The sequence below is a fragment of the Xanthomonas sp. CPBF 426 genome (assembly GCF_903989465.1).
GTDB classification, from domain to species: Bacteria; Pseudomonadota; Gammaproteobacteria; order Xanthomonadales; family Xanthomonadaceae; genus Xanthomonas; species Xanthomonas euroxanthea.
In genome coordinates this window covers 57,672-288,357 of sequence record NZ_LR861805.1, presented here as the reverse complement: position 1 = coordinate 288,357, position 230,686 = coordinate 57,672, and the positions used below count along the sequence as shown (strand labels likewise).

At 65.6% G+C, this 230,686-nt stretch carries 186 protein-coding genes, 1 other RNA gene and 7 pseudogenes (2 of these 194 only partly in view); 66 read left to right on the top strand and 128 right to left on the bottom strand.

Features of this window, described 5'->3' with window-relative positions:
- The 6 genes from H7A87_RS01185 to poxB all read right to left on the bottom strand — a co-directional run.
- Positions 1-536 carry the 5' end (the start) of an MFS transporter gene (locus H7A87_RS01185; RefSeq protein WP_119129286.1) on the bottom strand. Its footprint begins 679 nt before the window's first position, so only the first 536 of its 1,215 coding nucleotides appear in the window; it begins with the start codon at positions 534-536; its stop codon lies off the left edge, out of view.
- A gap of 104 nt (positions 537-640) precedes the next feature.
- Complete coding sequence (locus H7A87_RS01180; protein ID WP_104649621.1) at positions 641-1,255, bottom strand: hypothetical protein; 615 nt, start codon at positions 1,253-1,255, stop codon at positions 641-643.
- 136 nt (positions 1,256-1,391) lie between these two features.
- A complete protein-coding gene (locus tag H7A87_RS01175; RefSeq protein WP_119129285.1) occupies positions 1,392-2,189 on the bottom strand; it encodes a hypothetical protein in 798 nt (265 codons plus the stop codon).
- A 442-nt stretch (positions 2,190-2,631) separates the two neighbouring features.
- Positions 2,632-3,969, bottom strand: coding sequence for a sigma-54 dependent transcriptional regulator (locus H7A87_RS01170; RefSeq protein WP_119129284.1), 1,338 nt, complete (start codon positions 3,967-3,969; stop codon positions 2,632-2,634).
- Entirely contained in the window at positions 3,954-5,396 is a 1,443-nt protein-coding gene (locus H7A87_RS01165) for an ATP-binding protein (RefSeq protein ID WP_119129283.1), read from the bottom strand. The genes H7A87_RS01170 and H7A87_RS01165 overlap by 16 nt, the downstream gene beginning before the upstream one ends.
- 46 nt (positions 5,397-5,442) lie before the next feature.
- Positions 5,443-7,152, bottom strand: coding sequence for a ubiquinone-dependent pyruvate dehydrogenase (poxB, locus tag H7A87_RS01160; RefSeq protein ID WP_180496977.1), 1,710 nt, complete (start codon positions 7,150-7,152; stop codon positions 5,443-5,445).
- A gap of 364 nt (positions 7,153-7,516) precedes the next feature.
- On the opposite strand from poxB, the gene H7A87_RS01155 reads away from it, so the two are divergent.
- Entirely contained in the window at positions 7,517-8,113 is a 597-nt protein-coding gene (locus H7A87_RS01155; RefSeq protein ID WP_104585418.1) for a diffusible signal factor-reguated Ax21 faimly virulence factor, read from the top strand.
- A 277-nt stretch (positions 8,114-8,390) separates the two neighbouring features.
- Here H7A87_RS01155 and H7A87_RS01150 read toward each other — a convergent pair whose 3' ends face one another.
- The 6 genes from H7A87_RS01150 to H7A87_RS01125 all read right to left on the bottom strand — a co-directional run bounded on the left by H7A87_RS01150 (position 8,391) and on the right by H7A87_RS01125 (position 12,442).
- Positions 8,391-9,416: an NAD(P)H-dependent glycerol-3-phosphate dehydrogenase gene (locus tag H7A87_RS01150; protein WP_119129456.1), complete on the bottom strand. Its 1,026-nt coding sequence runs from the start codon at positions 9,414-9,416 to the stop codon at positions 8,391-8,393.
- A 15-nt stretch (positions 9,417-9,431) separates the two neighbouring features.
- Entirely contained in the window at positions 9,432-9,947 is a 516-nt protein-coding gene (secB, locus tag H7A87_RS01145; protein ID WP_006451124.1) for a protein-export chaperone SecB, read from the bottom strand.
- A 110-nt stretch (positions 9,948-10,057) separates the two neighbouring features.
- Positions 10,058-10,495 carry a rhodanese-like domain-containing protein gene (locus tag H7A87_RS01140; protein ID WP_104585420.1) on the bottom strand — a complete coding sequence of 146 codons (438 nt, stop codon included), beginning with the start codon at positions 10,493-10,495 and terminating at the stop codon, positions 10,058-10,060.
- A gap of 75 nt (positions 10,496-10,570) precedes the next feature.
- Complete coding sequence (locus tag H7A87_RS01135; RefSeq protein WP_119129455.1) at positions 10,571-10,993, bottom strand: hypothetical protein; 423 nt, start codon at positions 10,991-10,993, stop codon at positions 10,571-10,573.
- A 28-nt stretch (positions 10,994-11,021) separates the two neighbouring features.
- Positions 11,022-11,492, bottom strand: a complete 471-nt coding sequence (locus H7A87_RS01130; protein ID WP_119129454.1) for a YiiD C-terminal domain-containing protein — start codon at positions 11,490-11,492, stop codon at positions 11,022-11,024.
- 140 nt (positions 11,493-11,632) lie between these two features.
- Positions 11,633-12,442: a glycosyltransferase family 25 protein gene (locus tag H7A87_RS01125; protein ID WP_104585424.1), complete on the bottom strand. Its 810-nt coding sequence runs from the start codon at positions 12,440-12,442 to the stop codon at positions 11,633-11,635.
- A gap of 210 nt (positions 12,443-12,652) precedes the next feature.
- Between H7A87_RS01125 and H7A87_RS01120 the strand changes: the two genes are divergently transcribed.
- From H7A87_RS01120 to H7A87_RS01110, 3 genes are all read left to right on the top strand, one after another.
- A complete protein-coding gene (locus H7A87_RS01120; RefSeq protein ID WP_232087902.1) occupies positions 12,653-13,429 on the top strand; it encodes a uroporphyrinogen-III synthase in 777 nt (258 codons plus the stop codon).
- A gap of 103 nt (positions 13,430-13,532) precedes the next feature.
- Positions 13,533-14,513, top strand: a complete 981-nt coding sequence (locus tag H7A87_RS01115; protein WP_119129280.1) for a uroporphyrinogen-III C-methyltransferase — start codon at positions 13,533-13,535, stop codon at positions 14,511-14,513.
- The gene (locus H7A87_RS01110) at positions 14,510-15,775 is read left to right on the top strand and encodes a heme biosynthesis HemY N-terminal domain-containing protein (protein WP_119129279.1); all 1,266 of its coding nucleotides are present in this window, start codon (positions 14,510-14,512) and stop codon (positions 15,773-15,775) included. The genes H7A87_RS01115 and H7A87_RS01110 overlap by 4 nt, the downstream gene beginning before the upstream one ends.
- A gap of 185 nt (positions 15,776-15,960) precedes the next feature.
- Here the strand turns inward: H7A87_RS01110 and H7A87_RS01105 are convergent, their stop codons facing one another.
- The gene (locus H7A87_RS01105) at positions 15,961-16,503 is read right to left on the bottom strand and encodes a hypothetical protein (RefSeq protein ID WP_119129278.1); all 543 of its coding nucleotides are present in this window, start codon (positions 16,501-16,503) and stop codon (positions 15,961-15,963) included.
- A 115-nt stretch (positions 16,504-16,618) separates the two neighbouring features.
- A complete protein-coding gene (locus tag H7A87_RS01100; RefSeq protein WP_104649631.1) occupies positions 16,619-17,914 on the bottom strand; it encodes an acetyl-CoA C-acetyltransferase in 1,296 nt (431 codons plus the stop codon).
- An 88-nt stretch (positions 17,915-18,002) separates the two neighbouring features.
- Between H7A87_RS01100 and H7A87_RS01095 the strand changes: the two genes are divergently transcribed.
- Both H7A87_RS01095 and H7A87_RS01090 read left to right on the top strand, forming a co-directional pair.
- Entirely contained in the window at positions 18,003-18,887 is an 885-nt protein-coding gene (locus H7A87_RS01095; RefSeq protein WP_180496849.1) for a hypothetical protein, read from the top strand.
- On the top strand, positions 18,884-19,321 hold the full coding sequence (locus H7A87_RS01090) for a VOC family protein (RefSeq protein WP_119129277.1): 438 nt from the start codon (positions 18,884-18,886) through the stop codon (positions 19,319-19,321). The genes H7A87_RS01095 and H7A87_RS01090 overlap by 4 nt, the downstream gene beginning before the upstream one ends.
- A 245-nt stretch (positions 19,322-19,566) precedes the next feature.
- Here the strand turns inward: H7A87_RS01090 and H7A87_RS01085 are convergent, their stop codons facing one another.
- From H7A87_RS01085 to glnA, 7 genes are all read right to left on the bottom strand, one after another.
- Complete coding sequence (locus H7A87_RS01085; RefSeq protein WP_104585440.1) at positions 19,567-20,214, bottom strand: superoxide dismutase family protein; 648 nt, start codon at positions 20,212-20,214, stop codon at positions 19,567-19,569.
- Positions 20,215-20,262: 48 nt separating this feature from the next.
- On the bottom strand, positions 20,263-20,862 hold the full coding sequence (locus H7A87_RS01080; RefSeq protein ID WP_164739296.1) for a superoxide dismutase family protein: 600 nt from the start codon (positions 20,860-20,862) through the stop codon (positions 20,263-20,265).
- A 591-nt stretch (positions 20,863-21,453) separates the two neighbouring features.
- Positions 21,454-22,884, bottom strand: a complete 1,431-nt coding sequence (gene ntrC, locus H7A87_RS01075; RefSeq protein WP_104649633.1) for a nitrogen regulation protein NR(I) — start codon at positions 22,882-22,884, stop codon at positions 21,454-21,456.
- A complete protein-coding gene (locus H7A87_RS01070; protein ID WP_164739297.1) occupies positions 22,877-23,932 on the bottom strand; it encodes an ATP-binding protein in 1,056 nt (351 codons plus the stop codon). Before H7A87_RS01070 ends, ntrC begins: the two co-directional genes overlap by 8 nt.
- Before the next feature lie 265 nt (positions 23,933-24,197).
- Positions 24,198-25,640: an ammonium transporter gene (locus H7A87_RS01065; protein WP_164739298.1), complete on the bottom strand. Its 1,443-nt coding sequence runs from the start codon at positions 25,638-25,640 to the stop codon at positions 24,198-24,200.
- Between the two features lie 22 nt (positions 25,641-25,662).
- Entirely contained in the window at positions 25,663-26,001 is a 339-nt protein-coding gene (locus tag H7A87_RS01060; protein ID WP_002808480.1) for a P-II family nitrogen regulator, read from the bottom strand.
- 275 nt (positions 26,002-26,276) lie between these two features.
- Positions 26,277-27,686 carry a type I glutamate--ammonia ligase gene (gene glnA, locus H7A87_RS01055; RefSeq protein WP_006449210.1) on the bottom strand — a complete coding sequence of 470 codons (1,410 nt, stop codon included), beginning with the start codon at positions 27,684-27,686 and terminating at the stop codon, positions 26,277-26,279.
- Positions 27,687-27,906: 220 nt separating this feature from the next.
- Here glnA and H7A87_RS01050 point away from each other — a divergent pair, with 220 nt between their 5' ends.
- A complete protein-coding gene (locus H7A87_RS01050) occupies positions 27,907-28,707 on the top strand; it encodes an undecaprenyl-diphosphate phosphatase (protein ID WP_119129275.1) in 801 nt (266 codons plus the stop codon).
- 136 nt (positions 28,708-28,843) lie between these two features.
- Complete coding sequence (locus H7A87_RS01045) at positions 28,844-29,656, top strand: META domain-containing protein (RefSeq protein ID WP_119129274.1); 813 nt, start codon at positions 28,844-28,846, stop codon at positions 29,654-29,656.
- Positions 29,657-29,899: 243 nt separating this feature from the next.
- Here H7A87_RS01045 and H7A87_RS01040 read toward each other — a convergent pair whose 3' ends face one another.
- The 12 genes from H7A87_RS01040 to H7A87_RS00985 form a co-directional block, all read right to left on the bottom strand.
- On the bottom strand, positions 29,900-30,511 hold the full coding sequence (locus H7A87_RS01040; protein WP_115675622.1) for a YbhB/YbcL family Raf kinase inhibitor-like protein: 612 nt from the start codon (positions 30,509-30,511) through the stop codon (positions 29,900-29,902).
- 358 nt (positions 30,512-30,869) lie between these two features.
- Positions 30,870-32,942, bottom strand: a complete 2,073-nt coding sequence (locus H7A87_RS01035) for a tetratricopeptide repeat protein (RefSeq protein WP_119129273.1) — start codon at positions 32,940-32,942, stop codon at positions 30,870-30,872.
- Between the two features lie 58 nt (positions 32,943-33,000).
- On the bottom strand, positions 33,001-33,987 hold the full coding sequence (locus tag H7A87_RS01030; RefSeq protein ID WP_104585454.1) for an alpha/beta fold hydrolase: 987 nt from the start codon (positions 33,985-33,987) through the stop codon (positions 33,001-33,003).
- 63 nt (positions 33,988-34,050) lie between these two features.
- Positions 34,051-34,950, bottom strand: a complete 900-nt coding sequence (locus H7A87_RS01025) for a lysophospholipid acyltransferase family protein (protein WP_180496848.1) — start codon at positions 34,948-34,950, stop codon at positions 34,051-34,053.
- A 21-nt stretch (positions 34,951-34,971) separates the two neighbouring features.
- Complete coding sequence (locus H7A87_RS01020) at positions 34,972-35,400, bottom strand: hotdog fold thioesterase (protein WP_115675620.1); 429 nt, start codon at positions 35,398-35,400, stop codon at positions 34,972-34,974.
- A 273-nt stretch (positions 35,401-35,673) separates the two neighbouring features.
- Complete coding sequence (locus H7A87_RS01015; RefSeq protein WP_119129271.1) at positions 35,674-37,692, bottom strand: phospholipase D family protein; 2,019 nt, start codon at positions 37,690-37,692, stop codon at positions 35,674-35,676.
- Complete coding sequence (locus H7A87_RS01010; RefSeq protein ID WP_104585767.1) at positions 37,689-38,261, bottom strand: YceI family protein; 573 nt, start codon at positions 38,259-38,261, stop codon at positions 37,689-37,691. Before H7A87_RS01010 ends, H7A87_RS01015 begins: the two co-directional genes overlap by 4 nt.
- Positions 38,262-38,264: 3 nt before the next feature.
- Positions 38,265-38,741, bottom strand: coding sequence for a histidine phosphatase family protein (locus H7A87_RS01005; RefSeq protein WP_016904234.1), 477 nt, complete (start codon positions 38,739-38,741; stop codon positions 38,265-38,267).
- Positions 38,742-38,755: 14 nt separating this feature from the next.
- Entirely contained in the window at positions 38,756-39,388 is a 633-nt protein-coding gene (locus H7A87_RS01000) for a ParA family protein (protein ID WP_104585765.1), read from the bottom strand.
- Positions 39,389-39,547: 159 nt separating this feature from the next.
- Positions 39,548-40,621, bottom strand: coding sequence for a hypothetical protein (locus tag H7A87_RS00995; protein ID WP_119129270.1), 1,074 nt, complete (start codon positions 40,619-40,621; stop codon positions 39,548-39,550).
- 66 nt (positions 40,622-40,687) lie between these two features.
- Positions 40,688-41,605 carry an AEC family transporter gene (locus H7A87_RS00990; RefSeq protein WP_119129269.1) on the bottom strand — a complete coding sequence of 306 codons (918 nt, stop codon included), beginning with the start codon at positions 41,603-41,605 and terminating at the stop codon, positions 40,688-40,690.
- Positions 41,606-42,491: 886 nt separating this feature from the next.
- Positions 42,492-43,130 (bottom strand): tetratricopeptide repeat protein, encoded by a 639-nt coding sequence (locus H7A87_RS00985; RefSeq protein ID WP_119127309.1) that lies wholly within the window; start codon positions 43,128-43,130, stop codon positions 42,492-42,494.
- Between the two features lie 194 nt (positions 43,131-43,324).
- Between H7A87_RS00985 and H7A87_RS00980 the strand changes: the two genes are divergently transcribed.
- Positions 43,325-47,032, top strand: coding sequence for an indolepyruvate ferredoxin oxidoreductase family protein (locus H7A87_RS00980; protein ID WP_119127307.1), 3,708 nt, complete (start codon positions 43,325-43,327; stop codon positions 47,030-47,032).
- A gap of 251 nt (positions 47,033-47,283) precedes the next feature.
- Here H7A87_RS00980 and H7A87_RS00975 read toward each other — a convergent pair whose 3' ends face one another.
- Genes H7A87_RS00975 through egtB form a run of 3 tightly spaced genes read right to left on the bottom strand, consistent with a single transcriptional unit; the run spans position 47,284 to position 49,841 of the window.
- Positions 47,284-47,553: a DUF3253 domain-containing protein gene (locus tag H7A87_RS00975; protein WP_119127305.1), complete on the bottom strand. Its 270-nt coding sequence runs from the start codon at positions 47,551-47,553 to the stop codon at positions 47,284-47,286.
- Positions 47,554-47,568: 15 nt separating this feature from the next.
- Positions 47,569-48,555 (bottom strand): L-histidine N(alpha)-methyltransferase, encoded by a 987-nt coding sequence (gene egtD / locus H7A87_RS00970; protein WP_119127303.1) that lies wholly within the window; start codon positions 48,553-48,555, stop codon positions 47,569-47,571.
- A complete protein-coding gene (gene egtB, locus H7A87_RS00965; RefSeq protein WP_180496847.1) occupies positions 48,552-49,841 on the bottom strand; it encodes an ergothioneine biosynthesis protein EgtB in 1,290 nt (429 codons plus the stop codon). The genes egtD and egtB overlap by 4 nt, the downstream gene beginning before the upstream one ends.
- A 65-nt stretch (positions 49,842-49,906) precedes the next feature.
- Between egtB and H7A87_RS00960 the strand changes: the two genes are divergently transcribed.
- Positions 49,907-51,088, top strand: a complete 1,182-nt coding sequence (locus tag H7A87_RS00960) for an aminotransferase class V-fold PLP-dependent enzyme (protein WP_119127301.1) — start codon at positions 49,907-49,909, stop codon at positions 51,086-51,088.
- 120 nt (positions 51,089-51,208) lie between these two features.
- Here the strand turns inward: H7A87_RS00960 and H7A87_RS00955 are convergent, their stop codons facing one another.
- The 4 genes from H7A87_RS00955 to H7A87_RS00940 are packed head-to-tail and all read right to left on the bottom strand — an operon-like array spanning position 51,209 to position 55,054.
- Positions 51,209-52,681 (bottom strand): glycine betaine ABC transporter substrate-binding protein, encoded by a 1,473-nt coding sequence (locus H7A87_RS00955; RefSeq protein ID WP_119127299.1) that lies wholly within the window; start codon positions 52,679-52,681, stop codon positions 51,209-51,211.
- Positions 52,678-53,415 carry an ATP-binding cassette domain-containing protein gene (locus tag H7A87_RS00950; protein ID WP_115675611.1) on the bottom strand — a complete coding sequence of 246 codons (738 nt, stop codon included), beginning with the start codon at positions 53,413-53,415 and terminating at the stop codon, positions 52,678-52,680. The genes H7A87_RS00955 and H7A87_RS00950 overlap by 4 nt, the downstream gene beginning before the upstream one ends.
- A 48-nt stretch (positions 53,416-53,463) precedes the next feature.
- A complete protein-coding gene (locus tag H7A87_RS00945) occupies positions 53,464-53,859 on the bottom strand; it encodes a calcium-dependent protein kinase 21 (protein ID WP_180496846.1) in 396 nt (131 codons plus the stop codon).
- Positions 53,849-55,054: a fatty acid desaturase gene (locus H7A87_RS00940; RefSeq protein WP_119127959.1), complete on the bottom strand. Its 1,206-nt coding sequence runs from the start codon at positions 55,052-55,054 to the stop codon at positions 53,849-53,851. Before H7A87_RS00940 ends, H7A87_RS00945 begins: the two co-directional genes overlap by 11 nt.
- A gap of 153 nt (positions 55,055-55,207) precedes the next feature.
- Here H7A87_RS00940 and H7A87_RS00935 point away from each other — a divergent pair, with 153 nt between their 5' ends.
- From H7A87_RS00935 to H7A87_RS00925, 3 genes are all read left to right on the top strand, one after another.
- A complete protein-coding gene (locus tag H7A87_RS00935) occupies positions 55,208-56,053 on the top strand; it encodes an ATP-binding cassette domain-containing protein (protein WP_119127295.1) in 846 nt (281 codons plus the stop codon).
- 249 nt (positions 56,054-56,302) lie between these two features.
- Entirely contained in the window at positions 56,303-57,313 is a 1,011-nt protein-coding gene (locus tag H7A87_RS00930; RefSeq protein ID WP_119127293.1) for a TIGR00266 family protein, read from the top strand.
- A 412-nt stretch (positions 57,314-57,725) separates the two neighbouring features.
- Entirely contained in the window at positions 57,726-58,763 is a 1,038-nt protein-coding gene (locus H7A87_RS00925; protein ID WP_104585789.1) for a patatin-like phospholipase family protein, read from the top strand.
- 418 nt (positions 58,764-59,181) lie between these two features.
- Here the strand turns inward: H7A87_RS00925 and H7A87_RS00920 are convergent, their stop codons facing one another.
- Together H7A87_RS00920 and H7A87_RS00915 are read right to left on the bottom strand one after the other, a co-directional pair.
- A complete protein-coding gene (locus H7A87_RS00920; RefSeq protein ID WP_104585791.1) occupies positions 59,182-61,380 on the bottom strand; it encodes a TonB-dependent siderophore receptor in 2,199 nt (732 codons plus the stop codon).
- 224 nt (positions 61,381-61,604) lie between these two features.
- Positions 61,605-62,087 (bottom strand): Lrp/AsnC family transcriptional regulator, encoded by a 483-nt coding sequence (locus tag H7A87_RS00915; protein WP_104585793.1) that lies wholly within the window; start codon positions 62,085-62,087, stop codon positions 61,605-61,607.
- Positions 62,088-62,214: 127 nt separating this feature from the next.
- Between H7A87_RS00915 and phhA the strand changes: the two genes are divergently transcribed.
- Complete coding sequence (gene phhA / locus H7A87_RS00910; RefSeq protein ID WP_104585795.1) at positions 62,215-63,105, top strand: phenylalanine 4-monooxygenase; 891 nt, start codon at positions 62,215-62,217, stop codon at positions 63,103-63,105.
- Between the two features lie 68 nt (positions 63,106-63,173).
- Positions 63,174-63,818 carry a DUF4375 domain-containing protein gene (locus H7A87_RS00905; protein ID WP_104585797.1) on the top strand — a complete coding sequence of 215 codons (645 nt, stop codon included), beginning with the start codon at positions 63,174-63,176 and terminating at the stop codon, positions 63,816-63,818.
- Positions 63,819-64,032: 214 nt separating this feature from the next.
- Here the strand turns inward: H7A87_RS00905 and H7A87_RS00900 are convergent, their stop codons facing one another.
- The 10 genes from H7A87_RS00900 to H7A87_RS00850 all read right to left on the bottom strand — a co-directional run bounded on the left by H7A87_RS00900 (position 64,033) and on the right by H7A87_RS00850 (position 75,648).
- Positions 64,033-65,151, bottom strand: a complete 1,119-nt coding sequence (locus tag H7A87_RS00900) for a GDSL-type esterase/lipase family protein (protein WP_180496845.1) — start codon at positions 65,149-65,151, stop codon at positions 64,033-64,035.
- Between the two features lie 224 nt (positions 65,152-65,375).
- On the bottom strand, positions 65,376-66,041 hold the full coding sequence (locus tag H7A87_RS00895; protein ID WP_119127291.1) for an RpiB/LacA/LacB family sugar-phosphate isomerase: 666 nt from the start codon (positions 66,039-66,041) through the stop codon (positions 65,376-65,378).
- Between the two features lie 259 nt (positions 66,042-66,300).
- Complete coding sequence (gene kduD / locus H7A87_RS00890) at positions 66,301-67,056, bottom strand: 2-dehydro-3-deoxy-D-gluconate 5-dehydrogenase KduD (RefSeq protein WP_115675601.1); 756 nt, start codon at positions 67,054-67,056, stop codon at positions 66,301-66,303.
- A gap of 181 nt (positions 67,057-67,237) precedes the next feature.
- The gene (gene kduI / locus H7A87_RS00880) at positions 67,238-68,092 is read right to left on the bottom strand and encodes a 5-dehydro-4-deoxy-D-glucuronate isomerase (RefSeq protein ID WP_104585805.1); all 855 of its coding nucleotides are present in this window, start codon (positions 68,090-68,092) and stop codon (positions 67,238-67,240) included.
- 887 nt (positions 68,093-68,979) lie between these two features.
- Complete coding sequence (locus H7A87_RS00875; RefSeq protein ID WP_024939515.1) at positions 68,980-70,038, bottom strand: LacI family DNA-binding transcriptional regulator; 1,059 nt, start codon at positions 70,036-70,038, stop codon at positions 68,980-68,982.
- A 140-nt stretch (positions 70,039-70,178) separates the two neighbouring features.
- Positions 70,179-71,762, bottom strand: coding sequence for a family 43 glycosylhydrolase (locus H7A87_RS00870; protein ID WP_119127289.1), 1,584 nt, complete (start codon positions 71,760-71,762; stop codon positions 70,179-70,181).
- 213 nt (positions 71,763-71,975) lie between these two features.
- Positions 71,976-73,259 (bottom strand): TRAP transporter large permease, encoded by a 1,284-nt coding sequence (locus tag H7A87_RS00865; protein WP_104586363.1) that lies wholly within the window; start codon positions 73,257-73,259, stop codon positions 71,976-71,978.
- Positions 73,259-73,780, bottom strand: coding sequence for a TRAP transporter small permease (locus H7A87_RS00860; protein WP_167765707.1), 522 nt, complete (start codon positions 73,778-73,780; stop codon positions 73,259-73,261). The genes H7A87_RS00865 and H7A87_RS00860 overlap by 1 nt, the downstream gene beginning before the upstream one ends.
- 10 nt (positions 73,781-73,790) lie before the next feature.
- Positions 73,791-74,789: a TRAP transporter substrate-binding protein gene (locus H7A87_RS00855; protein WP_104586361.1), complete on the bottom strand. Its 999-nt coding sequence runs from the start codon at positions 74,787-74,789 to the stop codon at positions 73,791-73,793.
- A 37-nt stretch (positions 74,790-74,826) separates the two neighbouring features.
- Positions 74,827-75,648 (bottom strand): 2-keto-4-pentenoate hydratase, encoded by an 822-nt coding sequence (locus H7A87_RS00850; RefSeq protein WP_104650412.1) that lies wholly within the window; start codon positions 75,646-75,648, stop codon positions 74,827-74,829.
- Between the two features lie 199 nt (positions 75,649-75,847).
- Here H7A87_RS00850 and H7A87_RS00845 point away from each other — a divergent pair, with 199 nt between their 5' ends.
- The 3 genes from H7A87_RS00845 to H7A87_RS00835 all read left to right on the top strand — a co-directional run bounded on the left by H7A87_RS00845 (position 75,848) and on the right by H7A87_RS00835 (position 79,651).
- Positions 75,848-76,879, top strand: coding sequence for an alpha/beta hydrolase (locus tag H7A87_RS00845; protein ID WP_119127954.1), 1,032 nt, complete (start codon positions 75,848-75,850; stop codon positions 76,877-76,879).
- Positions 76,876-78,495: a carboxylesterase family protein gene (locus H7A87_RS00840; RefSeq protein WP_180496843.1), complete on the top strand. Its 1,620-nt coding sequence runs from the start codon at positions 76,876-76,878 to the stop codon at positions 78,493-78,495. Before H7A87_RS00845 ends, H7A87_RS00840 begins: the two co-directional genes overlap by 4 nt.
- Positions 78,496-78,724: 229 nt before the next feature.
- Positions 78,725-79,651, top strand: coding sequence for a rhamnogalacturonan acetylesterase (locus tag H7A87_RS00835; RefSeq protein WP_119127287.1), 927 nt, complete (start codon positions 78,725-78,727; stop codon positions 79,649-79,651).
- A gap of 618 nt (positions 79,652-80,269) precedes the next feature.
- Here the strand turns inward: H7A87_RS00835 and H7A87_RS00830 are convergent.
- The 9 genes from H7A87_RS00830 to H7A87_RS00790 form a co-directional block, all read right to left on the bottom strand.
- On the bottom strand, positions 80,270-81,418 hold the full coding sequence (locus tag H7A87_RS00830; RefSeq protein ID WP_119127285.1) for an aldo/keto reductase: 1,149 nt from the start codon (positions 81,416-81,418) through the stop codon (positions 80,270-80,272).
- 253 nt (positions 81,419-81,671) lie between these two features.
- Positions 81,672-81,748: non-coding RNA, sX9 sRNA (locus H7A87_RS00825), on the bottom strand.
- A gap of 103 nt (positions 81,749-81,851) precedes the next feature.
- Positions 81,852-82,319 (bottom strand): metallophosphoesterase family protein, encoded by a 468-nt coding sequence (locus tag H7A87_RS00820; RefSeq protein WP_119127283.1) that lies wholly within the window; start codon positions 82,317-82,319, stop codon positions 81,852-81,854.
- 169 nt (positions 82,320-82,488) lie between these two features.
- Positions 82,489-84,042 carry a PepSY-associated TM helix domain-containing protein gene (locus H7A87_RS00815; protein ID WP_119127281.1) on the bottom strand — a complete coding sequence of 518 codons (1,554 nt, stop codon included), beginning with the start codon at positions 84,040-84,042 and terminating at the stop codon, positions 82,489-82,491.
- Positions 84,039-84,311 (bottom strand): hypothetical protein, encoded by a 273-nt coding sequence (locus H7A87_RS00810; RefSeq protein WP_119127279.1) that lies wholly within the window; start codon positions 84,309-84,311, stop codon positions 84,039-84,041. Before H7A87_RS00810 ends, H7A87_RS00815 begins: the two co-directional genes overlap by 4 nt.
- Complete coding sequence (locus tag H7A87_RS00805) at positions 84,301-84,600, bottom strand: hypothetical protein (protein ID WP_104584421.1); 300 nt, start codon at positions 84,598-84,600, stop codon at positions 84,301-84,303. The genes H7A87_RS00810 and H7A87_RS00805 overlap by 11 nt, the downstream gene beginning before the upstream one ends.
- Before the next feature lie 387 nt (positions 84,601-84,987).
- On the bottom strand, positions 84,988-87,171 hold the full coding sequence (glgB, locus tag H7A87_RS00800) for a 1,4-alpha-glucan branching protein GlgB (RefSeq protein ID WP_119127950.1): 2,184 nt from the start codon (positions 87,169-87,171) through the stop codon (positions 84,988-84,990).
- A gap of 11 nt (positions 87,172-87,182) precedes the next feature.
- Complete coding sequence (gene treS / locus H7A87_RS00795; RefSeq protein WP_119127278.1) at positions 87,183-90,533, bottom strand: maltose alpha-D-glucosyltransferase; 3,351 nt, start codon at positions 90,531-90,533, stop codon at positions 87,183-87,185.
- A complete protein-coding gene (locus H7A87_RS00790) occupies positions 90,530-93,646 on the bottom strand; it encodes a maltotransferase domain-containing protein (RefSeq protein ID WP_119127276.1) in 3,117 nt (1,038 codons plus the stop codon). Before H7A87_RS00790 ends, treS begins: the two co-directional genes overlap by 4 nt.
- A 482-nt stretch (positions 93,647-94,128) precedes the next feature.
- On the opposite strand from H7A87_RS00790, the gene H7A87_RS00785 reads away from it, so the two are divergent.
- Positions 94,129-94,428, top strand: a complete 300-nt coding sequence (locus H7A87_RS00785) for a hypothetical protein (protein ID WP_119127274.1) — start codon at positions 94,129-94,131, stop codon at positions 94,426-94,428.
- Positions 94,429-94,505: 77 nt separating this feature from the next.
- On the opposite strand, the gene H7A87_RS00780 is transcribed toward H7A87_RS00785, so the two are convergent.
- The gene (locus tag H7A87_RS00780; protein WP_119127272.1) at positions 94,506-95,126 is read right to left on the bottom strand and encodes a DUF4142 domain-containing protein; all 621 of its coding nucleotides are present in this window, start codon (positions 95,124-95,126) and stop codon (positions 94,506-94,508) included.
- A 280-nt stretch (positions 95,127-95,406) separates the two neighbouring features.
- Between H7A87_RS00780 and H7A87_RS00775 the strand changes: the two genes are divergently transcribed.
- Both H7A87_RS00775 and H7A87_RS00770 read left to right on the top strand, forming a co-directional pair.
- On the top strand, positions 95,407-96,075 hold the full coding sequence (locus H7A87_RS00775; protein WP_119127270.1) for a hypothetical protein: 669 nt from the start codon (positions 95,407-95,409) through the stop codon (positions 96,073-96,075).
- Between the two features lie 338 nt (positions 96,076-96,413).
- Positions 96,414-97,670, top strand: a complete 1,257-nt coding sequence (locus tag H7A87_RS00770) for a hypothetical protein (protein ID WP_232087901.1) — start codon at positions 96,414-96,416, stop codon at positions 97,668-97,670.
- 853 nt (positions 97,671-98,523) lie between these two features.
- Here H7A87_RS00770 and H7A87_RS00765 read toward each other — a convergent pair.
- The 4 genes from H7A87_RS00765 to H7A87_RS00750 all read right to left on the bottom strand — a co-directional run bounded on the left by H7A87_RS00765 (position 98,524) and on the right by H7A87_RS00750 (position 101,209).
- Positions 98,524-98,961 (bottom strand): hypothetical protein, encoded by a 438-nt coding sequence (locus H7A87_RS00765; protein ID WP_119127268.1) that lies wholly within the window; start codon positions 98,959-98,961, stop codon positions 98,524-98,526.
- A 288-nt stretch (positions 98,962-99,249) separates the two neighbouring features.
- Positions 99,250-99,609 (bottom strand): hypothetical protein, encoded by a 360-nt coding sequence (locus H7A87_RS00760; RefSeq protein WP_119127266.1) that lies wholly within the window; start codon positions 99,607-99,609, stop codon positions 99,250-99,252.
- A 542-nt stretch (positions 99,610-100,151) separates the two neighbouring features.
- Positions 100,152-100,577, bottom strand: a complete 426-nt coding sequence (locus H7A87_RS00755) for a hypothetical protein (RefSeq protein ID WP_147421054.1) — start codon at positions 100,575-100,577, stop codon at positions 100,152-100,154.
- Between the two features lie 155 nt (positions 100,578-100,732).
- Positions 100,733-101,209: a DUF4262 domain-containing protein gene (locus H7A87_RS00750; RefSeq protein ID WP_119127260.1), complete on the bottom strand. Its 477-nt coding sequence runs from the start codon at positions 101,207-101,209 to the stop codon at positions 100,733-100,735.
- 249 nt (positions 101,210-101,458) lie between these two features.
- On the opposite strand from H7A87_RS00750, the gene H7A87_RS00745 reads away from it, so the two are divergent.
- A complete protein-coding gene (locus H7A87_RS00745; RefSeq protein ID WP_180496841.1) occupies positions 101,459-102,190 on the top strand; it encodes a carbon-nitrogen hydrolase family protein in 732 nt (243 codons plus the stop codon).
- Between the two features lie 343 nt (positions 102,191-102,533).
- Here the strand turns inward: H7A87_RS00745 and H7A87_RS20745 are convergent, their stop codons facing one another.
- Positions 102,534-102,782 carry a hypothetical protein gene (locus tag H7A87_RS20745; protein WP_232087900.1) on the bottom strand — a complete coding sequence of 83 codons (249 nt, stop codon included), beginning with the start codon at positions 102,780-102,782 and terminating at the stop codon, positions 102,534-102,536.
- 461 nt (positions 102,783-103,243) lie between these two features.
- On the opposite strand from H7A87_RS20745, the gene H7A87_RS00735 reads away from it, so the two are divergent.
- Entirely contained in the window at positions 103,244-103,486 is a 243-nt protein-coding gene (locus H7A87_RS00735) for a hypothetical protein (RefSeq protein ID WP_167765687.1), read from the top strand.
- 363 nt (positions 103,487-103,849) lie between these two features.
- Here the strand turns inward: H7A87_RS00735 and H7A87_RS00730 are convergent, their stop codons facing one another.
- The 16 genes and pseudogenes from H7A87_RS00730 to H7A87_RS00650 all read right to left on the bottom strand — a co-directional run bounded on the left by H7A87_RS00730 (position 103,850) and on the right by H7A87_RS00650 (position 120,891).
- Entirely contained in the window at positions 103,850-104,062 is a 213-nt protein-coding gene (locus tag H7A87_RS00730) for a hypothetical protein (protein ID WP_119127254.1), read from the bottom strand.
- 874 nt (positions 104,063-104,936) lie between these two features.
- Positions 104,937-105,791 (bottom strand): annotated as a pseudogene (locus tag H7A87_RS00725) (RHS repeat-associated core domain-containing protein); the annotation flags it as partial.
- On the bottom strand, positions 105,784-106,221 hold the full coding sequence (locus H7A87_RS00720; protein WP_147421053.1) for a hypothetical protein: 438 nt from the start codon (positions 106,219-106,221) through the stop codon (positions 105,784-105,786). The gene H7A87_RS00720 and the pseudogene H7A87_RS00725, both read right to left, overlap by 8 nt.
- Before the next feature lie 217 nt (positions 106,222-106,438).
- The gene (locus tag H7A87_RS00715) at positions 106,439-106,681 is read right to left on the bottom strand and encodes a hypothetical protein (RefSeq protein WP_180496621.1); all 243 of its coding nucleotides are present in this window, start codon (positions 106,679-106,681) and stop codon (positions 106,439-106,441) included.
- Positions 106,680-107,318, bottom strand: a pseudogene (locus H7A87_RS00710) (RHS repeat-associated core domain-containing protein); the annotation flags it as partial. The gene H7A87_RS00715 and the pseudogene H7A87_RS00710, both read right to left, overlap by 2 nt.
- A 461-nt stretch (positions 107,319-107,779) precedes the next feature.
- Positions 107,780-109,012 (bottom strand): annotated as a pseudogene (locus H7A87_RS20740) (RHS repeat-associated core domain-containing protein); the annotation flags it as partial.
- An 81-nt stretch (positions 109,013-109,093) separates the two neighbouring features.
- Positions 109,094-109,612, bottom strand: a complete 519-nt coding sequence (locus H7A87_RS00700; protein WP_147421052.1) for a hypothetical protein — start codon at positions 109,610-109,612, stop codon at positions 109,094-109,096.
- A 64-nt stretch (positions 109,613-109,676) separates the two neighbouring features.
- Positions 109,677-110,834: pseudogene (locus tag H7A87_RS00695) on the bottom strand (RHS repeat-associated core domain-containing protein); the annotation flags it as partial.
- A 43-nt stretch (positions 110,835-110,877) separates the two neighbouring features.
- Complete coding sequence (locus H7A87_RS00690; RefSeq protein ID WP_147421051.1) at positions 110,878-111,240, bottom strand: hypothetical protein; 363 nt, start codon at positions 111,238-111,240, stop codon at positions 110,878-110,880.
- Positions 111,237-115,835 carry an RHS repeat-associated core domain-containing protein gene (locus H7A87_RS00685; protein ID WP_180496840.1) on the bottom strand — a complete coding sequence of 1,533 codons (4,599 nt, stop codon included), beginning with the start codon at positions 115,833-115,835 and terminating at the stop codon, positions 111,237-111,239. Before H7A87_RS00685 ends, H7A87_RS00690 begins: the two co-directional genes overlap by 4 nt.
- Positions 115,836-116,346: 511 nt before the next feature.
- Entirely contained in the window at positions 116,347-117,168 is an 822-nt protein-coding gene (locus H7A87_RS00680) for an RNA polymerase sigma factor (protein WP_232087899.1), read from the bottom strand.
- 54 nt (positions 117,169-117,222) lie between these two features.
- A complete protein-coding gene (locus tag H7A87_RS00675; protein ID WP_119127250.1) occupies positions 117,223-117,576 on the bottom strand; it encodes a SymE family type I addiction module toxin in 354 nt (117 codons plus the stop codon).
- A 364-nt stretch (positions 117,577-117,940) separates the two neighbouring features.
- A complete protein-coding gene (locus H7A87_RS00665; RefSeq protein WP_119127248.1) occupies positions 117,941-118,414 on the bottom strand; it encodes a nuclear transport factor 2 family protein in 474 nt (157 codons plus the stop codon).
- Between the two features lie 473 nt (positions 118,415-118,887).
- Positions 118,888-119,586: a hypothetical protein gene (locus H7A87_RS00660; protein ID WP_119127247.1), complete on the bottom strand. Its 699-nt coding sequence runs from the start codon at positions 119,584-119,586 to the stop codon at positions 118,888-118,890.
- 81 nt (positions 119,587-119,667) lie between these two features.
- On the bottom strand, positions 119,668-120,321 hold the full coding sequence (locus H7A87_RS00655; protein WP_139015286.1) for a hypothetical protein: 654 nt from the start codon (positions 120,319-120,321) through the stop codon (positions 119,668-119,670).
- Between the two features lie 81 nt (positions 120,322-120,402).
- A complete protein-coding gene (locus H7A87_RS00650; protein ID WP_147421050.1) occupies positions 120,403-120,891 on the bottom strand; it encodes a hypothetical protein in 489 nt (162 codons plus the stop codon).
- A gap of 529 nt (positions 120,892-121,420) precedes the next feature.
- Here H7A87_RS00650 and H7A87_RS00645 point away from each other — a divergent pair.
- Positions 121,421-121,564: pseudogene (locus H7A87_RS00645) on the top strand (IS4 family transposase); the annotation flags it as partial.
- Between the two features lie 49 nt (positions 121,565-121,613).
- Here H7A87_RS00645 and H7A87_RS00640 read toward each other — a convergent pair.
- Positions 121,614-122,093, bottom strand: coding sequence for a DUF4411 family protein (locus H7A87_RS00640; protein WP_119127243.1), 480 nt, complete (start codon positions 122,091-122,093; stop codon positions 121,614-121,616).
- Positions 122,080-123,228 (bottom strand): ImmA/IrrE family metallo-endopeptidase, encoded by a 1,149-nt coding sequence (locus H7A87_RS00635; protein ID WP_047697548.1) that lies wholly within the window; start codon positions 123,226-123,228, stop codon positions 122,080-122,082. The genes H7A87_RS00640 and H7A87_RS00635 overlap by 14 nt, the downstream gene beginning before the upstream one ends.
- Positions 123,229-123,450: 222 nt before the next feature.
- Here H7A87_RS00635 and H7A87_RS00630 point away from each other — a divergent pair.
- Positions 123,451-124,067, top strand: a pseudogene (locus H7A87_RS00630) (tyrosine-type recombinase/integrase).
- 277 nt (positions 124,068-124,344) lie between these two features.
- Here the strand turns inward: H7A87_RS00630 and H7A87_RS00625 are convergent.
- The 5 genes from H7A87_RS00625 to H7A87_RS00605 all read right to left on the bottom strand — a co-directional run bounded on the left by H7A87_RS00625 (position 124,345) and on the right by H7A87_RS00605 (position 136,672).
- The gene (locus H7A87_RS00625) at positions 124,345-128,208 is read right to left on the bottom strand and encodes a LamG domain-containing protein (RefSeq protein WP_232087898.1); all 3,864 of its coding nucleotides are present in this window, start codon (positions 128,206-128,208) and stop codon (positions 124,345-124,347) included.
- A gap of 234 nt (positions 128,209-128,442) precedes the next feature.
- Entirely contained in the window at positions 128,443-129,486 is a 1,044-nt protein-coding gene (pelA, locus tag H7A87_RS00620; protein ID WP_119127240.1) for a pectate lyase, read from the bottom strand.
- Complete coding sequence (locus tag H7A87_RS00615; protein ID WP_119127239.1) at positions 129,486-130,463, bottom strand: pectinesterase family protein; 978 nt, start codon at positions 130,461-130,463, stop codon at positions 129,486-129,488. The genes pelA and H7A87_RS00615 overlap by 1 nt, the downstream gene beginning before the upstream one ends.
- Positions 130,464-130,475: 12 nt before the next feature.
- Entirely contained in the window at positions 130,476-133,673 is a 3,198-nt protein-coding gene (locus tag H7A87_RS00610) for a TonB-dependent receptor (protein WP_119127238.1), read from the bottom strand.
- A gap of 230 nt (positions 133,674-133,903) precedes the next feature.
- Positions 133,904-136,672, bottom strand: coding sequence for a TonB-dependent receptor (locus tag H7A87_RS00605; RefSeq protein WP_104650491.1), 2,769 nt, complete (start codon positions 136,670-136,672; stop codon positions 133,904-133,906).
- 285 nt (positions 136,673-136,957) lie between these two features.
- Here H7A87_RS00605 and H7A87_RS00600 point away from each other — a divergent pair, with 285 nt between their 5' ends.
- Positions 136,958-137,980: a sugar kinase gene (locus tag H7A87_RS00600; protein WP_119127237.1), complete on the top strand. Its 1,023-nt coding sequence runs from the start codon at positions 136,958-136,960 to the stop codon at positions 137,978-137,980.
- A gap of 276 nt (positions 137,981-138,256) precedes the next feature.
- On the opposite strand, the gene fabV is transcribed toward H7A87_RS00600, so the two are convergent.
- Positions 138,257-139,465 carry an enoyl-ACP reductase FabV gene (fabV, locus tag H7A87_RS00595; RefSeq protein ID WP_119127236.1) on the bottom strand — a complete coding sequence of 403 codons (1,209 nt, stop codon included), beginning with the start codon at positions 139,463-139,465 and terminating at the stop codon, positions 138,257-138,259.
- 398 nt (positions 139,466-139,863) lie between these two features.
- Here fabV and H7A87_RS00590 point away from each other — a divergent pair, with 398 nt between their 5' ends.
- The gene (locus H7A87_RS00590; protein WP_119127235.1) at positions 139,864-143,214 is read left to right on the top strand and encodes a winged helix-turn-helix domain-containing protein; all 3,351 of its coding nucleotides are present in this window, start codon (positions 139,864-139,866) and stop codon (positions 143,212-143,214) included.
- Positions 143,211-143,615, top strand: a complete 405-nt coding sequence (locus tag H7A87_RS00585) for a hypothetical protein (RefSeq protein WP_104584463.1) — start codon at positions 143,211-143,213, stop codon at positions 143,613-143,615. Before H7A87_RS00590 ends, H7A87_RS00585 begins: the two co-directional genes overlap by 4 nt.
- A 210-nt stretch (positions 143,616-143,825) precedes the next feature.
- Here H7A87_RS00585 and H7A87_RS00580 read toward each other — a convergent pair whose 3' ends face one another.
- The 3 genes from H7A87_RS00580 to H7A87_RS00570 form a co-directional block, all read right to left on the bottom strand.
- Complete coding sequence (locus H7A87_RS00580; protein ID WP_232087897.1) at positions 143,826-144,275, bottom strand: hypothetical protein; 450 nt, start codon at positions 144,273-144,275, stop codon at positions 143,826-143,828.
- A gap of 307 nt (positions 144,276-144,582) precedes the next feature.
- Positions 144,583-145,215 (bottom strand): response regulator transcription factor, encoded by a 633-nt coding sequence (locus tag H7A87_RS00575; RefSeq protein WP_119127234.1) that lies wholly within the window; start codon positions 145,213-145,215, stop codon positions 144,583-144,585.
- Complete coding sequence (locus tag H7A87_RS00570; protein ID WP_232087896.1) at positions 145,212-146,315, bottom strand: sensor histidine kinase; 1,104 nt, start codon at positions 146,313-146,315, stop codon at positions 145,212-145,214. Before H7A87_RS00570 ends, H7A87_RS00575 begins: the two co-directional genes overlap by 4 nt.
- 243 nt (positions 146,316-146,558) lie before the next feature.
- On the opposite strand from H7A87_RS00570, the gene lldD reads away from it, so the two are divergent.
- The gene (gene lldD, locus H7A87_RS00565; protein WP_119127232.1) at positions 146,559-147,719 is read left to right on the top strand and encodes an FMN-dependent L-lactate dehydrogenase LldD; all 1,161 of its coding nucleotides are present in this window, start codon (positions 146,559-146,561) and stop codon (positions 147,717-147,719) included.
- Between the two features lie 383 nt (positions 147,720-148,102).
- Here the strand turns inward: lldD and ligD are convergent, their stop codons facing one another.
- Together ligD and H7A87_RS00555 are read right to left on the bottom strand one after the other, a co-directional pair.
- Positions 148,103-150,871 carry a non-homologous end-joining DNA ligase gene (gene ligD, locus H7A87_RS00560; protein ID WP_119127231.1) on the bottom strand — a complete coding sequence of 923 codons (2,769 nt, stop codon included), beginning with the start codon at positions 150,869-150,871 and terminating at the stop codon, positions 148,103-148,105.
- Positions 150,872-150,880: 9 nt separating this feature from the next.
- Positions 150,881-151,840 (bottom strand): Ku protein, encoded by a 960-nt coding sequence (locus H7A87_RS00555; protein WP_104650497.1) that lies wholly within the window; start codon positions 151,838-151,840, stop codon positions 150,881-150,883.
- 154 nt (positions 151,841-151,994) lie between these two features.
- On the opposite strand from H7A87_RS00555, the gene H7A87_RS00550 reads away from it, so the two are divergent.
- A complete protein-coding gene (locus H7A87_RS00550) occupies positions 151,995-152,174 on the top strand; it encodes a hypothetical protein (protein WP_119127230.1) in 180 nt (59 codons plus the stop codon).
- Between the two features lie 51 nt (positions 152,175-152,225).
- Here H7A87_RS00550 and H7A87_RS00545 read toward each other — a convergent pair whose 3' ends face one another.
- The 3 genes from H7A87_RS00545 to adh form a co-directional block, all read right to left on the bottom strand.
- Entirely contained in the window at positions 152,226-152,621 is a 396-nt protein-coding gene (locus H7A87_RS00545; protein ID WP_104584477.1) for a DUF779 domain-containing protein, read from the bottom strand.
- Positions 152,622-152,642: 21 nt separating this feature from the next.
- A complete protein-coding gene (adhP, locus tag H7A87_RS00540; protein ID WP_119127229.1) occupies positions 152,643-153,671 on the bottom strand; it encodes an alcohol dehydrogenase AdhP in 1,029 nt (342 codons plus the stop codon).
- A gap of 135 nt (positions 153,672-153,806) precedes the next feature.
- Complete coding sequence (adh, locus tag H7A87_RS00535; RefSeq protein WP_119127228.1) at positions 153,807-155,336, bottom strand: aldehyde dehydrogenase; 1,530 nt, start codon at positions 155,334-155,336, stop codon at positions 153,807-153,809.
- Positions 155,337-155,575: 239 nt separating this feature from the next.
- On the opposite strand from adh, the gene H7A87_RS00530 reads away from it, so the two are divergent.
- Positions 155,576-157,453 carry a sigma-54-dependent Fis family transcriptional regulator gene (locus H7A87_RS00530; RefSeq protein WP_119127227.1) on the top strand — a complete coding sequence of 626 codons (1,878 nt, stop codon included), beginning with the start codon at positions 155,576-155,578 and terminating at the stop codon, positions 157,451-157,453.
- A gap of 358 nt (positions 157,454-157,811) precedes the next feature.
- Here H7A87_RS00530 and H7A87_RS00525 read toward each other — a convergent pair whose 3' ends face one another.
- From H7A87_RS00525 to H7A87_RS00510, 4 genes are all read right to left on the bottom strand, one after another.
- Entirely contained in the window at positions 157,812-158,303 is a 492-nt protein-coding gene (locus H7A87_RS00525; RefSeq protein ID WP_180496839.1) for a hypothetical protein, read from the bottom strand.
- A 190-nt stretch (positions 158,304-158,493) separates the two neighbouring features.
- Positions 158,494-158,874 carry a cupin domain-containing protein gene (locus H7A87_RS00520; protein ID WP_104584487.1) on the bottom strand — a complete coding sequence of 127 codons (381 nt, stop codon included), beginning with the start codon at positions 158,872-158,874 and terminating at the stop codon, positions 158,494-158,496.
- Between the two features lie 126 nt (positions 158,875-159,000).
- Positions 159,001-159,300 (bottom strand): hypothetical protein, encoded by a 300-nt coding sequence (locus tag H7A87_RS00515; protein ID WP_119127226.1) that lies wholly within the window; start codon positions 159,298-159,300, stop codon positions 159,001-159,003.
- Between the two features lie 299 nt (positions 159,301-159,599).
- Positions 159,600-161,738, bottom strand: coding sequence for a TonB-dependent receptor (locus H7A87_RS00510; RefSeq protein ID WP_180496838.1), 2,139 nt, complete (start codon positions 161,736-161,738; stop codon positions 159,600-159,602).
- A gap of 156 nt (positions 161,739-161,894) precedes the next feature.
- Here H7A87_RS00510 and H7A87_RS00505 point away from each other — a divergent pair, with 156 nt between their 5' ends.
- From H7A87_RS00505 to H7A87_RS00490, 4 genes are all read left to right on the top strand, one after another.
- The gene (locus H7A87_RS00505; protein WP_119127224.1) at positions 161,895-163,097 is read left to right on the top strand and encodes an amino acid aminotransferase; all 1,203 of its coding nucleotides are present in this window, start codon (positions 161,895-161,897) and stop codon (positions 163,095-163,097) included.
- A gap of 290 nt (positions 163,098-163,387) precedes the next feature.
- On the top strand, positions 163,388-164,404 hold the full coding sequence (locus H7A87_RS00500; RefSeq protein WP_104584495.1) for a class 1 fructose-bisphosphatase: 1,017 nt from the start codon (positions 163,388-163,390) through the stop codon (positions 164,402-164,404).
- 313 nt (positions 164,405-164,717) lie between these two features.
- Entirely contained in the window at positions 164,718-165,185 is a 468-nt protein-coding gene (locus H7A87_RS00495; protein WP_052767866.1) for a hypothetical protein, read from the top strand.
- A 224-nt stretch (positions 165,186-165,409) separates the two neighbouring features.
- Positions 165,410-165,664 (top strand): DUF2164 domain-containing protein, encoded by a 255-nt coding sequence (locus H7A87_RS00490; RefSeq protein ID WP_119127223.1) that lies wholly within the window; start codon positions 165,410-165,412, stop codon positions 165,662-165,664.
- A 148-nt stretch (positions 165,665-165,812) separates the two neighbouring features.
- On the opposite strand, the gene H7A87_RS00485 is transcribed toward H7A87_RS00490, so the two are convergent.
- Positions 165,813-166,454: a TetR/AcrR family transcriptional regulator gene (locus H7A87_RS00485; protein WP_119127222.1), complete on the bottom strand. Its 642-nt coding sequence runs from the start codon at positions 166,452-166,454 to the stop codon at positions 165,813-165,815.
- Positions 166,455-166,631: 177 nt separating this feature from the next.
- On the opposite strand from H7A87_RS00485, the gene H7A87_RS00480 reads away from it, so the two are divergent.
- From H7A87_RS00480 to H7A87_RS00430, 11 genes are all read left to right on the top strand, one after another.
- A complete protein-coding gene (locus tag H7A87_RS00480; protein ID WP_119127221.1) occupies positions 166,632-167,546 on the top strand; it encodes an NmrA family NAD(P)-binding protein in 915 nt (304 codons plus the stop codon).
- 1 nt (position 167,547) lies between these two features.
- Entirely contained in the window at positions 167,548-168,702 is a 1,155-nt protein-coding gene (locus H7A87_RS00475) for an epoxide hydrolase family protein (RefSeq protein WP_119127220.1), read from the top strand.
- A gap of 194 nt (positions 168,703-168,896) precedes the next feature.
- A complete protein-coding gene (locus H7A87_RS00470) occupies positions 168,897-170,525 on the top strand; it encodes a TldD/PmbA family protein (RefSeq protein WP_180496837.1) in 1,629 nt (542 codons plus the stop codon).
- Positions 170,526-171,540: 1,015 nt separating this feature from the next.
- A complete protein-coding gene (locus H7A87_RS00465; protein WP_180496836.1) occupies positions 171,541-173,175 on the top strand; it encodes a TldD/PmbA family protein in 1,635 nt (544 codons plus the stop codon).
- A gap of 14 nt (positions 173,176-173,189) precedes the next feature.
- Complete coding sequence (locus H7A87_RS00460; RefSeq protein WP_119127218.1) at positions 173,190-174,524, top strand: TldD/PmbA family protein; 1,335 nt, start codon at positions 173,190-173,192, stop codon at positions 174,522-174,524.
- Positions 174,521-175,333 (top strand): DUF4159 domain-containing protein, encoded by an 813-nt coding sequence (locus H7A87_RS00455; protein ID WP_119127217.1) that lies wholly within the window; start codon positions 174,521-174,523, stop codon positions 175,331-175,333. The genes H7A87_RS00460 and H7A87_RS00455 overlap by 4 nt, the downstream gene beginning before the upstream one ends.
- A gap of 251 nt (positions 175,334-175,584) precedes the next feature.
- Complete coding sequence (locus H7A87_RS00450) at positions 175,585-176,577, top strand: MoxR family ATPase (RefSeq protein ID WP_119127216.1); 993 nt, start codon at positions 175,585-175,587, stop codon at positions 176,575-176,577.
- Positions 176,578-176,590: 13 nt separating this feature from the next.
- A complete protein-coding gene (locus H7A87_RS00445; RefSeq protein ID WP_119127939.1) occupies positions 176,591-177,487 on the top strand; it encodes a DUF58 domain-containing protein in 897 nt (298 codons plus the stop codon).
- Between the two features lie 43 nt (positions 177,488-177,530).
- Positions 177,531-178,718: a BatA domain-containing protein gene (locus tag H7A87_RS00440; RefSeq protein ID WP_119127215.1), complete on the top strand. Its 1,188-nt coding sequence runs from the start codon at positions 177,531-177,533 to the stop codon at positions 178,716-178,718.
- Positions 178,715-180,997 carry a hypothetical protein gene (locus H7A87_RS00435; protein ID WP_180496835.1) on the top strand — a complete coding sequence of 761 codons (2,283 nt, stop codon included), beginning with the start codon at positions 178,715-178,717 and terminating at the stop codon, positions 180,995-180,997. Before H7A87_RS00440 ends, H7A87_RS00435 begins: the two co-directional genes overlap by 4 nt.
- A 243-nt stretch (positions 180,998-181,240) precedes the next feature.
- Positions 181,241-183,001, top strand: coding sequence for a carboxypeptidase regulatory-like domain-containing protein (locus H7A87_RS00430; protein ID WP_119127213.1), 1,761 nt, complete (start codon positions 181,241-181,243; stop codon positions 182,999-183,001).
- 125 nt (positions 183,002-183,126) lie between these two features.
- Here H7A87_RS00430 and H7A87_RS00425 read toward each other — a convergent pair whose 3' ends face one another.
- Together H7A87_RS00425 and H7A87_RS00420 are read right to left on the bottom strand one after the other, a co-directional pair.
- Complete coding sequence (locus tag H7A87_RS00425) at positions 183,127-183,771, bottom strand: DUF938 domain-containing protein (protein WP_119127937.1); 645 nt, start codon at positions 183,769-183,771, stop codon at positions 183,127-183,129.
- A 216-nt stretch (positions 183,772-183,987) separates the two neighbouring features.
- Positions 183,988-184,782, bottom strand: a complete 795-nt coding sequence (locus tag H7A87_RS00420) for an EcsC family protein (protein WP_119127212.1) — start codon at positions 184,780-184,782, stop codon at positions 183,988-183,990.
- A gap of 170 nt (positions 184,783-184,952) precedes the next feature.
- On the opposite strand from H7A87_RS00420, the gene H7A87_RS00415 reads away from it, so the two are divergent.
- Complete coding sequence (locus tag H7A87_RS00415; protein WP_104586134.1) at positions 184,953-185,417, top strand: SRPBCC domain-containing protein; 465 nt, start codon at positions 184,953-184,955, stop codon at positions 185,415-185,417.
- Between the two features lie 128 nt (positions 185,418-185,545).
- On the opposite strand, the gene proP is transcribed toward H7A87_RS00415, so the two are convergent.
- The 5 genes from proP to H7A87_RS00390 form a co-directional block, all read right to left on the bottom strand.
- Entirely contained in the window at positions 185,546-187,036 is a 1,491-nt protein-coding gene (proP, locus tag H7A87_RS00410; protein ID WP_119127211.1) for a glycine betaine/L-proline transporter ProP, read from the bottom strand.
- 354 nt (positions 187,037-187,390) lie between these two features.
- Entirely contained in the window at positions 187,391-187,726 is a 336-nt protein-coding gene (locus H7A87_RS00405; RefSeq protein ID WP_119127210.1) for a thioredoxin family protein, read from the bottom strand.
- Between the two features lie 21 nt (positions 187,727-187,747).
- Positions 187,748-188,146 carry a host attachment family protein gene (locus H7A87_RS00400; RefSeq protein ID WP_104586097.1) on the bottom strand — a complete coding sequence of 133 codons (399 nt, stop codon included), beginning with the start codon at positions 188,144-188,146 and terminating at the stop codon, positions 187,748-187,750.
- Between the two features lie 102 nt (positions 188,147-188,248).
- Complete coding sequence (locus tag H7A87_RS00395) at positions 188,249-189,325, bottom strand: alpha/beta hydrolase (RefSeq protein ID WP_180496834.1); 1,077 nt, start codon at positions 189,323-189,325, stop codon at positions 188,249-188,251.
- Positions 189,326-189,696: 371 nt separating this feature from the next.
- Positions 189,697-190,152, bottom strand: coding sequence for an NUDIX domain-containing protein (locus H7A87_RS00390; RefSeq protein WP_119127209.1), 456 nt, complete (start codon positions 190,150-190,152; stop codon positions 189,697-189,699).
- Positions 190,153-190,549: 397 nt separating this feature from the next.
- On the opposite strand from H7A87_RS00390, the gene H7A87_RS00385 reads away from it, so the two are divergent.
- The 4 genes from H7A87_RS00385 to H7A87_RS00370 all read left to right on the top strand — a co-directional run bounded on the left by H7A87_RS00385 (position 190,550) and on the right by H7A87_RS00370 (position 194,224).
- On the top strand, positions 190,550-191,206 hold the full coding sequence (locus H7A87_RS00385) for an SDR family oxidoreductase (RefSeq protein ID WP_119127208.1): 657 nt from the start codon (positions 190,550-190,552) through the stop codon (positions 191,204-191,206).
- 109 nt (positions 191,207-191,315) lie between these two features.
- Positions 191,316-192,386 (top strand): M4 family metallopeptidase, encoded by a 1,071-nt coding sequence (locus H7A87_RS00380; protein WP_119127207.1) that lies wholly within the window; start codon positions 191,316-191,318, stop codon positions 192,384-192,386.
- Positions 192,383-192,694, top strand: coding sequence for a protealysin inhibitor emfourin (locus H7A87_RS00375; RefSeq protein WP_119127206.1), 312 nt, complete (start codon positions 192,383-192,385; stop codon positions 192,692-192,694). Before H7A87_RS00380 ends, H7A87_RS00375 begins: the two co-directional genes overlap by 4 nt.
- A gap of 366 nt (positions 192,695-193,060) precedes the next feature.
- A complete protein-coding gene (locus tag H7A87_RS00370) occupies positions 193,061-194,224 on the top strand; it encodes an HDOD domain-containing protein (RefSeq protein ID WP_180496833.1) in 1,164 nt (387 codons plus the stop codon).
- Between the two features lie 84 nt (positions 194,225-194,308).
- Here H7A87_RS00370 and H7A87_RS00365 read toward each other — a convergent pair whose 3' ends face one another.
- On the bottom strand, positions 194,309-196,564 hold the full coding sequence (locus H7A87_RS00365; RefSeq protein ID WP_119127205.1) for an ATP-binding protein: 2,256 nt from the start codon (positions 196,562-196,564) through the stop codon (positions 194,309-194,311).
- Positions 196,565-196,777: 213 nt separating this feature from the next.
- Between H7A87_RS00365 and H7A87_RS00360 the strand changes: the two genes are divergently transcribed.
- Positions 196,778-196,957 carry a CsbD family protein gene (locus tag H7A87_RS00360; protein ID WP_102580081.1) on the top strand — a complete coding sequence of 60 codons (180 nt, stop codon included), beginning with the start codon at positions 196,778-196,780 and terminating at the stop codon, positions 196,955-196,957.
- Between the two features lie 309 nt (positions 196,958-197,266).
- Here the strand turns inward: H7A87_RS00360 and H7A87_RS00355 are convergent, their stop codons facing one another.
- Positions 197,267-197,641, bottom strand: coding sequence for a helix-turn-helix domain-containing protein (locus tag H7A87_RS00355; protein ID WP_119127204.1), 375 nt, complete (start codon positions 197,639-197,641; stop codon positions 197,267-197,269).
- Between the two features lie 92 nt (positions 197,642-197,733).
- Here H7A87_RS00355 and H7A87_RS00350 point away from each other — a divergent pair, with 92 nt between their 5' ends.
- Positions 197,734-198,141, top strand: a complete 408-nt coding sequence (locus H7A87_RS00350; protein WP_119127203.1) for a DoxX family protein — start codon at positions 197,734-197,736, stop codon at positions 198,139-198,141.
- Between the two features lie 151 nt (positions 198,142-198,292).
- On the opposite strand, the gene H7A87_RS00345 is transcribed toward H7A87_RS00350, so the two are convergent.
- The 6 genes from H7A87_RS00345 to H7A87_RS00320 all read right to left on the bottom strand — a co-directional run bounded on the left by H7A87_RS00345 (position 198,293) and on the right by H7A87_RS00320 (position 204,274).
- A complete protein-coding gene (locus tag H7A87_RS00345) occupies positions 198,293-199,570 on the bottom strand; it encodes a pectate lyase (RefSeq protein WP_119127202.1) in 1,278 nt (425 codons plus the stop codon).
- Positions 199,571-200,148: 578 nt separating this feature from the next.
- Complete coding sequence (locus H7A87_RS00340; RefSeq protein ID WP_119127201.1) at positions 200,149-201,411, bottom strand: pectate lyase; 1,263 nt, start codon at positions 201,409-201,411, stop codon at positions 200,149-200,151.
- 512 nt (positions 201,412-201,923) lie between these two features.
- The gene (locus H7A87_RS00335; protein ID WP_147421049.1) at positions 201,924-202,463 is read right to left on the bottom strand and encodes a hypothetical protein; all 540 of its coding nucleotides are present in this window, start codon (positions 202,461-202,463) and stop codon (positions 201,924-201,926) included.
- Positions 202,464-202,638: 175 nt separating this feature from the next.
- Positions 202,639-202,944 (bottom strand): hypothetical protein, encoded by a 306-nt coding sequence (locus tag H7A87_RS00330; RefSeq protein WP_119127199.1) that lies wholly within the window; start codon positions 202,942-202,944, stop codon positions 202,639-202,641.
- 178 nt (positions 202,945-203,122) lie between these two features.
- Positions 203,123-203,848: an RNA polymerase sigma factor gene (locus H7A87_RS00325; protein ID WP_119127198.1), complete on the bottom strand. Its 726-nt coding sequence runs from the start codon at positions 203,846-203,848 to the stop codon at positions 203,123-203,125.
- Between the two features lie 72 nt (positions 203,849-203,920).
- Positions 203,921-204,274: a SymE family type I addiction module toxin gene (locus H7A87_RS00320; RefSeq protein WP_119127934.1), complete on the bottom strand. Its 354-nt coding sequence runs from the start codon at positions 204,272-204,274 to the stop codon at positions 203,921-203,923.
- A gap of 611 nt (positions 204,275-204,885) precedes the next feature.
- Here H7A87_RS00320 and H7A87_RS00315 point away from each other — a divergent pair.
- From H7A87_RS00315 to H7A87_RS00305, 3 genes and pseudogenes are all read left to right on the top strand, one after another.
- A pseudogene (locus H7A87_RS00315) lies at positions 204,886-205,083 on the top strand (hypothetical protein); the annotation flags it as partial.
- A 514-nt stretch (positions 205,084-205,597) separates the two neighbouring features.
- Positions 205,598-207,154 carry an AAA family ATPase gene (locus H7A87_RS00310; protein WP_119127197.1) on the top strand — a complete coding sequence of 519 codons (1,557 nt, stop codon included), beginning with the start codon at positions 205,598-205,600 and terminating at the stop codon, positions 207,152-207,154.
- Complete coding sequence (locus tag H7A87_RS00305) at positions 207,141-208,001, top strand: HNH endonuclease signature motif containing protein (RefSeq protein WP_119127196.1); 861 nt, start codon at positions 207,141-207,143, stop codon at positions 207,999-208,001. The genes H7A87_RS00310 and H7A87_RS00305 overlap by 14 nt, the downstream gene beginning before the upstream one ends.
- Positions 208,002-208,294: 293 nt before the next feature.
- On the opposite strand, the gene H7A87_RS00300 is transcribed toward H7A87_RS00305, so the two are convergent.
- Both H7A87_RS00300 and H7A87_RS00295 read right to left on the bottom strand, forming a co-directional pair.
- Positions 208,295-208,771 (bottom strand): hypothetical protein, encoded by a 477-nt coding sequence (locus H7A87_RS00300; RefSeq protein ID WP_180496832.1) that lies wholly within the window; start codon positions 208,769-208,771, stop codon positions 208,295-208,297.
- Between the two features lie 478 nt (positions 208,772-209,249).
- Positions 209,250-209,693: a helix-turn-helix domain-containing protein gene (locus H7A87_RS00295; protein ID WP_119127195.1), complete on the bottom strand. Its 444-nt coding sequence runs from the start codon at positions 209,691-209,693 to the stop codon at positions 209,250-209,252.
- 111 nt (positions 209,694-209,804) lie between these two features.
- Here H7A87_RS00295 and H7A87_RS00290 point away from each other — a divergent pair, with 111 nt between their 5' ends.
- Positions 209,805-211,031 carry an MFS transporter gene (locus tag H7A87_RS00290; RefSeq protein ID WP_119127194.1) on the top strand — a complete coding sequence of 409 codons (1,227 nt, stop codon included), beginning with the start codon at positions 209,805-209,807 and terminating at the stop codon, positions 211,029-211,031.
- Between the two features lie 52 nt (positions 211,032-211,083).
- Here the strand turns inward: H7A87_RS00290 and H7A87_RS00285 are convergent, their stop codons facing one another.
- Both H7A87_RS00285 and H7A87_RS00280 read right to left on the bottom strand, forming a co-directional pair.
- Positions 211,084-211,773 carry a glutathione S-transferase family protein gene (locus tag H7A87_RS00285; RefSeq protein ID WP_119127193.1) on the bottom strand — a complete coding sequence of 230 codons (690 nt, stop codon included), beginning with the start codon at positions 211,771-211,773 and terminating at the stop codon, positions 211,084-211,086.
- 181 nt (positions 211,774-211,954) lie between these two features.
- On the bottom strand, positions 211,955-212,707 hold the full coding sequence (locus H7A87_RS00280; protein WP_039518017.1) for an SDR family oxidoreductase: 753 nt from the start codon (positions 212,705-212,707) through the stop codon (positions 211,955-211,957).
- A 135-nt stretch (positions 212,708-212,842) separates the two neighbouring features.
- Between H7A87_RS00280 and H7A87_RS00275 the strand changes: the two genes are divergently transcribed.
- The 3 genes from H7A87_RS00275 (at position 212,843) to H7A87_RS00265 (ending at position 218,332) form a co-directional block, all read left to right on the top strand.
- On the top strand, positions 212,843-213,730 hold the full coding sequence (locus H7A87_RS00275; RefSeq protein WP_104585934.1) for a LysR family transcriptional regulator: 888 nt from the start codon (positions 212,843-212,845) through the stop codon (positions 213,728-213,730).
- A gap of 172 nt (positions 213,731-213,902) precedes the next feature.
- On the top strand, positions 213,903-215,984 hold the full coding sequence (locus H7A87_RS00270; protein ID WP_119127192.1) for a M13 family metallopeptidase: 2,082 nt from the start codon (positions 213,903-213,905) through the stop codon (positions 215,982-215,984).
- A gap of 266 nt (positions 215,985-216,250) precedes the next feature.
- Complete coding sequence (locus H7A87_RS00265) at positions 216,251-218,332, top strand: M13 family metallopeptidase (protein WP_119127191.1); 2,082 nt, start codon at positions 216,251-216,253, stop codon at positions 218,330-218,332.
- Positions 218,333-218,479: 147 nt separating this feature from the next.
- Here the strand turns inward: H7A87_RS00265 and H7A87_RS00260 are convergent, their stop codons facing one another.
- Positions 218,480-219,187, bottom strand: coding sequence for a hypothetical protein (locus tag H7A87_RS00260; protein WP_119127190.1), 708 nt, complete (start codon positions 219,185-219,187; stop codon positions 218,480-218,482).
- A 149-nt stretch (positions 219,188-219,336) separates the two neighbouring features.
- Complete coding sequence (locus H7A87_RS00255; RefSeq protein ID WP_104650099.1) at positions 219,337-219,981, bottom strand: glutathione S-transferase family protein; 645 nt, start codon at positions 219,979-219,981, stop codon at positions 219,337-219,339.
- A 503-nt stretch (positions 219,982-220,484) separates the two neighbouring features.
- Between H7A87_RS00255 and H7A87_RS00250 the strand changes: the two genes are divergently transcribed.
- Both H7A87_RS00250 and H7A87_RS00245 read left to right on the top strand, forming a co-directional pair.
- A complete protein-coding gene (locus H7A87_RS00250; protein WP_232087989.1) occupies positions 220,485-221,429 on the top strand; it encodes an ATP-grasp fold amidoligase family protein in 945 nt (314 codons plus the stop codon).
- Between the two features lie 189 nt (positions 221,430-221,618).
- Complete coding sequence (locus H7A87_RS00245) at positions 221,619-222,137, top strand: hypothetical protein (RefSeq protein ID WP_119127188.1); 519 nt, start codon at positions 221,619-221,621, stop codon at positions 222,135-222,137.
- A gap of 11 nt (positions 222,138-222,148) precedes the next feature.
- On the opposite strand, the gene H7A87_RS00240 is transcribed toward H7A87_RS00245, so the two are convergent.
- The 3 genes from H7A87_RS00240 to H7A87_RS00230 form a co-directional block, all read right to left on the bottom strand.
- Positions 222,149-222,448: a type II toxin-antitoxin system RelE/ParE family toxin gene (locus tag H7A87_RS00240; protein WP_104585946.1), complete on the bottom strand. Its 300-nt coding sequence runs from the start codon at positions 222,446-222,448 to the stop codon at positions 222,149-222,151.
- On the bottom strand, positions 222,436-222,693 hold the full coding sequence (locus H7A87_RS00235) for a type II toxin-antitoxin system Phd/YefM family antitoxin (RefSeq protein WP_104585948.1): 258 nt from the start codon (positions 222,691-222,693) through the stop codon (positions 222,436-222,438). The genes H7A87_RS00240 and H7A87_RS00235 overlap by 13 nt, the downstream gene beginning before the upstream one ends.
- 67 nt (positions 222,694-222,760) lie before the next feature.
- On the bottom strand, positions 222,761-223,423 hold the full coding sequence (locus tag H7A87_RS00230; protein WP_104585950.1) for a hemolysin III family protein: 663 nt from the start codon (positions 223,421-223,423) through the stop codon (positions 222,761-222,763).
- 173 nt (positions 223,424-223,596) lie between these two features.
- Here H7A87_RS00230 and H7A87_RS00225 point away from each other — a divergent pair, with 173 nt between their 5' ends.
- The 4 genes from H7A87_RS00225 to H7A87_RS00210 all read left to right on the top strand — a co-directional run.
- Positions 223,597-226,092, top strand: coding sequence for a DEAD/DEAH box helicase (locus H7A87_RS00225; protein WP_166766693.1), 2,496 nt, complete (start codon positions 223,597-223,599; stop codon positions 226,090-226,092).
- Positions 226,089-227,807, top strand: a complete 1,719-nt coding sequence (locus H7A87_RS00220; RefSeq protein ID WP_180496831.1) for a ribonuclease H-like domain-containing protein — start codon at positions 226,089-226,091, stop codon at positions 227,805-227,807. The genes H7A87_RS00225 and H7A87_RS00220 overlap by 4 nt, the downstream gene beginning before the upstream one ends.
- Before the next feature lie 474 nt (positions 227,808-228,281).
- The gene (locus H7A87_RS00215) at positions 228,282-229,112 is read left to right on the top strand and encodes a trypsin-like serine protease (RefSeq protein ID WP_119127187.1); all 831 of its coding nucleotides are present in this window, start codon (positions 228,282-228,284) and stop codon (positions 229,110-229,112) included.
- 262 nt (positions 229,113-229,374) lie between these two features.
- Positions 229,375-230,686, top strand: partial view of a glucoamylase family protein gene (locus tag H7A87_RS00210; RefSeq protein ID WP_180496976.1) — the 5' end (the start) only. The gene runs 7,217 nt beyond the window's last position; the window shows 1,312 of its 8,529 coding nt (coding positions 1-1,312); the start codon lies at positions 229,375-229,377; its stop codon lies off the right edge, out of view.

The following is a 230,686-nucleotide window of genomic DNA, read 5'->3' as shown; positions in this document are numbered from 1 at the left end:
GCGATCGCCAGCACGCCGAAGGCGGCAGTGAGCACAAACACCGCCGCAAATCCGAAACGCCACCCCAGCCAGCCGGCCAGCACTGCGGCCAGCATGTTGCCGGCGTGGTTGGCGACCTGATTGCGCGCCAGTTGATGATCGAACCCGCGCGCGTGCACCAGGCCCAGGGTGATGCCGGTGAGCGCAGGGCCAATACCGGCTGCCGCCAACGCCGAAACGATCTGCGCGGTGACCACGCCGGAGGACGTCGGGTGCAGCCAGATCAGCGCCGTGGCCAGCAGGATCGCCAGGCAGCCAACCACCACCACGGCGCGCTTGCGCCGGGTGGTGTCGACCAGTGCACCGGCCGGGGTGGTGGCAAGCATGCCGGCGATGCCGCCCACACTCATCACCGTGCCGATCGCTGCCACCGACCAGCCCCTGGATTGCAGGAACACGCTGAGAAACGGCCCCAGCCCGTCCTGCACGTCGGCCACGCTGAAATGCAGCGCCTCCAGTGCGCGGCTGCCACGGGGACGCGGTGTGCTCATGCGCATCGGCGCTCTCCACGAAACGATGAAAGGCGACTGCGCGCGCTGGGCTGCATGGGCAACCCGATGCCGATCGCATCGCGCCAACGCGGCAGTCGCATTACGTGTTGCTAGTGCTTCGGCTTCGGCTTATGCGCACCCGGGCCATGCGGATGCTCGATCTGCTTCAGCGACGCGGCCTTGGTGCCCAGCGCATGCGCGTGGATCAGCACGCCGTGCGGGGTTGTCCTGGTATCGCCTTCGGCCACCAGCGTCTTGCCGACCACCAGTTGTTTGGCGAAGTCCGCACCGGCGTGCGGCGGAAACCGCACCGTGACCTCGTCGTCCAGCAACACGCCATGCACCTGCCCATGCGGGCCATGCAGCAAGCGCGCGATGGTGCCGCTGTGCTGGCTGAGCTGCGGCTTGGGCGGCTTGCCGGCGGGCGGTTTGGGCTTGGGCTTGGCGTGCGGCCCGTGCGGGCCGTCATCGACGATGCGTTTGCCGCCTTCCGGATCGATCGCCAGGGCCACCAGCATGTCCACATCGCGCGGCTTGAGGCCACGCACGGTCAAGGTGCTGCCGGGCTTGAGCGCCTTGAGCAAGGCGGCGGACAGATGCGGCGGCGTGTGCACCTCGGTGCCGTCGGTCAGCAGCAGGCCGTCGATATCGGCCTTGGGGTTGAGCAGAAAGCGCGCCAGCGTGCCGCGGGTTTCGGGGAGGAAATCAGGATCGACCCAATGCATGAAAGAACTCCAGAGAAGGAAGGACCGGCCACTGCCGGCAAGCCGCGCCCGCCGCCACGCATGACACGTGGCGGAAGGCGCATAAAGGAAAGCGCAACGGAGGTACGCGCCACCGCGTGGACGGCGACGCCGTGAATCAACGCGGCGCCGGAGCTGGCGCTGGCGGTGCGGACGGCGGAACAGGCGGCGCCGGTGGTGCGGGCGGCACCGGGCCGTCCGGGCGCGGTGGGCTGAACAACGCGCGCTGCGAGGCGCGATCGCGGCCCAGTTGCGTGGCTTCGATGGCGCGGCCGTTGGCGGTGGCCACCCCGAACCCGCTCACGCTCAACGGCGCGCCGGCCCGCAGCAGATCGCCGAACTGCAGCGCCAGGTGCGGCGGCATTCGCACCAGCGTGCCATCGCTGAGCAATGCACCATTGGTCTCGCCACCCGGGCCGTAGACCAGCCGCTCGATGCGGCCTTCCGCCTGCAACGGCGTCAAGGCGGCAGGTGCCGGGGGCGCTGGCGGCATGGCGGCGGTTGGTGGGCGATCGACCACCTCACGCCCTCCACGATTGGAACGGATGCTGCTGGCGCGCAGCACCGGCAGGCTGCCCAGGCGATAGCCCTGCACGCTCACCGTATCGCCACGGCGCACCGCTTCCTGCAATTGGCCGGACAGATGCGGCGCAAACGCCACCTGGGTGCCATCGCGCAACCACAGGCCATCGACCTCGCCGTTGGGATTGAGCATGAAACGCTCGACCGTGCCGGTGATGCGCACTGGCGTGGCGGCCAGCGGGGCAGGCGGTGCGGGCGGCAGCGGTGGTGCCGGCGGTGGCGTGCCGACCGGCGCACGCGGTGCCACCGGTGCAGCAGGCGGTGTGGGAGCCTGCGCGGCGGCGGTCGCCACGCTGCAGGCCAGCGCGAAAGCAAGTGCGGTCTGACGAATCATGCGATATCTCCAACGCGGCAGGGATGCCGCTCGCCCTGGAGATAAAGCAGCAATCGTGCCAACGTCGAATCCGTTGTTTTACAAGGGGTTTGCAGGTGCACGCTTACGGACAGGCGTCTGCGTTTCATACACCGCTGTCCGCTTTGCAGACACTTTGTAGCCAGGGCGTGCATTGACTCCGCAAGCCAAGAATGTGCTGGACACGCCCAACGGCGGCGCGCGCGTGCGGATGTCAGGGCTGGATTCACACGTGTGGTGCTGCACTTTCGGCTGCACCGTTTGACTGCTTGCTGGTGGAATGCCCTTGGCCAATGCTGCAAGTGGCAGCGGCGGCAAGCAACCAGCAACAGTGCACGCGGCAACAAGTGCGCGTGCTGCTGTCTTCCTGCGTCGTGACCAACGCGTCAGCCTGCACACATGGCGTTCGGCCTGATCGCCGCGACTACTGCAAGCCGTACTCATCGAGCTTGCGGTACAGCAGCTGGCGATGGATGCCGAGCCGGCGCGCGGCTTCGGCGCGGTTGCCGCTGCTGTGCGCCAGTGCGTCCTGGATCATCTGCTTCTCCAGCCGCGCCACTGCCTCGGGCAGGGTGCCTTGCAGCGGCGCGGCCGTCAGGGGTTGCTCGGCACTGTGATCGAGCGCGTCGTTCAGATCCGCGGCAACGATGCTGTGGCCGCGCACCAGCAGCTGGCTGCGTTGCATGACATTGCGCAGCTCGCGCACGTTGCCGGGCCATGGGTAGGCCAGCAGCCGCGCTTGCGCATCCGCCGACAACGCACGCGCCGCACCGTCGCCGGCACGCAGGAAATACTGCGCGAGCAGCACGATGTCCTGCCCGCGCTCGCGCAGCGGCGGCAGTTCGATCGGCACCACATTCAGGCGATAACGCAGATCGCTGCGGAACTGCCCTGCGGCCACCCACGCGGCCAGATCGCGGTGCGTGGCCGCCAGCACGCGCACATCCACCTTCTGCGCGCCGCGCCCGCCCAGCGGCGTCACCTCGCCTTCCTGCAGGAAGCGCAACAACTTGGCCTGCATCGGCAGCGGCATGTCGCCGATCTCGTCCAGAAACAAGGTGCCGCCATCGGCTTCGCGAATCAGGCCGATGCGGTCGCTGGTCGCCCCGGAAAAGGCGCCCTTGCGATGGCCGAACAATTCGCTTTCCATCAACTCCAACGGAATCGCCGCGCAATTGACCGCAACGAATGCCGACGCTGCGCGTGCGCTGGCGCGATGCAGGGCGCGCGCGACCAGTTCCTTGCCGGTACCGGTTTCGCCGGTGATCAACACCGGCAGATCGGAAGCCGCCGCCAGCCCGATGCGTTTATGCACGTTGCGCATGGCCGGGCTGTGGCCGACCAGGCCATCGTCGTCGGGTGGTTCGCTGGCTTCGGCATCGGTGTGTCCATCGGCGCGACTTGCCAATGCACGCTCCACCACCTCGACGATATCGGCACGCCCCACCGGTTTGACCAGATGATCGAATGCACCCAGCGTCATCGCCTCGATGGTGTTGCCGCTGGACGCGTACGCGGTGAGCATCACCAGCGGCACCTGGCGCGCGCGCGGATCGTCTGCACGCGCACGCAGCACCTGGATCCCGTCCATCTCGGGCATGCGGAAGTCCACGAACGCCAGCGCGATGCCGCCCTCGCGCAGGCGCATCAATCCATCGGCGCCGTTATCGACCGCGATCACCGTATGGCCGAGCGAGCGCAGCGTTGCCTGCAAGGTGGCCAGAAACGCCGCGTCGTCGTCGATGATCAGGATGCGCGCCATGGCAGTTCCAGGATGAAATGGGTCATGCCGTCGGCGTGTGCGTAACGCACCTGCCCGCCATGTGCGCGGGCAATCTCGCGCACCAGCGCAAGCCCCAGGCCATTGCCGTCGCTGCGGCCGCTGACGAACGGCTCGAACAGCTGCGCCGCGATGGTCTCGGCGATGGCCGCGCCACGATTGCTCACCTGTAGCTGCAGCAACCCATCGCTGGCGCTGGCCTCCAGTGTCACCGTGCTGCCGGCATCGGCGTGCTGCAGCGCGTTGCGCAGCAGATTGTGCACGGCGCGCCCGAGCTGCTGTGGGTCGAACGTCCACTGCAGCGGCGTGTCCGGGGCACGCAACCGGGGCGCAGGCGCGCCTGGTGGGCGCAAGGCCGGATCGAGCAAGGTCGCCAGCCACTCCTGCACCACCACCGTTTCCAGCTGCAGGCGGATCGGCTGCACCATGCCGAGCAGGCTTTCGACCACCCCGTCCAGGCGACGGATCTGCCCCAGCATCAGCTCGCCGTGTGCGGCATCGTCCGGCGTGCCCTGGCGCATGGCGATGTCGTTCTCCACCGCCAGGCGCATCGTGGCGATGGGGTTGCGAATCTCATGCGCCACCGTGGCCGTCAGGCGTCCAAGGGCGGCCAGCCGCTCGTGCCGTGCCAGCTCCTCGGCCAGCCGTCGTGTCTGCGCCAGGGCCTGCGCATTGCGCTGTGCGTAATCGCTCACCGCAGCGCCCAGCCGGTCCAGTTCGGGGGCACCGGTGACCGGAATCTGCGGAAGTTCGGTATCGGCGGCCAGCGCCTGCTGGATGCGCTGCAGGCGCTGGCTCCAGCGCCGCACCACCACGCCCAGCGCGATCGCCGACACCGCCACCATGGCGAAGATCAGCAACATGCCGATCACCAATGGCCGCCAGGCATCGGAGGTGCTCGCCGGCACCCGCGACATGGCCCATGCCGCAGTACCGGCGGCCAGCGGGCAGGCACTGATCAACACCACTTCACGGCTGCCGTCGCGACGAAACTCCACGGCCTTGTTGCCCACCGCACTCTGCCGTGCAGTGCTGACGATCGTGGTCCACTCGGCAGCCGGGATATCGGTCTTGTGATCGCTGCCGTCATAGGTGGGATAGGCGTAGGCAACGAATCCCTTGTCGAGATTCCACACCCCGCCCTCCACACCGGGCGCATCGGCCAGCACCAGTTGCACCACCACTGCAGCCAGCCCGGCGCCGTTGTCACCGCTGCGCGCCGCCTCGCTCGCGCCGGCGTAGCGCTGCACGATGCGCGTGCACTGCGCAGTCAACTGCTGGCGCGCCTCGTCCAGGCGCACGCCTTCGGTCTGTCGGTACAGGCCATACAGCATCGTGGCCACGCCCACGCAGGCAGCCAGGATCACCACCCAGATCAGCAGCAACTGGCGCAACAACGAACGTGGCATACGAGGGTCCGGTAAAGACGTGCAGTTTCAGAGCGCTGCCACTGTGTCAGCGCATGTTGGTCTTGACCAGATCGATCACTTCATCGCCGCGCCCGCTCATCACTGCCTTGAGCAGATACAGGCCCATGCCTTTGGCCTGTTCCAGCTTGATGGCCGGCGGCACTGCCAGTTCCTGCGTGGCGATGCGCACATCCACCAGCGCCGGGCCGGAATGCGCGAAGGCCTGCCGCAATGCGCGCTCCAGTTGCGCGGACTCATCGACGCGGATACCCAGGATGCCCATCGCATTGCTCATCGCAGCGAAGTCCGGATTACGCAGCTCGGTACCGGTATCCAGATAGCCGGCAGCCTTCATCTCCATCGCCACGAAGCCGAGCGAGGCATTGTTGAACACCACGATCTTCACCGGCAGGCGCAGCTGCGCCAGCGAGATGAAATCGCCCATCAGCATTGCAAAGCCGCCATCACCGGACAGCGCAATCACCTGACGGCCCGGATATGCCGACTGTGCACCCAGCGCCTGCGGCATCGCATTGGCCATCGAACCGTGGTTGAACGAACCCAGCAAGCGGCGCTGTCCGTTCATGCGCAGGTAGCGTGCGGCCCACACCGTCGGCGTGCCGACATCGCAGGTGAACACCGCATCCTGGTCGGCGATCTGGCTGATCATGCGCGCCACGAATTGCGGATGCAGCGGCTCGCCCGGATCGGCCGGCACCGCCAGATCGTCCAGCCCTTCGCGCGCCTTGCGATAGTGCGCCAGCGACTTGTCCAGGAAGTCGCGTTTTTCGCGCCGCTGCAGCTGCGGCAGCAAGGCGGCGATGGTTTCGCCGACATCTGCGGCAATGCCCAGCTGCAATGGCGTGCGCCGTCCCAGCGCGCCCGGGTCGCGATCCACCTGCACGATGGTCGCGTTCTTCGGGTAGAACTGCCGATACGGGAAGTCCGTACCCAGCATGATCAAGGTGTCGCAGTTGAGCATCGCGTGGTAGCCGGAGCTGAAACCGATCAGGCCGGTCATGCCGACGTCGAACGGGTTCTCCCACTCCACGTGTTCCTTGCCGCGCAAGGCATGCACGATCGGAGCGCCCAGGGTGTCGGCCAATGCCACCACCGCATCGTGCGCACCCGCGCAACCGCTGCCGCACAGCAGCGTGACCGCTTCGCTGTGCTGCAGCAGTTCGGCCAGCTGCTGCACATCTTCGGCGGCCGGCAGCACGCGCGGCTGGCGCAGTGGCGGCCAGGCCGTGGGGAGGTGCTTGTCCACTTCCAGCAGCGCGATATCGCCGGGGATCACCACCACTGCCACACCTTGCTGCAGGATGGCCGCACGCATCGCGCGGTGCAGCACTTCCGGGAGTTGCGCCGGGTTGGTTACCAACTCCACAAAGTGACTGCACTCGCGGAACAGTTCCTGCGGATGCGTCTCCTGAAAATAATTCAGCCCGATCTCGGACGAGGGAATATGCGCGGCAATCGCCAGCACCGGCTGGCGGCTGCGATGGCAATCGAACAGCCCGTTGATCAGGTGCAGGTTGCCCGGCCCGCAGCTCCCCGCACAGACCGCCAGCTTGCCGGTCACCGCCGCCTCGGCGCCGGCGGCAAACGCGGCCACCTCTTCATGGCGCACATGCATCCACTCGATCGTCTGCATCTCGCGCAGGGCATCGGTCAGGCCGTTGAGGCTGTCGCCGGTCAACCCCCAGATCCGCTCCACCCCCGCGCTCTGCAGCGTCTCGGCCAGAAACCGCGCCAACGTCTTTTTCTTCGCCACGATGCAGCTCCACGCTTGTTCGACAAGCCTGGCATGCTCCCAGCCACGGCGTCAGCACAATGTGCTTGCAGGCCGCAAACGCGGCAAACATCACTGAAAAACAGCTGCTTCTAGACATGCGCGTCACATCGACGCGAGGTAACCACCAATGCATCACGCTTTGTACGTGCGCTGCGCGCATTGCGTTTTGATGACAAGGAAGCGCAGCTGAACCGGGCGCGATGATTTACGCACCAGTCAGTTCAAAATTCAGGCCGCGTTCCATCGAATAACGGAGAATTTACATCTCGGCAGCGAACGGCATCCGCCTCAGCGCCGGCCCAAACCATAAGTACAGGTATCGATCATGAAGAATTCACTGCTGGCCCTCGGCCTTCTCGCAGCCCTGCCGTTTGCGGCCTCCGCTGCTGAAAACCTCTCCTACAACTTCGTCGAAGGCGACTATGTGCGCACCCCGACCGAAGGCCGCGATGCGGATGGTTGGGGCGTTAAGGCGTCCTACGCCGTCGCTCCGAACTTCCACGTGTTCGGCGATTACAGCAAGCAGAACGCTGACGACAACGACAACGTGTTCGAAAGCTCCAACTCCGACTTCCAGCAGTGGGGCGTCGGCGTGGGTTACAACCAGGAGATCGCCACCAGCACCGACTTCATTGCCCGCGTTGCCTACCGCAAGCTGGACCTGGACACCCCGAACATCAGCTTCGACGGTTACAGCGTTGAAGCCGGCCTGCGTAATGCCTTCGGCGAGCACTTCGAAGTCTACGCCCTGGCTGGCTACGAAGACTTCTCCAAGAAGCGCGGCATCGACATCGGCGACAACTTCTACGGCCGCCTCGGCGCCCAGGTCAAGTTGAACCAGAACTGGGGCATCAACGGCGACATCCGTATGGATGGCGACGGCAACAAGGAATGGTCGGTCGGCCCGCGCTTCAGCTGGTAAGCCGCACGTTTGACTGCAACGCGACTCTCTCTCCCGCGTTGCATTGGAAGCCCGGTCCCCCGACCGGGCTTCTTTCTTTTGGGCGATCGGTTGGCGATATGATGCGCATCGCTGCACGGCGGTGGTGGGTAATGCGGGTCCTGCAGGCGCATGGAACCTCGCGCTCAGGCAGTTGCTTTTTCCCGCCGGTCGTTGCGATCCGCATCAACAAAAAGCCCGGCATTGCCGGGCTTTTTGTTGATGTCCGTGCAATGCGCGCCAACGCGCCATGCCGCAATCAGGTGAACAAGGTCTGCGGGTATTCGGGCTTGCGCTCGCGTGCCAGCAATTCCTTCAAGCCTGCTTCCGGGGTGATCTCGCCATGCAGCACCGCACGCACGGCGTTGGAGATCGGCAGCTCGATGCCGTGATGCTCGGCCTGGCGCATGACTTCGTCGGCGGTCTGCACCGATTCCACCACCTGGCCGATCTCGCGGATGGCATCGCTCAGGCTCTGTCCGCGTCCCAGTGCCAATCCCAGCCGTCGGTTGCGCGACAGATCGCCGGTGCAGGTCAGCACCAGGTCGCCCAGGCCAGCCAGACCCATCAAGGTTTCCGGACGCGCACCGATCGCCGCCGCCAGCCGCAGCATCTCGTTCAAGCCGCGCGTGATCAGGCCGGCACGTGCGTTGAGGCCCAGCTGCATGCCATCGGCCACACCGGTGGCCACGGCCAGCACGTTCTTCATCGCGCCACCAAGCTCGGCACCCACCATGTCATCGCCGGTGTAGGCGCGGAAGGTGGGGCCATGCATGGCATCGGCCACGACCTGCGCAAACGCCGCATCGTCGCCGTGCACGGTGATGGCGGTCGGCAGGCCGAGCGTGACTTCCTTGGCGAAGGATGGCCCGGTCACCACGGCCAGCGGAACCCTGGAGCCGAGGATGTCGCGCGCCACTTCGTGCAGGAACCGCCCGGAGCCGGGCTCGAAGCCCTTGGTCGCCCACGCCACGCCGGCACCGGCCGGACGCAACGGTGCGATCAACCGGATCGTCTCGGTGAACGCATGCGAAGGCACCACGACCAGGATCCAGCCGGCATCGGCAATGGCCAGCTGCAGGTCGGTGGTCGCGCGCAGGCTGTCGGGCAAGGCAATGCCCGGCAGATAGCGTACGTTTTCATGACGGCGGTCGATGGCATCCACCATCGCCGCATCGCGTCCCCAGAGCACGGTCGGCTGACCGTGTCTGGCGAGCAGCGCGGCCAGGGCCGTGCCCCAGGAGCCGGCGCCGAGAACGGCGATCTTCTGTGTCGAATCGCTCATCGGCGCACGCAAGGCTTAGGCGTTGCCAGCCGGCTCGGAATCGGCCAGCGAGGTGCCTTCGCCCTGCGAACGCTGGCGCAGGGTTTCTGCATACAGCGCTTCGAAGTTGATCGGCTGCAGGTAGAACGGCGGGAAGCCGCCGGCCTGGATCAGATCGCTGACCAGCGTGCGCACGTACGGGAACAGGATGTTCGGGCACTGGGTGCCGAGCAGCACGTCGATCGCCTGCGGCTCCAGGCCGACCAGGCCGAACACGCCGGCCTGCTGCACTTCGGCCACATAGGCGGTCTTGCCACCGGCGGTGCAGGTCAGGGTCACGGCCAGCACGACTTCGAAGGCGTTGTCGTTGAGGCGCTGCACCTTCTGGTTGAGGTTCAGCTGCAGCTCGGGCTGGTTGGCGTCATTGAAGACGGCCGGCGCGTTCGGCGATTCGAAGGAAACGTCCTTGACGTAAATCTTCTCGATGGTGAAAGCGGGGCCAGCAGCGGCGTCGGCCGGCGCAACCGCGCCGTTGATGATTTCGTCGGACATTCCTAACTCCAGAAACGGTTCGGTGGATGCAGCATTGAATGATGCAGACGTGAAAGTGCAAGTCTCTCACGCCAGCAATGGGGACTTGCCCGGCGCCTCACAAGATGCGGTCAGGCGCGGCCCTTGACCAGCGGCAGCTCGGCGATCTGCCAGGCGGCCACGCCGCCCTCGAGCCAGTAGACCTGCTCGAAACCGGCTTTCTTCAGCGTCTTGGCCGCGCCCGCGGAGGCATTGCCGTTGCGGCACACCACCACCACCGGCGATGCCTTGGCGTTGGCGAGCAGCTTGCCGGCCGGGTCGAACTTGGCCAGCGCCACGTTGCGACTGCCGGCGATATGGCCTTTTTCGAAGTCGGCGGTGGGCGACAGGTCGATCACCAGCGCGTTCTCGCTGTTGATCAGGCGGGTCAGCTCGGCCGGCTTGAGTGCGCGGTACCCACGGAACAGGCGCGCGACCTCGGTGACGATCAGGGCGATGGTCAGGCCCACCAGGGCCAGCGACAACATGGGGTTGCGGCCGACAAAGGCCTGCAGCTCTTCGAAATTCACGGGGTCAGGGTCAGTCAAGCGGGCGGGAATTGTCGCACAGCTGGCGCGCGCGCCGGCCAGCGCCCTTGGCACGGGCTATTGGCCCTGCCACAGATCGGGCAGGCCGCTGGCCAGCCACCAGCGTTTGCGCTCGGCGTCCCAGCGCCACAGCTCGATGCTGCGCACCAGCCGTTCGGCCTGGGTATTGCGGTTGATCACCCGCAGCTCGACCTCGCGGCGCAGGTCGCCGTTGACGTCTTCGCCCACCCGCAGCTCGCGGTAGCCGGAGATCTGCACCTGCTCGTAGCGCGAGCGTTCCAGGTCGCTGAGCGGATGCGCCTGGGCATAGGTCGGTTCGACAAAGCCCTGCGCGGCATCGAAATCGCTCCAGCGCACGGCGGCCGTGTAGGCGGCCTGGGTGGTTTCCAGCGCGCGTGCCTGGGCACGGCTGCCGGCAGACACCACCCCGCTGACCATCGTCAGCCCGAGCAACAGCATTGTCCCGATCACTGCACGCATGCGCATTCCCCCAAGTCCAGCGCGCATCCTACCGTTTTGGAAACGCCACGAAGCGCCCGCTCAAGGTGGCCGCCGCCGCGCCGGAACCCAGCGCGATCTGCGCACGCATGCCGATGCGCGCCTTGCCGCGCTGCCGGAAGGTCGCCAGGAACGCCTCCCAGCTGCCGAGTTCGGACGGCTCGGCATTGGCCACCAGGTCTTCGTAGACCGGGGCGACATAGCGCAGCTGGCTGTCGGCCACGTAGACATCGGCGCTGTGCCCGGCCAGTTGCAGCTGCAGCGTCAGCCAGCCCCAGCTGGCCAGCGTCATCAACGACGCCAGGCTGCCGCCGAACGCATTGGCCTTGTCGTTGACGTTGGCCTGCAGCGGCGCACGCAAGCGCAACACGCCGTCATGCAGGCCGTCCACGGCAATGCCCATCGACAGGACCGGCGGCATGGCGATGAACTGTTGCTGCAGCGACTGCAGGGCGGATGCGAGCGTGCACGAAGGAGTCATCGGCAAAGGCTGGAAGACGGCGAAGGGCGGCATCATGCCGCAATGTTCCGCGAGCGTCTTGTGCACTGGAATGACATGCGGTACCGCATGGTGAAACACGTTCAGCGCCGTCTCGTTGCACGCCTTCGCTATCGCGCCGCTCAGGGCGCGAACACGACCTTGCGGTAGCCCTGCGCCACCCGCAGCAACGCGGTGGCCCTGGCCTTCCACTGCGCACTGCGCTGCTTCTGCGCCTGCGTCAACGGCGCATCGATGGTGCTGGTGAACACGATCTGCTCCGGAGCGGCGTGGAAGAACTTGTCCTGGATGCACGCTGCCGGCGACAGCTGATAGGTGGACAGTTGCTGTGCGACCGGCGATTCGTTCCAGCCGAACAGGAAGATGTCGGCCATGGTGTGCCAGCGCACATCGGCCGCCAGCAGCAGGCGCGCCGCCTCGCGGCTGAGGAGCAACGCCCCGGCGCAGACCGGCCAGCAGTGTTGATGGGGCGAGGGACGCACCAGGCGCAGCTGCCGCCCGCCGACTTCGGCGACCTTGGCGTCGAGCTTGATGCGGTTGTAGGACGGTTCCAGCCGCACGATGCTGTTGCCGCCCGGCAGCCACGCGCTGCTGCGCAGCAGCGCCGGCAGCGCGTCGGACAGATGCATGTCGTCTTCGAAGATCGCGGTGTAGGCGTCGTCGGAGTCGGCTGCGATGCGCCACGCGGCCTGATGGCTCAGGAAGCAGCCGATGTTGGAGGCGGTCCACTTGCGCGGGCCGGTGCTGAATGCGTCCCCGGAGCCTTCCAGCGGCCGCGCGCGTGCGAAGTCGGCAATCTGCGCAGGCGTCAGGGTGGCGCCATCGACCGCGGCAATCCGCTCGAACGGCAGGCCCAGCGCCTGGAACCGCGTCGCCATCGCCTGCAGGCGGTCACCGCTGCGCTGCATGTTGATGAGGTAGGACTTGATCACGGCGCCACTCCAGCTCGATCGTCGTGGCGGAGCGTGGGCGGAAGCGATCAGTGGCACAGACACGGGGACGAGGTTCTGGCCGCAGAAACGCAGGCATCCCGGCGGGCAGGCACGCAAGGCCGGACAACGCGCCAGGATCAACGCGTCGTCGGCACCACCGCAACGCGCGACAGCTGCCCCGATACCTCATTGCTCTCGCATAATCACTGGATGACATCTCCCGCCCCCGCTGCCGACGCCTGGACCTTGATCTCGCTGCGGCCCAGCGGTGAGCACGCCCCACTGCGCCGCGCCGCCGCGCGGCACGGCGGACGGTTGCTGGCACTGTCGCCGTGGCGGCTGCAGACCAACCACACCCCACAGGCACTGGCCGCATTGCGGCAAGCCTTGCACGCGCCGATCGCGGTGTTCACCAGCCCGGCCGCGGTGCATGCGGCGCATCGCCTGGCGCCGCTGCAACGGCCGGCGCAGGCGCACTGGGTCAGCGTGGGCGATGGCACCGCGCGCGCGCTGCAGGCCTGCGGCATCGACCCGGTGATACGTCCGACGCGCATGGACAGCGAGGGCCTGCTCGCGTTGCCGTTGTTCCGGCAACCGCTGCAGGCCGTCGGGCTGATCACCGCCCCCGGGGGGCGCGGCATGCTGGCGCCGGCCCTGGAGCAGCGTGGCGCCCGCATCCTGCGCGCCGATGTCTATCAACGCGTGGCGCTGCGCCTGCGCGCCTCGTCAGTGCAGGCGCTGGCCGATGCGCTGCCGGGATGTGTCTTGACGCTGAGCAGTGCCGAGGCGCTGACGTTGGTGCTGCAGCAATTGCCCGCATCGCTGATCGACGCGCTGCGGCAACGCCCGGTGGTAGCGTCCAGCGAACGCATGCGGGAATCCGCACACGCCGCCGGCTTCCATCAGGTGGTGCGCGCCGCAGGGCCCTTGCCCGAGCAGTTGGCTGCGGCTGCCGCCGCGATCGTGACACCATCGCGACCTTGCTGAACTTCGAACGCGAGCACGGCTTGCGGGTGTCTGCCGCTGCACGCCATGCTGTGGCAGATGATGGCGGCACCTGCACCCGTCGTGACCGCGCGAGGATGGACGAATGACCGAACTGCCCGCTTCCACGCGACGCTTTCCCCTGGCATGGCTGCTGCTCGTCCTCGCGCTGGCCGCCGTGGGCGTGGCGCTGTTGTTCGGTTGGCGCGCGTGGCGGGACTACCAAGGCACGCAGCTGCAGGCCGCCCAGGCGCAGCAACAGCGCTGGGATGGCGCACAGCAGATGCTGGAGATGCTGCGCCGTGACCAACGCCTGGCCAACGAGCGCCTGGCGGATGCGGCAGCCACCAACCGCGTGCTGCGCGACGAGATGCTTGGCCTGAGCCAGCGCAGCGCCCTGCTCGAGGAAACCGTGCAAAAGCTCGCCGATCCCAACCGCCATGGTGCACAGGCGCTGCGGCTGGATGAGGTGGAGCTGCTGCTGCGGCTTGGCCAGCAGCGGCTGAGCATCGCCGGCGATGCCGATGGCGCGCGCCGTGCCTATGCGCTGGCCAATGCCGCACTCAATGGCGTCGACGATCCCGGCTATCTCAATCTGCGCCAGGCGCTGGTGCAGGAACGCGACGCACTGGATCGCCTGGGCGCCGGCCCGCAGGCGCAGGCTGGTCACACCCTGGATCAGTTGGCCGGTGAGCTGCAGCGCCTGCCCGAACAGACCGCCACCGACAGCGAGGCCGCGCGACCGTGGTGGCAGAAAGCACTCGCGCCGCTGGTGGACATCCGTCCCAGCCGTGGCGATGCGCTGCTGACCACCGGCGCCGACCGCCACGCCGCGCGCGACGCCCTGCAGATCGAAGTCAGCCTGGCCCGCGCCGCGGCCGAGCGCGGCGATGCCGCCGGTTTTGCGCAATCGCTGCGGCGCGTGGATACCTGGGCCACCCGGCTGTGGCCGGATTCGCCACAACGTCGCCAGGCGCGTACGCGCCTGCGCGCACTGCAACAAGCGCCACTGCGTCCGCACCTGCCGGAACTGGGCACCACCCTGCTGCAACTGCAGGCCATGCGTGAAGGGAGATCCACCCAATGAAAGTGTTGCGTACCGTCTTGATCCTGTTGGTTGCCGTGGCGCTGGGCGTGCTCGGTGCGCAATGGCTCTCGCATCAGACCAGTTATGACCTGGGCAACGTGGTGGTGAGCGTCGGCGGCAACGACTATCGCGCCGCCATGCCGCAGGCGTTGCTGATCCTGGTCATTGCGCTGCTGGTGCTATGGCTGGTGTGGACGCTGGTCAGCCTGCCGTTCCGGGTCTGGGGCAAGTATCGCCGCAAGAAAGGCCGCGCCCGCCTGATCGAAGGCCTGCGCGCAGCCGATCATGGCCAGTGGCAGCGTGCCGAGCGCCTGCTCGTCAACGCCAGCGAGGATGCCGACGTCAGCGGCATCGCCCTGGCCAGTGCAGTGCGCGTTGCCGATGCCCGCGGCGATGAGGTGGCGGCCAATGCACTGGCCCAGCAATTGGCCGAGCGCGACCCCACTGCGCATGCGCTACTGCAGGGCGAGCGGCATCTGGCGCGGCAACGCCCGGTCGAGGCGATCAACGCGCTCGATCATGCCAGCGCGCAGCCACTGCCGGCGCGCGGCCTGCTGCTGCGCACGCACGCCCTGGCGCAGATCGGCCGTGCCGACGAGGCCTACGGTCAGCTCGGCGCATTGCGTCAGCAGGCGGTGCTGGCACCGGAAGCCTACAGCGCACTGGAAGCCACGCTGGCCGAGCAGACGCTGTTGCAGGCCGGCGATGCCAATGCGCTGGCCGAACGCTGGGAAGCGCTGCCCAAACCGTTGCGCACCTATCCCGCGGTGGTGGGCGCCTACGCACAGCGCGCGGCGGTGCTGCACTGGGACGATGCGGCGGTGCATAGCCTGGAACAGGCGCTGGACGCGCAGTGGGACGAATCGCTGGTGCGTCTGTACGGCGTGCTGCCATTGGAAAAATACGATTCACGCCGCGCCAGTGCACAGCGTTGGCTGACCCAGTACCCGGACAGCCCTGGCCTGTTGCTGACTCTGGCGCGTCTGGCACGCCACCAGCAGCAGTGGTCGCAGGCTGAAGAGTTCCTGCATCGCGCGGTCGCCAATGGCGCGGGCAGCGAGGCCTGGGAAGAACTCGGCCACGGCTTTGCCGCCGCGGGCGACCTGCTGTCCGCGCAGCACTGCTACGCCAATGCCCTGCGCGCCGCACGCGGCGAGCCGGTGCACGAGGGCCTGCCGCAGCAGTCGCTGCGCGGGCCGATCGTATCGGCATACCCAACGCCGCCGGCCGACCCGCTCGCACCGGACGATCGCCTGCCTTGATCGCTGGGGTCTGATCGCTGCGGCAACGCTGCGCGGACAAAGCAAAGCCCCGGCCTGTCCGGGGCTTTTGCTTTGTCCGCGTCTGCACGCGAGAACCGCTACACAGGTTTACCGGTTTGCCGGGAGAGCTGCAGGAGCGCGACGCACAACCGCTCTGAAGGCGTGTGCAGGCGCACCGCCACAAATTACCAATCGCGTGCGCGCCGGGGTGGCGCCGGCAACTCGTGCAAGAACGCATCGCAGGCGCCCAGGAAACGCGACTGCGCGTCGTCGACCGAGTGCGGCGACAAGACACGCGACCCCAGTCTGCCGATCAACAGCATGACCGCCATCACGCCAGCGCCGACCAGCCAGCCGATCGCGCCATCCAGCACCAGACCACCTGCCAGCAATGGCAAGACCGACGCTCTGGTGATGACGGCATAGCGCACCCGGCGCCGCTCATGCTGCAGGCACAAGGTCACCACATGCGCGCTGCGCTTGCGCAGCACCAGGGCCAGGATCAGATACGGCAGTACGCCCATCAGCAGCGCCAGATAGATCGCCGGATGATGCCAGTGGAAGATGTAGCGGCGCGGCGAAGTGTCGGCCGGCGCATTGCACTTGACGCAAAGTGGCGGCAGGTCGGCGCCCGGCGTGCACACCAGCACATCGCCCTCGCGCCACACGGCACCGTGCGCCGGAGGCAGGTAGAGCGTGGGTGGTTCGCGTGCATCAACGTTCGACATCCATGCGTCCTTGCAGGTTGGGAGGTTGGGGATTGGGGATTCGTAAAATCAGGAGTCCGCTTCATGCTTGCGAATCCCCACTCCCGAATGCCCAATCCCACGCTGCGCAGCAGCGTCAGCGCTCGACGATGGCCACCACGCCCATGCCGCCGGCGGTGCAGATCGAGATCAACGCCCGCCCGCCGCCGCGTTCTTCCAGTTGCTTGGCGGCCGTTGCCACCACGCGTGCACCGGTGGCGGCGAAGGGGTGGCCGGTGGCCAGCGACGAGCCCAGCGGGTTGATCTTGTCCGGGTCGATACGCCCAAGCGGCGCTTCCAGCCCCAGGCGATTGCGGCAGTAATCCTCGCTTTCCCAGGCGCGCAGCGTGCACAGCACCTGCGCGGCGAAGGCCTCGTGGATTTCGTAGATGTCGAAGTCCTGCAGGGTCAGGCCCTGGCGCGCCAGCATCTGCGGTACCGCAATGGTGGGCGCCATCAACAGGCCTTCGCCATGCACGAAATCCACCGCCGACACCTGCGCATCGCGCAGATAGGCCATCGGGGTGTGGCCGTGCGCCAGCGCCCAGGCTTCGCTGGACAACAGCACTGCGGCCGCACCGTCGGTGAGCGGGGTGGAGTTGGCCGCGGTCAGCGTGCCGCGGCCGGAGGTCTTGTCGAAGGCCGGGCGCAGCGTGGCCAGCTTTTCCAGCGAGGTGTCGGCGCGCAGGATGTTGTCGCGCGAGACGCCGCGGAACGGCGCGATCAGCGTGTCGAAGAAACCGCGCTCATAGGCGGCGGCCAGCTTGTGGTGCGAGGACACCGCCCATTCGTCCTGCGAATCGCGCGAGATGTTCCATTCCTTGGCCATGTCCTCGCAATGGTCGCCCATGCTCTTGCCGGTGCGCGGCTCGGCCACGCCGGGGAATTCGGGCTTGAGCTCGCCGAACTTGAAGCCACGCAGCAGCGCCTTGAGCTTGTCGCCGGTGGCCTTGGCGCGGTTGGCGGCCATCAGCCGCGCGCGCAGCTTCTTGCCGTAGACGATCGGCACTTCCGAGGTGGTGTCCGAGCCGCCGCCGATGCCCGAATCGATCTGGCCCAGCGCGATCTTGTTGGCGATGGTGATCACCGAATCCAGGCTGGTGCCGCAGGCGCGCTGCAGGGTGATGCCCGGCGTCAGCGGCGACAGCCCGGACGACAGCGCCGCCTCGCGGGCCAGGTTCCAGTCCGAGGAGTGCTTGATCACCGCCCCCATCGCCACTTCGCCCAATTGCTGCCCATGCAGCCCGAAGCGCTCGACCAGCGCGCCCAGCGTGCGCACCGACATGCCCAGGTTGCCCACGTCCGCATAAGCGGTGTTCTGACGACAGAACGGGATACGAACGCCGCCCAGGATGGCGACGGGACGGGCTGCGGGCATCGGTTGACCTGGCATGGAGGACTCGGGGACATGGCCTGCACAGGGCCGGCAGGCATAATGGCCGCAGTGTAGCTTCGACCCCGTGATGGGCCAACCGCGAATCATGAGCAAGACCGAACACGGCGTGACCGCCATGGGTGTGATGGCGCTGGAATTGACGGGCGGCACCGCCCCCGAGCGCGGCGCCCTGGCGCCGGACCAGGCCGGCATGCTGGCCGAACGCATCGGCCGCGACCTGGCGCAATGGATCCCCGAAATCCGCGAGCTCGAGCTCAGCGTGGCAATGGCGCACTTCGACCCGGCCGAGGTACTGCGGCCGGGCTGGCCGCTGCATCGCCGGCTGGACGAGCTGCATGCGCGTGCGCCCGGGCGCGACCAGAGCCCGCGCGTGCTGGCGTTTGGTGCCGATGCGCAGGGCGAGATCCCCTTGCCCTTCCAGGCCGACCCGCAGCTGATCGGCGGCGGCCTGCGCGTACTGCCGTTCCTGCTGTCCGGCGATCCGCAGACCGTGGCGACGGTGGCCGATGCGATGGAAGAGGTGCTGCTGGCCCAGGGCATGGCGCAGGCCGATACCGCGCTGCTGGCGCAGGAAAGCTTCGGGGCACGCATCGAGCATGCGCGTTACCTCACCGCGCACGACCTGGCGGCGATGATGTCGATGCAGTACGACAACCAGGGTCTGGCGCCGCTATGGCCGCTGATCGAAGCCGCCCTGCTGGCCCCGCACACCGAAGAATGGCTGGAGCAGCCGCCCGAACCGGTGCTGCGCTATGTCGACGGCGAAGTGCGCATCGCGCTGTTCGACCCGGCCGGCTGGTGCGATTACTACCAGCACGACCGCGAGCATTGCGAGCGCCTGCGCGGGGTGTATGAGCAGTATCTGTCGCGTCAGCGGCAGATGGCCGCAGTGCTGGAAGCCCACGGGCTGCCGGTGCTGTACGTGCATGTGGAACCGGGCCAGGATCCGCGCCAGGCACTGGCCGCGTGAGCCGGACGCCGGCTTCCACGGCACCTGCGTTGCAGGGCGTCCTGGAAACCGGCGTGTATGTGGCGGATCTGCAGCGCGCCTGTGCGTTCTACGCCCGCGTGCTGGGAGTGGACGCGATGTATTGCGACGCACGCATGGCCGCATACGCAATCGCGCCCGGGCAGGTGCTGTTGCTGTTCCTGCAAGGCAGTACCGCCGCGACAGTGACGCTGCCGGGCGGCACGATTCCGCCGCATGATGGCAGCGGGCGCACGCATTACGCACTGGCCATCGCTACCGATGCACTCGCCGCATGGGAAGCACACCTGCAGGCCTGCAGCGTGCCCATCGAAGGCCGCACGCAGTGGCCGGGTGGCGGGCAGAGCCTCTATTTCCGCGACCCGGATGGGCATCTGCTGGAACTGGCAACGCCGGGGCTGTGGCCGAATTACTGAGCCGGTGATGCCGCCGATCTGGTGCCGGCGATCAACGTCAGCTGCCTGCACAGCGCGCCCGGATCGGTCCGTAGCGACATCTCGATGCGTACCGACAGGCCCCATGCAACGCGCGATGCGCGGCATGCCGGAGGCGCCATGCGCCCGCACACACATGAGCGAATCGATCCCAGTGCGGCCCAAAAACAGCAACGCCGCGGTGATCGATCACCGCGGCGTTTTGCCGGGCTGCGGGCGTGTCCTGCTTACTTGGTTGCCGCTGGCGCGTTGTCGGTGGTGATCACGCCGCAGGCCAGGCGACCGCCGGCGTTGCCGGTGGGCTGGGTCTTGTAGTCGTCGGCATCGGCATGCACGATCACCGCGTGGCCGGCGATGTCGAACTGGTCGGCCTTGCCGAGATTGACGTTGCTCGACACCGGGCCATCGATGCTGGCATTGCCCTGCGCATCGGCCTTGATGTTGGGCATGTCGCCGCCGTGGTGCGGGTCGGCACTGACGGCGCCGTGATCGGATTGGGCCGGATTGAAGTGGCCACCGGCACTGCTGCCGTCCGGTGCGCTGCAATCGCCCTTCTCGTGGATATGGAAGCCGTGCTCGCTGTCGGGCTTGAGTCCACTGAGCTGGCCGGTGACACGCAGCGCGCCGTCGACGATCTTGAAGCTCACCGTCCCTTTGACCTCGCTGCCCTTGGTCGGCTTGAGTTCGGCGGTTGCGGTGGTGGTGGCCGCCGCTTCGGTGACCATGGACGCGGCGTGCTCGCCGCCATGCGCCGCTTCGGCCGGTGCGCCGGCCTGCGGCGCGGGTGCAGGATCGGCCGGGGCGGGCTCATCGCGCTTGCACGCGGTCAGCACCAGCGCGGTGGCCAGGAACAAGGTGGTTGGAAGAATGCGCATGAGTAACTCCTGTAGAAAGGCCGCAGCTGCAGCCAGGGGTGCCCCGACTCAGGGCTGCGAAGGGGGTGTGCGCCACTGGGTGACGCGGATGACGCCGCAGGCCAGACGTGCGCCGGCATTGCCGCTGGGTTGGCTGCGATAGTCGTCGGCATCGGCATGCACGACCAGCGACTTGCCGACCACGTCGGTGGGCGCGGCATCGCCCAGGGTGATGCCGGCAACGATCATGTCCAGATGCGCGACACCTTCGGCATCGGCACGCAGGTTGTCCATGTCGCCGGCGTGGTGGGGAGTACTGCCGGCACGCCCGTGCGGCGCACCGGCGGGATTGAAGTGCGCACCGGCGCTGCTGGCGTCGGCGGCGCTGCAATCGCCGCGTTCGTGCACGTGGAAACCGGCCACGCCGCCGGGGCGCAGGCCACCGACCGTGCCGGTGATGCGGATGCCCTGCAACGCCGGCACCAGCACCACCCGACCGCTGACCAGGCTGCCCGACGCCGATGCCAGCGCCGCTTCGGCCTGCTGGACCGGACGGACCGGCACCACGCGCGCCGCCGGGGGTGGAGGCGGTGGCGGCGGTGGCGTGCTGCTGCAGGCGGCAAGCGCCAGCGCGGTGAGGGCAACGATCGTGGGCGACCGGTAACGCATCGAGCTGTTCTCCTGATCAGGCTGGAAACCTATGCGGGCGCATGTTCACGTGTCATGAAAAGCGCCTGGGGCAGCCCAGGAGTTTACGGGGTTGGTGTCGCGAGCCGGGATATGTGCAAAAAGCACCCTCATCCCAACCCCTCTCCCGCAGGCGGGAGAGGGGCTCGACTGCGAAGATTCATGCCTGCCTTGCCTGCCTGCCTGCCTCGCCTTTCCTGCCTGCCTCGCCTTTCCTGCCTGCCTTGCCTTTTGTCACCTGCCTTGCCTTTTCCCGCGTGTTTTACCTTGCGCGCGTGCCTTCCCTTTCCCGCGTGTTTGACCTTGCTCGCGTGCCTTGCCTTCTCCCGCGTGCGGGGGAAGGTGCCCGAAGGGCGGATGGGGGCGTCGTGCGCCGCCAGATAATCGAGGCGGTGGCATGTGCGAGCGAAAAACGGCGAGTTCATCCCCGCTTGCCGCCGTGATGCGCGTCAATCCCGCCTGGTTCGCTGCTTGGCTCGACCACCTGCGCGCGCAGTACGGCTTTTCGCAGGCGCCCTCACCCCAACCCTGCTCCCGCAGGCGGGAGAGGGCTCGACTCCGGGTGTGGGCCAATCAGCGGCGCTTGCGCCCCGGCCCGAGCTTGCGGGTGACGGTGTTGCGGCCCAGCCCCAGGCGTGCGGCCGCTTCGGCGCGGCGGCCCTGGGTCAGTTGCAGGGCGGCTTCGAGCAGGGTCTTGTCCAGGCGTTCGCGCGCTTCGGCATGCAGGCCCTGGGCGCCTTCGCTCAGGCGTTGCGCCGCCCAGCTGGAGAGCATCTCGTCCCATTGCCCGTCGCCGCGGCCGGCACGCTGGCGACGGCCGCCACGTGCCAGCGCCGATTCCACATCGACCACGTCGATGATGTCGGCAGTGGACAACGCGGCCAGGCGCCAGCACACGTTTTCCAGTTCGCGCACGTTGCCGGGCCAGTCGTAGTGGCGCAGTTGTTCCAGTGCGGCCGAGGACAGTCGCTTGGGCAGCATGTCGAGCTTGCGCCCGGCCATGGCCAGGAAATTCTCGGCCAGTTGCGCGATGTCGCCGCGGCGCTCGCGCAGCGGCGGCAGTTGCAGGCGCACCACGTCCAGGCGATGCAACAGGTCGGCCCGGAAGCGGCCTTGTTCGACCAGCGCCTCCAGGTCCTGGTGGGTGGCGGCAATCACGCGCACATCGACGCGAATCAACTCGCGCCCGCCGACACGGAAGAATTCGTTCTCGGCCAGTACGCGCAGCAAGCGGGTCTGCAGCGGCAGCGGCATGTCGCCGATTTCGTCCAGGAACAGCGTGCCGCCGTCGGCCTGTTCGAAGCGGCCGATGTGGCGTTTGGTGGCGCCGGTGAAGGCGCCGGTTTCGTGGCCGAACAACTCGCTTTCCAGCAGTTCCGCCGGAATGGCGGCGGTGTTGAGCGCGACGAAGGGTTTGCGCGCGCGCGGCGACTCGTTGTGCAGCGCGCGCGCGACCAGTTCCTTGCCGGTGCCGGTTTCGCCGTTGATCAGCACCGACAGCGGTGCCTGCGCCAGCCGGCCGATCGCGCGGAACAGCGCCTGCATCGCCGGGGTGTCGCCGATCAGCGCCGCCGAGCCTTCCGCCAATGGGGTCCCGATGATCTCCTCGACACCGGCGTCGGCATCCGGCAGCGCGCGTGCGGCCAGTGCCACCGCATCGTCCAGGTCGAAGGGCTTGGACAGGAACTCGTGCGCTCCGCCGCGGAAGGCTCCGGCGGTGCTGGCGACATCGGTGTAGGCCGACATCACGATGACCGGCAGCTGCGGGTGCCTGGACTTGAGCTTGTCGAGCAGGCTCAGGCCGTCTTCGCCGGGCATGCGCACGTCGGTGAACAACAGATCCGGGGTCGGCCGCATGGCCAGCGCCTGCAATGCGGCGGCGGCACTCTCGAAGCCGTCGACGGCGTAGCCGGCATCGCGCAAGGCGGTGGACAGCACGAAGCGGACCGAACGGTCGTCGTCGACCACCCAGATGTGGTGGGATGCGGCGGCGGCCTCAGCCATGCAGATGTTCCTTGTCGTGGTCGCCGGCCAGCTCGGGCAACAGCAGGGTGAAAACGGTATGCCCCGGCCGCGAGCGGTAGGTCAGCGTGCCGTGGTGTTCGCGCGAGACCTGCTGGGCCAGCGCCAGGCCCAGGCCGCTGCCTTCGGCGCGCCCGCTGACCAGCGGCAGGAACAGGTGCTCGGCCAGTTCTTCCGGCACGCCGCCGCCGTCGTCGATGATTTCCAGCCGCAGCGACATCGCATGCACGCGGTCGCGGATGCGCTGGCCGTGCTCGACGCGGGTGCGCAGGGTCACGCGGGTGGCGCCGGCCTGGAACGCGTTGCGTACCAGATTCCACACCGCCTGGGTCAGGCGGTCTCCGTCGCCGAGGATGTCGGGAATGCTGGGGTCGTAGTCGCGCTGCACCTGCACCGACCAGCCGCCCTCGGCTTCGGCCAGGCGCAGCACGCGTTCGAGCACGACATGGATATTGAGGCGGTCGTGCGGGCGCGCCGGCGTGGGCGAGAGCAGGCGTTCGAGCAGGGTGTTGAGGCGTTCGATCTCGGTGCCGATCAACTCGATCAGCTCGCGCTCGTCCTCGTCGCGGCCGGCCGAGCGCCGCGCCAGCAACTGCGCCGCGCCCTTGAGCCCGGCCAGCGGATTGCGCAGTTCGTGCGCCAGGCCCTTGAGCGCGGCGCTCAAGGCATTGGGCAGCGCATGGGTGGGATCCAGCGCGGGAAACTCGTCGACCGGGTGGGTTTCCAGCAGCCAGCCGCCATCGTCCAGCCGCGACAGCCAGCCTTCGGCAAAACGCGGTGCGTCATTGGGCAGGCCCAATGCCAGCCGGTGCAGGCGCAACACGTCGCGCTCGTCGTTGAGCAGGAAGCGGGCCAGCGCATCGCCCTGCACTTCCAGAGCGGCCAGCGGTTGATCGACCAGGCGCCGGGCACTGACCCCGAGCCAGCGCGCGAAGGCCGGATTGACGCCCAGCACGCGGCCCTCGCGGTCGGCCCAGGCCACCGGTGTGCCCAGGCTGTCCAGCGATGGCAGGAGCGATGGCATCAGCATTGCACCAATTTAGTGCAAGCACGCCCGGCCTGCGCGTGTGTCGCGCAACACGCAGCATGCGTTGAAGGAATTCGGGCCGGACGGCGGCAGGTCGCACCGATCCAGCGGGCATCCGCGCCGACCGTCACAGGCGTGGGGCTGGTCATGCAGGCACCTCGGCAGTTGGTCCGCCGCCAGCGCGGCAACGGGGAAAAACGGACCCGGCACGGCTCTCCCGGCCGGGTCGTTGCGCCACCCGCGGCAGCGTGGCCGCGGGTGTGCATGCTCAGGACTCGTATGCCGCTTCGCCGTGCGAGGTGATATCCAGGCCCTCGCGCTCGGCTTCTTCGGTGACGCGCAGGCCGAACACCAGCTTGGCGACCAGGAAGCCCACCACCGAGACCACGCCGATCCAGACCAGGGTGATACCCACGCCCAGCGCCTGGATGCCGACCTGATGCAGCATGTCGTAATCGCCGCCCTTCTGGCCGCCCAGCGAAGCGGCCGAGAACACGCCGGTCAGGATCGCGCCGATGATGCCGCCCAGGCCGTGCACGCCGAACACGTCCAGGCTGTCGTCGGCGCCCAGCAGGCGCTTGAGGCCGGTGACGCCCCACACGCACAGCACGCCGGCAGCCAGGCCGATGACGATCGCGCCGAACGGACCCACCGTGCCGCAGGCCGGGGTGATGCCGACCAGACCGGCGACCATGCCCGAGGCCACGCCCAGGGCGGACGACTTGCCCTTGATGATCTTCTCGGTCAGCGACCAGCCCAGGATGGCAGCGGCGGTGGCCAGCAAGGTGTTGAGGAAGGCCAGCGCCGCACCGGCATTGGCTTCCAGGTTGGAGCCGGCGTTGAAGCCGAACCAGCCCACCCACAGCAGCGAGGCACCGACGAAGGTCAGGGTCACGTTGTGCGGCTTGATCGCCTCACGGCCCAGGCCGGCACGCTTGCCGACGAAGTAGGCGCCGACCAGGCCGGCGATACCGGCGTTGATATGCACCACGGTGCCGCCGGCAAAATCCAGCGCGCCCAGGCCGAACAGGTAGCCGCCGGTGGCCCAGACCATGTGCGCCAGCGGCAGGTAGCCGAAGGTGAACCAGATCACCGAGAACAGCAGCACCGCGGCGAACTTGGCGCGCTCGGCAAAGGCGCCGACGATCAGCGCGCCGGTGATGCCGGCGAAGGTCGCCTGGAACGCCACGAACACGTATTCCGGCAGGCTGACACCCTTGGTAAAGGTGGCCGCCAGCGTTTCGATGGTCACGCCCTTGAGCAGCGCCTTGTCCAGGTTGCCGATCCACGGGCCTTCGCCGGAGAACGCCAGGCTATAGCCGTACACCACCCACAGGATGGTCAGCAGCGAGAACACCACCGCGACCTGGATCAGCACCGACAACACGTTCTTGGCGCGCACCATGCCGCCGTAGAACAACGCCAGGCCCGGCACCACCATCAGCAGCACCAGCAGCGTGGAAGTCAGCATCCAGGCGACATCGCCCTTCTCCACCACCGGTGCGGCCTCGGCGGCGGCCACCGGTGCGGCGGGCGGCTGCGCCGACGGCAGCGGTTCGGTGGTGACCGGCTCGGTCGGCAGCGGGGTGACCTGCGGTGTGGACTGCGCGTGCGCACTGCCCATGCCGCCCACCACCAGCGCGCTGAACAGCATCAGCATGCAGACACTGTAGAACCGGGCCTTCCACCCGGCAAAGAGAGCTGTCTTCATAAGAACTCCGGGGGTGAGGGATTCAGAGCGCATCGGCGCCGATCTCGCCGGTGCGGATGCGCACGACTTGCTCGATCGCGGTCACGAAGATCTTGCCGTCGCCGATCTTGCCGGTGCCGGCGGCGTTCTGGATCGCCTCGACCACTGCGTCCAGCCGGTCGTCGGTCACCACCGTCTCGATCTTGATCTTGGGCAGGAAGTCGACGACGTACTCGGCGCCGCGGTATAGCTCGGTGTGGCCCTTCTGGCGTCCGAACCCCTTGACCTCGGTCACGGTGATGCCTGACACGCCTGCTGCGGACAGGGCCTCGCGGACCTCGTCGAGCTTGAACGGCCGGATGATGGCGGTGATCAATTTCATGCGCATACCCCGAATGGTGGAAAAGACCGGCCGGCATTGCGCCGCCCGGCGGTGTCATTCACCTGGATGCCAACCCCGGCATCCGCGCGTTCGCGATTACGCAGACCTCGGCCGATGCCGATGCATCCGCCTCGTGGGAGAGGTCAGGCCCGCGCGTCGCGAACTGTGTGCTCTCTCAATCCCCTACGATCCACGGCCGATGCCGTGGACCGATCGAACGTGTGCGGCGATGGCGGAGGTGGGAGGGGGGGCCTCCGCCATCACCGCGGTGGAACTCAGTTGCCGTAGTACAGCTGGTACTCCAACGGGTGGGTCGCAGCACGGAACTTGGTGACTTCCTGCATCTTCAGCGCGATGTAGCCGTCGATGAAGTCGTCGCTCATCACGCCGCCGGCCTTGAGGAACTCGCGGTCCTTGTCCAGCGCTTCCAGTGCCTGGTCCAGGCTGGAGCAGACCTGCGGGATCAGCTTCTCTTCTTCCGGCGGCAGGTCGTACAGGTCCTTGTCGCTCGGGGCGCCCGGGTCGATCTGGTTCTTGATGCCGTCCAGGCCGGCCATCATCAGCGCGGTGAAGGTCAGGTAGCCGGACTGCAACGGATCGGGGAAGCGCATTTCGATACGGCGCGCCTTCGGGTTGGTGACCCACGGAATGCGGCACGAGGCCGAGCGGTTGCGGGCCGAATAGGCCAGCATCACCGGTGCCTCATAACCCGGGACCAGACGCTTGTAGCTGTTGGTGCCGGAGTTGGAGAAGGCGTTGATTGCGCGCGCGTGCTTGAAGATGCCGCCGATGTACCACAGCGCCATCTGCGACAGGCCGCCGTAGCCGTCGCCGGAGAACAGGTTGACGCCGCCCTTGGTCAGCGACTGGTGCACGTGCATGCCCGAGCCGTTGTCGCCCACGATGGGCTTGGGCATGAAGGTCGCGGTCTTGCCGTTGCGGTAGGCGACGTTCTTGATGATGTACTTCATCGTCAGCAGTTCGTCGGCCTTCTGCACCAGCGAGCTGAACTTGGTGCCGATCTCGCACTGGCCGGCGGTGGCCACTTCGTGGTGGTGCACTTCGGTCTCGATGCCGACCTGTTCCAGCGTCTTGATCATTTCCGCGCGCAGGTCGTGCAGCGTGTCGGTCGGCGGCACCGGGAAGTAGCCACCCTTCACGCCCGGACGGTAGCCGCTGTTGCCGCCGTCGTACTTGGCGCCGGTGTTCCAGGCAGCCTCCTCCGAGCCGACCTGGAAGAAGGTGTGGCCCATGTCGTTGGCAAAGCGCACCGAATCGAAGATGAAGAATTCCGGCTCCGGGCCGAAGAACGCCTGGTCGGCGGTGCCCGAGGACTTCAGGTAGGCCTCGGCGCGCTTGGCGATGCCGCGCGGGTCGCGCTCATAGCTCTGCATGGTGGCCGGATCGAGGATGTCGCAGGTCAGCACGATGGTCGGATCGGCGAAGAACGGATCCAGATACGCAGTGCCGGCGTCCGGGAGCAGGACCATGTCCGACTCGTTGATGCCCTTCCAACCCGCGATCGAGCTGCCGTCGAACATCTTGCCTTCTTCGAACAGCGCCGGCTCGATGATGTTGGCCGGAAAGGTGATGTGCTGCTGTACACCACGCATATCGACGAAGCGCAGGTCGACAAACTCGACCTTGTTGTCCTTGATCAGCTTTTCAACATTTTCCACGGACATCGGAAGAAACCTCTGCAGAGTTAAGTGGCTCGTGGGCGGAGCTACAGCAGGGACCATGCCAAGCGCCGGACCTTCACAAGTCGTTGATTTTGCTTGCTTCGCTTGAGGCCGCTGACGCAGCGATAGCACCCTTAAGGTGCTAACCAGTCGCATGTTGCACCGATATGGTGCATGCCGCAATGCACTATCCTGACGCCTCCCCCATCCCCTCTCCAGTCCGATGTCCGATCTGATTTCCGCCCTGCTGTTGGGCATTCTCGAAGGCCTCACCGAATTCCTGCCGATCTCCAGCACCGGCCACCTGCTGATCGCCGAAGAGACCCTCGGGCTCGGACGCCGTTCTGACTTCTTCAACATCGTCATCCAGGCCGGCGCGATCCTGGCGATCTGCCTGGCACTGCGGCAGAAGCTGTGGGCCCTGGCCACCGGCCTGGGCGAGCGCGCCAATCGCGACTACGTGCTCAAGGTCGGCGTGGCCTTCATGGTGACTGCGGTGGTGGGCCTGATCGTGCGCAAGGCCGGCTGGCAGCTGCCGGAAACCGTGCATCCGGTGGCCTGGGCGCTGCTGATCGGCGGGCTGTGGATGCTGGTGGCCGAGCACTTCGCCAGCAAGCTGCCCGAGCGCGACGTGGTGACCTGGAAGGTGGCCATCGCGGTGGGGCTGGCGCAGGTGGTGGCCGGCGTGTTCCCCGGCACCTCGCGCTCGGCCTCGGCGATCTTCCTGGCGATGCTGCTGGGCCTGAGCAAGCGCTCGGCGGCGGCGGATTTCGTGTTCATGGTGGGCATCCCGACCATGTTCGCGGCCAGCGCTTACGCCCTGCTGGAGATGTACAAGGAAGGCGGCTTCGGCAGCGAGAACTGGGCCGATGTGGCGGTGGCCTTCGTGGCGGCGACCATCACCGGCTTTGTGGTGGTGAAGTGGCTGCTGGGCTATATCAAGAAGCACCGCTTCACGGTGTTTGCGGTCTACCGCATCGCGCTGGGCGCCGCCCTGCTGTTGTGGCTGCCGGCGCTGGCCTGAGACCGCTAGCGGCTGCGTGTCGTGCCGGTTGAACCGGACGCGAGGTGCAGGGCAGATGGCCGGGCAGTGACTTGCGTCATTGCCCTGGCCGCGCGGTGGCGGTATCACTGACATATCGATCACCGGGAGCTGCCGCATGCGTGCCGTGTTGTTTGCCCCTGCACTGCTGGCAGCGGGCATGACGGCCTGCGGGTCGGGCGCCGCGCCGGAGCTGCCCGGGTCCGGTGCCGACACTGCTGCCGCCGAGTCGGCTGCGGTCGCCGCAGCGGCTGCCGCCAACGCTCCGCTGCAGGCTGCCCTGCAGGCGCAACACTGGCAGCTGCAGCAGGCCAGCGACGCGCATGGCACCGCCTTGCGCAGCCTGTTCGTCGCCGGCACCGCGCCCTTGCAGCTGGATTTTCGCGATCAACGCATCCAGGTCAGCCAGACCTGCAACGCATTGGGCGCCGATTACAGCCTGGCGCAGGCGCACCTGCAGATCGGCCGGGTGGTGTCGAGCAAACGCCTGTGCGCGCAACCGCGGCGGATGGCCCAGGAACGCGCCGCCAGCGAGCTGCTGTCCGGTCGCTTCGCGGTGGCGCTGAACACCGCGCAGACCACACCGCAACTGACCCTGACCCGCAGCGACGGCACCCGGCTGGTGTTCGACGGTGTCGCCACCGCCGACACCCGCCATGGCGGCCCCGGCCAGACGCTGCTGATCGAAGTGGCCGCCGACACCGTGCCCTGTCGGTCCGACCCGGCGCGCCACTGCCTGCAACTGCGCGAACAAGGCGCCGATGGACAGCCCGCGACCCGCGCCTGGCAGCCCTTCGATGGCAGCATCGAAGGCTTCGAGCACGAGGCGGGCGTCCGTACCCTGCTGCGCGTCACCCGCTACCCGGCCGCCGCGGGCACGGACGCTGCGCCGGTGTACGTGCTGGAGCAGATGATCGAGGCGAGTGGGTAGTTTTGGGAATTGGGAATTGGGAATTGGGAATTGGGAAGCGGGAAGCGGGAAGCGGGAAGCGGGAAGCGGCGAAGTATTGCGTGACCGTTATGCAATGGCGCTTCGGAAGCGGCAGCCTGCTCTGCTTGAGGCGCCCGGGTGACCCACGTGCTGATCGCCCTGACATCACGGTTGCGGCGCTTGCAGCTTCCCTGTCACCACCACCGCGCGGCCTGGTGGCCGTGCAGTGGTGGTGATCTGCACTTAGCGCAGCGCCGGATTCAACGTGTAGGTGCCGTGCAGGGCCGCCTCGGCCAGTACGTGACCCTGGATCGCCGAGAGCACATCGGCGGCGGTGAAGGTCTCAGGCAGGCTGAGCTGCGCTACGTCCAGCGCGAACACGCGGAAGAAATAGCGGTGCACCCGCAGGTCGTTGAACGGCGGGTACGGGCCGTCGTAGCCCAGGTAATTGCCGGCCATGTCGGCATTGCCGGCAAACCACTGGGTATACGAATTCAGGCCCTGGCGCGCCCCGGCCGGGCCGGCCGGCTGCTGCTTGCCCTTGGGCACGAAGCCGTCGCTGCAGCTGCCCGCGGCGATCGCATGCACGTCGGCGGGGATATCGGCCATCGCCCAATGCACAAAATCGGTGCGTGGCTGATCGACCGGGATCTGCACGTCGTCGCGGCCCACGGTTTCCGGCACGGTCGGCACATCCGGGTCCAGGCACAGCAGCGCAAACGAGCGCGTGCCGGCCGGCACTTCGCTCCAGGCCAGGTGCGGGTTGCGGTTGGGCGCAAAGCCCTCGGGCGTTCCGGCGGCAAATTCCACCGCGATCGGCTTGCCGTTTTCGATGCTGTTGCTGGTCAGGCGCATGCAGGAGTCTCCGCGGGAATGAGGCCGACCAGGGTGCCTGGGTCCGCGTCGCAGAGGAAGCCATCGCCATGGAACCCTCTGGTGCGCGGTCGGGTTTATCGCTGCCGCCGCATCACACCGCCGAACACTGCGGTCGCCGGCGCCAGCTGCAGCGTACGCGTGCTGCTTGGCGCACCCTCCCCCCCCCCCGCGCCCCGACAAGAAGCGCGATATCCAGTCGATACCCAGCCCCGTAGGAGCGGACCTGGCCGCGACGGGGCTTTATCGGGAACGCCTCATCGGTGCGGAGGCATTCCCTGTAACGCCCGGTCGCGGCCGGGGCCGCTCCTACGGGTGTGCGAGCTGCCGCGGGCGGCGCTCAGTCCTGCGGGTAGCCGAAGCGCACCGCGATCGGCGTCAGCAGATCGAATTGCGCGCCCAGCACGCTGCGGTAACTGCGCCAGCGCCCCGCGGCCAGGCGGGCCGGGCCGCGCGGTTCGACCAGCGGGAAGCGCAGGCCGAACGCCTGCTCCAGCGCGGTGGAGATGCCTTGCGGGTCGCTCTCGATGCCGTCCAGGCGGATGATCCGGTGCGGATACAGGTCGCGCTCGTGCAGCACGGCGAGCTGTTCCAGCGCCGCCAGCAACCAGTCGGCGGCCTGCTGCGGCGATTGCACGGCCAGCGGTGCCGGCGCGCCGGCCGACAGCCAGTCCAGCAGCATGTCGCGCGGGTCGCGCAGCGCGATCGCCAGCCGGCCTTCGGGCAGGTGCGGGCGCAGCGCGGTCAGCAGGGTGTTGTCCCACCACAGCAGCCAGTCGATGACGTTGCCGTCGTCGATGCCGCGCCGCGGCAGCTGCGCCTTCCAGCCTTCCACCAATGCCATCGGCGCCAGCTCGCCGGACGCCAGCTGCTCGACCGTGCGGTAGCTCTGCAGCGCATCGGACGGTGGCGTGGTGCCATACCGGTCGTCGCGCACCAGCGGGGTGGCCGCGCCCATCACCGCGATCAGGCGTTCGACATGCGAGCCGGGCGTGCCAAAGACGAACAGCGGCCGTGCCGTCACGGTCTCGGGGATGGTCCCGATGTCCGGCCACTGCATCGGCTGCCTGGCGGCCTGCGGCGGCAACGGCAGGCGGTGCTGGGCCTGCTCGCGCTGGAACTGCATCCAGGTGGCCACGGCGGCGTCGGGCTGGCCGGCGCGGTCCTGCACATTGCCCAGCCACGGCCGCAGCACGGTCTGCTGGGGCGCGGGCAGCGAGTCGATCAGCGACTGCACGCAGGCGATCGCCGCCGGCGGGTCCCGCTCCAGCAGGGCTTCGACGATGCGCTGCTCGCCGCTGATGCGGCCCGGCTCCACCGCCACGATCTGGCGGGCCACCATTTCGGCCTGTTCGGCATGGCCCTGCATGTCGTGCACGCGCATCAGCGCTTCCAGCGCAGGCAGATGCTCGGGCATGGCCAGCAGCCAGCGCTCGATCACCGCCTGCGCCTGCGGCCCGCCAACCGGCTCCACCGCCAGCCGTGCCAGCCACAGGTCGTGCGCCGTGGCCGAGGTGGCCAGCGCCGCGTCCAGGGTGTCGCGTGCATCGTCCACCGCGCCCAGCCGCTCCCAGGCGGTCAGCAAGGCGTGCAAGGTGCGCCGGTCGGCCGGCCAATGGGCCAGCGCCAGGCGCAGGTGCGCGGCGGCCTGGTCGGGGCGGCCGGCCTGCAGTTCCATCTCGCCGGCGAGCCGGCGCATGGCCGGGATGTCGCCGCCGGGCTGGGCGAACACGCCCTGCATCGCGGCCAGTGCATCGTCCAGGCGGCCCTGGCGCTGGGCCAGCTGGGCGATGAAGGCGCGCAGTGCGGTGCCCGGCGGGTTGAGCTCGACCACGCGCTCGAAGGCGCGCTCGGCAAATGCGAAGTGTTCCTTCTGCAGATACGCAAAGCCCAGCGCGAACATCACCCGCGGGTCATCCGGCAGTTGCTCGGCGGCGCGGGTCAGCAGCGACAGTGCGCGATCGCCCTGGCCGCGGCGCAGCTCCACCACGCCATCGACGGCCAGCAACTGCGGGTGCTCGGGCGCCAGCCGCGCGGCGGTGCGGCTCAGCCGCTGCGCCTCGTCCAGATCGCCACGCGCCACCGCCAGATGCGCCTGCATCACGTAGGCATTGAACTGATTGGGGTCGAGCGCGGTGGTACGCGACAACGCGTCGTCCGCCGCAGACAGCGCGCGCGTGGCCAGCAGCAGCCCGGCGCGCAGCAGATGCAGGTCGGCATCTTCCGGCGTCAGCGTCAGCGCGGTTTCGATGCTGGCCAGCGCCGGCGCCGGTTGCCCCTGCTGCTGCAGGGCCAGGCCGAGCCAGCGATGCGCGGCGGCGCTCTCGGGCGCGCCGAGGACCCACTCGCGGGCCAGCGCCACCGCATCGTCGGCCGCATTGCGGCGCAGGGCTTGAAGAATGGCGTCTTGCATGGCGGTGGGCGTGTCCAGGACAAACGCCTATTGTAACGATGCGCGGGGTGGCGCCGACTTACACCTGCGCGGCCAGCCGCTCGGCCACCCAGCGCTCGGCGAATCCGTCGCCGCGGGCGTTTTCCAGAAAGCCGCAGTGGCCGCCCCAGCGTGCGATTTCCAGCCGTGCGTGCGCCGGCAACTGCCAGGCGGCGAAATCCTCGAACGGAATGACCGGATCGTCCTCGGCCATCAGGATGTCCACCGGCACCTGCAGGCCGGCCAGGCGCTCGCCGGCGATCGAATAACTGTCGAAATACGCTTCCAGCGAGCCATGCCCGGTGTGCTGTTCGGCCAGCCAGGCCATCAGCCCGCGCATGTCCAGCGCCAGGGTGGCGTCGTCGTAGCCATGCTGGTCGGGGAACAGCTTGCGCTTGCGCAGCAGCGACTCGCGCCACTTGCGGCGGAAATACCAGTCGTAGAACTGCGGGCCTTTTTCCAGCTGCAGCATCGTCGCGGCCGGGTCCAGCAGCGGGCATACCGCCGCCACGCGCGCCAGCGGCAGGCCGGCCGCCGGTGCACGCAGCGCCAGCCGCAACGCGAAATTGCCGCCCAGCGAATAGCCCGCCGCCAGCAGCTGCGGCGCGGGAAACCGCCGCCACAGATCGCCCGCGGCATTGACCACTTCCTCGATGCGGTCGGAGTGGAACAGGTCCACGTTGAGGTGGTGCGTGCCGCCATGGTCGCGGAAATTCAGCCGGAACACCTGATAGCCCAGGCCAAGCAGGCGCGCGGCGGTCAGACGCATGTAGTTGGAATCGGCGCTGCCTTCCCAGCCATGCAGCAGCAGCACCGTGCCGCGCACAGGGGCATCGCCGGGCGGGATGCTCATCCAGCCCTGCAGGCGCACGCCGTCGCCGCCGTCGAGGATGTGTTCGCTGGTGACCGCACCGCTGGCGGCCAAGAGCTGGCGGCTGCGGAGCCGGCGCAAGGCACTGCTGCCCAGCACCGACTGCACGTGCGGATTGCGCAGCCAGCGCGGCGGCAGATAGTCGGAGGCGTTCATGCGCTCATCGGGCCGGACAAGGGGGTGCCGGCCGCAGGGAGGATGCGCGCTTGCATCGTCGGCTCAGGACTCCATCGCCGCGATGATGCGTTGCCGCGAGGTATCGGCCAGGCGGCGACGTCCGTCGATATCCAGCGCACCGATCGGCTCGAGAAAAAACACCTCGGCCAGCCGCGACGGCTCGCCGAGCAGGCGCACGATATTGGCGAAGAAACTCTCGCGCTCGCCGAACGCCACCACGGCCTGCGCATTGCCGCGCTCGCCGTAACGCAGGGCCACCGGCTGCACCGGCACGCCGGCCTCGACCGCGGCCTGGAAGATGCGCGCATGGAACGGGCCGACCTCGGTACCGCCACGGGTGCGGCCTTCGGGGAACACGCCCACCGGCTTGCCGCTGCGCAGGCGCTGCAGCATTTCCTGCAGCACGCCGCCCAGCGACTCGGTATTGCCGCGCTGGTGGAAGATGGTCTGGCCCTTGGTCGCCAGCCAGCCCACCAGCGGCCAACCGGCGATCTCGCGCTTGGCCACGAAGCCCATCACGCGCTGGCTGTGCAGCATCGAGATGTCGACCCAGCTGACGTGATTGGCCACGAACAGGGTCGCGCCCGGCAGCGGGGTGCCGAAGCGACGCAGGCGGAAGCCGAACACGCGCATCAGGTTGCCCTGCCACCAACGGATCATCAGCTCGTCCAGGGTGTCGTCGGGGCCGGTGCGGATGCGCGCCAGCGGCGGCGCCACCACGCACAGCATGGTGATCGGCAGGCAGATGCTCAGATGCAGCAGCAACAGCGGCACCCGATACAGGTACCGGAACCAACGCAGCACGCCGCCAGCGTCGCGCGTGGCGTCCAGGGATGACTCGCTCATTGACGGAACGGGACCGGTACCAGGGGAAGGAAGCGCAACTATTGTGACAGCAGCGTGGCCTGCGCGCAGTGCCCGCGGCGGGTGGCGCTGTTCCACCCATGCACTTGCACGGCGTGCTCAGCCATTGCTGCGTGGCACCACGGCCAGGGTCAGCCGTGACACGCACACGCGCTTGCCGGCCGGATTGTCGATGGTGATGTCCCAGACCTGGGTGCTGCGCCCCACATGCACCGCGCGCGCGGTGCCGGTGACCAAGCCATCGGTGGCGGCGCGCAGATGGTTGGCATTGATCTCCAGCCCGACGCACATCCGGGTGGTCATGTCCACGCACAGGTTGCCGGCGCTGCTGCCCAGGGTTTCGGCCAGCACCACCGACGCACCGCCATGCAGCAGGCCGTACGGCTGCCTGGTGCGCGCATCCACCGGCATGGTGGCGCGCAGCCAGTCGTCGCCGGCATCTGTGAACACGATGCCCAGATGTTCGATCAAGGTGTCGCGGCTGGAGGCGTTGAGGGCGGCCAGGTCGACGGGTTCGCGGAAGGTCATAGGCTGGGGATTGGGGGATTGGGGGATTGGGGGAATCGGGAATCGGGAATCGGGAATCGGGAATCGGGAATCGGGAAAGCATCCGCGGCGCGGGGGGCTGGTGCAACCACTGTGACTGCCCCTGCAAGCAGAGCCGCCACGGCCGCTTTCAACCGGCTGGCGGCGTGACGCGACCTGGTTCAGCGTACTGCGCCTCTGCGGCGGCGCCTCTCCACGATGCACCAACGACCACGCGCCGTCTCGATGCCGGCGCCGGGACCGGCGCCGCTGCGATCAGAGGATCGGCACCAGTCCCGCACCGAAGGCGGTCAGCATCCGCACCAGCAGCCACTTCGGGCCGACGTTGACCTCGGGGAAATCGCCTACCGCCACATAGCACTTCCGGAACTGCGGGTCCTGGCGCTTGAGCGGGAACGGGCAACCCGGCCCCGGCTGGAACTCGTAGTTGGTGGCGTAGCGCCAGGGCCAGAAATCCAGCACCGGCAAGGCTTCGGACACCTTGCCCACGCTGTAGTTCAATCCGCTCAGCACCGGCGGCTTTTCGCGCGGGGCCACGGTCCAGGCGTTTTCCGGCGCCATGTCGCGCGCGATGCTGGCCGCCAGCGCCTGCGCAAAGCGCGCATCGTCGATCACCACCGCCGCTTCGGTGTTGTAGTTCTCGCTGCGCGGATCGAAGTTGTGCGTGCCGATCACGCCGATGCGGCGGTCCACCACCAACGACTTGGCATGCAGGCCCATGCGCGCACCGGCACGGGTCACCGGCAGCGGCTTGTTGACCGCGCGCGTGCCCAGAAACGACGGCCGCGTCTCGGTGCGCAGCACGCGCCGATCGACCTCGCTGCCGCCGGGCGCGCGGCCCGCGCCGCCCCCGCTGCCGCGGATTGCGCTGCCGGCCGTGCCGCCACCACCGCCACTGCCCCGCATCGCATTGCCGGCCGCACTGCCGCCGATCACCCGATTGACGCGACTATCGTCGTCGGCCGGCTCGGCCGCCTCCGGGTTGAACGGATCGGGCACCAGGTTGGCGTAGTCCACCGGTGCATTCAGCGGGAACGGCTTGAACTCGTAGACGTTGAAGCCCAGCTCGCGCATGTTGCGGCGTTTGAACTTGTACGACAGCGCATACACGATCGGGTTGTCGGTGGCGGCCAGGCTGTTGGTGGACACCACGATACGCGGCGGCTGCGGGCGCTGGCGCAGTGCGCGGAAGATTGCCTGGGCCTGGTCGGACAGCACCAGGTAGGGCGTCTGCAGCAGCACTTCCTGCTGCGCATTGGCGATCAGGCCGTCCAGCTCAGGCGCGGTGGATACCGCCTTGGCGGTGTGTTCCTTGCGGTGCTTCTGCGGCAGGTCGGCCACATACAGCACGCGCTGCACCGGCATGGCCGGGGCCACGAACGCCTCGCGCACGAACTGCGGATCGCGCGCCTCCTGGTCGACCCGTTCCACCCGCTCGGGGCGGCGGAACGTGGCTGGCGGCATCTTCGGTGCGCCCTGTTCCAGCAACAGGCGACCGACATCGTTCAGACGCTCGGCCGGCACGCTGCGGCGCGCGTGCCAGAACGCGTCGAAGTTGGCCGCCATCGCACGCACTTCCGGCCCGGCCAGGATCACGTCGCGGTCGCGGAAGTTGTACTCGCTGTCCCAGTCGTAATAGTCGTCCTGGTAATTGCGCCCGCCGACCACGCCGAGCACGTCGTCCACCACCAGCAGCTTGTTGTGCATGCGCTGGTTGAAGCGACGGAAGCAGCACACCACGCTGCCGGCATAGTCGAAGTAATTGAGCTTGACCTTGCCGAAGGTCGGGTTGTAGATGCGTAGCTGCAGGTTTTCATGGGTGCTGGCCAGTGCACCGAGAATCTGCAGATCGGCGATCGCCGAGAGCTGATCGATCAGGATGCGCACCTTGACCCCGCGCTGCGCCGCATCGGTCAGCGCATCCAGCACCATGCGCGCGCTGTCGTCCTTGTCGAAGATGTAGGTCTGCAGGTCGATGCTGCGGGTGGCACTGCGGATCAGGTTGAGCCGCGCCACCAGTGATTCTTCGCCATGGTCGACGATGGTGGCGTAATGCCGCGGCGCGGCCGGCGTGGAGGCGGTGATCGCCTCGCCACCCAGCGCGCGCAGCGGCGAGGGCTGGGCGCAACGATTGGCCTGCGTGCAGCTGACAACGGTGCTGCGGGCGGCGGCGGCCACCCCGGCGGCACGGTTGCGTTCGATTTGTGACAGGCCGGCACATCCGGTGCCGAGCAACAGCGTTGCCAGCACAATCACCCTCAACAGGAACCTCACGGGCGCCGCGCCTCCTGCAGCCGCCCACGCAGAATGAACGTCACCCTGTCGCCCAGGGCCATCTGCCACGCATTCATTCCGTAACGTCCACGCAGGACCGTACCTCGACTGATCACATCGCAATCATAGCCCGGCCGCGCGCATTCAGCCGGCACCACATGCAGGGTCTCGACGTGGGTGATTCCGCGAATGGTCAGGTTGCCGGTGATGTCACCGCCCTTCTTCACCACCTCCTCGGCGTAGGGACGCGACTCGAATTCCACCACCGGATACTGCGCGACGTCGAAAAAATCCTCGCCGCGCATCCACGCCGTGTAGCGATCCTTGCCGGGAATTTCCACCTGCGTGGCATCCAGACGGAAACGCACCTGCTGGCGTCCGTCCGGCAATTCCGCCAGTTCACCGCGAAAGCGCGGGAAGAACCCCTCGATCTTCATGCCGAAGCGCGTCCTGATCTCGAACCCGAAGCGCGATTGCACCGGATCGATGGAATGCAGCTTCTGCTGCGCCACGCAGGGAAGAGCGACCCAGAGCGCGAGCCAGGCAAACCAGCGCAGCGACGATGGCACGGATCAAGGCCACCAGAAGGCGGTCAGGCGGGCGATGCCTGGTTCGATGGCCGCGTCCAGTGGCAGTGCCAGCAGGGCGATCGCGGCGGTCGGCATGCCGCGGTAGTCACCGGTCTGGCCGCTGTGCATCAGCGCCGCCAGCCGTTCCAGCCCGGGGTTGTGGCCGACCAGCAGCAGCCGCTCGGCATCGCGGTGTTCGTCCACCAGGCTGGCCAGGGTGCCGGGGGTGGCGTCGTAGATCCGTTCGTCCAGGCGTTGTTCGATATAACCGGTGAGCTCCAGCACCGCTTCCAGCGTCTCGCGCGCACGCCGCGCCGGCGAGCACAGCACGCGGTCGGGCACCAGGCGCTGCTCGCGCAGCCAGCGGCCAGCCGATTCGGCCTCGGCGATGCCGTGCGGGGACAGCGGGCGGTCCAGATCGGCCTGGCCGGTATCGGCCGGCTCGGCGTGGGCGTGTCGCAGCAGTATCAGTTCGCGCATGAAAACACTCCGGTCTAGGATTTCTTGAGCCACTTGAACAGCGGCTCCCAATCCTGTTGATGGTCGCGCACCTGCGCCGAGCGGTAATCGAACAGGCTGCGTCCCAGCCCGGCCATGACCACATAGGCCTGGGTGTCGCGCAGCTGGGCCACCAGGGGATAGGGCCAGGCGCCGATCATCTCGGCAGCTTGCTGCGAGGTCTGGGTCCAGGGGCGGGCGCGGTTGAGCACCAGGCCCACCGGCAGCTTGCGCTGATGCACGCGCGGCACCTTGGCCAGCGTGTTGAGGAAGCCGACCACCGCTTCGATATCCAGCGCCGAGGACAGCACCGGCACCACGATGGCGTCGACGTGGTCGAGGAAGCCGCTCAGGTCATCGGCCATTGCACCGGCCGGGGCATCGATGATCAGCTGGTCGGTGCCGTCGGGCACCGCGGCCTGCCAGTTGCGACGGCGGGTGGCATCGATCGGCAGCACCGCACTTTCCAGGCTGGCGCGACGCTGCGCCCAACGCGTGGACGAGCCTTGCGGATCGGCGTCGGCCAGCACGGTGCGCTGGCCCTGCAGGGCCGCATGTGCGGCCAGATTGGTGGCGATCGTGGTCTTGCCGACGCCGCCTTTGGAGGCGGCCACCAGGACTGTCTTCATGCACGCCTCGCTTCCGGGAGCAAGCCGGCAGCGTACACCGCGACGAAGTGAGGAAGTAGTCGAAAGGCGTTAAACGTCCCTCGGCAGGCGCCATCGCGCTGCAACATCGGCCCCGGCACATGGCCGCTGCCGCATGCAACGACCACGCGGATCAGCGGATCAGCGGATCTGGCTGCTCGCGGCGCCCGGCGGCCAGTCCGCCGGCGGTTGCGCGGCAAGGCCTTGACGCTGCAGGCGCGCGCGCAACGCCGGCACTTCGCCCTGCGTCAGGATCGCATCCAGTGCGGCGACCTGCGCATCGACCGAGGGTGCGCTGCGCTGCAGTTGCTGCTGCAGCCACTGCAGCTCCCGCGTCCGCGCCTGCCAGCGGGTGGCGTCGGCGCCGCTGCTCAGTGCGGCCATGCCCTTGGTGCCGATCACGGCCGTGGTCAGGGTGGACTCGTCGTTGGCCACGTTGTTCAGCACGACCATGCACTCGTCGCGTAACGCGGGCGTGGTGGCACCGGGGTTGCAGCGCCGCATCAGATCGCCGAGCGCGGGGAGTGCATGTGCAGACCAGGTACCCATCACGAACATCGCCGCCATGCCGGCGCCCGTGGACGGAAACCCCTGGGCGTCGAGTCGCTCGCGCAAGCTGACCGAGGCCAGCGATGGCCATTGCACGCCGTCGTAGACGGCATAAAGGGCCTGGCCCAGCTCCAGCACACCGCTGTCGAAATGATCGGACTGCACGGCCGCCTGCCAGGCGCGTTCGGCGGCCGCCTGGTCGCCGCGGCGCTGTGCAGCCGCATAGGCGCGCAGATGCACGGCGGCATTGCCGGCATCGGTCTGCTCCAGGAACGCCCGCGCGGCGCCTGGGTCGCAGCGCAATCCGGGGGCACAACCGACCGCTTCCATCCGCGCCACCAACCGGTCGCGCGGCCGCGCGTCCAGGGCACGCTGCAGCCAGGCGCGCTGGATGGGTGCATAGCCTCCGTCTGCGGCCGACACTGCCTCGTCCTCGGCATCGATCCACAGCAGACCGGCCAGATACAGCTGCCTGGGCTCGCCGCTGGCCGCCATGCTGCGCAGGCGTGCCTGCATGGTCTGGCCGACCTGGCTCACCCAGTGAGTCATCAGCGGATCATCCGCCGGAACCGGTGGGGTGGCGGGCGATGCCGCCAGAGCGGACTGCGCCGCGAAGACGCCGCCAAGCCATAGCAGCGCCGTGGTGATCAAGCGATATCCGTGCATGTGTTGCTCCTGTCCGTGTGGCGCGCGCAATGGTGCGCGCCAGCATTTCACACGGGGTGAGCCGCATCAAGCGGCCAGGCGCGCCAACAGCCAGGCCCATGCCGGCAGGGTCAGCAGCGACAGCAGGATGCTGTAGCCGACCATCGCCGCGGCCAGGCGCGGCGCCAGCCGGTGCGAGATGGCCAGCGCGGCGGCGGTGATCATGGTGGGCATGGCCGATTCGAGCACGTTGGTCTGCAGCATCGCGCCATGCAGGCCGAGCGCCCAGGACAGCGGCAATGCCAGCACCGGCATCACGGCCAGCTTGAAGACCAGGCCGACGGCCAGCGGCTTGAGCTCGTCCGCAGGCAGGCGCAACTGCAGCGAGAAGCCCACCGCCAGCATCACCAGCGGCAGCATCGCGTCGGCCAGGCTCTTCAAGCCCGAGCCGATCCAGGCCGGCGGCTGTTCCGGCATCACCGTCAGCGCGAACAGCAACGCCCACAGCGGCGGAAACCGCAGCACGCGCACCAGGATCAGCTTCGCAGTCGGCGGCGTGTCGCCGCTGTAGCGGGCCAGCACGTACAGCCCGAACGTGGACAGCAGCACGAAGGTGCCGAACTGGTCGTAGACCACCGCATACGGCAGGGCGTGATCGCCGATCAAGGCGCGCACCATCGGAAAGCCGATGAAGCTGGAATTGGTGAACACCACGCACATCAGCAGCGCGGCGTATTCCTCGCGCTTGAACCGCAACAGCCGGCTGCAGCCCCACAGCAGCGGCACGATGAGTGCGGTCAGCAGCCACGGCGTGGCGATCACGCCACCGAGCGAGGCATCCAGATGCAGACGCGGCACATAGGTCAGCACCGAAGCCGGCAGGCAGATGTACAACACGATGCGATTGAGCACATCGGCGCTGTTGTCCGGCAACACCCGCAGGCGCGCGAACAGCAGGCCGAGCCCCAGCATCGCCAGAATCAACGCAAATGCATCCACCGCCATGGCGTGGTCAGGTCCGTGGGAAAGCGACGCTCAGGATCGCATAGTGGACGTGTTGCGCCTGGATCGATGCCGGGCTGGATTGGCGACCAGCCAAATCGGCAAGCACGCCGACGCGTCGCGCAGATCGCTCGATCAACTCCTGGTGACGGATATGCCGAGTCTTGCGGTTACCCGGTTCCGCCAAACGCTGGGCGTTCGAGAGGCGCGCTGCCTCACCGCTCGCGGGACACGCCGTAGAGCCATCCGGGGAGGCTCGGTGACGGCATCCTTGCCGCCACACGGTCCCGCAACCGGCGAGGGCACCGCAACAGACAGTTGGTCGGTTGTTTGAAAAGCTGGTCCGCTGCTCTGGCTTTCTTGCGGAACGAGCGGACACGTCCTTGCCCGAGCAGGACACCGCTCCTGCTCGTAACCGTGTGCACCGACCATCTCGACTGGTCCTTGCCCGCCCACCGTCGCGGGACCTTACGCGGCATGGATGCCGCGTAAGAGCCTACATGGACGTACTTGCGGCGTGTCCCGCGATGGTGGGCGGGCAAGGGCCCTGCAGCAAAGCCGCAGATCAACCGCTCTACGATTGAGCCATCGCACGGACGACTGCCTCAAAAGACCGACCCTCTCGACTGGTCCTTGCCCGCTCACCGTCGCGGGACCTTACGCGGCATGGATGCCGCGTAAGAGCCTACATGGACGTACTTGCGGCGTGTCCTGCGATGGTGGGCGGGCAAGGGCCCTGCAGCCAAGTCGCAGCCCATCCGCTCTACAGCTGACCTACCCGCACAGGCCAGTCGCAAGTCGCGTTGGCCTGCTATTGACGGCCGCAAAGCCACGTAAGCGCTGATGCACCGCGGCGCGCTGCAAGGGCTTTCCGCAGCACCCCGCCGAGTTACGGAAATGCCGGCGGGTTCGCCTGCCATGCGGCAAAGACCTCGGCCAGCGTGGCGCGTTCGGCCTCGCGCCAGTCCGGCAGCAGGGTGGCGTAGCCGGCGGTGCTGCTCCAGCGATCCGGCCAGGTGCGCACGGCGGCGGCATACCACTCGACCGCTTCCTGCTTGCGCCCGGTGCGCCATAGCGCCAGCGCCGCGGTGGTCGGCAACCAGGCCGGCGCGGCCGGGCGGCCGTTGGCCAGGGTGGCCCACTGCTGCAGGGCCTTGTCGGCCCGGTCGGCGCGCAACAGATCCCAGCCGTAGTTCCAGGTGATGGCGCGGTACTGCTGGCTGCCACTGGAGACCAGCCCCAGGGCGCCCTGATAGAGCTCGTCGCCCAACTGCGTGCGTCCCCCCGCATAGGCCAGCGACGCCAGCTGCGCGCGCGGTTCGGCAGCGCGGGCGTCACGCTGCACCATCGCCGCCAAACGGTCGATCACTGCATCGCCCTGCCCCTGCACGGCCACCACCGCCTTGGTGGTGCCGCGATCTTCGTCGAAATAGAACTCCTTGGGCTTGGGCAGGTTCTGCGCCTGCGCCATCGACCACACGCCCCCGAGCAAGGCCAACATCGCGGCCCATGCGTATTTCCTTTTCACTGGCTTTATCCCCTGACAGCAAACGACCCTTCCCGTTCCCATCGTAACCGCAGCGCGGCGGCTGCGCATCCGCATGCAACGGGCGCGTGAAGGGCGACTGCTACACTTTGGGCCGCCGTTTTGGAATCCGTCGGGCGTGTCATCCGGTTTCAGATGACACGCGCCGGGTCCCAGCCACCCTTTCCGGGCACGCCATGACCAGTACCGCTGCACTCTCTTCTCCCGACGCTGCCAACACGCCGGAGCTCGGCCAGGTCGATGCGGATTACACGCTGGAGCACAAGTACACGCGCGCCGACGGGCGCATCTACTTGTCCGGCGTGCAGGCACTGGTACGGCTGCCGTTGATGCAACGCCTGCGCGATGATGCCGCCGGCCTTGCCACTGCCGGCTTTGTCAGCGGCTATCGCGGCAGCCCGCTGGGCGGCTTCGATCTGGAACTGTGGCGTGCGCGCAAGCATCTGGACGCGGCCAGGGTGACCTTCACCCCTGGCCTCAACGAAGACCTGGCCGCCACCATGGTCTGGGGCACCCAGCAGACCAACCTGTTCCCCGGCGCCAAGGTGCAGGGCGTCTACGGCATGTGGTACGGCAAGGGCCCGGGCGTGGATCGCAGCGGCGATGTGTTCAAGCACGGCAACGCCGCCGGTACCTCGCCGCATGGCGGCGTGCTGGCACTGGCCGCCGACGACCATGCCTGCCGCAGCTCGACCCTGCCGCACGGCTCGGAAGAGGAATTCGTCAGCGCGATGATGCCGATCCTCAACCCGGCCGGGGTGCAGGACATCCTGGACATGGGCCTGCTCGGCTGGGCGATGAGCCGCTATACCGGGCGCTGGGTCGGCTTCAAGACCATCGCCGAGACGGTGGAATCTTCCGCCTCGGTGGACGTGGATCCGTTCGCACGCAGCATCGTGCTGCCGGAGGACTTCGCGCTGCCGCCGGGTGGCTTGAGCATTCGCTGGCCGGACCCGCCGGTGGACCAGGAAATGCGCCTGCATCGCTATGCGATCGCCGCCGCACAGGCCTTCGCACGCGCCAACCGGATCGACAAAGTGGTGCTGGATTCGCCGCATGCGCGGCTGGGCATCGTCACCACCGGCAAGAGCTATCTGGACGTGCTGCAGGCGCTGGAATACCTGGGCCTGGATGCGCAGGCCTGCGCGCAGATCGGCATCCGGGTGTACAAGGTCGGCATGACCTGGCCGCTGGAGCCGGTGGGCATCAGCGCGTTTGCGCGCGGGCTCGACGACATCGTGGTGGTGGAGGAGAAGAAGGCCTTCATCGAGCGCCAGATGAAGGAGCTGTTCTACAACTGGCCGGCCAGCGCCGGTGCGCGGCCGAGCATCGTCGGCAAGTACGACGAGCAGGGCGAATGGATCCTGCCCTCCACTGGCGAGCTGACCCCGGCCACGATCGCGGCAGTGATCGGCAAGCGCATCCAGCGCTTTGCGCTGCCGTCCAGCGCGATGACCGAGTCGATCGAACAACGGCTGCGCTGGATGGAGACCAAGGAAGCCGAAATGGCCTTGCCGCGTGCGCTGTTCCCGCGCGTGCCGCATTACTGCTCCGGTTGCCCGCACAACACCTCCACCGCGGTGCCGGAAGGCGCGCGTGCGCTGGGCGGGATCGGTTGCCATTACATGGTGACCTGGATGAACCGCTCCACCGACACCTTCACCCATATGGGCGGCGAAGGCGTCACCTGGTCGGGGCAGGCACCGTTCACCGAGACGCCGCACGTGTTCCAGAACCTGGGCGACGGCACCTATTTCCACAGCGGCTCGCTGGCGATCCGGCAGTCGGTGGCCACCGGCGTCAACATCACCTACAAGATCCTCTACAACGATGCGGTGGCGATGACCGGCGGCCAGCCGGTGGACGGCACGCTCACCGTGCCGGACATCGCGCACCAGCTGCGCGCCGAAGGCATCCACGCGATCATCGTGGTCAGCGACGACATCGGCAAATGGACGCGCCGGCGCGAGCGCTTCCCCAGCGACGTGGCGTTTCACGACCGCAGCGAGCTGGATGCGGTGCAGCAGCATCTGCGCACGATCAAGGGCGTGTCGATCCTGATCTACGACCAGACCTGCGCCACCGAAAAACGCCGCCGCCGCAAGCGGGGCAAGCTGATCGACCCGCCCAAGCGCGTGATGATCAATTCGCTGGTGTGCGAGGGCTGCGGCGATTGCGGCGAAAAGAGTTTCTGCGTGTCGGTCTTGCCCAAGGACACCGAATTCGGCCGCAAGCGGCAGATCGACCAATCCAACTGCAACAAGGATTATTCCTGCGTGTCGGGCTTTTGCCCGAGCTTTGTCACCGTGCATGGCGGCACGCCGCGCAAGGGCAAGCAGCGCGATGCCAGCGCATTGCTGGACAACCTGCCCGCGCCGCCGCAACGCACCACGCTGGAACAGCCCTGGAACATCCTGATCACCGGCGTCGGCGGCACCGGCGTGGTGACCATCGGTGCGCTGCTCGGCATGGCCGGGCATCTGGAAGGCAAGGGTGCCACGGTGCTGGACCAGACCGGGCTGGCGCAGAAGGGCGGCGCGGTGACCACGCATATCCGCATCGCGCGCCGGCCGGCCGATATCCACGCGGTGCGCATCGCCGCCGGCGAAGCGGACCTGGTGCTGGGCTGCGACATGGTGGTGGTCAACGATTACTGGGCCCTGTCCAAGGTGCGCGACGGCCGCACACAGGTGGTGCTCAACACCTACGAAGCGATGCCGGGCAACTTCACCACCCAGCCGGATCTGCAGTTCCCCGCCGCCGAGATCATCGCCGGCGTGCGCACCGCCCTGGGCGGCCAGGAACCGCTGTTGCTGGACGCCACGCAACTGGCGACTGCGCTGCTGGGCGATGCGATCGCCAGCAACCTGTTCGTGCTCGGCTATGCCTGGCAGCACGGGCTGGTGCCGCTGTCGCATGCGGCCTTGATGCGCGCGATCGCGCTCAATGGCGCGGCGGTGGCGATGAACCAGCAGGCGTTTGCGTGGGGGCGACTGGCGGCGGTGGATCTGCCGGCGGTGCAACGCGCTGCCGGCCTGACCACGGCTGAAACGTCTGTGCACCTGCACGGCGACACGCCGGCCGCGCGTGCGCCCGGCAGCTGGGAAGACCACGATCTCGGCGGACAGAGCGCGCCGCGTGCATTGGCGCGGACCGATGGCAGCACGCTGCATGGCGAGGTCGATGCGCCGGTGCATCCGCTCGACGATGAGCAGCTGGCGCAGTCCTTGGACGAGGCGATTACGCGGCGCATCGCGTTCCTGACCGACTATCAAGACGCTGCCTACGCGCAGCGCTATCTCGCGCTGGTGGAGCGCGTGCGTGCGCAAGAGGCCCAACGCGCGCCCGGCAGCACGGCCTTGACCGAAGCTGTAGCGCGCTATGCCTTCAAGCTGATGGCCTACAAGGACGAATACGAAGTGGCGCGCCTGTACACGCGTGGCGACTTCCAGCGCCGGCTGCAGCAGCAGTTCGAAGGCGACTACACGCTGCGCTTCCACCTGGCACCGCCGCTGTTGGCCAGGAAGGATGCGCACGGCCATGCGATCAAGCGCGAATACGGGCCGTGGATGTTCACTGCGTTCAAGCTGTTGGCGCGGCTGAGATTCCTGCGCGGCGGCAAGCTCGATGTGTTCGGCTACAGCGCCGAACGGCGTGGCGAGCGTCAGCTGATTGCCGATTACGTGGCGACAGTGGACACGCTGCTGGAACGGCTGGATGCCGACAACGTCGGCCTGGCCGCGCAGATCGCCAGCATTCCGGAACACATCCGAGGCTATGGGCATATCAAGCACGCGCACCTGGAAGACGCCAAGGCACGCCAAGCGGCGCTGCTGGCGCAGTGGCGCAATCCCAAGGCCTTGCATGTGGTGCAGGCGGCCTAGACGACAGGGCGGCCAGGTCCGCGTTGCAGCGCTGGAACCTTGCGCGCGGATCGGCTGACGCTTGCCGGCAGTGCAGTAGCGACAGGCTCCTGTGGTGGGGCTGGGAGATCGCGCCGGCGCCGCTGCTTCACAGCATCGCGTTTATGCACGGCAGCGGTCAGCACCTACCGGGTCGATGCGCTGTCGGTGCACCGCTCGGCATCATCGTCCTGCCGAGCGCCAGCGGTCATGCACACGCAGGGCAGCGCCCGTCATTCGAAATGCCGGCCACGCATCAGACGGACCGCGCCACGCACCGTGCCCAGGTCGACCACGTCGCCGCGCTGGGTGACCCGTACCACGTCCTCGCGGGCCAGATCGGCAGCAACGGCACGTACCTGCGGCATCAGCGCACGCCAGCGGTTCTCGTCCTCGCTGAGCGCGCGGGCGACTTCAGACGGGCAGATCGACTGCTGCGGCAGCCGGCGCGCCAGCAGCGCACGCATGGTTGCGGCGATCTGCCCGTCATCAATTCCTTGCACGCCAGGCGCGCGGGATCAGAGCGGGCGCAACACGCGCAGGCCGAACCAGTCCTTGGCATCGTTCCAGCCGTGGGTGACCTTCAGCCCGGCGGCAGCGGCGAGTTCGGCAAAGCGCGCGTCGGTGTACTTGTAGCTGTATTCGACCTGCATCGCCTCGCCTTCGGCAAATTCGAATGCCTTGCCGCCCACCTGCACGCGCTGGGCGCGCTGGCTGATCAGGAAGGTCTCGATGCGGCCGCGTTCGCGCGCATACACCGCGTGGTGGCGGAAGCCGTCCAGATCGAAGTCGCTGCCGATCTCGCGGTTGAGCCGCGCCAGCAGATTCAGGGTGAACTCGGCAGTGACGCCGGCCGCATCGTTGTAGGCGGCCTCGATCAGTCCGGCATCCTTGTCCAGGTCGATGCCGATCAGCGCGCAGCCGTCGCTGCCCATGGTCTGGCGCATCGCATCCAGCAACTCGATGGCGGCAGCGTCGGTGAAATTGCCCAGCGTGGAACCGGGGAAGAACACCAGATGCCGGCGCGCCGGGCGCTGCGCCTGCGGCAGCTGCAGCGGCTTGGTGAAGTCGGTGCACACCGGCAGCATCTGGATCTGCGGAAACTGCTGCGCCAGCCGCGCGGTGCTGTCGAGCAAGGCGGTGCGCGAGATTTCCAGCGGCGTGTAGGCCACTACATCGCGCAGCCCCTGCAGCAGCAACTCGGTCTTGCGCCCGCTGCCGCTGCCGTATTCGACCACGTGCACGCCGGCGCCGATGGCCTGGGCGATCGAGGCCATGCTGGCCTCCAGCAACGCCAATTCGGTGCCGGTGAGGTAATACTCCGGCTGCCGGGTGATCGCCTCGAACAACTGCGAGCCGCGTGCATCGTAGAAATACTTCGACGGCAGCGTCTTGGGCGTTTGCGACAGGCCGGCCAGCGCGTCGGCGGTGATGTCGTCCGGTTGCGGGCGCAGGTCGGTCAGCGCGGCGTGCGCGCGTTGCATGGCGTGGGCGGCGGCGTTCAAGGCAGATCCTTGGCAAGGCGCACGCCGGCAAACTGCCAACGCGCATCGGAGGGAAAGAAGTTGCGGTAACTGGCGCGGACATGGCTGGCCGGGGTGGCACAGCTGCCACCGCGCAGCACCCATTGCGCATTCATGAACTTGCCGTTGTATTCGCCCAGCGACCCGGGCCACGGCGCAAAGCCGGGATACGGCAGGTAGGCGCTGCCGGTCCATTCCCAGACATCGCCGAACAACTGCTGCAGGCCGGTATCCACCGTGTCGGCGCCGCGCGGATGCAGGGCATCGGTATCGACGAAGTTGCCCTGCACCGCCACACCGGTGGCGGCCTGTTCCCACTCGGCCTCGGTGGGCAGGCGCGCGCCGGCCCAGCGCGCGAAGGCGTCAGCCTCGAACAGGCTCAGGTGGCATACCGGCGCGTGCGCATCGCGCGGGCGCCAGCCATCCAGGGTGAACTCGCGCCCGTCCGCATCCCAATACAGCGGATGTTGCCAGCCCTGCGCCTGCACCATCGCCCAGCCATCGCTGAGCCAGGCACCGGCACTGCGGTAGCCACCGGCGTCGATGAACGCCTGGAACTCGGCGTTGCTGACCACCCGATGCGCCAACGCATGCGCGCCGACCAACACGCGGTGACGCGGCGACTCGTTGTCGTAGGCGAAGGCATCGGCCTGCGGCCATGCGGCCGCACCGATCTCCACGATCTGTTCGTCGCGCGCCTGCCAGCGCAGCGTGCTGGCGACGGCAGCAGGCGGGGCCGGCGCATCGCGATACGCCGGCTGCAGCGGGTTGCTCCACAGCGCATGCTTGATATCGGTCAACAGCAATTCCTGGTGCTGCTGCTCGTGCTGGATGCCGAGTTGCACGATGGTGCAGGCCTGCGCATCCAACGTCCCATCACCCAGGCGCTGCTGCATCTGCGTATCGACTGCGGCCCGGTAGTCGCGCACCTGCTGCAACGACGGCCGCGACAACACCCCGCGGCGCGCGCGCGCATGCATCGGGCCCACGCTCTGGTAGTAGCTGTTGAACAGGAAATCCCAGGCCGGGTCGAACACGCGGTAGGCCGGATCGGCCTGCAGCACGAAGCGTTCGAAAAACCAGGTGGTATGCGCCAGATGCCACTTGCTGGGGCTGGCGTCGGGCATGCTCTGCACCATTGCGTCTTCAGCGCTCAAGGGTGCGGCGAGGCGATCGCTCAGCGCGCGGGTCTGCGCGTAGAGTTCCAGCAGCGTCAACTGCCGTTGCTGGTGGTGGCCCAGCAGAGGTGAGAGTGCAGACATCGCCATATGCTTGAGGACCGCACGTGAACGCGCCGTGTCGGCAGCGTGGCAGCCAGCGGTAAGCTGTTGCCATGTCCTCAATTTCTTTGTCCAGCCTGCTCCCCACGCCCGTCACATGGGAACATCGCCAGCAGGCATTTGCGTTGCCTGGCGACATCATCTATCTGGACGCCGCCTCGCGCGGCCCGCTGCTGCGCGCGGTGCACACCGTTGCGCATCAGGCGGTGGATGCACTGGCCACGCCGTGGCGGCTGCCGTTCGATGCCTGGCTGCAGGACATCGAGCGTTTGCGTGCGCTCGCTGCCGGCCTGTTCGACGCCGATGCCGACGGCGTGGCGATGCTGCCCTCGGCCGCACACGGCCTGGCGACCGCCGCGCGCAATCTGCCGTTGCAACGCGGCGAGGCGGTGTTGCTGCTGGACGGCCAGTTCCCTTCCAACCTGCTGATCTGGCAACGCCGCTGTGCCGAGGTCGGTGCACATATCGTGGCGGTGTCCACGGCCGGTGGCGATGGCCTGACCGAGGCGGTGCTGCAGGCCATTGCCGACACCGCGGCGCTGCGCATCGTGACGTTGCCGCATGCGTACTGGCTGGATGGACGACAGCTCGATCTGGACCGCATCAGCGCCGCGGTACACGCACGCGGCGCGGCGCTGGTGCTGGACCTGAGCCAGAGCCTGGGCGTGCTGCCCACCGAGCTGCCGCGCTGGCGGCCGGATTTTGTGGTCAGCGTCGGCCACAAGTGGCTGCTCGGGCCGATGGGACTGGCCTGGCTGTGGGTGGCCCCGCCATGGCGTGCGCGGGGCGTGCCGATCGAGGAGCACTGGATCGGCCGCGATGCCGGCAGCAGCTGGGAATTCCCGGTCGCCCAGGCGCCGTCCTATCGCGGCGGCGCGCGCCGGTTCGATGCCGGCGGGGTTGCCGATCCGTTGCGGATTGCGATGGCGACGGCGGCATTGCAGCAGGTCGCTGCCTGGCGCCCGGCGCACATCGGGCAGGCGCTGGGCGCGCTCACCGCGCAGTGGGATGCGGCCCTGCAGGCACGCGGGCTGGGCAGCTGGTGCACGCCCGCGCACGCGCCGCATCTGACCGCCCTGCAGCCGCCGACACACCGGCTGGAGGCCGTGGCAACAATATTTGGCGAACGCGGGGCGATCTGCACGCGGCGGCATGGACGTCTACGTATCGCACCGCACCTGAGTGTCACCGGTGATGCGCTCTCAGCCCTGATCGCAGCGCTGCCAGAGCCATGACGCAGCGCCCGTAGGAGCGGACCCGGCCGCGACGGGGCGTAACCGAAAGATGGCATCATCCCGGTAACGCCTGACAACGCTCGATAAGGCCCCGTCGCGGCCGGGTCCGCTCCTACGTGGTCAGGCGCGTTGGCTGAGGAGCAAGCCACGCGGCGTGACCCAGCGCTCCAGGCCTTCGAACACCGCCTGCACGACCAGCGCGAGTACCGCTGCGGGAATCGCGCCTTCCAGGATCAGGCCGATGTCGTCCAGGCGGATGCCGGTGAGGATCGGTTGGCCGTAGCCGCCTGCGCCGATCAAGGCGCCCAGCGTGGCGGTGCCCACGTTGATCACCGCCGCGGTCTGGATGCCGGCCACGATGGTGCGACGCGCCAGCGGCAGCTCCACCCGCCACAGGCGCGTCCACGCCGGCAGCCCGATCGCCTGGGCGGTCTGGCGCAGCTCACGCGGGATGGCGGTCAGCCCGGCATGCGTGTTGCGCACGATCGGCAGCAGGCTGTAGAGAAACAATGCGGCAATCGCCGGTTTGGCGCCGATGCCGAACAGCGGAATCATGAAGACGAACACCGCCAGCGACGGCAGCGTCTGCAGCACGCCAGTCAGGGAGAGCACCACCTGCCCGAGCCGTGGCCGCCGCGCCGCCAGCACGCCCAGCGGCAACGCGATCAGCAAGGCAAACCCCAACGAGATGCCGACCAGGGCCAGATGCTCGCGCGTATGCCGCAGCAGGCGGGTGATGCGCGAATCGGCTGCGGATGCGGGCGCCACGCCCAGCCATTGCGCCGCCACGGCCGCCTCGGACTGACGCTCCAGCTTCACCTGTGCGTTGAGCCGCTGCATGGTCGCCTCGTCGATGCGCCCCTGCAGCCCCTGCAATGCCGTGAGCATCGCCGGTGAGCGCTGCGCCAGGTCCTTGCGATACAGGAACACCGCCTGGTAATCGGGAAAATAGTGGCGGTCGTCGCGCAGCACCTGCAACCGGTAATACGGAATTTCCGCATCGGTGCTGTACAGATCGGTGACCTCGATCGCCCCGCTCTGCAGCGCGCGATAGGCCAGATCGTGATCCAGCCCGGTCGCCGTCTGCGGCAGTGCATAGGCGGCGCGTACGCCCGGCCAGCCGTCGGCGCGCTGCATGAATTCGTTGCTCAGGCCGATCGTGAGCGATGGATGCCGCGCCAGATCCGACATCGAGGCGATGCCGAGCGCCTGCGCACGTTCAACGCGCATGCCGAAGGCATAGGTGTTCTGGAAGCCGAGCGAATCGGTCATCGCCAGCCCGCGCGCGTCCAGTGCGGCGCGCAGTTCGGCCTGGCTGGCCTTGGGCAGCTGCAGCAGTTCCTGCGCCAGCGTGCCGGTGTATTCGGCGTAGGCATCGATCTGCCCGGTCTCCAGCGCGCGCCACAGGATGCGCGTGCCACCGAGTTGCGCGCGGTGTTGCACGTCCACCCCATCGCGCTGCCCGGCGGCGGTGGCGATCTCGCCCAGCAGCACGGCCTCGGTGAAGTTCTTCGAGCCGATCGTCACCTGCGCGGCCTGCGCACCGACGCTTCCGACCAGCAATGCAATGGCGAGCAGCACGCGCGCGCTCATGCGGCGTCGCCGATGCTGCGCTGCGCAGTGAGAAAGCGCTGCACGAACGGATCGGCCGGCTGTTCCAGCAGGCTGCGCGCACTGCCCTGCTGCACCACCTGGCCGGCGCGCATCAGTACCAGGGTGTCGGCCAGGTAGGCCGCTTCGGCAACATCGTGGGTCACCAGCACCACGGTCTTGCCGAGCTGGGCGAACAGCGCGCGCATCTGCGCCTGCAGGTCGTAACGCACGATCGGGTCGAGCGCGCCCAGCGGCTCGTCCAGCAGCAAGGCCGGTGGATCCAGCATCAGCGCACGGATCAATCCCACCCGCTGGCGTTGACCACCGGAGAGCTCGGCCGGATAACGCGCCAGCAGCTCCGGCGGCAACTGGCATAGCGCGCACAAGGTGTGCAGGCGTTGGTCGATGCGCTGCCGGGTCCAGCCCAGCGTCTGCGCCAGCAACACCACATTGCTGCGTGCATCCAGATGCGGAAACAGCCCGCCTTCCTGGATCACATAACCGATGCGCTGGCGCTGCGCCTGCAGGCTGGCGCGTTGCAGCGGCGCACCATCGAAGGCGACCGTGCCGCTGTCCGGCCATTCCAGCCCGACCAGCATCCGCAGCACCGTGGACTTGCCGGCGCCGCTGGGGCCGATCAAGGCGGTGGTGATGCCGCTGGCGAACTGCAGGGAGACGGTGTCGAGGGCAACGGCCTGGCCGTAGCGACGGCTGACCTGGTCGAGAGTGAACATGCGCTCGAGCTTGCCGAACGCCGCGTCAGACGCGCGCGAAGGTGCGCATCAGCGCGGCGGCGCCAGCAATTCGCGTGCGCTCAGGTAGCCGTCGCCGTTGGCGTCCTGCCGCGCAAAACGCTCGATCAGCGTGGCGCGATGCGCGGCGCGGGTGATCGGCTTGCCGCGTCGGCCAGGCAGTTCATCGCCCTGTAACACGCCGTCGTGGTCCAGGTCGCGCTGATCAAAGGCGTAGCTCATCCACGCCAGGTATTCATCGCGGCCGACGCGGCCATCGCCATCGGTATCCATGCGCTGCAGATACTGCTGGCTGTCCTGCACCTGGGCCTGCACGAACACGGCCGGCCCGCACACACCACAGGCCATCAGCAGGCTACGCATGACCAGACCACGCGCTCCGCGCGCACGCACATCAGCCCGCGTGCCGCCATGCTCACGACCCACTCAGCGCATAACCCTTCAGCCGCGCCGCATAGGCCTGCAAGGCGGCATTGCCGCTGGCTTCGGCCTCGTGGCACCACTGCTGCAGATGCTTGAGGCGTTCGGACGCATCGTGGCTGCGCGCCTCCAGCACGGCGGTCAGGCGCGCGCGGTACTCCACCAGCGTGCGCATGCGCGGGCGCTCGGCCACCCAGTGCTGCAATTGCGCACGCGCATCGGGCTTGAGCCAACGCCCGTCATCGACCAGGCCCTTGCGCAGGCGCCGCGGCAGCAATTGCCGCAGCTTGGCGCCGGTGGCCGCGGCCTCTTCGCGCAGCGCCGGGGTGAATACATTGCGCTGGTAGTCGGTCATGGCCTGGAAGCGATGCGAGAGCAAGGCCTTGAGCGTGTCGGCATCGGGCACGGCGATGTTGGGGCGGATGTCCAGCGACGGCGCCACGCGCAGCACCTTGGCCAGGCCGATCGCCTGCAGCCCGCGAATGGCGACCCAGCCGATATCCAGCTCCCAGCGCCGCATCGAGAACCGCGCCGAACTCGGGAACGCATGATGGTTGTTGTGCAGCTCTTCGCCACCGATCCACAGCGCCCACGGCGTGAGGTTGGTGGAGGTGTCGGCCGATTCGAAATTGCGATAGCCCCACCAGTGGCCCAGGCCGTTGACCACGCCGGCGGCCCAGAACGGAATCCACGCCATCTGGATCGCCCACAGCGCGATGCCGGGCAAACCGAACAGGACCGCGTTGATCACCAGCAGCGCGATCGGGCCGGCATTGGCATGCGGGGTGTACAGATGCCGCTCGATCCAGTCGGTGGGCGCGCCCTTGCCGTACTGCTCGATGTCGGCACGCTGCGCGCGCGCTTCGCGGTACAGCTCCACGCCACGCCAGAACACCTGGCCAATGCCCTTGGTCTGCGGGCTGTGCGGGTCTTCCTCGGTCTCGACCTTGGCGTGATGCTTGCGATGGATCGCCACCCATTCGCGGGTGATCATCGAGGTGGTCAGCCAGGTCCAGAAGCGGAAGAAGTGCGCCACCACCGGATGGAAATCCACACCGCGATGGGCCTGGCTGCGATGCAGGTACAGGGTCACCGCGAAGATGGTGAGCTGGGTGAACACCAGCAGCACCGCCAGCATGCCCCACATGCCCAGCCCGGCCACGCCGGAGGTCAGAACGTCGATGATCGGGTCGGACAACATCGGCATCTCCACAGCGGCGCCATCGGGTTGGGTCGATGCAGACATGATGGGGGCGATGGCGGCAAACTTCACCCTTCGGATGCGTAGGGTGCGCCCTACATTCCTAAAGCGGTTCACACGCCTCCTTTCCCCACTGCGCCTGATGTCACCCGTATGACGGTTACCGCCCAGATGTCCACCGATCCTGCTGCTGTTGCGAACGCCACCCCGTTGATCGAGCTCGACCAGGCCAGCGTGATGCGCGGCCAGGTGCGTGTGCTGCATGCGCTCAGCCTGCGCATCGCGCTGGGGCAGCACACCGCCATCCTCGGCCCCAATGGCTGCGGCAAATCCTCCTTCATCAAGCTGATCACCCGCGAGCTGTATCCGCTGGTGCGCGCCGATGGCCAGGCGGCGGTGAAGGTGCTTGGGCAGACGCGTTGGCAGGTGGATCGCCTGCGCTCGCAGCTGGGCATCGTCACCGGCGATCTCAGCGTCAACCTGGCCGACATGCCGGGGCTGGATGTGGAGAGCGCGGTGCTGTCCGGTTTCTTCGCCAGCTATGTGGTGCCGCCGCATCGCGAGATCAGCGACGCCATGCGCGCGCGGGCACGTGAGGCATTGGCCCTGGCGCGCGCCCTGCCGTTGCTGGACCGGCAGTTCGCCGAACTGTCGGCCGGCGAAACCCGCCGCGTGCTGATCGCGCGCGCACTGGTCAACCGCCCGCAGGCGCTGCTGCTGGACGAGCCGTCCACCGGCCTGGACCTGGTGGCGCGCCAGCACCTGCTCGACACCATGCGCCACCTGGCCCGGCAAGGCATCACGCTGATCCTGGTGACCCATCACATCGAGGAAATCGTGCCGGAGATCGCGCGGGTGATCCTGTTGCGGGCCGGCACCGTGGTGGCCGACGGTCCGCGCGATGCGCTGCTCACCGATGCCAGCCTGTCGGATGTGTTCGCCGGCCCGGTGCACGTGCACCGCGATGGCGAACGCTATTGGGCGACGGTCGGGGAATAAGCGCGAGGCCAATGCGGCGGTCAGCATGACGGCGTTGTCGGAGGCAGGCGCCAACCACGCTCCGGCCCACGTCAACACGATTGCCTGCTCACGGCCGCCCTGGCGGCATGCAGGCCTGAGCGGCACGTGTGGGATATCTGCCCGGTGGCAACCACACCTGACCGCCCTCCCGGCATGACCTTGGACACGGGACGCGGCCGCGGCGGCTGCGCTTAGACTCGGCGCACGCACAGATCAGGAGTCGTTCCGATGGCCCAGTGGTATTTCCATGTTCCCGGACAGGCCGATCGCATCGGCCCACTCGACGACGCCAGCGCCCGCGCGCATGCCCAACGCCAGCCCGACGCGCTGGCCTGGCGCGACGGACTCGATGGCTGGACGCCGGCCCGCCAGCTGGCCGAGCTGCAGGGCGGCGGCAGCCTGCCGCCCCCGCTGACCGGCGCGGCCGCGCGTGCCGACGAGATCGACTACCGCATCGTCGGCAACGACATGCAGTTCGTCGAGGTCGAGCTGGATCCGGGTGAAAGCGCCATCGCCGAGGCCGGCGCGCTGATGTACAAGGACGCCGCGGTGCAGATGGACACCGTGTTCGGCGACGGCTCGCATGCCGGCCAGAGCGGCGGCGGCGGGCTGATGGGCAAGCTGCTGTCGGCGGGCAAGCGCGTGGTCACCGGCGAGAGCATGTTCACCACGGTGTTCACCCATGCCGGCAGCGGCAAGGCCAGGGTCGCATTCGCCGCGCCCTATCCGGGCACGGTGCTGGCGCTGCGCCTGTCCGAGCATGGCGGGCAACTGATCTGCCAGAAGGACAGCTTCCTGGCCGGTGCGCGCGGGGTGTCGTTGGGCATCGCGTTTCAACGCAAGATCCTCACCGGCCTGTTCGGCGGCGAGGGCTTCATCATGCAGAAGCTCGAAGGCGATGGCTGGGTCTTCGTGCATGCCGGCGGCACCGTGGTCGAACGCGAGCTCGGCCCCGGCGAACGCATCGATGTGGATACCGGCTGCGTGGTCGCCTATCACGCCGGCGTGGACATGGACGTGCGCCGCGTCGCCGGCCTGAAGAGCATGTTCTTTGGCGGCGAAGGCGTGTTCCTGGCCACCCTCACCGGCCCCGGCAAGGTCTGGCTGCAATCGCTGCCGTTCTCGCGCATGGCCGGGCGCATGCTGCAGGCCGCCCCGCAGGCCGGCGGCCAGCAACGCGGCGAAGGCTCGGTGCTGGGCGGCCTGGGCCGGTTGCTGGATGGGGACAACCGGTTCTGATGGGGTGAGGCGGCAGGCGGGTGTACTGGCACCCTTCTCCCGCCGGGAGAAGGTGGCGCGTAGCGCCGGATGAGGGAACGGACGAAGCCTGCTGCGGTCGCATTCCCATGTGGCCTCGTTCCGTACCCTCACCCCCCGCCACGCGCTTGCGGCGCGGGCGCTCCAAGGCACGCGCGCCATGGCGCGCAAGCAGTGCCTTCTCGCCCCCCCGGGAGAGGGCTCTGGTTCCGTGCTGCGTGCAGGTGGCTGCGGTCATCGCACGAATAAACCGGCGCGCCCTTCTTGCCGGGACCAGGGAGTGCAACGCCTGCAAACGATGCCGTTCTGAATACTCTCCACGCACGCCAACCATCAGCGCCACAGTGATGGCACGCGTGTATTCTCCCTCGCCTTTCCCATCGACATTTCCGCCATGACCGCGCTCCGCCGCCCCCGCCTTCTCGCCCTGATGTCCTTGCTCGGCCTGCTTTGCGCCTGCGGCGGCGAGCCGCGTCCGGCGGCACCGGCGCCGGTCGTGCAGGCGCCGTCTGCCGGCGCGCCCAAGCCGGTGAAGATCGGCATTGCGCTCGGCGGCGGCGCTGCCAAGGGCTTTGCGCATATCGGCGTGATCAAGATGCTCGAGGCCAACGGCTTTGCGCCGGTGGTGGTGTCGGGCACCAGCGCCGGCAGCGTCGTCGGGGCGCTGTATGCCAGCGGCATGGATGCGTTCCAGATGCAGGAAAAAGCCGTTGCCCTCGACCAGACCAGCATCCGCGATGTGCGGATCTTTTCCGGCGGCCTGGTGCAGGGCCAGAAGCTGCAGGACTACGTCAATGCGCAACTGGGCGGCAAGCCGATCGACAAGTTGCGCAAGCCGTTCGCTGCGGTCGCCACGCGCCTGGAAGACGGCGAACGCACCGTGTTCGTGCGCGGCAATGCCGGCCAGGCGGTGCGCGCGTCCAGCAGCATTCCCGGCGTGTTCGAGCCGGTGACCATCGGCCAATACCACTATGTGGACGGCGGCGTGGTCAGCCCGGTACCGGTGGATGCCGCGCGCCAGCTCGGCGCCGAATTCGTGGTGGCGGTGGACATCTCCAGCAAGGCCAGCGGCAAGAATCCCGGCGACCTGCTCGGCACCGTCAACCAGTCGATCTCGATCATGGGCCAGCGCCTGGGCGAGGCCGAACTCAAGCGTGCCGACGTGGTGATCCGCCCCAAGGTCAGCGACATCGGCTCGGCCGATTTCAACCAGCGTGGTGCGGCCATCCTGGAAGGCGAACGGGCCGCGATGGCGGCAATGCCGCAGATCCGCGCCAGGATCGCGCAGTTGCAGGCGCAGCGCAGCAGCGCCACGCGTACTGCCGCCGAGCAGGCTGCCGCCGCCAAGGCGGACGCGTATCGGCGCTGCCTGGCAGAGCGCTCGCGCTGGCAGAAACTGCGCGGCAAGGACGAGGCCTGCGTCGCGCCGTGAGGCCGATGCAGTGCGAGGAAATGCGGAGGTGATGCGGGTACCGCGCACGGCCATGCGGAGCGACGCGGGTGTGGCGTGCCTGTTTGCGATGCGCGCTTTTAACGCCGATGCGTGGGGCGACTGCGGTATTGCTGCTGTGTCGATGTGCCGGGCGGGGTCGCGGCCGGGGCCGCTCCTACGAAGGTGCGGCGTTTTGGGGGACTGACGGCATGCCGGTGGGTCGCGGCCGGGGCCGCTCCTACGAAGGTGCGGCGTTTTGGGGGACTGACGGCGTGCCGGGTGGGTCGCGGCCGGGGCCGCTCCTACGGTGACGTCGGGTGCGGCGGCCAACGGCTCGGCCAGGGCCGCTCGTGTAGGAGCGGCCCTGGCCGCGATGCCTTACCGGTAACGCATCCGCATCATCGGCAACGGCAACGGCTCAATAGCGCCAACGCAACGACACGCTGACAAAGCGCGGCTCGCCGTAGTTCTGGTAATCCAGGTTGGCCCAGTAGCGCTTGTCGAAGGCATTGCGTACCGCCAACGTGGCGGTCCATTGATCGCTGATGCGGTAGTTGGCATTGAAGTGCACCAGTGCATACGCGTTCTGCACCACCGTCACCGGCGTGGTGGCGCCGGTGCCGTCGCCGGTGGGACGCGCGATGTTGAAGCCGCGTACCGCGCTCTGCCAGCTGACGCCGCCGCCGATGCTCAGGCGCTCCCAGGCACCGGGCAGGCGCAGCTGCGTGGACAGCTGCAGATAATCCTCGGGCAGGTTGGCGTAGATCGCATCGGTGGGCGGGCGCGTCACCTTGACATGGGTAAAGCCGGCATTGACGGTCCAGCCGGGCAGGATCTCGCCGTTGACATCCATTTCCCAGCCACGGCTCTTGGTGCCGTTGATGCCGATGTAGGCCGAATTGCCGTCCGGCAGCGAGGATTCAGGCTGGGTCATGTCGCGCACGGCGAAGTTGTCCTGCTTGGCCTCGAACACGGCGGCGGTGGCCATCGCATGGCCGTCGAACACCTGCGCCTTGATGCCGGCCTCCAGGTTGGAGCCTTCCACCGGGGCGAGCAGGTTGTTGTCCTTGTCGCGGAAGTTCTGCGGATTGAAGATTTCGGTATAGCTGGCGTAGAGCGACACGTCCGGCACGATGTCATAGACCAGCCCCACGTACGGGGTGACTTCGTCGCTCACCTCGTAGCGGCCGCTGGTGCCGGTGTAAGCGCCGCTGGTGCTGAAGGCCTGGGTGCGGGTTTCCCAGGAGCTCAGACGGGCGCCGGCGATCAGCGACAGCGGGTCGGCCAGGCGGAAGCGTGTGGAGGCATACACGCCGCGCTGGGTGGTACGTGCTTCGCTGCGGCGGCCGTTGCGCGCATAGGTCACTTCGGAGATATCGCCATCCCAGTTGCGGATGTTGGGGATGAAATAGCAACGTTCGCCATCGCAGGTGGCCCAGTCATCGGGATAGGTCTGCGCGACGCCGTAGGAGGTCGACTGCAGATCCTGCCAGCTGCCGCCGACCACCACATCGTGCTGGCGGCCGAACAAGGAGAAACCGCCAGACAGGTACACGTCCACGCCGTCGCGCGCATCGCTGGTTTCGCCGGCGGCAGTGCGCAGGAAGATGCCGCTTCCATCGGCGGCCGGATAGCCGGTGCCATAGGCGCGCAGGCTCTGCACATCGCCCTTGGTGTGCGCGTAGTTGACGCGCAGCAACCAGTTCTCGCCGAAGCGCTGCTCGAGGTTGGCGAAGGCGGTGCTGGTTTCGCGCTGCCAGCGGCTCCACGTGGGCGCCATGTTGGTCGAACGCGGCAGGTTGGCCGGCGACCCATCGGCAGCGAAGAACGGCACCGTGCCCCAGGTCGAGCCGACGGGGGTGTTGTCCTGGCGCTGATAGCCGACGGTGAGCGTGGTGCTGTCGGTCAGGTCGCCTTCCAGCACCGCCATGCCCGACATCTTGTTGTCGTGGTAACGGTCGTAGTAATAGTCGCGGTCCTGCCAGGCCGCCACCACGCGGCTGCGCCAGCGTCCGTCGTCGGTCAGCGGCGCATTGACGTCGGCCTGCATGCGGCGGAAATCCCAGGTGCCCGCGCTCACCGCGAACGAGGCATCGAAGTCCTTGCCCGGGCGCTTGCGCAGCAGGTTGACCGTGGCCGAGGGAATGCCGGCGCCGGTGAGCAGGCCATTGGCGCCGCGGATCACCTCGATGCGGTCATAGAAGACCGTGTCGTATTCCTGGTTGGTCGCGCCGCTGTAGGTGGGCAGGCCATCGACCTGGAAGTCGGTGATCTGGAAGCCGCGTGCGTAATACAGCGGGCGCTGGGTGTCGTAGAACGACACGTTGACGCCGGTGACGTTGCGCATCACATCGTCGATGCTGAACAGCGATTGCTCTTCCAGCCGCTGCAGCCCGATCACGCTCACCGATTGCGGGGTTTCCTGCAGGGTCAGCGGCAGGCGCGTGGTGGTGGCCGGCTGTGCGCGGCTCACCGCGCCGTTGACGTTGACCTGGTCCAGCGTCTTGGCGTTGCTTGCATCGGCGGCATCGGCGGCACGCGCAGCACAGGGCGTCAGCGCCAACGCGCACAGCAAGGCAGCGGACAACGTGGCCAAAGGGGGGGAAATCGCGGGCATTGGAAGGTTTCTCATCGATCGGTACGGGACGCGTGGCGTCACGGGGCAGGAAAGCGCAGGCATGCGCGGCGCGTCCCACTCGGGCGACGAGCTGGCTGGCCCTGCCGGGCTGGCGGATCGACGAGAAGACATGCCGGACGCCGCCGGATGTTACGTAAATGTAAATCGTTTGCGTTTGAGAGGCAAGTCACAGTGCGTGCGTGACTGTCCTGCAACCGGCCGGATCATCCCAGATGCGAGAGCGGCAAGCCTTCCGGCGCTTTCACCGTGCGCAGCACGAAGCTGGAATTGACGTCGGACACGCCGGTCGCATTGAGCAGGTGGTCGAGCAGGAAGCGCGAGAAATGCTCCAGGTCGCGCACCTGGATCTGCAGCAGGTAATCCATGTCGCCGGTGAGCGCCCAGCAGGCCACCACCTCGTCCCAGCCGCGCACGCCCGCGGCGAAATGTTCGATATCGGCCTGGCCGTGCTGCTCCAGCTGCACCCGCACGAAGGCCTGCAGCCCCAGCCCCAGCGCCCTGGCATCCAGGCGCGCGCCGTAGCCGGCGATGATGCCGGCCGCCTCCAGCCGCTGGGTGCGGCGCAGGCAGGCCGAGGCCGACAGATTGACCTGCACCGCCAGCTCCGCGTTGCTGCTGCGGCCCTGCGTCTGCAGCAGCGCGAGCAGCCGCAGATCGGTGCGGTCCAGGGCGATTGGCTGGTCCATATGTTGCGCAGCAGCAGTGGATAACGCACGAATCTTGCGCCTGAAACACTTGGGCACGCAAGATTTGCAATCCCGTTGCGTGGCCGCCGGGCTAAGGTGAGCGCTGATCATCGGGAACCGCCGCCGCATGAACACCGCACCGCAACGCGTCGAAAACCAGCTCACCGACAAGGGCTATGTGCCGGTCTACACCACCGCCGTGATCGAGCAGCCGTGGGAGGGCTACAGCGCCGACGACCACGCCACCTGGGGCACCCTGTACCGCCGCCAGCGCGCGTTGCTGGTGGACCGCGCCTGCGACGAATTCCTGCAGGCGCAGGATGCAATGGGCATGGGCGAGACCCACATTCCGCGTTTCGATGCGCTCAATGCGGTGCTGCAGGCGGCCACCGGCTGGACCCTGGTCGGCGTGCAAGGCCTGCTGCCGGAGCTGGATTTCTTCGAGCATCTGGCCAACCGGCGCTTCCCGGTGACCTGGTGGATCCGCCGCCCCGAGCAGATCGACTATATCGCCGAACCGGACCTGTTCCATGACCTGTTCGGGCATGTGCCGCTGCTGATGAATCCGCTGTTTGCCGACTTCATGCAGGCCTATGGCCGTGGCGGAGTCAAGGCACACGGCATCGGTGCGGACGCACTGCAGAACCTCACCCGCCTGTATTGGTACACGGTGGAATTCGGCCTGATCGCCACGCCGCAGGGGCTGCGCATCTTTGGTGCCGGCATCGTGTCGTCCAAGGGCGAATCGCTGCATTCGCTGGAATCGCCGGCGCCCAACCGGATCGGCTTCGACCTGCAACGGATCATGCGCACGCGCTACCGCATCGACAGCTTTCAGAAGACCTACTTCGTCATCGACAGCTTTGCGCAATTGATGGACGCCACCGCACCGGACTTCACCCCGATCTATGCCGATCTCGCGCAGCAGGCGCAGGTGCCGGCCGGCGCGGTGCTGGATACCGATCGGGTCCTGCAGCGCGGCAGCGGCGACGGCTGGAGCACAGACGGCGACGTCTGAGGCTGCACCGACTCGACACCACCGCCGAGCCGGACTATGGTCGACCCTTCCCACACCGCCCTCGCTCAATGGACCTGACGCAGCTTCGCATCCGGCGTTTGGAGCTGGACGACACCCGCTTGCTGTTCACCCTGGCCAACGGCATCCGCATCGACGAGCCGATCCAGGCGCACCGGTTGTTGTTCAAGGCAGCGCCGCCGCAGCGCGCGCAGTGGCAGCTCACCGACGACGGCTTCGGGGTGAACTGGCCGGCAGTGGCGCCCCCCACGGCAGACGGGTTGCTCAACATGCCCGAGCTGTTGTGGCGCCGGCGCAGCGCACGCGCGCAAACCAAACTGAGCGCGCTGCGCGGACGCATGGATGCCCTCTCGCCGGGCGAGCGCGAGCTGGTGGCCTTGGCACGGCTGGATGCGGACATGAGCGAGAGCGGCTATGCGCGCTACTTCGACCGCTGGGATGCCGCCACCCGGCGCGATGCCTTGCAGGGGCTGGGCGCGATGGGCGCGGCACAGGCGCGCCAGGCGATCGAAGGCCTGGGCACGGTATTCGAACGCCTGGAAGAAGACCCCAACCTGCTCAGCATCGAAGACATCCTCGATGCCATGAGCGAGACCGACCGCCAGCGCGTGGATGGCTGGGAAGAGGTCTACTACCGCCGCTGCGGCGAACTGGCCCGGCTGGGGCTGACCCACTACGGGGTCGACAAGGCGTAACACGCGCACGCTGGCCGCTGGACAGCTGGACAGCTGCGGGCGGCAGGTGGCGATGGCGCGCATCGACGCTACACGCGTTGTCGGCACATGCTGCCGACGGTCGTCGGCTTGCGAACAGGGCTGCGGCCGGGACCGCGCGACAGCGCCATGGTGCAGGTAGCGGTTGGGCAGCGCATCTGCGGTACCGCCACCTGCGATGCACCAAGATGACAGCTCACCCTGCCGGCTTGGGAAGATAGGCCAACAGCAGCACAAGCGGTTCCTCGCCGGCCTGCTGCAAGGCGTGCGTACTTCCCGGCCGTGTCAGCAGCGCATCACCTGCAGTGACTGCGTATTGCCTGCCATCCAGCGCATACAGCCCACGGCCGCTGACGATGTAGTAGATCTCGTCCTTGTCGTGCAGGTGCAGGCCGATGCCGGCGCCTTTGTGCAGCACGCGCTTGCGCAGCACGAATTTCAGGTCGGGCGCATCGGCGAAGAACGGATACGCCGTGGTGGGGCCGGCGCCGCCGTGCGGGCCGGGTTGTGGGTGTGCCAGATCGCGTTCGTGTACCACCAGCGAGGGCTGCGCCTGCGCCGCGCGTTGGGCGGCGGTGTCGGCGGCTGCGCCGCAGTCGGCATCGCGGCGCAGCTGTGCTGCGAGACCAGGTTGCAGCTGCACCCAGCCCTGCACGACCAGGCACGCCACGGCCGTGGCGCCGGCGCGGCTGAAATGGGTGCCATCGGCCTTGCCCTGTTCGGGAACGAACAGGAAATAGGGTCTGGCCGCCTGTTCGCCGAGGGCACGGATCCAGGCGCTGGAACTGGCGTTGAGATCGATCAGGCCGACGTGTTCCTGCGCGGCAACGTGCTGCATGGCCAGGGTGTAGCGGCCATGGGTGTCGAGCAGCGCGCCGAAGTCATAGAGCAGGCGGGCTGCGGGGGTGATCAGGATCGGCGTGGCGCCCTTGTCGCGCGCGGTGGCGATGTAGCGGCGCAGGAACTGCGCGTAGTCGGTGGCCGGATCGGTGTAGCGCGTGGGGTCTTCGCGTTTGGCGTCGTTGTGGCCGAACTGGATCAGCAGGATGTCGCCGCGTTGCAGCTCTGTTGCGATCGTGTCCAGGCGCCCTTCGGCGATGAAACTGCGGGTGCTGCGGCCACCCTTGGCATGGTTGCGCACCTGCCATTGCGCCGGGTCGAACCACTCCTGCAGCATCTGGCCCCAGCCGGCCTGCGGCGCACGCTCGGCACCGTATTCGGCAGCGGTGGAATCGCCGGCGATGAAGATGCGGTGTGGGTCGGCACGGGCATTATTTGCGCAGAGCAGCAGCAATGCGAACAGCAGCAGACGCATGGTGGGCTCCGGTAAAAATGCTAAGTGCGCGACGCTGTTCCTTCTCCCATCGGGAGAAGGTGCCCGAAGGGCGGATGAGGGTGCGCCTCAGAGATCTGCGAGCGCCTGCCATAACAAACGCGTCGCCACGCGCCTTCAGAAATGACGCATCGACCGTTTTGCCTCGTAGTCCCGCCCCAGCCTCTCTCCCAACGGGAGAGGGGCCTTGGCGTTACCTGTGCTGGTTACGCTGCGGCAGCTGCGGCAGCTTCCGGCTTGCCCAGCACGCCGGCGACGAAGTTGCGAATCTCAGCGTCCTGCGCATTGTCGAAGAAGCACTGCTGGAAACGCTCGCCGCCCACGGCCTGCTTGATCAGCTCCGGGTCGATGGCGCGCAGGCCGTCGAGGTAGGACTTGGCGGTGGCCTGCTTGACCTGGGTCAGGATGCCGGCATTGGCGGCCTGCGATTCGCGACGCTCGGCCGGGTAGCCCAGGCCACGCTCGCCGCTGAAGGCCTTTTCGAAGATGTAGCGCACGTTGATTTCCGCGCCCCAGCCATAGCCCTTGGCGAATGCCAGCGACAGCGCGTTGCCGTTGTTGACCTGGGCGAACAGGTAGGCGTCGGTCGGCTCGATGCAGTAGCCGCAGAACACGCCCGGATGCGCATTGAGCGACATCATCGCGCCCTGGCCGGTACCGCAGCCGGCGACGACGAAGTCCACGGCCTTGGAGTTCAGCAGCAGGCTGGCGACGATGCCCAGGTGGATGTAGGTCAGGCGATGGTCGTTGTCACCGTCCATGCCGACGTTGAAGACGGTGTGGCCCTGCTCGCCGGCGACCTCGTTGAGCTGCTGCAGGATCACCGGGTTCTTGCCGGCCTGACTGAACTCGTTCATGAGTGCGATTTTCATGGGAATGCTCCGATTGGGTTTGGGGACGTTGTTTCGAATGTGGATGTGGAATGTGGCTGGTGTGTGCGCTTGGGTGCTGTCTTGATCCGCTTTTTCCAGTGCCTTGTCCGGGAAGGATCAAGACGCTGACTGACAACGGACGAAACGTTGCGGGGCCTGCCGCGCGCCTCTGGTCGATGTACGTGCCTGCCGGCCCTCATCCGCCCTGCGGGCACCTTCTCCCGGAGGGAGAAGGTGCCCGCAGGAAAGCGCGTTTGACTCAGCGTGCCAGCCAGCCGCCGTCGACCGGGATGATGGCGCCGTTGACGTAGTCCGAGGCGCTGCTGGCCAGGAACACCGCGGTGCCGCCGAGGTCGGCCGGCACGCCCCAGCGCGCGGCCGGGATGCGGTCCAGGATGGCCTTGTTGCGGTCCTGGTCGGCACGCAGCTGGGCGGTGTTGTCGGTGGCCATGTAGCCGGGCGCGATGGCATTGGTGGTCACGCCCTTGCTGGCCCATTCGTTGGCCAGCAGGCGGGTGATGCCGGCGATACCGGACTTGCTGGCGGTGTAGGACGGCACGCGGATGCCGCCCTGGAACGACAGCATCGAGGCGATGTTGATGATCTTGCCGCTACCCTGGGCGATGAAATGGCGGCCGGCGGCCTGCGCCATGAAGAAGGCCGACTTGAGGTTGACGTTCATCACGTCGTCCCAGTCCTGCTCGCTGAAATCCACCGCGTCGGTGCGGCGGATCAGGCCGGCGTTGTTGACCAGGATGTCCAGGCGACCCAGGCCGTCCAGCGTTTCCTTGAGGATGCGCTCGACCGGCTCGACGCTGATCAGGTTGGCCTGGATGGCGATGAAGCGGCGGCCCAGGCCCTTGACCAGTGCTTCGGTCTCGGTCGGCGCCTGGATGCCGGCGGCGGCGATGTCGGCGCCGGCCTGTGCCAGTGCCAGCGCGATGCCCTGGCCCAGGCCCGTGTTGGCACCGGTGACCAGTGCGACCTTGCCTTCGAGACTGAACGGATTGCTCATTACCTTATCGCTCCTGCTGGATGTGCCACGTTGTGATGAGTGAACCGCGCGGCGCGCGGCAGAATGCGTTGATGTCGTTTCGACTGCTGCGTCGCGAACGCCTGAGGTGGAGCGCGCTGGCGTTGCCGGTGCTGGCCTGGATCGCAGGCTTTACCGAAGCGAACGATGGCGAGAATCAGGCTTACTTGAGCTGGCAGATGTCCAGCACGTGCATGTCGGTGTAATCCAGGTTCTCGCCGCCCATCGCCCAGATGAAGGCGTAGTTGCTGGTACCGGCGCCCATGTGGATGGACCACGGCGGCGACACCACCGCTTCGTTGTTCTGGATCACGATGTGGCGCTGCGCCTCGGGCTCGCCCATGAAGTGATAGACGCGGTCGTTGGCGCCGAGATCGAAGTAGAAGTACACCTCGCTGCGGCGGTCGTGCAGATGCGGCGGCATGGTGTTCCAGACGCTGCCCGGCTTGAGCACGGTCAGGCCCAGCAGCAGCTGCGAGGACTGGCAGGTGGCCGGCACGATGTATTGGTAGATGGTGCGCTCGTTGCTGGTTTCCAGCGCGCCGCGGTCCAGGGCCACGGCATCCTTGATCGAAAGTTGCCTGGTCTCGAAGCGCGCATGCGCCGGCGTCGAGGCCAGATAGAACTTGGCCGGGTTGGCGGCGTCGTCCGAAGCGAAGCTGACATCGGTACTGCCCATTGCCACGTACAGCCCATCCTTGGGGCCAAGCGTGTAGGCGGTGCCGTCCACGGTCACGGTGCCGGTGCCCGCGCCGACGTTGATCACGCCCAGCTCGCGGCGCTCCAGGAAGGCATGACCGGCGGCGGAGGCCGGCTCGGTCTGCCTGGGCAGTTCCAATGCGGTGCCGAGCGGCGCCGCGCCACCAAGCACGAAGCGCTCGTAGTGGGTGTACTTCAGCGTGACCGCATCGTCGACGAACAGGCCATCGAGCAGATAGAGCTCGCGCAGGTCGTCGTTGCTGGCGCCCTTGATGGCGTCGGGATGGGTGGCGTAGTGGGTCTTGCAGTACAGGGACATGCGCGATCTCCGGTGCCAAGCGCGGGGGGATTGGCTTGCACCCGGCCATTCTACCGGCACTGGTTAACCGGTGTCATTGCGCAGTGCACGATGGGGATTCGACGGTGCGGCGGCCCCCCCTCACCCCAACCCCTCTCCCGCAGGCGGGAGAGGGGCTTCACGGCAGCGATCGGCGGACTGCCTTCCCCCGCCCGCGGGGGAAGGTGCCCGAAGGGCGGATGGGGGGCAGCCATTGGCCGAACGCGCCAGCTGTTCTCACCCTGATGGTCACAACGCTACTAGGGTGGAGCGGCGTGTCGGGTGTGCGGCATGCGCAGCGGGGGGTGTCTTGGCGCGTTTCTGGCGCATGCCTACGTTGCGCTCAGATGGCTGTCTGCCGCCTTGCCCTCACCCCAACCCCTCTCCCGCAGGCGGGAGAGGGGCTTCACGGCAGCGATCAGCGGACTGCCTTCCCCCGCCTGCGGGGGAAGGTGCCCGAAGGGCGGATGGGGGCCAGCCGTTGGCCGATCAAGCCAGTTGTTCTCACCCTGATGGTCACAACGCCCTGCAGGGTGGAGCGGCGTGTCGGGTGTGCGGCATGCGCGGCGGGGGGTGTCTTGGCGCGTTTCTGGCGCATGCCTACGTTGCGCTTAGATGGCTGCCTGCCGCCTTGCCCTCACCCCAACCCCTCTCCCGCAGGCGGGAGAGGGGCTTCACGGCAGCGATTGGCGGACTGCCTTCCCCCGCCTGCGGGGGAAGGTGCCCGAAGGGCGGATGGGGGCGAGCCGTTGGCCGAACGCGCCAGCTGTTCTCACCTCGACGGGCACACTGTCCTGCAAGGTGGAGCGGAAGCCAGCACCGCGTGGGCGCGACGCGCGGCCCTCAAATCTTCCGGCGCGGCGCGGCGCTCAATCTTCCGGCGGTTGGCAGGAGTCGCGCACGATCAGGTGCGGGCGCACGCTGGCGGTAGGCAGCTGGGGGGCGTTGTCGGGCTGGATCAGCATCGCCGCCGCGGTGCGGCCGGTGTCGCGGGTGTGGCGGCGCACCGAGGTCAGCGGCGGCCACAGCCGGGAGGCCAGCGAGCTGTCGTCGTAGCCGATCACCGACAGCTGGCGCGGGATGCTGATGCCGGCGCGCAGCGCCACCTTGTAGATACCGGCGGCCATTTCGTCATTACCGGTGAAGATGGCGGTGGGACGTTTCTTGCCCAGCAGCAGCTTTTCGGCCGCGGCCACGCCCGATTCGAAGGTGTAGCCGGCTTCGACGATGCGCTCGGGCGGCAGTTCGATGCCGCGCCGGGTCAGCGCATCGGCAAAGCCGGAGGTGCGCTCGATCGAGGACCGGTAGGCGCTGGGGCCGGTGACCAGCGCGATGTCGCGGTGGCCGAGCGAGAGCAGGTAATCGGCCGCCTCGGCGGCGCCGTCGCGGTCGTGGGTGATCACCGTCTGCGAGGTGGTGTCCAGCGCGACCGAGGCGATGCGGGTGTAGCGGCAGCCGATCTCGGCCAGCATGTCGGCCAGCGCCTGGTCCTCGGAGGCGCGCGGCACCAGGATCACCCCGTGCAGCTTCTGCGCCTGGGCGAAGCGGCGCACGCCTTCGATGTAGCCGGGGCTGCGGCTGTCGCAGGGGTGCACCACCAGCTCGAAGCTGGAGCCGCGCAGCGCGTCCAGCGCGCCGTACTGCATGTCCACGATGTATTGCGCGGTGGGGTTGTCGTAGACCATGCCGATCAGGAACGAGCGCCGGAACGCCAACCCGCGCGCCAGCGGGTCCGGCGCGTAGCCGACCTCGCGCATCAGCGCCTCGACCTTCTCGCGGGTGTCCTGCCGCACCAGCGGCGAGTTGTTGATGATCCGCGAGACGGTCTTCTTGGAGACCCCGGACATCCGGGCGATGTCGTTGATCGTGGCTACCTTGCCCTTCGGCAGGCCAGGCATTCCCTCTTCGGGCATCTTGCGGGCGGGCATAGCGGTCAACCGTTCGAGTTGAATGGATTCTACCGGCCAGCGGGCCGGCAAGCCGTCGCAGGCTTGCCGATGTCCCGCATCCGCAGCACCGGACGCGCCGCGGCCCGGTGCGCCGCGACATGCCCGCCAATGCAGAACGGTCAGTCCAGGGCGCGGTAGCGGAAGTTGCGGAACTCCACCTGGCCCTGCCCGGCGGCATACAGCGCCGGTTTCAGTGCCAGGAACTTGCCGGCCACGTTGTGGTGGTAGCCGGACACTTCCATCTGCACCGGGTACTTGGTCCAGGTGGTGCCGTCGGTGCTGCTGTGGATGGTGACGATGTGGCGGCTGTTGGTGACGCGCAGCCACACGCTGCCGCCGGTGCTGCTGGGCGCCAGCTTGGCCGGGCGCTCCTCGCCGTAGCGGTGCATGACGAACTGCTCGCCATTGCTGCCGACGCCGGCGTAGAGCTTGTCGCTGTAGAACAGCAGCGCCCCGCCCTGCCCGCCCGGTGCCACGGTCATCTGCACTTCGAACTGGTAGGCCTGGTCGGTGGCGATCACGGTCAACGGCGAGGCATCGCGCGGGGCGCTGCCCTTGCCCTGCAGGCGCAGCACGCCATTGCCCACCTGCAGCCGCTTGGCCTCGTCGGCGGCCGGGTTGAAGAAGGACCACTGCGGGCCCAGCGTGCTGGCGCGGAAGTCGTCCGACAACGCCAGCCCATGCGGCAAGGCCTGCCCGCTGGGCTTTTTCAACGGCGTGCCCAGGTCGCCGCCCTTGGCGACGAACCAGCCATCCGGGGTCCACTCGATCGGGTCGAGCAGTGCCTGCCGGCCCAGCGTCCAGTAGCCGTGTTCGTAGCCGTGGTAGAGCATCCACCAGCGTTTGTCGGTGCCTTCCACCAGGGTGGCGTGGCCACGCGACCACCACGGCTCGTCGGCGCTCCTGGTGCGGGTGATCGGGTTGTTGGGCGCGTTCTGCCAGGGGCCGTGGATCGAGCGCGAACGCGCGGTGATCACCATGTGCCCGGTCGGCGGGCCGGCGGTGCCGCCCACGGCGGTGGTCATGTAGTACCAGCCGTTGTGGCGGGTGATCTTGGGGCCTTCCTGCGCGTAGCCTTCCACGTCCCAGCTTTCCGGGTACTTCCAGCCGTCGTAGACGTGCTTCGGGGTGCCGACCACCTTCAGGCCGTCGTCGGAGAGCTGCACGTAATCGCCGCCACTCAGGAACAGGTAGCGCTTGCCGTCTTCGCCCACCGCATGGCCAGGGTCGATGTACTTGCCCAGGCCGATGTCGATCGGCTTGCTCCACGGGCCGTTGATGTCGTCGGCCCAGACCACGAAGTTGCTGCGCTCGCCCTGGTCGCCGCGCCGCGCCGGGAAGTAGATGTAATAGCGCTTGCCGTGCTTGATCAGGTCCGGCGCCCAGATCGCACCGACGTTCTGGGTGATGGCGTGGCCCAGCGGCTGCCAGTTGACCAGGTCGCGCGAATGCCAGATCGGCAGGCCCGGATAGGCATCGAAGGAGGACAGCGTGAGGTAGTAGTCCTGCCCGTCCTTGAGCACCGACGGGTCGGGGTGGTCGCCTGCCAGCACCGGGTTGAGGAAGGTGCCGTTGCCCTGGTCGGCAACGCGCTGGTGCTCGATGCCGCGCTTCCAGTCGGCCGCGGCACCGAGTCCGGCGCACAGCAGCAGGCCGCTGGCCAGCAGCCAACGCCATCGGGATGAAGTGATACCTGTACGCATGCTCTCTCCTGTCCCCGATCCCGGGGCTTGGCGGCAACCGGTGGGCAATGCCACCGGTTAACCGGATGAGGCGGAACCCTCCCGCCGGCAGCAACGTCCTGCACGCTCGGCAAGGCGTCGCACGCGCCCGGCAGGTGGGCATCGATGCGGCATCACCTGCCGCATCGATCACGCCCATCCACCAGGCACCCGATCGCTTAGCGCGTCATGGCGTTACGCGCGCAATGCGCGTGGCAACCACAGCGACAGTTCGGGGAAGAACGCCACGATCAACAGCACGCACAAGGCCGCCAGCCAGAACGGCCAGATCGTGCGCATGCTCTGGGCGATGGTGATCTGCCCGATCGAGGTGCCGATGAACAGCACCGAGCCGATCGGCGGGGTGATCAGGCCGATGCCGCCGGCCAGCACCATCACCAGGCCGAAGTGGATCGGGTCGATGCCGTAGGCCTTGACCACCGGCAGGAAGATCGGCGTGCAGATCAGGATCTTCGGTGCCAGGTCCATGAACATGCCCAGCAGCAACAGCATCACCACGATCATCAGCAGCACGGTGTTCTTGCTGTCGGCGATGGCCTGCAGGAACTTCACCGCCGCCGCCGGCACCTGCAGGTAGGCCAGCAACCAGCCGAACACCGCGGCGGTGGCGATCACGAACAGGATCACGCCGGTGGTGCGTGCCGCATGCGTCACTGCCGCGAAGAACTCGGCCCACCGCAGCTGGCGATACAGCAGCGCGGTGACGATCAAGGCGTACACCACCGCGATCGCCGCACTCTCCACCGCGGTGAAGATGCCGGCGCGGATGCCGATGAAGATCAACGCGACCAGGCCCAGGCCCGGCAATGCACCGAACAGCCGCAACGCCACCGCACGCCAGCCCGGGAACGGCTCGGTGCCGTAGCCGCGATGGCGTGCCACCGCATAGCCGGTGACCATCATTGCTGCGGTCATCAGCAGCGCGGGGAAGATACCGGCGGCGAACAGATCGGCGATCGACAGCCCGCCACCGGCCGCGGCCGAGAACAAAATCAGGTTGTGCGAGGGCGGTACCAGCAAGGCCACCAGCGCGGCGGTCATGCTCACGTTGACCGCGTAATCGCGGTCGTACCCGCGCTTGATCATCTGCGGGATCATGGTGCCGCCGACCGCCGAGACATCGGCAATCGCAGAGCCGGACACGCCGCCGAAGAACAGCGACGACAGTACGCTGACTTGGCCCAGGCCACCACGCACGCGCCCCACCAGCGACGAGGCCAGCGCGATCAGGCGCTCGGAGATACCACCGCGCAACATCAACTCGCCGGCGAAGATGAACAGCGGAATGGCGATCAACGACGCCGAGCCGCTGCCGGCGGAAATCTGCTGCACCAGCACCACCGTGGGCAGGTCCAGATACAGCAGCGTGGCCAGTGCGGCCGCGCCCAAGGCGTAGGCCACCGGCACGCCGATCAGCAGCAGCACCACGAAGGTTCCCAACAACATGGCGATGCCCATCAGCGCACTCCTCCGGCCTGGATCGGGCGCAGCACACGCCACAGCTTGTACAAGGCAAAGAGCACCATCAGCGCGCCGCCGATCGACAGCGGCAGGTAGTTGATGCTCTGCGGCATCTGCGCGCCGGCCATCTTGATGTCCAGGCCATCGACCAGCAGCGCCGCACTCCACCACGCCAGCACCGCGCCGATGGCAATGATCATCAGCGGGCGGATCAGGTCGAACACGCGGCGCACCAGCGGTGGCACGTGTTCGCCCAGCAGGTAGAAGCCGAAGTGGCGGTTGGTATGCACGCCGGCGGCCGCGCCCAGGCTCAGCGCAGTGCTCAGCAGCAGCAGCGTCACCGGCTCGGTCCAGCTGGGCGAATCGTTGAGCACGTAGCGGGTGAACACCTGCCAGCCCTGCACAACCACCAGGCCCAGCAGCGCGATGGAGGCCACGCCAACGGCGGTATCGGAAACGCGGTCCAGCGCGCGCTGCAACGGCGCGACCGGGACGGCGACGGTCTCGGGTTCGGTCATCGGGTCACCTCTATGCAAAATCGCGGATGCGGCGGTACAGCGCTTCGATCTCGGGCTGCTTGCGGTATTCGGCCAGCAGCGGCGCGGCGGCGGCGCGGAACGCTGGCATGTCGACCTGGTTGAGCTTCACGCCGTAGTCGATCACCTGCTTGCGCGCGATGGTCTCGGAGGCATCCCACAGATTGCGCATCACCGGGACCGAGGCGCGTGCCAGCTCCACCACCAGGCCGCGGTCGGCCGGGCTCAGCGACTGGAAACTCTGCCGCGACATCACCAGGATGTCCGGCGCGTAGGAATGCTCGCTCTGCGACCAGTAATGCGCGGCTTCGAAATGCCGGCTGGACTGGAAGCTGCGCATGTTGTTTTCCGCACCGTCGATCATGTGCGTTTCCATCGCTGAGAACGTCTCGCCCAGCGACATCGGCGTGGGATTGGCGCCCAGCATGCGCATCAGCTTGAGGAAGATGTCCGACGAGGCCACGCGCAGTTTCAGGCCCTTGAGATCTTCCGGGCGGTGCAGCGGATGCTTGGTGTTGTAGAAGCAGCGCGCGCCCGAATCGTAGATCGCCAGGCCCACCAGGTCGCGCTGCTCGAAGCTGCGCAGCACGCTGTCGCCGACATGGCCGTCGATGGCGCGGCGCAGATGCGGCACCGAGTCGAACACGTACGGCAGGCACAGCGCCTGGGTCAGCGGAAAGGTGTTGTTCAACGCACCCGAATACACGCGGGTGATGTCGATGGCACCGAAGCGCGCCATGTCGATCGCCTCCGACTCGCGCCCGAGCTGGCCGGAGTGGTACTGGCGCAGCTTGAGCCGGCCATTGGTACGCGCTTCGAGCTGCTTGCCGAACCAGCGCACCGCTTCCACCGTGGGGTAGTCGCCGACGTGCACGTCGGTGGCGGTGAGCAGCTGCCCGCCGGGAATCGGCGTGGTGGCGCCAGCGCCCAGCCAGGGGCCGGCCGCGGCGGCGCCGAGCCCGGCACCGAGGAAATGTCTGCGTGTGATCATTGGCGCCCTCCCAAGCGTCTGGTCACTGGGTCCGGCGTTACTTGGCGGACACAGCCGTACAGGAAATGTCGCCGATGCCGGCGAAGCGAATCAGGGCATGCTGTCCCACTTCGATGTCATGGATACCGGTGGCATTGCCCGTGGCGATGAGATCACCGCGCTTGAGCGGACGCCCGCGCTGGGCCGAACGGCCGAGCGCAAATGCGTAGGCGGCGCGCAGCCCGCCCGGCAACGTGGTGGCCCCGCCGGTGCCGACCAGCTGGTCGTCGATCAGGGTTTCGGCAGTCAGCGCAGATTCGTCGCGCGCCAGCCAATCGGTCACTTCCGGGCCCAGGATCAGGCCGTTGTTGTTGCCGAAGTCGGAGATCACCACGCGCGGGCCCAGCTTGTTGATGGTGGCCAGCGGGCTGCTGGCGATCTCCACGCCGATGAACAAGGTGGCCGGCAGCTGCGCCGCCTCCTCCGGGGTGAAGTGGGTCTGCTCGGCCGGCGCGTCCGCGTCCAGGCGCAGCACGTACTCGGCCTCGACCGCGCCAAAGCCGCCCGCGTAGATCGGGAACTCGGTTGTTCCACCGGTAGCATTCCAGAGCTTGTGCGAGAAGATCGGGCCGAGCAGGCGCTCGTCGCCGGAATGGTCGCGGCGCTCGGCCGCGATATAGCCCACCTTCCAGCCGACCACCCGGTCGTCCCACTGGCTGATGGCGATATCCTGCACCTGGTAGGCAGTAACCAGATCGTCAGGGATTTGCCCGGGAAAGTCGGGCAGCGATGCCCCTGCACGGCGTGCCTCCACAAAGCGCTGCGCGATCTGCGACAGCGAGGATGTGGACGATGGCGGAGTGGCGGCGTCGTTGCTCAAGGGTGTCTCCCTGATAGGTGTTTTTGTTGCACTGCCAATCGACAGTGGCACGGTGTGCTGTATATGGTAAACCGGTGTCATTGGCAATGTGCAGTGCGGCAAAGTGGCCGCAGGAACGAAGCAACCCTGGGAGGGGTGGATGGAACAGACAAGCCAGACGCGCGTGTTTGCCGCGTTTTCGAGCCTCATGCGCCGGTGCATGACCGTGGGAGTGATGGGTTTGCTGCTGGCAGGGCCGGTGCTGGCCGCCGAGGCACCTGGCGCCGAGACCGCAGCCGAGCAGGCCAGCCGGATCCCGCTGTGGCCCAAGGGGCTGGCACCGGGTGACAAGGCGCTGCAGCAGCCGCAGCGCATCGTCCAACGCAGCAGCGACCCTGCGCTGCCCGATCGCTATATCCAGCAGATCAGCACGCCTTATCTGGTGGTCTACCGGCCCAGGCAGCCGAACGGCACCGCCCTGCTGGTCACCCCCGGCGGCGGCTACCAGCGCATCGTGCTCGACAACGAAGGCAGCGCGCTGGTGCCGAGCTTCGTCGACCAGGCCGGTATCACCCTGTTCGTGCTGCGCTACCGGCTGCCCGGCGAAGGCCACCGGAACGGCGCCGACGTGCCACTGGCCGATGCACAGCGTGCGCTGCGGCTGATCCGCGCCAATGCCGCCCGCTACGGCATCGATGCGCAACGGGTCGGGGTGATGGGCTTTTCGGCCGGCGGCCATGTCGCCGCCAGCCTGGGCACGCGCTACGCCGCGCAGGTGTACCCGGCCCAGGACGCGGCCGATGCGCTGAGCGCGCGGCCGGATTTTGAACTGCTGATCTACCCGGTCATCGACATGGACAGCGCCAACGCGCACCCGGGCTCGCGTGAGCGCCTGCTCGGCAGCAATCCAGACGCGGCGCAGGTGCGCGCGTATTCGCCGCAACTGCATGTGGATGCCCACACGCCGCCCAGCTTTCTGCTGCATGCGCAGGACGACACCGTGGTGCCGGTGCGCAACAGCCTGCTGATGCACGACGCGCTGCTGCGCGCCGGCGTGGCAAGCGAGCTGCATGTCTTCCCGCAGGGCGGCCATGGCTTCGGCACCGCCAGCGGCACCGGCCTGACCGTGGCCGCATGGCCGCAGCTGGCGCAGGCCTGGATCGCGCATGTCACCAGGGGGCAGACGCCTGCATCTGCATCTTCACCGGCACCGGCACCGGCAGTGATCCCTGCGCAGGACGCGGCGCGATGACAGCGCCGTCCATGCCCGACACGCGCCGACGCACGCTGCTGCGTGGCGGGCTGCTTGCCACTGCCGCAGCAGCGCTGCCCGGCGTCGCCGGCGCGGCCGCACCGCCGCCACGCGATGACAGCGCGCCGCTGGCACGCGTGCGTGGCGGCGCGCTGCGCGGCTATCGCGACCAGGACATCTGCGTGTTCAAGGGCATCCCGTACGGCGGCGACACCGCTGCGCGGCGCTTTCAGGCACCTGTGCTGGAAACGCCTTGGCAGGACGTGCGCGATGCCGGCGCCTACGGTGCGGCCGCACCGCAACTCAAGGCCAGCGAACCCACCAGCGAGGACTGCCTGTTTCTCAACGTGTGGACGCCCGGCCTGCGCGATGGCGGCAAGCGGCCGATCCTGTTCTATATCCACGGCGGCGGCTACACCACCGGCTCCGGCAGCGACCCGCTGTACGACGGGGTGCGCCTATGCAAGCGCGGCGACGTGGTGGTGGTCACCGTCAATCACCGGCTCAACCTGTTCGGCTACCTGTCGCTGGCGCAGCTGGGCGATGCCGGCTTTGCCGACTCCGGCAATGCCGGTCAGCTGGACCTGATCCAGGCGCTGCAGTGGGTGCGCCAGCACGCGGGCGAATTCGGCGGAGATGCCGGCAACGTCACCGTGTTCGGCCAGTCCGGTGGCGGCGCCAAGATCGCCACGCTGATGGCGATGCCGGCCGCGCGCGGCCTGTTCCACCGCGCCTGGACCATGAGCGGGCAACAGGTCACCGTGGCAGGGCCACGCGCGGCCACCCAGCGCGCGCAGCTGCTGCTGGACGCGCTGAAACTTGCGCCGGGGGAGCTTGCGCGGATCCGCACGCTACCGGTGGCGCAGCTGCTGGCTGCCGCGCAGCTGCGCGACCCCTCGCGGGTGGAAAACAGCGCGTTGTATTTCGGCCCGGTGCTGGATGCGCGCAATGTGCCGGTGCACCCGTTCTGGCCGACTGCGCCACTGCAATCGGCCCGCATTCCCATGGTGATCGGCAATACCCGCGACGAGACGCGCGCGTTTCTCGGCAACGACGCCAAGAACTTCGCGTTGAGCTGGGACGAGCTGCCGGCCAGGCTGGAAAGCCAGCAATACGTCGACCTGTTGCCGCAGGTGGTGATCGCCGAATATCGCCGTCTGTATCCGCAGTACTCGCCCTCGGACGTGTTCTTTGCGGCGACCACCGCCGGCCGCTCGTGGCGCGGCGCGGTCGAAGAGGCCGAAGCGCGTGCGCGCCAGGGCGCACCGACCTGGGTGTATCAGCTGGACTGGGGCTCGCCGCTGGATGGCGGCAAGTTCGGCGCCTTCCACACGCTGGATATTCCGCTGGTCTTCGACACCATTGCGCAGCCCGGCGCACGCACCGGCGACGGTGCCGATGCGCAGCGCATGGCCGCGCAGATGAGCCAGGCACTGCTGGCGTTCGCGCGCAGCGGCAACCCGAATCATCGCAGCCTGCCGCATTGGACGCCGTATTCGCTGCAACGCCGCGAGACGCTGCTGTTCGATACACCGAGCCGGCTGGAGCACGACCCGCGCGGTGGCGAGCGCAGGCTGTACCAGCAGGCGCCTTTCATTCAACGCGGCACGTTTTGAGCGCTTGCGTGGTGGAGCGCGACCTCGCGCGGGCTGATGGCTGTCTGCAGCGGCAGGGTTTTGCCGCTACATCGTGGCGCCAATCAAGGCGTGGCCCCGGTGATCGTGCTTGGGCTTTCTGACTGCCTTTGGTCTTCCAACTCGATTTCGGCGTCTGCCTGCCTTTCGTCTTCCGTTCGTCTTCCGACTGACATCCGTTCCTTGATCGCTTCTTCGTCCCTGGTGACTCATGCGCTTCCCGTCTCTCGTACCGCTGGTTCTGCTGGCAGCAACCGCTACACCTGCTGCACACGCTGTTGAGGCGCCGCCTGCAACCGTGCCGGCTTCTGGTGTGCCCGCGACCGGCACGCAGCTTGCCGCCAGCAAGATCGTGCTGGTCGGCGATTCCACCACTGCCGTGCAAGGTGGCTGGGGGCCGAGTTTCTGCGCACAGCATGTGACCTCGTTCCTGAGCTGCCTCAATCTGGCGCGCGGTGGCCGCAGCACCTCCAACTACCGTGCCGAAGGGTCGTGGGAGATCGCGCTGCACGAGCTGCGCAGCGGCGGTTATCGACAGGTCTATGTGCTGATCCAGTTCGGTCACAACGACCAACCCGGCAAACCGGGGCGTTCCACCGACCTGACGACCGAATTCCCCGCCAACCTGCGCCGGTACGTGGCCGAGGCGCGCGCCGCCGGTGCGATTCCGGTGCTGGTCACGCCATTGACGCGGCGGCAATTCGCGCGCGGCCAATTAGTGGATGACCTTGGCCCGTGGGCGGAGGCCACGCGCAAGGTTGCGCAGGAATTGCAGGTGCCGTTGATCGATCTGCATGCGCGCAGTCGTGCGCTGGTGCAGGGCATGGGCCCGGTGTTGGCGATGCGGCTGGCGCAGCGGCCTGCCGAGCCCGCGCAAGTGCTTGCCGCGCAATCGGGCACCACGATTGGCAAGACGCCGGTGCAGGCATCGCATGCGCCGCCGCCGTCAAAGATTGCGGCAGCGGGCAGCGTCTCCGTCAGCGCGCAGGACAATGCCAGCGCCGAGCCGATGGGCCAGGCCAAGCTGGCGTTCGACTACACCCATCTTGGTGCGGACGGCGCCGATCTGTTCGCGGCGATTGTTGCCGACGAGTTGGCAAAGCACGTACCTGCGTTGCGGCCGCTGTTGATTCCGTGATGCGTCATTTCATCTGATCAACTAGAGCGGCTAACAAACCTACTTGACGCCAGTCAATTGCAGGCCGGCTGATGTGCTGCCTGGCTGCAGGGCCCTTGCCCGCCCACCATCGCGAGACACGCTACAAGGACGTCCTTGTAGCGGCATCCATGCCGCGTAAGGTCCCGCGACAGCGGCAGGCAGGACCTGTCGAGATGATTGGCACGCAGGGCTTTCAATAAAACAATCAGCACACTGTCTGGAGCGGTGAGGGCACCGCGATCTCGACGCTGCGAGTTCGCTGCAGGGCCCTTGCCCGCCCACCATCGCGGGACACGCCGCAAGTACATCCATGTAGGCTCTGGCGCGGCATCCATGCCGCTCAAGGTCCCGCGACGATGGGCGGGCAAGGACCAGTCGAGAGTGTCGGTAGCACAGTCTTTAATAAAGCAACCAGCAAACTGTCTGGTGCGGTGTCCTCACCAATTGCGGGACCGTGTGGCGGCTTGGATGCCGCCACCGCGCCCCCGGGGATGGGTTCACGGCGTGTCCCGCGAGCGGTGAAGGGACCGCGCAGTCGACCCTGCACTCACTGACAAGCACTCGCTCGCCAGGTTTTATTGGTCGCTCCTAGCTGCATCAGCTCACGACAGGCACTGGCGCATCCGCTTCGATCACCTGCTCGCGCTTGAGCTCTTCCCACACCGCTGCCGGAATCGCCACGCGCATCGAGGCCGCATTCGCATGCGCCTGCTCGGGCGTGCGCGCACCCGGAATCACCGCAGACACCACCTTCGGCGCGGCGGCAAATTGCAGCGACACCGTGCGCAGATCCACGCCGTGGCGCTCGCAGATGGCGAGTGCCTTCTGGCGCTTGGCCGGTGCCCATTCCGGCACGGTGCCGTCGTAGAGATACCGCTCGCGGCCGGCCAGATAGCCCGCCAACAACGGCGCACCGACCACCACCGACGCGCCGTGCTTTGCGATCTTCGGGAAGGTGTCGTGCAGCGCCTGCGCGTGGTCGAGCAACGAATACTGGCAGGCCAGCAGGAAGATGTCCGGATCGGCCTCCTCGATCGCACGCAAGGCCGGCTCGGGGCGATTGACGCCAAAGCCCCAGGCCTTGATCAGGCCCTCCTTGCGCATCTTGGTCAGCTCGGGCATAGCGCCTTTCACCGCCTCGGCAAAGCGCTGTTCCCACGGCATGCCGAGGTCTTTCTCGTTCTCCGGGGACAGGTCGTGGATGTAGGCGATATCGATCTGCGACACGCCCAGCCGCTGCAGGCTGTCTTCGATCGAGCGACGCACGCCAGAGGCGCTGTAGTCGTAGCGGTAGTCGAAGGGCGAGGGCTGCTGCCACATCGTCTTCGGCGGCTTGTCGGTGGCGGTGAGCAGGCGCCCGACCTTGGTCGACAGCACGTAGTCGTCTGCGGCGTGATTGTGCAGATGGTGGCCGGTACGACGCTCGGACAGGCCCAGGCCGTACCACGGCGAGGTATCGAAATACCGCACGCCCGAGGCCCATACCGCGGCCAGGGTCGCTTCGCTTTGCGCATCGCTGGTGGGCGCAAACCCGTTGCCGATCGCCACGCCACCAAAGCCTAGGCGACTCGACGGCCGATAGCGCGCGCCCTTGGCTGCAGGATTGGTCGGCAACGCGGAAGCGGCAGCCTTGCCGCGCGTGGGCATCACGCTGCCGGGCGCGGAGGTCTGCGCCAACAACGGGGCGGCGGCCAATGCGGCGGTGCCGGCAGCGGCGGCGGAGAGGAACTGGCGACGGGTATTCATGGGGAAATCCTTGCGGCGACTCGATGCACAAGGATGGTCCCGCCTGCGTGCAGACCAGGTCAGCGCAAGGCGCGCGCGCGTATACATGCAAGCAACGAACGGCTCGCGTGTAGGCTTAGACAAAGCAGGCACGTCAGCACAGGTTGTCGGCGGTCGCTGCTGGTGGTCATTGCATGCACCGCATGCTCGGGACATGCAGAAGTGGCCTGTATTCCGGGCCGCTACACTTCATCGCGTGGCGTTGCCTAAGAGCGGCTGACACAGCGTCGCGAGCGGTAGTCGACTGTGTGCGGACGGCACGCTCAGAACCGCAGTGCACGCGTGGCATATGTTGCTTCCGAGCACCGAGCGCGCCTGCCTGACGGCTGTGCAGTCGTTTTGCTCGCCACTCCAGATCCCTGCACAGGTCCTTATTGCATGGATCCAACGTCCATCAGTGTATTTCCAGCAGTTGCACCTGTGCCCGCGGTGGGCCATCGCCCAGCCACAGCGTGCCCACGCTGATCGGCAGGCTGAAGCGACGCGGGCCGGCGCTGCCCGGATTGATGTACAGCACACCGTCGTGCGTCTGTATCGACGGCTTGTGCGAATGTCCGCTGATGATCACATCTGCGGCGACATCCGCTGCCAGCGTTTTCAGATCGTGCAGCACATGGATGCGCACATTTGCGATCAGCAGGTCCAGCGTTTGCGGAAGTTGCGCTGCCCACGGCGTGTTGTCGATATTGCCGGCGATCGCATGCAACGGTGCCAGCGCGCCCAGCGCGGTAAGGATCTCCGGCTTGCCCACGTCGCCGGCATGGATGATCGCCGCGCAGCCCTGCAATGCAGCCACGGCCTCGGGCCGCAGCAGGCCGTGCGTGTCGGAGATCAGGCCAATGCGTAAGGCGGCAGCCGTCATCGGGTGTGGGTGAAGGTGGCGGGCGATGAGGATGCACTGCCGGGTGATGCCGTTGCGTCAACGTGGCGCCTTTTCGCGTCGGCAGCATGTTCAGCGGCCAACCTCGCCATGGCAGCTGTTGCCCGGCACACCGTGGCGTGCCGGGTATCAATCAACTCGGTACATCGACTCACTGTGTTGTACGCGCTTTCCAGGCCCAGACGCTGTTGGGATCGCCCTGCAGTCCGCGCCGTTTGCTTGCACGCGCCAGTTGCCAGTACGCCCATGCCAACACCAGCGCGATCAGGTCCACGCCGAGTACCGTGGCGTCCTGCCATGGCAGCACCACGCCGCGCGCGGAAACGCAGCTGGCCAGCGGAATCAGCGCCGTCAGGCCTGCGCAGGCCAGCAACACCTCGTACGCCCCACGTGCGGTGGGGCGGATCAGTGCCCACACCAGCACGGCCGCGAAGACCGCGTAATAGACATGACGCTCCTGTCCTTGCGGCAGCAGGCGCGCGGCGATGAACAGCGCCGAGACGCCGGCCACGCTGCCCAGGCACACGCCGACGGTGAGGCGCGCCATCGCGTGGGTGCGGCGCGGTTGATCGACCAGCCGACGCTTGCGGCGTGTTTCGATCCACAGCAGGTTGCCGCTGTAGAACAGGAACGCGCCGCCCAGCCCGAGCAGGAAATACAGCCACTGCACCGGCGCCTGCCCGAAGTTGCCGAAGTGCAGCCCTTGCAGCCCGCGCAATGCAGCGGTGCCTGGTGACATCGTCCTTGGTTCGAGTACGCGCAGGACCTGGCCGGTTGCCGCGTCCAGCGCCACGCCACCGAGGGTGTTGAGCCGGCGCTGCGCGTGATGGCCATACACCTCCGCACGCGCATTGGCATCGCCTGCATCGTGAAACCCGACGCTTTCCGGTACGAAGCCCGGGCTGGCCGCGCGCGCCTTGTCCAGCAGCACTGCCAGCGGCAACACCGGCGCCGCGCGCCTGGCCGGTTGCACATGCGGGGTGAGCTCGAAGTCCGGCTCCAGGATCTGCATCAGCTTGCCGTCGAACACCAGGAACTGGAACGGCGCCAGCAGCAGCACGCCCAGGCACAACACCGCACCGGACCAGGCGAAGATCACATGGAACGGCAACGACAGCATGCCGACCACGTTGTGCGCGTCCTGCCACAGGCGCTTGACGTTGGCGCCGATGCGCAGCGCGAACAGGTCCTTGAAGAACACCGGCGCATACAGCACCACGCCGCTGACCAGGGCCAGCCCGTACAGCACGCTCACCACCCCGAACAGGTAGGTGCCGAACACGCGCGGCAGCCCGGCGGTGAAGTGCAGGTCATAGAGAAAGTCGGCAAAGCCTACCCGCTGCGGTAGCTCCAGCAGGCTGCCATCGGCGGCTTGTTGGTACTGCCGCATGCCACCGCTGGCCTCGGCCTGCGGGCCGTACCAGTACAGCCGCGCCAGCGGCCCGTGCTCGCCGGGCAGCAGCACCAGGAAGGAGTCGGCCACCTGCGGATGCCGGGCGATCACCGCATCCAGCAGGCGCTGCGCGGCGGCGACAGGATCTGCCGGCGCCGGCTGCGTGGCAGGCGGGGTGGTCTGCCAGCCGCTCAATTGGTGAGTAAACACGGTGATGGCACCGGCATAGAAGGCGATGAACAAGGCCATGCCGGCCAACAGGCCCATCCAGCTGTGGACCGACAGAAACGCACGCAAGGTCGCTGCTTTCATGCACCCAGCTCCGTCCAGCCCACGGCCTTGATGCCTGCAAGCGTGAGGTAGCACAGCAGCGTCAGCCCGCCGAGTACGACCCAGGCACGCGATGCGCTACGAAACACGAACGGCAGCGCCATCGCACCGATCCATGCCGGAAACATCAGCAGCAACCACGCCAGCGTGTAGCTCCGCTGCGGCCCCGGCAGCACCAAGGCGCACAGGCCGACCACGCCCACCGCAAGCGGCAGCCCCAGCACCACGGCGGCCAGCCATCTAGCCCACATGGCGTACCTGCCTGCGTTGCACGCGCGCCTGCTGCCAGGCATCCAGGTACGGCAGCGCCACCGCCACCAGCATCAACGCCGTCACTGCGGCGAAGATGCCGGCCCAGGTCCCCAATGCAGCGATGGCGCAGCCCAGCGACAGCAGCAGCAACGCGCTGGCGCCGAGGCGTAGCGCACGCGCCGACAGCCGGCGCTGCGGCCACAGGCGTTGATGCCTTGTTGCCAGGTAGAACGCCAGCGCCGAGACCGCAGCGGCGAGCAGATAGCACGCCGTCATCAGGCCGCTCATGCCTGCACCTGCATCGAAGCGGAGGGCGACAAGCTGCCCGAGAGCACAGGCCGCGTGCCGCCGCCCTGCGCCCCGGCACACCCCGAATACGCAGCCCGCACGGGTGCATCTGCGCGCCCGACCCTGCGCACGACAGGAACAGGCCACTCAAGCATCGAAGAAGCAGCAGCACTCAAAACGCCCACGCACAACGCTCCCGTAACGAGATCGACGGAAGGCATGGCGGCGGCTGTGCCCGGCAGCCCTCCCCGGGCCGCCTGATATCAGTGGTCGACACCCAGCTGCGCCGCCCGACAGGCGCACGCAACACGGTCTCACCACTCTACGGCGCGCAATCTAACAGGTGCCACGGCGCCGGACCAGCCGTCCGGCGCCGTGGGTGCTGCATCAGCCCTGCGGCGTCAGCACGACGACGCCCAGCGGCGGCAACAGCAGCGGCAGGGATTGCGCATGGCCATGCATGGACTGCTGCTCGGCGCCCACCACACCGCCATTGCCCAGGTTCGCGCCGCCATAGATACCGGCGTCGCTGTTGAACACCTCGCGCCACTGGCCGCCCTGCGGCACGCCGACGCGGTAGCCGTGCTGCACGATCGGGGTGAAGTTGATCACCACCAGCACCGGGGCGTCGCCGCGCTTGCCCTTGCGCAGGAACGCGACCACGCTGTTGGCCGCGTCATCGCCCACCACCCACGCAAACCCGGCCGGGTCGTCGTCCTGCGCGTGCAGCGCGGGGTATTCGACATACAGCCGGTTCAAGTCACGCACCAGGGTCTGCACGCCGCGATGGCGTGGGTCGTCCAGCAGATGCCAGGGGATGCCGCCGTCGTGGTTCCACTCGGTGGGCTGGCCGAACTCGCAGCCCATGAACAGCAACTTGCGCCCCGGGTGGGTGAACATGTAACCCAGGTAGGCGCGCAGGTTGGCAAAACGCTGCCAGTCGTCGCCCGGCATGCGGCCCAGCAACGAGCCCTTGCCGTGCACCACTTCGTCGTGCGAGATCGGCAGCACGAAGCGCTCCGAATACGCATAGACCATGCTGAAGGTCAGCTCGCCATGGTGGTAACGGCGGTAGATCGGATCCAGCGCGGCGTAATGCAGGGTGTCGTGCATCCAGCCCATGTTCCACTTGTAGTGGAAGCCCAGGCCGCCATGCGCCACGTCGGCGGTGACACCGGGGAATGCGGTGGATTCCTCGGCAATCATCACCGCGCCCGGGGTGTGCTCGCGCACCACCTCGTTGAGCCGGCGCAGGAAGGCGATGGTCTCGTAGTTCTCGCGCCCGCCATGGATGTTGGGCACCCACTCGCCGGCATTGCGGCTGTAGTCGCGGTACAGCATCGAGGCCACCGCATCCACGCGCAGGCCGTCGACGTGGAAGCGCTGCAGGAACTCCAGCGCACTGGCGATCAGGAACCCGGACACCTCGCGCCGCCCGTGGTTGTAGATCAGCGTATTCCAGTCGCGATGGAAGCCTTCGCGCGGGTCGGCATGTTCGTACAGCGCGGTGCCGTCGAAATGCGCCAGGCCGTGGGCGTCGGTGGGGAAATGCGCCGGCACCCAGTCGACGATCACGCCGATGCCTTCGCGGTGGCAGCGATCGACGAAACGGGCAAAGCCATCCGGCGAACCGAAGCGCGCAGTCGGCGCGAACAGGCCCAGCGGCTGGTAGCCCCACGAGCCGCCGAACGGATGCTCGGTCACCGGCATCAGCTCGACATGGGTGAAGCCCATGTCCGCCACGTACGGAATCAGGCGGTCGGCCAGTCCATCCCAGTCCAGGTCCACGCCTTCCTGGCGCAGCCAGGAACCGGCATGGATCTCGTAGATGCTCATCGGTGCGTCGTGCGCCTGACGGCGCGCGCGCGTGGCCATCCAGCCGTCATCGCTCCACTGGTGCGGGGTGGGGTCGGCCACGATCGAGGCGGTGCCCGGTGCCAGCTCGGCACGCCGCGCCACCGGGTCGGCCTTGGCCGGCAACTCATTCCCATGCGGGCCGCGCAGCTGGTACTTGTAGTGCGCCCCCGGGCCGACGTCGGGCACGAACAGCTCCCACACGCCGGACTGGTGCCGCAGCCGCATCGGATGCCGGCGTGCGTCCCAGCTGTTGAAGTCGCCCACCACCGCCACGCGCGTGGCATTGGGCGCCCACACCGCAAAGCGCGTGCCGCGTACGCCATCGACCTCGATCACGTTGGCGCCGAGTGCATCGGCCAGCTGCAGGTGATGGCCTTCGCTGATCAGATGCAGGTCGAAGTCGCTGAGCTGCGGGCCAAACGCGTACGGGTCGGCGGTGTCCTGCTCGCCGCCGGGCCAGCCGATGCGCAGGCGATACCCGCCCTGCGCCGGCAACGCGCCGGCGAACAGGCCCGGCTCCGGGCCCGCGTCCAGCGCGATGACCTGGCCATCGTCGAGCACGGCATTGACGTAGTCGGCACCCGGTTGATAGGTGCGCAGCACCCGACCGCTATCGGTCGGGTGCGCGCCAAGAATGGCGAATGCATCGCCATGGCGTGCCTCGGCCAGGGCGCGGGTCGCGCCGGGATCCCATCGATTGGTCACTGCTGTCATCACTCCACTCATCATGTGTCTCCCGCACCAGCGCGCGCGCGGTGCAGGATGCGTCGCAAGCCCTCGATCGGCACCATCAGCCAGCCAGGGCGGTTGGCGGCCTCGTAACGCACCTCGTAACAGGCCTTCTCCACCAGGAACAGCAAGGTGGCCGCGTTGAACGCCGCCGGTGCGATCCACGGGTGCGTGCTGGCATCGAGCACGGCATGGTACGCATCCAGAAACGCCTGTGTGGAACGGCGGCGGAACTGCACCAGGAACTCGTCCAGATGCGTGTCCACGCCCACGCCTGCGCGTGCGGCGGTGCCTTCCTCGCCACGTGCCGACACTTCGCTGGCGTAGTCGAGCGAGCGCAGGAAGCCGGCCACATCGCGCAGCGGGCTGGCCTTGGCGCGCCGTTCGGACAGCGGCTTGGCCGGCTCGCCTTCGAAGTCGATCAGCACCACATCGTCGAAGGCCACCAGGATCTGGCCCAGGTGGAAATCGCCGTGCACGCGGGTCAGCAGGGAATCGGCCAGCACGCTCGGCGCCTGGGCGAGCAAGGCATCCAGCTGCGGGCGCTCGGCCAGCACCGCCTGCAGCGCTTCGCGTTCGGTGGCGTCATCGGTGCCGGCCAGACGCGTGGTGACCGTGTCCCACATCTCCTCGACCTGGCGGGCGACGCCGGCCACCACATCGTTGGCGGTCGGCAGGTCGATGCGCTGCGGGGCGAAGTCGGCATCGTCGGTGTCGCGCGACAAGGCCTCGTGCAACTCGGCCAGGCGTTTGCCGACCACTGCGGCGAAGGCGTCGTACCCGGCGATGGCTTCGGCGCGCGATTCGTCGGTCTGCGCGGTGGCGTACTCGTCGAAGCTGCGCGCCAGATGGTCCAGCGTCCAGCGCCAGGCATCGCCCTGGTTGCGGATGAAGCCCTGCAGCAGCGCGATCGTGGTGATGGTGCCCTGCGTGTCGATACGGCTGACGCTGCCCAGCAAGGGCGCGGCGTTGGCATAGCCCATCTCGGTCAGGCGGCGGCCGATCTCGATCTCCGGGTTGGCGCCATTGGCCACGTGCCGCAGCAGCTTGAACACCGCCTTGTCGGCAACCACCAGCGAGCTGTTGCTCTGCTCGGCCGACAGCCAGCGGATTTCCGGATCCTGAGGAATGTCCAGCGTGGCCAGCGCCGGGGTCGCCTCGAAGCGCACCTGGCCCTGCTGCGAGGCATCGTCGCCATCGCAGAAGTCCAGCGCGGCGTTGTCGCGCAAGGCGTCGATCACCCCGCGCACCATCGGCTTGAGTGCGAAGGCATCGGTGAGATACCCCACCTCGCGGCCCTGGCGCACACGCGCCAGCGCCAGCTGCTCGGCCAGCGTGCTGGGGTGGTCGCGCTCCCACACGATGCCGATCGGCAGCATGTAGCTCTCGTGGCGGCCGTCTTCCAGCTCCACGTCCAGCTCCAGCAGGCTCATCGGCTCATCGCCGGGCAATGGCGTACGGCGCGAGATGCGCACATGCTTCAGTGCCTGGTCCTTGGCCGAGAACCAGCGGCGTGCCGACAACCAGGCCGGCAGGATTTCCGCTTCCAGCGTGGACAGATGTGGCAGCAATGCGTTGCTCTCGTCGGTATCGCTGCGCAGCACCAGCGTACGGTAATCCGGCAACGGCACCGGGCTGGGCACATGCCAATCCGGCAAGGTGCCTTCGCTGACCAGCTGGAACGCGTAGAAGCCGAACGGCGGCACCGTGAGCAGGTAGGTCAGCCGGCCGACCGGCGGGAAGCTGCCGCCGCCGATGATGTCCACCGGCACGCGGCCCTCGAACTCGGACAGGTCCAGCTCCACCGCCTGCAGCGTGTGCGACAGGTTGGCCACGCACAGCACCGTCTCGTCCTGGTAGCAACGCAGGTAGGCCAGCATGCGGCGGTTGCCCGGGTACAGGAAGCGCAGGGTGCCGCGACCGAAGGCCTGGTAGCGCTTGCGCACGCTGAGCACGCGGCGGGTCCAGGTCAGCAGCGAATGCTGGTCGCGGATCTGCGCTTCCACATTGACGGCCTGGAAGCCGTACAGCGGGTCCATCACCGGCGGCAGCACCAGCTGCGCCGGGTCGGCGCGCGAGAAGCCGCCATTGCGGTCGATCGACCACTGCATCGGCGTGCGCACGCCATCGCGGTCGCCCAGATGGATGTTGTCGCCCATGCCGATCTCGTCGCCGTAGTACAGCACCGGCGTGCCGGGCATGGTCAGCAACAGGGAGGTCATCAATTCGATGCGGCGGCGGTCGCGCTCCAGCAGCGGCGCCAGCCGGCGCCGGATGCCCAGGTTGATGCGTGCGCGGCGGTCGGCGGCATAGGTCTGCCACAGGTAATCGCGCTCCGAATCGGTGACCATTTCCAGCGTCAGCTCATCGTGGTTGCGCAGGAAGATCGCCCACTGGCAGCTCTCCGGAATTTCCGGGGTCTGACGCATGATGTCGGTGATCGGGAAGCGGTCTTCGCGCGCGATCGCCATGTACATGCGCGGCATCAGCGGGAAGTGGAACGCCATATGGCATTCGTCGGCGTTCTGGCCGAAGTACTGCTGGGTGTCTTCCGGCCACATGTTGGCTTCGGCCAGCAGCATGCGGTCCGGGTATTCGGCATCCAGCGTGGCGCGGATCTTGCGCAGGATCGCGTGGGTTTCCGGCAGGTTCTCGTTGGAAGTGCCGGAGCGTTCGATGAGGTAGGGCACCGCATCCAGGCGCAGGCCGTCCACGCCGCGATCCAGCCAGAAGCGCATCACTTCCAGCACCGCCTCCAGCACCGCGGGGTTGTCGAAGTTCAGGTCCGGCTGGTGCGAATAGAACCGGTGCCAGAAGTACTGCCCGGCCACCGGGTCCCAGGTCCAGTTGGACTTTTCGGTATCGCAGAAGATGATCCGCGTGCCTTCGTATTCCTGGTCGGTGTCCGACCACACATAGAAGTCGCGCTCCGGCGAGCCGGCCGGCGCAGTGCGTGCGCGCTGGAACCACGGGTGCTGGTCGGAGGTGTGGTTGATCACCAGCTCGGTGACGATGCGGATGCCGCGTGCATGCGCCTGCGCCACCAGCTGCTCGAAATCCTCGATGCTGCCGTAGTCCGGATGCACCGCCATGTATTCGGCGATGTCGTAGCCGTCGTCGCGGCGCGGGCTGGGGTAGAACGGCAGCAGCCAGATGGTGTCCACGCCGAGTTCGGCGATGTAATCCAGCTTGGAAATCAGGCCCGGGAAATCGCCGATGCCATCGTCATTGGAGTCGAAGAACGACTTGACGTGCACCTGGTAAATGATCGCGTCTTTGTACCAAAGCTGATCTGCCACCACCGCGGACTGTTCCGCGTCGGCTTGTAACGATGGGACTGCATTCATGCGACCTCTCCTGCGCGGATGCGCCATAACGCGAACGGCCGCGTCGCCTCTAAGCGGATGTGCTGATACTTGCCTTGCCATGTGAAGCGATGGCCGTCCCACAGATCGTCCACCGCCACGCTGGCGTGATCGGGCAGGCCCAACTCCCACAGTGGAATTTCGATGTCCGCGTCCTGGCCCGCCTGCGGGTCCAGGTTGATCGCCACCAGCACCATGCTGCGGCTACGCGACAGGTAGCCGGCATCCAGGAACTTGCCGAAGTACAGCACCTGGTCGTTGTGCGCCTGGTAGAAGCGCGTGCCCAGGTGCGACTGCAGTTCCGGATGCATGCGGCGCAGCTGATTGAAGCGGGTGATCTCATCGACGATGTCGCCGGGCGCACGCTCGGGCCAGGCACGCAGCTGGAACTTCTCCGAGTCCAGATACTCTTCCTTGCCCGGCGCCAGCGGCGTGGCCTCGCACAGCTCGAAGCCCTGGTACATGCCCCACAGCCCCGACAACGTGGTTGCCAGCGCGGCGCGGATCAGGTGGCCGTTGCGCCCGCTGGTCTGCAGGAACAGCGGATTGATGTCCGGTGTGTTGACGAAGAAATGCGGGCGGAAGCATTCGCGCGGCACGCCCTGGTTCAACTCTTCCACGTACTCCTGCAGCTCGTGCTTGTGGTTGCGCCAGGTGAAGTAGGTATAGGACTGCGAGAAGCCGCACTTGGCCAGCCGGTACATCATCTTCGGCCGGGTGAAGGCCTCCGACAGGAACACCACGTCCGGGCGGCGCCCGCGGATGTCGGCAATCAACCATTCCCAGAACGGGAACGGCTTGGTATGCGGGTTGTCGACGCGGAACAGCGTCACCCCCTCGTTGACCCAGAACAGCACCGCATCGCGCAGCGTGTTCCACAGGTCCGGCACCGCACCGCTGGCGTAGAAATCGACGTTGACGATGTCCTGGTATTTCTTCGGCGGGTTCTCCGCGTACGGAATCGAGCCATCCGCGCGCCAGGTGAACCAGTCCTTGTGGTCCTTCAACCACGGGTGATCCGGCGCGCACTGGATGGCGAAATCCAGCGCCACCTCCAGCCCATGCGCACGCGCGGCCTGGATCAGGCGGCGGAAACCGTCCAGCCCGCCGAGCTCGGCATGCACCTCGGTATGCCCGCCATCGCTGGCGCCGATTGCATACGGGCTGCCCGGCTCGCCATCGACCGCAGTGACCGAGTTGTTGCGGCCCTTGCGGTTGTTCAAGCCGATCGGGTGGATCGGCGGCATGTACAGCACGTCGAAGTTCATCGCGCGGATATGCGCCAGCCGCTTGATCACATCGTCGAAGGTGCCGTGCCGCTGCGGATCGCCGCTTTGCGAGCGCGGGAACAATTCGTACCAGCTGGCAAAATGCGCCGCGCGCCGCTCCGACTCCACCCGGAAGGTCATCGGGGTTTCGGAGCGGAACGGCTTGTCGTCGGCCGCTGCCATCGCCTGCGCGGTATCCGGCTCCAGCACGATCGCCAGCTGCTGCAGCGGCTCGCTCTGCGCACCGATGCGGGTCAGGATGGCCTGCAGGCGCTCGGCCAACGCACCGGTGCTGCGTGCGTGCGCAGCCTGCACCACGGCCACCGCTTCCTGCACGTCCACCGGCAGCACCGTGTTGGCGGCACGCTTCTTTTCCAGATCCGCATGCAAGGTGGCGAACACATCGCGCCAGCCTTCGACGCGGAATTCATAGGTGCCGATGCGCTCGAGCGGGAACTCCGCGCGCCAGCGATCGTTGCCCAGCGCACGCATCGGCGCACTGGCCCAGGTCTTGGCATCGGCCGGGCGCCACAGCACCGCCACCGCGATACGGTCGTGCCCGTCGCAGAACGCATCGGCTTCCACGCAGATGCGGTCGCCCACGGTGCGCTTGACCGGGAAACGGCCGTTATCGACCGACGGCGTCACCGACTCGATGCACACACGCGGCCAGGCGGCCGCGGTCTGCGCGCGCGGACGCATGCGCGGCACCGCCAGCACATGCCGCGCCGGCACGCTGCGGTACACCCGCACCTCGCCCGGCTCCAATGCTTCCAGCGCCGCACCGGAGAGCGTGCTGCCGTCTTCGCCTACCAGCGCTTCGGCATCGCCAAGCAGGCGCAACAGATCCGGCGCCGGGACCGGCACCACATGATCGGCATCGCCATTGATCAGCAGCAGCGACGGCAAGCCGCCCAATGGCTCGATGGCCACCGCCGTCAGGCCGGTGCCCTCGCGCAGCAGCGGGCGCAAGCGCAGGCCGGCATTGCTGGGCGGCACGCCATCGCGCGCCCTGATCGACAACGGCAACGTCTCCAGCTGTGCCTCGTCCAGCAGCCATGCCCCGCCCAGGGCCTGGGCCAGCTGCCAGTGCTGCCCGGCAGCGGCCGCAGGCTTGCCTTCGGGCGCGCCCACCACCGCGACCACCTGCGACGCCAATGCGCGCAGTGCGGTGTCTTCGTCGAAGAACCAGCTACCGCGGCCGTCCCACCAGGCAAGCGAGGAGAACGCCGCATCGAAACCGGCACCGGCCAGCTGCTGCAAGGCCTCGATGCCCAGGCCCGGCGTCCAGGCCGCAAACACCACCTCCGGCGCCTGCGCATGCACGCGTGCGATCAGCTCGCGCCAGCGCTGCGCCGGCACCTGCTGCGGCTGCAACAGCCGGAAGCCGGCCACGCCTTGCGATGCCCACTCCAGCAGGCGCGCACTCCACCACTCCACCAGCGCCGCACCTTCCTGCGCATAGGTGAAGCGTGCCTCGGCCACTTCGGGCGTGGCGCGCGGCTGGCGCGGGTCCGGCACCGCCGTGCTGCGCGCCCGGAACCACTGCGGGTTGTCGCGTACCACCGCACTGTCGCCACCCACTTCGTCCAGGCGCACGTCGAGCAGCAGCTTCACACCGGCGCGGTGCGCGGCCTGCACCACCTCGCGCAGGCGCTGCGCGTCGGCCTCGCTGGCACCGGCCACCTCACTCAGCCGGCCCTGGCCGTCGCGCGCAAACGGCGGTGCGAGCACCACATGATCAAAGCCCGCCTCGCGCGCCGACCTGCAGCGCTGCTCCAGCCCGGCGTGGTCCCCGGTTGCCTCGTTGAGAACACAGATCCGCATGGCGCCCCCTCAGCCGACCACGGCGCGTACGCGCGCCGTGACAAAGAAAGCGATGCAGGCCGACCCGCCCCGCACATCCGCCGGCGCTCGTTCACGACGCACCAGTCCAACTCCCGTCCGGATCGACCCATCTCCACCCGATCCCTGGTCGACCCTTCCCACCGTGACTGCACTCATGCGCAACTCCGCAACGATTCTTGACCGATGCAGTCAAGCACCCCGGCTGCGAATTTCATGTGTCGGTGGAATTGACGAAAATCAAACAAGCGCGGCTGTGGTGAGGGCTCAGGCAGCACTGGCCAACGCCCAGGCGTTGTAGGCTAGGGCCTCAACCTGCAAGGAGCGCAAGGATGCGGAGCTACGTCATGGCGGCACTGCTAGCCATCGCCACGGTTGCAACGGCAAAGGGGATGCGTAAGAAAAGATCGCATTGGTAAGGCATCCAGCTGTGGCAACATTCCAGATTGTAGAGATGTGAAGATATGAGCATTCAAACAAGAACCACCAATGCATTCGCGCTCCGCTCTTTCCTGTCGCTTGTTGGTGGAGTGGTCTTGTTTCAAGTCGGAAACACGCTGGGCAAGGGCTCCTCCTATCAGGTCAACTGGTACTTCATTGCCCTTTGTGCGGCCTATGCATTAATTCCGATCGCCATTCTTCGGGCCATCCGGCGCCGCCCCAATTTTTCCAGGCGTCTGTATTCGATAATTCTTGGCGTGCTGGCGCTGTTGGCAGTTGTGGGAGGAATCGCTGTTTCCCTGATTCCCTTTTCGGGTCCCTGAAGCTCGGAAACGGCGACGTCGCTCCCTTGCCGCTTGCAAACCAGGCGTGGCAGACCAGCGGCCTGCCACGCCCACGCTTACATCGTCTTCTTGATGGCTTCCGCCTTCGCCAGGTGCTGCTCGACGTGCGTCTTGGTCTCGGTCAGGTGCTGCTTGACCGGCTCGGTCGACGCCACCGTCATCATCTGCGTCTGGATCAGCTGCAGTGCATCCTTGTGCCCAGCGATCATTGCATCGATGTAGGCCGCCGCGTAGTCCTTGCCGGACTTCTGCCCCAGCGTGGACAGGTCCTGCTCGCCCTTGCTCTCCAGCTTCTTGACGTCCGGGGTTTCGGCCAGCGTCCCCAGCGCCTTGGTCTTTTCCAGGTTCTCGGTGTGTTCTTTCTCCATCATCTTCGCGTACTCGAGCACCGCGCCGGTGACCTTCTTGTCCTGCGCCTGCTTCGCTGCGGCGATCTCGTGGTTGTTCACCGCCCCGAGCAGGCCCAGGGCGATGTCGTCTCCGGAGCTCGCGCGTGCCGCGCCTTCCGGCGCCGGGCTGGCTTCGCCGACAGGCGGCGTGGTCGGGGTCGCCACGCCACCGGTCGGCGTCGGCTCGGTGGACGCGGCAGGCGCTGCGGCCTCCTTGTCGGCATCAGGCTTACAACCAGCGAGCGCCAGCGCCGCGACCATGGACAGGACCAACAGTGATTGTTTCATGCTCCACTCCCTTTCGATTGAAGACAGCAGCATCGCCCTCCCCAGGTGAAGAGGGCTCATACACGTCCACTGGGGTAATCAGACACAAGCATGGGCCGCAGGGCGAAGACACAACGCCGCACCATGCACCGCACTGCATGCGGCGGCACGCGCCTGCGCACGGGCGTGGAACTGCACGTGGGTCAGCGCGGCTGGGCATGCGTAGCGTGTGGTGACACTTTCCTGCTGAAAGACGGCCCGGTTTGCCGCACACTACCGCGCCACATTTGGAGTGATTGCCATGCATAAGGCCTGGATGCTTGCCCTGTTGGGCGTTTCGCCGTTGGTCCACGCCGCACCTGACGGCGACGATGCCACCTGCCGCAACGGGTTGTTCACCAGCGCGCCGGTGGCGTTCTCCCTCGGCAAGGTCATCCCGCCGCGCCTGTACCTGCTCAAGGACACCGATGGCTGCCCGGACACGGGCGGGGCCGCATGCCAGGAGCGCGCCTACGTGGTCAAAAACGATATCGTCCTGACGGCGCAGCGCCGCAATGCCTATGTCTGCGTGCTCTATCCCAACAAGGGCGGCGGCACCGCCGGTTGGGTCGCACAGTCCAGCCTGCAGATGCAACCAAGCGCGGCCACGCCCACACCGCAGGCGTGGAACGGCCACTGGCACTATGGCGACAACACGCTGCAATTGACCACCAACGCAGACGGCAGCATCACCGTCAACGGCGATGCGTACTGGCCCAGCGCCTATCCCGATCCGGAACAGACGCCGGGCGGTCCGCACACCGGTTCGGTCACCGCGTGCGGCTATCCAGAAGGCAACCGCGTCGAGGTCAACGAGAACACGTGCAAGGTGCGCCTGCAGTTGCTGGGCGACATGCTGCTGGCCGACGACAACCTGGAATGCGGCGGAATGAACGTGTCCTTCGGTGGGGTGTATCGAAAGAAGCCATAGCAAGCGCAGGCACCCTGTGCGCCGCACTCCCGCAGAGGAAGGCGCACACCTGGTTGCGCGACCTCCAACCACTGGCCCATCCCCAACGCAGGCCCAAGCGCCCCCGCTCAACGGAAGCAGGCACGCCATCACTATCACTACGGCATAAAAGCCGATGCGAGGTGGCGCTGTGCGATTTCCGTTGGCCTGCACCGGCCAGAACGGATGCGGCTCGCTCGACCCCGCAATCGGCCAATGCACGGAAGCAGCAGGACGCGCCAGATCACCTGGACAGCGGTGGCGCACCAGGTGGACCGGCGTCATCTATCATTGCCGATTGCTGTTTTGAAGGAATTGCGTTGAGACGTTCCGCCACGCGTTTGATGCGCGCGCCGCTGCTTGCTGCCATGGCGTTGCTTGCCGCTTGCAGCACGAACACCACTACCAACACGCTGCCGCCATCGGTGGACACTACCGCCAACGCAAATTGCTGCATCGGGCGGCTTGCCGTGACGTCCAACATGCCACTGCATTTTCTGGGAAGTTCCGCGCAGTTTTACTGGGGCGACATCGACAGCTACCGCGAAGACGCAGCCAGCTATGCGCAGCGCCTGCTGGCCGCGCAAGCACCGGCCAGCGATGGCCGGGTGCGCCAACTGATCAAGCCCGTGGAAACGCTGGCACAGGACGATGGCAGGGTCATCGTCGTACACGAGGAAGATGCGCTGCCGCTCGACCCGAATGTCGTGCAGGTCAGCGGCTTCATTCATCGCGATGGCACGACCTTTCGCTTCCAGAAGACGGCCATCAGCCGCCTGCAGGACATCACCGAACGGCGTGCCAAGGACATCCTGGCCTCGATCACCAGCAGCGTATCGGCCTTTCCGCCAGCGGCGCAATCCCGGCAGGGGTTTTGCGTCATGCACGGCGCTGTCAATCTGGCACCTGGGCACGACTGGCACGAAGCCTCCAGGGTCGAGGGAGAATTCACCCTGCAGGGAACGCGCTACCGTTTCAGTCTGCGTTCGCGCTACCTGCGCTCGCTATCGTTGAACGAACAGGAAGTGACAAACCAGCGCGATCTGCTGCTGGCACTGGCGGGCGCCATACCGAACTCCAGCCTCGTCCCGATCAGTGAACTGCCGGTCGCCGCCAGCAACCCATCGCAAGCCAGTGCCCGCCTGCTCGAGATGACGACAGCCGATGGCAAGCACCAGGTCTACGAGTGGCACCTTCCGGCCGCCAGTACGGCACCCGATACGCCGGCAACGTTTCTCTACATCTGGCCAGCGTCCGGGCAGACGTCAGCGCAGGACCAAGCCAAGTTCAGAAGCTGGGTTGTGGCCCATCCGCAGCAGACCACACCGCTGTTGCAGATACAGCAACTCGCCAGCAGCGGTGGACAGCAGCAGGCGACGCCAGCAGTAGAAGAGAGCAGGCTGGTGTACCGGATGCAGCTGCATTACCACGGCGACCAGGCTGCCGGCGGGCGCCATTACGTGATCTACAAGGATGGCCAGAAAGTCGACGATGGACGCAGTGATGCCAACGGATTCACCAAGTCACACAATGCCGACTACGACCAGGTGTGGACAACCAAGGTGCTCAATAAATGAGTCCCTGCTTCGCTGCACCGAAAACCGCGCCATTAGTGCCAAAACCACGCACATTGACAGCTTCATCAACTGGATCAAGACCGGACAAGCCAAACAGAGATTGAGCGAATCTAGCGCCCTGCGGGGCCCTGAGGGGTTCAACGCAATCGTCAACGGCAGCGTCCGCGCATTCGGTTTTAGCACACTGACAAAGTCGTCTGAAGTCATCTCTGGTGCGTCCGTTCTTATCTCTCGCCGCAGCCAAATCCCAAGACCTGCAATACGTGCAGGCGCTCAGCGTATCCAACCAATGGTCTGATCGATGTAGCACCTTCCCCGCATAATCAGGTGCTCCCGCATTACTTCCGTCTCGAACTCATGAACGGTGTCGCCGGGCTGCATCGCGCGCAGTAGTCCAGCTTCCTCCAGACTGTGCGAACCTAGCGCCGCAGCTGCCGCTGGAGGAGCAAGCGCTCGCCCCATCTTCTTGATGCCTGCAGGTAGCGGCTTACAGATGCCAGGTGTAACCAGAGGCGGCCGATGGATCGCAAGCACTACGCAACCGGCCACTACGCCTGCGAGTGCAATTAGCCAGAGCAGGAAACGAGTCGAGTTTGGTCTGTATGCCATAACTCTCTATTGTCCCTGATCGACGCAGAAAGCCATGAAGTCCTCGCCCCTTTTGCCTACCAGGAAACCTGCAATCTGCTGTATGGAGACGACAAAGCTCTCTCCTCACCGCAAGTACAGCAAATCTCGATTCACCCCTACTTACGATGCGCCAATGACGTAGGACGACGCGGTGACAGGCGAGCATGGTGTGATAGCTGGGACGTAGGCACTGCAATGAGGCAACTCCTACCTGAGCGAGTTGTCAGGCGCTCCGTTGATGCTTCCCAGCAAGAAAAGCAATTGCCTCCGGATCCTGGCTAGTGATGTGATCCGTGATGTGAAACACCTCCTTGCACCACGGATGCGTCAGCGCCTGGGTCCGGTCGAGCACGGCCCCAAGAAATGTTGCTTTGGACCATGGCGACTCTGCGGCATCGGTGAGCCCGACGTTATACGTCCCCTCGGTGGCCCAGAGGCGGAACGGAAATGCAAGGCGATCTGCTGACGAGGCCGATTCACCCCACTCGCCGAGGCTGATCAAACCGCTCATATGCTCCGGTTCGTGCCCGGGGGTGTACTGAAGGTAGTAAACGGCGTGCGCGTTACCGTCATCTGTAACGAAACGCGTGAGGCGAATAGTCTCTTTCCCGCAACACTCGCAGTAGGAAACGCTTGGTGGCTCGAACTCGATTGCGATCATGTAGTTTTGGCGCCTGACATCAGAGGTATGTCGCCCCGCACAGTGGCGACGGAAGGCTTCTGCGTTCGATAACATTGGCGCTTGAAACTCAAAGAACGCACTTTCAGGAATCGCAGCCCGATCGCGCCAACTGCCGGCCGAATCAGGCACGCGCTCCAGCCAAGCTTGGGGACGGCAGCGGTCGCAGAAGACGACAGGAATATCAATAAAAGTGTCGCCAGATACGTCATGAAGGACGAGCTCCTGAATTGAGCCGCGTCGCGAGGCGGGTTCGGCTTGAATGAATTGTCAGGCTTTCCAAGACAAGAGACCAGCAGCGATAAGCTTGAGACGCATCATGGCCTCCTCGGTGCCGAGCCTGCCGGCCTTGCCATAGCTGGCATGAGCCGCAGGGGCTTCGGGATGGAGATGAGCCAGAACGGTCTCGGCCAGTGCGCGATGTGGAGCTACGCGGGCTGCCAGCCGGCCTAGCAGCGCCTGGCCTGCAGCGTCGGACTCATGCCCGTCCAGCGCGTATGCCCAGTAAAAGTTATCGTACGCTGCACAGAAAGCTCCGAACGACAACGCACCGGCAGCACACTGCCGCACCAACTCATCGTGGTGATCGAGGGCGAGAACAAGTTCCGGCTCTGATGGGTAAGTGACCATATGCTCCAAAGGACCTAATGCCCGCGTCACCTCGCCGTCGCCGTGGAGGCAGTGCCGCTCACGTTACCTGCCATGCGACCGCCTGGATAGCGCCTCCAGCGCTTGTAGGTCACGCGTGGTCTCCAGTGGTGCGGTCCTTGAGCAACTGCCCAGTATAAGAGGCTGGGAACCGCTCGCGTATACCAACAGATCGGAGCCCAAGAGTGGAACGAACCCATCACTGACAAAATTGATTGAATCTTCCGCTGTTGCCTGGACACGGTCTCCTGGCTTCAGCTGACCTTTCCAGACCTTCAGCACGCGAAGCTCGACGAACTGCACAGCATCACGACCAAAACCGGGTGCCGCATAGCTCCTCTCAACATGCGCAGAGACCAAGTGCTGAGCAGAGGAGTAGGCCTGCGCCGTGGATTGCTGCCTACCGCATGAGATGGCCATGGCAGGCGCAGTGACGGCGAGGCAAGTAATGAGAACGGCGACTTTCAGCATGCTGCACACCAGTTGAAGAGATCTGTGCCGCGCCAAGGGATAGCTTGGATAAGTTAGCGCACAACAAGCGTGAACGCATCGCCGACCGTGGCGAATGGCTGGCCCAGCTGGAGCGCCCCACGCGCATCACGCGAGTGCGGCACAAAGACCTCGACTGACTCGCCCGACACATGCGCCAATCGCGTACAGATTGCATCCGTCTTGTCCTCCTGTCCGGGTAGCACCACAGACATCTCCATGCAAATGCCGGCGGCCCGGATGGCACCAAGACGGGCAGATTGCGAGAAGGACGCTTGAAGCAGCTCAACCATCTCCACCGATACGGAACGTCCAACCCCAAGGTCACCAGCCACCTGAGCAATTGTCCCATCTGGACGCATCAAGACACCGAATGGAATGAACTCGCCATGTGCCAGCAGCATGTACTCGGCGAATCCACGCGCCTCGTTATAGAGGGCATTCAGATCTTCGGAAGCCACACTACAGTCCTGATCTTGCCTGCTACGGGAGTGCAGCAACGCGAATGCTTGGCGATACGTTGGTCGCCGTCGATTGCTATAGGTGATCGAATCCATCGCCTGACAGTCTGCATCCGCCTCTTCGAGACCACCCAGCGGCCCTGGATGAAGGATTGTCAGTTGCCACTCGCGGCCTGGCCGAGTACCGGCTGGGCTGCACGGAACTCCGCACTGGACCGGGGGTGCCAGGGAAACAGACCGGACTTGGACGGCCACACAATCTGGTAAAGCGGAAAGTCGTCTCCCTGATAGTACCAGCGGGCAGAACCTACATGCTCGTAGTACTCCGACAATGGCACTTCGGCAAAACAGCAGGAATAGTGATTGATGAGGGCATCTGTTGGGTGTGACAGGTCGAGCGGTGCTCCGGCTTGCGCCGCATCCGCAACGATCGAGAGGATCTGGTGCGATACCTTTGAGGACAAGCCGAAGATGATTAATTCCGGGTGCCCAAACGTCTGGTACAGGCCAATGGTGAAGGAGTACCCAACCTGCTCGCCCTCTTCCATGATGTGGATGCAATGCCATCCATATTCGGCAACGTCATCAAGTAGCTGCCGCTCACTTTCGTCTACACCAATGCTGCTAACCATGCTTTGTGCCTGACTGCGACCCGACCGCCAAAGTGCGGTACGGCACTATCCTCGCCGAGCGGTTAAGTAAGGTCAATCTGGAATTCGCTTGCACAGCCCGCCGGATACACAGGGGAACGACGCACGCTCGCTGGTGCAGCGTGGCGTGGTACCTCGACTGGCACCAGGCCTGGTCTTTGAGCAGGTTCTGGTTACCCGCCTTTCGGAATCCGCTACGCTCAACCCCAATACGTGGACACGAGACAGGCAATGAAGCTGACAGCCGCGCAAATCCTTTCGACGCCTGACCAAATCGAAGAGAACATCAGCAAGCACCTCGATGTCATTCGCCTGGCGGCGAGCAAGGGTGCGGATGTGCTGGTCTTTCCCGAGCTGTCCCTCACCGGTTACGAACCAGCGCTGGCACAGGCCCTGGCGGTGCAGCTGGCTGATCAGCGCTTTGATCAATTTCAGCTGGCAAGTGACCGGTACGGCATGCTCATCGCCGTTGGCGCGCCCACGAAGGTAGCAAAAGGCACCGAAATCAGCATGCTCTGGTTCCAACCGGGGCTGGAGCGCACAAGCTACTCCAAACAGCAGTTACACCCCGACGAGTTCCCGTTCTTCACCCCTGGTACCGAGCAGCTTGTTCTCAGACACGCAGATCATCTGCTGGCGCCTGCCATTTGCTACGAGTCACTGCAGGCAAGCCATGCAGAACAAGCTGCAGCGTCAGGTGCTGGCGTGTATCTGGCAAGCGTGGCCAAGTCGGAGAGAGGCGTGGCATCGGCCTACAGCCACTATCCGACGATTGCAAAAACGCATTCCATGACTGTCTTGATGGCAAACTGTGTGGGCCCCGCCGACACCTTCCTAGGAGCGGGTCGGTCTGCCATATGGAGCAGTGACGGTGAGCTCGTTGGCAGCACTGACGCCTTCCAGGAGGCATTGGTGGCGTACGACACGAGGGATGGAGAAGCGAGCGTCTTCAGATTGGTTTGAGGTCCGGCCAAGACCAACGAGAGGCGGCTCTATCTGTGCGGTGACACTCGGCCGTCCCAGACGCCTGCTACGGCGGTAGGCGTGTAAGGTCATCCGCGGAGGCGGGTTCGGCGTGAACGCATTGTCTGGAAGCAATGACCTGCGGGTATAGGCTCTTTGCGCTGTTAAGCGCATCAGCCAACATCCCTACCTTGGACAGTAGCTTGCCGATATCCTGCTCAGGATCAGCGTAAAAATAATCGATGCAAAAGCGAAGTGACGTGCCAAACTGATCGCCGATGGGTGGAAGCGCGATGCTCCTGATCTGCATCGGCTCGCCTGCTCGCGCCAAATCGCGTACCCCTCAGGAAAGGAACTCGAGTGCCTTGAGGCCTTTCGGATCGCGCGTGATACCAAAGTTGACGGAGATGGCAAGCTCGTTGACCAAGCCTCCCTTTGTGCGCTTCAATGCGCCGAGCGGCAGGTCGGCATACGGAAGAAGACTAAAGTCGCTTTCCGTGACATCAGAAAGATCCACCTTGTCCACCGCTGCATCGGTAATGCCGGGAATTGACTCTATGGCGTGTTGCAGTTCTTTTACTTCAGGTGGCATTGCGGCTCCAGACGAATTAATCGAATGATCGTCGTCGAGGCGCTGCTTGCCGTCAATTGCTCATAGTCTTGGAATTCGCCGCCCACGGCGCGAAACAACGCCAGGAGATGAGATCAAACGCATATCTGTTGTCTTCCGGCATCGCCAGCGCTGTTGCGCCGGACTCGCACGATCATCTTGAGAGATGAAGGAGCCAGGCACCACCTATCTCGTCGAAGCACAGTGGTATAGAAAGGCCTTACGCGGTGCGCATGGCAAACAGGGGCGTGGCGCCATTCCCGCTGACTTAAAAGCAAATTTCTGAGTCAGCGGGCAATTTACGTCAAGGCGTGTAGCCCCACTGCGCGATGATGGCTTCCAAGATGGCTTGATTCGGTACGCTCGCGCCTGGACATGTCATCAGATATGCCCGGCGTGCCGCCGCCGTGGCTGACGGGTTGAAGGCCGGGCTCCATACCTGGATGGAATGGAAGGTTGCGATCGGCGCTGCACATTCTGGAGTCGGAGCACCGAAGCCGGACACGCTTGCCATGCAAAGAAAGACCGAGCAAGGATCTCCCGCCTGGGCGCGCGCTGGAGCGCTCAAGCCAAGGCTTAAAGCTGCAGCCAATGCAAAAGTGGTGGCAATGCTACGTAGGTTCATGATGAATACGTCCCTGATGGTGGTTGAAATGACGTGCTTGTCTCTGGGCGACCTGCGTTAAGCGTGGCTCAGCGAGAAAGCCCCTGACACCGCTTGCAATAGTGTCGGCTGGGTCACCGGATGTTCCGTCTTCGCCAAAAATGGCGGTGGTCAGGGTAGCATGTCGACCGCGCGCGGTGTGAGGGCTAGACACCGTCAGCTGGCCGCCGAGCCGAGATGCGCTGGTAGCTAGTCCAGTCCCGTGGCGCGACAGCTAAACGCCTGCTCATCCATCGCTCTCTTGCTTTTCATTGGCCCGGTCAATGTCCTGCAGATTAGAGACCTCAGCACACTAAAATGAGGCGGCATAAGCCAACTTTCATAGCAAGCTGCGTTGATAGAAGATTGCCAATGGATATCTATCAAAGCCAGAGTTAGACAAAGCCTATCTGCCATCAGGCTGCTTGACCATAAGAAAGCCAAGCGTGCACAGGATGACACCCATCACGGCAAGGCCGATGACAACCAACTGCCGGATCTCGTCGCTGGGCGAAGGAGCCTTGATTAGGCCCCTCAAGAAAACCAATGCGGCAACCGCCAATAATATGAGACCGATTTTGCTATAAGCGTTGATCAGGCCACTAAGAGAAGGGCGCATCTTCTTATTCTTCCATTAAGTCCTTTTTGTAACCAGCAGTGAGCGTTGGACTACTACTGTACGAAAGCCCCGCGCCCCGGGCTCCTGGATCATTCAACGAAGTCGAGTCCAGCATAAAGATAGTAGCCACGTTTACATTGCGGATGCGCCATGAAGAGATGAGAGGTCAGGTCGAATCATTAGATTAACCTGACCCCATTCCTTGTGGCCTCATCGCCTCGTGTAAGGTGCAGCTCAGCTCCTGCGGCGCATTACGCCACAGCTAGAAAGTGGCCGCTGCATGTGCGCGGCGCACTTTGTTTTTTACAGAGAATCTGTGTGTAGAAGTTTGACCTTACTAACCTCACTGCTTGAAGTATTTTAATATTTTGGCAGCAATCCTCTGCCATACGGTGCCACCGATTACGAAGGGAATCGCGAACGATTTATCTGCGGTGCCAAAGCTTATCAAGACGCAAACCAGACCACTAAAGAATTTCAATCTTATTATTCTTCGTGTTCCATGAAACAAGCTTCATGACTCCAGGTGGCCAAGGCTGCGACGGCGGGAAATCTGGCGGCAAAGCATGCCAGGTCACGTGTGTCGCACACACCGTCTTGTTCACTAGCTGGAACTCTTGCATTTTTTTCTCTCTAAGCCCTTTCTTGACTGCAGCTGGCAATTTTTGATCTACCCCATAGAAAGTCTGGCATGCCTCGCGAGCAAAAGCGCTTGAAGTGAATGAAGTAAATAAAATCAAAATCCATAGTCTTCGCATTTTCTAGACTCCCGACGTTTGACAGCTTCACGAAGGTTGCGCATGGCGTTTGCATCCAACTGGGCTTTCTTCTTAATTTTTGAGATGCAATCAATAGTAATAGCATCAGCTTTACATTAGTTTTCATGAAACTCCCGCGCGTAAGCCTCGCTATCAGCAGCATGATTTTGGGGCCAAGGAGCAGCCCCGAGTGGGCGACCTAAACAAGCGCCCGGATGAAGATCGTTTAAAAATTTCTTGTGCTCTTCTTCATGGCGCTGCGTACATTCACGATCGCAACCAAAGTTGCAGTTACTTACCATGAACCCTCCTTTTCCGTCGCAGGTCGTTAGACCCAGTTGGCCCGCGCAAGTTTTGGTGTCCCAGACAGCTTCCAGTCCAAATGGATCATAAAACCGAGTCGGTGTACCTAACGAATATAAGTAAGAAGAAATCCCTCCTCTCAATCCAATCGGGTCACTCTGCCCGTACCTGCCTGCCGCCGCGTCGTAGTCACGAAAGTAGTTCTGATTTAACCCGCTCGCTGCATCAAATCGCTGCCCTGGGAACCGCATGTCGAAGACCATCGCGATGCCATCCCCATCCGGATCCTGGTTGGGTGCGGTGTTGCCAAAGGCTTCGCCCTTCAGGCTCCAGTTCCACACGGCAACGTCACGGGCGGCATCGACGACGACGCGTGGGCTGCCGAGGTGGTCGGGTTCGATGTAGTGCAGTTGACCGCCGTTGGCCAACAGGCCCACCGGCAGGTCATCCAGCCAGATCGCTTGTTGCTTGGGTGCACCGTTAGTGTCGTAGTCGCCGAGCCAATGGCCGGCCTCAACGTAGAGCGTATAGGTGTTGGTGGTGCCCAGGTAGCGACGTACTTGCTCGCCTAGGCCGTTGTAGCGGTAGTTCATGACCGCGACACCCGCGCGCTTGACCTGGGTCATGCGGCCCATAGTCTCGTACAGGTACTCGCTTGCCTTAGAACCTGACACCGCTCTTGGTTTTCTTGAAATTAATACCTACAACTAAACCGATCATGCCTCCAACCGTCCAGCCACCAAGAACTATGGCGATCATGAAATGCAAGAAAAACCAACTCCCAACTCCGCTACGTTTCATCTCACCTATCAGCGAAGTGTATCCAGATGATGCGATTGAAACAATTAGTATTGCTGCCAGCCCACATAAACCACCTATAAAAATCCCGACACCTAAGGCCCCTAAGACTGTGCGAGACGTTCGGAAAACCAGGTAAGGAATAAAGATCAAAAGAAATGAAAACATTAATTTGTATTTAATTGCCATCTCATTGTTTTTGACTATAAAAGAGACGCTGTATGGCCACATCAAAGAGAAAAGTAAATACATCGCGGAGAAAAAAATCCCCGCCCAAGCTAACTTTTGAGGTAATGACATCACTTTCCCCCATCTACACATGACTCAGACCTTTCTTTATTTCGGGCTTCGTTCAGTATATCTGCCAATCGCCCAGGAAAAATCCTATATTTTACAACCCCATATCCTGACATTACGGAAGAGGTCGAGGATGCACAAGAAAAACCTCTGTTATCGCCGAGCTCTTCTGCTTCTATTTTAAATCTTCTCTCTTGGCTTGCGGTAGTATTAAGAACGATCACCTCAACGCTACTTCCTGTACTCTTTTGGTAATCAACGTAACTTCTAAGGCTAGCCCCTCCATCAACACCTTCAAAGACTCCACCACTACCTCTAGTTTCTCCCATATAGGACCCGGCGGGATCATGTAGAAATGGGGGGCTCCGTTTTCTGAATCTGTTAACATGGCAGTGTGCGAGCCGATCCCAAGATCGCGGGTAACGATGACATGTTTTTTGGCCAAACCTGTCAGAAGCGACAAGGGGTTTTCCTAAGGCGTATTGATAAGTGGAAATTCCGCTGTTAAGCCCAATCGGATCACTTTGCCCATACCGGCCTGCCGCCGCGTCATAGTCACGAAAGTAGTTCTGATTGAACCGCTCGCTGCATCAAACCGCTGCCCTGGGAACCGCATGTCGAACACCATCGCGGTGCCGTCTCCATCCGGATCCTGGTTGGGTGCGGTGTTGCCGAAGGCTTCTCCCTTCAGGCTCCAGTTCCACACGGCAACGTCGCGGGCGGCATCCACGACCACACGCGGGCTGCCGAGGTGGTCGGGTTCGATGTAGTGCAGCTGACTGCCGTTGGCCAGCAGGCCCACAGGCAGGTCGTCCAGCCAGATCGCTTGTTGCTTGGGTGCATCGTTGGTGTCTTAGCCGAGCCAATGGCCGGCCTCGTCTTAAAGCGTATAGGTGTTGGTAGTACCCAGATAGCGGCGTACCTGCTCGCCTCGGCCGTTGTAGCGGTAGTTCATGACCGCGACGCCTGCGCGTTTGACCTGGGTCATGCGGCCGGTGGTGTCGTACAGGTACTCGCGTGCCTTGCCGCCAATGGTGAAGGGTTTTGCCAAACTTTTCGTAGGCGCGCGCCACGCCTGCCATCGCACTCAGACGGGTGCTACGGATGTCCAGGCGAGCTATTAATTTCGGTTTGCAATAATAAACTCCCTCTCCATCGGAAACCCATTCAATTCCATAAATCCAGTGAGACTTGTACGAATGCTCGAGCAAAAGCATCATTCTTTTTTTGCAAAATCGATAGCTAATCGAATAAGGTGATTTTGCAGGCCCAACCTCTACCCACCCTCTTTTTAAAGCGAGGCTCCTAAAATTCGCTAATGGAGGAGCCTTCCCAGGACTCAAATGAATGTTACTTGACAGACCGCCGGCAACGCTGACTCGATCAAAAAATTTTATGGGTGTTCCTCCAAAGCTCTGCGCAAACGAGTCGATTTCAGCTTTTAACGTACTGATTCCGGGCTTTCCGGACAAATCAGTAGCTTTAGACTTCTCTGAAGACAAATAGATGCCGTAGGCTAGACAGGCACAAATGGCAGCAAAAAAGAAATAATTTAGTATTTTCACCATTCCCATCCCCAACCATCGTTGCTGATAACCTCACCTTTTTCACCGCCAAATCCTCCGGCACCACGACCTTTACTGATAGAAACTCCCGTACCCACTCCGATTTCGGTGGTAGACCCAGCTCCAGGTGAGTAGCTACATGCCCCGCCGAGCGGTCCATACGCTCCAAACCCGGCCAATCCAGGACCGGTGAAAAGATTATTCAATTGAGCGTCGCTTGGACGCCCTTCACAGTCGTTAACCCATCCCACGCTGGCTGAAATTCCTGCGGATATCGAATGGGGATATATCTTTGCTAACCCCTTACTCATATAGATTCGACCATTCCTTCCCCGCGTGAAGGAAAGGGTACCGGGACCATAATTTAATGATACTTTTACGAAATCAGGGCCCCTAAGATTTACGCCATCTTCCCAAGAGAGTCTGTGCCCTCCGTTATTAAAAGAGCCGACCGACTCCAGGCCTAATAGATCAAGCATTGCGTATGGATTTGCAGAGACATATGAATATGTACTTATGTCAGCTGCTATATCAATCGGATCACTCTGCCCGTACCGACCAGTGGCCGCATCGTAATCCCGGAAGTAGTTCTGATTGAACCCGCTGGCCGCATCAAACCGCTGCCCTGGGAACCGCATGTCGAACACCATCGCGGCGCCGTCTCCATCCGGATCCTGGTTGGGTGCGGTGTTGCCGAAGGCCTCGCCCTTCAGGCTCCAGCTCCACACGGCGATGTCGCGAGCGGCATCGACGACCACACGGGGGCTACCGAGGTGGTCGGGTTCGATGTAGTGCAATTGACCACCGTTGGCCAGCAGGCCCACCGGCAGGTCGTCCAGCCAGATCGCTTGTTGCTTGGGTGCACCGTTGGTGTCGTAGTCGCCGAGCCAGTGGCCGGCCTCGTCATAGAGCGTATAGGTGTTGGTAGTGCCCAGATAACGGCGTACCTGCTCGCCGCGGCCGTTGTAGCGGTAGTTCATGACTGCAACGCCTGCGCGCTTGGCCTGTGTCATGCGGCCAGTGGTGTCGTACAGGTACTCGCGTGCCTTGCCGCCGATGGTGAGGGTGTTGCCCATCTTGTCGCAGGTGCGTGCCACGCCTGCGACTGCGCTCAGGCGGTGGTTGGTCGCCGCATAAGTGTAGGCCTGGGTGGCACCGCCGACCTCGCCACTCAGGCGATTGCCGGTGCCGTCGTAGCTATAGCCATTCATTCCAGTTGTGGTGCCGTCGGCGGGATAGAGTAAGCCGGCCGAGAGCGCAAAACGGTGTCACCTATCAAGTGAATCTGACCCGTTTATTGCTACGCGAAGTTATATTTCCTCAGACCCAGAGACTTCACGAGACCCTTTGCAGTCTTCCGACCATCCAAGTGGGCTCACCAGTCCAAAACGAAGAAAGTAGTTAATTATAAATCTTTTAGACGGCTTTTTAATTTCAACAGAGCCACTTTCCAAAACACCAACGCAGCCTGTTTTTCCTAAAAGATCAAACAAACCTTGCGAATAGAAGGCCTCGAATTTAACCGGGCCAACATGAGATACCGCGCTAGCCGGCTGAATAAAAATCGAAGTTACTTCTCTACCAACTGTATCACTATGCAATGAAGGAGATCGACTTGCCTTTGAAACTATTAATTGAATTCCATCACCGTCAACAGCTTGATGACAGGCACTTTGCGCTTCTGCAATCTCGCTACGGATTTTCGACCTAGGTTTACATCTCATTTCATCCAGGACAACGCCAGCTCTAATGTTTGATTTTGTACTATTACATCCACATAAAGAGATCACGCTAATTATGGCAAAAAGCGCCCTACTCATTGCAGTCATTAGACCCCGTTTCAATCTGATCCTTGGCGGCTTCTGTCCGCCTCCCTGCTTCTTCATAAATTTTTTAGTTATTGCGTGCACTATAAAATATTCCTTTAGTCAGATGGAGACCTTCGTGGACGATAGTGTCATACAAATCGACGCGCTGAGCCGGAGAAAGGCTTTGCAAGTATCGATCATCCAGCGTTATCGTCCTCTTTAAGTAGTTTGTGTAGCCCACCTCATCACCGCCAAGATCTCTAACATTTAACCGACCAGGAAATCTTAAATCCAACTCTCTCCTCTTAGCCAAAGCAAATAGAAAATCAACGTCATGCTGGGTGAGGCCTAGAAGATCGATAAGAGTCACTGGAGTGCCTGAAACATAGGTATATGTATTACCTCTGCCATCCAATCCAATCGGATCACTCTGCCCGTACCGACCAGTGGCCGCATCGTAATCGCGGAAGTAGTTCTGATTGAACCCGCTGGCCGCATCAAACCGCTGCCCTGGGAACCGCATGTCGAACACCATCGCGGTGCCGTCTCCATCCGGATCCTGGTTGGGCGCGGTGTTGCCGAAGGTGTTGCCGAAGGCTTCGCCCTTCAGGCTCCAGTTCCACACGGCAACGTCGCGGGCGGCATCCACGACTACACGCGGGCTGCCGAGGTGGTCGGGTTCGATGTAGTGCAGTTGACCGCCGTTGGCACAGGCCCACCGGCAGGTCATCCAGCCAGATCGCTTGTTGCTTGGGTGCACCATTGGTGTCGTAGTCGCCGAGCCAATGGCCGGCCTCGTCGTAGAGCGTATAGGTGTTGGTGGTGCCCAGGTAGCGACGTACCTGCTCGCCTCGGCCGTTGTAGCGGTAGTTCATGACCGCGACACCTGCGCGCTTGACCTGGGTCATGCGCCCGGTGGGGTCGTAGAGGTACTCGCGTGCCTTGCCGCCGATGGTGAGGGTGTTGCCCATCTTGTCGTAGGTGCGTGCCACGCCTGCGACTGCGACTGCGACTGCCCTTAGGCGGTGGTTGATCGTCGGATAGGTGTAGGCCTGGGTGGCGCCGCCGATCTTGGCACTCAGGCGGTTGCCAGTGCCGTCGTAACTGTAGCCATCAATCACCGCCTCGGTAGCGCCATCCTTGAGCGCGGTGAGCCGGCCCAGCGCGTCGTAGTCCAGAAGAAGTTCTGGTGCTGGGTTGCCGGCCGGCGTCAGAGCAGTGAGGTACCGATTGGATCGATGCCAATTCATCTTCCCACGGCCCCTCCACAGTTCTGAATGGATTATCTACTCAGGAAAAGGCCACTTCTTATGCCAGGGCAATTCGCACCCTAACCATTCTGTACCCCCAGAAATAATTTTTTTGATCTTTTCATATTTACCAAGCACCTTGGGATGAAAAATTCGATCTGAATTTAAAAACTCAATTGAGTTTTTCAGAATGGATTTTTCTTCCGAGCTTTCTTTTATTTCAATAATACACTCATGTTCGTCATCAAATAAAGTCCATATCCAGTACCCGATCGACTTAACCGCACCATCCTCAGTTTCTTTTGGCCAATTTTCCTCAAATTCATTTGAGGAAAGTCGGTTTTCATCTAGCTTCCGCAGCAACTCAATCCCGATATTTCTAGCAGAATGGTCGATCACTGAGCACCTCGACATTTTACAAAAGCATTCAATGCTTCAACGTGCTCTGTTATTGCACCAATCCCTGCTCCAATAATACCTGCCTTCTTAACTACTGTTCCTATTCCGAGTCTACCAATAGTTCTCCCGACTCCATTTCCCAGGTAGCGTCTGGAGTAACTCGTGTAACGCCCGCTGGGACCTCCACCTGCCACCCCACCACGCGGCTTAATTGCTGACTTATTGACCACTTGCGCCGATCCACCAAAGATTGCGGAACCGGCGCCAAATCCCACAATCGAATTAACTGACTCTTCCATAGAGTAAGTACTTAGAGCAGCATCAAGACAGTCTTCCTTTGGTTTATCTTCACAAAGACCAGAAGGATCTAGGTGGCTAACTGGGCTTCCTTCAACATAAACGTATGTACCAACTCCTGCTTTTAAGCCAATCGGATCACTCTGCCCATACCGACCAGTAGCAGCATCATAGTCACGAAAGTAGTTCTGATTGAACCCGCTGGCTTCATCAAACCGCTGGCCTGGGAAGCGCATGTCGACCACCATCGCGGTGCCGTCTCCATCCGGATCCTGGTTGGGTGCGGTGTTGCCGAAGGCTTCGCCCTTCAGGCTCCAGTTCCACACGGCAACGTCGCGGGCGGCATCCACGACTACACGCGGGCTGCCGAGGTGGTCGGGTTCGATATAGTGCAGTTGACCACCGTTGGCCAACAGGCCCACCGGCAGGTCATCCAGCCAGATCGCTTGTTGCTTGGGTGCACCGTTAGTGTCGTAGTCGCCGAGCCAATGGCCCGCCTCGTCGTAGAGCGTATAAGTGTTAGTGGTGCCCAGGTAGCGACGGACTTGCTCACCCCGGCCGTTATAGCGGTAGTTCATGACCGCGACACCTGCGCGCTTGACCTGGGTCATGCGCGCGGTGGTGTCGTACAGGTACTCGCGTGCCTTGCCGCCGATGGTGAGGGTATTGCCCATCTTGTCGTAGGTGCGCGCCACGCCTGCGACTGCGCTCAGGCGGTGGTTGGTGGTCGGGTAGGTGTAGGCTTGGGTAGCACCGCCAACTTTGGCGCTTAGGCGATTGCCGGTGGCATCGTAGCTGTAGCCGTCGATCACGGTATTGGCGGCGCCGTCTTTCAACGCTGTCAGCCGGCCCAGCGCGTCGTAGTCCAGACGAAGTTCTGGTGTTGGGTTGCCGGCCGGCGTCAGCGCAGTGAGGTCGCCAACGGCGTCGAAGCTGAAGCCGATTTCCAGGCCGCCTGTGCGGCTGTCCTGAATGCTCTGGGGGCGGTAATCCTGATCGTACCTGCGCGCCAACTTGCGGCCGTTGCCGTAGGTCCAGCCGGAGGATGGGCCGAACGGATAGTAGGTCGCTCCGCTCAGCAGACGTTGGCGGCTGCCGCCTTGTGCCGTCACCCCAACCTCGGTCGTCTGGCCTTGCGCGTTGCGGACATAATCGACCATGGTGCCGTCCGGGTAGACCATCGACCGAAGGCGGCCGCCGGGTGTGTAGTCGTAGCGCAACACCAACACCTTGCCGTTGACCGTCTGCACCTTGCGCACCACCTCGCCGAAGCGGTTGTAGCAATACTGGGTGGTACCGCTGCCATCCTGGAGCTTGGCCAGGCGCCCGACGGTGAACGTCTCACCGCTGGCGCACACGCTCTGCGTGACGTCATAGGTATAGCTGACATTGAAGGCGGCGGTTGGGTAGCTGATGCTCAGGACACGGTTGAGCGCGTCGTAGCCATAGGTGGACGTGGTGCCGCGTGCATCGGTCTGCGAGGCGCGGTTGCCGGCACTGTCGTAGGTATAGCTGGTGACGCCGGTATCCGGGCTGGTCAATTTCAGGATATCGCCGAAGCCGTTGTACGTGTAGCGCGTGTCCAGACGCTTGGGGTCCTTGACCTGCAACGGGCGATCCTGCGTGTCGTAACCCACGTTGGTTTCAGCCTTGATTCCGTCGACATCCTGCAACGTACGCTTAAGTCGGCCGAGTGGGTCGTGCTCTTGCAGCGTGCTACGGCCAAATGCGTCAGTGATCAAGCGCAGGTTGCCGTTTACATCGTAGGCGTAGTCGGTGGGATTTGCGGCCGCGTCCGCCTGCGTCTTCAATTGGCCCAACTGGTTGTAAATACGGCTCAGGCTGCGCTTGAGCGCGCCTTGCGCGTCCTTGGTCTGCTCCTCTAGACGATTGCCGGCGTTATCAAGCACGTAATGGAGGGTGTTGCCCAGCGTATCGGTGACATCGGTGAGGCGTTGGGCCTGGTCGTAGACAAACGTGGCGTAACTGCCGTCGGGCTGTGTGATGCGCTTGACCAAGCCGGTGGGCCAATACTCGAACGTGGTGACGCGATTTTGCGCGGAAGTCGCGCCATGCACCGTGGTCGATGCCAACCAACCACGCGGGTGGTAGCTGTAATCAGTCAGCACCCCGTTTTCGTCAATGGCAGAAAGAACGCGGCCTGCTGCGTCATAGCTCAGATTCTCGCGGATCTGGCCGCGGGCGTTGATGGTCTGCTTGAGGTCGCCCTTACGGTACAGGCACGGTCCAGTGCCGGTCTCGCACCCGGCAGCATCGATTGGGTAATAGTTGTAGGTCGTACGGTCGTCGATATCCGTGCGCGGGCCATCGATGGACTTCAGATAGCCCAGGACCGGGCAGGTGCTACCTAGTGCGGCGACGTCAGATGCCTCGCAGTAGCTGTACGCCACATCGCGCCTCTCGCTGGACGTTGCGCCAATTGTCGATACTTGAATGGGCTGAAGCCGATCATTGCGAGTGTAGGAAATGGTGCGTCCAGTGCTTTGGATCGAAAGCAGCCGGTTGGAGCCAGCAGTCGTCCGGGTCGTAGTTGTACGTTCTTGCGGAAGTCCAGAAGCCTCCTGGACGGTATGGACACTGATATCCACGCCATTTTCGGTCAGCTCCGAATAGCTATGCTTGGCCTGCACCCCAAGCTTGTCGGTCGCAGCGCTGAGCCTCCTGCGATAGTCGGTCGCCTGATCGTAATAGGCGTAGCTCATCGTGCCGTCGCTTCTTGCCATGGATGCGACCTTTGGAGATTCGCCGCCCGCGGTGGTCATCGTGTAATCAACCGTGTTGCCTAGGGAATCGGTGACCGCGGTGACGGTGGGCGAATATGCGAGCGTAACGCCATCGGCACCGCCGGCGTGCTGGCTAGAGATTGCGCGACCGGCAGCGTCATAGGCGAAAGTACTGAAGCGCTTGCCGTCTTCAGTGGTGACGCCGGTCAGATGCCGGGGAAAGCGCGTGTCCTCGTAGTGATAGGTCCGGCCATTGCCATCGGCATAGTTCACGGTAACCAAGCGGCGTTGATCGTAGCCGTAGCTGGCAAGCTTTACGCCGCCGGAGACGACGCCAGTGATCAGGGCGTCGTCGCTGTCGTCGGCGTACACCATTTCGATGGAGCGACCCTGCAGCGAGGCGATGCTTTGCAGCCGGCCGCGCGCGTTGTATGCATACACTAGCCCGCTGCCGTCCTCTGCCATGCGCGAGATCAGCTTTCCCTGGGCATCGAAGGTGTAGATGGCGTCCTGGCGATACAGTACCCATTGATCGCCATTGGCGGTGATGCGCTCGCCGGAGGCATTGGCAGCGCGATAGTCCGAGCCCACTTTGCGGAACGGCACGGCGTAACCGCTACCCTCCACCAGGCCCACCGCGTCGCCCTGAACCGTCAGATGAAGGCTGTGCGAGAAAGTCCAGCCTGGTCCGAACCCTCCAGTGTTCAGTGCAATGCCCGAATGGTAGTAACGCGTCAGGGCAAGCCAGCCTAGATCGAAATCGCGCTCGGCCTGGAATTTCTCGCCGGTCTTGACGTCGCAGGGATTGCCGACCATGCCGGAGTTGCCGCCGCTGTTCTGGCTGCCGCCTGGCTGCCCCTCGCATTGCGGGGCGGTGACTTCGATGGTCGCGAAGATCGCCTTGTTTGCGCAGGCTTGTTCGCTGATAAACCAGTTAGTATAGGGCTTGGGACAGTCTGACCGCTTTGTTCGGGTCATGTACATGCCGAAGTCATAGGTATCGCTACAATCGGCAAGAAATGTATGCGCGGTGTAAGACCTGGACTGAGTCTCCATACCTAGGTCGTACTCTGGATATGGGCCTGCGCCCGAACCCCATCCGCCTTGTGGGGCAACGGACGAGCTTCCACACTGGGGTACCTGTTCGGTCAACTTCTGGACTAACACCGCAACGGCTTCTTCTTCTGTAGGGCTCTTCGCCGTACTCAAGGCGATAAAGTAGGTCCAATTTTCGTCCTTCGCCTTCTCGCGTCCCATCCAATAGGTGATCAGCGTCTTTCCGTCTTCCCTGACTATCTGGTCCTTGATAGTGTCGACGTACTGATAAGCATCCGGCGCGTACTGCGGCCCAGGAATCGCCTTGATCGCGGCCTCTGCCTGCCCTTGGGTGTCGTAGACGCCGCGAGACGCTCCTTGCGCATCGCGCACAAGAAATTGCTGTTTCTTTTCTTGAGCAGATACGAGTGGGGAAGCCAAGAAAAGACAGAGCGTCGCCATGAGAAGCACAAGGCGTGCAGAACCAGACTTTTTCTGGTTGCAGTGTGTAGTGGTCATTGCGAGTCCTTGCAAGAAGTCAATCGATCCAATCGAGTCAATGCTGCAGACGGCGACGTCTGCCTGGCCGCCCATCGGGCTGATCCGGTGCGATCAATCTCCTCGCAGGGCATGCTGGCCGCATGGGCAATGCTCTTCATCATCCCTGAGAGACGCAGCGCAGAAAACGGGATACACACGTGTCGCATACGACAATCCTTGTCAGCACAAGCAGCGATCATAGGTGATGGTCCCCAGGGTGACAACCGTCTTTTAAATTCCTAGCGACTTCAGGCGGTCAACTTAAAAAATACAACCAGCCTGGCATTTCGTTGCACCTTCCAGACAAATTAAAGGCTGTTTAAAGACAGCGCGATCTTAAGAGCCAAGTGCAACGCGTGATGCAACGGCGAGGATTCTCTTCCATAGCCGCCGCTGGCATGCCCTATCCCAGTGTCTAACGAAGCGCTCGCTCATCAGTTCAGCCAAGTTATTGAGGCATCGCCGATCGGCCTTCGACATTTCTACACACTTAGGTGGAACTGGCTGGTATCGTGCGGACGCATGTCTCGGAGACTGCGTCAAGTTGAGTTTTTAAGTGAACCTGCTGCCGTTCTCTACCCACAGCAGCACTGCACGCGGCCAGTGCGCGGCTGATGTGCTTTTCCACCATCTTGATCGAGATACCCATGGCTGCGGCCACTTGCGGGTAGGTGAGGCCGTCGATGCGGTTGAGGACGAAGGCCTGGCGGCATCTGGGCGGTAGTGCGGGCAGCGTGTGGGTGTGCAGGTGCTGCAGGATGCGGCGGGCGGCGGCGATCTGGTCGACGTCGGCGCCGTCTGCGGCCAGTGGTGCGATCAGGTTCAGTGCGACGTGGGCGTTGGCGTGGCGGCGGTGGCGCGTGCGCCAATGCTCCAGCACCACGTTGTGGGCAATGCGGTACATCAGCAGTGCGTAGTCGCCGATGTCGGGCGCGTCGCGGTAGGCCAGCAGGCGGAGCAGCGTTTCCTGGGTGAGGTCGTTGGCGATGTCGCGGTCACGCAGGCGCCGGCGCATGTAGGCGAGCAGGTCGGCATGCAACAGGCCGATGGCCTGGTCGAAACGCGCCCTGCCCGCTGCCGGCTCTTCGCGTACGCGCCAACGCGTGGTGTGGCGTACGCGGGTGTAGCCGCGCATAACTGCGACGCGCGGATGTGCAACGTACAGCGTGCGTGTAGTGGCGGTTGTGCCTGAGTCGCTGCGCCGATGCCAGGCGGTGCAGGTAGTGGTCGCGCGTTCGGCTGGTAGCGGCATCCAGTTGTTGCCGAAGCGCGGGGATGTGCCGATGGTGCCGGCCAACGTGTCATTCACCATGCGGATTCTCCAACTGCGGGGTGCACGCGCCGTGCGCAGGATGCGGCGGGTTGGTCACTCTGCAGGTGCCACGGTGACGACCAGCTCGCCGTTGCGCATGCGGATGTGGAGTTTGCTGCCGATGGTGAAGCCGAGTTGTTCCAGCCAGCGGCCGCGTAGGCGCAGCGTGGGGATGCGTTGGTGGCTGTCGGGGTAGTAGCCGTAGCCAACGGTGCAGTGTTGCGGGGCACGCGGGTGGCCCGGGCGGCGCGGCTTGTTGGGGTCGGGGCGGGGCTCGGGGATGGCGGGGCGGTCGAGGTAGGGCCGCGGCGTGATCGTTGGGTCGAGCGAGCGCCAGACGACCTCGGTGGGCGGTGGCACCGTGGCACGCTTGCGCGCTGACTTGGGGCGGGACGTGGATCGACGCATGGCAAAGCCCTCCTTGACGAACAGGCCCCGCCGCCGGGTGGCGACGGGATGTCGGGAGGTTAGAAACCGCTAAGAGTCGGCGGGCGTATTTCCCCGAAGGGTGTTGTATTAGCCGCCCTCCCGACGCAGGCATCGCGTCGGTTGCGCCCGCAAGACGCTGCAGGCACAAAAAACCCACCGGTTTGACGGAGGTGGGTACCGCTCTTAGAGGAGTTTCTACGCTCCTTGTGGTAGAGATTGCTGCGGGTTTGTTGGGATGTCAACTGCTTCGAGCTACAAAGTGATGGTGATTTTTTTGAGTGCGGCCACTACGAAGAACCTGCAGATCGCTCCTGTTCTTGCTCGCTTCACACCATACAGCGAACTACCGTTTGGTCGAAGCATTGAGATTATCCATGTCCGAGAAGATCAACCACCGCTTGCCGGAATCCCGATGCAGCGTGAGAGTGAACTTTCCTATGTCGCCGGGCGCATCTCCGTAGCCGTACGCACCGATGATGTAGGCGACATTACCTTCGGCGGAAAACCCGAGTGAGCGCAAACGTAGCGGACCTCCGCTACTACCTTCATAGGCCGCTTGAATAGCTGCCCTGCCCCGGATTGGGGGATGATCGCTTTGCAGCAAAAAGCCATCTTCCGCAAATAACGCAGCAAGCGCGCTTGCGTCGCCCTTACGCCATGCGCGCTCATAGTCGCGGAGTACTCGATCAAGTTCGGGCGGTAACGCAACGCTGGCAACCGCTGTTGGGTTGGCTTTTTCTGTGATGTTCTGACCCTGCAATGGCCCCGTGGCAAGCACGAGACTGAAGACAAAGAAGGCAGTGATAGATCGGCTCATATGTCTTACTCCTTCTAGAGTCTCGTAGGTTGACTACAGAGTCATTCCGCGCTTCGCAAATGCGGCAATTAGGCTGGCTCTTTTAAGTTAACCTGACCCCGCTACGCCAGCGTTTGCAGGACCAACAGCGCGGCCCTGTTCCATCGCTTTGAGGTGATGACGTACCCGCACCTTTCATCCTCAAATGGCTAGCAGCCATTGATCGACAAGGAACAGGAGCTGATGCCTAAGTGAATCTGACCCCGTTCTTCCTGCTTATTCCAAAACAGGTCGCAAAGCGTGGTTAGGTGAGCTTTCTTAAGTGAACCTGACCCCGTTATTCGCAGGAGCAACAGCAGCACGGGCCGACTCCGTCACTGTGAAAATTGCGATGCGCCCGCAATAGGGTTACTGCCAGGGTGCACTTCATCTTTTATAAGTGGAAGAATATTGACTCCGACCCTTTTTTTTCGAATTGATGGGTTGGGCCACATTCACAGAACGTCATAGCACCACTTTTTTTGCTTATCTGTCATGGTTGCCGGTGGCTCGCTCAGGTAGTCCGTGGTCGTGTCAATCTTTGTTACCTTCTGGGTGACACCGTTGCGGTAGGATATTCGAAAAAGATCGGATGTGAAACCTTTCTTGATCCATAGCTCTTCGAATGAATGAATTTTTTCCTCATAGAAGAAGCAAAACTTGAGCTTTCTAATTTTCTGGTAACTTGCGCTGGGCAGGAAATTTATCAGCGTTACATAAACGTAAGGCAAGTCCGTAGCGATTAGGTTGGCATACCCGTAAATATTGAGCCGCTTTGCTTCCTTTAGAATTTCTATGAATTCTTTGAAGTCCAAGTATGGAGCAATCGACTTTACCCTGGCATATATTAGCTCTAGATTGGCCATCCCAAATTTTCTATTTTCTTGAATTACGGCAGCATCTTGGCATGTTAGCGTTAGTTTGAGGTATGGCCTGCTTGCTGGATCTTTCGTCGGGCAAAAGATGCTGTCGTCGTGGTAAAAGTGTCCGTCAGCTTTTGTTTGTCCCGCCCTTGCTTTCATTGCTCGCCGACAGACAGGACAGCGCACCGCCGGTGCGGCGTTAGGTCTCGCGCAATTTAGGTCAAGTGCGAACTTCAGATAGTCACCATACGACATCATTTCCCGCTTTGTCGGGTGCAAGGCGTCAAACATATGCTTCCTCTTAATAAAACGCAGGTGGCCCAACGACTGAGTTAAGCCGAACAGCGAAGCGGGTTCGGATTGAACGAATTGTTAGGCATCTCCTCGACCCACTATGCAGATGCCACTGAGCGCTGAGTTGTCATGCTCCTCTTGCCGCTCGATCAAGGTGTCCTCACGGCCCACAACAATTAAATTGAAGGCCTCCGCTAGTGCAGCGAGATTGTTCTCCGGATTATCAATGGCGCTAATGACTTCGCCTAGACTCACGGGCGGCGGCATCTCAATGCCCTCTTCGGAGTGAACAGACCACTTCTTTGTCGTCGAATCGTAGCGTACCTCATGGTGTCCGTTAGGTCCTCCGGACGGCACGATCTGCGATGGCTTGAACCAGAATGTGTGGAGCAGAAGCCTACGACGATTAGTTTGCAATTGGCTAAGTGTGTGGAAGTAAGGGAAAGCGTAGAAAACTGCATGCCCGGCCGCCTCAAGCTGCTGCAAACGAAAAAGCTGGTCTTTGGCCTTTGTGCGATTCAGCCTCCACTCCCAAACCGAGCCATTTACATAGGCTCGCTTGTACTGAATTAGTGCGCCGGTTGAATTTCCGAACACCCCAGCGTCAAAACCCCATTGCGCCTCTTGAGCTTGTGTCGGTCCCAGCGCGAAATAGGGGGTGTTATGTTGATGAGATAGCCAGTTGATGAATTCTGTAGTTAGGTTTAGCTCAACGGTTTTTTCAGAAATCATCGATCTCTCCTAAGATACCTAACTCTGGAATTAAGCCGAGCCGCGAAGCGGCGTCGGCTCGAAGTAATTGTTAGACAGAGGCTACTGATCTAATCCAAGCATTTTATTAGCAACTTTCGAAATTACTTGTCGACTCTCTTTTGAAGTGCCAACTTTGCTGACAGCGAGCCAAAGTTTGCTTGCGGCGGTCTTGTACCAAGTGCCTTTGGGATATCCGCTCAAGTTTACCTTAAGTGCGGCAATCTCTTGATTGAGACGGTTAACTTCCTGCTGCGTTAGCTCGTGGTTCTCCTGCATTTCCTGGAACTTGGCCATCAGCTCGTCCAGCTTTCCCCTTAGCTCATCGGATTCCTCTTGCGTAAATGGCTGCTGCGGATTTTCGACGTGCTCTTTGACATGCCGCTCGATTGTCTCCCTAAGCTCATCTAGTTCAGAGTAAACCGGGATGGTTGCGCGTAGCTCGTCGCGAATGTTATTAGTCCAGATGAGAACCTCACCCGGCGCTTCGGACGGATTATCTACACGTTTCAGCTCTCTTGTCTCATGCTCTCCAGGCGAGGCGGAAATCAAGTAAGTGTCTGGGCCAGACTTACTTAATGAGAACGTGTACGCAGAGTTGTGCCTAAAAGTGATACTCAGGAGCAAATCTCGGCTATCCGTCACAATTTGGAAGTCAGCCGGCGAGAACGGGCACCGCTCGATTGCGCTCCAAACTGCTGCGATAACAGAATTCCTCAGTGGCAAAGTCTCATCTCCCCTGTCTAACGGTTATTGGACCGCCTAAGCGTGGCGTAACCTGATCCTCGCCGACTGCCTGACTGCGGTCAATCGCTACAAGCGTTTGAAGCTCACCTTTTTTCAATTGCATCCCTGTCTATGACGCCGAAGTGTTAGGCCGCGTCCTTGCGGGCTCATCCTATTCCGCCGAGTTAGTTGCAGCCTAACGGCGAGTTCTTGCAAATCGGTCACTCGAGCTCGCTACTTGCTTTCACGGCAGCGCCAGCGCGTTATTGCTTGGAGTCACCTCAGCAACCTCACCTTTCGTCACCAGACGCAACCGCGCGCCCTTGCCAGCGCTACCACCCCGTTATTAGTTCGCAGTACACGCAAGCTCTACTCGACACTGCGTGTCGGCCGCGAGTCGCTGGTCAGGTGCTGGCCGATGGAACCAGTCTCACGCCGGCTAGATCGCTTGCGCACACTGCCCGACGCAGTGCGCGAGCAGATGACATTGGTGCTTTAAAAACGTGGGATACCTAAGAACCTGACCCCGTTATTAGACCGACTGGCGCTCAGAAGACGCGGTTGGAGACCCTGATAAGGTCTGCGAAGTTGATGCAAGGAACCGAAACCGGCTGCAAGTTGCAAACTGCGGGGATCTTGTATTTCTTTTTGTTGGCGGGAAGAGATGGCTGCCTTGACTCATTGCTGATCAAGACAAAACCTTTTGCCTTGGCTGTGGCGACAATGATAACGTCGTTAGCGTCGACGCCTGTTCCGTACTGATCGTTCTGTACGCCGAGCTCGCCGTTGATGAGCATGGCGTGCCCGGCGATGACGTTATCGACATCCACAGGATTAAATCCGTCGATATCATGGAGCCATTGTCTACAGTCGGGGCTGATATGACCGATCTCGTCCATTGCCACACCCGGGATCGCCATGCGCCCCGCCGACAATTCCGCTCTCAGCCACTCCCAAATCGTGGGCAAGTTCTCAATGGGATAGTTATCCCATGCATGCAGTGCCGACGATGCGTCAAGCACCCGCATAGTAGCGCTCCAACTGCCTTAAGTCGGTCAGCTTAAGGTCGTCGAGGTACTTCGATGCCTTAACGATACTGAGCTTGTTTGCATCGAGTGCTTGGAGGACAGCACGAACATACGTATCGCCAAGAATGTGTCTTGGCTCTCGATGCCGCCACTCGCGGTTCCCGCCTTGACTCTCCTCAGCGGGGCGACTGTCTCTCCACACTTTGAACTCGTCGTATACGATTTGTTCCAAGCGATTTGATGCAATAAGTCGAATCAAGATCGTATCTGTACTTACACCCCACAACCGCCTGAACTTCTGGAGTTGGGCTTCTAAGGTTGCGGGCTCATCCGACAGGCCTGATGTGTCGATCTGGTTTAGGCTTGCCTGTGGAATGAGGAAATAACCAGCAAATTCATTGGCCAAGCGTTCTTTCCGTGCGTGTGAGTTAAGGCTATCAACGCTGTCGATAGTGCTCTCACGGAACAGAAGGAGATGCCCTAGCTCATGAGCAAGAGTGAAGGTTTGGCGTGCCTCCACGCTTTCCTTTCTCACCACGATGATTGGATACGATGAGTGGTAAAGGCTAAATCCAATTGTTGGATGTGCGCTTGGAATTTGCCATTTTCCAGCATATCCATTGGTGCGGAACACAAGAATGCCGCGCCGTTCAATCGCAGCGCGGTACTGCTCGAACGAGCTTTCATTCTGAATCCCAAGCCACTCTCTCGCTTGGCGTGCAGCCGAGCTTGGGGTAACTCCGACTAGGTCTGGTGGATCGAATTGGATTCTTTCTTCAGCGTCGATTTCGTCGAGAAGATCGATGTAGGCTTCTCGCTGCCACTCCGCGAGTTGAATAATGCGCTTGATCTTCTGGTCGAGATTGTGCTGCTGATTCAGGATGGTACGGAACTGCGGACTTCTGATTTGCTGTGGCTCGGGCACTCCTTGTTCCAAAAAGAACAGAGGCGTCCGTCCAAAGTACTTTCCGAGCCTCTGAAGTTGGATGAAGGTCAGGCCCGTCTGACCTTCCATTGCACGGGTCAGGGTTCGCTCTGAGATGCCCACGTCGCGGGCTAGATGGCCGGCGTCAATCTGCGCATCAGCCATGCACCATTGAAGGCGTTGCGGATTGAATGCTTCTAGCCTTTCCATCAAGTCAGTCTAGCACTGGCCACGCTGGTCTAACTACTATTGGACCGCCTAAAAGCGGTGTTACGCCAAGTAAGGACTAAGGCCGGATGTCTGGGAAGGGGGAATTCCTATTCCATAGCAATGACTTGCCGGATAGCCACCGACAGCCCTGGCGTCGAATCTGGGTGGGTTATCCAACGTTTGAGCAGGCGTATGATTTACACACGTGACGCCGCAGGCGTAATGACACCCAATCCCCCCAAACTGCTGAATCAGGTCCTCGGCCGGCTGCGGCTTTCGCCATTACAGCCTGCGTACCGAGAACGCGTATGTGAGCTGGATCCGCCGCTTCATCCTGGCCAACGGTAAACGGCATCCGGCCCAGATGGGGCGAGTAGAGGTGGAGGTTTTTCTCGCCAACCTGGCAGCGCGGGGCCAGGTGTCGGCCGGCATGCAGAATCAGGCGCTGGCGGCACCGCTGTTCCTATATTGCGAGGTGCTGGGCGTGGAAATGCCTATGCCGAGCCGGCTGGCAGTATCCATTCCCCGCCACGCGTCGCTCTGTGGATCCGCGGAGTGGCCGCGTTGGCCGTCATCCCGTCGCGGAAAAAGTGCTGCAGCGTGCGGTGAAGGCAGCACGCCGACAGGCTGGCATCGCCAAGCCTGCGACATGCCACACGCTGCGGCATTCGTTCGCGACACACCTGCTGGAGGCTGGCCACGATATCCGCACGGTGCAGGAACTGCTAGGCCACAAGGACGTGGCAACCACACAGATCTATACGCATGTGTTGGGACGCGGTGCATCGGCGGTGCCTGGTCCACTGGATGGACTCAGCCGTCCTGACGGCTATGTGTAGTATGCAGCGCGAGGGCGCACTGAGCGGATGCTTGCTTCGACACCAGTGAAATTGGCAGTTCTGACAAACCAGCGCGTTCGATGAGGACGGTCAATCGCAGCGCTGGTTTGCAGCGACTCAGCGATCGACTACGAGCAAGTTGCGATGACTGGTCTTTTATCGGTTTTGCCCTCATCCATCCTTCGGGCACCTTCTCCTACAAGCGGGAGAAGATTAATGGTGCGCTGGGTTATTTGGGCGCCTTCTTCCCTTGTGAAAAAGGGTTTGAGGTGCTGGGTTATTGGGTGTTCTTTGCGGTGCCCGCACTGGTTGGCGTAGGTAGCGAAAGCCTATTGTTAAGTTCAGTAATTTCAGCGACGTCGCCTTCGGTGATGACGCGCAGTTGTGCGGCTTTTAGATCGGCCGCGTTGGTTAGCGGCAGCCGCACCAGCGTGGTGACCGGCCGCAGATCGCGGGGTGCGGCCATTGCCGCAAACCCGGCCCGCGCCAGCTCCTTCCCACGCCCACCCTCCAGCACAACAAACCCGGCCGGTGCATCGGCGTGGCCGAGGCTGTGCACAGTCACTTCGATGGCGTCTGCAGTCACGCGTACATCACCGTGGCCGATGCCCAGGTCCGGGCGTAGTTCGACCGGGGTGGTGGCTGCAATGCGTTCGAGCTGCAGGACGGTGGTGCGGCCTGCGGGGAAGTCGATGTCGATGGAAGCGCTTTTTTCGAAAGCGGCCTCTTGCGTTTTGGTGTTGCTGTCGAGCTTGCCGTCATTGCCTTTGCTCACACCCTGGGTGATGCGCCATTGCCCCGGGGCGACGTTCCAGCCGGTAATGCTGGCGCGCTGAGGTTTACTGGAGGTGTTGTAGGCGATGACGGTGAAGCGGTCTTGCTGGGGTGCGGGGATGGCGATGGCGACCTGGGTGGCGGCCTCTGGATCGGCGAAGCGCCAGCTCACGGTGTGGCCGGGGTAGGTTTGATTGCGCTTGAGGGCCACGCCGCCAAGGCGGGCGCGTTGCAGGTTGACGGTGGGGGATTCCACGCGGTCGCTCCACCAGTGGCCTTCGGTGTTCATGTAGAAGTTCTGCAGTTTCTCTCTTGCCTCGCTGCGGTAAATGGCGGCGAGATACTCAAGGTTGCCGGTCTGCTCCCAGGCCACATGGTGCGGGAAGTCCGGGGCGCTGCCGTCGTCCTTGTTGGCGGCATCGATGAGCTTGCCGCTCCAGTCGCTGCGCTTGCCCATGACATCGATGAAGTTTTCATTGAGCAGCGAGAGGCCATTCGGGCCGCTGTTGGCGACGCGGTAGTCGATCGGCTTGAGATAGCGCTGCTCGCCGGTGAAGCGGTAGGCGGCCCAGAAGGTGTGCAAGGTGTCTGCGCCGCCGCTGCCTTCGAACAGTTCGCCGCCGCGGGTTTTGCCGGTTTGCCAGTTGATCTCGTTGGGCAGGGCCCAGTTGCCCTTGGCGTTGGTGTAGGCATGGGCGAGATAGCCGTCTGCCAGGCCGGTGACGATGCGGCGGCTGTTGGGGTCGGCGTTATAGCCGCCCAGCAGGATGGCCGGGTGCACGATGGGGAAGGAGTACGGTTTTTGCCATTGCCAGTTGGGCTCGCGGTAGACGGTGCGGCCGCCGAACCAGTTGCTGGCAAACAGCAGGTGGCCTTGCGGGTTGACCTGGATGACATTGTCGAAGGCCTTGACGGTTTCCATCAGGCGCTCGACGGTGCGCGGGTCGCCCCAGTTGAGGTACAGCAGGGCGCTGTTGAGGTTGATGCCCTCCTCATACGAGTGCAGCTCGTCGGTTTCGATGGTGGACAGGCCGTTGGTGAACATGCCGTTGCGGTAGTTGGCATCGGACAGCGCCAGCATGGAGGCGTTGAGCATGTCCGGGTCAACGCCCATCAGGGCGACGCCGGGCCATTGCTGCACCAGGTCCGAGTCGTCGGAGATGCCGCCGCCGAAATCGCCGTAGGCCACCTGGCGCTGCTCGATCCACCAGCGGATGTAGCGGCGGGTGGCGCTGAGGTCTTGCAGCTGCCAAAACGCCCAGGCGGGCACGCCCTTGGGCACGCTGGGCATCTCGACAGGCAACGCGCCCTGGTTGGCGTAGCTGATGTCGTTCCAGTATTCGCGGCCGAGGGCGTGGTCCGGGTCGACGCGCAGCAGGTCGGTGATGTCGGCGTCCAGCCGCTTGTAGAGCAGCTGGCGCTTGGAGGTGGTGTGCTCTTCCACCAGAAAGCCCCAGTTGTCCTTGACCTGGTTGAAGCGGTCGGCCACGTGCTCTTTGATGGCCTCATTGCGCGGCTTGAACACCAGTTGCAGCTGGGTGCCGTCGAGCGCGTTGGCATCGAAGCCGGGCGCGGCGGCGGCGATGCTGAGCATCAGGCTGTCGTTGCTCAGGATTCTGTCGCGCAGGTCCAGCCACAGCGTGCGGGCCTGGCCGGGGGCGACGGCGACAGAGACATCGATCATGTCGCGCGCCGGCCAGATGGGGTCCTTGATGCGGATGTTGAGCGGGATGCTGCCGTTGTGGGTGGCCGGCAGGTTGAGCGCCGGCAGGGTAATGGCGATGCCGTCCAGGCCGTCGTGCATGTTCTCCCAGCCGTAGGACCAGCTGCGCATCAGCGCCTGGTCCGGCGGCGGGTTGCCCAGGCTGGACGGCACCAGGATGTGCACGATGGGTTGCTGCGCGCTTGCTGCGGCCTTGTCGCTGGGGCGCTTGCGGGCGGGCGCCTTGGTGGGCAGCGCGATCACGGTCTGGCGCTCGCCCGGCGGGTAGCGGCCGGCGATGACATCGCGCAAGGGCGCGAGGTTGTCGTAGTCGGGCTGGATGTCGCTGCGCACGGTGTAGCTGAGTTGCGCGCTGCCTTTGGGCACCGCGCCCGGCTGCACGTTGTAGGCCCAGATTTCCTGGATGGGGGTTTCCCGCGCGGTGTTGGCAAAGCGCAGCGTGCCGCCGCGGCGCTCGGGGAACTGGTCCACGCTGCGCACCACGCCTTGTGCGCGTGCGAACAGTGGTTGCGCCTGCGCAGTGGCGGCACCGGCGGCAGCGGGCGCGGTGTAGCTGGCCTGGCCGTAGGCGGCGCCGCGCAGCTCGATGCGGTTGACCGGCTCGTCCGGCAGGGTGAGGTCCAGCGCCTTGCCGCCTTCGACATAGGTGTTCCAGTCCGGCAGCTGGAAGTAGTCGTCGCGCCCGGGCAGGCGCGAGCGGTTGTAGACGCCGGGCCAGGTGGTCTCGGCGATGCCGTCGGTGGCCTTCCACATCCATTGCTTGAGGTCGCGCGCGTCGGTGAATTCCACCTTGCGGATGCGGGTGACCGGTGCGGTGAGTGCGGGCGGTGCGTGGCCGTTGTCCCAGCCGTAGCGGTGCAGGAAGGCGGCGTGTTGCGCATCGCCGGTGGGTGCTTCCGCAGTGGTGGGCTCCTGCAGGCGGGCGAGTGCGGCGGCGCCGCTGGCGTCGAGCATGCGGTCGTAGATGCGGATCTCGTCGAAATCGCTGCCGCGCAGGAAGTTGTAGCGGCTCTGCACCTGGTGCGGCGACATCACCCGGCCGGCCAGGCCGAACTGGTCGAGCGCGGCGTCGAAGTCGAGCGCGCCGCCGTTGGTACAGGGCGCACCGCAGTCCACGCGTGCGGCTTCCTTGCCGTCCACATACAGGCGCACGCCGCGGGATTCGTCCCAGGCGAAGGCGATATGGGTCCAGTCGCTGGCGGCGGGATTCTTGTCGAGCTTGAAGGAGACGCGGGTGCGCGCGAGGTTGGCATCGGTGACAAAGGCATCGAAGCCGTGGCCGTTCCAGTCGATGCGCAGCCAGGCCATGTCCCAGCTGGTGTGGTCGGCGTAGCCGACGCGGAAGATCACGAACGGTGCTTCGCCCACCGCATAGCGCGCGCGCCAGAAGAAGCCGAGCGTGCCGCGCTGGGTGTAGAGGTTGCCGGGGGCATTCCACGACAGCACGCCGTCGTCGGCCCATTCGATAGCGTTGCCGCGCTTGCCGGTGGGCACCAGCGTGATCTTGTCGCGGAAGTTGGGCACGCCGTCGCCGCGGGCGACATCGGCCTGCAGGTCGCGGTCGGCCGAGACCCGGAACAGCAACTCCGGGGCCGTGGGGGTGGCCGCACTTGCCGGCAGCGCGATCAGACACAACAAACCCATCCAAACCTTCAGCACACGCACCTCGTCTGGTTCAAAACCACTCTTCAAAACCACTGCTGCAAAACCACTGCCGCCCCGCACGGGCGACAGACACTGCAACCTGCCACCGCAACGCAGCGCGCGGCGCACGCTTGGCGGCGGGCACGCGGGCCGGCACGTACGAGCGTACATGCCGTGCCTGCGTGCTGCGCGCGCCAGCATGCGCCGCGTGCGGTGGTGCGATGGCTGCGTCCACTACAGCCCGTTTGCGGACTTCCACTTGGGAATGTCGTCCTTCAACAGCTTGTCCGGCCAGGTGCCATGCCAGGCATAGCCGACGCGGCGCTCGTTGGGCACCTGCATGTACTCGGTCAAGGCCTTGCCCTCGCGGTTGGCATACAGCGGGCGTTGATTCTGCAGGTCGTAGAAGCGCGCCCATAGTGACGCACCCGGTTGCGCGATGAGGATCACGTCCTTGCCGGTTTCCTGGGTGGGGTCGTCGATCTTCTTGGTGGCCAGGTCGCGCATGCGGTGGGTGTCGAACCAGCGCGCAGCGGCCTCGACCGAGGTCTTGATCTGCGCGGACGGGTTGGGCTGGCGCATCAAAAAGCGCACGATGCTCACCGACTCGCTGGAAGCCAGCGAGGCCAGCTCATACGCACGCGCCTTGGCCGGCTTGAGCGTGACCTCGTCGTACTGCGCGCCCCAGATGGTGAGCGTGCCGCCGATCTTGACCTGGGTGGCGAGCACGCACTCCAGCCCCTTGGTCACCGCCTGGCGGGCGCGTGCACCGTGGCTGGCACGCAGCAGCGCGCCGGTGTCGCCCTTGCCCTCGCTGATGTCCTGCAGCAGGTTGAGCACGCGCACCATGGCGTCGTCGTTGTAGGTGATCTGGTGATGGTAGGACGACAGGTCCGGGTAGAACTGCGGCCAGCCGCCGTTGGCGTACTGCGCGGTGAGCAGGTAATCCACGCCGCGCTTGGCGGCGGCCACATACTTGGCGTTCTTCTCGGTCTTGTAAATGGTGGAGAGGTAGCCGATCTCGTAGGTGGTGGCCTTGTTGTCGATGGTGGCGTCGTCCTTGCGCCCGGGTTGCTGCAGCTCGGCGATTTCCGCAGCGGTGAAGGTGCGGGTGTAGTCCACGGCCACGCCCTTGTACTGCTTGGACCAGCCGCCGGAGGCGGTCTGCAGCAGCAGCATGTTGTCGGCGATCTTGTCGGCCAGTGCCGACAGCGGGGCCAGCAGCAAGGCGCCAGCGACGGCGAGCGTGCGGAAACGGAGCAGGTGCGAACGGATCATCAGAACGGCCTCCAGGTGCCGAGGATGGTGTTGCGATCCAGCGCGGCGGCCTGCGCGGCGCTGAGCTGACGCGACCACTTCACGCGGCGCGACGGGTTGGCGCCGGCGCCGCTGCTCTGGTACTCGCTATAGCGGGCGGTGGCCTCGTTGGCGGTGTTGCCCCAGTTGTTCCAGCCCTCGGGCACGATGTGCGCGCCGAGCTGGCTGCTGATAAAGCTCACGCTGGCGTACGGGCGCCACGGCCGGCCCAGGAACACGCGCGACACGCCGCTGGCAGCGGTGACGCGTGCATTGCGGAATACGAAGCCGTGTGCGCTTTCCTGCGGGGTGGAGGCGGCAGTGAGATAGCCATCGCCCAGCGAGTGCAGCTGCACGTTTTCGAACAGCGCGGTGCCGGCGCCGAACACGAAGTCGACGGTGCCTTCGACGTAGCAGTCGAGGAAATACGAGAGCTTGGCGCCGCGCAGGTACAGCGTGTCCTGGTAACCGAGAAAGCGTACGTTGCGGAACGCGGCGCGGTCGCCATCCACGCGCACCGCCACCGCCTGCCCCACCGGGCCGGCGTGATTGCCGAAGGCGAGTTTTTCCGCAGTGAAGTCGTTGCCGGCGATGATGACGCTGGACGAGCCGGAGGTGCCGTATTCAGTGCCGGTGGCCGGATTGATGCGCGAGGCGTAGTTGTCGTAGGTGATGATGGTCTGGGTGGGGCCGGCGCCGGTAAGCCTGAGCGCCGGTGCGTTGGACGGCACCACGATCAGTTCCTGATAGGTGCCGGCGCCGATGTTGATCTGCGCGCGTTTGCCGCCCTGCACGGCGGCGTCGATGGCGGCCTGCACGGTGCGGTACCCGGCGCTGCCCTGCTTGGCCACGGTGTAGACCGGGTCGGCGGCGATGGCAGCGGTGCTGCCGAGCGACAGCCCGGCCAGCAAGGCGGTGGCGGCGAGAGTACGTAACACGATCCTGCGATGCAGTTGCATGCGTTGCTCCTGTCAGAACTTGTAGCGCGCGCCGATGTAGTACTGGCGCCCGGTGACGGTGTACTTGTCGGGCAGTTCCAGCGTGGAATCGACGTAGCGGCGGTCGGGGGTGTCGAGCAGGTTGATGGCCTCAAACGTCAGCGACAGCTGGTCGTTGAGCTTGTAGGACATGTTGAAATCCACGTTTTCCACGCTGTATTTGCCGGTCACGTCGGCCGTGACCAGGCGCTTGCCATCCAGGTCGTAGACGTCTTCCTGGGCCAGGATGTTGTTGATGTAGCCATCGCGATAACTGGTGGACACGCGCGCACTGAAGCGGCCGTCGTCGTAATAGACGGTGGCGTTGTAGGACTGCGGCGAGAGGTTGAGCAGGTCGCGCTCGGTGGCGGTGGTGGTGATGCTGGTATTGCTGCTGCCGGCGGTACTGAACAGGTAATTGATCTTGGAATCGACCTGGGTGTAGTTGAGCTGGATGCCGAAGTTGCGCCAGAAGCCGGGCAGGAAGTCGAAGGCCTGCTGGTAGGTCAGCTCGAAGCCCTTGAGCGGGCCGCCGGGCGTGTTGAAGTAGCTCTGCACGTTGAAGATGGTGTCCGGCGTGAAGCCTGCCGGCAGCAGGTCCAGCGAGTAGCCCATCGCTTCCCAGGTGCTGAGCACGCGGGTGCGCTGCACGTAGCTGTCGATGTCCTTGTAGAACACCGCTGCCGACAGCAGCGAACCTTCGCGGAAGTACCACTCGGCGCTGAGGTCGTAGTTGGTGGAGCGGAACGGGTCCAGCTTGGGGTTGCCCAGGTTGATCGAGAAAAACCGCCCGTCGTCGAAATACTGGGTGGGCCCGCCGCTGACGCTGGGCGACAGATACGCCAGCGTCGGGCGCGCCATGGTCTTGGCCGCGCCGAAGCGCAGCACCACCTCGTCGCTGACATCCCACGAGAGATTCAACGAGGGCAGGATGTCGCGGTAGTTGTGGTTGACCGTGGTGGGCACCAGCAGGCGCTCGCCGGCCGCGGCGGTGGCGCTGGCCACACCGAAGAACGATTCGCAGTTGGGCGAGATGGCGCCCGCCGCAGTGGCCGTGCACGGCGCATAACCGCTGGCGGCGATCTGCGTCTGCACATAGCGCACGCCCAGGTTGCCGCGCAGCGCGCGCCCCCACAGGTCGGTATTGAAGTCCAGCTGCAGGTAGGTGCCCAGGCTCTTTTCGTTGACGGCGAAGTTGTTGTTGGACGAGCCGAAGTGGCCGACATCGGCCAGGCGGTAGTCGCCACCGGGCACGCCGGTGTCGCAGTCGCAATTGATGTTGAGCAGGTCGGCGACTTTCTGGAAATCCGGAATCACCCAGGTGGTGGGGAAGCTGCCGTTCAAGCTGCGGCCGAAGCCGTCCAGGTTGGTGCTCAAATCGCCCACGCCCACACCGGCCGGCAAGGCCTGCGCCAGACGCCCGTAGGAGATGTTGCGCGACTCCGACGTGTCCATGTCGTAGTTCTTGTAGGCCAGCCCGGTGCGGAAGGTGAAGGTGGAGCTGATGTTGAATTCCAGATCCACCTTGGCGGTATCGAAGGTGTTGCCCACCGACTGCGGGTTGAGCCGCACCTCGCTGATGTTGGTGCCGCGCGCGGTGCCGTTGCTGTTGACCGGCACCGCGCCATAGCCCAGCCACTGCCAGTTGTTGGGGTTACCCGCATCGAAGGGGAAGCTCATGCTCGGGTAATCGCCACCATTGCGGCGATCGAGCACAAAGCCATCGAGATTGGTGTTGTCGAAGCTCACCATCGAGAACTCGGGGCGTTCGTAGTCCGAGGTCGAGTGGCCGACCAATGCATTGACGCGCACCTGGTCGTTGAAGCGGTGCTGCAGGTCCAGGCTGAATTGCTTGAACTCGGTGGATTCTTCGATGTTGCTGGATTCGGTGCGGAAGTCGACGTTGTCGAACACGCCATAGGTGAGGCGGTTCTGGTCGTCCACCTGCGCTTCGCGCACCGCGATCTGGGTCTTGCCGCCGAAGTTGGCGGTGCGGTGCAGGTTGGCACCGACCGAGTCTTCGCGCTGGTCCTTGTCCAGCTTGGAATACAGCATGTCGAAATTCAGCAGCGTGTCGTCGCTGACCTTGAACTGCAGCGCGCCGGTGACGCCCAGGCGTTTGATTTCGTGATCGGTGCGGATGTAGCGCGGGTAGCGCGGAATCCAGGCGTTGGTGGCGGTCTCGTAGGCCTGGATGTTCTCCGGCGTGTTGGCCGGGCGCGGTATGCCGGTGCCGCAGTTGGCGGGGCTGATGCCGTAGCTGCCCCAGCCGTTGTTGCGGTCCTGGTTGGCCTGCGAGCCGACGCCGGCAGGGATTTCGTTGGCCAGCGGGTTGCGCGGGGTCTGCGGGTTGTAGCCCACCGGCGAGCAGAAACCGTAGGTGCCATTGTTGGTGGCGGTGCTCTGGTTGGAGTTGCGGTAGTTGCCGTGCTCCCAGCGCACCGGGTTGTAGCCTTCCTCGCGCAGGTGGCGCTCGCTGTAGGACACCGACATCAGCGCGCCGACCCGGCCATCGGCCCAGATGTTGCTGATCAGGCCGGAAAAGCGCGGGTCCTTTTCGCGCGAGAGATCGTTGTAGCCGTATTGCGTGGACGCGGCCGCTTCGAAGCCGTCGAAGTCGAACGGGCGCGAGCCGCGCAGGTCGACCGTGGCGCCCAGTGAGCCTTCGTCCATCTGCGCCGACTGGGTCTTGCTGATGGTGACGCGGCTGAAGAGTTCGGAGGCGAAGGTATTGAAGTCGAAACCGCGGCTGCGGTTGACGCCATCGCTGCCGCTGCCGGCGGTGGCCAGGGCTTCCAGCCCATTGATGCGCACGCGGGTGAAGTCCGAGCCCAGGCCGCGCACGGAGATCTGCTTGCCCTCGCCGCCTTCGCGGTCGATGGAGACGCCGGCGATGCGCTGCATCGATTCGGCCAGGTTCAGATCGGGAAACTTGCCGATGTCTTCGGCATAGATGGCATCCACCTGCTCCACGCTGTAGCGCTTGGCATCGAGCGATTGCTGCAGGCTTTCGCGGTAGGTGGCCTTGACCTGCACGCGGTCCAGGTCCACCGCATCGGTAGGCGGTGTGGCCGGTGTGGTCTGCGCGACGGCAGCGGCCGCATGCAGTGCCAGGACGATGGCCACCGACAGACGCGCGGTGGGCAGGCGAGCGGCCGCCACGGAGGCGGAACGACGCGAACGGACATGCATGATGCGGCTCTCTCCATGGCACTGGCTGCAATGACGCGCTCAGCCCCCCAAGGCCATGGCGTCGCAATGGGCGACCAGCAACACCGCTGCGCGAGCGCGCTGCGTTCTTGCTGGACGTTTCGAACATCACGCCCACCGCGTTGCATGCGTGCACCAGGGCACCGCATCCACGACGATCAAGCGTTGGAATAAGGGCCCGCTGCGCGTGTGCGCAGCGGGCAGGCAGCGGGTCAGAACTTGTAGCGCAGGCCCAGCAGGTACTGGCGGCCGGTTTCGGCGTACTGCAGCGGCAGCTGGCCGGTGCGTGGCGAGGACACCCACTCGTCGGAGGCCTCGTTGGTGAGGTTGATGCCTTCCAGGCTCAGCTCCAGCTGCTTGCTGATCTTGTAGCGCAGCGAGGCGTCGAGGATGGTGGTGCCGGTCATGCCGTGCACGCCGTCGACGTTGAAGCCGGTTTCCGCACCCGGTGCCTGGGTGAGGTAGTCGTCGCGGTTGGTGGCCGACACGCGCCCGGCGAAGGACTCACCTTCGTAGAACAGCGTGGCGTTCCACGACGAGCGCGACAGCCCGAGCAGGTCGTTCTTCATCACCGGCGCGCCGCTGCTGGCCAGGTACTGGATCTTCGAATCGACCCAGGTGTAGTTGAGCTGCACGCCCAGGTTGGCCCACTTGCCCGGCAGGAAGGTGAAGGGCTGGGTGTAGTTGGCTTCCACGCCCTTCAATTCGCCGCCCGGGGTGTTGAGCGGGATGCTGAAGGCGAAGTCGTCGTTGACGGTGGCACCGGTGCCTTCCAGCAGCGAGGCCGGCAGGCCGCTGCTGGAGTACGGGCGCACTTCGCGCGCGGTCTGGATGAAGCTCTCGATGTCCTTGTAGAACAGGCCGACACCGAGCATGGCGCCTTCGTTGAAGTACCACTCCAGGCCGAGGTCGACGTTGGTGGCCTCGATCGGGTCCAGGTCCGGGTTGCCGCCGGCCACGGTGCGCGCACCGCCGGCCACCGCCACGGTCACGCCGGGGGTGAGGCTGCCCAGGCCGGGACGGCTCATGACCTTGGCCGCGCCAAGACGCAACAGCAGGTCCGGTGCCAGCTCGGCGACCAGGTTGAACGAGGGTAGCGTATTGCTGTACTTGCGGCCCACGGTGGTCAGCGCCGGTGCGTTGTTGATCAAGGCATAGCCGGTGGATTCCTGCTCGGTCTCCACATAGCGCACGCCGAAGTTACCGGAGAACGGAATCGACCCCAGGTCGGTGGAGAACTCGCCCATCAACCACACGCCGCGGTCCTTTTCCTCGACGCTGCGGCTGTTGTTGACGCGCGGGGCCACGGCGAAGCTGCCGCTGTTGCTGTAGATGCCGAACAGGTCGGCCACCGCATCCAGGTTGGGCACCACCCAGTTGGAGGGGCTGCCGTTGATGCCCTTGAGCCCGGCTTGTTCGGTGAGATCGGCCGGCACGATGCGCGTGCCATTGGCGAAGGTGGGCACGGCCAGTTCGTTGGCGCGGCGCAGCTCCACGGTGCTGAAGGTGTAGTTCTTGGCCAGCACGCCGCCCTTGAGGCGGAAGCCGGGGCTGATGTTCCAGTTGAAGTCGATCTGGCCGGTGTCGAAGTCGTTGTCCACCGTCTGCGGACGCAGGCGGATTTCGGCCAGTTCCCAGCCGGTGGGATCGGTCGGGTTGATGCCGTAGTTCAGCACCGGCGCGCGGCTGTTGCCACGGTAGTCGTAGCTGTAGCCGTCGACGTCGTACTTGTCCATGATGATGGTGGTCTGCACCGGGTTCTCGTGCGCCGAGCGCGAGGTACCGACCCGGGCATTGATGCTGAAGTCGTCGTTGAAACGATGCTCCAGGTCCAGGCTGACCTGCCTGAACTCGGTGTTCCACTCGTCGTGGCGGTTTTCGGTACGGATATCGACATTGTCGAATTCGCCGTACACCAGGGCGTTGTTGCGGACCTCGCCATTACGCACGACCGTGGCCGGCTTGCCGACCAGCACCGGGCGTGCATTGCCGCCGCGGCTGAAGGAGATCGCTTCGATGTAACGCTCGTCGCGCTTGGCGTCGATCTTGGAATACAGCATGTCCAGCGACAGCGTGGTGCGGTCGGTCGGCTTCCACTGCAACGCGCCGGTGACGCCCAGGCGCTGCTGGTCGTGGATCTGCTGGGTATAGCGCGGGAAGCGCGGGTGGTAGACGTCGGCCGAGCGTGCCGCGGCGAACGGCGAGGTGGCGCTGAAGCCGCCGTTGCTCGGACCATTGGCCCAGCGGCCGGTGTTGGAGCCCTCTTCCAGCACCTCGCGCTCGGTGTAGGCCACCGACAGCAGGGCGCCGAAGGTGTTGTCGGCCCAGGTGTTGGCGATCAGCGCGGCCACGCGCGGGTTGGCCTTCTCGGCCATCGCGTTGTAGGCGGCCTGGCCGCTGGCGGCGAAGGTGAAGCCGTTGTAATCGAACGGACGTGCGGTGCGCAGGTCGACGGTGGCGCCGAGCGAGCCTTCTTCCACATCGGCCGAGGCCGTCTTGCGCGCGATCAGCTGCGAGAACAGGTCCGAGGCGAACACGTTGAAGTCGAAGCCGCGGCCGCGGTTGGTGCCGCCGCTCTGGTCGCCGGCACCGACGGTGGTGAGCGCTTCCATGCCGTTGATGCGCACGCGGGTGAATTCCGGGCCCAGGCCACGCACCGAGATGGCGCGGCCCTCGCCGGCCTCACGGGTGATCACCACGCCGGGAATGCGCTGCAGCGATTCGGCCAGGTTGAGGTCGGGGAACTTGCCGATGTCCTCGGCGACAATCGCATCGACCACGCCGGCTTCGCCGCGCTTGATGTCCAAGGCCTTTTCCACCGAGGCGCGATAGCCGGTCACCGTGACGGTGTCCAGGTCGACGGCCGGTTCTGCAGGCGCTTGGGTGGTTTCTTGTGCTGCCAGGTGGCCGCTCAGCGCAAGGCCGATCGACAACGCCAGCAAGGTAACCGGTGTCTTCCGGCTGGTGGTCCGAAATTGCATGTCCTCCCCTCCCAAGGGTCCATGAACAACATGAAAGTCTGGTTGTGAGCGGCAATGACACCGCTGGTCAAAACGACGTTACCAGCTGAATCCTCCCGTAACATCTTGCAGCGCAGCAGAAAACGTCACCGAATTTGCCCAAAAGGGGTGCAAGCGGTCACTACGCGTCGCATCATGGGCCTCGCTCGGCGCGTTTGGCGCCGGCTAGAATGACACCGATGGTCATCCTGACGCGCAGCGGTTCCCCCACACCGTGACGCACCACACAGCCGAGGTAATTGCCGCATGAGTCGTGCCCGTATCCTGTGCTTTGGAGAGTTGTTACTGCGCCTGGGGGCGCCTGGTCACGAGCTGCTGCTGCAGCAGCCGCGGCTGGACGTGCATTGCGGCGGGGCCGAGGCCAATGTCGGCGTGTCGCTGGCGCATTTCGGCCATGACGTGGCGATGGTCAGCACCGTGGCCGACAACCCGCTGGGCGCGGCGGTGCTGGGGGAACTGCGCCGCCACGACGTGGACACGCGGCATGTGCGGCGGGTGGACGGCCGCATGGGGCTGTACTTCCTGACCACCGGCGCGATCCACCGCCCCAGCGAGGTGGTCTACGACCGCGCCGACTCGGCGTTTGCGCTGGCCCCGGCCGATGCCTACGACTGGCCGGCCCTGCTGGAGGGCGTGCAGTGGCTGCACCTGTCCGGGGTCAGCCCGGCGCTGGGCGCGGACGTGGCGCAGGCCACGCTGGCGGCGGCACGCGCGGCGCGTGCGGCCGGGGTCAAGGTCTCGTTCGACGGCAACTACCGGCCCAAGCTATGGCAACGCTGGCAGGGCGATGCGCGCGGCATCCTGCACCAGCTGTTCGCCTGTGCGGACGTGGTGTTTGCCGACTACCGCGACATCGGCGTGGTGCTGGGCGGCGAGTTCCCGCAGGAGACGCTGGAAGCGCGGGTGGAAGCGGCCGCGCAGCAGGCGTTTGCCGCGTTCCCGCAGCTGCAGTTGATGGCCTGCACCCAGCGTGTGACGCACAACGTGGACCACCACAGCCTGGGCGCGCTGCTGGTGCCGCGCAGTGGTGCAGTGGCGCGCGCGCCGAGTGAGGAACTGAGCCCGATCATCGACCGCATCGGCGGCGGCGATGCGTTCGCCGCCGGCGTGCTGCACGGCCTGATCGCAGGCTGGTCACTGGACGATACGGTGCGCTTCGGCCTGGCAGCAGGCTGCCTGAAGCACTCGATCCCCGGCGATTTCAATCCGCTCTCGGTGGCCGAGGTGCAGGCCTGCGTGGGGGATGCACGGTTTGATGTGAGGCGGTGAATCGGGAGTGGGGAATCGGGAATCGTAGGAGCTCAAGAGCGCTGACTTTCCGCGTTACTTTCCGGATTGGTTGCCCACCGAGCGCGGCGCGTCGGGTCTGACGCGCTCACGGGCCGGCGGGCTGGTGCTTGCAGTGGGGATTCGTCACAGCAAGGGTAACCGGCATCGCGTGCCCGTTGCCCTTGCCGTAATCGATCCGGGTGCGCCTAGGATCTCAGCGATGCAGCAACCTGCGGCTTTTCCGATTCCCCAATCCCGATTCCCGATTCCCGCGCCTCACCCCAACTCGATGCAGTCGAAGGTCACGTCCGTCTCCACATCGGCGTCGTAATCCACATCGTCACGCTCGAAGCCGAACAGCTTGAGGAACTCGTGCTTGTAGCCGGCGTAGTCGGTGAGCTGGAACAGGTTCTCGGTGGTGACCTGCGGCCAGAGCGCCTTGCAGGCGTCCTGCACGTCGTCGCGCAGTTCCCAGTCGTCCAGGCGCAGGCGGTTTTCGGCGTCCACCTCGGCGGGCTGGCCGTCCTCGCGGTACAGGCGCTCGCGGAACAGGCGGTCGAGCTGCTCGATGGTGCCTTCGTGCAGGCCCTTTTCCTTCATGATCTTGTAGACCATGGAGATGTACAGCGGCATCACCGGGATCGCGGCGCTGGCCTGGGTCACCACCGACTTGAGCACCGCCACGTTGGCGCTGCCGCCGCGCTTGGCCAGGCGCGCGTTCAAGCGCTGCGCGGTGTGGTCCAGGTCGACCTTGGCCTTGCCCAGCGCGCCGTGCCAGTAGATCGGCCAGGTGATCTCGGTCCCGATATAGCTGAAGGCCACGCTGCGTGCGCCATCGGCAAGCACGCCGGCGCCGTCCAGCGCATCGATCCACAGCTCCCAGTCCTGCCCGCCCATCACGGTGACGGTGTCGTCGATCTCCTGCGCGCTGGCCGGCTCGATCGAGGCCTGGATGATGGTGTCCTTGTTGGTGTCGATGGCGGTGGCGGTATAGGTCTGGCCGATCGGCTTGAGCGCCGAGCGCTTCACTTCGCCGCTGCCGGGCAGCTTGCGCACCGGTGAGGCCAGCGAATACACCACCAGGTCGACCTGGCCGCCCATCTCGGTCTTGATCAGCTCGATGACCTTTTCGCGCGCGGCATCGGAAAACGCATCGCCGTTGATCGACTTGCTGTACAGGCCCGCGGCCTTGGCATGCTTGTCGAACGCGGCCGAGTTGTACCAGCCGGCGGTGCCGGCCTTGCTGGCGCTGCCGGGTTTTTCGAAGAACACGCCCAGCGTGTCGGCGCCGAAGCCGAACGCAGCGGTGATGCGCGAGGCCAGGCCATAGCCGCTGGATGCGCCGATCACCAGCACCTTCTTCGGGCCGTCATTGCGCACGCCGCGCGCACGCGTGGCGGCGATCTGCTCGAGCACATTGCGCTCGCAGCCAAGCGGATGCGTGGTGGTGCAGATGAAGCCGCGCACTTTGGGATGGATGATCAACGTGGACTCCTGGTCAGCAAGATGCTGGTGGCATTTTAGTGCGTGTGACGGACTTTGGGGCGAGCGGCGTTGGCCACCGGCGGTGCGGAGCGGGTGCTGCGTGGCACCGGCATGGTGAGGCCAAGGCACCGAACACGCGCACATCGTCGGCCTGCCGGCGAGACAGCCCAGGGCGCGCCACACGCGGCTGCATCGCCATGCGTGAAGACGCCCGTCATCGCCCGGCACGCCGCGTTGCCGCGGCCGGCATCGTCCATACACGGGCGCGAACGAACCACGATCACCCTCGATTTCCTGCCCGAGCGCCTGTGCTACGTTTGCGCCTGCCGTGCCGTGCCTGGCCGCGCCTGATGGCGATCGTCGAGGCTCCTCCCACCGTGCGACCGGTATCCGAGCGAATGTCTCTTCGAAGCGAGCGCGTCACGCAGCTGGGCTCTGTCCCGCGATTTCGGCTTGGGCCATTGCTGGTCGCGCCGGAACGGCTGGTGCTGATCGACGACGGCCAGGTCATCGCGCTGGAACCGCGCATGATGGAAGTGCTGATCGCGCTCGCCGAGCGGGCCGGCGAAGTGGTCAGCGCCGAGCAGTTGCTCATCGAGGTGTGGCACGGCAGCTTTTACGGCGACAACCCGGTGCACAAGACCATCGCCCAACTGCGCCGCAAGCTGGGCGATGACAGCCGCCAACCGCGCTACATCGAAACCATCCGCAAGCGCGGTTACCGGCTGCTGCCCAAGGTGGTGTTCCCCGACGATTATCGCGGTGCGGTACTGGGCGCGCAGGTGTGGGGACACGGCAACCCGTATGTGGGGCTGCAGGCCTTCGATCCCGCGCATGCGGAGGTCTTCTTCGGGCGTAGCCATGCCATTGCGCAGGTGCTGGGCGCGCTGCGCGCGCAATTGCACAGCCAGCGCGGGCTGGTGCTGGTGAGCGGTGCCAGCGGCTGCGGCAAGACCTCGTTGCTGCGCGCCGGCGTGGTGCCGTTGCTGGCGCAGCCCGGCGGGCTGGATGGCCTGCAAGCCCTCGCGGTGGCGTATTGCAACCTGGCCCAATGCCGTGGCGGCGATCTGCTCGACACGCTGGCGCGCGCGCTCGGCGAGTGGGCACCGGGCGGGCGCGCGGTGTTTTCGCCGGCGCAGATGGCGGCGTTGCCCGAGTGGCTGCAGCGCCCTGCACCGCTGCATGCGGCCATTGCCGAAGCGATGCGTCAAGGCACGCCAGCGCGCGACAGCGCACAGACCCAGCGCCATCTGCTGCTGGTGATCGATCACGCAGAAGCGCTGGTGGCCACGCCGGGGATCACCGATGCCGACCGCGCCGCACTGGCCGCCGCCTTGCAGGCGCTGTGCGACAGCGCGCAGGTGGCGGTGCTGATGCTCACCCGCAGCGATTTCTACCCGCGCCTGATCGACGCCTTGCCGCAGATCGTGGAGCTCAAGCGCGGCGACGGGCACGTGGATCTGCTGGCGCCGCGCGACGGCGAGATCGGCCAGATCATCCGCGTGCCGGCGGCCATGGCCGGGTTGCGTTTCGAAGAGGACCGCGACAGCGCCAGCCGGCTGGACGATGTGCTGCGCGATGCCACCGCGCGCCAGCCCGATGCCCTGCCGTTGCTGCAGCATCTGCTGCATGCCTTGCACGCGCAACGCAGCGACGACGGCCTGCTGACCTTCGCCGCCTACCGCGCATTGGGCGGGCTGGAAGGCGCCTTGGCGCACCATGCCGAGCACACCTTCCGCGCCTTGCCGGCTACCGCGCAGGCGGCATTGGGCCAGGTGCTGAGCGTGCTGAGCGTGATCCATCCCGACAGCGATGCGGTGACCGCGCGGCGGGCGCTGTGGTCGGCCCTGCCGGCGCACGGCGCAGCGCGCGTGCTGGTGGAGGCCTTCGTGCATGCGCGCCTGTTCGTCAGCGAGCTGGTGGCCGGCGAGCCAGGCTTTGCGGTCGCGCACGAGGCCTTGCTGCGGCAATGGCCGCGTGCAGCCGAGTGGATCCATGAAAACCGCCGCCTGCTGCAGGCGCGCAAGCGGCTGCAACTGGCCGCGCAACGCTGGGCCGCCGAAGGCCGGCGCAGCGATCACCTGCTCAACAGCGGGCGCCCGTTGAGCGAGGCGCGCGAGGCGGCGCGGCGCATGCCGCAGGACCTGGACGCGCTGGATCACGCGTTCCTGCATGCCTGCGAGCGCTCGCAGCGCCGCCGCCGTGGCCTGTATGCGGCGGCGGCAAGCATGCTGGTGGTGCTGGCAAGCGCCTCGCTGCTGCTGGGCTGGCAGGCGCGGCAGGCGCAGCAGGTGGCTGAAGAACGGCGCGACCAGGCCCAGCAACTGGTGAGCTACATGCTGGGCGACCTGGCCGAGCAATTGCGCACGGTGGGCAATCTGAAACTGCTCGACAGCGTGGGCAGCCGCGCGCTGCGCTACCTGGAAGACCTGCCCAGCACGAGCATGCAGCCAGGCGATCTGATCAACCACGCCCGCGCGCTGCGCACCACCGGCGAAGTGCTGATGAACCAGGGCAAGCTGGACCAGGCGCAGGCGGCATTCACGCGTGCGGCCGCCACTGCCGAGCAGGCACGCATGCGAGCGCCAGATACCTTGGAGGCGCGCGCGGAAATGGGCCAGGCGGCGTATTGGCTGGGAAACATGGCCTACCGCAGCAAGCAGTTCCCGTTGGCGCAGACTTACTGGTCGCAGTATCTGGCGGCCAGTGAATGGCTGGTGCGCACGGCGCCGGATGACCAACGCTGGCAGCTGGAGCTGTCGTACGCGCTCAACAATCTCGGCACGCTGGCCACCACACGCGGCGATACCACGACGGCGATCGGTTTTTTCGCGCGCGACATCTCGCTCAAGCGCATGCTGATCGCGCGTGCTCCGGACAACCCGTCGTTGCGCTACGAGTTGATCGACAGTTTGTCATGGCTCAGCTTGGCACAGGAGAACCAGGGCCTGCTGGCGCCTGCCGAGCAGGGCTACCGCGATCAAATCGCGATGTTGCGCGTGCTGGTCGAGAACGACCCCGATGCCAATGCCTGGCGACGGCGTCTGGCGGGTTCGTTGATCCGCACCTCCAACCTGGCGGTGGCGCGGGGTCACCTGGCACAGGCGCAGACCGATGCGCAGGACAGCGTGCGGATGTTGCAACCGCTGGTGGCGCTGCAGCCGGAAAACAACACATGGCAACGCGATCTGGCGCATGCCTACGCGCAGGCTGGCTGGGTGGCCGCGTTGGATGGGCGTCCCGGTCAAGCCGAACAGCAACTTGGCCAGGCCCGTCAGACCATGGCTGGCCTGCTGCAACAGGCCCAGCCGCTGCCCGAATGGCAATGGCTGGATGCCATCATTGCGCTGCGCCTGCACCGCGTACAGACCGGACGCGCAGGCGCACACGCAGGCGACCTTGATCAGATCGTTGCGCGGCTGGATGCCCTGCATCGCGCCAGACCCGACGATCTGCTTGGCATCTCCGCCTTGTCGCAAGCGCTGGTATGGCATGGCGAACAACGCGCCGCCGTCGGCGACGACGACGGTGCACGCGCGGCATGGCAGCGCGCGGTGGCGGTGCTGGGCAAGGACATCGGCAACAGCCACGACAAGACCCTGCTGGACCCCTGGATTCGCGCGCAGGTGCATCTGGGCCAGCGCAGTGCCGTTACGCAACAGCTCGGATGGCTGTATCAGGCGGGCTACCGCCACCCGGGGTTCGTCTCCCTCTATGCCCCGCTTTTCAAGGAACAGGACAGCTCATGACGGATTTCAAGATCAAACTCACCGTGGCACGGGTGGGATTCGGCGGCAACACCGGTGCCGGCGAATATTTCTACAGCTTCGCCCCGGACCTGCTGATCGTGGATAAGCACGACAAGGCATCGACCCTGCTGTATTACTTCGATGAAGACGTCGTCCCCAGGCATTTCAAGATCAAGAGCCTGTTGAGTTCCGATGCCTTGAAACAGATCGGAGAACCCACGATCAGCCCCGACGGCCGCAGCGTGCAGGTCAGCAATGCCAATAGCGTGCCGACACTGATCTTCCTGACCATCATCGTCGAAGACGAAAGCCGCAAGGACAAGAAGACCTGGTTCAGCTGCGATCCCCAGGTTGGCAACGATCCGCAGATCAACCCGCAGGAAACCCCGCCCCTGCAGTAAGCCCTGCCTGGCCACCCGCCTGGCGCTTCGCCACCAGGCGGTGTGTTGCCGCAATGCGCACGCACCCGTTGCCACGGAGGAACCTGCTGGCGGTCCCGATGGCGCTCGCTGCGCCCTGGCTGGCGGGCGTGTTGCCGGGTGCTCCGGCCAGCCGTGGATGGCGACAGCCAGCCTGCCGCGCTGAAGCCAACAGCGCCTGGCGAGGGCGTCTTATCCCATGCAGTGCCGCGGGCGCGGTTGGGTGCCGGCCGGGACATCCGCCAGGCGCGCGGCGCAGTGGCTCGCCACCGCCTGCTGCCGGTCATCCCGCTCGGCTCCGTTGCTGAAGGCCACCTTGAGCTGGCCGCGGGTGGACCACGCGCCGGGCATGCCGGTGCGGAGGTCGCCAGCACCACGCCCTGCCCATGGCCGACAGCCCAGCCCCGGGCCGCACCCGTGCGCATCGATGCGGGCGGACCAGCCGTCGCAGGTGGGGGCCACTGCGCCCTGCACCGCCCCGGCGCAGGCCGCCACGCTGACCCACAGGTCGCGCTCGGTTGGCGGCTGGACATGCAGCGCGGCCTGGGCCCAGGCGATCGGCAAGTCGGCCTGGGTGGGCGCCGCCCAGGCGCTGGTGGACAGCACGACGCTCAACACCCACAGGTACCGGACCAGGCGCATGACGGACTCCGCAGCGGACCGGAGCGCGGCGCGTCCCCGGGCGACCTTGGTGGCCGCCGGACGACCTTGGTGTTTGGCCGCCCACACGACCTGACGGCAACCTTACGGTTGCTGCCCCATCCTGCCGGAACCCGGAAATTCCCTATAAAACAACGCCATGCAACCTAGCGAGACAGCGTCGTGCGGCAGGAGGTGGTGTGCCCGCGCGTCGAACCAGTTCCCGCGCGCGGCGGCGGCAGCGCTGCAGAGCCCGTTCTTACGATTCCCCATTCCCGATTCCCGATTCCCGATTCCCGATTCCCCGCCCTCAAATCACCCGCAACGTGATCGCCTTCAACACCGCGCGCGTGCGGTCGCGGGTGCCGAGCTTTTCCAGGATGGTGGAGACGTAGTTCTTCACCGTGCCCTCGGCCAGGAACAGGGTGCGGGCGATCTCCTTGTTGGAATAGCCGCCGGCGAGCAGGCGCAGGATCGCCACCTCGCGCTCGCTGAAGGTCTCGCGCGGGGGCTGCTGGTCGCGGAACTGGTAACGCGCGCGCACCGGGTCGGTGCTGACCGGCTGCAGCAGGGTCTCGCCGTTGGCGACCCGCTCGATCGCCTCGCGCAGGTCTTCCGGGGCGGCGTCCTTGAGCAGGAAGCCCTGCGCGCCGGCCTCGGTGGCACGCAGCAGCAGGTCGCTGTCGTCGAAGGTGGTGAGCAGCAGCACCGGGGTGCGGTCGCCACGGGCGCGCAGTTGCTGCAGCGCCTGGATGCCGTCCAGGCCGGGCATGCGGATGTCGCTGAGCACCACGTCCACGGTGGTGCTGGCGAGCGCGTCCAGCAGGCCCTGGCCGTCGTCGGCCTCGCAGGCCACCTCCACGCCCTGCTGCTGCAACAGCGCGCGCAGGCCGGCGCGGACCAGGATCTGGTCATCGGCCAGCGCGATGCGACGTGGACTCATGCCGGCAGCCTCGCCATCAGGTGCATGCCGCCCTGGGCGGTGCGGCCGAGCTCAAGCCGCCCGTGCAGGGCGGCCAGGCGTTCGCGCATGCCGGTGATGCCGTTGCCTTCGCGGATGCGCTCGGCGCGGCGGCCATCGTCGCGGATGTCCACGTGCAGCTGCGCGCCCTCGCAGTGCAGGTGCACGGCCACCTCGTTGGCGTCGGCATGCCGGACGGCGTTGGTCAGCGCCTCCTGCACCAGCCGCAACAGCAGCTCGGCCACGCGGGCATCGGTGATGCGCACGGCCGGGTCGATCTGCAGGCGCAGCGCCGGGCGCGGGAACGGTGCAGCCAGCGCGCGCAAGGCGGTCTGCAGATCCAGGCCCTGGTCGTCGCGCAGCGACTGCACCACGTTGCGGATGTCCGCCAGCAGGTCGGCCGACAACCGCTCCACCACCGCGATCTCCTCGCGCCGTGCCAGTCCCGGGTCGGCGCCGAGCAGGCGCAGATTGATGCGCATGGCGGTGAGCTTGTGCCCGGCCACGTCGTGCAGCTCGCGCGCCAGGCGCAGGCGCTCGGCATCGCGCGCGCTGTCGGCCAGCAGCGCGCGGGTGGCCAGCAGGTCGGCATTGACGTAGGCCAGCGCGTCGCGGGTGCGCTCGGCAGTGCGTGCGTAATGCGCGGTCAGCGCGGCGAAGGCCTGGAAACCGGCGTAGATGCCGACGATCAACCACGGGCGCTCGAACCCGGCCTGCACCAGCAGCGCATACATGCCCGCGTTCAACGCCAGCGCCAGCAACAGCACGCGCACCGGCGGCCAGGTCATGCCCGCCTGCGCCACCAGCATGACCAGCAACACCGGGGCGGTGCCGGCACGCGGCTCCATCCAGACCAGCAGCAAGGCCAGGACGGCCTGCAGCAGCGTGGCGACAGTGCGCAAGGCATGCAGCGGCGGCAACACGGTATGCAGCAGGAACAAGGCGGTGAAGCCGGCCAGCACGCCCCAGCGCCAGGCGCCAGGCGGTGAGGCGTCGGGCACGAACGACAAGGCCACCGCGGCAATGGTGAACGCGCCGGCCAGACGCAGCGGTTGCAAGCAATGAAACAGGGACGAGGTCATGCGGCGATGCTGACGGCCGCGCGGCCGCGCGGCAATGGCACGGAGGCAGAAAGTGACTTCCGGCAGGTGGGGCGCTGCCCCGTCGCCGCTGTCGTCGCTGCAGCGCGGCCGCACCTTGCCACGCCGCCCCATCGTCACGGAAGCACGCCCTGCCCGCTTGCAGCCGGCCGGGCGCGCAGCCGTCCACCCGCCCCACCGATGGTCTTACACTCAGCGGCTACCCGCAGCTGCCGTGCGTCTTCGATGATCATTTCCGCCGCTTCCGACTACCGTGCCGCTGCGCAGGCGCGCCTGCCGCCGTTCCTGTTCCACTACATCGATGGCGGCGCGTATGCCGAGCACACCTTGCGGCGCAATGTCGCGGACCTGGCCGATATCGCGCTGCGCCAGCGGGTGCTGCGCAACATGTCGGACCTGAGCCTGGGCACCGAGTTGTTCGGCGAGACGCTGGCGATGCCGGTGGCACTGGCACCGGTCGGGCTGACCGGCATGTACGCGCGCCGTGGCGAAGTGCAGGCCGCACGCGCGGCGGCCGCACGCGGGATCCCGTTTACGTTGTCCACGGTGTCGGTGTGCCCGATCGAGGAAGTGGCGCCGGCGATCGCGCGGCCGATGTGGTTCCAGCTGTACGTGCTCAAGGACCGCGGCTTCATGCGCAACGCGCTGGAGCGCGCCAAGGCGGCCGGGGTGACCACACTGGTGTTCACCGTGGACATGCCCACGCCGGGCGCGCGCTACCGCGATGCGCATTCGGGCATGAGCGGGCCCAATGCGGGGCTGCGGCGCATGCTGCAGGCCGTCACCCATCCACGCTGGGCCTGGGACGTGGGCCTGCTCGGCAAGCCGCATGATCTGGGCAACATCTCGACCTACCGCGGCAGCCCGACCGGCCTGCAGGACTACATCGGCTGGCTGGGCGCCAATTTCGACCCGTCCATCGCGTGGAAGGACCTGGAATGGATCCGCGAGTTCTGGACCGGGCCGATGGTGATCAAGGGCATCCTGGACCCGGACGACGCGCGTGATGCGGTGCGCTTCGGCGCCGACGGCATCGTGGTGTCCAATCACGGCGGGCGCCAGCTCGACGGCGTGCTGTCCAGCGCGCGCGCGTTGCCGGCCATTGCCGATGCGGTGAAGGGGCAGCTGAAGATCCTGGCCGATTCGGGCATCCGCAGCGGGCTGGACGTGGTGCGCATGCTGGCGCTGGGCGCCGATGCGGTGCTGCTGGGGCGGGCGTTCGTCTACGCGCTGGCCGCTGGCGGGCAGGCCGGCGTGGAGAACCTGCTGAGCCTGATCGAAAAGGAAATGCGCGTGGCGATGACCTTGACCGGCACCCATTCGATTGCCGAGATCAGTGGCGATGCGTTGAGCCGGGTGACGCGGGAGCATGCGGTTTCGCCTTGACGGGAATCGGGAGTCGGGAATCGGGGAATCGAGATACGTCGGTAGAAGAGCGGATGATCTGCGGCTTGGCTGCAGGGCCCTTGCCCGCCCACCATCGCGGGACACGCCGCAAGTACGTCCTTGTAGGCTCTTACGCGGCATCCATGCCGCGTAAGGTCCCGCGACGGTGGGCGGGCAAGGGCCAGTCAAGATGGTCGGTACGCATGGTCAAGCTCTGGGTGTGATGCGTCCCTGATTGGATGATCAGAGCGAATCACACCTGTAGCGAGTTTGATGCGGGTGTGGGCGCCGCGCCTAGGACGCGGGCCTGCGAACGATCCATGCCGACTCCCAGCACACGCCGCGCCCGCCTCGCGGCTAGGCAGCAGGTTTGTTAGACACGCTTAGTTCTCATCGCCGCCGGTGGGCAAGGATTGCCGCAACGCCAGCACCGAGGCCCAGGGATCTGCACGTTGGCGCCTGGCGCGTTCCAGCGCCTTGTCCATCGGGAAGGCGTCCGGGCCGCTGATCTTGCCGAGTTCTTCCCAGCGTAGCGGGACGGCGACGGTGGCTTTTTCGCGCGCGCGCAGCGACCACGAACAGACGCTGGTGTTGCCGCGCCCGTTGCGCAGCCAGTCGACGAAGATCACGCCGTGGCGCTTGGCCTTGCTCATGGTGGCCACATAGCGGTCCGGCGCATGCGTTGCCAGCGCCTGGGCGAATGCCTCGCAGAAATCGCGCGCCTGCTCCCAGTCCGCTTCCGGCACGATCGGCACCACCACGTGCAGGCCCTTGCCGCCGGACAGGCGCACCGCGCTTTCCAACCCCGCGCTGCGCAGCTTGGCGCGGATATCGCGCGCGGCAGCCACCACGTCGGCCCAGGACACCGCCTCGCCGGGGTCCAGGTCGAACACCAGCCGATCCGGATGCTCCGGATCGTCGACCTGCGCGCCCCAGGGATGCAGCTCCAGCGTGTTCATCTGCACCAGCTCGAGCAGGCCGGCGGCATCTTCGACATAGATGTAATCCTCGGTGCCGCTTTTTTGCTGCAGCGGAATCGCCTTGATGTGCGTGCCCAGGTGGCGGCCTTCGTGCTTCTGGAAGAAGCAATCGCCACCGGCGCCATCGGGGCAGCGCAGCAGCGACAGGGGCCGGCGTGCGATCTCCGCCAGCACCAGCGGCGCCACTGCCCGGTAGTAGTCGGCCACCTCGCCCTTGCTGATGCCCGCTGCGGGGAACACCACCCGCTCGGGATGGGTGATGGTGATGCCGTCTGTCGACGTGGACGTAGATTTGGATTTGGATGTTGTGGACTTGGACGCCGTGGATTTGGACGCCGTGGACGTGGCCGCCGCCGCCTTTTTGGATGTCGTGGTCGCGGTCGTCTTCGATGCCGTCGAACGCGCGCGCTTGCTGGTGGTGCTGGTGGATGCGTCGACTGTCGTTCTGGATGTTTTCGTGGTCGCCGTCTTGCGCGCCGGCGCAGCGGCCGTTGCCGCACCACGTTTGCCCGCAGCACGCGCCTTGCCCGGCGCGGCGCGGTCGCCGCCCAACTCGCTCATGGGTTTGTCCTCGCGTAGACGCTTGAACGCGGCCTGCCGCAACAGGCCTTCCTTCGCCCAGCCGCGGAAGGCGACCTCGGCGATCAGCACCGGCCGGACCCAATGCACATCGCGTGGCCGCCCCGGGATGTGCGTGGGCAATTCCAGCGTGGCGGTGTCGCTGTGCAGCGCCTGCAGCAGCGCGGTGATCTTGCCGAGCAAGGCATCGTCGAACCCGGTGCCCACACGCCCGACATAACGCAGCGTCTTGCCGTCGCGCTGCGCCATCAGCAAGGCGCCAAAGCCGCTGCGTGCGCCCTTGGGATCGGTGTAGCCCACCACCACGAACTCGTCGCTGTCCTCGTGCTTGGTCTTGACCCAATCGGCGCTGCGTCCTGCACGATAGGGCGCATCGGCGAGCTTGCTGACGATGCCTTCCCAGCCGGTGCCGGCGCTGGCCGCGAAGACCTCCGGGCCATGGCCGATCACATGGTCGCTGAATGCCAGTGTGCCCGGCGCATCGCCCAGCAACTCGCGCAGCAACTGCTTGCGTTGCAGCAACGGGGTATCGCGCAGGTCCACCCCGGCCACGCCCAGCAGGTCGAACACGATGTAGCGCAGCGGCTGCACGGCGCTGCCATCGAGCGCACGCTGCAGCGCCGAGAAATCGGTGCGCCCCTTGGCATCCAGCACCACCAGCTCGCCATCCAGGCGCGCATCGCGCACCGGCAGTGCTTGCACTGCGCGCACCACCTCCGGGAAGCGCTGCGTCCAGGCCTGGTCGTTGCGCGAGCGCAGCTGCACCTCGCCATCGACCAGATCGGCCAGCAGGCGATAGCCGTCCCACTTGATCTCGTGCAACCAGCGCTCGCCATCGGGTGCCTGCTCGCGCAGCAAGGTCAGTTGCGCGCGCAGCTCGGTGGGGCATGGCGCATCGCGGGCGCCGTCCAGCGCCAGGGCGCGGGTATGCCATTGCGCGGAACATGCACGCGCTGGGCGTGCGCGCTTGCTGGCCGCAGGCGACGTCGCGGCGCTCGTTTTTGCCGCTGGCGCACGCTGCGCCCGGCTGGTCTTGGCACGCGTCGCCGGGGCGGCCGCTGCCGATGCGCCGGCCGCCTGCTGCGCCACCAGCGCATCGGTATCCAGATCGGCCGCATACGCATCGGTGCGCTTGAACAGCAGCCACTGCGGTTTGCCGCCGCGCATCTGCGTGCGCACCAAGGCGAAGCCACCGCGCAGCAATGAGCCCTGCAGTTCGAATTCCAGCTTGCCGGCGTCCAGCGCCGCCAACGCATCGCCTTCGCACTGCCAATGCCCGTGGTCGAACACCTCCACATGCCCGGCGCCGTAATGGCCTTGCGGGATATCGCCGGCGAAGCTGGCGTACGACAGCGGGTGGTCTTCCACCTCCACCGCCAGGCGTTTTTCGCCCACGCGCAACGAGGGCCCCTTGGGCACGGCCCAGCTCTTGAGCACGCCGTCGAGTTCCAGACGGAAGTCGTAATGACGCGAGCTGGCGTGATGCAGTTGCACCACGAAGATCGGCTGCTTGCTGGCGCGTGCGGGCGTGTCGCCGGCCGGCTCCGGGGTCTGGTCGAAGCGGCGTTTGGCGTTGTAGTCGCGCAGTGACATGGACTGGGCCTACCCGGCCTTGCGGCGCGGCGCTGCCTTGCTGGCCGTGGCCTTGGTGGCCTTGCCCGCAGTCTTCTTGGTGGCCTTCTTGGCCACTTTCTTGGCGGCGGTCTTGGCGGTCTTCTTGGCTGGCGCGGTTGCCGGGGCGCTGCTCTTCTTGGCCGGCGTGCGCGTGTTGGCCTGCAGGCTCTTTTGCAGCAGCGACATGAAATCGACCACGTTGGTGGTGGCGTCCTCGTGCTGCGGCGGCTCGACATCCACGGTGGTGGTGCCGCCCTTGGCCTGGATGCGCTTGCGCAGGATCTGCTCGAGCTTGCCGCGGAATTCGTCGTGGTAGTCCTCCGGCTGCCAGGTGCCGGACATCGACTCGATCAGCTGTTTGGCCATCTCCTGTTCCTTGGGCGTGATGCGGTACTCGCCCACCGCGCCGGCCGGCAACTTGAAGTCCTGCGGGTCCACCACTTCCTGCTGGTAGCGCAGCAGCAGCAGGATCAACGCATCGCCCTGCGGCATCACCGCCGCCAGGTATTCGCGCGTGCGGATCACCACCTTGGCGATGCCCACCTTGCCGGTGTCGCGCAGCGTCTCGCGCAGCAGCACGTAGCCCTTTTCGGCCTTCTTGCCAGGCACCAGGATGTAGGGCTTTTCGAAATAGCGCGGGTCGATGTCGGCGGCATCGACAAAGGTTTCCACCTCCACCGTCTCGTGGCTCTCCGGCGAGGCCGAGCGGATGTCCTGCTCCTCGACGATGACATAGCTGCCCTTGTCGTACTCGAAGGCCTTGACGATCTCCTTCCACGGCACTTCATCGCCGGTGTCGGCGTTGACGCGCTCGAAGCGGATCGGCTTCTTGTCGCGCGAATCGAGCATGCGGAAATGCAGGTCCACCTTGCGCTCGCCCGACATCAACGACACCGGCACATTGAGCAAGCCGAACGACAGGGTTCCGGTCCAGATCGGTCGTGCCATCGGCGTGTGACTCCGGGTGCTGTTTGGGGTAGCCCATAGCTGTAGCGCGGCCACCGTGATCCATGCGTGAGCCATGTGTCTGCCGCTGCCACTGCGCCCCCTTCACCCGGTACGCGGTGAACTGCGCATCCCTCTCGACTTCCAGGAGAACCGCATGTCCCGTGACCCGCTACGCGAGCAACCGGCCCAGCCGGGCGAACAGCACGGCAAGCGCGATGCCGAGCACTACGAAGACCGCGGTGCCGGCGATGCGCCCGGCACGCTGATTCCGGCCAATGGCGACACCCCGGCCAAGAAGCCGGGCACCGCGCCGTCGACCGTGGCAGACCGCTGACGACCGCCAGCGGAAACACCCGCCCGGCCGCAGCAGCCGGGCGGGTGCGGTTTACGCCCGCCCTGCCTGCTGCAGCCGGGCAAACTCCTCATCGGCAAACAGGCGCGAGCGCACCAGAAAGCGCACGCCCTCGCCGTTTTCCAGCGAGAACATGCCGCCGCGCCCCGGCACCACGTCGATGATCAGCTGGGTGTGCTTCCAGTAGTCGAACTGCGAGGGGCTGATGTAGAACGGCGCGCCGCCGATCTCGCCCAGCAGCACGTCGCGGTCGCCGACGATGAAATCGCCCACCGGAAAACACATCGGCGAGGAGCCATCGCAGCAGCCGCCGGATTGATGGAACAGCACATCGCCGTGGCGCGCGCGCAGCGTGTCGATCAGCTGCAACGCCGCCAGCGTGGCCATTACCTGCAACGGCGGGTCTGTCTGCGTGGTGGTGCCCTGCATCGTCTGCCTCCTGCGGCGCGGTCAGGCCGCCATGTCGAGCACGATACGCCCCTCGATCGTTCCGGCGTGCATGCGCGCGAACACCTCGTTGATGTTGTCCAGGGTGTCGGTGGCCACGGTCGCCGCGACCTTGCCCTGCTCGGCGAAGGCAAGCGACTCCTGCAGGTCCAGCCGGGTTCCGACGATCGAGCCGCGCACGGTCACGCCATTGAGCACCATGCCGAAGATGTCCAGCGGGAACTGGCCCGGTGGCAGGCCGTTGAGCGACACCGTGCCGCCACGCCGCACCATGCCGATCGCCTGCTCGAACGCCTTGGGCGATACCGCGGTGACCAACGCGCCGTGTGCGCCGCCGATTTCCTTCTTGAGGTACGCCACCGGATCGGTGGTGCGCGCATTGACCGTCACCGTTGCGCCCAGGCGCCTGGCCAGTGCCAGCTTGGCGTCGTCCACATCCACTGCGGCCACGTTCATTCCCATCGCCTTGGCATATTGCACTGCCATGTGGCCGAGCCCGCCGATGCCGGAAATCACGACCCACTGACCCGGCTTGGTCTCGGTGACCTTCAGGCCCTTGTAGACGGTGACGCCCGCGCAAAGGATCGGCGCGACCTCGACGAAGCCGATGCCCTTGGGCAGGAGGCCGACGTAGTCGGCATTGGCCAGCGCGTACTGCGCGAAGCCGCCGTTGACCGAGTAGCCGCTGTTCTGCTGCGCCTCGCACAGGGTTTCCCACCCACCCAGGCAGTGCTCGCAATGCCCGCAAGCCGAGTACAGCCACGGGATGCCGACGCGGTCGCCTTCCTTGATGTGCTTGACGCCTTCGCCGACCGCCACCACGTTGCCAACACCTTCGTGGCCGGGAATGAAGGGCGGGTTCGGCTTGACCGGCCAGTCGCCTTCGGCGGCGTGCAGGTCGGTGTGGCAGACGCCACAGGCTTCGATCTTGACCAGGATGTCGCCGGCGGCCGGACGCGGCACCTGCACCTCCTCGATCACCAGAGGCTTGCCGAACTCGCGTACCACTGCAGCTTTCATCGTCTTGTCCACATTGCACTCCTGTCGCTGTCGTTGAGGAACCTTAGCCCCGGGCCGCAACCGGGGCCTTGATCGAGGTCAACGCCGCGGTGCGGCCGCGCGGCGCCAGCCGATCGTCGCCGCGCACAAGCGCGACCGGCATGGGTGTCAGAAGAAGCCCAGCGCCTTGGGCGAATAGCTCACCAGCAGGTTCTTGGTCTGCTGGTAATGGTCGAGCATCATCTTGTGATTCTCGCGGCCGATGCCCGACTGCTTGTAACCGCCGAACGCGGCATGCGCCGGATAGGCGTGGTAGCAGTTGGTCCACACGCGCCCGGCCTGGATCGCGCGGCCCATGCGATACAGCCGGGAGGCATCGCGGCTCCACACGCCGGCACCCAGGCCGTACAGGGTGTCGTTGGCGATCGCCAGGGCCTCGGCCTCGTCCTTGAAGGTGGTCACCGACACCACCGGGCCGAAGATCTCTTCCTGGAACACGCGCATCTTGTTATGGCCCTTGAACACCGTCGGCTTGACGTAGAAGCCGCCGGACAGCTCGCCGTCGAGCGTGTTGCGCTCGCCACCGATCAGCACCTGCGCGCCCTCCTGCTTGCCGATGTCGATGTAGGACAGGATCTTTTCCAGCTGCTCGCTGGAGGCCTGCGCGCCGACCATGGTGTTGGGATCCAGCGGGTTGCCCTGCTTGATCGCGGCCACACGCGCCAGCGCCTTTTCCATGAATTTGTCGTAGATCGATTCCTGGATCAGCGCACGCGAGGGGCAGGTGCACACCTCGCCCTGATTGAAGGCGAACAGCACGAAGCCTTCCACCGCCTTGTCGAGAAAGTCGTCGTCTTCGGCCATGACATCGGCAAAGAAGATGTTCGGCGATTTGCCGCCCAGCTCCAGCGTCACCGGGATCAGGTTCTGGCTGGCGTACTGCATGATCAGCCGGCCGGTGGTGGTTTCGCCGGTGAAGGCGATCTTGGCGATGCGCGGGTTGCTGGCCAGCGGCTTGCCCGCTTCCAGGCCAAAGCCGTTGACCACGTTGAGCACGCCGGGCGGCAACAGGTCGCCGATGACCTCCATCAGCACCAGGATCGAGGCCGGGGTCTGCTCGGCCGGCTTCATCACCACGCAGTTGCCGGCGGCCAGCGCCGGTGCGAGTTTCCAGCACGCCATCAGCAACGGGAAATTCCACGGGATGATCTGCCCGACCACGCCGAGCGGTTCGTGGAAGTGATAGGCAATGGTGTCGCTGTCGATCTCGGAGATGCCGCCTTCCTGCGCGCGGATGGCGCCGGCGAAATAGCGGAAGTGATCCACGCACAGCGGCACGTCCGCATTGAGCGTCTCGCGCACCGGCTTGCCGTTGTCCCAGGTCTCGGCATGGGCGAGCAGTTCCAGATTCTGCTCGATGCGGTCGGCGATCCTGAGCAGCACGTTGGCGCGGTCGGTGGTGGAGGTCTTGCCCCAGGCGTCCTTGGCCGCATGCGCCGCATCCAGCGCCGCTTCGATGTCCTGCGCGTTGGAGCGCGCGATCGAGGTGAACACCTTGCCGTTGATCGGCGTGGTGTTGTCGAAGTACTGGCCACTGTGCGGCGCCACCCACTTGCCGCCGATGAAGTTGTCGTAGCGCGGCTTGAAGATGGACTGCGGGTCGGTGTTCAGCGGCTTGGCGGATGTGACGGCGTTCATCGGTGTCTCCTGCGGTACATGGGAAGAAGCCCGTGACGGGCGTCTCCGCTATCACGCAAGGGTGATGCCAGGTTTTTCCTGCTGCATTGCGTCACGCCCGATCGCGCCGCGGGTGCGGCCGATAGTGGAGGTCTTCGCTGCGGCGCATCACGCGCAGCGCTTGCGCTGTGTCCGCAAACATGGTGTTTATCGCGACAGTGATCTTCTGGACTGTCGCAAATTGCGACACGAGGTGGCGGATGGCGATGTCGACGGAGCAGCAGCTGGGCCGGGCGCGGCGCTCGTTCTTCGAGCGTGGCGCGATGCCGGCCGGGCAGGTACCGGACGCGATCCTGCAGTCGTGGCGACGCTGCCAGCGCCAGGGCCTGGCCGCCGAGGCGACCCCGGCGATCGAACCGGTCAGCGCCGCACGCCTGCGCGAGATGCGCGAACGCCACGAGACCCTGTGGCGGCGCGCGCGCGCCGAGCTGGAAGGGCTGTCGGCCGACGCAGCGGCCACCGGCAGCGTCGTGCTGCTCACCGACGAGGCTGGCTGGATACTCGATGCCGAGGGCAGCACCGGCTTCCTTGAGCGCGCCGGGCGGGTGGCGCTGATGCCCGGCGCCTGTTGGAGCGAGAGCGTGCTCGGCACCAATGCCATCGGCACCGCGATCGTGGAGAGCCGCTCGATCGAGGTCCGCGGCGGCGAGCACTATCTCGCCCCGCACGGCATCCTCAGCTGTGCCGCGGCGCCGATCTTCGACCCTTACGGGCAGTTGGTGGGCGTGCTCGACATCTCCGGCGACGCGCGTCTGCAGCACATCCACGCGCTGGGACTGGCGCGGCGCGCGGTCGCCAGCATCGAGCACCGCTACTTCGACGACGGCATCGCCGATTGCGAACTGCTGCGCGTACACCACGACCCGGCCCTGCTCGGCACCGCGCACGAGGGCCTGCTGGCATTCCGCGGCGGGCGCCTGGTGGCAGCCAACCGCGCCGGCCTGCAGCTGTTCGGGCTGGAGCGCCACGAACTGGGGCGCGCGCGCTACGACGCGCTGTTCGAGGAGCCGCTGACCCGGCTGCGCCACGACGGCGCCCTGTTCGATCGCCAGGGCCGCGCCCTGTACGGGCGCGTGGACGAGCGCGGCGACGCGCGGCCGCGCCGGCGCGCCACGCAGCCACCGATCACGGTCTCGGCCGCCCGCCAGGACGGTGACCGCGACGCGCCGCTGTTCGAGGCCGAGATCGAGCGCCTGCTCGGGCGCGCCTGCCGGGTGCTGGATGCCGAGCTCCCAGTGCTGGTGCAGGGCGAGACCGGCACCGGCAAGGAGGTGTTCGCGCGCGAGCTGCACCGCCGCTGCACGCGCGCCGCCCGCCCGTTCGTCGCGGTGAACTGCGCCGCGCTGCCCGAGGGTCTGATCGAGGCCGAGCTGTTCGGCTACGAGGACGGCGCCTTCACCGGAGCGCGCAAGCACGGCAGCCCGGGGCTGCTGCGCCAGGCCGAGGGCGGGGTGCTGTTTCTCGACGAAATCGGCGACATGCCGCTGGCGCTGCAACCGCGGCTGCTGCGCGTGCTGCAGGAGCGCGAACTGTCGCCGCTGGGTGGCGGCAAGCCGGTGCGGCTGGATTTCGCGCTGGTTTGCGCCACCCACCAGGACCTGCAAGCGGCAATCGCCGACGGCCGCTTCCGCGCCGACCTGTACTACCGCATCGCCCATCATGTCGTGGCGCTGCCGGCGCTGCGCGCGCACGCCGACCGCCCGCTGCTGGTGCAAGAGCTGTGGCAGCGCCTGGGCCAGGGCCGCCGGCTCAGCGCCGACGCACTGCGGGTCCTGGCCGACTACGACTGGCCGGGCAACCTGCGCCAGCTCTCGGCCTGCCTGCGCACGTTGGTGGCGCTGAGCGAACCCGGCGAGCGCATCGACCGCGACGCGCTGCCGGGCTACCTCGCCACCCGGACCGCAGTGTCGGCGCTAGCCGCTGCCGCACCGGCACCGACCGATAGCCTGGAGCAGCTGGCACAGGCGGCGATGCGGCAGGCGCTGGACGCCTGTGGCGGCAACGTCGCGCAGGCGGCACGCCGGCTCGGCATCAGCCGCAGCACGCTGTATCGCCGGCTCGGCCCGCAACGGGCCTGACACCGGGCGCACAAACGCATCGCCCGCCGACGCGGCCCGGGAGCGCGCGGATGCGCATGCCCACCACCAAGAACCCCCCGCCGCCGCCATCACTGCCGGCATGCGTCATGCTGTATTCCTCGACGCAACGGCGGCGTGTGGGCAACGGGAAACGCCGACGCGAGCCGGCTCGGCGCATTGCCGCCGCTGACGCCGTCTCACGTTGCGCATCAAGTGGGGCGTGCTGCGGGTACGAAACCTTACCCGCCATGCCTCTCAACGTGCCTGGACTTCCGCCCGCCATCGCGATCGCTGCAGGCCGCGACTGTAGTGCCGCCGTGGATCGCCGCGGGTGACTTGCACACCGTGCGCACGCACCTCAGCCGCGCGGTGCAGTCGGCCTGAAGACGTCGGGATCGGCCATGGCAGCAGCGCAGTCCTGCACCTTCCTCAGGTGATAGGACTGCAACTGCCAACCCGCTGCGCCCGATGCCGCAGTCCACCGATACGTCCAGTGGTAGCGCATCCCCGCGCCACATGCGTCGATGGCGACCGCATCCCCAGGCTGACCATGCTCCGGGAAGGCCACCTCGGGACTGGTCAGGTCTGCACGCCCGCCGGCAGCTGGCGCGTGCGTGCGGTAACTGGTGCGTAGCTGGCCTAGCTCGGCGGCGCTTGCCGGCCGCTGTTGCCTGGACGGCTGCGCCAGCAACCAGCGATGCACCTGCGCCACGGCTGGGCTATCGGCCGGAAAGGTCCGCGTTACCTGCAGCGTGCCTGGTTCCGAGGGTGCAGCGGCACTGGCGATGGTGCCGCTCAACAGACTGGTCGCGCCGAGCGCCGCAACCGACACCACTTGCAGGAATGTCATCCCATGCTCCATGCGCTGTGTGCGGAACACCGAGCCTAGCACGCACCCCACGACAGGCTGGCCGCAGGGGCTGCAGCGATGCCGTGCAGGACCAGGTGCGCCATTTCAGCGACTGAAATAACCTGCCACGCAGGGGTGGCTGCGTGGATGCAAACCGATGCCGCCGGCACCCGCGCACCGAGCGCAGCGATCAGATCCAGACGTCGTTGTCCGCGGTGTAGGCGCCGCCCGCATCGCCGGTATTGACCACGCCGCGCGGCTCGACCAGCAGCACGCTGCATTCGTGCTCCGCCGCCGGCCGGTGTTCGACACCCTTGGGCACCACGTGCATCTGCCCGGCCGACAGCGCCACCACGCCATCGCGAAATTCGATGGTCATGCTGCCGTCCAGCACGATGAACACCTCGTCCGTGTCCGCATGCTGGTGCCACACGAACGCACCTTGCAGCTTGACCAGTTTGAACTGGTAGTCGTTCATTTCCGCCACGACACGCGGGGACCAGTGCTGCGACAGCAGGGCGAGCTTGTCGCTGAAATCGATCGGGGCGTAGCGCGTGTTCAACGGAAACATCCTTGTGGCGGAATGCGCGTGCAAGCTTAGTGCATCGCATTGCGCGCAGTCACTGCTGCAGAAACGCGGCGCCCTGCCGTGACGCCCGGCAAGCAATGCGAGCGGCTTGCCGAACGCAGTGCGCGCTTAGGTACCAGCGGTGCGGATGTCTGCCGCACGCCACGCTTGCACGGCTGCGCTCACCTGCGCCCCGTGGCTGGCGCTGACATCGCGCGCGGCAAAGGCGTGCGGCCGCCATTGCACCTGCGCGGCCAGCCGTGCGCAGGCGACATGCCCGTCTGCCAGCACGTCGGCCTGCTCGGTTGCGTCCAACGCCAGCAGCACCGAAAAGCCGGTGGCCGAGATCGCGCAGTTGATGTCCAGCCAGTCGCGGTTGTCCTCGCGCAGGAGAAACCAGTCTGCGGGGGCGTGATCGATGACGATCATGGCGGGCCTTGGGTGGTGGGCACAGGTGTGGAGTGTCGATGGCACACCGTGGGTCAGCGGGACGGCTCGTCGCGCCCGGGTGCGCTCCTACGGTGACGGGCGTGTTGTTGAGCGCGCGCCGCCTGCGGCCGGATTGGCTGCCCAACGCTCATTGCAGGCCGAGCGGTTGTTGGAGAGACATCCGCATGCTGTTGTGCCGCCGCTTGGTGGTGCGCGCGTTGGCGGGACGGCTTTGTCGCGCCCGGGTGCGCTCCTATGGGTGGCGGGCGCGTTGTTGAGCGCGCGCCGCCTGCGGTAGCTCAGCCGCCGAAATCCCACTGCAGGCCGACCGTGTAGGTGCGGTCCGGGCCTGGTTCGTAATAGCGCCCGTTGCCGTCGTTGACGATGACCGAGCCGACGTAGTGCCGGTCCAGCGCATTGTCGATGCGGGCGAAGGTGCGCAGCCCGCCCAGCGTGGTGGTCCAGCGCCGGGAGGCTTCCAGGTTGACCAGCGCGTAGCCGGGTGCGCGCTCGGTCGCCAGGTCGTTGACCACGGTGGCGTCGGAGGCCACCGTTTCGGCGGCGAACTGCCATTGCAATGGCTGCCACTGCCAGCGCGCGAACAGTTGCTGGCGCGGCACGCCCGGCAGGCGCGCGCCGCTGGCCACCGGCGCAGTGGGCGTGGCGCAGCCGCTGCTGGCGCAGGTGAGGTAGCCATCGCGCACGGTGGCATCGACAAAGGTGTAGGCCAGCTGCAGTTGCTGGGTGTCGCCCACCGGTTGATTCCAGCTCAGCTCCGCACCCTGGCGGCGGGTGGCACCGATGTTGCGGTAGGTGCTGCGGCCATTGGTGTTGCTGGCCACGGCCAGTTCGTCGTCGGTGTCGGCGCGGAACAGCGCCACTTCTACCGCTGCGCCGCTCTGCGCGCGCCACTTGCTGCCGATCTCGTAATTGCGGCTGGTCGCCGCGCCCAGATCCAGCGCCAGGCCGGCGCCGCCATCGCTGCGATAGCCCAGCTCGTTGAAGGTGGGCGTTTCGAAACCGCGCCCGACCGAGGCGTAGAAACGCAGGTCCTCGGCGGCGCGAAACACGACGCCGGCCACCGGCGTGGTTGCCGAATAATCGCGCTGGCCGCTGTCGTCGGGATTGCGCCCGAGAATGTAGTGGTCGTCCGAGTCGAAGCGCACCTGGCTATGCCGCACGCCCAGCAAGGCCGACCAGCGGTCGCTCCATTGCCACCACGCCTGCGCAAACTGGTCCACATTCTCGACCTGGTCGCGCTGGTTGCGGCGCAGCGCGCCCTGCACGCCCAGCGTGTCGCCGACGAAGTTTTCATAGCCGGTGCGGTGCTGGCGTTGACGATCGACGTTCGCGCCCACGGTCAGCTGCAGGGGCCGGCCCAGGGCCTGCCCCTGCCAGGCCCAACGCGCGTCGGCACCTTCGTAATTGCTGTCCAGATCGATCACCCCGCCCGAGTGCAACGGATTGCGCTGCACCGCCACCGGGATCGCCAGGAACTGCTCCACGCTGCGCTGCCCGCCGTAGGCCATCAGCCGCAGTGTCTGGCTGTCCAGCTGCTGGGTGAAGATGGCCCCGGCCTGCGACTGCCGCACCGATTTGCGGGTGTTGAACTGGGTGGCTACCGACGTGGCCTGCGCCGGGTCGGCCCTGAACTGGGCACGGGTCAGGCCGAGCGGGTCCTGCGCGTCGGGTGCGTCCAGATAGTTGAGCACCAGGTCCAGCCGGCGGCCCTCGGCCAGATCGAAGCCGAGCTTGGCGTTGACCGACTCGCGCCTGGCGCGGCTATGGGCGCGGAAGCCGTCGGTTTCGAAATGATTGGCGGCCAGGTTGTAGTGCACCGCGCCCTGCTGGCCGAGCAACTGCGCACCCACGTTGACGGTGGCATTGCTGCCGTAGGTGGCGCGCAGCCGCCACGGGTCGTTTGGGGCGCCGTCGGCGCTCCACAGCTGCAGCACGCCGCCGGACGAATTGCCGTACAGCGCCGAGAACGGCCCGCGCAGCACTTCCACCCGCTGCGCGCCCAGCACGTTGAAGTGCGAGAGCTGGCCCTGGCCGTCGGGCATGCTGGCCGGAATGCCGTCGACCAGCAGCCGTACGCCGCGTACACCGAAGGTGGAGCGCGCACCGAAGCCGCGGATCGACAGCTGGGTGTCCTGCGCGTAGTTCTGGCGATCGCGCGCCACCAGCCCGGGGATGCCGTCCAGCAGCTCGGACACCTGCGCGCCGCGGCGGTTGTCGGCATCGGCTGCCACCACGGTGAACGAGGCCGGCAGGTCGAAGTCGTCCACGCCGTGCACGCGCGCGGCGTCCACCTGCACCGTGGGCAAGCGCTGGATCGGTGGGGAGGCGGGCGGCGCCGGATCGGCGGCCAGGACGGGCGACGCGGCGCCCGTGGCGAACAGGCCGCAAGCGGCGGCCAACAAGGTCAGTCTGGGCATGGGCGTAGTGTCCCTCATCCGTACTGTGGCCGCATCGTTGCGTACGGAACGAAGCATGCTACGCCGGCCATGGGCTGCTACGATGAAGTGGTTTGGCCCAGCCGCGGCCGAGCATCCGGAAGTCCCTCACTCTTTCGTCCTTCAGCGAGTCATGCCGTGTCCTTCTTTGCAAACGTGGAACAGGTTCCAGGCGACCCCATCCTGGGCCTGACCGAGGCCTACAACGCCGACAGCCGCCCCAACAAGGTCAACCTGGGCGTGGGCATCTATTACGACGAGAACGGGCGCATCCCGCTGTTGCGCGCCGTGCACAAGATTGAGCAGCAGCTTGCGCTGGATGCCAAACCGCGCGGCTACCTGCCCATCGACGGCCTGGCCGCCTACGACAAGGCCACCCAGGAGCTGCTGTTCGGCACCGAGTCGGCGCTGCTGGCCTCCGGCCGCGTGGCGACCTCGCAGACCGTCGGCGGCAGCGGCGCCCTGCGCGTGGGCGCGGACCTGCTCAAGAAGCTGCTGCCCACGGCCACCATCGCCATCAGCAACCCGAGCTGGGAAAACCATCGCGCCGTGTTCGGCGCGGCCGGCTTCGAGGTCGTGGACTACACCTATTTCGATGCCGCCAGCCATGGGCTGAACTTCGACGGCATGCTCGCCGACCTGGCAAAGCTGGAGCCGGGCACCGTGGTGCTGCTGCACGCCTGCTGCCACAACCCCACCGGCGCGGACCTGACCAAGGAGCAGTGGAAGCAGGTCGCCGGGCTGTTGAAGGAACGCGAGCTGTTCCCGTTCGTCGACATCGCCTACCAGGGCTTCGACAAGGGCATCGAGGCCGATGCGTACGCGGTGCGCCTGCTCGCCGCCGAAGGCATCGACAGCTACGTGGTCGCCAGCTCGTACTCCAAGTCGTTCTCGCTGTATGGCGAGCGCGTGGGCGCGCTGTCGGTGGTCTCGGCCACAGCCGCTGAAGCCAAGGCCGTGCAGTCGCAGGTCAAGCGCATCATCCGCACCATCTACTCCAGCCCGTCCACGCACGGCGCCGCCCTGGTGGCCGGCGTGCTGACCAGCCCGGAGCTGCGCGATCTGTGGGAGCAGGAGCTCACCGAGATGCGCGAGCGCATCCACGCCCTGCGTGCGGGCCTGGTGGCCAAGCTGGCCACGCTGGGCGCGCCGGAGTTCGACTTCATCCAGCGCCAGGCCGGCATGTTCTCGTACTCGGGCCTGACCCGGACCCAGGTGGATCGCCTGCGCGAGGAGTTCGCGATCTACGCCGTCGGCACCGGCCGCATCTGCGTGGCCGCGCTGAGCCAGCGCAACCTGGACTATGTGGCGCAGGCCGTGGCGACCGTCAGCCGGATGTAAGCAACCGCATCGCAATCGGCCACACCGGCCAATGCCAGCAAACCGGGAGCGCGCCAGCCTCCCGGTTTTTTTGTGCCCGCAAACGCCCCCTTCCCAGCCCTCGCCGCGTCCTTCCCCGCCGGCGGGCGAAGGTGCCCGAAGGGCGGATGGGGGCAAGCGCAGCGCGACCATCGCTCTCCCATTCGCGCATGTTCGATCAACAACGCGGCAAAACGCGCATGCAGTGATCGAAATCTAACGGCGCAATGGCGACAATGGCGGACCACTTCCTACACAGGCTACCCGCCCCCATGTCGCGTCCCTCGCTGACCCGCTTCCTGATCGAAGAGCAACACGCCGGCCGTATCGACCCGGAATTGCGCCAGCTGATCACCATCGTCTCGCGCGCCTGCAAGCGCATTTCCATCGCCGTGAGCAAGGGCGCCCTGGGCGGCGTGCTCGGCGATGCCGGCACCGGCAACGTGCAGGGCGAGGCACAGAAGAAGCTCGACGTGCTCAGCAACGACATCCTGCTCGAAGCCAACGCCTGGGGCGGCCACCTGGCCGCGTGCGCGTCGGAAGAAATGGATCACAGCCAGCCGGTGCCCGACCAGTACCCCAGCGGCGATTTCCTGCTGCTGTTCGATCCGCTGGACGGCAGCTCCAACATCGACGTCAACGTCTCGGTCGGCACCATCTTCTCGGTGCTGCGCGCGCCCAAGGGCACCGAAAAGCCCGGCGATGAGCACTTCCTGCAGCCGGGCACGCAACAGGTGGCCGCCGGCTACTGCATCTACGGCCCCAGCACGATGCTGGTGCTCACGCTCGGCCATGGCACCCACGCCTTCACCCTGGAGCGCGAGGAAGGCAGCTTCCTGCTGACCCAGGCCAACATGCGCGTGCCCGACGACACCGCCGAATACGCCATCAACATGTCCAACCAGCGCCACTGGGAGCCGGCCATGCAGTCCTATGTCAGCGACCTGCTGGCCGGCAAGGACGGCAGCCGCGGCAAGGACTTCAACATGCGCTGGATCGCCAGCATGGTCGCCGACGTGCACCGCATCCTCACCCGCGGCGGCATCTTCATCTACCCCTGGGACAAGAAGGACGCCTCCAAGCCGGGCAAGCTGCGCCTGATGTACGAAGCCAACCCGATGAGCATGCTGGTGGAACAGGCCGGCGGCGCGGCTACCACCGGGCGCGAGCGCATCCTGGACCTCCAACCGACACAGCTGCATCAGCGCGTGCCGGTGTTCCTGGGTTCGAAGAACGAAGTGAATGAGGCCACGCGCTATCACGTGGAGTTCGACAAGGCGCAGGGCTGAACTTTCGGCGCAAGCCACACGCCGCGCTGACGCCTGCCAGACACCCGCCCCGTGCGGGTGTCTTTGTGTGTGACAACGGCAGATGACGCAGTCTAATGATGGTCTGCAGAGCGACGAGAACTGCGCCAGCAGCCACATCCTGCCGTCGGTTGACTCACCACCGGGCAGCGGTGAGTATCGCCCTCGGGCCGGAGTGGGACGGTCTACGGGAAGTCGATCTCTACGCGCAATGCCTTGCAAGCAGTCGCCTGACTGCCCGCAGGGATCACATAACGATCAGGGAGTTCACATGAAGACCGTATGTGTTGCACTGGTGGCTGCCGTCATGTTGCAGGCCACACCCGCCTTCTCCGCATCAACCGCGCCATCGCCACTGGTCGGAACCTGGCTGCTGGATACCAGCAGCCTCCCGATGCCGGCAGCGGTACGACCCAAACGTGTCGTCCTGGAGTTCAAACAGGTTCCAGGCAACAAGTGGGCCACCAGCGCCGAGATCATCGAACACGACAACAAGACGCTGCAGGCGCAATCCACGCTGTTGCTGGACGGCACGCCGGGCAAGGCCTCGGGCACCTACCTGGTCGATCGCGCCGCAGTCAAAATGCCCGAGCCCGGCGTGCTGGTGATGCAGTTGATGTATCAAGGTGTCCCGGCATCCACACGCACCTATACGGTCAGTGCCGACGGCAAGGTCATGACCGAGATTGAAGCGTACTTCAAGGACGGCAACCCGGTGATGCGCACGGCGTATTTCAAACGCGCGGCAAGTCAGTCCAAGTGAACACGGGCGAGCCGACGCCGCATCGCGGCGCGGCTCGTTTATTTGAGGAGCAGCGGCAGTTTGAAGGCAGGGAGCCTGTATGCGATATCTTTCACCGATCGATCTTCCAGCCACATTACGGCGCAGCACGTCGGTCGCGCAGTTCTCGGAAAAATATCGCCCCAAGTTGCCTGTGTCGCAACGCACATCGCCCCGATACCGTAGTTGAGCCGACCAGAGCATCCATGACCGCGATCAAATTCACCGAAGGCGAGCGGGCGGCGATCACGCGCAAGATCCAGCTGTATTTCAGCGAAGAACTGAAGCAGCAGATCGGCCGCTTCGATGCGGAGTTTCTGCTGGATTTCTTCGCCGACGAGGTGGGAGCCTATTTCTACAATCGGGGCGTCTACGATGCGCAGGCCATCGTTGCCAGCAAGCTGGACGACCTGGGTGAGGCGATCTACCAGCTGGAACGCCCTACCGACTTCAAAAAGTGATCCGCCACCTCACGATGTCGCAGCACTGAGAAGTCCCACTTCGCTGCTGCGAGCAGGGACAACATGCGCGTGCAGGAGACACCGCCGAATACGCCATCAAGTCGCGTCGTCCGCTGCGTTGTTCAAGGATTCCCGCAACTCAAGGGTGTTACTGAGGGCTTCCGGTCTCCAGCTGGCCAGCATCCTTGAGAAGTGCAAGCGCCCACTCCACACGGTCCGATGCGGTGGCGACCAGGCTGCCTGGATCCTCGCCCAGCAGGGCGCGCAATTGATGCGGCGCGAAGACCAGGTCGACGAAGTGGCTTGCCAACGCAGCCGGATTGGCCGGTTGATCCGGGCCGTCCTGGATCGCCGCCTGCACGCGCCGCAGCCCGCCTTCCCAGCCGATGCGGTTGACTTCAGCGGCAAGCGCTGGCGCACGAATGGAGGTGCCGACGACCAGGCGCATCATCGCCACCGTCTGGGGCTGCAACGCATGCGCAAGCATCCCTTGTCCTGCGTGTCTCAGGCGCCCCTCCAGATCCATCGGGACGCTGGCTGCGGCAGGCACGGGCTGGGTGTCGACATCGCGCCGGACCACCGCTTCAAAAATGGCGTCCTTATTGGCGTAGCGCGCGTAAAAGCTTGCCTTGCCTGCACCGGCCAGCCGCGCGATGTCCTCACACGAGGTGTCCTCGAATCCGCGCTCCAGGAAGAGGTGCAGTGCCGCATCGAGTAAGCGCCGTTCCACATCGCCCGCTTTCTCGAGTGGCGGCCTTCCGCCTTTTGACTTTTGCTTGACTGCTTTCATCGACGAAAAGTTACACGTCGCTTGCATTCCCATCAACTGAACGATATCGTTCAGTTATTCGCTGCGTGGTCTTCCAGGCCAGCGAATGGCGGAGCTGCTGAGTGACGCAGAGCTTGCTGCGCTGTCGCAGTTCTCATTGCCATTGTTGGCGCAAAAAGACCCAGGCACGAGGCAATTGTGGAGACAGACGCGACATCCCGAATCGTTGTTGCAGGCGCCACCGGCGACCTGGGTGGCCGGATCGCCTTTGCGCTGAAGGACCAGGGAGCCGCTGTCGTTGCCCTTGTTCGCCAAGGTGCCGGGAAGGACCGTGTTGCGGCCCTGCAACGCAGGAACGTCGAGGTCCACTACGTCGAGATGGAAGACGCCGGAGCCTTGCGCAAAGCGGTCGGGAATGCGGCCTGTGTCGTGTCCGCGCTCAACGGTTTGGAAGACGTCATGCTGGATCAACAGGGAAAGCTGTTGCATGCAGCCGTCAGCGCCGGCGTGCCTCGCTTCATCCCGTCTGATTTCTCGCTGGACTATACGAAGACACGGCCGGGCGACAATCGAAACCTGGATCTGCGGCGCCGGTTCAGAGACCGGCTGGATGCCGCGCCGATCGCGGCCACCTCGGTGTTGTGCGGCGGCTTTCTGGAGCTGCTCGAGGGCAGCGCGCGCCTGGTGGTCCCGGGCCGTCGTGTCATGCATTTTGGCGACGCACACCAGCAGCTCGATTTCACCGCCAAAGATGACGTCGCCAGCTACACGGCCGCGGCCGCACAGGATGCCACGGCCCCGCGGGACCTGCGCATTGCCGGCAACAGCATTTCGCCCAACGACATCGCGCAACTGCTCACCGAACTCACCGGGCAGCGCTATCGCACGCTCAGGCCCGGCGGGCTCGGCACGATGTCGGCAATCATCCGTGCAGTGCGTGCACTCACACCCGCCAGCGATGATCCCTTCCCTCCCTGGCAGGGCATGCAATATCTGCGCGACATGATGAGCGGGCGCGGCAAGTTGGTCCCGCTGGATAACGATCGCTACGGTGCGCGCTCCTGGCAGACAGCCCGCCAGACACTGGCCAACACCTATGTACGGGAGTCTTGAGATGCGCGATGGCATTGCACCGTTCCACATCCAGGTTGCACAAGCGGAGCTGGATGACCTTGCACACCGGCTGAGGCAAACGCGTTGGCCAAGCAGGGAGACCGTGGAGGACCACAGCCAGGGCCCGCAGAGCGAGCGCATCCGGCGCCTGGTGGACCGCTGGCAGTCCGGTTACGACTGGCGTGCGACAGAGCGGTTGTTGAACGGCTGGAACAGCAGTCGTACGACGATCGATGGACTGGAGATCCAGTTCCTGCATGTACGCTCGCCCGAGCCCGATGCGCTTGCCTTACTGCTGACGCACGGGTGGCCCGGTTCGGTGCTCGAATTCCGCGAGGTGATCGGCCCCTTGAGTGACCCGGTGGCCCATGGCGGGCAGGCGTCGGACGCCTTTCATCTCATCATTCCATCCTTGCCTGGCTTTGGGTTCTCTGCAAAACCGACCGCCCGTGGCTGGGGAATCGGGCGCACGGCTGCGGCATGGGTCGAACTGATGCGCCGCTTGGGGTATGGCGAGCGCTGGGCCGCACAGGGCGGCGATTGGGGCAGTGCGATCACCACCGCGCTTGGATTCATGCAGCCACCGGGCCTGGTGGGCATCCATCTGAACATGGCGATGTTCGAACCCAGCACGCAGGAAATCGCCCAAGCCACACCGGCCGAGCAGAAGATGCTGGAGGACGCCCAACGCTACTACACGGAATTTTCCGGCTACATGAAGCTGCAAAGCAGCCGGCCGCAATCGGTAGGCTTCAGCTTGGCGGACTCTCCGGTGGGCCTGGCTGCATGGATCTATGCACTCTTCCAGGACGTCTCCCAGAGCGGCTTCGAACCGGAGAAGGTGTTCGCGTTGGACCACCTCATCGATGACATCATGCTGTACTGGCTCCCGAACGCAGGGCCCAGCTCGGTGCGTCTGTATTGGGAAGCCGCGCAGGAAGCCAGGGCACAGATGCCTTCGCATCCAATGCCCACGCCAACTGGCATCAGCATGTTTCCCGGCGAGCAGGTGCGCCTTTCCCGGCGCTGGGCAGAGCGCCGCTTTGCGGATCTCCGTTTTTTTGGGCAAGCGCAGCGGGGTGGACATTTTGCGGCGATGGAGAATCCGCCGGTCTTTGTCGATCATCTGCGAACGACCTTCCAGTCCCTTCGGTAAGGGCGACCGCGCCTCGCGTGCCGGCACTGCCTTCGGGCCACGGCCATGCTGACGGCGCCAACGTCTCCGCATTGCAGGCGGGCTGCCGGGGGCCATGCCGGCATTGCCCCCTTGACCGCCAGCGCCCACACCGGCCAGTCTCGGGAGCTGGCACGGCGGGGAGTCGTGCCGCTGGCCTTCAACGGAGAACCGCCGTGGACCGTCGTACCTTCCTCACCTTGTCCGGCATCGGTGCTGCCGGGCTGCTGCTGCCGCACACGCGCCTGATCGCGGCCGAGCAGTTGCTCGCGCCCAACGATGCCGCGCGCAGCCGTCGCTTGTCCGATACCGCGCTGAGCACGGCCAAGGCGGCCGGTGCCAGTTATTGCGATGTGCGCGTGGGCCGTTATCTGCGCCAGTTCGTGATCACCCGCGAGGCGCAGGTGGAGAACGTGGTCAATGCCGAATCCAGTGGCGTTGGCGTGCGCGTGCTGGCCGATGGCGCCTGGGGGTTTGCGGCCACCAATACGCTGACCAGCGATGGCGTGGCCACCGCCACGCGCCAGGCGGTGGCGATCGCCAAGGCCAACGCGCGGCTGGGCGGTGCGCCGGTGCAGCTGGCGCCGGTGACGCCTGCCGGGCAGGTGCAATGGCGCACGCCGATCAAGAAGAACGCGATGGAAGTGCCGCTGGGCGACAAGGTGGCGCTGCTGATGGACGTCAACGCCGCGGCGTTGAATGCCGGTGCGACCTTCGTGGCCTCGCGCATGTTCGCGATCAACGAGCAGAAGTATTTCGCCAGCAGCGACGGCTCCTACATCGACCAGGACGTGCACCGGCTGTGGCTGCCGTTCACCGTTACCGCGGTGGACAAGGCCAGCGGCAAGTTCCGCACCCGCGACGGGCTGTCGGCGCCGATGGGCATGGGCTACGAATATCTCGACGGCGATGCCAGCCAGAAGCACCAGCTGCCAGGCGGGCTGATCGGCTACGGCCACAGCTACGATGCGCGCGAGGATGCGATCGCCGCCGCCAAGCAGGCACGCGCCAAACTCACCGCACCGTCGGTGAAGGCCGGCAAGTACGATCTGGTGATCGACCCGAGCAACCTGTTCCTCACCATCCACGAGTCGGTGGGCCATCCGCTCGAGCTCGATCGCGTGCTCGGCTACGAGGCCAACTACGCCGGTACCAGCTTCGCCACGCTGGACAAGCGCGATGCCGGCTATCGCTGGGGCAGCGATGCGGTGACCTTCGTCGCCGACCGCACCCAGCCCGGCAGCCTGGGCGCGGTGGGGTACGACGACGAGGGCGTCAAGAGCAAGCAATGGGAGCTGGTGAAGGACGGCATCCTGGTCGACTACCAGTGCACGCGCGATCAGGCGCATCTGCTCGGCAAGACCGCGTCCGATGGCTGCAGCTATGCCGACTCGTGGTCCAGCGTACAGTTCCAGCGCATGCCCAACGTCTCGCTGGCGGCAGGCAAGACGCCGCTGGCGGTTGCCGACATGATCAAGAACGTGGAGCGCGGGTTGTACATCCACGGGCGTGGCTCGTATTCGATCGATCAGCAGCGCTACAACGCGCAGTTCGGCGGGCAGTTGTTCTACGAAATCGAGAATGGCCAGGTCACGCGCCTGGTGGAAGACGGCGCCTACCAGATCCGCACGCCGGAATTCTGGAACGCCTGCAGCGCGGTCTGCGACCAACGCGACTTCCGCCTGGGCGGCTCGTTCTTCGATGGCAAGGGCCAACCCAGCCAGGTGTCGGCGGTCTCGCACGGGTCGTCCACGGCGCGCTTCGATGGCATCAACGTGATCAACACCGCACGCGCATTGGGTTGAGAGAAGCTGGTCGGTCGAGGGCGCGGTGCCCCAGAGATTGAGCTTGCGCACCAGCATCGAACAGCGCGCATCGCGCACTGCTCTTACCGCTCTTAACTGTGCACACCGACCATCGTGACTGGTCCTTGTCCGCCCACCGTCGCGGGACCTTACGCGGCATGGATGCCGCGTAAGAGCCTACAAGGACGTACTTGCGGCGTGTCCTGCGATGGTGGGCGGGCAAGGGCCCTGCAGCAAGGGCGCAGATCATCCGCTCTGCAAGCGATCCAGCCGCACTGTCCCTGTCTATCGAGACGAACCACCTAAAGCGATCGGGACTTAGACCGCGGCGGCGTTTAGACGCGATCAGATGCCCAAGTCAAAAGGCCGGGGGGTCGAGGGCGCGGTGCCCTCACCGCTCGCGGGACACCGCACCAGAGAGTGATTCGGTTGCTTTTTTTGAAGCCTCAGGTTGATCGCCTCGCGTTGCGAAGATGATCCGCGGCGTTATTCAACAACGCACGTCATGCTTTGCTCTCACTATGCGTACCGACCATCTCGACTGGTCCTTGCCCGCTCACCGTCGCGGGACCCTGAGCGGCATGGATGCCGCGCCGGAGCCTACATGGACGTACTTGCGGCGTGTCCTGCGATGGTGGGCGGGCAAGGGCCCCGCAGCAACCTCGCAGACCATCGCTTCGTTTTCAGCCGCCGTGGGCCATGTGAAACAGCGACTGCGCGCGATGGCATGCGCGCGTGCATGCCACGATCGCCAGCGAGAAAGGCACGCGTGGCATCGATCACACTGCGTGGCAACGCGATGAGGCAGCACCACACGCAGCCAGCCGCGCTCGCCACATGTGCAGGCCTGCTACGCCACCGGGTTCATGCACGTGTTGCGTTTGCATACCTACCCCTGCCGAAAGTCATTTGACGCAGCGTTCATCGCCCGGCAAGAATCGGCGATACCGTGCAGATAGCGATCTGTGCGTCACTACACTACCTGCGCGCCGCGCAGGATCATTGGGGAGTTGCCGTGCAGCGACGTGATTTCCTGGCCCTGACCGGGCTGACCATGGGCGGGCTGATCGTGCCGGCCTACTTCGGCAAGGCGATCGCCGCCGAGCAGTTGGTGACGCAACTGGATGTGGGCCGCAAGAAGCGCCTGGCCGATGCCGGCCTCAACGCCGCGCGCCAGGCCGGTGCGAGCTATTGCGATGTCCGCATCGGCCGTTATCTGCGCCAGTTCGTCATCACCCGCGAGGACAAGGTGCAGAACGTGGTCAACACCGAATCCATCGGTGCCGGCGTGCGCGTCCTGGTGGCCGGCGCCTGGGGCTTTGCCGCCACCAACGTGCTCACCGAGCAGGGCGTGGCCAAGGCCGCGGCGCAAGCCGCCGCAATCGCCAAGGCCAATGCCAAGGTGCAGGGCACGCCGGTGCAGCTGGCGCCGACGCCGGGCGTGGGCGAGGTCAGCTGGAAGACGCCGATCAGCAAGAACGCGATGGAAGTGCCGATCAAGGACAAGGTGGACCTGCTGCTGGGCGTCAACGCTGCCGCCACCGCGGCCGGCGCCAGCTTCGTCAACTCGATGCTGTTCGTGGTCAACGAACAGAAGTACTTTGCCAGCACCGATGGCTCGTACATCGACCAGGACGTGCACCGCATCTGGGCGCCGCTGAGCGTGACCGCCATCGACAAGGCCAGCGGCAAGTTCCGCACCCGCGACGGCTTGTCCGCGCCGATGGGGCTGGGCTACGAGTATCTGGATGGCGCCGCCTCGGGCAAGTTCGTCTCGCCCAACGGCGTGGTCAATTACGGCCTGTCCTACGACATGAAGGAAGACGCGATTGCCGCGGCCAAACAGGCGCAGGAAAAGCTCAAGGCGCCCTCGGTCAAGCCGGGCAAGTACGACCTGGTGCTGGACCCCTCGCACACCTGGCTGACCATCCACGAGTCGGTCGGCCATCCGCTGGAGCTGGACCGCGTGCTCGGCTACGAGGCCAACTACGCCGGCACCAGCTTCGCCACGCTGGACAAGCTCAAGGCAGGCTTCCAGTACGGCAGCGACAAGGTGCATATCCTGGCCGACAAGCTCCAGCCCGGCAGCCTGGGCGCGGTGGGCTACGACGATGAGGGCGTCAAGACCAAGCGGTGGGACCTGATCCGCGACGGCAAGCTGGTGGACTACCAGGCCATCCGCGACCAGGCGCATATCCTCGGCAAGACCGCCTCCGATGGCTGCTGCTATGCCGACTCGTGGTCCAGCGTGCAGTTCCAGCGCATGGCCAATGTGTCGCTGGCCGCCGGCAAGACACCGCTGAGCGTGAGCGAGTTGATCAAGGACGTGGAAAACGGCATCTACATCATCGGCGACGGCTCGTTCTCCATCGACCAGCAGCGCTACAACGCGCAGTTCGGCGGCCAGCTGTTCTACGAGATCAAGAACGGCGCCATCACCCGCATGCTCGAGGACGTGGCCTACCAGATCCGCACGCCGGAATTCTGGAATGCCTGCAGCGCCGTGGCCGATCAACGCGACTACCGCCTGGGCGGCTCGTTCTTCGACGGCAAGGGCCAGCCGAGCCAGTCCTCGGCAGTCTCGCATGGCTCGTCCACCGCCCGTTTCGACGGCATCAACGTCATCAATACCGCCCGCTCGCTCGGCTGACAGGAGAAACCCACATGAGCATCCTTACCGAAGCGCAGGCCAAGGCCATCCTGGACAAGGTCATCAAGCTGTCCAAGGCCGACGAGTGCACCGCCACGCTCAGCGGCTCGATCGACGGCAACATCCGTTTCGCACTGAATAACGTGTCCACCAGCGGCATCGTCGACAACACCGACCTGCAGGTGCAGGTGGCGTTCGGCAAGCGCGTGGGCGTCGCCACCATCAACGAGTTCGACGACGCCGCGCTGGAGCGCGTGGTGCGGCGTGCCGAAGACCTGGCGCGGCTGGCGCCGGAAAACCCGGAATTCATGCCGGCGGTGGACAAGCAGACCTACCGGCCCAGCCCCACCTTCAGCGACTCCACCGCCGCCATCGACCCGGCGTTTCGCGCGCAGGTGGCTGCCGATTCGATCGCGCCGTGCAAGGGCAAGGGCCTGATCGCGGCCGGCTTCCTGGAAGATGGCCAGAGCTTTACCGCGTTCGCCAACAGCAAGGGCAACTTTGGCTACCAGCGCGGCGCGCGTTTCGACTACACCTGCACCGTGCGCACCGAAGACGGCCGCGGCTCGGGCTGGGTGGGGCGCAACCTGAAGGATGCCGCCGACTTCAAGGCCGAGCAGGACATCCGCATCGCCATGCGCAAGGCCAGCGATTCGTCCGAAGCCAAGGCGCTGGAGCCGGGCAAGTACACGGTGATCCTGGAGCCGGCGGCGGCGGCAGGATTGATCTCCTTCATGATGCGCTACTTCGATGCGCGCATGGCCGACGAGGGCCGCAGCTTCCTGTCCAAGAAGGGCGGCGGCAACAAGCTGGGCGAACAGGTCTACGACCCGCGCGTGAACATCACCGCCGACCCGTGGGATGCGCGTGCCGCGGTGCTGCCGTGGGACGAGGAAGGCCTGCCGCGCGAGAAGATGGCCATCGTGGAAAACGGCAAGATCGCCAACCTGCAGTATTCGCGGTTCTGGGCGCAGAAGAACGGCAAGCGCGCCGTCGGCGAGCCGGGCAACCTGCTGATGGCCGGTGGCGACAAGAACATCGCCGAGCTGGTGCGCGGCACCGAGAAGGGCATCCTGGTCACGCGCACCTGGTACATCCGCATGGTCGACCCGCAGACCGTGCTGCTGACCGGGCTGACCCGCGACGGCACCTTCTACATCGAGAACGGGCAGATCAAGTACCCGGTGAAGAATTTCCGCTTCAACGAATCGCCGATCATCATGCTCAACAACATCGACGAGCTGGGCAGGCCGGTGCGCGTGGCCGGCGATGAATCCAGCTACGTGATGATGATTCCGCCGATGCGGCTGCGCGACTTTACGTTTACCTCGTTGTCGGATGCGGTGTGAGGAGGAGCCGGGAATCGGGATTGGGGAATCGGGAATGGGAGAGCAAGAGCCGCTCCTCCCAACCTGATTGTTTACCAGCGCTTCCGGTTCCCTGTTTCCTCATGGCCCCGACATCACGTCGTCATTTCCTTGGATTGCTGCTCGGTAGCGTCACTGCGTTGGCGTTGCCGCTGCGTGCGCGGGCGGCGGGCAATTACGATTTCTGGTTTACCCGGCTGCGTTACGATTCGGGCGATTGGGATGTGGATGCGCGCATGCCGTCCAACCTGATCACCTCGCTGATCGACTACACCCAGCTGCGCGTGGATCCGCAGGAGCACGTGCTGGACCTGGCCGATCCGCGCATGCTGCAGGCACCGTTCTGCTACCTGTCCGGGCACAAGCTGGTGGAGTTCAATCCGGCCGAGCGGCGCAACTTCGAACGCTATGTGCGCAATGGCGGGTTCGTGTTCGTGGACGATTGCAATCACGATATCGACGGCCTGTTCGCCACCTCGTTCGAGGCGCAGATGGCAACGATCTTCGGCAAGAGCGCATTGCAGAAGCTGCCCAAAAACCATCGTCTCTACAGTGCATTCTTCAAGTTCCCCGACGGCCCGCCGGCCACCAGCTTCGAGCTCAATGGCTGGGGCGACGACCTGGTGCACGATTATCTCAGGGGCATCAGCATCGATGGCCGGCTCGGCGTGTTGTACAGCAACAAGGACTACGGCTGCGAATGGGATTACGACTGGCGCAACAAACGCTTCCTGGCCGAAGACAACACCAAGTTTGCAGTGAACATCGTGATGTATGCATTGACCAACTGAAATCGATCCGCAGGAGCGCGCTTGCGCGCGATGAGGCTTTATCGGTAACGCCACATCGCGCGCCAGCGCGCTCCTACAGGAATCACGCGAGATTTTTTCCAGGCACGACACCACCGCCAACCGCCCGCCGTCGCATACGCAAGCCGCGCACGCCTTTGTAGGAGCGCGCTTGCGCGCGATGAAGACTGACCGGTAACGCATCGCGCGCAGGCGCGCTCCTACGCCAGCAGCCAGACAACGAGACATCCCCCATGACTTCCCCCAGCGACGACATCCTCACCCGGCAGCTCTCCCAACTCGGCGCGCTGCGTGCGGCCCTGGCCCAGGCGGTGGTGGGCCAGGACGCGGTGGTGGAGCAACTGCTGATCGGCCTGCTGGCCGGCGGCCACTGCCTGCTGGAAGGCGCGCCCGGCCTGGGCAAGACGCTGCTGGTGCGCTCGCTGGGGCAGGCGCTGGAGCTGCAGTTCCGCCGCGTGCAGTTCACCCCCGACCTGATGCCCAGCGACATCCTCGGCACCGAGTTGCTGGAAGAGGAGCATGGCACCGGGCATCGGCAGTTCCGGTTCCAGCAGGGCCCGATCTTCACCAACCTGCTGCTGGCCGACGAGCTCAATCGCACCCCGCCCAAGACCCAGGCCGCGCTGCTGGAGGCGATGAGCGAGCGCACGGTGAGTTATGCCGGCACCACCTATGCGTTGCCGGCGCCGTTCTTCGTGCTGGCCACGCAGAACCCGATCGAACAGGCCGGCACCTATCCATTGCCGGAAGCGCAGCTGGACCGCTTCCTGCTGCATGTGCGGGTGGATTACCCCAGCGAGCAGGAAGAGCGCGACATCCTCACCCAGACCACCGGCACCACCAGTGCGCAGGTGCCCAGGGTGATGGATGCCGACAGCGTGCTGGCGCTGCAGCAACAGGTGCGGCACGTGCATGTGGGCGCGGACCTGCTGACCTGGATCAATCGCCTGGTGCGGGCCAGCCGCCCCGGCCCGCAGGCCAGCGAGGAGGTGCGCCAGTGGATCAAATGGGGCGCCGGCCCGCGCGCCGGGCAATCGCTGGTGCTGGCGGCCAAGGCGCGTGCGTTGTTGCACGGCCGCCTTGCCGCCACCCGCGAGGACGTCACCGCGCTGGCCGCGCCGGTGATGCGCCATCGCCTGTTGCTGTCGTTCGCGGCCGAGGCCGAACAACGCAGCGCCGACGATGTGGTCGCCGCGCTGCTGCGCGCCGTGCCGTTCCCGGCGTGAGGCGCGCGGCAACGTGAGCGAGGACGTGCCGGCACTGCTTCCTGCCGAGCTGCGCAGCCGCCTGCGCGGCCTGCAGCTGCGCGCGCGGCATGCGCAGGGCGCGCAGGGCATCGGCCAGCACGCCAGCCGCAGCCGCGGCGCCGGGCTGGAATTCTCGCAATACCGCGCGTACGAACCCGGCGATGCACTGCGCCAGATCGACTGGAAGCTCTACGCCCGCTCGGACCGCTTCTTCGTGCGCGAAGCAGAGCGCGAGAGTCCGCTGACGCTGTGGGTGTTGCTCGATGCCACCGCCTCCGCCGGCCAGGCCGATCAGGCGCGCCCGCACTACACGCGCCTGCAGGCGATGGCGACCCTGGCCGCGTGCGCTGCCGACGTCGCGCTGCGCCAGGGCGACCAGGTCGGCCTGTTCGCCGTGCACGGCGGCGGCCTGGTCGCCGTGCCAGCCGCTGGCGGGCCGCGCCAGCGCGACCGGCTCTGGCTGGCCCTGCACGGGCTGCGCGCCGGTGGGCGCTGGCCGGGCATGGACGCAGTGCGTCCGCTATGGGAACGCATTGCCGCACACACCCTGGTGCTGTCGATTGGCGACGGCTTCGACGAAGAACTGGTCGGCGCCCTGGAAAAACTCGCCGCCGCACGCCGCGAGGTGATGCAGCTGCAGGTGCTGACCTGCGACGAACGCGATTTCCCTTTCGACGGCGGGCATCGCTTCCGCGACCCGGAAACCGGCGAAGAACTGCTTGGCGATGGCGCTGCGATGCGCGCGGCGTATCTGCAACGCTTCGGCGCGGCCCAGCGCGCGCTGCAGGCGCGCTGGCAGGCCGCCGGCATTGCGCACGCGGTGCATTATCTGGATGCGCCACCGGATGCGGCATTGCGCGAACTGTTTGCGCACGGTGCGCGGCGATGAGCCGGCGCACCGACGCGACCGCCGCAGCTGAGGGAGCGCAGCGGTGAACCTGCTCCTGCTGTTCCCCGCCGGCCTGGCCGCGTTGGCCGCGTTGCTGCTGCCGTTGCTGATCCACCTGGCCCGACGCAGCGAACACCGCCCCACCGACTTTGCCGCACTGCGCTGGCTGCGCGCGCTGCCGCGCCCCCGGCACCGCGTGCGGTTCGACGAATGGCCACTGTTGCTGGTGCGCCTGCTGTTGCTGGCCGCCATGGCGCTGCTGCTGGCCGAGCCGGCGTTGCGCGAGCACCGGCAGGCGCGCCCGCGCATCGCGGTCAGCCCCGGCGTGGATCTGGCCGCCGCCCGGGCACTCACCCACGCGGCCAACGCGCAGTGGGTCTGGCTGGCGCCAGGCTTCCCGCCGATCGCTGCCGATGCGGCACGCCCACCCGCCACGCCCGCCGGCACCGCGCCGCCGGTCGGCAGCCTGCTGCGCGAACTCGATGCCAGCCTGCCGCCGGAGACCGCGCTCAGCGTGATCGTGCCCAGCCAGTGGGGGCCGCTGGATGCGCAACGCCTGCAGCTGTCGCGCAACGTGCAGTGGCAGGTGCTGCCCGGCCAGTCGCCGGCGGCCGCTGCGGCGGCCGTTCCACCGTTGCGGCTGCAGGCCATCGCCGACGCTCCCGCCGACCCGGCGCTGCGTTATCTGCGCGCCGTCCATGCCGCCTGGGCACTGCCCGGCGCACTGCCGGTGGGCACGCCCGCGGACGCCGCGCCGGCACGCTGGCCGGCCGGCACGGTGGTGGCCTGGCTGTCGCAGCGGCCACCGCCGGCGCCGGTCATCGCCTGGGTCGCCGCCGGCGGGCAACTGCTGCTCGCGGCGCAGACGCCGGCCCCGCACGCACTCGCCGGCCCGCTGCAACCGCTGCTGCAGGATGCACACGGCACCCCGCTGATCGATGCCAGCGCTGTGGGCCGCGGTCGCCTGCTGCGCTGGGCCGCGCCGCTGCAGCCGCAGCAGCTGCCGGCGCTGCTGGAGGCCGATTTTCCCACCCGCCTGCACGACGCCCTGCAGTCGGTACCCGCACCACAGCGCGCGCTGGCGCAGACCCAACAGCCGCAACGCGGCCCCGCCATCCGCCTGGCCAATGCCCCCCGGCCGCTGGCGCCGTGGCTGATCGGCCTGGTGCTGCTGCTGTTTGCGGTCGAACGCTGGCTGGCCACCGCGCCACGCCGGGGCACCGCGGCATGAGTACGCCTGCCCTGCACCGCGCATGGCAGGCCGCGCGACGACGGCAGGCCGCAGGCGTGCTGCTGTGCGGGCTGCCGCTGGCCGTGCTGCCGGCGCTGCTGGCCTGGCGCGCCGGTGCGCAGCCGGCGCTCCTGCCGATGCTGCTGGGCGTGCTGGGCCTGCTGGTTCTGCTCGGCGTGGCAGTGCTGGCGGCACGCCGGCTCGACCAGGCCTGGCTGATCCGCCGGCTGGATCGCGATGCGGATCTGGAAGACAGCAGCGACCTGCTGTTCGCCCCGCCCGGGCAGCTCGGTCCGTTGCAGGCCCTGCAACGCCAGCGCCTGGAACAGCGCCTGCGCAGCACGCCGCGCGACCTGCGCCCGGCCTGGCCCTGGCGGCGCGGCTGGCCGTGGAGCCTGCTCGGCCTGCTCGCCTGCGCCGCCGTGCTGCTGTGGCCGCACTCCGCCCACCGGCCCACGGCAGGCAAGGACCGGATCGCCGCCGCCGGTGCCAACACCGGCGCCCCCACGCTGGGTCAGGCCCGGCTGCACAGCACCCCGCCCGCCTACACCGGCCTGCCGCCCACCCGCCTGCCCGGCCTGGATGCGCGCGTGCCGGCCGGCACCCGGCTGCACTGGCAGCTACAGGTCCACCCGGCGCCGCGCAGCGTGGCGCTGCGGCTGACCGACGGACGCAGCATCGCGCTGGCCCGGCAGGGCATTACCGATCACTGGCAGGGCCAGTGGATCGCCGAGCGCGCCAGCCTGTACCGCATCCTCATCGACGGCGTGCCGGCCGACCGCCGGCTGCACCGCCTCGACGTGCTGCCGGACCGCCCGCCGCAGGTGCGGGTGCTGGCGCCCGAACAGAGCCTGGTGCTGTGGACACCCGCCAATGGCGGCTGGACGCTGCGCTTCGAAGCCAGCGACGACTACGCGGTGGCCGCCAGCGCCGAGCTGCGCCTGACCCTGGCCCAGGGCAGCGGCGAGAACATCACCTTCACCACCCAGCGCCGCACGCTCGGCGGCAGCGGCCCGGCCAGGCAGCGCGGCTTTTCCACCACGCTGCAGCCGCAGGCGCTGGGCATGGCGGCCGGCGACGACCTGATCGCCCAGCTCATCGTCCACGACACCCGCCAGCCCGGCCCGCAGGAAGGCCGCAGCGCCAGCGTGATCCTGCGCTGGCCACCGCCCGAGCAGACCATGGCCGCCGGCCTGGAGGCCAGCGTCAAGCAGACCTTGCCGGCCTATTTCCGCAGCCAGCGCCAGATCATCATCGACGCCGAGGCACTGCTGAAGGAAAAACCGCGCCTGGACGCGGCCACCTACCTCAAGCGCGCCGACGCCATCGGCGTGGACCAGCGCCTGCTGCGGCTGCGCTACGGCCAGTTCCTGGGCGAAGAGAGCGAAGGCGCGCCCAAGGGCCCGCCGACCGCCGACGCACCGCCCACCAGCGACACCCCGGCCGACGATCTGCCCACCGCCGACATGCCCACCGCGGATGCACCGGCCGCCCCTGCGGCGGCGGCGCCCGCGCCCGCCCGGGACGAACACGGGCATGACGCGCACGACCACGACCACGCCGCCGCATCCGAGGCCGGCGCCGCCGCGCTGGACGACCACGACCATGCGCACGGCGACGGCGGGCCCGAACGCCACGGCTTCGGCCAGGCGCAGGATGTGCTGTCCGAGTTCGGGCACACCCACGACCATGCCGAAGCCGCCACCTTGCTCGACCCGCAGACCCGCGCGTTGCTGCGCGCCGCGCTGGACCAGATGTGGCAGTCCGAGGGCGAGCTGCGGCAGGGCCACCCCGAACGCGCCCTGCCGTTTGCCAACAAGGCGCTGGGCTTCATCAAGCAGGTGCAGCAGGCCGAACGCATCTACCTGGCGCGGGTCGGCACGCAGTTGCCGCCGATCGACCCCGGCCGGCGCCTGAGCGGCGACCGCGCCGGCCTGGGCGACCGCGCCGCCGGCCTGGACACCCGCCCGGATCCGGATCCGTCCGCGCTGCAGCTATGGGACGCGCTGGGCGAACAGGCGCCGGTCCCGGATGCCGCCCTGGCCCGCTACGCGCAGTGGCTGCAGACCCGGCAGGACCGCCTGCCCGATCCGCTGAGCCTGGCCGCCGCGGTGGAAACCCTGCGCTCCGAACCGGACTGCGCCAGCTGCCGCGCCCAGCTGCGCGCCCAGGTCTGGCGCACGCTCATCGCCCCGCAGGCCCCGGTCCGCCGTCGCCCCACGCCGGACGCGCGCGGCCAGCGCTATCTGGATGCCCTGCGCCAGGAGCCGCCACCATGATGCTGCCGTCGCCCCGGCAGACGACAGTCGCCGTTGCCTGGCGCACCGTCGCGCCACCTCCAGCGCGCCCTGGATATGGCGTACGTGGAGCCAGGCCATGAACCTCTCGCCACGTTTGCACGCCGGCAAGGCCCTGCGGTTGCCGCTGGCGATGGGGTGCTTGCGGCGGCCAGGTGGGCACGCCGCGCCGCCGCGTTGGGGTGGCCGGCACTGTGCGGATGCACGCCGCCAGGAGCCGCAGCCATGACGCTTTCGCTGCCCTGGCTGGTCGGCAGTGCCTTGCTGCTGCTGGTGCTGCTGAGCTGGTGGCGGCTGCTGCGCGCGCACGCGCGGCAGCCCCATGCGCGCTTGCGGCTGTGGCTGTTGCTCGCCGCCCAGCCGCTGCTCGCCGGCCTGCTCTACCCGGTGCTGCTGCCGCCGCCGCGCGCCGGCAGTGCAAGCGAGCTGCATGTCGCCACCGCCGGCACCCAGGCGGATCAGGTTCGCCCCAATGCCGCGCCGTGGGTCGCGCTGCCCGAGGCACCCGCCTTGCCGGGCGTGACCCGCATGCCGGACCTGGCCACCGCGTTGCGCCGTGCGCCCGGCACCACCGCGCTGGTCGTGCATGGCAGCGGCTTGCCCGCACGCGACCGCGACACCCTGCGCATCCCGGTGCGGCTGGCGCTGACCCTGGCGCCGGCAGGCCTGGTCGCCGTCTCCACGCCGCCCCCGGTCGCACCCGGCGAACGCATCGCGATCAGCGCGCGCGTGCAGGGGCTGCCGGGCGCGCGGGTGGAGCTGCTGGATCCCGCCGGGCAGGTGGTCGACACCGCTGCCGCCGATGCGCGCGGCCAGGTGCAGCTGCGTGGCCTGGCGCGCGCATCCGGGCAGGTGGTGTTCGCGCTGCGCCTGCGCGATGCCGCAGGCGCAGAACGCGGCCGCGTGACGGTGCCGGTGCTGATCGCCGCAGTGCCGTCCGCACGCGTGCTGGTGCTGGCCGGCGCGCCGCAGCCGGAACTGAAATACCTGCGCCGCTGGGCCAGCGATGCCGGCATGCAGGTGCGCAGCCAGATCGCCGTCGGCCCCGGCGTGCAACTGGGCGAGGGCGCTGCACTGGATGCCGCCAGCCTGGATGCGCTGGACCTGCTGGTCATCGACCAGCGCCGCCTGGTCGTCCTGGGCAACGCACAGCGCCAGGGCGTGCGCGCTGCGATCGGCCGCGGCCTGGGCGTGCTGGTGCGCACCGACGGCCCCGTGGATGCGGCCGCCCGCGCCGCGCTCGGCGCGCTGGGCCTGGCCGTGACAGGCGGCAGCAGCAGCGCCGCAGTCGCCGCGCCGCTGGCGCTGGCAGCGCCCGGCGCCATTGATCCGGCCGCAGCGGCGGCCAACGCCACGCCCCTGCCGCCGCTGCAGCGCCGCGAGCTGCAAGCGCAGGACGCCGACGCGGTGATTGCCGCACGCGCAGACGACGGCAGCGCGTTGGGCTGGTGGCGCCAGCAAGGCCGCGGCCGCATCGGCATCGGCCTGGTCGAAGACAGCTTCGTCCTGGTGCTGGCCGGCCGCAGCGACCTGCATGCCGCGCTATGGGCGCAGCTGTTCAGTGCGGTCGCCCGCGCCGGCGGCACGGCGCCCGCTGCGGTGCAGACAGGCTGGTCGCACCAACGCATGGCGCTGTGCGGTGTCGTCGCAGACGCGCATGTCACCGACTCCACCGGTCGCTCCCAGGCACTGCTGATCGATGCCGCCAGCGGCGCCCGGGCCTGCGCCGGCTACTGGCCGACCAGCGCAGGCTGGCATCGCCTGCAGACCGGCACACAGCAGCGCTGGCTCTATGTGCGCGCGCCCGGCGATGCCTCCGCGCTGTACACCCAGCAAACCCGCGACGCCACTGTTGCGATGGCCGCCTTCGACGCGCGCGCAGGTATCGGCACGCCTACATCGCTACCCGGTACCCGCTGGCCCTGGCTGCTGGCCTGGCTCACGCTGGCCGCAGCCCTGTGGTGGCTGGAACGGCGCCGTCGCTGACTGCCGCAGCGCACCGCCCTCTCCGTGCATGATCGGGTGCAGTGCGCTTCCCGGTCCTGGCCCTTGCAATCCACTGCACTGGAAAACAGCGCCGCTGCCGCATCGGCAACGTGTCGGCGACACACTCACCGCGACTGCCGCGACCACACCCGACAACAGTTGTTCGCCGGCAACGCCGCGTCGTCGATCAGCTGCAATCCCACCGACGCCGCCAGTGCGTCCACTGCTTCGGCATCGCGGATTCCCGACGCAGGGTCGCGCTCGCGCAACATCGCATCGAATGCGCGGTTGCTCTCGCTGGTGAATTGCCCATTGCGGTTGAACGGCCCATACACCACCAGCAGCGCATCCGGCGCCATCACCGCCGGCAACCCGGCAAACAAGGCCTGCACCTGCGGCCAGCCCATGATGTGCAAGGTGTTGGCGCTGTAGACCGCGTCATAGCCGGCAGCCTCGCCGGCCCGCGCGGGCGGCAATGGCGGTGTGGGCGCCAGGCCGGGCGTCGGTGTCAGCACCGCCTGCAATGCAATCGGTGGCGGCGTGTTCGGCAGTGCCGCCTCGTCCAGCCACTGCGTCATTCCCGGCAGATGATCGGCATGGTCGCTGGCCTGCCAGCGCAGCCACGGCATCGCCGCCGCAAAATGCACCGCGTGCTGCCCGGTTCCCGCACCGATTTCCAAGACATTGCGACGGTCGGCAACGTGTCGTTGCAGCACCTCCAGGATCGGGTCGCGATTGCGTGCAGAAGCTGGCGAAAAAGACTTGGTCATGAAAAACGTCCGGGAAGAGCGAACGCGATTGTCGCGCGCGCAGACGGCGGCGTGCAGCCACACGACTGGATCGATGCAACGCCAGACCAGCATGCGGGTGCCAGTGCATCAGCGCAGGCCTGCAAATTCTGCGTTCTTGCATGTTGCCGGGATGGCGCGTACGCCCATCCGCCGCGCGATGTGCAGCATCGCCGTGCGCTACGCCGTGCATTACGTTCAACGCGCCGCAGGCAGCGCCTCATACGCACGCCGCACCGCATCCTGGCCATACCGTCGCTCCAGGCGGCGCACGATGAAGTGCCCGCGCGCCATTGCCTGGAAGTGGCGCATGAACACCGTATTGAGCGTGGCGCCGCTGACCGCTCCGACCAGCGGCACGGCCTGCACGGCGAGTTTTTCGCCGACATTGACCGAGAACTTGGCCGCAACACGCGACACCAGCGATACCAGCACCGGCGCGCCCTTGCTGGCAAACCCGTGCGCGGCAACGTAATGCGCCGCGGCGCTGAGTTGTTGCGCCATCGCGGCGCGCACCGCGAAGTAGCCCGATTCGGCGCCGTCGTCGCCGACACTGCGCCCACCATGCGCCAGCACTTCCAGGCAGGCCAATGCGGTCTCCGGATGGTGCAGCGATTCGCCCTCGGAACGGGCGATATCGGCAATGGAGCGCAGCATCACCGTGGTGGTCACCGGCAGCTCCACCAGCAGGCCGGGCAGGCCGAAGAATCCACCCGCGCCACCGGCGACGGCCACCGCCATGGTGTGGCGTGCGGTGGACGCGGGCTGTTGCGTATCTGTGCTGCCACGCAGGCTCAGTAATGCCGATTTCATCGCCACCTGCAGCGCGCGGCGGGTGACGCCATCGATGCTGCGGGTGACCAGTTTCGGCAGCCGCCGGGTCATCAGGTTCTCGATCGGTGCGCCCAACGCATTGGCCAGCTGGGCTGCCACACCGGGGTTTTCCAGCAGCGCGTGCGCGGTGGCCAGATCGCGTTGCGCGGCAACGTCCATCACCGTTATCGGAAGCGTCGTCATGCCTGCTCTTCGTTGTTGGGCTCGCGCCGATGGTACCCAGCGCCATGTGAGCGCCGGACGAGCGAACCCGGCAGTCAGGAAAAAGCATTCTGCAATCGGCCGGCAAAATGCGCGATCATCGGGATCAGGCAGCCAATGCTGGTCAGATGAATCGTGAGATCCGCCACAGCATCGTCATCGCGGCCGCACCGGAAGTGGTCTGCGTCGCGTTGTCCGAGCCCATGCAGCTGGCCTGCTGGTGGACGCGCGAGGTAAGCCTGGTCGGGAACCGGGTGCGGCTGGAGTGGAGCCGGCAGGGCTGGCGGGTGGAGCTGAGCATCGACGACGGCGCCGACTACCGCCTGGTGCTGTGGCGCTGCCACGCCTCCAACATGCTCGACACCGATGCCTGGGAGGGCACGGTGATGCGCTTCGATCTGCATTCCACCAGCCAGGGCACGCAGGTGGAGTTCGCACACTCCGGCTATCGCGACTCGCCCTGCAGGGACGCCTGCGTCCGCGGCTGGCGCTTCTTCCTAGGCAGCAGCCTCAAACGCTATGTGGAAACCGGCCAAGGCATGCCCTCGGCCGATATGCGCGACCCCGAGCCGCACGGCCACGCGCCGCGCTAGCGGCGGCAACTGCAGGCACCCGGTGGCAGTGCGGCTGCACGGTCGCCACCGCTGCGCCGGACCACGGCCTTGCGTGCCAACCGCACAGGCGCACCGGTGACGGGCCCGGCCGCGCGCCCCGAGCCCGCCTACGCCGTGCGTGCCGGGCCGATGGACGGTGCCGTGCTGCCGGGCAGCTGCGTATCCACCGTCACCGGGCTGTCGGCGCGCAGCAAGGCGCGTGCCTCGGCATCGCTGGCCACCGCCGGCGGCGAGCCGCGCAGCGGCAGGCCGGCGGTTTCGCGCACGAACAGCATGGTCACCAGGCCGATCGCCGCCGCTCCCATCAGGTAATAGGCCGGCACCAGCGGGTCGCCGCTGCGCTCCACCAACCAGGCCGTCACCAGCGGCGTGGTGCCACCGAACAGCGACACCGACACGTTGAACGCGATCGACAACGCGCTGTAGCGCACCGGCGTGTAGAACAGCGCCGGCAGCGTGGACGGCATCGAACTGGTGAAGCACACCAGCGCCAGGCCGAGCAGCATCAGGCCGGCGAAGATCAGCCCGTCGTGGCCGCTGCCGATCAGCAGCAGGCAGGGGATGGCCAGCGCGAACAGCGCGATGCAGGCACCGATGATCATCGGCCGGCGCCCCAGCCGGTCGCTGAACAGGCCGCCGACGATGTTGAGCGGCATCATCACCAGCATCACCAGGATGATCAGCAACAGGCCCTTGCTCTCGGCATAGCCCATGGTGACGCTGAGGTAGCTGGGCATGTAGGTCAGCAGCATGTAGTCGGTGACGTTGAAGACCAGCACCAGGCCCACGCACTTGAGCAGCTGCGGCCAGTGCAGGCGCAGCATGGTCAGCAGGCCCTGCGCGGCGGTTTCCCGTTCGCGCTGTTCGGATTGCTCGGCATAGGCGCGAAACGCCGGGGTTTCTTCCAGCTTCATGCGCATGTACAGGCCCAGCAGCCCCAGCGGGCCGGCAATCAGGAACGGCACCCGCCAGCCCCAGTCGAGCATCTGCGCCGGGGTCACGGTCATGTGCAGCGCCGTCACCGTGGCCGCACCGGCGATGTAGCCGCCCAGGGTGCCGAATTCCAGCCAGCTGCCCATCAATCCGCGATTGCGGTCGGTGGCGTATTCGGCAATGAAGGTGGCCGCGCCACCGTATTCGCCACCGGTGGAAAACCCCTGCAGCAGCCGCGCCAGCAACAGCAGCGCCGGTGCCCACAGGCCGATCTTGGCGTAGGACGGAATCAGGCCGATGCTGAAGGTGCCCAGCGCCATCAGGATCATGGTCGCCGCCAGTACCTTCTGCCGCCCGTAGCGGTCGCCGAGCGGGCCGAACACCAGCCCGCCGATCGGCCGCACCAGAAACGCAACGGTGAACGTGGCAAAGGTGGCGATCAACTGCGCGGTGGGATTGCTGGCCGGAAAGAACACCTGCCCCAGCGTCACCGCCAGATAGCCGTACACGCCGAAGTCGAACCACTCCATCGCATTGCCCAGCGCCGCAGCGCCCACGGCCTTGCGCAGCATGCCGCGATCCACCACCGTGACCTCGTCCAGTTGCAGTTGGCGGCGGCGCTTGAACCAACCGAAGTGCGAGGCAATTGCGCGCGTATCGTGCATATGTCGTGTCTCCAGGTGCGGCCATCGCTGCCCACTCGCCCTGGCAACGCACAGGACACGGCGCATCAGTCAGGCATGGCAATGGCACAGGCACTGGATGACGCCGGAGGCATTCCCGGACGGCCGCGTGAACTCAGCGACGCTGCGGGACAGACGACCAAGGGATGGGCAATGCCCAAGGGCTTGATCAGCCCGCTATGGTACTACAGCGCGCAGGTCGCTGCAGGCGGGATGCCGCCAGATGACGAAAACCCGCTTGTTTCAAGGCATCTGGCGCAATGCGCGCCTGCATCGCGTCATCGATGCGCAGGCATCTGCATGCCATGGCGGGCCATCGATCAGGCGCGTTGCGCGCTAGACCGGCGCCTCGCCCAGCTGCGACAGCAGCGGCTGCAGGTCCTCGCGCGTCTGCGGGCGCACGGCACGTGCAACTTCCACGCCGTCGCGCAGCAGGATGATGGTTGGCCATAATTTGACGCGAAACGAGCGGCCCAGGGGCCGCCCTTTTCCATCTTCGACCTTGCGGTAGTCCAGCGCCGCAACGCCACCCAGCAACTTCTGCAGCAGCGGCTGCGCGGCGATGCAGTGGCCGCACCAGTCGGTGCCGAACTCCAGCACCTGCAGGCCGGCCTGTGCATCCACCTCGCTACGTTCGGGCGCCTGGGTAGCGTAGTCGCGAACAAACCCCATCGTCTCGCCGCTCCGCTGTGCTTACGACAATGCGCGCTGGATGTCTTCCAGCGGCAGGTTGGTCAGGTCCTTGGCCAGGTCGCCCACCAGGCGCTGCTGGGTTTCCTTGTGCAGCAGCGGGCGCACGCGGCCCAGCGTGGTCGGGTCGGCCACCAGGACCAGATGCGTGTACTCGTGCTTCAGCGCGCCATCGTTCAGGGCATGCGAGAGCTGCTTGGCAAAGGTCATCTCGTCCATGTCCGCCTCGCTGAGATCCTGCGGCGCCTTGCCGGCCGGGCCATCGTCGTCGACGTTCTGCACATCGGTACGCGCGTGCTGGCGCAGCACCACGTTGGCTTCGTTGCCGGTATTGGTGAACCAGCGTGCTTCGCCGCCATCGGCCACCACCACCAACGCACCTTGAGGAATTTGCAGACTCATTCGATTCTCCTGATCAACAGCGGCGTTGCATGTGCAACGCCAGTCGGTCTCAACCTAGGTCAGAGGATGTAAGCACCGCGCCTAGCCGGTGTCAGCGTGGCGTTAGCGTGGCGCGGCCAGCGTCGGTGGCGGCAGGCCCAGGTGCTTGCTGAAGAAACGCGCGGCCACCCGCAGCGCCTGCTGGCTTTCCGGCAGCGCGTTGGTGAGGTGGAAGGCGTGGCCCAGCCCGTCCCACACATGCAGATCCGATTCACGGCCCAGGTCCACCAGGCGCGCATGCGTGTAGGCGGCATTGCTCAGCTCGGCCGCACGCGTGGCGGTCAGAAACAGCGTTGGCGGGAACTGCTGCAGCACCGCATCGGAAAACACCGGCGACACCAGCGGGTCGTGGAAGTCCACGTTGTCGCCGTAGTACAGGTCTTCCCAGATCGGCAACGCACCGGCCTTGTCCGGCAACAAGGCATCGTTCACTGCCGCCACCACGATGCGCGAATCGCCGCGGTAGCGTGCATCGCCTGCGGCGCAGAACAGCCCGGCCGCTGCCGGCATCGGCAACTTTTCCTTGGCGAACCATGCCAGCGATTCGCCGGTGAGCACGCCGCCGGCCGAACACCCGAACAAGCCGATGCGCTCGGGCGCGTAGGTCTTGAGCGCGGCGCGATACACCGCCGCCACGTCCTCGCTGGCGGCCGGAAAATGGTGCTCGGGCCCCATCCGGTAATCCACCGCGACCACGGTCATGCCGGTCATTGCCGCCAGCGGAATGGCCTCCATCAACCCGAACGAGGCCGCGCTGCCCATCACGAAGCTACCGCCATGCAGTTCGATCAATACGCGCCTGGCCTGCTCGGGTGTGCGCGTGCGCGGCTCCACCCGCAGCACCGGCACGCCATTCCAGGTCTCCGGCGTGATCTCCACCGCGTAGCGCGTGCGCAGCTGCGCAATCACGCCCTTGGCCCACCGTTCGGTGTCGGCACGGATGCCCGGCAGTTGCTTGAGCAAGGTGGCGTTGTCGGCCTTGTCCAACGGATCGGCGCGGGCCACCCCCTTGGCCATATGCGCACGTGCAGCCGGGCTCAGAAACTCCGACACCGGCAGGTCGAATGCAGGCACGTGCCGGATGCCATCCGGGGTGGATGCGGTGGCCGGTATGGCCGGCTCGGCGGCGGTTGCGTGCATGCTGCACGCGGTGCAGGCCAATGTGAGCGCTAGCGTTTTGTTCAACCAATGACGTGTCATGCGGTGCCCTCCCAGGCAAGTCGAACCGGCGAGGATAGCGCCAGCAGACAGCGCAGATGATGTGCTGGAAGTCGTGCAGACACGCACGTTGCATGTAACGACGCGATGTAACGCAAATGCGGCGACTACGCACATTGCAGCGCGCAATCAGGCCACCGCATCAAACGTACGCAAGCGGTCGGCATCGCCGGCAGCGCACGCGTCGCCCTGCATCCGCGCGAACATCGCGTTGCTGCAAGCATCAGCACCAACACTGCGCAGGCCGGTGCATCGCCGCCGGTACCGGGTCCTGCGGCATCGATGCGTTGCACTCATTCGGCAGGTGCCGACGCCGCAGTTGGCAGATGCTGCAACGCCTGCAACGTGGAGGTGGTCAGCGGCGACGGCAGCGCGTCCAGCGCAAACCAGCCGATGTCGGCAATCGCCTCGGGCTCGCGCCGCACGGCGTGCTCGCTGCCCTGGATCGCGGCCAGATACACCGGCGCGACCCAATGCTGCGGCGGCGCCAGGTCCGGCTCGAAGTAGCTGACGATGCACAGCACGGCCTGCAACTGCACGTGCAGGCCGGTTTCTTCCAGCACTTCGCGCACCACGGCATGTTCCACCGTTTCCATCCAGTCCACCTTGCCGCCGGGCAGGCCCCAATGGCCCTGCTCGGGCGCACGCCCGCGCTGCACCAGCAGCAGGCAACCATCGGCACGTCGGATGAACGCGCCGCATCCGACGCGTGGACGAAGATCGCTATCGATTGAACTGGACATAGGCATCCCGAAGGTGTGGCGCCGTAGTGTCCCAGATGTGCGGCAGGCAGGCGCCATCCCGATGATCGGCAACGGGTTGACCGAGAGGATCGTGGGCGACGATCTACCTTGCATCTGCGCCTTGCACGCTGGTAGCGACAGCCGAGAGATGCCAGCGCCGCTGCGCGATGCCGCCGGATCGGTGCAGTGCATCGCCTGCGGATGGTTGCGTGATGCGCAGGGTGGTCGCAATGCCGCTGCACTGCGTGCGTCACCGCCCCATCGCATCCGGACCTCCACGCACCGCATGCCGGGAAACAGCGTTTGGCCATACGCCTGCGCGGCCGATAACGCTGCCTTAGCGCCCTGTTGGCGAGGATGCGGGCAGTCCGCGCCGCGAGGGCGCGCCGTCTTGGAGGTTGGGATGTCTCGTATCGTGTTGATCGGCGGCCATGGCAAGGTCGCACGCCTGCTCACGCCGCTGCTGGTGCGCGGCGGGCATTCGGTGACTGCACTGTTTCGCAATCCTGCGCACGCAGACGATGTGATTGCCGACGGCGCTACCCCGCAGCTGTTCGATATCGAACAGGCCGACACCGACGCCATCGCCGCGCAACTGGCCGGCCACGATGCGGTGGTATGGTCGGCCGGCGCCGGCGGCGGCAATGCCGCGCGCACCTACGCGGTGGACCGCGATGCGGCGATCCGCTCGATGCACGCCGCCGAGCAGGCCCGCGTGCGCCGCTACGTGATGGTGTCCTATCTCGGTGCCGGGCTGGAACACGGCATCGGCCCGGACGATGCCTTTTTCGCCTACGCGCAGGCCAAGGCCGCGGCCGATGCGCACCTGCGCACTACCCCGCTGGACTGGACCGTGCTGGGGCCGGGACGCCTCACCCAGGACCCGCCCTCGGGCCGCATCACCCGTGATCCGGGCGGCGATGCCGACGGCGGCGTGTCGCGTGCCAACGTCGCGCAGGTCATCGCAGCGGCATTGGCGCTGCCGGCCACCATCGGCAAGACGGTGGGCTTCATCGACGGGCAGACGCCGATCCAGCAGGCCTTGTCGCAGCTGGAATGAACGCCAGGCCTATCGCGATGCCTGCGCAGGGCGCACAGTGGGCCTGCCTAACGAATTCCTAAAGCCGGCCTCGGCATAGTCGCGGGCGCAGTCCTTGTGGAGGTCGCTCATGTCTGCAATTGTCACCCCACGCCGTGCCGGCATCCTGCCGCCGTATCTGCTGGACCATGTGGCCCAGGCCGCACCCGAGCGTGCGCGGCAGTGCGCGCGGCTGTCCCGGCAGATCACCGCCCAGCTGCGGCAGCAGCGCGCGCTCGGCCTGCTTGCACGCACCCGGCCGCCGGCCGCCGATGCAGCGAGCGCGCCCACTGAGCAAGCAGTGCAGCGGCAGATCTACGACGCGCAACAGGGCACCGCACTGCCCGGCACCCTGGTCCGTGCCGAAGGCGCCGCCGCCACCGACGATGTGGCAGTGACCGAGGCCTACGACTATCTCGGCGCCACGCACGCCTTCTTCCAGACCGTGTACGCGCGCAATTCCATCGACGGCGACGGCATGCCGTTGATCGGCACCGTGCATTACGAGCGTGGCTACGACAACGCCTTCTGGAACGGCGAGCAGATGGTGTTCGGCGATGGCGACGGCGAAATCTTCAACCGCTTCACCATCGCCATCGACGTGGTGGGCCACGAGCTGACCCACGGCGTCACCGAGCGCACCGCCAACCTGATCTACCAGGGCCAGTCCGGTGCCTTGAACGAGTCGCTGTCGGATGTGTTCGGCGTGTTGATCAAGCAGTACACATTGCAGCAGCAGGCCAGCGAGGCGGACTGGATCATCGGCGCCGGCTTGCTGATGCCCGGCATCAACGGGGTGGGCCTGCGCTCGATGCGCGCACCCGGCACGGCCTACGACGACCCGGCCCTGGGCAAGGATCCGCAACCGGCCAGCATGGACGGCTTTGTCGACACCCAGGAGGACGATGGCGGCGTGCACTACAACTCCGGCATTCCCAACCACGCGTTCTATCGCGCTGCCGTGGCCATCGGTGGTTACGCGTGGGAGAAGACCGGCCGCATCTGGTACCGCGCGCTCACCGGCGGCGAGCTGGCCGCCGGCGCGGACTTCGCCACCTTTGCCGCGCTCACCGTCCGCATCGCCGGTGCGGACTATGGCGCCAGCAGTGCCGAGGCAACCGCGGTGCAACAGGCCTGGCGCGACGTGGGCGTGCTCACATGAGTGCACAACGTCCGCCGGTGGAGGCAGGCGTGACCTTGCGGCTGGCCCGCGAAGGCGGGGTGGCCGCCTTCCCCGCCATGCGGCGCGAACGGCAGCTGGTGATGGACGAGCTGGACGATGCCCAGCGCCTGCAGCTGCGCAGCGTGCTGGACCAGTGCCTGGCGCATGCGCTGCCGCGCCCGCAGGCTGGTGGTGGCGATCGCCGCTATTTCAGCATCGCCTGGGACGGCGGCAGCGAGCCGCTGCGCATCCCCGAAGAACATGCACCGGCCGCGATCGTGCGGCTGTGGAAACAGGGCACGCTCTAGCGCGGTGATGCCGTGATGCACCGCCTGTGACATCGCGCGCGTGTGCCCGTCCCCGTGCATAAACGAAAACACCGCGCCATGCGCGGTGTCTTCGTATCGAAAGTGGTCCAACTGCGGATGCCTGCACCCTTTAAGCTGCCTAGATGCTCTAGGGCTGCACAGCTGGTGACGCATAGTGCTGCCTGCTGCGTTAGCGCCACGTGCAGCGCAGTGGTCAGCTGGAAGACACGCCGCTCATCCCCGCAGTGCAGCATGGCAGTACCGGTGTGCGGGTCTGCCTGCACCGCGCGCCACGCACGCCTGCATTGCCGTGAACAGCGGCTTCGCGGATAGTCGCTGCACCGATCAGACGACCCCTGGACCTCCGTGATTGTGTTGCTGCTTGCTGCCGGACTGCTTGCCGGCCTGGGACTGGCCGGCGTCATCGCATGGCTGCTGCTGCGCCAGCGTGCGCGCACCGCCAGCGCTGCGGCCGCGCCTGTCGCCACCGACACCGGCCTGCAGGACGCACCCGCGGCGCCCGCGCCCGCGGCCGCGGCCGTGCACACGCACGGGCAGGCACAGGCGCAGCGCGCGGCTACACCCCACCCCCTGCTGTGCGGGCCGCCGCCGATGCAGCCGCTGCTGCGCCGCATGTATGCCGCAGTGATGTCCAACCCGTCGCTGGCCGAGGGACGCCTGCCCACCGACCCGGCCCAGGCCGCGGTGCTGGATGCGGTCGGCGCTGCGCTCGCCCATGTCGACCTGCGCCCGCAGCTGTTGCCACGCCGCCCGCAGTTGTTGCCGCAGCTGATGCGCGCGGTCAACGACCCGGATGCCTCCGGCCGCGGCATCGCCGCGATCATCGCGCAGGACCCGGCGCTGGCCGCCAACCTGCTGCGCATCGCCAACAGCGCGCTGTACCGCCCGCAGGGCGGCCCGCTGGAAAGCCTGGAGCGGGCCGTGGTGCATATCGGCACCGAGGGCGTGCGCCAGATCGTCGCTGCCGCGGTCATGCAGCCGGTGCTGAGCCTGGAGGGCGGCCTCTACGCGCGCCTGCCGGCCGCGGTATGGGATTACGCCCTGCGGACCGCCGCCGCCGCGGCTGCCTACATGCGCGAGCGCGCCGGCGATACCTTGGCCGCGCAGCTGGCCGGCCTGCTGCAAGGCCTGGGTGCGGTGGTGATCCTGCGCGTGCTGCGCGATGCCTACGCCGAGCGCCCCAGCGTGCCCTATAGCCTGGAGGTGGCCGCCGTGCTGGTCGAGCGCCATACCGCCGCCGTCGCCAAGACCATTGCCACCACCTGGGAGCTGCCTGCCGCGCTGGGCACCGCGCTGGACGAGCAACGCCCCGGGCACGACCCCACCCTGCTCACCAGCTCGCTCGGCATGGCGCTGCGGTACGGCCGGCTGGCCGCCGCGCTGGCCATGCTCGCCCGCCACGGCGCCGAGCAGCAGGAGCATGCGCTGAGCGTGCTGTCCACGCTGGAGCCGGACCACGCCGCCAATGCCGCGCTATGGCAGCGGCTGGTCGCCTCCAGCGTGGAGTGAGGCCGGCGCAGTCGCCGCAGGCCGGGCACGCGCACGCGCGCAGGCAAACGCCTGCACAGCACAGCACCACTCAGCACTCAGCACTCAGCACTCGCTGGCGATCATCTCCTTCACCCGCGTGGCGAGCACGCTCACGCTGAAGGGCTTGGCCAGCACCGCCATGCCCGGCTCCAGGTGGCCGTCGTTCAATTGCGCGTGTTCGGCAAAGCCGGTGACGAACAACACCTTGAGGTTGGGCCGGCCCACGCGTGCGGCGTCGGCCATCTGCCGGCCGTTCATGCCGCCGGGCAGGCCCACGTCGCTGATCAGCAGGTCGATCCGCACCGGCGACTGCAGGATGCCCAACCCCGCGGCGCTGTCGCCGGCCTCCAGCACGGTGTAGCCCAGCTCTTCCAGCACCTCGGTGAACAGCAGGCGGATGGACGGTTCGTCATCCACGATCAACACCGTTTCCCCGGCCAGCGACGGCGCCAGTTCCAGCGCGGTGGTGCTGCCATCGCTGCTGTCATCGGCACCGGCGTGCCGCGGCAGGTAGATGCACACCGTCGAGCCCTTGCCCACTTCCGAGTGGATGCGCACCTGCCCGCCGGATTGCTTGGCAAACCCGTAGATCATCGACAGGCCCAGGCCGGTGCCTTCGCCGATCGGCTTGGTGGTGAAGAACGGATCGAACGCGCGTGCCACCACCTCCGGCGGCATGCCGGTGCCGGTATCGCTCACGCACAACGACAGGTAGTGGCCTTCCGGCATGCCCAGTTGCTGGCCCATCTCGCGGTCGATCCGGCGGTTGCTGGTCTGCACGCGCACGCGCCCGCCGTTGGGCATCGCATCGCGCGCGTTGATGCACAGGTTGAGCAGCGCGTTCTCCAGCTGCGGCGCATCCACCAGCGCCAGCCACAGTTCGGCGGCGGCAACGTTTTCCACGCAGATCCCCGGGCCCACCGTGCGCTGGATCAGCTCCAGCATGTCCACCACCAGCCGGTTGACGTTGGTGGGCTTGGGCAACAGCGTCTGCCGCCGTGCAAACGCCAGCAAGCGGTGCGTCAGCGCCGCCGCGCGCGTGGTGGCGCCCTGCGCGGTGGCCACGTAACGCTCCAGTTCGCAGAAGCGGCCTTGCTCGATGCGCAGGCTCATCAGCTCCAGCGCACCGGAAATACCCGCCAACAGGTTGTTGAAGTCGTGCGCCAGCCCGCCGGTGAGCTGCCCCACCGCTTCCATCTTCTGCGATTGGCGCAGCGCTTCTTCCACCGTCATCAGCTCGCGCGTGCGCTCGGTAACCCGCTGCTCCAGCGTGTCGCTCAACTCGCGCAAGGCCGCCAGCGCGCGGTCGCGCTCTTCCGACAGCGCATGGCGCGCCTCGATGTCGAGCAACACGCCGGGAAACCGCAGCGGCGTGCCATCGGCGGCCTTTTCGACCCGGCCATTGGCTTCCAGCCAGTAGTACTTTCCGTCGCGCCGTTTGACCCGGTACTGGTGCGCGTACGCACCGCCGCGGGCGAGCGCCTCGCCGATGGCCGCGCGCAGCCCCTCGCGGTCGTCCGGGTGCACCGTCCGGATCACCTGCTCCAGTGTCAGGCCGTTGCGGCTGCTGGACGGATCGAAGCCGAAGTTCTGCGCAAAGGCCTCATCCACCGAAAAAGCGTCGGTGGGCAGGTCCCAGATCCAGGTGCCGATGATCGCCCCGGCCGCCAGTGCCAGCTGCACCCGCTCGGCATTGCGGCGCGCCACGGTTTCGGCCTCCAGCGCACGATCGCGCTCGCTGGTGCGGTTGACCACCTCGTGCACCAGGTGCGTATTTTCGTCGCTCAGCAGCGCGTGCTGGAGGTCGCGGTTGCGCGCGTCTGCCACCTGCGCGGTGGTTTCGATGGCGATATTCATCAACCCCACCACGCTGCCGTCTTCGCCGCGGATCGGCGAGGCGGTGGCATTCCAGTAGGTCATCTCGCTGACACCGTTGCGCAGCATCGGCAAGGTGATCACTTCCTGCCCGAAGCCTTCGCCGGTCTGCATCACCCGCGCAAAGGCCTGCGCGATGGGCGCGTAGGTTTCCTTCCACACCTCGGTCACCGGCTGGCCCAGCGCCTGCGGATGACGCTCGCCCATCGATTGCACGTACACGTCGTTGTAGAACAGGCGCAGCTCCGGCCCCCACAGCACCGCACCGAGCAGGGTGGAATTGAGCACCACCGACAACGACGAGCGCAGCGACTGCGGCCAGGTTTCGGGCGCGCCCATCGGCGTGGCCGCCCAGTCGTGGGCGCGCATCAAGGCCCCCATCTCGCCGCCCCCCGCAAGAAACTCCAGGCCAATGGGCTCGATGGCGGGGCGCACTGTGCTCACGTGACGGCATTGCCTGGCAAAAAAGTGCGCGCATTGTGGCACGCAGCGGTCTCAACAAGACGTGCAGAACAGTGCCCTGCTCGCGCACAGGCCGCGCACGCGCCAGCGCAGCAGCAAACGTCCTGACGCGCGGATGACGGCATGCCCACGTCGCACTCACACCTCCGGGGTCCAGACTGGCCTTCAACATCCCCAACCGTAAGAGGCACACCCATGGACAAGAACCGTATCGAAGGCACCGCGAAAGAGATCAAGGGCTCGATCAAGGAAACCGTCGGCCGTGTCACGGGCGACAAGAGCACCGAGCTGGAAGGCGCCACCGAAAAGAACGTCGGCAAGGTGCAGAACAAGGCTGGCCAGGTCGCCGACAAAGTGCGCGACGCCTCCAAGTAAGTCGATCGAAGGCGTCCACGTCGACTGCATTGCCCGCGGGTGTCACGCCCGCCGCGGCGAAGCAGTGGACTAGCCGGCAGCCGTAACGCACGAGAGTGCGGACGGCAACGCCCACTTCGGCGAGATCGCACCAACGCCCCGACATGATCGGGGCGTTGGCGTTTGTGGGGTCTGGACAGGTGTTGCTCTACAAGCCTGATCGCCAGGATTGTGCGCAGATCGCTGTAACGATTCTCGGGACAGGTGCGCGCTCATGCCGGCCAATAGGTCTGCGTCATGAACCCGCCCGGAAGGACCAGCCGCTTGTCTCTAACCGCTTGGCTTGCGCCCGCGTGTAGCAGGCCGCTTCGCAATGCTGTCGCCGTACTGTTGCCACCACGCGGTCAGCGCTTCCATAGTTGGCCCCAGTCCATGCGCCTTTGGCGTGACGGCGTATTCCACGCGTGGCGGTACCTCTGCAAAGACGGTGCGTGTGACCAAGCCATCTGCTTCCAGCTCGCGCAATTGCGCCGTCAGCATGTGTTGAGTGATGCCGGGGATTGCCGCGCGCAGCTCGCCAAAGCGATACATCCGCTGATTCAGCAGCCACATGATTTCCAGCTTCCATTTCCCCGACAGCAGCGCAAATGCACGGCGCATTTCCTCATGCATATTGGGCTCGCCTGTATCAATGGTCTGCTTCATACTAAGCCCCAGTGATTCATCCTACTTTTCAATAGGTATCTTAGGCGACATTCTGATTGCCGGTTGCATTTACTTATTGACTGGCAAAAACCATGAGCATCTCTGTCTATTGGATCAGTACCGCCCTGCTGTGCCTGCTGTATCTCGCCTCTGCCCGCATGTATCTGGCCAAGGGTGAGTTCGTGCGCAAGGCGCAGGCCGAGCTGGGCTATTCGGCGCCGTTGCTGGTGCCCTGGATGATCGTCATCAAGATCCTGGGCCCGGTGGCGATTGTGTGGCACTTCAACACCGCGCTGAGCGATCTCGCTTACGCCGGCATGTTCTATCACCTGCTGTTATCCGGCATGGCGCATCTGGGTGTGCGCAAGCCCAAGGGTGCGGTACCGGCCGCGCTGGGCCTGCTCTTTCTGCTCGCCTCGTTCGGCACGCAAAACGCCGCCCGCCAGCCGCCTTCGCCCTATGCGCCGACGGCAGCGGCCATCCACGCAACGCTGCAGTGATTGGATACCCGGTTGAGCGCTGTCTGCCGGGCCGCTACAACGCGCCCGGCCCAGCCAGTACCCTCACCCTCGCGCTAACTCGAAGTGTGCAAAGCAGGCGCACAGCCACGGGCAAGGCGACGAGCACGTGCGTCTCGCCCCCCGCTTGAGGCTACCTGCTAACGCTGTCCGGATCGGCCCTTGGCCCTGCGTTGGCGGCCACCGACTTGGCGACGTCGTTGGACATCATCGGCCTGACGCTGCCTATCGCATTCTTCCAGGTCGCATTGCCAGCAATATTGGCCATCACCGTGGTGTCCAGCAGAAACGATTCCTGTCCGGTTTCCGTGTAACTGGTGACACAGGAACGCCCCAGCGTCTGCGAGCAAAGCGACCCCGTGGAGGACACGTTCTCATCTAATGGTGCGAAAACGAGATCGCCAGGTGTGTCCGTGATCGGGACAAAGAACTCGCCTCCAGGAGTGAAGTAGTTACCCTCCATCAACAGGCTGACGGTCGTTGTCGCAGAAGCGCCAATGTAAAAGTTTGAGGTGTAAAGATTGTTCACCAGATGAATGACGCCACCAGTGCCTCCCGCTGGCGTGCCCATTTCCGGAGAACGCCCTGCGGTGGCATAGAAGTGATTCGCTACCAAAGTGATTTCTTGAGCATCTCCGTTCAGCAGCAGGATCCAGGAGCTTCGACCATTGCAGAAGTGCCCATACTCGGTCTCGCCGTCAAACGTGTTGTTGGAGAGGGTCATCGCTTTAGCAGCGCCCCAGCCCGTCACGATCATCTGTCGGCCAATCCGTGCGAACGCGTTATGGTCGATCCAGATCCTGCTTGCGTTATCGACGGTGATCGCATCGCCAGCAAAGACGATGCCCTCATTGATATCGGTGATCGACAGGTTCCGCACAATGATGTTTGACACGCCCCCGGTCATCGTCAAGCCTTTGCCCTTGATCCCCGCCGACGCCCCAATACCGATCACCGTCTTGTTCGAACCTACCAGCAACGCCGATGCTGCTGCGCTGTCATAGGTCATCGGGAACGTTGGGCCAGTGCCACAGTATCCGAGCACATCCAGAATCTTTTCCTGCTTGCCGGTCGGCCCCACGCATTGTCTGTCAGAGTAAACGCAGCCCTTTCCGGAAATGGTTCCCTCCGTTCCCCTGAAGTCGATGACTGTATTCAACCGGATGATGCGAGGCGTATCGTCTATGCAGTTAGCGCCCTGGTAACGCTGGCACAGAGCATCCTTAAGCTCTGCTGGCGTCGATACATCGACCACCTCGCCCCCCGTGCCTCCGGTGGTTCCCGCGCCGAAGCCGACCGGCTCGCTTGCCAGTGCCGCGGTTGTCGTTCCAGCCAATAGTATGACGGTGGAAAACACGGGTCCCATGACCGAACGTCTTGAGAAGATTTGCCGCTTGATGACATCGATCATGAAGAACCTTTGCGCTGGGGGCGCTGTGTTGTGGGGGGGCGATCGCGTCTGACTAGCAATCGGCGGCGAGCCGAGTGACTCGCGCTCGCCGTCGCTGCCTGATGCAACACTAGGGGAATTCTCGCGCTGGGTCCCCGTTGCGCGTCACAGTCGTCGTCGCTCAAAGAGAACCCGAGGAAACGGGAGCGAAGAGCAAGGAACGGAGTCTTGACAGGATGAGGTGGCACGCCCTGCGTCTACTTCACCAGAGTCGTCATGCCACCGACGAAGGAGGCGCGGTGTCGGCTTGAAAAGTGTCAAAGCACGTCGTCATTTGCGCAGGCCACCGCTTCAACAGGCCAGGCCTCACCCGGTTATCGGCACCGAGCTTCGGTGTAGAGACCATTGAAACAGATGTTGGCGCAGCCGCCGCCAACGTTTTTTTGATCCGGCCTGCCGCTCGCGCTGGGTCATGCACCTATCGGACGCTGTAGTACAGCGCCAAGCGACATGCTTGGGTAAGACACCAAATGTCGGCGCAGCAGGTGCCTGCGACATCCCGCACCTCAGGCCGCCAGATATCCCTTACCCGCTTGAAACTACCGGCTAACGCTGTCCGGATCGGCTCTTGGCCCTGCGTTGGCGGCCACCGACTTGGCGACGTCGTTGGACATCATCGGCCTGACGCTGCCTATCGCATTCTTCCAGGTCGCATTGCCAGCAATATTGGCCATCACCGTGGTGTCCAGCAGAAACGATTCCTGTCCGGTTTCCGTGTAACTGGTGACACAGGAACGCCCCAGCGTCTGCGAGCAAAGCGACCCCGTGGAGGACACGTTCTCATCCAGTGGCGCGAACACCAGATCGCCGGGTGTACTGGCGACAGGGAAGAAGTATTGGCCCTCTGGATTGAAGTAGTTCCCTTCGGCCAACAGGTTGACGTCCCTTGACGCAGTGGCGCCAAAATAGAAGTTGGACGTATACAGATTGTTCACCAGATGAATCATGCCGCCCGTACCGATTTCCGGCGAACGCCCTGCGGTGGCGTGGAAGTGATTTGCCAGCAGGGTGATTTCTTCAGCTTCGCCGATCAGCAGCATGATCCAGGAGCTTCGACCGTTGCAGTAGTGCCCATACGCGGTCTCGCCATCAAACATGTTGTTGGAAATGGTGACTGCCTTGGCCGGCCCCCAGCCCGTCACGATCATCTGCCGGCCGATGCGTGCGAACGCGTTGTGGTCGATCCAGATCCTGCTTGCGTTATCGATGCTGATTGCATCGCCGCCAAAGACGATGCCCTCGTTGAGATCGGTGATCGACAGGTTCCGCACGATGATGTTCGACACACCGCCGGTCATCGACAAGCCCGTGCCCTTGATCCCCGCCGATGCCCCGACACCGATCAGCGTCTTGTTCGAACCCACGGACAGCAGTGACTTCGCTGCGTTGTCGTAGGTCAGTGGGAACGTTGTACGACCGCTGCAGTATGACCCGTTGTCCAGAACCATCTCCTGCTTCCCGCTCGGCTCCGCACACTGTCTGTCGGCGTAAACGCAGCCCGTTGTGGACGTGGTTCCCAGCGTTGCCGTGAAGTCGATGACGGTGTTCAGGCGGATGATGCGAGGCGTGTCGTCTACGCAGGTATAGCCCTGGTAACGCTGGCACAAGGCATTCTTGAGCTCTGCCGGTGTGGAGACATCGACCACCTCGCCACCCGTGCCTCCGGTGGTTCCTGCGCCGAAGCCGACCGGCTCGCTTGCCAGTGCCGCGGATGTCGTCCCAGCCACTAGGGTGGCAGTGGAAAACACGAAACCCATCACCGAACGTCTTGAGAATAGTTGCCGCTTGATGACACCGATCATGAAGAACCTTTGCGCTGGGGGCGCTGTGTTTGGGGGGGAGGAGGCGATTGCGTCTGACTGGCAATCGGCGACGAGCCGAGTGACTCGCGTTTGCCGTCGTTGCCTGTCGCAACCATAGGGGAATTCTCGCGTTGGGTCCCCGCTGCGCGTCACAGTCGTTGGCGCGCAAAGAGAACCCGAGGAGACGGGAGCGAAGAGCAGAGAACGGAGTTTTAACAGGATGACGTGGCGCACCCTGGGTCTACGTCAATCGCTCTTGTCTGTTTCAGCTTCGCCGCCGGCTCAACCAAGATAGAACGCCCTTGCAACGGCATCGCCATGGGCAGGCGCTGCCTTGATCGGCCTTGGCAACTCGACGCGCGACCGGGCCAGTGCCCCATCATCTCCGCACGCGTCAATCAGGCGCCGGACCCGTTCTTCCCGCAGCCGCGATAAAGTAGCTGCGAAATAGGTGAAATCGGGTATCGGCTGCTACGGCTAGGTGGTAGCGCTGTCGAGGTAGGTAGGTGAACCTACACACCCATAGTTCTAAACGCGGCCAACAGGCGCCAGTAGATGGCGGCGCTGATCAACAATGAAATCCCCACTGCCAGCACTGGAGCGAAGCGCAGTGGCGCACGGCTGAAACCTGGCCACGAGAATGCCCGCTTGGTAAGCAAGGGCGGGTAACCCAGCACAAAAGCGAAAAGAATTGGATTCCAGCTGAATCCAGCTCCACGTGGTACGCCGTTGAAGACTACCTCGAGGCCAACATAAAGCATATAGACAGCAAGGCCGATGAGTATCGCAGCATGGACCTTGAGGGTGATTGCAAGTTTTTCCCGACGAATGAACGCAAGCACCGAGAATGCCAAGGCAATGATCACGGCGGGCACAGAGACATAGGCAATGGCAACTCTTTGCGCCATCTCCGGCACCTTGCCGGTGCTCACCAACAACAAGGCGCCCCCATGCGCGAGCAGTACGAATGCGCACAGTGCAGAGTTTATGCATAGCATTGCAAAGGAACTGATGCGATCCAACGCATCCATCAATGAGTTAATGATTTTCACGGCTACCCGATTAGTTGTGCAGTGACGCAAAGCAGCGATTTGCCGACTGGCTCGTCAAACATGCTAGCCCACGCGGTTGAACCTGGCTTGTGTCCATCTGGCAAGTCAGGCCTGGGCAATAAGCGGATGTGGCTTGAATGACGTATTACGAGGCGGCATCGGCTTGACTGAATTTTCAGGGCTCAAGCTCGTCCAGCCGGGCGCGTAAGCTTTGCCGATCAAGATGGCCACGAACCAGCGGCCACTGTCTCGCCCAGCAGGCAGCGTAGCCTACCCACGCGCCAACAAGGCCCAAGGATAGAGAGCCTAGTGCAAGAGCAACTGGATGGACTCTGTAGCCCTGAGCAATTTGAAAGATCAGCAGAAAAAACGCTACAAAAGCCAGATTGAGCAACACTAATGGCCAGCGTGTTGCAAGCAGCCGGGGATTCGGACGATCCATGCGTGCTAGAAGTGCTGATAAGAACTTGCGCTCATCCATAAAATCTCTCTAACCCTAACTACCGTTGCACTGGTTGGAATGCGGCCTAGCATATGCCGCACTTATTCATTGATTGCTGTCAGTTTTTCACTGCGCCACTTTTCCGATCCTTCAAAAAAAAAGGACTGGGGTCAAAGCGGAACTCGCGGTCGACGCCGACCTGTGCAGTACCCCTATATTACTCACCCACCGCCGCGCGGCAGGCGGCCAGGGCGCGGCTGATGTGTTTTTCCACCATCTTGACCGAGATGCCCATGACGGCGGCGACTTGCGGGTAGGTGAGGCCGTCGAAGCGGTTGAGCATGAAGGCCTGGCGGCATTTGGGCGGTAGTGCGGGCAGCGTGTGGGTGTGCAGGTGCTGCAGGGTGCGGCGGGCGTCCACCAGCTGGTCCACCGCCGTGCCGGCGGCGGCGAGCGGTTCGCTGTCCTCCAGCGGCACGTGGCGGGCGGCGTGCCTGCGGTGGCGCGTGCGCCAGTGCTCCAGCACCACGTTGTGGGCAATGCGGTACAGCAGCAGCTTGTAGCTGTGGATGTCTGGCGTGTTGCGGTAGGCCAGCAGGCGCAGCAGCGTTTCCTGGGCGAGGTCGGCGGCGGTATGCGGGTCGCGCAGACGCCGCCGCATGTAGGTGAGCAGCTCTGCCTGCAGCTGCACCACGGCCTGGTCGAAGCGTTCCCTGGCCGGCGCGTGCTCCTCGCGCACGTGCCAGCGCGTGGTGACGCGGCCAAGCGCGTAGAGACCCGCCGCGGGCGCGCGGGCCGGCAGCTCACGCATGGCGTAGGCGCTGCGGTGGCGCCACGGGCGGCTGCCGTAGCGCTCAACCGGCACCGCGCTTGCGGCGTGCGAGCGTGTCGCGACCACCTGGCCGATGACACCATGGCGGTCTGCACGCGACGCGCCAGTCATGCCCTCACTCGTCATGCGACGTCTCCAGCAACGGGCCGGGCGCATGCGGTGCGCGCATGCGCTACGGCGTGATCAATGTGGGTCTACAAGGCTGATGACCAGCTCGCCATCGCGCTGGCGGATGTGCAGCTTGCTGCCGATGGCAAAGCCCAATTGTTCCAGCCAGCGGCCGCGCAGGCGCAGGGTGGGAATGCGCTGGTGACTGTCGGGATAGTACCCATAGCCAACGGTGCACTGCTGCGGCGCGCGCGGCCGGCCGGGCCGCCGTGGCGAGCGGGGTTCGGCACGGGGTTCGGGGATGGGCGTGCGCTCGAGGTAGCGCCGCGGCGGGATCGAAGGATCCAGCGAGCGCCAGACAACTTCGGTAGGCGGCGGCACTGTGGCGCGCTTGCGCGCGGACGTAGGACGGGATGAGGATCGACGCATGGCAAAGCCCTCCTTGACGAACAGGCCCCGTCGCACGACGCGACGGGATGTCGGGAGGCTAGAAACCACAGACAGATTTCAGAATTGTTTTCTCAAACAGCTCTGTATTAGCTGCACTCCGACATAGGCATCGCGTCGGCTGCACTTGTACAAAAAGTCCAGGCACAAAAAACCCACCGGTTTGACGGAGGTGGGTACCGCTGTCTGAGGAGTTTCTAGGCTCCTTGCAGCCGAGATTGCTACCTGTTTGGCGGTGTGTCAACTGGTAACTACTGCGTCATTACCGCCGCGCGTACATTCGAAAAAATTGCGTGCAAAGCCGCACATGTGGGCACCGGACATCGCTTCAACTTGACCCAACTCACCGCCACACGCACACTTCCGCTCGGAGCCTAGAAACTCCACACAGACAGCGGTACCCACCTCCGAGAATTTGGTGGGTTTTTTGTGCTCGGCCATCTGGCCTGGCACTGCTCGGCGTTCTTGTGCCGGGAGGGCGGCGAATACAACACCCGCAAGGGGAATAAGCCCGCCGGCTGTCTGCGGTTTCTAGCCTCCCGGCATCCCGCTGCGTTGTGCAGCGGGAGCTGCCTCACGGCAAGGAGAGCGGCATGCACGACGAACCCGGCTACTGGATGTCCGAAGGCACGCAATACCGTCTGCTACGCGTACGCGACCAACTACGCCTGCTGATCACCTTGGCTGCACCGCGCGCTCGCGAAGAAGGCGCCATGGGTATGCCCGCCATTCCACTCCAGCAGTGGGCGCACTGCCTTCAGCACCTGGCCGAACAGGTAGACGATGTGCTGGAGCATTTGGGTGATTTGCGTAGGGACATCGATACGTGCGAAAGGCACTGCATGCACAGGTGCGCCCGGCACGAAGCAGGCTGAAGCACCCGCCCTTGCAACGCGTGGGCTAGGATCAGCGCAAAAGGGGGAACACCGTGGACAGGATCACCACAGCGCGCTGCGGGGCGCTGACGTTGGCCGCGCTGTGCATACTTGCATGCGCATACTTCGCACCCGCACAAAGCATAAGCTGGGCCACGGGCAAGGCCACGCGCACTTACGTCCCGCCAATGGGGCAGCCGCACGATTTCATGGCAAATGGCACCAGGCTATTCAATTGTAAGCAATACCGTAGTACCCACATCCGGTGATGGTGCGTTATTGCTTAGCCTATAAAACTTTACGCGAGGGAGCGCAGCAGCTAAGTAGCAGGGACGCGTCAGATGCCAACCCTCTGTTACTTGACTAGATAAAAGATGGCACTCTCCCATGCCCCCCTTTCAAGACATCGCAAAACTTGCAGGTAGCGCCTATGATTAAAATTAAAGTGATCCCCCGAACTACCAGCTATCCAACATCGACAAATGATGAATTTTACCTAAAAATTGATAACTGGAACGATTATTCTTTTGTAACTCTCTTCGATGTATTTTATCGAGAATCCAAAGGAGAAATACACGAAATTGGCCAAATAAAAATTGGTTTTCGGGGGCAAACCATTGATAAACCCACACATTCAGCACTTCCCTCTACTTTTGAAGTCCTAGATGATCAATTTTTCTCAGTTGGTCAAGACGTAGAGTTTTACACAAAAGCACGCGCCCTACTTGGAGATAAGTTGCACAGATTCTTGAGCGCACTGCGTGATATTTCGCTAAACCCTAGTGTCATTGAAAGCATTACGGACGAACCTGTTTTCAATACTTCGCTTTTAAGATACGTAAGCATAAAAACAATTAGTAGCCAGTTTTCCCGTGTTATCCAAGGCTACCCACCACTTACGGATTACCAATTCTCTTACACACATGCACCACAGAAAGGCTTCGACGAAGTCAAGATAAGAGTAAATGTAAAAGAATCATCTACGCCAAGCACTAACATTCACGCATTAATTGGTCGAAACGGTGTTGGAAAAACAACTATTTTGCACGGAATTTTTGATGCAATTATTTCCGCCAATAGCTTGAATCATATAAATGACGAATCGGCGTGGCATTCTCCCGTCATAGGAGACGATTATTTTAGCAGTGTAGTATCTGTGTCCTTTAGTGCATTTGATCCTTTCGACCCACCCCAAGATCAACCCAATCCAGCTAATGGCATACGTCACTTTTACATTGGACTGAAGGATCCAGATAATCAGGGCAGACTTAAGACGATTCGGGAACTTCACAGTGAATGCATTAACTCGCTTAAAGCATGCTTTATCAACGATAACAAAGCTCACCGATGGCTAAGTGCAATTGAAAAATTAAATTTCGACGAAGTATTTGCCTTGATGGGGCTGACGAAACTTCCAGAGTTCTTTAAAGAGCAGAGAGGACAGGACCCATCTCTGCAAAAATTCGAAATTGCCCTAATGAATTTATTATCTAAAATGAGTTCTGGCCACTCAATCGTTTTCTTGACGATAACGCGATTAGTAGCCACTGTTGAGGAAAAAACTTTAGTACTTATAGATGAACCAGAAAGTCATCTGCACCCGCCCCTCTTGTCAGCTTTTATAAGAGCTCTTTCTGAGCTTCTGCACGACAGAAATGGTGTTTCAGTCATTGCCACGCATTCCCCAGTCGTCCTGCAAGAAATTCCCAAAAGTTGTGTATCAAAAATATACAGATATGAGAACAGCATCACTTGCACCAGACCCACTATAGAAACATTTGGTGAAAACGTAGGACTTCTGACTGCTGAAGTTTTTGGACTCGAACTATTACAATCGGGATTTCATGCCTTGCTCAGTCAATCAGTTAAAAGCGGTAAGAATTTTGATGAAATACTTGAAGTTTACGGTGGGCAGCTGGGCTTTGAAGCACGAATGGTGTTAGGAACCTTGATAGCAAATCGGGGGATGGCAAATGCTGAAGATTGACAAACCACTGCACTCGTTTGAGTCTTCAATCACCGAGTGCATTAAAGGCATTACGGGCAACTCCCTACTGGCAGAAAATATTTTGCTTCATATGGAAGGTTTAGTTGAGGCAAGTAATTTTTATGTAAACGCAAGCAGTGACGGGACTTTGTACCTAGTTCCGCCATTGGACCAAGCGGCTGCAGACCCAACTGTTGTGGGGGCGGTAAAAAAAACAGATTTAGTTAAATTGTACGATCAGTATTTTGCAAAACAAGGCAAGCCAGCTAGGAAGATATATACAGACATACTTGTGGGGGCAAAGGAAAAATGCCCTTACTGCGGCGGATTAGGAAGGCCAAAAAACTTAGATCACTATTTGCCGAAGTCTCACTTCCCTCAATTCTCAGTCTTGCCGATTAATTTGATACCAGCCTGCCGCGATTGCAACATGGACGGTAAAGCAAGCAATTTCGCCACCATTGCAGAAAAGCAAATTATCCAACCTTACTGCGACCGAGAGAACTTTTTTAAGGACCAGTGGATATTTTCTGAATTAAATGGATCAATTGACGACCCTACAATTGAGATTAGTTTTTTTGCAAGGCCGCCAGATACGTGGAACAACTCTGATAAAGAGAGAGCAAGGAACCATTTTATCAGCTTCGATCTGGCTTCCCGCTATTCAATTAAGGCAGCTGCGCATAGAAGCACGATTGTTGATCAGATTCGGACAATGGAAGCTGAGGGGATATCCGCATCGCTCATTAATAAAATTCTGTTGGAGCCGGGTATACGCCAAGCGCCTTTCATAAATCATTGGCAACGCGGTTTTTATCAGGCCCTGTCTCACACCCTCATTAAGTGACGCGAATTAAATCTTCCTAATTAAAAATAGCCCCGAGTAAAGCGGACGTGTACCTGGTTGCGATTCGCAGTGCGGACTAGCGCACTTATGCCCGGCTTGGCTAGTTGGTACTATTAAGACGGGGATCGCCATGGCATCTTCGACACCTGCTCGGCGGTTCGCACCGCCGAGCCAGTTATGATGCCGTATGGGGGGTTTCCGCAGCCGTACCTTGACACGGCGCGCGTGCTCAGCGGGCAGTTGTTTGATCACTGAGGCGCGAATCGCACCGCTAGAGGACGCGCGGGCGGCGCCTAGTCGCCTTCTGCCTGAAGTCGAAACACCCTGCCGCCCTGTTCCGTCTCTTCGCCAAAGGTGACTGTGACCGTCGCTCCTCCATTAATGGCCTTATGACGAAAGTACAGCTCGGCGCTATGCAGTCTCAGGCTGCTATCAAATGTGGTGCCGCTCGATAGGCAGGCCACCGAGTCCATTACCGTGGCGTCTGCAAGCTCTGTTTGCCCATGCTGCATCAGGTAGGCGCAGACGGCCTGCGCGGCGGGGTCGCCACCGTGCTCACACCGTTTGGCGTAAAGCGCCTGCTCTTGCGCATGCTTGAAGTTGGTTCCCCAGGAGGTGTGGAACGCAAAACTGCGTGTCTGGCCCGGCTGTACTGCACTGACAAAGGCGCGCAAGACCCCGCATAACTCAGCGGCAGGGGCTGCGTGGGCGGTTGCCAACGCCGACAGCAGAATCGAAGGCGCCGCAACATAGAGAAAGAAGACGCGCATGGCGCTCTGCTGAAAGAAGACCTGCGCAGTATTGGCTCAGCCGCATTGCGCCGCAACGTCGGTCCGCGCTGGAGGCGGGGTAGGGATGCGCATGCGCCAGGTGGCTGCGGCGCGGCGAAGGCATCCACCCATCCTCGCCGCTTCGATGCCCAGGGCCCATGCGCAGCCTGCCAGATGAGCGGTGGCGGCTACTCGGAGCTTCCTATACAGGTGGAAATCGCCTGGCTCGCACTAACATCGAAGTAATCACGCCAGGCAACACGTTAGACGAGATTTTTGCCTCTATGTGCTCCTGCCGCTTTTCGCGCTAGGCGCCGCTTAGGGGCTTCGCGGTGGGGGGAAAGTGCAGGAGCGTCGCAGCGGGCAAGGTCTCATCATCCATATCCCCGGTCCGCCACAAGACAGCCTTGAAAGGGAAAACGCAGCCCATGGGCTGCGCTTTTTGTCGTAGGCTGATCGTAGCTAGGCGTATTTCGCCTTACTTCACTTTCCGCACTTCGGTCGCGGCAGGCAACAGCACCGAACCATCGTTGGCCTGTGGCGCCATGCGCGCAATCGGCTTGCGCGTACGCTTGTCGATCAGCACCGAATGGCGTTCGCCAGGTGCAAACAGGTGCTGCTCACCCCACTGGCGCAGCGCTACCACTACGGAAAACAGGCTCTCGCCCTGCGGCGTCAGCACGTATTCCTGATAGGCCGTGCCATCCGAGGCATCCTGGGTTTCGAGAATGCCCTGCTCTACCAGCTTGCGAAGACGGTCAGACAGGATGTTGCGCGCCATGCCCAGGCTGCGCTGAAAGTCGCTGAAGCGGCGCGTGCCATCGAACGCATCGCGCACGATCAGCAGCGACCAGCGATCCCCGACCACATCGACGGCGCGCGCAACGGGACAGGGTTCGTCGTTGATAAGACGGCGCGGCATGACTTCTCCAGACAGATAGCAACAACCAGAATTTCTGGTTGCATTTTAAAACTACGTGCCCTAGCCTTCAATGAGTTTTGTTTTGAAACCAGATTGCATGGATTGTGGCGCATGAAGTCATCCCGAACAGCCGATATGCCGCGCGGCCTGGTGCTGCTGTTTGCCGCCGCCAGTGGCGTGAGCGTGGCGAATGTGTACTACGCCCAACCCCTGCTGGATGCGCTGGCCCGCGACTTCGACATCAGTCATGCCGCCGTGGGAGGCGTGGTGACGGCCACCCAGATCGGCTGCGCCCTGGCCCTGCTGTTGCTGGTGCCACTGGGGGATCGGGTAGATCGTCGCCGATTGATGGCGGTGCAACTGCTGGGCCTGGTGGTGGCATTGGCGACGGTCGGCATGGCGCAGTCTGCATCTGTCCTGCTGGCGGGCATGCTGGCGGTGGGGCTGCTGGGCACGGCGATGACCCAGGGGCTGATCGCCTATGCGGCCAGTGCTGCCGCGCCCCATGCGCAAGGGCGGGTTGTCGGGACGGCGCAGAGTGGCGTGTTCATCGGTCTGCTGCTCGCGCGCGTGTTCGCAGGGGGCGTCAGCGATCTGGCGGGCTGGCGCGGCGTGTACTTCTGCGCCGCCGGGCTGATGCTGGTGATCGCGCTGCCGCTGTGGCGGCGGCTGCCAGCCTTGCCGTTGGCAGCCAATCCCATGCCTTACCCGCGTCTGATCGCCTCCATGCTGACGCTGCTGCGGGAAGAAAAGGTGCTGCAAGTGCGCGGCATGCTGGCGCTGTTGATGTTTGCCGCGTTCAACATTTTCTGGAGCGCGCTGGTGCTTCCGTTAAGCGCGCCGCCGTACAGCTTTTCGCACACCGTCATCGGTGCATTTGGCTTGGTCGGTGTGGTGGGCGCCTTGGCGGCCGCGTGTGCCGGGCAGTGGGCCGACCGTGGCCATGCCCAGCGCACCAGCGCCGCGGCGCTGGCCGTATTGCTGCTGGCTTGGTGGCCGCTGTCGCTGATGGACTGGTCGTTGTGGGCGCTGGTGATCGGCATCGTGCTGCTCGACCTGGGTGGCCAGGCGCTCCATGTCACCAACCAGAGCCTGATCTTCCGCACGCGCCCCGAAGCCCACAGCCGGATGGTGGGCCTCTACATGCTGTTCTATGCGGTCGGCAGCGGGCTGGGTGCCATCGGCACCACCGTCACCTATGCCCATGCGGGCTGGCAAGGTGTGTGCCTGCTGGGCGCGCTGGTCAGTGCGCTTGGGCTGTTGTTCTGGTGGCTGACGCGGCGGGTGACTCCGCAGGCTGCGTCTCAGGCGTGGCAAGCCCTTGGCACTGAGGGCTAGTTGCTAGGGCAGGCATGCGACGCAGCTAGCCTTGCACGTTGGCATTGGCTGCTTACGCCGGCACACGCACCGCCTCTGCCAGCAAGGCGCGCTGCCTGTGCAGATGCTGCTGGAAGCGGCTGGCGTAGTCCTGCGCCACCGCGCCGATGACGCTGGGCCGCGCGGCCAGGGCGGCGCGCCATGCGCCGATGCGCGGCAGCCCTTCAAAGATGGGTGCACAGACATCGGCGGGCAGCAGGCCGAAGTAGCGCAGCAGCGGGGCGAACACCACATCGACCATGCCGAAGGTGGGGCCGGCGAAATACGGGCCCTGGCCCAGCGCCTGCTCGAGCTTTTGCAGCTTGCCGCGGAAGGCGGCGCTGGCGGTGTCGGCGCTGGCCTGGTCGCTGGCATTGAGGAACTGCCAGGCGTCGGCAAAGGTGGGCGCGGCAAACTCGATCCAGGCGCGTTGCTGCGCACGTTGCAGCGGGTCGCGCGGGTACAGGCTGGTGCTGCCGCTGGTCTCGTCGAGGTAGTCGCAGATCACCACGCTCTCGAACAGGGTGGCCACGCTGCCGTCCGGCTGGCCGATGCGCAGCAGCGGCACCTTGCCGGTGGGCGACAGGGCCAGGAACCAGTCCGGTTTGGCGTGCAGGTCGATGTCCACGCGCTCGAAGGCGACATCGTGTTCCAGCAGCACGATGGCGGCGCGCTGCACGAACGGGCACAGCGGGTGGCTGATCAGGGTAAGGGTGTTGGGCATGGGCAATGGCTCGCGTTGCAAAGGGATGGTGCCAGGGCAGGCGTTTTCTGCCGTGCCTGCATGGCAGAAAACGCCTGCGCGTCGCCATGCAACCGGTGCATGGCGATGCGCAGGCAAAGGTGGGTGCCGGCAGGGCGGCGATGCGCGCCGCCTGCCGGCGCCTGGCGGGGGGCCGCCAGGCTCAGCCGTTGAGCAGGCGCCCGCCGTCGACCACGATTTCCGAACCCACCGTCCAGCTGGATTCGTCCGAGGCCAGGTACAGCACGGCCTTGGCCACCTCTTCCGGGGTGCCGAAGCGGCCCATCGGGATGCTGGCGGCAATCTCCTCGTTGAGCTTTGCACGGTAGGCGTCGGGCACGCCGAGCTTGTCGTACAGGGGGGTTTCCACCGGGCCGGGGCTGACGGCGTTGACGCGGATGCCACGGCCCAGCAGCTCGCTGGACAGGGTCTTGGTCATGCTCAGGAAGGCGGCCTTGGTGGCGGCATACACCGACGAGCGGGCCATGCCGGCATGCACGTTGACGGAAGTGTTGAGCACCACCGAGGCGGGGTTGGCCAGCACCGGCAGCAGCGCCTGCAGCAGGAAGTACGGGCCCTTGACGTTGATGGCGAAGGAGGCGTCGAAGGCCTGCTCGGTCCACTCTTCGATCGGCACCCAGACCGAGACGCCAGCATTGAGGAAGACGACGTCCAGCTGGCCGTAATGGGCCTGCACCGCCTGCGCCAGCTCCTGCTGGGCGGCAACGCTGGCCGAGTCGGCGCGCAGCACCGGCACGTCGGGCCCCAGGATGGCCTGGGCCTTGGCGATGGAGTCGGGGTTGACGCCGGTGACGATGACGCGGGCGCCTTCGGCGAGGAACTGCTTGGCGGTTTCCAGGCCAATGCCGGTGGTGCCGCCGGTGATGAGGGTACGTTTGCCTGCAAGACGTGACATGGTGTGCTCCTGATGGTGCGGTGCCCGGCCGCCGTATGGCGGCCTTCGATGCGGCATCTTCGCCCCATGCGCCTGCTGCTATAAGATCCTGCGGGAACATAACCTTCATGCGCTTTGCGCATGAATCGAGGACGCATGGATCGGTTTCTGCTGATGACCTGCTTTGCCCGCGCGGTGGAGACGGGCAGCTTTTCCGCCGCCGGGCGCGACCTGGGGCTGGGCCAGCCCAATGTCAGCCGGCATGTGGCGGCGCTGGAGCAGCACCTGCAGACCCGGCTGCTCAACCGCTCCACCCGCAAGCTGGTGCTCACCCCGGAAGGCGAGCGCTATTACGCGGAGGTGCGCCGCATCCTGGATGCGGTGGGTGAGTCTGAAATGGCGCTGCGCGACGATGTGCAGCCGTCAGGGCTGCTGCGGGTGGCCTGCCCCACGGCGTTGTCGCACACCTTCGTGCTGCCGCTGGTGCCGGCGTTCTTGCAGCGGTTTCCGGCGCTGGAGCTGGACCTGCAGATCAACGACCGCTACGTGAACCTGCTCGACGAAGGCGCGGAGCTGGCCATCCGCATCGGCCACCTGGACAGCAGCGCGCTGCGCGCACGCCGCATCGGCGCGTTCACGCGGGTGACGGTGGCCAGCCGCGCCTACCTGGACAGGCGCGGGGTGCCGGCCGTGCCCGAGGACCTGCGCCACCACGACTGCGTGCTGTACACGCTGCTCAGCACCGGGGCGAGCTGGCGTTTCCGCGATACCGACGTGCCGGTGTCCGGCCGGTTCCGGGTCAACTCGCCCGAGGCCGCGCGCGCGGCGGTCAGCGCGGGGCTCGGCATCGGCCTGGGCCCGGCGTGGCTGTACGAGCAAGGCCTGGCCTCGGGCGAACTGCAGACCGTGCTGGATGCCTTTGCGCCGCCGCCGGCGCCGATGCAGATTGTCTACGCCGCCAACCGGTTGGTGCCCAAGCGCGCGCTGGTGTTCATGGATTTCATTGCCGAGGCGTTTGCGAAGATTCCGCAGCTCAATCGTTAGCGCCACCTGCGCTGCGGTGGTGCCGGCGCTGGTGCGCCGCCGGCGCTTCGCTTTCCTGCACGCATGTGCCGCTGCGGGCGCGGGAATGCTCAACTTTGTTCGCCCGCGCGCGGCCTGCGCGCAAGGCTCGCCTAAGCTCGCGGCACCTTCCCCATGCACGGCTGCCACGCCCATGTTGAGCAGACACGTTCTCGCGCTTGCCACCTTCATGGCATTGAGCGGTTGCAAGCAGGCCAGCGAGCAAGCGACCGCGCCCACCGCACCCACGCCTGCGGCGGCAGCCACTGCGGCGGCACCGGCACTGGATATCAACGAGCTGGATCGCGCTGCCGACGCCTGCCAGGATCTGAATGCCTTTGCCAACGGCAAGGCGCTGGCCAAGGGCATCCCCGACGACGAGGTGGGCATCGGCACCTCGTATGACGTCTACAACGCCAGCTATCGGGATCAGCACGCCATTGCAGAGGCCTTGCTGAAAACGCAGCCGGCCAGCGGCTCGGTGGAGCAGCTGGTCAGGACGTTCTACGCCTCGGGCATGGACGAGGCGGGCATCGAGCGCCTGGGCGCGGCGCCCATCCAGCCGCGGCTGGCGGCGATCGATGCCTTGAAGGATGCGGGCGACATTGCCGGCTTCATCACCCAGCGCCACGCCGAGGGCGCCAACGTGCTGTTCCAGTTCGTTGCCCAGCCCGACGCGCAGAGCGTGTCGAAGATGGTGGGCTATGCCCTGGTCGACGGCATGACGCTGCCCGCAAAAAATTATTATGTGGATGCGCAGTACGCTCCCATCCGCAAGGCCTACCTTGCGTACATCCAGCGCACGTTCGTCCTGGCCGGCGTGCCGGCCGAGCAAGCGGCCGTGCAGGCCGGGCAGGTGCTGCAGCTGGAAAGCCGCCTGGCCGCCGCACTGCTCACACCGGCCGAGCAGCGCGAGCCGAAGAACATGTACCACTGGCTCACCACCGCGCAGGCCAATGCGCTGACGCCGCACTTCGCCTGGGACCGCTTCATGGCCGCGCAGGGTGTCACCGGAGAAAGCGGCCTGGCGCTGTCGCAGCTGGCGTTCTTCAAGGCATTCGATGCGCAGTTGCAGCGCGCGCCGGTGGCGCAATGGAAGGCCTACCTGCGCTTCCGCACCATCGACGATGCGGCGCCGGCACTGAGCAAGCCATTCGCGCAGAACCACTTCGCGTTCCACTCCACAACGCTGGAGGGCCGGCAGGTGCAGCAGCCGCGCTGGAAACAGGTGATCACCACATTGAACCAGACGATCGCCGAGGCAATGGGCCAGCTGTATGTCGCCCAGAAATTTCCCCCGGCCTCCAAGCAGCAGGTGTTGGCGCTGGTGGAGAATGTGCGCGCCGCCATGAAGCTGCGCATCACGCACGCCGACTGGATGAGCGCTGCGACCAAGGCCAAGGCATTGGACAAGCTGGCCAACATGATGCCGAAGATCGGGTATCCGGACACCTGGCGGACGTGGTCGGGCCTGCAGCTGGCCCCCGGCACCTACCTGCAGAACATCGAACGGGCGGCGGCGTTCAATCACCGCGCCGAGATGGCCAAGGTCGGCAAGCCGGTGGACCGCAAGAGCTGGGGCGATGTGGCGCCGCAGACCGTGAACGCCTTCTACGCACCAAGCGAAAACAGCATCTACTTTCCCGCGGTGATCCTGCAGCCGCCGCTGTTTGCGGCAACGGCCGACGATGGCCTCAACTATGGCGGAATCGGCGGGTTCATCGGCCACGAGATCAGCCACGGCTTCGATGACGAGGGCAGCCAGTTCGATGCCATCGGTGCCAACCGGAACTGGTGGCTGCCGGCGGACCGGGTGGCCTTCGAGGCGCGCACCGACAAGATCAAGCAACTGGTGGGCCGCTACGTGCCGCTCAAGAGCAGGCCGGACCTGCACGTCAACGGGCAGCTGGTGCTGGGCGAAAGCATCGCCGACTTCACCGGGGTCACCATCGCCTACGACGCGCTGATGCTGGATCTGCAACAACACCCCCAGCGCAATGTCGCCGTGGACGGCTACACGCCCCAGCAACGCTTCTTCATCAACTGGGCCCGGCTGTATCGCAATGCGCGCCGGGAAGAAGTGCAGGTGAAGGCGCTCAACGCCGACCCGCACCCGCCCAGCGTGGTACGCGTCAACGCCGGGCCGTCCAACATGCCGCAGTACGCCAAGGCGTTCTCGTGCAAGGCCGGCGATGCGATGGTGCGCTCCGATCAGGAGCGTGCGCAGGTCTGGTGAGGCAGGCGTTTTGCCGCGTGGCGGGTTGGTGGCCGTGGATGCATGGATGGCATTGCAGCGGCCTGTGCGAACAGTCTGCAGCGCATGGCGGCGTCGCGTTCTTGATGCCGGCCGTGATGCGGTGCTGTGACGGCACCACTTCGTTTTTGCGCATACTGGCCGCTGATCGCGTTGGGGGAATGCTCAACTTTGTTCGTCTGCGCGCAGCCTGCGCGCAAGGCTCGCCTAAGCTCGCGGCACTCCCCCAATGTACGGCTGCCACGACCATGTTGAGCAGGAACCTTCTCGCGCTTGCGGCCTTCATGGCATTGAGCGGTTGCAAGCAGGCCAGCGAGCAGGCAACTGCCCCCATTGCACCCACGCCTGCGGCGACGGCCACCGCAGCGGCACCAGCGCTGGATATCAACGAACTGGATCCCGCTGCCGACCCCTGCCAGGATCTGAATGCCTTTGCCAACGGCAAGGCGCTTGCCAGAGGCATCCCTGACGACGAGGTTGGCATTGGTACCTCGTTTGATTTCTACAACCGCGCCTATCGGGATCAGCACGCCATTGCAGAGGCGTTGCTGCAGTCGCAGCCGACAGCCGGTTCGATCGAGCAGCTGGTCAGGACGTTCTACGCCTCGGGCATGGACGAGGCGGGCATCGAGCGCCTGGGCGCGGCGCCGATCCGGCAACGGCTCGCCGAGATCGATGCGCTGAAGGATGCGCGCGCCATTGCCGGCTTCATTACCCAACGTCATGCCCAAGGCGCCACGGTGCTGTTTCAGTTTGTTGCGCATCCGGATGAAAAGGACGTTTCGACGATGGTGGCCTATGCCAACATCGAAGGCATGACGCTCCCCTCCAAGGATTACTATGCCGATGCGCAATATGCCGGCATTCGCAAAGCCTACCTGGCGTATATCGCGCGGTCGTTCGTGCTGGCGGGAACATCGGCCGCACAGGCATCGGTGCAGGCAGCGCAGGTGCTGCAACTGGAAAGCCGCCTGGCCGCCGCGCTGCTGACGCCGGCCCAGATGCGCGAGCCCAGCAACACCTACCACTGGCTCACCACGGCACAGGCCAATGCGCTGACGCCGCATTTTGCCTGGGATCGCTTCATGGCCGCGCAAGGTGTCGAAGGGGAAAGCGGCCTGGCGCTGTCGCAGCTGGCGTTCTTCAAGGCATTCGATGCGCAGTTGCAGCGCGCGACGGTGGCGCAGTGGAAAGCCTACCTGCGCTTCCGCGCCATCGACGATGCGGCACCGGCCCTGAGCAAGCCGTTCGTGGAGAACCATTTCGCGTTTTACGCCAAGACGCTGGAGGGCCGGCAGGTGCAGCCGCCACGCTGGAAGCGGGTGATCGATGCGTTGAACACGACGATCGCCGAGGCGATGGGCCAGCTCTATGTGGCCCGCCACTTCTCTCCTGCCTCCAAGCAGCAGGCGCTGGCGCTGGTGGAAAACGTGCGTGCCGCCATGAAGCTGCGCATCACGCATGCCGACTGGCTGAGCGCTCCGACTAAGGCCAAGGCATTGGACAAGCTAGCCAACATCGTTCCCAAGATCGGGTATCCGGACCGGTGGCAGGATTGGTCGGGCTTGCGGCTGGAAGAGGGCGCCTATCTCGGCAATATCGAACGTGCGACCGCTTTCAACCACCGCGCCGACATGGCCAGGATCGGCAAGCCGGCCGATCGGATGAGCTGGGACGATGTGGCGCCGCAGACCGTAAATGCCTTCTACGCGCCGCGCCAGAACAGCATCTTCTTTCCTGCGGTGATCCTGCAGCCGCTGTTGTTCAGTGCCACTGCCGACGATGGCCTCAACTATGGCGGGATCGGCACCATGATCGGTCACGAGATCAGCCATGCCTTCGATGACGAGGGCAGGCAATTCGATGCCATCGGCGCCACACGCAATTGGTGGTTGCCCGCGGATGTTGCCGCGTTCGACACCCGCACCGACAGGATCAAGCAGCAGATGAGCAGCTACGTGCCGCTCAAGAACCGCCCGAACCTGCACGTCAACGGGCAGCTGGTGCTGGGCGAGAGCATCGCCGACTTCACCGGGGTCGGCACCGCCTACGATGCGTTGATGCTGGATCTGCAACAGCACCCCGAGCGCAACGTCGCCATCGATGGGTATACGCCCGAGCAGCGCTTCTTCATCAACTGGGCCCGGAAGCACCGCAGTGCGCGCCGGGAAGAAGCACAGGTGAAGGCGCTCAACGCCGACCCGCATCCGCCCAGCGTGGTACGCGTCAACGCCGGGCCGTCCAACATGCCGCAGTACGCCAAGGCGTTCTCGTGCAAGGCCGGCGATGCGATGGTGCGCTCCGATCAGGAGCGTGCACAGGTCTGGTGAGGCGGGCGTTGGGCGGTGCGGCGGCCGCGCAGGCCGCCGTGCTGCGTTGACGGCCTGCCGGGCCGTGCCCGGTGAGGCGCCGGGCTGCTGCAGCTGCGCCGGCGGTGCCTCCTGCACGGCCGTGCATTCGGGCCGCGCATTGCACGCTTAGTCGAGCGGTCTGGGCGCCGGGCGCTGGTAGTTGGAAAACGTCTTGTAGAGCGCTGCGGCGCGCTCGTCGGCAACGGCGTTTTCGACACCGCTGAGCCCTTTCGCCGCGATGGCGCGCGCGGCTTTGCCATCACCCAGCAGGTACGCCAGGCGCAGGTAGGCCAGGCTGTCGACCAGGTTCTTGTGCTGCGTGTCGCTGGCGTACACCTCCGACAGGCCGTAGTAGGCATACAGGTTGCCGGCCAGTGCGGCCCGCCGCAGGATGCCGATGCCGGCGGAGAAGCGGCCGGCAACTGCGGTCTTGATGCCGTAGACCACCGTGGCGGCCTGGTTGCCTGCCTGCGACGCTGCCTTGAGCTGGTCCAAGTGCAAGGTATCCAGGCGTGCGCGCTCACTCTCGGTGGGGTAGCCGTGGGTGAGCAGCCACTGTGCTTCTGCCTCGGAGTCGGCCACCAATGGCCCACTGGCCTTGCACGCGCCCGGACCCTGCGGGCACAGGTAGCGCCGTGCCTGCTGGCTCACGCCCTGGGTGAGGGCGGTTGTTCGATCCGGCGACGGCGCTGCTGCGCCGGGGCCTGCCGTGGCTGCGGCCGCTGCAGGCGCAGCCGCTGACGCTTGGTCGGTAGGCGCTGGCCGGCCTGTGTCTGTGCAGGCGGCGAGCGCACTGCACAGGGCGGCCAAGGCCAGGACGTGGGTTGTGCGCATGGGTCACTCCATTCCGTTGAAGACGGCGGCATGGTGCGCGATGTCGGCGCGCCATGCGACTGCGGCCTGTGCCTGGGCCTGTGGGCATGGGAAGCCGACACTGCCCCGAGGGGAGCGGGCAGCGAGCTCCCTGCCGTTGGCCCCCTCGCTCAGGCACCTGCGCCGTTGATCGCCCACTGCGCCGCAAAGGCGCGTTGGTAGGCCGGGCGGCGTTCGGCGCGGGCGACATAGGCCAGCAGTTCGGGGAAGGCGTCCAGCAGGCCGAAGTGCCCGATGCGCAGCAGCACCGACGCCATCAGCAGGTCGCCGACGCTGAAGTCGCCATCGAGCCAGGCGTTGCTGCCCAGGTGCGCGGTGAGGTGCTGCAGGCGCCGGCGGATGCGCTTTTGCAGCAGCGGCATGCGCTCTGCGGTCCAGGGTTTGTCCGCTTCCAGCAGCGTGGCGGTGGCCAGCTCCAGGCTGGGCGGCTCCACCGTGTTGAGCGCGGCAAACATCCAGGCGATGGCGCGGGCGCGGGCGTTGGGGTCGGCCGGCAGCAGGCCGGGATAACGCTCGGCGATGTGCAGGACGATGGCGCCGGTTTCGAACAGCACCAGCGCGCCCTGTTCGAAGGTGGGGATCTGGCCGAACGGGTGCAGGGCCAGATGCGCGGGTTGCTTCAGCGCGGCGAAGGGCAGCCGCCGCACCTGGTAGGGCTGGCCCACCTCTTCCAGCGCCCAGCGCACGCGCAGATCGCGCACCAGGCCCTTGCCGCCGTCGGGCGAGCGTTCGAAGGCGGTGATGGTGATGGTCATGCAGACGGCTCCGTTGAGGTGAGCGGGCTACGGTGCCGGTTGCCGCCGGTGCGTGCAAAGGGCGGACCGGGTCATGCCGCAGCCGGACCGGTGGCCGAAGGGTGCCACGCCCCGGCCTGGCCCGGGCCCAGCGGCGCAGCGGACCGGGCCATGCCCGGCGCCGGATCCCCTTGCGGCGCCGGCTTGCTGGCTGGAGGCGGCCGGCCGGGGCGCGAAAGCGACCTGATTCAGGCCGGCAGGCGGTTTGAGACAAATTGCTCCCCTGGTCTCGCCTTTTCCGTATATCGTGCGCTACGTCACAATAAAATGTGACTGGTGTCGCACTTTATTAGCGGATCAAGGATTTCCACATGACCGACAACATGCTGGCGCTCACCACGCCGTTGGTGGGCGGGCGCGGTGCGCCAGCGCAAGGATGGTTGACCATGCCGCCGCCGTTGATGGCCTCGTTCGACGAGCGCTGCGCGGCCCCGGCACCGCAGCTGCCCGCACCGGTCTCGGACATGCCGGGCCTCAGGCGCCTGCTGCGCAAAGGCGCGCGTGGCCTGCTGCGTACCCTGCCCTGGCGGCACCAGGACCGGCTGTATTACCTGCACACGTTCGGGCGGCTGCCGGACCTGTATGCGCCCAAGTGCTTCAACGAGAAGATCCTCTACCGCAAGTGCGTGCACGGCGATTACCCGCTGTACCAGCGGCTGGCGGACAAGTTTGCGGTGCGCCCGCATGTGGCGGCCAGGATCGGCGAGGCGCACCTGATCCCGCTGCTGCTGGACAGCACCGACCCGCAGGAGCTGTTGCGCCTGCCGCAGTGGCGGCAGACCGTGATCAAGGCCAACCATGGCGCGGCGATGGTGGAGGTGGTGCGCGAGGAGCCGGACGCGGTGCAGAAACGGCGCATCATCGAGCGCTGCGGCCAGTGGCTGCGCACCGACTTCTCCGACATGGTGCGCGAGATCCATTACCGCGATATTCCGCCGCGGATCCTGGTGGAGGAGTACATCGGCGATGCGCAGCAGGTGCCGGTGGACTACAAGTTCCACATGTTCCGCCAGGCCGACGGCAGTTTTCAGTATGTGCTGCAGGTGATCTATGGGCGCTTCGACACGCCCAAGCTGGCGATGACCTTCTTCGTGAACAACCTGCACACGGCCTTCCACCGCATCCGCGACGACGGGCGCACGCCACCCAGCCCGCCGGCGCTGCTGGAACAGGCGCTGGAACTGAGCAAGCGGCTGGCGGGCGATGTCGATTACGTGCGGGTGGACTGGTACATCCAGCGCGGGCAGATCTACTTCGGCGAGCTGACCTTCACCCCGGGTGCGGGGCTGGTCACCGGCCTGGACCGCGGGCTGGACCGGATGATGGGCGATATGTGGGTGCAGCGGCGGGCGCCGCTGGACCCGTCCTTTGCGACGGACGGCATCCGCATGCGGGTGCCGACGCGGTGAGGTGAGTACGGCCGCGGCACGCCACGCGGCTGCGGGTGAGGGAAACGTGCACCGCGCCGTCGCGACGCGGCCGGCCACAGCGCGCCTGGCGCGCCAGCCGGCAGCGGCGGATACTCCACGGCCGCCGATGCGCCCGCATCCGGCGCACCGCCCGCCGCGGTGCCACGTCACCCCTCGCATGGACGCCCCTTGCCGAACCTTCGCCTACACCGCTGCCTCCCACTCGGCCTGCTCGGCGCGTTGTGCGCCTGTACCGGCGCCGGCACCCCCGGCGCGCCTCGCCCGGAAGCCGAGCACTTCACCCTTGCCAACCTGCAGCAGCTTGGCTGCACGGTCACCGCCACGCCCAAGCGCACCAGGCACAAGATCCCGCTGATGGGCGAGGTCGATGGCTATGGCGTGACCAGCAGCAGCGCCTGCGCGACGCACCTGATCAGCCTGCTGCAGCCGATGACCTACGAGGACGCGGTGTGGGAAGGCGCACGTACCGCCGCCGGCAACTTTGCCAAGGAGCACGGCTTCGAGCGCGAAAGTTACGAAGGCCGGCTCGGCGAGTACAGCGAGATCGAGGTGTTCAGCCACGGCGGCACGCCGGTGGGCTTCGAGTACAACGTACAGGCCCGGGGCACGCTGCATTCGGTGATCGTGCTCTCCGACAGCATTGCGCCGGATGCGGCCTTCGAGGCGGTGTTGAAGACCAAGTTGTAGGGGGGGCGCTGTCAGCGCGAAAGACGATTTCTCCGGAGTAACCGCTCCGAGCGCATCACGTGAACCACGACGACGCGCTGCCCATCCACACGGTAGAACACGCGGCACGGTGGTTCGACGATTTGACGGTAGCGGGAGCGCTTGAGCTCCTGCGGGCGGCTCCCGCTCTCCGGGTGCTCGGCCAATTGCTCGACATGCGCAACCACCCGTCTCACCAGTGCCGCTGCGGCGGCTGCGTCCTCAAGTGCAATGTAGTCGGCAATCGCGTCCAGGTCGGCCACCGCCGGCTCCGACCAGACTATTTCAGCCATCGCGCCAGGCGTTGTTTGGCCTGCTCGTGGCTCAGGCTGCGGCCTTCCGCTACCGCCATTTCACCACGGGCGATACCTTCGAGGATCGCCATCCGCTGCTGCAGGCGCTCATAGCTGGTGACATCGACCAGATATGCGCTGGGCAGACCATGCTGGGTAATCAGGATCGGCTCCTTGTCGCGCTCGACATCAGCGAGGAGTTCGGTGGCCTGACGCTTGAGCGTGGTGACAAGTTCTGTGCGCATGGAGTGACACTAAAGTATCACTCAGGGTGAGGCAAGTCGGCTGCGCCGGGCGAGGCGGCCGACCTGGCTACACCCCGCCCAACGGCCGCAGGCACAACCAGATGGCGCACCAGTGCGAGAGCGCGCCGCCCAGCACGTGGGCGTGCCAGATGGCGCGGTTGTAGACCAGCGACTTGCGCACGTAGAAGGTGACGCCCACGGTGTAGAACGCGCCGCCGGCGGCGATCAGCCAGAGCACGGTGCTGTCCAGGCCGGCGACGAACGGCTTGATCACCACGATGCCGGCCCAGCCCAGCAGCAGGTAGATCGCCACCCAGAAGCCCTTGGCGATGCCGGGCAGGAACAGCTTGGCAAACACGCCGAACAAGGCCACGCCCCACACGCCCAGGATCATCGCCCAGCGCCAGGTGCCGTCCAGGGCGACCAGCAGGAACGGTGTGTAGGAGCCGGCGATCATCACGAAGATGCCGGCGTGGTCGAACTTGCGCAGCATCGGCTGGCGCTGCGGCGGGGCGAAGTTGTAGGCCGCCGAGCAGCCGAACATCACCAGCAGCCCCAGCGCGTACACGCAGGTGGCCAGCAGCATGGTCTGGTTGGCGTGGGCGCGCCAGACCATCCAGGCACCGCCGACGATGGCCAGGAACAAGCCGGCCGCATGCACGATCACATCGGCACGGCGGGCGGAGCGGGTCTTGTAGTGCGGGGCGGTGATGCTGGGGGAAACGGGCACGGCGGTTCTTCGAGATGGGGGAGCCCACGCCGTGCAGGCAACGGTGACGCGGCGGGGGCAACAGAATACCCGGCTTGCTGAATCCGCTCAGTGACACAGGCTCGCCGGTTTGGCCCCGGTCTCATACCCTGAGACACCTCCCCTGTCTCATGCCCCTCTTTGGGAGCCGCCGTATGCCTCCGTTTGCCCTCGCTCCCCGCACCGAAACCGCCGAACGCGCGCTGGCCACCACCGATGGCCGGCCCAGCCGCGATGGCGCACTGCTCACCGAACGCCTGGAACGGCGTTACCACGACCGCATCACCGGCAGCTTCACCCTGCCCGGCCGCGAGGGCCGCTATGCGCCGATCCCGGACGATGTGCCGGCCGCGCTGGCCGACGCCTTGCGCGCGCGCGGCATCGACCGGCTCTACAGCCACCAGGCCGACGCCTGGGCGGCCACCCAGCGCGGCGAGCATGTGGCGATCGTGACGCCCACCGCCTCGGGCAAGTCGCTGTGCTACACGTTGCCGGTGGTGAGCGCGGCGATGACCTCCGGCGCCAAGGCGCTGTACCTGTTCCCGACCAAGGCGCTGGCACAGGACCAGGTGGCCGAGTTGCTGGAATTGAACCGCGCCGGCGCGCTGGGGGTGAAGGCCTTCACCTTCGATGGCGACACGCCCGGCGATGCGCGCCAGGCGATCCGCCTGCATGGCGACATCGTGGTGAGCAACCCGGACATGCTGCACCAGGCGATCCTGCCGCATCACACCAAGTGGGCACAGTTCTTCGAGAACCTGCGCTATGTGGTGATCGACGAGATCCACACCTACCGCGGGGTGTTCGGCAGCCACGTCACCAACGTGCTGCGCCGGCTCAAACGCATCTGCGCGTTCTACGGTGCCAACCCGCAGTTCATCCTGTGCTCGGCCACCATCGGCAACCCGCATGCGCACGCGCAGGCCCTGATCGAAGAACAGGTGCACGCGATCACCGAGTCCGGCGCGCCCACTGGCGACAAGCACGTGCTGCTGTGGAACCCGCCGGTGGTCAATGCCGACCTGGGCCTGCGCGCGTCGGCACGCTCGCAGAGCAACCGCATTGCGCGCATCGCGATCAAGAGCGGGCTCAAAACACTGGTGTTCGCACAGACGCGGCTGATGGTGGAAGTGCTGACCAAATACCTCAAAGACATCTTCGACCACGACCCGCGCAAGCCGCCACGCATCCGTGCCTACCGCGGCGGCTACCTGCCCACCGAACGGCGCGAGGTGGAGCGCGCGATGCGCGCGGGCAACATCGACGGCATCGTCTCCACCTCGGCACTGGAGCTGGGCGTGGATATCGGCGCGCTGGACGTGGTGATCCTCAACGGCTACCCCGGCAGCGTGGCGGCGACCTGGCAGCGCTTCGGCCGCGCCGGGCGGCGCCAGCAGCCGGCGCTGGGCGTGCTGGTGGCCAGCTCGCAACCGCTGGACCAGTACGTGGTGCGGCATCCGGATTTCTTCGCCGATGCCTCGCCCGAGCACGCACGCATCGCGCCGGACCAGCCGCTGATCCTGTTCGACCATATCCGCTGCGCGGCGTTCGAGCTGCCGTTCATTGCCAGCGAACCGTTCGGGCCGATCGACCCGCTGGTGTTCCTGGAAGCATTGGCCGAAAGCGAGGTGATCCACCAGGAAGGCGACCGCTGGGAATGGATCGCCGACAGTTACCCGGCCAATGCGGTGAGCCTGCGCTCGGTGGCCGACGGCAACTTCGTGGTGGTGGACAAGAGCGACGGCAAGCAGCAGATCATTGCCGAGGTGGATTACTCGGCCGCTGCGCTGACCTTGTACGAAGGCGCCATCCACATGGTGCAGAGCACGCCGTACCAGGTGGAGCGGCTGGACTGGGAAGGCCGCAAGGCCTATGTCACGCGCACCCACGTGGACTACTACACCGACAGCATCGACTACACCAAGCTCAAGGTGCTGGACCGCTTCGATGGCGGCGTGGCCGGGCGCGGCGACTCGCATCATGGCGAGGTGCATGTGGTGCGGCGCGTGTCCGGCTACAAGAAGATCCGCTACTACACGCACGAGAACATCGGCTACGGGCCGGTCAACCTGCCCGACCAGGAACTGCACACCACCGCGGTGTGGTGGCAGCTGCCGCAGGCCACCCTGGGCAAGGCGTTCGCATCCAAACAGGATGCGCTGGATGGATTCCTGGGCGCCGCCTATGCGCTGCACGTGGTGGCCACGGTGGCGGTGATGGCCGATGCGCGCGACCTGCAAAAAGCGGTGGGCAATGGCGACGGCGCGTGGTTTGCGGTGGCCGACCAGACCGGGCGCGGGCAGCTGCGCGGCGTGGACGAGGGCGAAGAAGGCGCGGTGGAATTGCAGCAGGCGTTTGTGCCCACCGTGTACCTGTACGACAACTTTCCTGGCGGGGTGGGCCTGAGCGAGCCGCTGTGGCTGCGCCAGGCCGAGCTGCTGCAGCGTGCCGACGAGCTGGTGCGGCGGTGCGATTGCAGTGCCGGCTGCCCGGCCTGCGTGGGCCCGGTGCTGGCCGCGCATGAGGAAGGCAAGGGCGAGTCGCCCAAGTCGCTGGCCTTGACCGTGCTGGCGCTGTTGTTCGATGCGGATGCGCCGTTGCGGCATGCCACCCAGGTGGACGAGGACCTGGCGCTGGACGTGCTTGCATGAGTGTGAGTGCGGACCGGCTGCGGCTGTTGCGGCGCCAGGCCGGGCATGCCGATGTGCGTGCGCCGGTGGCGGCTGCAGACGGCGATGCAGCGCATGGCGCGCAGGCAGCGCCCGTGGTTGATGCGGATGCCGGAATTCTTGGTGGAGTGCTCCAACTGCATTCCAATGCAGGCGCGCCTGTTGCGCCGCATGCAGCTATGGCACGCGCAGTCGTGGATCCTGCTCCTACTAGCGACATTGCCGCACGTGAGGTGCGTCGTGGTGCATCTTCGCCCTGCGATGCGCCGGCGATCGCGCAGACCGGCATGGACGATGAAACCTCAGCGTTCGCGACCGAATGCATGATGCTTTCGCCTGCACAACAGATGCACTCCGCAGTGGTCGGACGAACATCTGGTGAAGCAGTTGTTGTGGGCGATGCGCGCACGCGTGCCGCAAGTGAAATGTCTGCAACCGCACAGCCGACGCGTGCGCCGGCAGCACCGGTGCCTGGCAGCGACCCTGGCGTGAGCGCAGAACGTCTGCGCCTGCTACGCCGTCAGGTCGGCGGGCTGACGCCTGCACCGCGCAGGGACGATGCGGTGATGCCCACGCGTGCGCAACGCCAGCCTGCGCCGGGTGCGGCTGCGCCTGCGTCACGCGCCCTGCCGCGCGGTGCGATTACGCCAAGCGCGCAGCCCGGCAGCGCAGAGGCTGTCCGTGCGCCCCGTCCCCAGCCCGCCGCAGCGGCGATGACGCGCCGCGCCCTGCAGGCGCCGGTTGCGGCGCCGCCTGCGCGCGATACCTCGGCGTTTGCCTGGGTGGAGCACGAGGTGCGCCACAAGCCGGCAGGCGCGGCGGCCGATGCGGCCGCGCGCGTGCCGGCGGTGCGCGCGACACCGGCTGCGCCCACTGCCAGCCCGGCACCGCAGCGACGTACCGATATCGCCGGGCTGCGCCGGATGATCGGCCTGCGCGAGCGCGCGGTCTCGACGCACGCACCGCTGCGTGCGGCCTCCACCGACCGGCAGCTGCCCGGCAACGAGATCGCGCCCGGCCTGCACCTGATCGAAGCCTTCCTGCCGCAGGCGATTCCACGCCAGGCGCTGTCGCTGGCCTTCGCCAAGCGCGAGGACGCGGTGGACCCGATGGACCTGCTGTTCTTCGACACCGAGACCACCGGCCTGGCCGGCGGCACCGGCACGCGCGCCTTCATGATCGGCGTGGCCGATTGGCACATCGACGCTGCGCAGGGCAGCGGGCTGCGCGTGCGCCAGCTGATGATGTCCACGATGGCGGCCGAAAGCGCGATGCTGGACCTGTTCCGCAGCTGGCTGTCGCCGCAGACGGTGCTGTCCAGCTACAACGGGCGCTGCTACGACGCGCCGTTGTTGAAGACGCGCTACCGGCTGGCGCGCCGCGGCGACCCGATCTCCGCGCTGGACCATGTGGACCTGCTGTTCCCCACACGCCGGCGTTACCGCGGCACCTGGGAGAACTGCAAGCTGGCCACCATCGAACGGCAACTGCTGCGCGTGGTGCGCGAGGACGACCTGCCCGGCTCCGAAGCCCCGGCGGCATGGCTGAGCTACCTGCGCGGCGGCAGCGCGCGCAACCTGCGCCGCGTGGCCGAGCACAACCACCAGGACGTGGTGACCTTGTCGCTGCTGCTGCAGCGCCTGGTGGCGGTGGAGGCACAGGACCGCGAGGTGATTCCGTTGATGGACGCGCCCTGAGGTCGATGCGCGATCGGTCGCGCAATCAGCGCAGCATCGGCCCGTGATTGCGATGCTGGATGCACCATGGAGCGCTCCCGACCGCCTTGCAGTGCGCACGTGAGAGCGACGCCCAGCCGAACGCGCGGTGTGCCCGGAGCCGGTACTGCTGCGGCAATGCCATCGGAAAAGACGGCCGCGTTGGCGACGGGAAACGTGCTGCGGCGCGCCGCGGCTTGCCGTGATCAGCCCTCGATCTGCGTGGCCAGCCCCTGTGCGATCGCCTCGCGCATGAGGCGCCGGGCTTCCTTGGACTGTGCGGTGGAGTAACGACTGCTATCGGCTTCAGGCATCGTTTCCTGCACTTCGTCGTCCCCCAGTCCACTTCGTCGGATCGCGTGCCCTATCTCTAGCCTGCTCAGCTATCGTGTGGCGGGATTTGCAAACGCGTTGCAGATAGGCCTCAGATCAAGACCTACAAGGAAGTGCGTATACATGAAACGCTGGCTGTTTGTCGCTTTGCTCACCTTTTCATTCGCGGCGAAGGGGGTTGTCATCCGCGCCGATGTTGACGACTCAGAATATCGCATCGATCAATCAGCATTTCCGGCGCTGGCAGACATGCCAGGCGAAGGGCATGGCGTGCTCATCGCGCCGAAGTGGGTCGTCACCGCCGCACACGCGGCTCCCATGGAAGGCATGGATGCGGAGGTAGCCATCAACGGGAACGCCTACAAAGTTGCTCGGGTATTCGTCCATCCTGGCTACAAGCACATGCCCGACGCATTGGGCCAAGACGCGTTGAAGTCGGGCGATCCGTCCAGGATTCACGCCTTTCTGGCAGGTTCGGATGACATCGCGTTGATCGCGTTGGATGCGCCTGTTGAGCAGGTTGCACCGGTCGCTCTCTATCGAGGCAGCGATGAGGTCACGGAAGTCGCCATGTTTGTAGGAGAGGGGGCAACCGGCAATGGCATTGAGGGGCAGATTCCCGGCTCTCCACATCGTGGCGCGCTGAGGCGGGCTTACAACGCCATTACTGGAGCGAACGACCGCTATCTCTGGTATCGATTCGATCCCCCTGCACAGGGGCTTCCCCTCGAAGGTGTATTGGGAAGCGGTGACAGCGGCGGCCCCCTCGTTGTGCAAGGTCAGGGCACTTGGCGACTCATCGGGCTGGGATCGTGGATCACGGCAGTTCCGGAACACGCGCTAGAGGCTGGCTTTTATGGGCAAATGGTCTACAACGTGCGCATCTCGCGATATGTCAGCTGGATCGATGGCGTGATGTGCGCGGCAGATGGAGCCTCCTGTGCGGGCAATTAGCCAACGCGGCTGCCTCTAGCGCGTGCCAGGAAGAAACCATCGCGATGAAGTGACCTGCCTTCACATGCGCCACCGGGCCAGCGCGCATGATCACAACCTCTAGCGGCGCACCTGCTGCACAGGTCATGTCTCGATGCCGCTACAGCGGAAGGCTTCTGCGTTCTCCCTCTGGTGGCAGTCGATCACGCAGCCAGCCGCAACATTGCAACAGTCTCCGGTCGATCCAGCGCCGCAAGGCGCGGCCCTGTTCGGCGACGAACAGATGCAAGCGCTGGGACAGGCGCTGGCGCAAGCCCATGTGCTGCATACCGGGCCCACGCGCGAGCTGCTGCTGGCGCAGCTCAAATCCAACCAGCGCTCGCTTGGCAGCACTGCTGCACGATTGAGCGAGATGGCGGCCGACGGCGTGCAATTGCACCCGGCCGGCGAATGGTTGCTGGACAATTATTATCTGGTCGAAGAACAGATGCGCCTGGCGCGCCAGCATCTTCCGCCCGGTTACAGCCGGCAATTGCCGCGCCTGCGCACGCCCACCTCGGTGGGCCTGCCGCGCGTGTATGAGCTGGGCTTGCAGGTGGTGGCGCATGGCGACGGGCGCGTGGATGTCATCACGCTGAGCCGTTTCATCGCCGCCTACCAACAGGTGGTGCCACTCAAGCTCGGCGAGTTGTGGGCGATTCCGATCATGTTGCGGCTGGCGCTGATCGACAACCTGCGCCGCATTGCCGACGACATCATGCACGATGGACGCGACAGCAGCCTGGCGGCGCATTGGGCGGCATTGCTCAACACCACTGCCGCCACCCAGCCCAAGGATGTGGTGGTGGTGGTGGCCGACCTGGCACGCTCGCAGCCGCCGGCCACCGGTGCATTCGTGGCCGAGCTGACGCGTGGCATCCAGGGCCGCGGGCCGGTGTTGTCGATGGCCAGCGCCTGGGTGGAGCAATGGCTGGCAAGCGAGGGCCACAGTGCGGAAGCGCTGGTGCACGCCGAAAGCCAGCGCCAGGCAGCCGAGCAGGTGTCGATCAGCAACAGCATCGGTAGCCTGCGGTTCCTGGACGAGATGGATTGGCGCGACTTCGTCGAGGCCATGAGCGTGGTCGAGCAGAGCCTGCGCAAGGATCCGGCCGACGTCTACGCACGCATGGATTTCCATACCCGCGATAGCTACCGGCATGTGGTGGAACAGCTGGCGCAGCGCCTGGAGCGCGACGAGCCGGCCGTGGCCGAGGCGGTGCTGCAGCTGGCCGCGCATTCCGATGCCGCCACGCCGGTGGCCAGCCACGTGGGCTATTACCTGGTGGATGCGGGCTTGCCGCGGCTGCGCGCCGCGCTGCGCGACCCAGCCGCGTCAGGCACGCCGGCGCCACTGCGCCCACGTGCGCGTCGCGTTGCGCTGCCGGTCTACCTGCTGCCGATCGCAGCGATCGCGTTGCTATGGACCGGCGTGCTGCTGCAGGGCGTGAGCGCAGCGCCGCCAATGCTGCGGTGGATCACCGCCGGCATCGCGCTGCTGGCCGCCAGCGAGCTGGGCATTGCGTTGGTCAACTGGGTGGCAACGCTGTGGGTGCGCC

What these genes read in the sequence shown, in the direction of transcription:
- secB (WP_006451124.1), bottom strand. Translation starts at nt 9,947, where the DNA reads ATGTCCGACGAAATCATCAACGGCGCGGTTGCGCCGGCCGACGCCGCT.
- H7A87_RS00385 (WP_119127208.1), top strand. Translation starts at nt 190,550, where the DNA reads ATGTCTCGTATCGTGTTGATCGGCGGCCATGGCAAGGTCGCACGCCTG.
- H7A87_RS00390 (WP_119127209.1), bottom strand. Translation starts at nt 190,152, where the DNA reads ATGCCTATGTCCAGTTCAATCGATAGCGATCTTCGTCCACGCGTCGGA.
- H7A87_RS00775 (WP_119127270.1), top strand. Translation starts at nt 95,407, where the DNA reads ATGCATAAGGCCTGGATGCTTGCCCTGTTGGGCGTTTCGCCGTTGGTC.
- H7A87_RS00280 (WP_039518017.1), bottom strand. Translation starts at nt 212,707, where the DNA reads ATGTCACGTCTTGCAGGCAAACGTACCCTCATCACCGGCGGCACCACC.
- egtB (WP_180496847.1), bottom strand. Translation starts at nt 49,841, where the DNA reads ATGGCGATGTCTGCACTCTCACCTCTGCTGGGCCACCACCAGCAACGG.
- kduI (WP_104585805.1), bottom strand. Translation starts at nt 68,092, where the DNA reads ATGTCCCTGTACTGCAAGACCCACTACGCCACCCATCCCGACGCCATC.
- H7A87_RS00430 (WP_119127213.1), top strand. Translation starts at nt 181,241, where the DNA reads ATGACGCTTTCGCTGCCCTGGCTGGTCGGCAGTGCCTTGCTGCTGCTG.
- H7A87_RS00655 (WP_139015286.1), bottom strand. Translation starts at nt 120,321, where the DNA reads ATGATTTCTGAAAAAACCGTTGAGCTAAACCTAACTACAGAATTCATC.
- H7A87_RS00260 (WP_119127190.1), bottom strand. Translation starts at nt 219,187, where the DNA reads ATGCGCACAACCCACGTCCTGGCCTTGGCCGCCCTGTGCAGTGCGCTC.
- H7A87_RS00895 (WP_119127291.1), bottom strand. Translation starts at nt 66,041, where the DNA reads ATGAAAATCGCACTCATGAACGAGTTCAGTCAGGCCGGCAAGAACCCG.
- H7A87_RS00820 (WP_119127283.1), bottom strand. Translation starts at nt 82,319, where the DNA reads ATGACGGCTGCCGCCTTACGCATTGGCCTGATCTCCGACACGCACGGC.
- treS (WP_119127278.1), bottom strand. Translation starts at nt 90,533, where the DNA reads ATGAATGCAGTCCCATCGTTACAAGCCGACGCGGAACAGTCCGCGGTG.
- H7A87_RS01085 (WP_104585440.1), bottom strand. Translation starts at nt 20,214, where the DNA reads ATGCGCATTCTTCCAACCACCTTGTTCCTGGCCACCGCGCTGGTGCTG.
- H7A87_RS00585 (WP_104584463.1), top strand. Translation starts at nt 143,211, where the DNA reads ATGACGGATTTCAAGATCAAACTCACCGTGGCACGGGTGGGATTCGGC.
- ligD (WP_119127231.1), bottom strand. Translation starts at nt 150,871, where the DNA reads ATGTCACTGCGCGACTACAACGCCAAACGCCGCTTCGACCAGACCCCG.
- H7A87_RS00450 (WP_119127216.1), top strand. Translation starts at nt 175,585, where the DNA reads ATGACTTCCCCCAGCGACGACATCCTCACCCGGCAGCTCTCCCAACTC.
- H7A87_RS00255 (WP_104650099.1), bottom strand. Translation starts at nt 219,981, where the DNA reads ATGACCATCACCATCACCGCCTTCGAACGCTCGCCCGACGGCGGCAAG.
- H7A87_RS00640 (WP_119127243.1), bottom strand. Translation starts at nt 122,093, where the DNA reads ATGCGGGTGCTTGACGCATCGTCGGCACTGCATGCATGGGATAACTAT.
- H7A87_RS00555 (WP_104650497.1), bottom strand. Translation starts at nt 151,840, where the DNA reads ATGGCACGACCGATCTGGACCGGAACCCTGTCGTTCGGCTTGCTCAAT.
- H7A87_RS00935 (WP_119127295.1), top strand. Translation starts at nt 55,208, where the DNA reads ATGACGGTTACCGCCCAGATGTCCACCGATCCTGCTGCTGTTGCGAAC.
- H7A87_RS00515 (WP_119127226.1), bottom strand. Translation starts at nt 159,300, where the DNA reads ATGATCGTCATCGATCACGCCCCCGCAGACTGGTTTCTCCTGCGCGAG.
- H7A87_RS00605 (WP_104650491.1), bottom strand. Translation starts at nt 136,672, where the DNA reads ATGCAATTTCGGACCACCAGCCGGAAGACACCGGTTACCTTGCTGGCG.
- H7A87_RS00790 (WP_119127276.1), bottom strand. Translation starts at nt 93,646, where the DNA reads ATGCGGATCTGTGTTCTCAACGAGGCAACCGGGGACCACGCCGGGCTG.
- H7A87_RS01180 (WP_104649621.1), bottom strand. Translation starts at nt 1,255, where the DNA reads ATGCATTGGGTCGATCCTGATTTCCTCCCCGAAACCCGCGGCACGCTG.
- H7A87_RS00225 (WP_166766693.1), top strand. Translation starts at nt 223,597, where the DNA reads ATGCCTCCGTTTGCCCTCGCTCCCCGCACCGAAACCGCCGAACGCGCG.
- H7A87_RS00840 (WP_180496843.1), top strand. Translation starts at nt 76,876, where the DNA reads ATGACAGCGCCGTCCATGCCCGACACGCGCCGACGCACGCTGCTGCGT.
- H7A87_RS00960 (WP_119127301.1), top strand. Translation starts at nt 49,907, where the DNA reads ATGTCCTCAATTTCTTTGTCCAGCCTGCTCCCCACGCCCGTCACATGG.
- H7A87_RS00215 (WP_119127187.1), top strand. Translation starts at nt 228,282, where the DNA reads ATGAAACGCTGGCTGTTTGTCGCTTTGCTCACCTTTTCATTCGCGGCG.
- H7A87_RS00870 (WP_119127289.1), bottom strand. Translation starts at nt 71,762, where the DNA reads ATGCGTACAGGTATCACTTCATCCCGATGGCGTTGGCTGCTGGCCAGC.
- H7A87_RS00375 (WP_119127206.1), top strand. Translation starts at nt 192,383, where the DNA reads ATGAGTGCACAACGTCCGCCGGTGGAGGCAGGCGTGACCTTGCGGCTG.
- H7A87_RS01105 (WP_119129278.1), bottom strand. Translation starts at nt 16,503, where the DNA reads ATGTCGAACGTTGATGCACGCGAACCACCCACGCTCTACCTGCCTCCG.
- H7A87_RS00580 (WP_232087897.1), bottom strand. Translation starts at nt 144,275, where the DNA reads ATGCGCCTGGTCCGGTACCTGTGGGTGTTGAGCGTCGTGCTGTCCACC.
- H7A87_RS00395 (WP_180496834.1), bottom strand. Translation starts at nt 189,325, where the DNA reads ATGCACGCAACCGCCGCCGAGCCGGCCATACCGGCCACCGCATCCACC.
- H7A87_RS00955 (WP_119127299.1), bottom strand. Translation starts at nt 52,681, where the DNA reads ATGAGCGCGCGCGTGCTGCTCGCCATTGCATTGCTGGTCGGAAGCGTC.
- H7A87_RS00920 (WP_104585791.1), bottom strand. Translation starts at nt 61,380, where the DNA reads ATGCCCGCGATTTCCCCCCCTTTGGCCACGTTGTCCGCTGCCTTGCTG.
- H7A87_RS00425 (WP_119127937.1), bottom strand. Translation starts at nt 183,771, where the DNA reads ATGACCAAGTCTTTTTCGCCAGCTTCTGCACGCAATCGCGACCCGATC.
- H7A87_RS00635 (WP_047697548.1), bottom strand. Translation starts at nt 123,228, where the DNA reads ATGGAAAGGCTAGAAGCATTCAATCCGCAACGCCTTCAATGGTGCATG.
- H7A87_RS00735 (WP_167765687.1), top strand. Translation starts at nt 103,244, where the DNA reads ATGGAATGGAAGGTTGCGATCGGCGCTGCACATTCTGGAGTCGGAGCA.
- H7A87_RS00810 (WP_119127279.1), bottom strand. Translation starts at nt 84,311, where the DNA reads ATGTGGGCTAGATGGCTGGCCGCCGTGGTGCTGGGGCTGCCGCTTGCG.
- adh (WP_119127228.1), bottom strand. Translation starts at nt 155,336, where the DNA reads ATGAACGCCGTCACATCCGCCAAGCCGCTGAACACCGACCCGCAGTCC.
- H7A87_RS00350 (WP_119127203.1), top strand. Translation starts at nt 197,734, where the DNA reads ATGAGCATCTCTGTCTATTGGATCAGTACCGCCCTGCTGTGCCTGCTG.
- H7A87_RS00285 (WP_119127193.1), bottom strand. Translation starts at nt 211,773, where the DNA reads ATGCCCAACACCCTTACCCTGATCAGCCACCCGCTGTGCCCGTTCGTG.
- H7A87_RS00915 (WP_104585793.1), bottom strand. Translation starts at nt 62,087, where the DNA reads ATGGACCAGCCAATCGCCCTGGACCGCACCGATCTGCGGCTGCTCGCG.
- H7A87_RS00235 (WP_104585948.1), bottom strand. Translation starts at nt 222,693, where the DNA reads ATGCGCACAGAACTTGTCACCACGCTCAAGCGTCAGGCCACCGAACTC.
- H7A87_RS00520 (WP_104584487.1), bottom strand. Translation starts at nt 158,874, where the DNA reads ATGTTTCCGTTGAACACGCGCTACGCCCCGATCGATTTCAGCGACAAG.
- H7A87_RS01120 (WP_232087902.1), top strand. Translation starts at nt 12,653, where the DNA reads ATGACATCTCCCGCCCCCGCTGCCGACGCCTGGACCTTGATCTCGCTG.
- ntrC (WP_104649633.1), bottom strand. Translation starts at nt 22,884, where the DNA reads ATGGCTGAGGCCGCCGCCGCATCCCACCACATCTGGGTGGTCGACGAC.
- H7A87_RS00765 (WP_119127268.1), bottom strand. Translation starts at nt 98,961, where the DNA reads ATGATCGCAATCGAGTTCGAGCCACCAAGCGTTTCCTACTGCGAGTGT.
- H7A87_RS00660 (WP_119127247.1), bottom strand. Translation starts at nt 119,586, where the DNA reads ATGTTTGACGCCTTGCACCCGACAAAGCGGGAAATGATGTCGTATGGT.
- H7A87_RS01030 (WP_104585454.1), bottom strand. Translation starts at nt 33,987, where the DNA reads ATGAACGCCTCCGACTATCTGCCGCCGCGCTGGCTGCGCAATCCGCAC.
- H7A87_RS00980 (WP_119127307.1), top strand. Translation starts at nt 43,325, where the DNA reads ATGACCAGTACCGCTGCACTCTCTTCTCCCGACGCTGCCAACACGCCG.
- phhA (WP_104585795.1), top strand. Translation starts at nt 62,215, where the DNA reads ATGAACACCGCACCGCAACGCGTCGAAAACCAGCTCACCGACAAGGGC.
- H7A87_RS00545 (WP_104584477.1), bottom strand. Translation starts at nt 152,621, where the DNA reads ATGCAGGGCACCACCACGCAGACAGACCCGCCGTTGCAGGTAATGGCC.
- H7A87_RS00405 (WP_119127210.1), bottom strand. Translation starts at nt 187,726, where the DNA reads ATGGGGTTTGTTCGCGACTACGCTACCCAGGCGCCCGAACGTAGCGAG.
- H7A87_RS00295 (WP_119127195.1), bottom strand. Translation starts at nt 209,693, where the DNA reads ATGCCGCGCCGTCTTATCAACGACGAACCCTGTCCCGTTGCGCGCGCC.
- H7A87_RS01035 (WP_119129273.1), bottom strand. Translation starts at nt 32,942, where the DNA reads ATGCAAGACGCCATTCTTCAAGCCCTGCGCCGCAATGCGGCCGACGAT.
- H7A87_RS01070 (WP_164739297.1), bottom strand. Translation starts at nt 23,932, where the DNA reads ATGCTGATGCCATCGCTCCTGCCATCGCTGGACAGCCTGGGCACACCG.
- H7A87_RS00525 (WP_180496839.1), bottom strand. Translation starts at nt 158,303, where the DNA reads ATGACATTCCTGCAAGTGGTGTCGGTTGCGGCGCTCGGCGCGACCAGT.
- H7A87_RS01060 (WP_002808480.1), bottom strand. Translation starts at nt 26,001, where the DNA reads ATGAAATTGATCACCGCCATCATCCGGCCGTTCAAGCTCGACGAGGTC.
- H7A87_RS00940 (WP_119127959.1), bottom strand. Translation starts at nt 55,054, where the DNA reads ATGTTGTCCGACCCGATCATCGACGTTCTGACCTCCGGCGTGGCCGGG.
- H7A87_RS00485 (WP_119127222.1), bottom strand. Translation starts at nt 166,454, where the DNA reads ATGAAAGCAGTCAAGCAAAAGTCAAAAGGCGGAAGGCCGCCACTCGAG.
- H7A87_RS00925 (WP_104585789.1), top strand. Translation starts at nt 57,726, where the DNA reads ATGACCGCGCTCCGCCGCCCCCGCCTTCTCGCCCTGATGTCCTTGCTC.
- H7A87_RS00305 (WP_119127196.1), top strand. Translation starts at nt 207,141, where the DNA reads ATGCTGAAGATTGACAAACCACTGCACTCGTTTGAGTCTTCAATCACC.
- H7A87_RS20745 (WP_232087900.1), bottom strand. Translation starts at nt 102,782, where the DNA reads ATGCCACCTGAAGTAAAAGAACTGCAACACGCCATAGAGTCAATTCCC.
- H7A87_RS00875 (WP_024939515.1), bottom strand. Translation starts at nt 70,038, where the DNA reads ATGCCCGCCCGCAAGATGCCCGAAGAGGGAATGCCTGGCCTGCCGAAG.
- H7A87_RS00610 (WP_119127238.1), bottom strand. Translation starts at nt 133,673, where the DNA reads ATGCATGTCCGTTCGCGTCGTTCCGCCTCCGTGGCGGCCGCTCGCCTG.
- H7A87_RS01095 (WP_180496849.1), top strand. Translation starts at nt 18,003, where the DNA reads ATGAGCAAGACCGAACACGGCGTGACCGCCATGGGTGTGATGGCGCTG.
- H7A87_RS00750 (WP_119127260.1), bottom strand. Translation starts at nt 101,209, where the DNA reads ATGGTTAGCAGCATTGGTGTAGACGAAAGTGAGCGGCAGCTACTTGAT.
- H7A87_RS01130 (WP_119129454.1), bottom strand. Translation starts at nt 11,492, where the DNA reads ATGACTCCTTCGTGCACGCTCGCATCCGCCCTGCAGTCGCTGCAGCAA.
- H7A87_RS01050 (WP_119129275.1), top strand. Translation starts at nt 27,907, where the DNA reads ATGTCCGATCTGATTTCCGCCCTGCTGTTGGGCATTCTCGAAGGCCTC.
- H7A87_RS00275 (WP_104585934.1), top strand. Translation starts at nt 212,843, where the DNA reads ATGGATCGGTTTCTGCTGATGACCTGCTTTGCCCGCGCGGTGGAGACG.
- H7A87_RS00240 (WP_104585946.1), bottom strand. Translation starts at nt 222,448, where the DNA reads ATGGCTGAAATAGTCTGGTCGGAGCCGGCGGTGGCCGACCTGGACGCG.
- lldD (WP_119127232.1), top strand. Translation starts at nt 146,559, where the DNA reads ATGATCATTTCCGCCGCTTCCGACTACCGTGCCGCTGCGCAGGCGCGC.
- H7A87_RS00835 (WP_119127287.1), top strand. Translation starts at nt 78,725, where the DNA reads ATGCGCTTCCCGTCTCTCGTACCGCTGGTTCTGCTGGCAGCAACCGCT.
- H7A87_RS00360 (WP_102580081.1), top strand. Translation starts at nt 196,778, where the DNA reads ATGGACAAGAACCGTATCGAAGGCACCGCGAAAGAGATCAAGGGCTCG.
- H7A87_RS00785 (WP_119127274.1), top strand. Translation starts at nt 94,129, where the DNA reads ATGAGCATTCAAACAAGAACCACCAATGCATTCGCGCTCCGCTCTTTC.
- H7A87_RS00325 (WP_119127198.1), bottom strand. Translation starts at nt 203,848, where the DNA reads ATGACTGGCGCGTCGCGTGCAGACCGCCATGGTGTCATCGGCCAGGTG.
- H7A87_RS00590 (WP_119127235.1), top strand. Translation starts at nt 139,864, where the DNA reads ATGTCTCTTCGAAGCGAGCGCGTCACGCAGCTGGGCTCTGTCCCGCGA.
- H7A87_RS00270 (WP_119127192.1), top strand. Translation starts at nt 213,903, where the DNA reads ATGTTGAGCAGACACGTTCTCGCGCTTGCCACCTTCATGGCATTGAGC.
- H7A87_RS00830 (WP_119127285.1), bottom strand. Translation starts at nt 81,418, where the DNA reads ATGAATACCCGTCGCCAGTTCCTCTCCGCCGCCGCTGCCGGCACCGCC.
- H7A87_RS00530 (WP_119127227.1), top strand. Translation starts at nt 155,576, where the DNA reads ATGGCGATGTCGACGGAGCAGCAGCTGGGCCGGGCGCGGCGCTCGTTC.
- H7A87_RS00435 (WP_180496835.1), top strand. Translation starts at nt 178,715, where the DNA reads ATGAGTACGCCTGCCCTGCACCGCGCATGGCAGGCCGCGCGACGACGG.
- H7A87_RS00345 (WP_119127202.1), bottom strand. Translation starts at nt 199,570, where the DNA reads ATGATCGATGTCATCAAGCGGCAAATCTTCTCAAGACGTTCGGTCATG.
- H7A87_RS00355 (WP_119127204.1), bottom strand. Translation starts at nt 197,641, where the DNA reads ATGAAGCAGACCATTGATACAGGCGAGCCCAATATGCATGAGGAAATG.
- H7A87_RS01065 (WP_164739298.1), bottom strand. Translation starts at nt 25,640, where the DNA reads ATGAAGACAGCTCTCTTTGCCGGGTGGAAGGCCCGGTTCTACAGTGTC.
- H7A87_RS01040 (WP_115675622.1), bottom strand. Translation starts at nt 30,511, where the DNA reads ATGCGCCTGACCAGCAACAGCATCGAAAACGGCAAGCCGATCGCGGTG.
- H7A87_RS00780 (WP_119127272.1), bottom strand. Translation starts at nt 95,126, where the DNA reads ATGAAACAATCACTGTTGGTCCTGTCCATGGTCGCGGCGCTGGCGCTC.
- H7A87_RS01115 (WP_119129280.1), top strand. Translation starts at nt 13,533, where the DNA reads ATGACCGAACTGCCCGCTTCCACGCGACGCTTTCCCCTGGCATGGCTG.
- H7A87_RS00265 (WP_119127191.1), top strand. Translation starts at nt 216,251, where the DNA reads ATGTTGAGCAGGAACCTTCTCGCGCTTGCGGCCTTCATGGCATTGAGC.
- H7A87_RS01135 (WP_119129455.1), bottom strand. Translation starts at nt 10,993, where the DNA reads ATGCGTGCAGTGATCGGGACAATGCTGTTGCTCGGGCTGACGATGGTC.
- H7A87_RS00550 (WP_119127230.1), top strand. Translation starts at nt 151,995, where the DNA reads ATGTCCCGTGACCCGCTACGCGAGCAACCGGCCCAGCCGGGCGAACAG.
- H7A87_RS00860 (WP_167765707.1), bottom strand. Translation starts at nt 73,780, where the DNA reads ATGACCGAACCCGAGACCGTCGCCGTCCCGGTCGCGCCGTTGCAGCGC.
- H7A87_RS00950 (WP_115675611.1), bottom strand. Translation starts at nt 53,415, where the DNA reads ATGTTCACTCTCGACCAGGTCAGCCGTCGCTACGGCCAGGCCGTTGCC.
- H7A87_RS00220 (WP_180496831.1), top strand. Translation starts at nt 226,089, where the DNA reads ATGAGTGTGAGTGCGGACCGGCTGCGGCTGTTGCGGCGCCAGGCCGGG.
- H7A87_RS00905 (WP_104585797.1), top strand. Translation starts at nt 63,174, where the DNA reads ATGGACCTGACGCAGCTTCGCATCCGGCGTTTGGAGCTGGACGACACC.
- H7A87_RS00855 (WP_104586361.1), bottom strand. Translation starts at nt 74,789, where the DNA reads ATGATCACACGCAGACATTTCCTCGGTGCCGGGCTCGGCGCCGCCGCG.
- H7A87_RS01165 (WP_119129283.1), bottom strand. Translation starts at nt 5,396, where the DNA reads ATGCCACGTTCGTTGTTGCGCCAGTTGCTGCTGATCTGGGTGGTGATC.
- H7A87_RS00930 (WP_119127293.1), top strand. Translation starts at nt 56,303, where the DNA reads ATGGCCCAGTGGTATTTCCATGTTCCCGGACAGGCCGATCGCATCGGC.
- H7A87_RS00420 (WP_119127212.1), bottom strand. Translation starts at nt 184,782, where the DNA reads ATGGACGTTGCCGCGCAACGCGATCTGGCCACCGCGCACGCGCTGCTG.
- H7A87_RS01000 (WP_104585765.1), bottom strand. Translation starts at nt 39,388, where the DNA reads ATGAAGACAGTCCTGGTGGCCGCCTCCAAAGGCGGCGTCGGCAAGACC.
- H7A87_RS01045 (WP_119129274.1), top strand. Translation starts at nt 28,844, where the DNA reads ATGCGTGCCGTGTTGTTTGCCCCTGCACTGCTGGCAGCGGGCATGACG.
- H7A87_RS00665 (WP_119127248.1), bottom strand. Translation starts at nt 118,414, where the DNA reads ATGAGCCGATCTATCACTGCCTTCTTTGTCTTCAGTCTCGTGCTTGCC.
- H7A87_RS00990 (WP_119129269.1), bottom strand. Translation starts at nt 41,605, where the DNA reads ATGGCGGTGGATGCATTTGCGTTGATTCTGGCGATGCTGGGGCTCGGC.
- H7A87_RS01175 (WP_119129285.1), bottom strand. Translation starts at nt 2,189, where the DNA reads ATGATTCGTCAGACCGCACTTGCTTTCGCGCTGGCCTGCAGCGTGGCG.
- H7A87_RS00625 (WP_232087898.1), bottom strand. Translation starts at nt 128,208, where the DNA reads ATGGGTTTGTTGTGTCTGATCGCGCTGCCGGCAAGTGCGGCCACCCCC.
- H7A87_RS00340 (WP_119127201.1), bottom strand. Translation starts at nt 201,411, where the DNA reads ATGATCGGTGTCATCAAGCGGCAACTATTCTCAAGACGTTCGGTGATG.
- H7A87_RS00900 (WP_180496845.1), bottom strand. Translation starts at nt 65,151, where the DNA reads ATGCGTCTGCTGCTGTTCGCATTGCTGCTGCTCTGCGCAAATAATGCC.
- H7A87_RS00290 (WP_119127194.1), top strand. Translation starts at nt 209,805, where the DNA reads ATGAAGTCATCCCGAACAGCCGATATGCCGCGCGGCCTGGTGCTGCTG.
- H7A87_RS01100 (WP_104649631.1), bottom strand. Translation starts at nt 17,914, where the DNA reads ATGCCAGGTCAACCGATGCCCGCAGCCCGTCCCGTCGCCATCCTGGGC.
- H7A87_RS00865 (WP_104586363.1), bottom strand. Translation starts at nt 73,259, where the DNA reads ATGGGCATCGCCATGTTGTTGGGAACCTTCGTGGTGCTGCTGCTGATC.
- H7A87_RS00675 (WP_119127250.1), bottom strand. Translation starts at nt 117,576, where the DNA reads ATGCGTCGATCCACGTCCCGCCCCAAGTCAGCGCGCAAGCGTGCCACG.
- H7A87_RS00720 (WP_147421053.1), bottom strand. Translation starts at nt 106,221, where the DNA reads ATGTCATTACCTCAAAAGTTAGCTTGGGCGGGGATTTTTTTCTCCGCG.
- H7A87_RS00300 (WP_180496832.1), bottom strand. Translation starts at nt 208,771, where the DNA reads ATGCGCGTCTTCTTTCTCTATGTTGCGGCGCCTTCGATTCTGCTGTCG.
- H7A87_RS00460 (WP_119127218.1), top strand. Translation starts at nt 173,190, where the DNA reads ATGAGCATCCTTACCGAAGCGCAGGCCAAGGCCATCCTGGACAAGGTC.
- H7A87_RS00745 (WP_180496841.1), top strand. Translation starts at nt 101,459, where the DNA reads ATGAAGCTGACAGCCGCGCAAATCCTTTCGACGCCTGACCAAATCGAA.
- pelA (WP_119127240.1), bottom strand. Translation starts at nt 129,486, where the DNA reads ATGATCCGTTCGCACCTGCTCCGTTTCCGCACGCTCGCCGTCGCTGGC.
- H7A87_RS00250 (WP_232087989.1), top strand. Translation starts at nt 220,485, where the DNA reads ATGCCGGGCCTCAGGCGCCTGCTGCGCAAAGGCGCGCGTGGCCTGCTG.
- H7A87_RS00400 (WP_104586097.1), bottom strand. Translation starts at nt 188,146, where the DNA reads ATGAGTCTGCAAATTCCTCAAGGTGCGTTGGTGGTGGTGGCCGATGGC.
- H7A87_RS00510 (WP_180496838.1), bottom strand. Translation starts at nt 161,738, where the DNA reads ATGCCCAGACTGACCTTGTTGGCCGCCGCTTGCGGCCTGTTCGCCACG.
- H7A87_RS00310 (WP_119127197.1), top strand. Translation starts at nt 205,598, where the DNA reads ATGATTAAAATTAAAGTGATCCCCCGAACTACCAGCTATCCAACATCG.
- H7A87_RS00490 (WP_119127223.1), top strand. Translation starts at nt 165,410, where the DNA reads ATGACCGCGATCAAATTCACCGAAGGCGAGCGGGCGGCGATCACGCGC.
- kduD (WP_115675601.1), bottom strand. Translation starts at nt 67,056, where the DNA reads ATGAGCAATCCGTTCAGTCTCGAAGGCAAGGTCGCACTGGTCACCGGT.
- H7A87_RS00805 (WP_104584421.1), bottom strand. Translation starts at nt 84,600, where the DNA reads ATGAGCGGCCTGATGACGGCGTGCTATCTGCTCGCCGCTGCGGTCTCG.
- proP (WP_119127211.1), bottom strand. Translation starts at nt 187,036, where the DNA reads ATGCACGATACGCGCGCAATTGCCTCGCACTTCGGTTGGTTCAAGCGC.
- H7A87_RS00600 (WP_119127237.1), top strand. Translation starts at nt 136,958, where the DNA reads ATGAGTCGTGCCCGTATCCTGTGCTTTGGAGAGTTGTTACTGCGCCTG.
- H7A87_RS00815 (WP_119127281.1), bottom strand. Translation starts at nt 84,042, where the DNA reads ATGAAAGCAGCGACCTTGCGTGCGTTTCTGTCGGTCCACAGCTGGATG.
- H7A87_RS00730 (WP_119127254.1), bottom strand. Translation starts at nt 104,062, where the DNA reads ATGCGCCCTTCTCTTAGTGGCCTGATCAACGCTTATAGCAAAATCGGT.
- H7A87_RS00700 (WP_147421052.1), bottom strand. Translation starts at nt 109,612, where the DNA reads ATGACTGCAATGAGTAGGGCGCTTTTTGCCATAATTAGCGTGATCTCT.
- H7A87_RS00415 (WP_104586134.1), top strand. Translation starts at nt 184,953, where the DNA reads ATGAATCGTGAGATCCGCCACAGCATCGTCATCGCGGCCGCACCGGAA.
- H7A87_RS00320 (WP_119127934.1), bottom strand. Translation starts at nt 204,274, where the DNA reads ATGCGTCGATCCTCATCCCGTCCTACGTCCGCGCGCAAGCGCGCCACA.
- H7A87_RS00615 (WP_119127239.1), bottom strand. Translation starts at nt 130,463, where the DNA reads ATGCAACTGCATCGCAGGATCGTGTTACGTACTCTCGCCGCCACCGCC.
- H7A87_RS01080 (WP_164739296.1), bottom strand. Translation starts at nt 20,862, where the DNA reads ATGCGTTACCGGTCGCCCACGATCGTTGCCCTCACCGCGCTGGCGCTT.
- H7A87_RS00685 (WP_180496840.1), bottom strand. Translation starts at nt 115,835, where the DNA reads ATGACCACTACACACTGCAACCAGAAAAAGTCTGGTTCTGCACGCCTT.
- H7A87_RS00380 (WP_119127207.1), top strand. Translation starts at nt 191,316, where the DNA reads ATGTCTGCAATTGTCACCCCACGCCGTGCCGGCATCCTGCCGCCGTAT.
- H7A87_RS00500 (WP_104584495.1), top strand. Translation starts at nt 163,388, where the DNA reads ATGTCGCGTCCCTCGCTGACCCGCTTCCTGATCGAAGAGCAACACGCC.
- H7A87_RS01155 (WP_104585418.1), top strand. Translation starts at nt 7,517, where the DNA reads ATGAAGAATTCACTGCTGGCCCTCGGCCTTCTCGCAGCCCTGCCGTTT.
- H7A87_RS00845 (WP_119127954.1), top strand. Translation starts at nt 75,848, where the DNA reads ATGACCGTGGGAGTGATGGGTTTGCTGCTGGCAGGGCCGGTGCTGGCC.
- H7A87_RS00575 (WP_119127234.1), bottom strand. Translation starts at nt 145,215, where the DNA reads ATGAGTCCACGTCGCATCGCGCTGGCCGATGACCAGATCCTGGTCCGC.
- H7A87_RS00760 (WP_119127266.1), bottom strand. Translation starts at nt 99,609, where the DNA reads ATGGTCACTTACCCATCAGAGCCGGAACTTGTTCTCGCCCTCGATCAC.
- H7A87_RS00680 (WP_232087899.1), bottom strand. Translation starts at nt 117,168, where the DNA reads ATGGTGAATGACACGTTGGCCGGCACCATCGGCACATCCCCGCGCTTC.
- H7A87_RS01020 (WP_115675620.1), bottom strand. Translation starts at nt 35,400, where the DNA reads ATGACCTTCCGCGAACCCGTCGACCTGGCCGCCCTCAACGCCTCCAGC.
- H7A87_RS01150 (WP_119129456.1), bottom strand. Translation starts at nt 9,416, where the DNA reads ATGAGCGATTCGACACAGAAGATCGCCGTTCTCGGCGCCGGCTCCTGG.
- glnA (WP_006449210.1), bottom strand. Translation starts at nt 27,686, where the DNA reads ATGTCCGTGGAAAATGTTGAAAAGCTGATCAAGGACAACAAGGTCGAG.
- glgB (WP_119127950.1), bottom strand. Translation starts at nt 87,171, where the DNA reads ATGACAGCAGTGACCAATCGATGGGATCCCGGCGCGACCCGCGCCCTG.
- H7A87_RS00475 (WP_119127220.1), top strand. Translation starts at nt 167,548, where the DNA reads ATGCGCGATGGCATTGCACCGTTCCACATCCAGGTTGCACAAGCGGAG.
- H7A87_RS01110 (WP_119129279.1), top strand. Translation starts at nt 14,510, where the DNA reads ATGAAAGTGTTGCGTACCGTCTTGATCCTGTTGGTTGCCGTGGCGCTG.
- H7A87_RS01170 (WP_119129284.1), bottom strand. Translation starts at nt 3,969, where the DNA reads ATGGCGCGCATCCTGATCATCGACGACGACGCGGCGTTTCTGGCCACC.
- H7A87_RS00330 (WP_119127199.1), bottom strand. Translation starts at nt 202,944, where the DNA reads ATGGATGAGCGCAAGTTCTTATCAGCACTTCTAGCACGCATGGATCGT.
- H7A87_RS01005 (WP_016904234.1), bottom strand. Translation starts at nt 38,741, where the DNA reads ATGCGCGAACTGATACTGCTGCGACACGCCCACGCCGAGCCGGCCGAT.
- H7A87_RS00995 (WP_119129270.1), bottom strand. Translation starts at nt 40,621, where the DNA reads ATGCACGGATATCGCTTGATCACCACGGCGCTGCTATGGCTTGGCGGC.
- H7A87_RS00570 (WP_232087896.1), bottom strand. Translation starts at nt 146,315, where the DNA reads ATGACCTCGTCCCTGTTTCATTGCTTGCAACCGCTGCGTCTGGCCGGC.